209 protein-coding genes, 2 pseudogenes and 2 riboswitches (2 of these 213 cut by a window edge) are annotated in these 226,644 nt (G+C 73.5%); of the genes and pseudogenes, 94 read left to right on the top strand and 117 right to left on the bottom strand.

What is annotated here, in order from left to right:
• A protein-coding gene (locus Q2K16_RS03930) for a RodZ family helix-turn-helix domain-containing protein (RefSeq protein WP_302743583.1) crosses the window boundary here: on the bottom strand, window positions 1-648 show its 5' portion. It extends 246 nt beyond the left edge of the window; only the first 648 of its 894 coding nucleotides appear in the window; the start codon lies at window positions 646-648; its stop codon lies off the left edge, out of view.
• A gap of 481 nt (window positions 649-1,129) precedes the next feature.
• Between Q2K16_RS03930 and Q2K16_RS03925 the strand changes: the two genes are divergently transcribed.
• Entirely contained in the window at window positions 1,130-2,599 is a 1,470-nt protein-coding gene (locus Q2K16_RS03925; protein WP_302743582.1) for an RICIN domain-containing protein, read from the top strand.
• A gap of 163 nt (window positions 2,600-2,762) precedes the next feature.
• Window positions 2,763-3,893, top strand: a complete 1,131-nt coding sequence (locus Q2K16_RS03920) for a helix-turn-helix domain-containing protein (RefSeq protein ID WP_302743581.1) — start codon at window positions 2,763-2,765, stop codon at window positions 3,891-3,893.
• A 3-nt stretch (window positions 3,894-3,896) separates the two neighbouring features.
• Here Q2K16_RS03920 and Q2K16_RS03915 read toward each other — a convergent pair whose 3' ends face one another.
• On the bottom strand, window positions 3,897-6,149 hold the full coding sequence (locus Q2K16_RS03915) for an ATP-binding protein (protein WP_302743580.1): 2,253 nt from the start codon (window positions 6,147-6,149) through the stop codon (window positions 3,897-3,899).
• 400 nt (window positions 6,150-6,549) lie between these two features.
• On the opposite strand from Q2K16_RS03915, the gene Q2K16_RS03910 reads away from it, so the two are divergent.
• Window positions 6,550-7,563 (top strand): LacI family DNA-binding transcriptional regulator, encoded by a 1,014-nt coding sequence (locus Q2K16_RS03910; RefSeq protein WP_302743579.1) that lies wholly within the window; start codon window positions 6,550-6,552, stop codon window positions 7,561-7,563.
• A 23-nt stretch (window positions 7,564-7,586) separates the two neighbouring features.
• Here Q2K16_RS03910 and Q2K16_RS03905 read toward each other — a convergent pair whose 3' ends face one another.
• Window positions 7,587-9,305: an amylo-alpha-1,6-glucosidase gene (locus tag Q2K16_RS03905; protein WP_302743578.1), complete on the bottom strand. Its 1,719-nt coding sequence runs from the start codon at window positions 9,303-9,305 to the stop codon at window positions 7,587-7,589.
• A 325-nt stretch (window positions 9,306-9,630) separates the two neighbouring features.
• Between Q2K16_RS03905 and Q2K16_RS03900 the strand changes: the two genes are divergently transcribed.
• Together Q2K16_RS03900 and Q2K16_RS03895 are read left to right on the top strand one after the other, a co-directional pair.
• Window positions 9,631-11,463, top strand: a complete 1,833-nt coding sequence (locus Q2K16_RS03900) for an RICIN domain-containing protein (RefSeq protein ID WP_302743577.1) — start codon at window positions 9,631-9,633, stop codon at window positions 11,461-11,463.
• Between the two features lie 148 nt (window positions 11,464-11,611).
• Entirely contained in the window at window positions 11,612-13,081 is a 1,470-nt protein-coding gene (locus Q2K16_RS03895; protein ID WP_302743576.1) for an arabinofuranosidase catalytic domain-containing protein, read from the top strand.
• Window positions 13,082-13,153: 72 nt separating this feature from the next.
• Here the strand turns inward: Q2K16_RS03895 and recD2 are convergent, their stop codons facing one another.
• The 7 genes from recD2 to Q2K16_RS03860 form a co-directional block, all read right to left on the bottom strand.
• The gene (gene recD2, locus Q2K16_RS03890) at window positions 13,154-15,370 is read right to left on the bottom strand and encodes an SF1B family DNA helicase RecD2 (RefSeq protein ID WP_302743575.1); all 2,217 of its coding nucleotides are present in this window, start codon (window positions 15,368-15,370) and stop codon (window positions 13,154-13,156) included.
• A 222-nt stretch (window positions 15,371-15,592) separates the two neighbouring features.
• Window positions 15,593-18,958, bottom strand: a complete 3,366-nt coding sequence (locus tag Q2K16_RS03885; RefSeq protein ID WP_302743574.1) for a M12 family metallo-peptidase — start codon at window positions 18,956-18,958, stop codon at window positions 15,593-15,595.
• Window positions 18,959-19,135: 177 nt separating this feature from the next.
• Window positions 19,136-20,224 carry a winged helix DNA-binding domain-containing protein gene (locus Q2K16_RS03880; RefSeq protein WP_302746353.1) on the bottom strand — a complete coding sequence of 363 codons (1,089 nt, stop codon included), beginning with the start codon at window positions 20,222-20,224 and terminating at the stop codon, window positions 19,136-19,138.
• Between the two features lie 130 nt (window positions 20,225-20,354).
• Window positions 20,355-22,841: an ABC transporter permease gene (locus Q2K16_RS03875; protein ID WP_302743573.1), complete on the bottom strand. Its 2,487-nt coding sequence runs from the start codon at window positions 22,839-22,841 to the stop codon at window positions 20,355-20,357.
• Window positions 22,838-23,635, bottom strand: coding sequence for an ABC transporter ATP-binding protein (locus Q2K16_RS03870; RefSeq protein WP_302743572.1), 798 nt, complete (start codon window positions 23,633-23,635; stop codon window positions 22,838-22,840). The genes Q2K16_RS03875 and Q2K16_RS03870 overlap by 4 nt, the downstream gene beginning before the upstream one ends.
• Before the next feature lie 110 nt (window positions 23,636-23,745).
• The gene (locus Q2K16_RS03865; protein WP_302743571.1) at window positions 23,746-24,402 is read right to left on the bottom strand and encodes a response regulator transcription factor; all 657 of its coding nucleotides are present in this window, start codon (window positions 24,400-24,402) and stop codon (window positions 23,746-23,748) included.
• On the bottom strand, window positions 24,390-25,616 hold the full coding sequence (locus Q2K16_RS03860) for a sensor histidine kinase (RefSeq protein WP_302743570.1): 1,227 nt from the start codon (window positions 25,614-25,616) through the stop codon (window positions 24,390-24,392). The genes Q2K16_RS03865 and Q2K16_RS03860 overlap by 13 nt, the downstream gene beginning before the upstream one ends.
• Window positions 25,617-25,786: 170 nt before the next feature.
• Between Q2K16_RS03860 and Q2K16_RS03855 the strand changes: the two genes are divergently transcribed.
• Window positions 25,787-26,005, top strand: a complete 219-nt coding sequence (locus tag Q2K16_RS03855) for a hypothetical protein (RefSeq protein WP_302743569.1) — start codon at window positions 25,787-25,789, stop codon at window positions 26,003-26,005.
• A gap of 84 nt (window positions 26,006-26,089) precedes the next feature.
• On the opposite strand, the gene Q2K16_RS03850 is transcribed toward Q2K16_RS03855, so the two are convergent.
• The 3 genes from Q2K16_RS03850 to Q2K16_RS03840 form a co-directional block, all read right to left on the bottom strand.
• The gene (locus Q2K16_RS03850; protein ID WP_302743568.1) at window positions 26,090-27,088 is read right to left on the bottom strand and encodes a MerR family transcriptional regulator; all 999 of its coding nucleotides are present in this window, start codon (window positions 27,086-27,088) and stop codon (window positions 26,090-26,092) included.
• Between the two features lie 6 nt (window positions 27,089-27,094).
• Window positions 27,095-27,754: a HEAT repeat domain-containing protein gene (locus Q2K16_RS03845; protein ID WP_302743567.1), complete on the bottom strand. Its 660-nt coding sequence runs from the start codon at window positions 27,752-27,754 to the stop codon at window positions 27,095-27,097.
• 97 nt (window positions 27,755-27,851) lie between these two features.
• Entirely contained in the window at window positions 27,852-28,754 is a 903-nt protein-coding gene (locus Q2K16_RS03840; RefSeq protein WP_302743566.1) for a bile acid:sodium symporter family protein, read from the bottom strand.
• Window positions 28,755-29,404: 650 nt separating this feature from the next.
• On the opposite strand from Q2K16_RS03840, the gene Q2K16_RS03835 reads away from it, so the two are divergent.
• From Q2K16_RS03835 to Q2K16_RS03815, 5 genes are read left to right on the top strand one after another with little or no spacing between them, the layout of a single operon-like run.
• Window positions 29,405-30,514 (top strand): hypothetical protein, encoded by a 1,110-nt coding sequence (locus tag Q2K16_RS03835; RefSeq protein WP_302743565.1) that lies wholly within the window; start codon window positions 29,405-29,407, stop codon window positions 30,512-30,514.
• Between the two features lie 11 nt (window positions 30,515-30,525).
• Window positions 30,526-31,368, top strand: a complete 843-nt coding sequence (locus Q2K16_RS03830; protein ID WP_302743564.1) for an ACP S-malonyltransferase — start codon at window positions 30,526-30,528, stop codon at window positions 31,366-31,368.
• Between the two features lie 8 nt (window positions 31,369-31,376).
• The gene (locus Q2K16_RS03825; protein ID WP_302743563.1) at window positions 31,377-34,967 is read left to right on the top strand and encodes a type I polyketide synthase; all 3,591 of its coding nucleotides are present in this window, start codon (window positions 31,377-31,379) and stop codon (window positions 34,965-34,967) included.
• A 21-nt stretch (window positions 34,968-34,988) separates the two neighbouring features.
• On the top strand, window positions 34,989-36,329 hold the full coding sequence (locus tag Q2K16_RS03820) for an MATE family efflux transporter (protein WP_302743562.1): 1,341 nt from the start codon (window positions 34,989-34,991) through the stop codon (window positions 36,327-36,329).
• A 33-nt stretch (window positions 36,330-36,362) separates the two neighbouring features.
• Window positions 36,363-37,793: a condensation domain-containing protein gene (locus Q2K16_RS03815; RefSeq protein WP_302743561.1), complete on the top strand. Its 1,431-nt coding sequence runs from the start codon at window positions 36,363-36,365 to the stop codon at window positions 37,791-37,793.
• 19 nt (window positions 37,794-37,812) lie between these two features.
• On the opposite strand, the gene Q2K16_RS03810 is transcribed toward Q2K16_RS03815, so the two are convergent.
• The 3 genes from Q2K16_RS03810 to Q2K16_RS03800 all read right to left on the bottom strand — a co-directional run bounded on the left by Q2K16_RS03810 (window position 37,813) and on the right by Q2K16_RS03800 (window position 40,858).
• Entirely contained in the window at window positions 37,813-39,093 is a 1,281-nt protein-coding gene (locus tag Q2K16_RS03810) for a multidrug effflux MFS transporter (RefSeq protein ID WP_302743560.1), read from the bottom strand.
• A 136-nt stretch (window positions 39,094-39,229) separates the two neighbouring features.
• Window positions 39,230-40,144 carry a siderophore-interacting protein gene (locus tag Q2K16_RS03805; RefSeq protein ID WP_302746352.1) on the bottom strand — a complete coding sequence of 305 codons (915 nt, stop codon included), beginning with the start codon at window positions 40,142-40,144 and terminating at the stop codon, window positions 39,230-39,232.
• A 153-nt stretch (window positions 40,145-40,297) separates the two neighbouring features.
• Window positions 40,298-40,858, bottom strand: coding sequence for a GNAT family N-acetyltransferase (locus Q2K16_RS03800; protein WP_302743559.1), 561 nt, complete (start codon window positions 40,856-40,858; stop codon window positions 40,298-40,300).
• A gap of 426 nt (window positions 40,859-41,284) precedes the next feature.
• Between Q2K16_RS03800 and Q2K16_RS03795 the strand changes: the two genes are divergently transcribed.
• Genes Q2K16_RS03795 through Q2K16_RS03780 form a run of 4 tightly spaced genes read left to right on the top strand, consistent with a single transcriptional unit; the run spans window position 41,285 to window position 45,514 of the window.
• A complete protein-coding gene (locus Q2K16_RS03795; protein WP_302743558.1) occupies window positions 41,285-41,989 on the top strand; it encodes a tryptophan 2,3-dioxygenase family protein in 705 nt (234 codons plus the stop codon).
• A 56-nt stretch (window positions 41,990-42,045) separates the two neighbouring features.
• On the top strand, window positions 42,046-43,332 hold the full coding sequence (locus tag Q2K16_RS03790) for a tryptophan 2,3-dioxygenase family protein (RefSeq protein WP_368052539.1): 1,287 nt from the start codon (window positions 42,046-42,048) through the stop codon (window positions 43,330-43,332).
• Complete coding sequence (locus Q2K16_RS03785) at window positions 43,329-44,495, top strand: aminotransferase class V-fold PLP-dependent enzyme (protein ID WP_302743556.1); 1,167 nt, start codon at window positions 43,329-43,331, stop codon at window positions 44,493-44,495. The genes Q2K16_RS03790 and Q2K16_RS03785 overlap by 4 nt, the downstream gene beginning before the upstream one ends.
• Window positions 44,492-45,514: a methyltransferase gene (locus Q2K16_RS03780; RefSeq protein WP_302743555.1), complete on the top strand. Its 1,023-nt coding sequence runs from the start codon at window positions 44,492-44,494 to the stop codon at window positions 45,512-45,514. Before Q2K16_RS03785 ends, Q2K16_RS03780 begins: the two co-directional genes overlap by 4 nt.
• Before the next feature lie 62 nt (window positions 45,515-45,576).
• Here Q2K16_RS03780 and Q2K16_RS03775 read toward each other — a convergent pair whose 3' ends face one another.
• Window positions 45,577-46,593 carry a methyltransferase gene (locus tag Q2K16_RS03775; RefSeq protein ID WP_302743554.1) on the bottom strand — a complete coding sequence of 339 codons (1,017 nt, stop codon included), beginning with the start codon at window positions 46,591-46,593 and terminating at the stop codon, window positions 45,577-45,579.
• A 57-nt stretch (window positions 46,594-46,650) separates the two neighbouring features.
• Here Q2K16_RS03775 and Q2K16_RS03770 point away from each other — a divergent pair, with 57 nt between their 5' ends.
• Complete coding sequence (locus Q2K16_RS03770) at window positions 46,651-47,031, top strand: YccF domain-containing protein (RefSeq protein ID WP_302743553.1); 381 nt, start codon at window positions 46,651-46,653, stop codon at window positions 47,029-47,031.
• Window positions 47,032-47,085: 54 nt separating this feature from the next.
• On the opposite strand, the gene mnhG is transcribed toward Q2K16_RS03770, so the two are convergent.
• From mnhG to Q2K16_RS03730, 8 genes are all read right to left on the bottom strand, one after another.
• A complete protein-coding gene (gene mnhG, locus Q2K16_RS03765; protein WP_302743552.1) occupies window positions 47,086-47,451 on the bottom strand; it encodes a monovalent cation/H(+) antiporter subunit G in 366 nt (121 codons plus the stop codon).
• Window positions 47,448-47,711 carry a monovalent cation/H+ antiporter complex subunit F gene (locus Q2K16_RS03760; RefSeq protein WP_088645903.1) on the bottom strand — a complete coding sequence of 88 codons (264 nt, stop codon included), beginning with the start codon at window positions 47,709-47,711 and terminating at the stop codon, window positions 47,448-47,450. The genes mnhG and Q2K16_RS03760 overlap by 4 nt, the downstream gene beginning before the upstream one ends.
• Entirely contained in the window at window positions 47,708-48,328 is a 621-nt protein-coding gene (locus tag Q2K16_RS03755; RefSeq protein WP_402898435.1) for a Na+/H+ antiporter subunit E, read from the bottom strand. The genes Q2K16_RS03760 and Q2K16_RS03755 overlap by 4 nt, the downstream gene beginning before the upstream one ends.
• 53 nt (window positions 48,329-48,381) lie before the next feature.
• Window positions 48,382-49,962, bottom strand: a complete 1,581-nt coding sequence (locus Q2K16_RS03750) for a Na+/H+ antiporter subunit D (RefSeq protein WP_302743550.1) — start codon at window positions 49,960-49,962, stop codon at window positions 48,382-48,384.
• Entirely contained in the window at window positions 49,959-50,459 is a 501-nt protein-coding gene (locus Q2K16_RS03745) for a Na(+)/H(+) antiporter subunit C (RefSeq protein ID WP_302743549.1), read from the bottom strand. The genes Q2K16_RS03750 and Q2K16_RS03745 overlap by 4 nt, the downstream gene beginning before the upstream one ends.
• Window positions 50,456-53,278 carry a Na+/H+ antiporter subunit A gene (locus Q2K16_RS03740; RefSeq protein ID WP_302743548.1) on the bottom strand — a complete coding sequence of 941 codons (2,823 nt, stop codon included), beginning with the start codon at window positions 53,276-53,278 and terminating at the stop codon, window positions 50,456-50,458. The genes Q2K16_RS03745 and Q2K16_RS03740 overlap by 4 nt, the downstream gene beginning before the upstream one ends.
• Before the next feature lie 148 nt (window positions 53,279-53,426).
• Window positions 53,427-53,906 carry a TrkA C-terminal domain-containing protein gene (locus tag Q2K16_RS03735; protein ID WP_302743547.1) on the bottom strand — a complete coding sequence of 160 codons (480 nt, stop codon included), beginning with the start codon at window positions 53,904-53,906 and terminating at the stop codon, window positions 53,427-53,429.
• 160 nt (window positions 53,907-54,066) lie between these two features.
• A complete protein-coding gene (locus tag Q2K16_RS03730; protein ID WP_302743546.1) occupies window positions 54,067-55,008 on the bottom strand; it encodes an ion transporter in 942 nt (313 codons plus the stop codon).
• 190 nt (window positions 55,009-55,198) lie between these two features.
• Between Q2K16_RS03730 and Q2K16_RS03725 the strand changes: the two genes are divergently transcribed.
• From Q2K16_RS03725 to Q2K16_RS03715, 3 genes are all read left to right on the top strand, one after another.
• A complete protein-coding gene (locus Q2K16_RS03725; protein ID WP_302743545.1) occupies window positions 55,199-55,933 on the top strand; it encodes a hypothetical protein in 735 nt (244 codons plus the stop codon).
• Window positions 55,933-56,595: a DUF6529 family protein gene (locus Q2K16_RS03720; RefSeq protein ID WP_368052538.1), complete on the top strand. Its 663-nt coding sequence runs from the start codon at window positions 55,933-55,935 to the stop codon at window positions 56,593-56,595. Before Q2K16_RS03725 ends, Q2K16_RS03720 begins: the two co-directional genes overlap by 1 nt.
• A 103-nt stretch (window positions 56,596-56,698) precedes the next feature.
• Window positions 56,699-57,166, top strand: a complete 468-nt coding sequence (locus Q2K16_RS03715) for a Rieske (2Fe-2S) protein (RefSeq protein ID WP_302743544.1) — start codon at window positions 56,699-56,701, stop codon at window positions 57,164-57,166.
• A 28-nt stretch (window positions 57,167-57,194) separates the two neighbouring features.
• Here the strand turns inward: Q2K16_RS03715 and urtE are convergent, their stop codons facing one another.
• The 6 genes from urtE to Q2K16_RS03685 all read right to left on the bottom strand — a co-directional run bounded on the left by urtE (window position 57,195) and on the right by Q2K16_RS03685 (window position 63,753).
• Window positions 57,195-57,887, bottom strand: a complete 693-nt coding sequence (gene urtE / locus Q2K16_RS03710; protein ID WP_145920167.1) for an urea ABC transporter ATP-binding subunit UrtE — start codon at window positions 57,885-57,887, stop codon at window positions 57,195-57,197.
• Complete coding sequence (gene urtD, locus Q2K16_RS03705; protein WP_302743543.1) at window positions 57,887-58,642, bottom strand: urea ABC transporter ATP-binding protein UrtD; 756 nt, start codon at window positions 58,640-58,642, stop codon at window positions 57,887-57,889. The genes urtE and urtD overlap by 1 nt, the downstream gene beginning before the upstream one ends.
• Window positions 58,639-59,826, bottom strand: coding sequence for an urea ABC transporter permease subunit UrtC (gene urtC, locus Q2K16_RS03700; protein WP_302743542.1), 1,188 nt, complete (start codon window positions 59,824-59,826; stop codon window positions 58,639-58,641). Before urtC ends, urtD begins: the two co-directional genes overlap by 4 nt.
• Window positions 59,823-60,710, bottom strand: a complete 888-nt coding sequence (urtB, locus tag Q2K16_RS03695) for an urea ABC transporter permease subunit UrtB (RefSeq protein ID WP_302743541.1) — start codon at window positions 60,708-60,710, stop codon at window positions 59,823-59,825. Before urtB ends, urtC begins: the two co-directional genes overlap by 4 nt.
• Before the next feature lie 63 nt (window positions 60,711-60,773).
• Entirely contained in the window at window positions 60,774-62,018 is a 1,245-nt protein-coding gene (urtA, locus tag Q2K16_RS03690; RefSeq protein WP_302743540.1) for an urea ABC transporter substrate-binding protein, read from the bottom strand.
• Between the two features lie 595 nt (window positions 62,019-62,613).
• Window positions 62,614-63,753: a substrate-binding domain-containing protein gene (locus tag Q2K16_RS03685; RefSeq protein WP_302743539.1), complete on the bottom strand. Its 1,140-nt coding sequence runs from the start codon at window positions 63,751-63,753 to the stop codon at window positions 62,614-62,616.
• Between the two features lie 95 nt (window positions 63,754-63,848).
• Between Q2K16_RS03685 and Q2K16_RS03680 the strand changes: the two genes are divergently transcribed.
• Entirely contained in the window at window positions 63,849-64,289 is a 441-nt protein-coding gene (locus Q2K16_RS03680) for a MarR family winged helix-turn-helix transcriptional regulator (protein ID WP_302743538.1), read from the top strand.
• A gap of 66 nt (window positions 64,290-64,355) precedes the next feature.
• On the opposite strand, the gene Q2K16_RS03675 is transcribed toward Q2K16_RS03680, so the two are convergent.
• The 8 genes from Q2K16_RS03675 to Q2K16_RS03640 form a co-directional block, all read right to left on the bottom strand.
• Window positions 64,356-65,213, bottom strand: a complete 858-nt coding sequence (locus Q2K16_RS03675; RefSeq protein WP_302743537.1) for an urease accessory protein UreD — start codon at window positions 65,211-65,213, stop codon at window positions 64,356-64,358.
• A complete protein-coding gene (ureG, locus tag Q2K16_RS03670; protein WP_302743536.1) occupies window positions 65,213-65,950 on the bottom strand; it encodes an urease accessory protein UreG in 738 nt (245 codons plus the stop codon). The genes Q2K16_RS03675 and ureG overlap by 1 nt, the downstream gene beginning before the upstream one ends.
• A complete protein-coding gene (locus tag Q2K16_RS03665; RefSeq protein WP_302743535.1) occupies window positions 65,940-66,623 on the bottom strand; it encodes an urease accessory protein UreF in 684 nt (227 codons plus the stop codon). Before Q2K16_RS03665 ends, ureG begins: the two co-directional genes overlap by 11 nt.
• Complete coding sequence (locus Q2K16_RS03660) at window positions 66,623-68,326, bottom strand: urease subunit alpha (protein ID WP_302743534.1); 1,704 nt, start codon at window positions 68,324-68,326, stop codon at window positions 66,623-66,625. The genes Q2K16_RS03665 and Q2K16_RS03660 overlap by 1 nt, the downstream gene beginning before the upstream one ends.
• Window positions 68,323-68,682: an urease subunit beta gene (locus tag Q2K16_RS03655; RefSeq protein ID WP_302743533.1), complete on the bottom strand. Its 360-nt coding sequence runs from the start codon at window positions 68,680-68,682 to the stop codon at window positions 68,323-68,325. Before Q2K16_RS03655 ends, Q2K16_RS03660 begins: the two co-directional genes overlap by 4 nt.
• Entirely contained in the window at window positions 68,679-68,981 is a 303-nt protein-coding gene (locus Q2K16_RS03650; RefSeq protein ID WP_145920177.1) for an urease subunit gamma, read from the bottom strand. The genes Q2K16_RS03655 and Q2K16_RS03650 overlap by 4 nt, the downstream gene beginning before the upstream one ends.
• Before the next feature lie 248 nt (window positions 68,982-69,229).
• Window positions 69,230-70,015 (bottom strand): 2OG-Fe(II) oxygenase, encoded by a 786-nt coding sequence (locus Q2K16_RS03645; RefSeq protein WP_302743532.1) that lies wholly within the window; start codon window positions 70,013-70,015, stop codon window positions 69,230-69,232.
• A gap of 38 nt (window positions 70,016-70,053) precedes the next feature.
• Window positions 70,054-72,252 (bottom strand): tetratricopeptide repeat protein, encoded by a 2,199-nt coding sequence (locus Q2K16_RS03640; protein WP_302743531.1) that lies wholly within the window; start codon window positions 72,250-72,252, stop codon window positions 70,054-70,056.
• A gap of 416 nt (window positions 72,253-72,668) precedes the next feature.
• Here Q2K16_RS03640 and Q2K16_RS03635 point away from each other — a divergent pair, with 416 nt between their 5' ends.
• Window positions 72,669-73,223 (top strand): hypothetical protein, encoded by a 555-nt coding sequence (locus tag Q2K16_RS03635; RefSeq protein WP_302743530.1) that lies wholly within the window; start codon window positions 72,669-72,671, stop codon window positions 73,221-73,223.
• A gap of 39 nt (window positions 73,224-73,262) precedes the next feature.
• Here Q2K16_RS03635 and Q2K16_RS03630 read toward each other — a convergent pair whose 3' ends face one another.
• Complete coding sequence (locus Q2K16_RS03630; protein WP_302743529.1) at window positions 73,263-73,895, bottom strand: SGNH/GDSL hydrolase family protein; 633 nt, start codon at window positions 73,893-73,895, stop codon at window positions 73,263-73,265.
• 293 nt (window positions 73,896-74,188) lie between these two features.
• Between Q2K16_RS03630 and Q2K16_RS03625 the strand changes: the two genes are divergently transcribed.
• On the top strand, window positions 74,189-74,920 hold the full coding sequence (locus Q2K16_RS03625; protein WP_302743528.1) for a GAF and ANTAR domain-containing protein: 732 nt from the start codon (window positions 74,189-74,191) through the stop codon (window positions 74,918-74,920).
• A gap of 10 nt (window positions 74,921-74,930) precedes the next feature.
• Here Q2K16_RS03625 and Q2K16_RS03620 read toward each other — a convergent pair whose 3' ends face one another.
• The 3 genes from Q2K16_RS03620 to Q2K16_RS03610 form a co-directional block, all read right to left on the bottom strand.
• Window positions 74,931-75,641: a GAF and ANTAR domain-containing protein gene (locus tag Q2K16_RS03620; protein WP_302743527.1), complete on the bottom strand. Its 711-nt coding sequence runs from the start codon at window positions 75,639-75,641 to the stop codon at window positions 74,931-74,933.
• 167 nt (window positions 75,642-75,808) lie between these two features.
• Window positions 75,809-76,345 (bottom strand): RNA 2'-phosphotransferase, encoded by a 537-nt coding sequence (locus Q2K16_RS03615; protein WP_302743526.1) that lies wholly within the window; start codon window positions 76,343-76,345, stop codon window positions 75,809-75,811.
• A 74-nt stretch (window positions 76,346-76,419) separates the two neighbouring features.
• Window positions 76,420-77,268 (bottom strand): SDR family oxidoreductase, encoded by an 849-nt coding sequence (locus Q2K16_RS03610; RefSeq protein ID WP_302743525.1) that lies wholly within the window; start codon window positions 77,266-77,268, stop codon window positions 76,420-76,422.
• Between the two features lie 120 nt (window positions 77,269-77,388).
• On the opposite strand from Q2K16_RS03610, the gene Q2K16_RS03605 reads away from it, so the two are divergent.
• The 4 genes from Q2K16_RS03605 to Q2K16_RS03590 all read left to right on the top strand — a co-directional run bounded on the left by Q2K16_RS03605 (window position 77,389) and on the right by Q2K16_RS03590 (window position 80,720).
• Window positions 77,389-77,784 carry a winged helix-turn-helix transcriptional regulator gene (locus tag Q2K16_RS03605; protein WP_302743524.1) on the top strand — a complete coding sequence of 132 codons (396 nt, stop codon included), beginning with the start codon at window positions 77,389-77,391 and terminating at the stop codon, window positions 77,782-77,784.
• 67 nt (window positions 77,785-77,851) lie between these two features.
• Window positions 77,852-77,964: riboswitch (SAM riboswitch) on the top strand.
• Window positions 77,965-78,238: 274 nt separating this feature from the next.
• Window positions 78,239-79,135, top strand: a complete 897-nt coding sequence (locus tag Q2K16_RS03600) for an ABC transporter substrate-binding protein (protein WP_302743523.1) — start codon at window positions 78,239-78,241, stop codon at window positions 79,133-79,135.
• A 41-nt stretch (window positions 79,136-79,176) separates the two neighbouring features.
• Window positions 79,177-79,974 (top strand): amino acid ABC transporter permease, encoded by a 798-nt coding sequence (locus Q2K16_RS03595; protein WP_302743522.1) that lies wholly within the window; start codon window positions 79,177-79,179, stop codon window positions 79,972-79,974.
• Window positions 79,971-80,720, top strand: a complete 750-nt coding sequence (locus tag Q2K16_RS03590) for an amino acid ABC transporter ATP-binding protein (protein WP_302743521.1) — start codon at window positions 79,971-79,973, stop codon at window positions 80,718-80,720. The genes Q2K16_RS03595 and Q2K16_RS03590 overlap by 4 nt, the downstream gene beginning before the upstream one ends.
• 62 nt (window positions 80,721-80,782) lie before the next feature.
• On the opposite strand, the gene tatC is transcribed toward Q2K16_RS03590, so the two are convergent.
• The 5 genes from tatC to Q2K16_RS03565 all read right to left on the bottom strand — a co-directional run bounded on the left by tatC (window position 80,783) and on the right by Q2K16_RS03565 (window position 84,552).
• A complete protein-coding gene (gene tatC / locus Q2K16_RS03585) occupies window positions 80,783-81,736 on the bottom strand; it encodes a twin-arginine translocase subunit TatC (protein ID WP_302743520.1) in 954 nt (317 codons plus the stop codon).
• A gap of 18 nt (window positions 81,737-81,754) precedes the next feature.
• Window positions 81,755-82,096 (bottom strand): Sec-independent protein translocase subunit TatA, encoded by a 342-nt coding sequence (gene tatA / locus Q2K16_RS03580; protein ID WP_302743519.1) that lies wholly within the window; start codon window positions 82,094-82,096, stop codon window positions 81,755-81,757.
• A gap of 202 nt (window positions 82,097-82,298) precedes the next feature.
• A complete protein-coding gene (locus Q2K16_RS03575) occupies window positions 82,299-82,547 on the bottom strand; it encodes a hypothetical protein (RefSeq protein WP_302743517.1) in 249 nt (82 codons plus the stop codon).
• Between the two features lie 5 nt (window positions 82,548-82,552).
• Window positions 82,553-83,557, bottom strand: a complete 1,005-nt coding sequence (locus Q2K16_RS03570; protein ID WP_302743516.1) for a helix-turn-helix transcriptional regulator — start codon at window positions 83,555-83,557, stop codon at window positions 82,553-82,555.
• Window positions 83,554-84,552, bottom strand: coding sequence for a helix-turn-helix transcriptional regulator (locus tag Q2K16_RS03565; protein WP_302743515.1), 999 nt, complete (start codon window positions 84,550-84,552; stop codon window positions 83,554-83,556). Before Q2K16_RS03565 ends, Q2K16_RS03570 begins: the two co-directional genes overlap by 4 nt.
• A gap of 110 nt (window positions 84,553-84,662) precedes the next feature.
• Here Q2K16_RS03565 and Q2K16_RS03560 point away from each other — a divergent pair, with 110 nt between their 5' ends.
• On the top strand, window positions 84,663-85,694 hold the full coding sequence (locus Q2K16_RS03560; protein ID WP_302743514.1) for a cation diffusion facilitator family transporter: 1,032 nt from the start codon (window positions 84,663-84,665) through the stop codon (window positions 85,692-85,694).
• A 51-nt stretch (window positions 85,695-85,745) separates the two neighbouring features.
• Window positions 85,746-86,831: a DUF3866 family protein gene (locus tag Q2K16_RS03555; RefSeq protein WP_302743513.1), complete on the top strand. Its 1,086-nt coding sequence runs from the start codon at window positions 85,746-85,748 to the stop codon at window positions 86,829-86,831.
• A 35-nt stretch (window positions 86,832-86,866) separates the two neighbouring features.
• On the opposite strand, the gene Q2K16_RS03550 is transcribed toward Q2K16_RS03555, so the two are convergent.
• From Q2K16_RS03550 to rfbA, 5 genes are all read right to left on the bottom strand, one after another.
• The gene (locus Q2K16_RS03550) at window positions 86,867-87,409 is read right to left on the bottom strand and encodes a carboxymuconolactone decarboxylase family protein (RefSeq protein WP_302743512.1); all 543 of its coding nucleotides are present in this window, start codon (window positions 87,407-87,409) and stop codon (window positions 86,867-86,869) included.
• 140 nt (window positions 87,410-87,549) lie between these two features.
• Window positions 87,550-87,747 carry a hypothetical protein gene (locus tag Q2K16_RS03545; protein ID WP_145920199.1) on the bottom strand — a complete coding sequence of 66 codons (198 nt, stop codon included), beginning with the start codon at window positions 87,745-87,747 and terminating at the stop codon, window positions 87,550-87,552.
• A gap of 57 nt (window positions 87,748-87,804) precedes the next feature.
• Window positions 87,805-89,163, bottom strand: coding sequence for a Pup--protein ligase (gene pafA / locus Q2K16_RS03540; RefSeq protein WP_088646860.1), 1,359 nt, complete (start codon window positions 89,161-89,163; stop codon window positions 87,805-87,807).
• A gap of 68 nt (window positions 89,164-89,231) precedes the next feature.
• Window positions 89,232-89,855, bottom strand: a complete 624-nt coding sequence (gene rfbC / locus Q2K16_RS03535) for a dTDP-4-dehydrorhamnose 3,5-epimerase (protein ID WP_302743511.1) — start codon at window positions 89,853-89,855, stop codon at window positions 89,232-89,234.
• A complete protein-coding gene (gene rfbA / locus Q2K16_RS03530) occupies window positions 89,852-90,769 on the bottom strand; it encodes a glucose-1-phosphate thymidylyltransferase RfbA (protein ID WP_302743510.1) in 918 nt (305 codons plus the stop codon). Before rfbA ends, rfbC begins: the two co-directional genes overlap by 4 nt.
• 88 nt (window positions 90,770-90,857) lie before the next feature.
• Here rfbA and rfbB point away from each other — a divergent pair, with 88 nt between their 5' ends.
• From rfbB to Q2K16_RS03500, 6 genes are read left to right on the top strand one after another with little or no spacing between them, the layout of a single operon-like run.
• Window positions 90,858-91,859, top strand: a complete 1,002-nt coding sequence (rfbB, locus tag Q2K16_RS03525; RefSeq protein WP_302743509.1) for a dTDP-glucose 4,6-dehydratase — start codon at window positions 90,858-90,860, stop codon at window positions 91,857-91,859.
• Window positions 91,856-92,743 carry a dTDP-4-dehydrorhamnose reductase gene (gene rfbD, locus Q2K16_RS03520; RefSeq protein WP_302743508.1) on the top strand — a complete coding sequence of 296 codons (888 nt, stop codon included), beginning with the start codon at window positions 91,856-91,858 and terminating at the stop codon, window positions 92,741-92,743. Before rfbB ends, rfbD begins: the two co-directional genes overlap by 4 nt.
• Window positions 92,740-93,147, top strand: coding sequence for a DUF2304 domain-containing protein (locus tag Q2K16_RS03515; protein WP_302743507.1), 408 nt, complete (start codon window positions 92,740-92,742; stop codon window positions 93,145-93,147). The genes rfbD and Q2K16_RS03515 overlap by 4 nt, the downstream gene beginning before the upstream one ends.
• Window positions 93,140-93,841 carry a glycosyltransferase family 2 protein gene (locus Q2K16_RS03510; RefSeq protein WP_145920205.1) on the top strand — a complete coding sequence of 234 codons (702 nt, stop codon included), beginning with the start codon at window positions 93,140-93,142 and terminating at the stop codon, window positions 93,839-93,841. The genes Q2K16_RS03515 and Q2K16_RS03510 overlap by 8 nt, the downstream gene beginning before the upstream one ends.
• A complete protein-coding gene (locus Q2K16_RS03505) occupies window positions 93,841-95,145 on the top strand; it encodes a polysaccharide biosynthesis protein (protein WP_302743506.1) in 1,305 nt (434 codons plus the stop codon). The genes Q2K16_RS03510 and Q2K16_RS03505 overlap by 1 nt, the downstream gene beginning before the upstream one ends.
• Entirely contained in the window at window positions 95,146-96,174 is a 1,029-nt protein-coding gene (locus tag Q2K16_RS03500) for a glycosyltransferase family 2 protein (protein ID WP_302743505.1), read from the top strand.
• Window positions 96,175-96,229: 55 nt separating this feature from the next.
• Here the strand turns inward: Q2K16_RS03500 and prcA are convergent, their stop codons facing one another.
• From prcA to arc, 7 genes are all read right to left on the bottom strand, one after another.
• Window positions 96,230-97,063 (bottom strand): proteasome subunit alpha, encoded by an 834-nt coding sequence (prcA, locus tag Q2K16_RS03495; protein WP_145920208.1) that lies wholly within the window; start codon window positions 97,061-97,063, stop codon window positions 96,230-96,232.
• Between the two features lie 61 nt (window positions 97,064-97,124).
• The gene (prcB, locus tag Q2K16_RS03490; RefSeq protein ID WP_204924403.1) at window positions 97,125-97,964 is read right to left on the bottom strand and encodes a proteasome subunit beta; all 840 of its coding nucleotides are present in this window, start codon (window positions 97,962-97,964) and stop codon (window positions 97,125-97,127) included.
• Window positions 97,883-98,569, bottom strand: a complete 687-nt coding sequence (locus tag Q2K16_RS03485) for an endonuclease VII domain-containing protein (protein ID WP_302743504.1) — start codon at window positions 98,567-98,569, stop codon at window positions 97,883-97,885. Before Q2K16_RS03485 ends, prcB begins: the two co-directional genes overlap by 82 nt.
• 21 nt (window positions 98,570-98,590) lie before the next feature.
• The gene (locus Q2K16_RS03480) at window positions 98,591-98,803 is read right to left on the bottom strand and encodes a ubiquitin-like protein Pup (RefSeq protein ID WP_302743503.1); all 213 of its coding nucleotides are present in this window, start codon (window positions 98,801-98,803) and stop codon (window positions 98,591-98,593) included.
• Window positions 98,804-98,912: 109 nt separating this feature from the next.
• A complete protein-coding gene (gene dop / locus Q2K16_RS03475; RefSeq protein ID WP_363655246.1) occupies window positions 98,913-100,430 on the bottom strand; it encodes a depupylase/deamidase Dop in 1,518 nt (505 codons plus the stop codon).
• A 58-nt stretch (window positions 100,431-100,488) separates the two neighbouring features.
• Window positions 100,489-102,558 carry a hypothetical protein gene (locus Q2K16_RS03470; RefSeq protein WP_302743502.1) on the bottom strand — a complete coding sequence of 690 codons (2,070 nt, stop codon included), beginning with the start codon at window positions 102,556-102,558 and terminating at the stop codon, window positions 100,489-100,491.
• 150 nt (window positions 102,559-102,708) lie between these two features.
• A complete protein-coding gene (gene arc, locus Q2K16_RS03465; RefSeq protein WP_088646667.1) occupies window positions 102,709-104,490 on the bottom strand; it encodes a proteasome ATPase in 1,782 nt (593 codons plus the stop codon).
• Window positions 104,491-104,667: 177 nt separating this feature from the next.
• Here arc and Q2K16_RS03460 point away from each other — a divergent pair, with 177 nt between their 5' ends.
• Window positions 104,668-104,964 (top strand): ferredoxin, encoded by a 297-nt coding sequence (locus Q2K16_RS03460; protein WP_302743501.1) that lies wholly within the window; start codon window positions 104,668-104,670, stop codon window positions 104,962-104,964.
• A gap of 48 nt (window positions 104,965-105,012) precedes the next feature.
• Here Q2K16_RS03460 and Q2K16_RS03455 read toward each other — a convergent pair whose 3' ends face one another.
• The 3 genes from Q2K16_RS03455 to Q2K16_RS03445 form a co-directional block, all read right to left on the bottom strand.
• On the bottom strand, window positions 105,013-105,585 hold the full coding sequence (locus Q2K16_RS03455; protein ID WP_302743500.1) for a hypothetical protein: 573 nt from the start codon (window positions 105,583-105,585) through the stop codon (window positions 105,013-105,015).
• 81 nt (window positions 105,586-105,666) lie between these two features.
• Window positions 105,667-106,614 (bottom strand): tRNA (adenine-N1)-methyltransferase, encoded by a 948-nt coding sequence (locus Q2K16_RS03450; protein ID WP_302746351.1) that lies wholly within the window; start codon window positions 106,612-106,614, stop codon window positions 105,667-105,669.
• Window positions 106,615-106,688: 74 nt separating this feature from the next.
• Window positions 106,689-107,780, bottom strand: a complete 1,092-nt coding sequence (locus Q2K16_RS03445; RefSeq protein WP_489671897.1) for a site-2 protease family protein — start codon at window positions 107,778-107,780, stop codon at window positions 106,689-106,691.
• Between the two features lie 139 nt (window positions 107,781-107,919).
• Between Q2K16_RS03445 and Q2K16_RS03440 the strand changes: the two genes are divergently transcribed.
• From Q2K16_RS03440 to Q2K16_RS03420, 5 genes are all read left to right on the top strand, one after another.
• Window positions 107,920-108,831 (top strand): RecB family exonuclease, encoded by a 912-nt coding sequence (locus tag Q2K16_RS03440; RefSeq protein WP_302743498.1) that lies wholly within the window; start codon window positions 107,920-107,922, stop codon window positions 108,829-108,831.
• A gap of 104 nt (window positions 108,832-108,935) precedes the next feature.
• Window positions 108,936-110,129 (top strand): sensor histidine kinase, encoded by a 1,194-nt coding sequence (locus Q2K16_RS03435; RefSeq protein ID WP_302743497.1) that lies wholly within the window; start codon window positions 108,936-108,938, stop codon window positions 110,127-110,129.
• Window positions 110,130-110,149: 20 nt separating this feature from the next.
• Window positions 110,150-110,881: a response regulator gene (locus Q2K16_RS03430; protein ID WP_364312804.1), complete on the top strand. Its 732-nt coding sequence runs from the start codon at window positions 110,150-110,152 to the stop codon at window positions 110,879-110,881.
• Window positions 110,882-111,234: 353 nt separating this feature from the next.
• Window positions 111,235-112,002 carry an ABC transporter ATP-binding protein gene (locus Q2K16_RS03425; RefSeq protein ID WP_302743496.1) on the top strand — a complete coding sequence of 256 codons (768 nt, stop codon included), beginning with the start codon at window positions 111,235-111,237 and terminating at the stop codon, window positions 112,000-112,002.
• Window positions 112,002-114,554 carry an ABC transporter permease gene (locus Q2K16_RS03420; protein ID WP_302743495.1) on the top strand — a complete coding sequence of 851 codons (2,553 nt, stop codon included), beginning with the start codon at window positions 112,002-112,004 and terminating at the stop codon, window positions 114,552-114,554. The genes Q2K16_RS03425 and Q2K16_RS03420 overlap by 1 nt, the downstream gene beginning before the upstream one ends.
• Window positions 114,555-114,626: 72 nt before the next feature.
• On the opposite strand, the gene Q2K16_RS03415 is transcribed toward Q2K16_RS03420, so the two are convergent.
• The 3 genes from Q2K16_RS03415 to Q2K16_RS03405 all read right to left on the bottom strand — a co-directional run bounded on the left by Q2K16_RS03415 (window position 114,627) and on the right by Q2K16_RS03405 (window position 116,482).
• Window positions 114,627-115,274, bottom strand: a complete 648-nt coding sequence (locus Q2K16_RS03415) for an HAD family hydrolase (RefSeq protein ID WP_302743494.1) — start codon at window positions 115,272-115,274, stop codon at window positions 114,627-114,629.
• Between the two features lie 119 nt (window positions 115,275-115,393).
• Window positions 115,394-116,161, bottom strand: a complete 768-nt coding sequence (locus tag Q2K16_RS03410) for a neutral zinc metallopeptidase (protein WP_302743493.1) — start codon at window positions 116,159-116,161, stop codon at window positions 115,394-115,396.
• 117 nt (window positions 116,162-116,278) lie between these two features.
• On the bottom strand, window positions 116,279-116,482 hold the full coding sequence (locus tag Q2K16_RS03405) for a hypothetical protein (RefSeq protein ID WP_302743492.1): 204 nt from the start codon (window positions 116,480-116,482) through the stop codon (window positions 116,279-116,281).
• A 204-nt stretch (window positions 116,483-116,686) separates the two neighbouring features.
• On the opposite strand from Q2K16_RS03405, the gene Q2K16_RS03400 reads away from it, so the two are divergent.
• The 3 genes from Q2K16_RS03400 to Q2K16_RS03390 all read left to right on the top strand — a co-directional run bounded on the left by Q2K16_RS03400 (window position 116,687) and on the right by Q2K16_RS03390 (window position 119,823).
• Entirely contained in the window at window positions 116,687-117,823 is a 1,137-nt protein-coding gene (locus tag Q2K16_RS03400; RefSeq protein ID WP_302743491.1) for a M20 family metallopeptidase, read from the top strand.
• A gap of 74 nt (window positions 117,824-117,897) precedes the next feature.
• On the top strand, window positions 117,898-119,046 hold the full coding sequence (locus Q2K16_RS03395; RefSeq protein ID WP_302743490.1) for a carboxylate-amine ligase: 1,149 nt from the start codon (window positions 117,898-117,900) through the stop codon (window positions 119,044-119,046).
• A gap of 177 nt (window positions 119,047-119,223) precedes the next feature.
• Window positions 119,224-119,823, top strand: a complete 600-nt coding sequence (locus Q2K16_RS03390) for a nitroreductase family protein (protein WP_302746350.1) — start codon at window positions 119,224-119,226, stop codon at window positions 119,821-119,823.
• Here Q2K16_RS03390 and Q2K16_RS03385 read toward each other — a convergent pair.
• The 3 genes from Q2K16_RS03385 to Q2K16_RS03375 form a co-directional block, all read right to left on the bottom strand.
• Window positions 119,807-121,351: an NAD(P)-binding domain-containing protein gene (locus Q2K16_RS03385; protein WP_302743489.1), complete on the bottom strand. Its 1,545-nt coding sequence runs from the start codon at window positions 121,349-121,351 to the stop codon at window positions 119,807-119,809. The two genes, Q2K16_RS03390 and Q2K16_RS03385, sit on opposite strands and share 17 nt — an antisense overlap.
• A gap of 168 nt (window positions 121,352-121,519) precedes the next feature.
• Window positions 121,520-121,657 (bottom strand): hypothetical protein, encoded by a 138-nt coding sequence (locus tag Q2K16_RS03380; protein WP_302743488.1) that lies wholly within the window; start codon window positions 121,655-121,657, stop codon window positions 121,520-121,522.
• 174 nt (window positions 121,658-121,831) lie between these two features.
• Window positions 121,832-123,469 (bottom strand): LLM class flavin-dependent oxidoreductase, encoded by a 1,638-nt coding sequence (locus tag Q2K16_RS03375; RefSeq protein WP_302743487.1) that lies wholly within the window; start codon window positions 123,467-123,469, stop codon window positions 121,832-121,834.
• A 232-nt stretch (window positions 123,470-123,701) separates the two neighbouring features.
• Between Q2K16_RS03375 and sthA the strand changes: the two genes are divergently transcribed.
• The 4 genes and pseudogenes from sthA to Q2K16_RS03355 form a co-directional block, all read left to right on the top strand.
• Window positions 123,702-125,105, top strand: a complete 1,404-nt coding sequence (gene sthA / locus Q2K16_RS03370; protein WP_302743486.1) for a Si-specific NAD(P)(+) transhydrogenase — start codon at window positions 123,702-123,704, stop codon at window positions 125,103-125,105.
• Between the two features lie 144 nt (window positions 125,106-125,249).
• Entirely contained in the window at window positions 125,250-126,461 is a 1,212-nt protein-coding gene (locus Q2K16_RS03365; protein WP_302743485.1) for an ROK family transcriptional regulator, read from the top strand.
• A gap of 168 nt (window positions 126,462-126,629) precedes the next feature.
• The gene (locus Q2K16_RS03360; protein WP_302743484.1) at window positions 126,630-127,778 is read left to right on the top strand and encodes an RNA ligase RtcB family protein; all 1,149 of its coding nucleotides are present in this window, start codon (window positions 126,630-126,632) and stop codon (window positions 127,776-127,778) included.
• Window positions 127,775-127,966 (top strand): annotated as a pseudogene (locus tag Q2K16_RS03355) (peptide chain release factor H); the annotation flags it as partial. The gene Q2K16_RS03360 and the pseudogene Q2K16_RS03355, both read left to right, overlap by 4 nt.
• Before the next feature lie 19 nt (window positions 127,967-127,985).
• On the opposite strand, the gene Q2K16_RS03350 reads toward Q2K16_RS03355, so the two are convergent.
• Window positions 127,986-128,609 (bottom strand): DUF1349 domain-containing protein, encoded by a 624-nt coding sequence (locus Q2K16_RS03350; RefSeq protein ID WP_302743483.1) that lies wholly within the window; start codon window positions 128,607-128,609, stop codon window positions 127,986-127,988.
• 99 nt (window positions 128,610-128,708) lie between these two features.
• Between Q2K16_RS03350 and Q2K16_RS03345 the strand changes: the two genes are divergently transcribed.
• Window positions 128,709-129,539 (top strand): PIG-L family deacetylase, encoded by an 831-nt coding sequence (locus Q2K16_RS03345; protein ID WP_302743482.1) that lies wholly within the window; start codon window positions 128,709-128,711, stop codon window positions 129,537-129,539.
• Window positions 129,540-129,718: 179 nt separating this feature from the next.
• Here Q2K16_RS03345 and Q2K16_RS03340 read toward each other — a convergent pair whose 3' ends face one another.
• Entirely contained in the window at window positions 129,719-130,924 is a 1,206-nt protein-coding gene (locus Q2K16_RS03340) for a S8 family peptidase (protein WP_302743481.1), read from the bottom strand.
• Window positions 130,925-131,269: 345 nt separating this feature from the next.
• On the opposite strand from Q2K16_RS03340, the gene Q2K16_RS03335 reads away from it, so the two are divergent.
• The 3 genes from Q2K16_RS03335 to Q2K16_RS03325 all read left to right on the top strand — a co-directional run bounded on the left by Q2K16_RS03335 (window position 131,270) and on the right by Q2K16_RS03325 (window position 135,321).
• Entirely contained in the window at window positions 131,270-133,513 is a 2,244-nt protein-coding gene (locus Q2K16_RS03335; RefSeq protein WP_302743480.1) for a M4 family metallopeptidase, read from the top strand.
• A 155-nt stretch (window positions 133,514-133,668) separates the two neighbouring features.
• The gene (locus tag Q2K16_RS03330; protein WP_302743479.1) at window positions 133,669-134,796 is read left to right on the top strand and encodes a glycoside hydrolase family 53 protein; all 1,128 of its coding nucleotides are present in this window, start codon (window positions 133,669-133,671) and stop codon (window positions 134,794-134,796) included.
• Window positions 134,797-134,856: 60 nt separating this feature from the next.
• Window positions 134,857-135,321: a hypothetical protein gene (locus tag Q2K16_RS03325; RefSeq protein ID WP_302743478.1), complete on the top strand. Its 465-nt coding sequence runs from the start codon at window positions 134,857-134,859 to the stop codon at window positions 135,319-135,321.
• Window positions 135,322-135,450: 129 nt separating this feature from the next.
• Here the strand turns inward: Q2K16_RS03325 and Q2K16_RS03320 are convergent, their stop codons facing one another.
• From Q2K16_RS03320 to Q2K16_RS03300, 5 genes are all read right to left on the bottom strand, one after another.
• A complete protein-coding gene (locus tag Q2K16_RS03320; protein ID WP_302743477.1) occupies window positions 135,451-136,185 on the bottom strand; it encodes a cellulose binding domain-containing protein in 735 nt (244 codons plus the stop codon).
• A gap of 385 nt (window positions 136,186-136,570) precedes the next feature.
• The gene (locus tag Q2K16_RS03315; RefSeq protein WP_489671896.1) at window positions 136,571-137,557 is read right to left on the bottom strand and encodes a LacI family DNA-binding transcriptional regulator; all 987 of its coding nucleotides are present in this window, start codon (window positions 137,555-137,557) and stop codon (window positions 136,571-136,573) included.
• Window positions 137,558-137,650: 93 nt separating this feature from the next.
• A complete protein-coding gene (locus Q2K16_RS03310) occupies window positions 137,651-138,490 on the bottom strand; it encodes a carbohydrate ABC transporter permease (RefSeq protein WP_302743475.1) in 840 nt (279 codons plus the stop codon).
• On the bottom strand, window positions 138,487-139,485 hold the full coding sequence (locus tag Q2K16_RS03305; RefSeq protein WP_302743474.1) for a carbohydrate ABC transporter permease: 999 nt from the start codon (window positions 139,483-139,485) through the stop codon (window positions 138,487-138,489). Before Q2K16_RS03305 ends, Q2K16_RS03310 begins: the two co-directional genes overlap by 4 nt.
• 55 nt (window positions 139,486-139,540) lie before the next feature.
• The gene (locus tag Q2K16_RS03300) at window positions 139,541-140,833 is read right to left on the bottom strand and encodes an extracellular solute-binding protein (RefSeq protein WP_302743473.1); all 1,293 of its coding nucleotides are present in this window, start codon (window positions 140,831-140,833) and stop codon (window positions 139,541-139,543) included.
• Window positions 140,834-141,078: 245 nt separating this feature from the next.
• Between Q2K16_RS03300 and Q2K16_RS03295 the strand changes: the two genes are divergently transcribed.
• The 4 genes from Q2K16_RS03295 (at window position 141,079) to Q2K16_RS03280 (ending at window position 145,470) form a co-directional block, all read left to right on the top strand.
• Window positions 141,079-142,704 carry a glycoside hydrolase family 43 protein gene (locus tag Q2K16_RS03295; RefSeq protein ID WP_302743472.1) on the top strand — a complete coding sequence of 542 codons (1,626 nt, stop codon included), beginning with the start codon at window positions 141,079-141,081 and terminating at the stop codon, window positions 142,702-142,704.
• 308 nt (window positions 142,705-143,012) lie between these two features.
• Complete coding sequence (locus tag Q2K16_RS03290; RefSeq protein WP_302743471.1) at window positions 143,013-144,206, top strand: endo-1,4-beta-xylanase; 1,194 nt, start codon at window positions 143,013-143,015, stop codon at window positions 144,204-144,206.
• 8 nt (window positions 144,207-144,214) lie between these two features.
• The gene (locus tag Q2K16_RS03285) at window positions 144,215-144,811 is read left to right on the top strand and encodes a polysaccharide deacetylase family protein (RefSeq protein WP_302743470.1); all 597 of its coding nucleotides are present in this window, start codon (window positions 144,215-144,217) and stop codon (window positions 144,809-144,811) included.
• A 173-nt stretch (window positions 144,812-144,984) separates the two neighbouring features.
• The gene (locus Q2K16_RS03280) at window positions 144,985-145,470 is read left to right on the top strand and encodes a hypothetical protein (RefSeq protein ID WP_302743469.1); all 486 of its coding nucleotides are present in this window, start codon (window positions 144,985-144,987) and stop codon (window positions 145,468-145,470) included.
• On the opposite strand, the gene Q2K16_RS03275 is transcribed toward Q2K16_RS03280, so the two are convergent.
• A complete protein-coding gene (locus Q2K16_RS03275) occupies window positions 145,445-146,443 on the bottom strand; it encodes a DMT family transporter (protein ID WP_302743468.1) in 999 nt (332 codons plus the stop codon). The genes Q2K16_RS03280 and Q2K16_RS03275 overlap by 26 nt on opposite strands.
• Between Q2K16_RS03275 and Q2K16_RS03270 the strand changes: the two genes are divergently transcribed.
• Window positions 146,442-147,872 (top strand): aminotransferase-like domain-containing protein, encoded by a 1,431-nt coding sequence (locus Q2K16_RS03270; protein WP_302743467.1) that lies wholly within the window; start codon window positions 146,442-146,444, stop codon window positions 147,870-147,872. The two genes, Q2K16_RS03275 and Q2K16_RS03270, sit on opposite strands and share 2 nt — an antisense overlap.
• 103 nt (window positions 147,873-147,975) lie before the next feature.
• On the opposite strand, the gene pdxY is transcribed toward Q2K16_RS03270, so the two are convergent.
• Together pdxY and Q2K16_RS03260 are read right to left on the bottom strand one after the other, a co-directional pair.
• Window positions 147,976-148,827, bottom strand: coding sequence for a pyridoxal kinase PdxY (gene pdxY / locus Q2K16_RS03265; RefSeq protein WP_302743466.1), 852 nt, complete (start codon window positions 148,825-148,827; stop codon window positions 147,976-147,978).
• A 146-nt stretch (window positions 148,828-148,973) separates the two neighbouring features.
• Complete coding sequence (locus tag Q2K16_RS03260; RefSeq protein WP_302743465.1) at window positions 148,974-151,076, bottom strand: copper resistance CopC family protein; 2,103 nt, start codon at window positions 151,074-151,076, stop codon at window positions 148,974-148,976.
• Window positions 151,077-151,404: 328 nt separating this feature from the next.
• On the opposite strand from Q2K16_RS03260, the gene Q2K16_RS03255 reads away from it, so the two are divergent.
• From Q2K16_RS03255 to Q2K16_RS03205, 11 genes are all read left to right on the top strand, one after another.
• Window positions 151,405-151,974, top strand: a complete 570-nt coding sequence (locus Q2K16_RS03255) for a sigma-70 family RNA polymerase sigma factor (RefSeq protein WP_302743464.1) — start codon at window positions 151,405-151,407, stop codon at window positions 151,972-151,974.
• A gap of 77 nt (window positions 151,975-152,051) precedes the next feature.
• Window positions 152,052-152,891 carry a zf-HC2 domain-containing protein gene (locus tag Q2K16_RS03250; RefSeq protein ID WP_302743463.1) on the top strand — a complete coding sequence of 280 codons (840 nt, stop codon included), beginning with the start codon at window positions 152,052-152,054 and terminating at the stop codon, window positions 152,889-152,891.
• Between the two features lie 169 nt (window positions 152,892-153,060).
• Window positions 153,061-153,660 (top strand): copper chaperone PCu(A)C, encoded by a 600-nt coding sequence (locus Q2K16_RS03245; protein WP_302743462.1) that lies wholly within the window; start codon window positions 153,061-153,063, stop codon window positions 153,658-153,660.
• Between the two features lie 23 nt (window positions 153,661-153,683).
• Complete coding sequence (locus tag Q2K16_RS03240) at window positions 153,684-154,892, top strand: Dyp-type peroxidase (protein WP_302743461.1); 1,209 nt, start codon at window positions 153,684-153,686, stop codon at window positions 154,890-154,892.
• Between the two features lie 8 nt (window positions 154,893-154,900).
• A complete protein-coding gene (locus Q2K16_RS03235; RefSeq protein ID WP_302743460.1) occupies window positions 154,901-155,461 on the top strand; it encodes a copper resistance CopC family protein in 561 nt (186 codons plus the stop codon).
• 276 nt (window positions 155,462-155,737) lie between these two features.
• The gene (locus Q2K16_RS03230; protein ID WP_302743459.1) at window positions 155,738-157,204 is read left to right on the top strand and encodes a PepSY-associated TM helix domain-containing protein; all 1,467 of its coding nucleotides are present in this window, start codon (window positions 155,738-155,740) and stop codon (window positions 157,202-157,204) included.
• A 102-nt stretch (window positions 157,205-157,306) separates the two neighbouring features.
• A riboswitch (cobalamin riboswitch) is annotated at window positions 157,307-157,375 on the top strand.
• A gap of 60 nt (window positions 157,376-157,435) precedes the next feature.
• Entirely contained in the window at window positions 157,436-157,639 is a 204-nt protein-coding gene (locus Q2K16_RS03225; protein ID WP_302743458.1) for a CbtB domain-containing protein, read from the top strand.
• Window positions 157,630-158,436, top strand: a complete 807-nt coding sequence (locus tag Q2K16_RS03220) for a CbtA family protein (protein WP_302743457.1) — start codon at window positions 157,630-157,632, stop codon at window positions 158,434-158,436. Before Q2K16_RS03225 ends, Q2K16_RS03220 begins: the two co-directional genes overlap by 10 nt.
• Entirely contained in the window at window positions 158,433-159,041 is a 609-nt protein-coding gene (locus tag Q2K16_RS03215; protein ID WP_302743456.1) for a histidine phosphatase family protein, read from the top strand. Before Q2K16_RS03220 ends, Q2K16_RS03215 begins: the two co-directional genes overlap by 4 nt.
• Before the next feature lie 46 nt (window positions 159,042-159,087).
• Window positions 159,088-159,294, top strand: coding sequence for a TOPRIM nucleotidyl transferase/hydrolase domain-containing protein (locus Q2K16_RS03210; protein ID WP_302743455.1), 207 nt, complete (start codon window positions 159,088-159,090; stop codon window positions 159,292-159,294).
• Window positions 159,295-159,304: 10 nt separating this feature from the next.
• Complete coding sequence (locus tag Q2K16_RS03205) at window positions 159,305-160,072, top strand: ankyrin repeat domain-containing protein (RefSeq protein WP_302743454.1); 768 nt, start codon at window positions 159,305-159,307, stop codon at window positions 160,070-160,072.
• A gap of 50 nt (window positions 160,073-160,122) precedes the next feature.
• Here Q2K16_RS03205 and Q2K16_RS03200 read toward each other — a convergent pair whose 3' ends face one another.
• Complete coding sequence (locus tag Q2K16_RS03200; RefSeq protein ID WP_302743453.1) at window positions 160,123-160,737, bottom strand: dihydrofolate reductase family protein; 615 nt, start codon at window positions 160,735-160,737, stop codon at window positions 160,123-160,125.
• A gap of 221 nt (window positions 160,738-160,958) precedes the next feature.
• Between Q2K16_RS03200 and Q2K16_RS03195 the strand changes: the two genes are divergently transcribed.
• From Q2K16_RS03195 to Q2K16_RS03185, 3 genes are all read left to right on the top strand, one after another.
• Entirely contained in the window at window positions 160,959-161,579 is a 621-nt protein-coding gene (locus Q2K16_RS03195) for a hypothetical protein (protein ID WP_302743452.1), read from the top strand.
• Window positions 161,580-161,728: 149 nt separating this feature from the next.
• On the top strand, window positions 161,729-162,241 hold the full coding sequence (locus Q2K16_RS03190) for an RNA polymerase sigma factor (RefSeq protein ID WP_302743451.1): 513 nt from the start codon (window positions 161,729-161,731) through the stop codon (window positions 162,239-162,241).
• Window positions 162,231-163,049: a hypothetical protein gene (locus Q2K16_RS03185; protein WP_302743450.1), complete on the top strand. Its 819-nt coding sequence runs from the start codon at window positions 162,231-162,233 to the stop codon at window positions 163,047-163,049. Before Q2K16_RS03190 ends, Q2K16_RS03185 begins: the two co-directional genes overlap by 11 nt.
• A gap of 27 nt (window positions 163,050-163,076) precedes the next feature.
• Here Q2K16_RS03185 and Q2K16_RS03180 read toward each other — a convergent pair whose 3' ends face one another.
• Window positions 163,077-163,607 (bottom strand): P-loop NTPase family protein, encoded by a 531-nt coding sequence (locus tag Q2K16_RS03180; protein WP_302743449.1) that lies wholly within the window; start codon window positions 163,605-163,607, stop codon window positions 163,077-163,079.
• Window positions 163,608-163,826: 219 nt separating this feature from the next.
• Between Q2K16_RS03180 and Q2K16_RS03175 the strand changes: the two genes are divergently transcribed.
• Genes Q2K16_RS03175 through Q2K16_RS03155 form a run of 5 tightly spaced genes read left to right on the top strand, consistent with a single transcriptional unit; the run spans window position 163,827 to window position 169,540 of the window.
• Complete coding sequence (locus tag Q2K16_RS03175) at window positions 163,827-165,506, top strand: extracellular solute-binding protein (protein WP_302743448.1); 1,680 nt, start codon at window positions 163,827-163,829, stop codon at window positions 165,504-165,506.
• Window positions 165,503-166,528 carry an ABC transporter permease gene (locus tag Q2K16_RS03170; protein WP_302743447.1) on the top strand — a complete coding sequence of 342 codons (1,026 nt, stop codon included), beginning with the start codon at window positions 165,503-165,505 and terminating at the stop codon, window positions 166,526-166,528. The genes Q2K16_RS03175 and Q2K16_RS03170 overlap by 4 nt, the downstream gene beginning before the upstream one ends.
• Complete coding sequence (locus Q2K16_RS03165) at window positions 166,525-167,448, top strand: carbohydrate ABC transporter permease (RefSeq protein ID WP_302743446.1); 924 nt, start codon at window positions 166,525-166,527, stop codon at window positions 167,446-167,448. Before Q2K16_RS03170 ends, Q2K16_RS03165 begins: the two co-directional genes overlap by 4 nt.
• Window positions 167,449-167,505: 57 nt before the next feature.
• Window positions 167,506-168,123 carry a heme ABC exporter ATP-binding protein CcmA gene (gene ccmA / locus Q2K16_RS03160; RefSeq protein WP_302743445.1) on the top strand — a complete coding sequence of 206 codons (618 nt, stop codon included), beginning with the start codon at window positions 167,506-167,508 and terminating at the stop codon, window positions 168,121-168,123.
• Between the two features lies 1 nt (window position 168,124).
• A complete protein-coding gene (locus tag Q2K16_RS03155) occupies window positions 168,125-169,540 on the top strand; it encodes a DUF6297 family protein (RefSeq protein WP_302743444.1) in 1,416 nt (471 codons plus the stop codon).
• Between the two features lie 17 nt (window positions 169,541-169,557).
• On the opposite strand, the gene Q2K16_RS03150 is transcribed toward Q2K16_RS03155, so the two are convergent.
• The 15 genes and pseudogenes from Q2K16_RS03150 to Q2K16_RS03080 all read right to left on the bottom strand — a co-directional run bounded on the left by Q2K16_RS03150 (window position 169,558) and on the right by Q2K16_RS03080 (window position 188,781).
• Window positions 169,558-171,261 (bottom strand): hypothetical protein, encoded by a 1,704-nt coding sequence (locus tag Q2K16_RS03150; RefSeq protein WP_302743442.1) that lies wholly within the window; start codon window positions 171,259-171,261, stop codon window positions 169,558-169,560.
• Between the two features lie 121 nt (window positions 171,262-171,382).
• Complete coding sequence (locus Q2K16_RS03145; protein ID WP_302746349.1) at window positions 171,383-171,841, bottom strand: cellulose binding domain-containing protein; 459 nt, start codon at window positions 171,839-171,841, stop codon at window positions 171,383-171,385.
• Window positions 171,836-172,903: pseudogene (locus tag Q2K16_RS03140) on the bottom strand (PQQ-dependent sugar dehydrogenase); the annotation flags it as partial. The pseudogene Q2K16_RS03140 and the gene Q2K16_RS03145, both read right to left, overlap by 6 nt.
• Window positions 172,904-173,090: 187 nt before the next feature.
• Window positions 173,091-174,239, bottom strand: a complete 1,149-nt coding sequence (locus Q2K16_RS03135) for an LLM class flavin-dependent oxidoreductase (protein ID WP_302743441.1) — start codon at window positions 174,237-174,239, stop codon at window positions 173,091-173,093.
• Window positions 174,240-174,256: 17 nt separating this feature from the next.
• Window positions 174,257-175,324, bottom strand: a complete 1,068-nt coding sequence (locus Q2K16_RS03130) for an LLM class flavin-dependent oxidoreductase (protein ID WP_302743440.1) — start codon at window positions 175,322-175,324, stop codon at window positions 174,257-174,259.
• On the bottom strand, window positions 175,321-175,842 hold the full coding sequence (locus Q2K16_RS03125) for a GNAT family N-acetyltransferase (protein WP_302743439.1): 522 nt from the start codon (window positions 175,840-175,842) through the stop codon (window positions 175,321-175,323). The genes Q2K16_RS03130 and Q2K16_RS03125 overlap by 4 nt, the downstream gene beginning before the upstream one ends.
• Entirely contained in the window at window positions 175,839-177,194 is a 1,356-nt protein-coding gene (locus Q2K16_RS03120) for an NtaA/DmoA family FMN-dependent monooxygenase (RefSeq protein WP_302743438.1), read from the bottom strand. Before Q2K16_RS03120 ends, Q2K16_RS03125 begins: the two co-directional genes overlap by 4 nt.
• Before the next feature lie 16 nt (window positions 177,195-177,210).
• Window positions 177,211-178,419: an LLM class flavin-dependent oxidoreductase gene (locus tag Q2K16_RS03115; protein WP_302743437.1), complete on the bottom strand. Its 1,209-nt coding sequence runs from the start codon at window positions 178,417-178,419 to the stop codon at window positions 177,211-177,213.
• Window positions 178,420-178,437: 18 nt separating this feature from the next.
• Window positions 178,438-180,072, bottom strand: a complete 1,635-nt coding sequence (locus tag Q2K16_RS03110) for a dipeptide ABC transporter ATP-binding protein (protein WP_302743436.1) — start codon at window positions 180,070-180,072, stop codon at window positions 178,438-178,440.
• On the bottom strand, window positions 180,072-180,965 hold the full coding sequence (locus Q2K16_RS03105) for an ABC transporter permease (protein WP_302743435.1): 894 nt from the start codon (window positions 180,963-180,965) through the stop codon (window positions 180,072-180,074). The genes Q2K16_RS03110 and Q2K16_RS03105 overlap by 1 nt, the downstream gene beginning before the upstream one ends.
• Window positions 180,966-180,967: 2 nt before the next feature.
• Window positions 180,968-181,897, bottom strand: a complete 930-nt coding sequence (locus tag Q2K16_RS03100) for an ABC transporter permease (protein ID WP_302743434.1) — start codon at window positions 181,895-181,897, stop codon at window positions 180,968-180,970.
• Window positions 181,894-183,525 (bottom strand): ABC transporter substrate-binding protein, encoded by a 1,632-nt coding sequence (locus tag Q2K16_RS03095; RefSeq protein ID WP_302743433.1) that lies wholly within the window; start codon window positions 183,523-183,525, stop codon window positions 181,894-181,896. The genes Q2K16_RS03100 and Q2K16_RS03095 overlap by 4 nt, the downstream gene beginning before the upstream one ends.
• Before the next feature lie 372 nt (window positions 183,526-183,897).
• Window positions 183,898-184,437, bottom strand: coding sequence for a flavin reductase family protein (locus Q2K16_RS03090; protein ID WP_302743432.1), 540 nt, complete (start codon window positions 184,435-184,437; stop codon window positions 183,898-183,900).
• 334 nt (window positions 184,438-184,771) lie between these two features.
• On the bottom strand, window positions 184,772-187,849 hold the full coding sequence (locus Q2K16_RS03085; protein WP_302743431.1) for a VWD domain-containing protein: 3,078 nt from the start codon (window positions 187,847-187,849) through the stop codon (window positions 184,772-184,774).
• A gap of 101 nt (window positions 187,850-187,950) precedes the next feature.
• Window positions 187,951-188,781 carry an alpha/beta fold hydrolase gene (locus tag Q2K16_RS03080; RefSeq protein ID WP_302743430.1) on the bottom strand — a complete coding sequence of 277 codons (831 nt, stop codon included), beginning with the start codon at window positions 188,779-188,781 and terminating at the stop codon, window positions 187,951-187,953.
• Between the two features lie 74 nt (window positions 188,782-188,855).
• On the opposite strand from Q2K16_RS03080, the gene Q2K16_RS03075 reads away from it, so the two are divergent.
• Entirely contained in the window at window positions 188,856-189,893 is a 1,038-nt protein-coding gene (locus tag Q2K16_RS03075; protein ID WP_302743429.1) for a sigma-70 family RNA polymerase sigma factor, read from the top strand.
• A gap of 48 nt (window positions 189,894-189,941) precedes the next feature.
• Here the strand turns inward: Q2K16_RS03075 and Q2K16_RS03070 are convergent, their stop codons facing one another.
• Window positions 189,942-191,279 (bottom strand): glycoside hydrolase family 43 protein, encoded by a 1,338-nt coding sequence (locus tag Q2K16_RS03070; protein WP_302743428.1) that lies wholly within the window; start codon window positions 191,277-191,279, stop codon window positions 189,942-189,944.
• A gap of 80 nt (window positions 191,280-191,359) precedes the next feature.
• Here Q2K16_RS03070 and Q2K16_RS03065 point away from each other — a divergent pair, with 80 nt between their 5' ends.
• The gene (locus tag Q2K16_RS03065; protein ID WP_302743427.1) at window positions 191,360-192,541 is read left to right on the top strand and encodes an ROK family protein; all 1,182 of its coding nucleotides are present in this window, start codon (window positions 191,360-191,362) and stop codon (window positions 192,539-192,541) included.
• Window positions 192,542-192,639: 98 nt separating this feature from the next.
• Here Q2K16_RS03065 and Q2K16_RS03060 read toward each other — a convergent pair whose 3' ends face one another.
• Complete coding sequence (locus tag Q2K16_RS03060; protein ID WP_302743426.1) at window positions 192,640-192,888, bottom strand: RidA family protein; 249 nt, start codon at window positions 192,886-192,888, stop codon at window positions 192,640-192,642.
• 63 nt (window positions 192,889-192,951) lie between these two features.
• Window positions 192,952-196,455, bottom strand: coding sequence for a methionine synthase (gene metH, locus Q2K16_RS03055; RefSeq protein ID WP_489671895.1), 3,504 nt, complete (start codon window positions 196,453-196,455; stop codon window positions 192,952-192,954).
• 271 nt (window positions 196,456-196,726) lie between these two features.
• Between metH and Q2K16_RS03050 the strand changes: the two genes are divergently transcribed.
• Window positions 196,727-197,596, top strand: a complete 870-nt coding sequence (locus Q2K16_RS03050) for a PAC2 family protein (RefSeq protein ID WP_145920298.1) — start codon at window positions 196,727-196,729, stop codon at window positions 197,594-197,596.
• Window positions 197,597-197,708: 112 nt separating this feature from the next.
• Window positions 197,709-198,500 carry a GntR family transcriptional regulator gene (locus Q2K16_RS03045; RefSeq protein ID WP_302743424.1) on the top strand — a complete coding sequence of 264 codons (792 nt, stop codon included), beginning with the start codon at window positions 197,709-197,711 and terminating at the stop codon, window positions 198,498-198,500.
• Window positions 198,501-198,612: 112 nt separating this feature from the next.
• On the opposite strand, the gene Q2K16_RS03040 is transcribed toward Q2K16_RS03045, so the two are convergent.
• Window positions 198,613-199,293 (bottom strand): LysE family transporter, encoded by a 681-nt coding sequence (locus tag Q2K16_RS03040; RefSeq protein WP_302743423.1) that lies wholly within the window; start codon window positions 199,291-199,293, stop codon window positions 198,613-198,615.
• Between the two features lie 68 nt (window positions 199,294-199,361).
• On the opposite strand from Q2K16_RS03040, the gene Q2K16_RS03035 reads away from it, so the two are divergent.
• Window positions 199,362-199,808 carry an Lrp/AsnC family transcriptional regulator gene (locus tag Q2K16_RS03035; protein ID WP_302743422.1) on the top strand — a complete coding sequence of 149 codons (447 nt, stop codon included), beginning with the start codon at window positions 199,362-199,364 and terminating at the stop codon, window positions 199,806-199,808.
• 135 nt (window positions 199,809-199,943) lie between these two features.
• Here the strand turns inward: Q2K16_RS03035 and mshC are convergent, their stop codons facing one another.
• The 6 genes from mshC to Q2K16_RS03005 all read right to left on the bottom strand — a co-directional run bounded on the left by mshC (window position 199,944) and on the right by Q2K16_RS03005 (window position 205,421).
• A complete protein-coding gene (gene mshC, locus Q2K16_RS03030) occupies window positions 199,944-201,182 on the bottom strand; it encodes a cysteine--1-D-myo-inosityl 2-amino-2-deoxy-alpha-D-glucopyranoside ligase (protein WP_302743421.1) in 1,239 nt (412 codons plus the stop codon).
• 67 nt (window positions 201,183-201,249) lie between these two features.
• Window positions 201,250-202,065, bottom strand: a complete 816-nt coding sequence (locus Q2K16_RS03025) for an SCO1664 family protein (RefSeq protein ID WP_302743420.1) — start codon at window positions 202,063-202,065, stop codon at window positions 201,250-201,252.
• Window positions 202,062-202,637 carry a DUF3090 domain-containing protein gene (locus tag Q2K16_RS03020; protein WP_302743419.1) on the bottom strand — a complete coding sequence of 192 codons (576 nt, stop codon included), beginning with the start codon at window positions 202,635-202,637 and terminating at the stop codon, window positions 202,062-202,064. The genes Q2K16_RS03025 and Q2K16_RS03020 overlap by 4 nt, the downstream gene beginning before the upstream one ends.
• Before the next feature lie 114 nt (window positions 202,638-202,751).
• Window positions 202,752-203,456: a histidine phosphatase family protein gene (locus tag Q2K16_RS03015; protein WP_302743418.1), complete on the bottom strand. Its 705-nt coding sequence runs from the start codon at window positions 203,454-203,456 to the stop codon at window positions 202,752-202,754.
• 79 nt (window positions 203,457-203,535) lie between these two features.
• Window positions 203,536-204,372, bottom strand: a complete 837-nt coding sequence (locus Q2K16_RS03010) for an undecaprenyl-diphosphate phosphatase (RefSeq protein WP_302743417.1) — start codon at window positions 204,370-204,372, stop codon at window positions 203,536-203,538.
• Window positions 204,369-205,421 (bottom strand): LLM class F420-dependent oxidoreductase, encoded by a 1,053-nt coding sequence (locus tag Q2K16_RS03005; RefSeq protein WP_302743416.1) that lies wholly within the window; start codon window positions 205,419-205,421, stop codon window positions 204,369-204,371. The genes Q2K16_RS03010 and Q2K16_RS03005 overlap by 4 nt, the downstream gene beginning before the upstream one ends.
• Before the next feature lie 278 nt (window positions 205,422-205,699).
• Between Q2K16_RS03005 and Q2K16_RS03000 the strand changes: the two genes are divergently transcribed.
• The 6 genes from Q2K16_RS03000 (at window position 205,700) to Q2K16_RS02975 (ending at window position 210,365) form a co-directional block, all read left to right on the top strand.
• Window positions 205,700-206,671: an aldo/keto reductase gene (locus Q2K16_RS03000; RefSeq protein WP_145920308.1), complete on the top strand. Its 972-nt coding sequence runs from the start codon at window positions 205,700-205,702 to the stop codon at window positions 206,669-206,671.
• Window positions 206,672-207,025: 354 nt separating this feature from the next.
• On the top strand, window positions 207,026-207,148 hold the full coding sequence (locus Q2K16_RS02995) for a hypothetical protein (protein WP_281190395.1): 123 nt from the start codon (window positions 207,026-207,028) through the stop codon (window positions 207,146-207,148).
• A 69-nt stretch (window positions 207,149-207,217) separates the two neighbouring features.
• On the top strand, window positions 207,218-208,321 hold the full coding sequence (locus tag Q2K16_RS02990; RefSeq protein WP_302743415.1) for a HesA/MoeB/ThiF family protein: 1,104 nt from the start codon (window positions 207,218-207,220) through the stop codon (window positions 208,319-208,321).
• Window positions 208,318-209,532 carry a PqqD family protein gene (locus Q2K16_RS02985; protein ID WP_302743414.1) on the top strand — a complete coding sequence of 405 codons (1,215 nt, stop codon included), beginning with the start codon at window positions 208,318-208,320 and terminating at the stop codon, window positions 209,530-209,532. Before Q2K16_RS02990 ends, Q2K16_RS02985 begins: the two co-directional genes overlap by 4 nt.
• Window positions 209,529-210,098: a thioredoxin-like domain-containing protein gene (locus Q2K16_RS02980; RefSeq protein ID WP_302743413.1), complete on the top strand. Its 570-nt coding sequence runs from the start codon at window positions 209,529-209,531 to the stop codon at window positions 210,096-210,098. The genes Q2K16_RS02985 and Q2K16_RS02980 overlap by 4 nt, the downstream gene beginning before the upstream one ends.
• 75 nt (window positions 210,099-210,173) lie before the next feature.
• Window positions 210,174-210,365 (top strand): DUF5703 family protein, encoded by a 192-nt coding sequence (locus Q2K16_RS02975; protein WP_088646215.1) that lies wholly within the window; start codon window positions 210,174-210,176, stop codon window positions 210,363-210,365.
• Window positions 210,366-210,448: 83 nt separating this feature from the next.
• Here Q2K16_RS02975 and Q2K16_RS02970 read toward each other — a convergent pair whose 3' ends face one another.
• Both Q2K16_RS02970 and Q2K16_RS02965 read right to left on the bottom strand, forming a co-directional pair.
• Complete coding sequence (locus Q2K16_RS02970) at window positions 210,449-211,111, bottom strand: hypothetical protein (protein WP_302743412.1); 663 nt, start codon at window positions 211,109-211,111, stop codon at window positions 210,449-210,451.
• 47 nt (window positions 211,112-211,158) lie between these two features.
• A complete protein-coding gene (locus Q2K16_RS02965; RefSeq protein ID WP_302743411.1) occupies window positions 211,159-212,487 on the bottom strand; it encodes a M20/M25/M40 family metallo-hydrolase in 1,329 nt (442 codons plus the stop codon).
• Between the two features lie 221 nt (window positions 212,488-212,708).
• On the opposite strand from Q2K16_RS02965, the gene Q2K16_RS02960 reads away from it, so the two are divergent.
• The 3 genes from Q2K16_RS02960 to Q2K16_RS02950 all read left to right on the top strand — a co-directional run bounded on the left by Q2K16_RS02960 (window position 212,709) and on the right by Q2K16_RS02950 (window position 214,669).
• Window positions 212,709-213,329 carry a hemerythrin domain-containing protein gene (locus Q2K16_RS02960; protein WP_302743410.1) on the top strand — a complete coding sequence of 207 codons (621 nt, stop codon included), beginning with the start codon at window positions 212,709-212,711 and terminating at the stop codon, window positions 213,327-213,329.
• An 85-nt stretch (window positions 213,330-213,414) separates the two neighbouring features.
• Complete coding sequence (locus Q2K16_RS02955; protein WP_302743409.1) at window positions 213,415-214,413, top strand: LysR family transcriptional regulator; 999 nt, start codon at window positions 213,415-213,417, stop codon at window positions 214,411-214,413.
• Window positions 214,414-214,432: 19 nt separating this feature from the next.
• Window positions 214,433-214,669 (top strand): hypothetical protein, encoded by a 237-nt coding sequence (locus Q2K16_RS02950; RefSeq protein WP_302743408.1) that lies wholly within the window; start codon window positions 214,433-214,435, stop codon window positions 214,667-214,669.
• Window positions 214,670-214,744: 75 nt separating this feature from the next.
• Here Q2K16_RS02950 and Q2K16_RS02945 read toward each other — a convergent pair whose 3' ends face one another.
• The 3 genes from Q2K16_RS02945 to Q2K16_RS02935 are packed head-to-tail and all read right to left on the bottom strand — an operon-like array spanning window position 214,745 to window position 217,825.
• Window positions 214,745-215,095, bottom strand: a complete 351-nt coding sequence (locus tag Q2K16_RS02945) for a DUF3140 domain-containing protein (RefSeq protein WP_302743407.1) — start codon at window positions 215,093-215,095, stop codon at window positions 214,745-214,747.
• A complete protein-coding gene (locus tag Q2K16_RS02940) occupies window positions 215,095-215,259 on the bottom strand; it encodes a hypothetical protein (protein ID WP_168222508.1) in 165 nt (54 codons plus the stop codon). The genes Q2K16_RS02945 and Q2K16_RS02940 overlap by 1 nt, the downstream gene beginning before the upstream one ends.
• Before the next feature lie 13 nt (window positions 215,260-215,272).
• Window positions 215,273-217,825: an ATP-dependent Clp protease ATP-binding subunit gene (locus Q2K16_RS02935; protein WP_302743406.1), complete on the bottom strand. Its 2,553-nt coding sequence runs from the start codon at window positions 217,823-217,825 to the stop codon at window positions 215,273-215,275.
• 121 nt (window positions 217,826-217,946) lie between these two features.
• On the opposite strand from Q2K16_RS02935, the gene Q2K16_RS02930 reads away from it, so the two are divergent.
• The 5 genes from Q2K16_RS02930 to Q2K16_RS02910 all read left to right on the top strand — a co-directional run bounded on the left by Q2K16_RS02930 (window position 217,947) and on the right by Q2K16_RS02910 (window position 223,204).
• Window positions 217,947-218,324 (top strand): hypothetical protein, encoded by a 378-nt coding sequence (locus tag Q2K16_RS02930; protein WP_302743405.1) that lies wholly within the window; start codon window positions 217,947-217,949, stop codon window positions 218,322-218,324.
• Between the two features lie 212 nt (window positions 218,325-218,536).
• Window positions 218,537-218,797, top strand: a complete 261-nt coding sequence (locus tag Q2K16_RS02925; RefSeq protein WP_088646224.1) for a hypothetical protein — start codon at window positions 218,537-218,539, stop codon at window positions 218,795-218,797.
• A gap of 9 nt (window positions 218,798-218,806) precedes the next feature.
• The gene (locus tag Q2K16_RS02920; protein ID WP_302743404.1) at window positions 218,807-219,871 is read left to right on the top strand and encodes a hypothetical protein; all 1,065 of its coding nucleotides are present in this window, start codon (window positions 218,807-218,809) and stop codon (window positions 219,869-219,871) included.
• Complete coding sequence (locus Q2K16_RS02915) at window positions 219,864-222,548, top strand: FtsK/SpoIIIE domain-containing protein (protein WP_302743403.1); 2,685 nt, start codon at window positions 219,864-219,866, stop codon at window positions 222,546-222,548. The genes Q2K16_RS02920 and Q2K16_RS02915 overlap by 8 nt, the downstream gene beginning before the upstream one ends.
• Window positions 222,545-223,204, top strand: a complete 660-nt coding sequence (locus tag Q2K16_RS02910; RefSeq protein ID WP_302743402.1) for a hypothetical protein — start codon at window positions 222,545-222,547, stop codon at window positions 223,202-223,204. The genes Q2K16_RS02915 and Q2K16_RS02910 overlap by 4 nt, the downstream gene beginning before the upstream one ends.
• Window positions 223,205-223,239: 35 nt before the next feature.
• Here the strand turns inward: Q2K16_RS02910 and Q2K16_RS02905 are convergent, their stop codons facing one another.
• The 6 genes from Q2K16_RS02905 to Q2K16_RS02880 form a co-directional block, all read right to left on the bottom strand.
• The gene (locus tag Q2K16_RS02905) at window positions 223,240-224,511 is read right to left on the bottom strand and encodes a cupin domain-containing protein (RefSeq protein WP_302743401.1); all 1,272 of its coding nucleotides are present in this window, start codon (window positions 224,509-224,511) and stop codon (window positions 223,240-223,242) included.
• A 9-nt stretch (window positions 224,512-224,520) separates the two neighbouring features.
• Window positions 224,521-224,826 (bottom strand): hypothetical protein, encoded by a 306-nt coding sequence (locus Q2K16_RS02900; protein WP_145920322.1) that lies wholly within the window; start codon window positions 224,824-224,826, stop codon window positions 224,521-224,523.
• A 166-nt stretch (window positions 224,827-224,992) separates the two neighbouring features.
• Window positions 224,993-225,421 carry a DUF2267 domain-containing protein gene (locus Q2K16_RS02895; protein WP_302743400.1) on the bottom strand — a complete coding sequence of 143 codons (429 nt, stop codon included), beginning with the start codon at window positions 225,419-225,421 and terminating at the stop codon, window positions 224,993-224,995.
• Window positions 225,422-225,425: 4 nt separating this feature from the next.
• Entirely contained in the window at window positions 225,426-225,617 is a 192-nt protein-coding gene (locus tag Q2K16_RS02890; protein ID WP_302743399.1) for a hypothetical protein, read from the bottom strand.
• 270 nt (window positions 225,618-225,887) lie between these two features.
• A complete protein-coding gene (locus Q2K16_RS02885; RefSeq protein WP_088647439.1) occupies window positions 225,888-226,286 on the bottom strand; it encodes a TraR/DksA family transcriptional regulator in 399 nt (132 codons plus the stop codon).
• Window positions 226,287-226,492: 206 nt separating this feature from the next.
• A protein-coding gene (locus Q2K16_RS02880; RefSeq protein ID WP_302743398.1) for a nucleoside/nucleotide kinase family protein crosses the window boundary here: on the bottom strand, window positions 226,493-226,644 show its 3' portion. The gene runs 517 nt beyond the window's last position; the window shows 152 of its 669 coding nt (coding positions 518-669); the start codon falls outside the window, past its right edge; its stop codon occupies window positions 226,493-226,495.

Below are 226,644 nucleotides of genomic sequence, written 5' to 3'. Positions count from 1 at the left end.
GCCCTCGCTGCCCGGGACCATCGACAAGCAGCCGACCACCGAGACGGTGGTGAAGTCGGCCGACTTGGCGTAGTAGCGCTTGTCGGAGCCGACGATCTTCGACGACCAGAACGACGGCCGCTCGGGGTTGTTCGAGAAGACGTACGCCTTGGCGGTGGCCGGGCCGCTGTAGGTGGCCGCGTTGAGGATCGGGCTGCCGTCGCAGACCGCGGACATGTCGCTGGAGTAGCGCGCGGTCACCGCGTTGTTGTTGTTGTTCGGCTGCTCAGTGGGCGGCTCGGACGGCTGCGGGGTGGACGTGGTGTCCGTGCCGGGCCCCGGGTTGGCGGCGGTCGCGCTCGGCGTCGGCGTCGGGTCGGGCTCGTCGTCGTCGTTGACCAGGGCGAGCCCGATGCCGGCACCGCAGAGCGCGAGGATGAGGACCACCGCGCCGATGATGAGGCCGATGACCAGGCCCCGGTTCGACTTCTGCGGCGGCACGGGAACACCGAACTGCGGGGCCTGGCCGAACTGCGGAGCCTGACCGTACTGCGGGGCCTGACCGGGCTGGCCGTACGCCGGGTAGCCGGCGGGCGGGGCCGGTGGCCCGCTCCACGGGGTGACGTTCGGATCCGGCTGTTCTCCGTACGGAGGGTGACTGTTGCTCATCTGAAGCCCTTATCGCTGTCGACGGTACCCAGGCACTGGATCATCGGTCAGGGTAGTGAGCGGCACAAACCGAGGCGCTCGTTGTCGGACGGCAACGAACCCCGGCCGAACACGCGCAGGAGAGAGACGGCTACGTTCCGTGGCGAAGCGCGATCCGCCGCACCACCCACCGGCCGACCGCGAGGGCTTCGGCGGCGAAATGTGGGGCACGGAAAAGGGATTCCGCCCGGAACGTGCCTTCCGTGCCGGACACCGCGAGAAGGGTTCACAATGTGACGTAGATCACGCATAACGATCTCGACAAGCGCGACGACCACCCCAACCGACGATGTGGCGCGGATCTCCCACACACCCACCGTATATCGACATCTATCACATTGAAGTATGGGCATGTGTCGGCGGATCGGCTTATCGTGAGGCTCACGAGAAGGTCCCGCACGTCCCGGCGGGCACCCCACGTCCACCGCACGAGGAGGCGGCCATGCCTGCCGCGCCCCACCCCACCACCCTCCGTCGGATCGCCCTCGCCCTCGCCGCCTGCGCGGCCGTGCTCGCCCCGCTGACTCTCACCGCCCCCGCCGCGCGGGCCGCACCCGTCACCGTGGTCAACGGCACGCAGTTCACCGACACCAGCGGCGCCGGCGTGCACGCCCACGGCGGCGGCATGATCAAGGTGGGCGACTACTACTACTGGTTCGGCGAGAACCGCAACGACAACAACACCTTCCGGTACGTGTCGGTCTACCGCTCGACCGACCTGCGCACCTGGGAGTTCCGCAACAACGTGCTCACCCAGTCCTCGGCCGGCGAACTGGCGACGGCGAACATCGAACGCCCCAAGGTGATCTACAACGCCGGCACCGGCCAGTACGTGCTCTGGATGCACTGGGAGAACGGCGTCGACTACAACCAGGCCCGGGTCGCGGTGGCCACCTCCAGCACGGTCGACGGCAACTACCGCTACCTGGGCAGCTTCCGGCCGCTCGGCCACGACTCCCGGGACCAGACGGTGTTCCGCGACGACGACGGCACCGCGTACCTGATCTCGGCCACCCGCAACAACGCCGACCTGAACATCTACCGGCTCACCGCCGACTACACAGGCGTCGCGTCGCTGGTGCGGACGCTCTGGCCGGACAACTACCGGGAGGCCCCGGCGATGTTCAAACGCAACGGGGTCTACTTCCTGGTCACCTCGGGGGCCACCGGCTGGTCGCCCAACCAGGCCCGGTACGCCACCGCCGGCAGCGTCGCCGGCACCTGGACCAACCCGACCAACGTCGCCGACGGCACCACCTACGACTCCCAGTCGGCGTACGTGCTGCCGGTGCAGGGCAGCGCCGCCACCTCGTACCTCTACCTCGGCGACCGCTGGGCCGGCGCGACGGGCGGCCCGGTCAACCAGTCCCGGTACGTCTGGCTGCCGCTCGACTTCCCCACCGCCACCTCGCTGACCATGAGCTGGTACCCGCAGCTCACCATCGACACCGCCACCGGCGTGGTCTCCGGGGTCAACGGCGGCTACACCTTCGACACGCTGCGCGCCCGGCACAGCGGCAAGTGCCTGGACGTGCTCGACAGGTCCACCGCCGACGCCGCCGCGGTGGCCCAGTACGGCTGCAACAACGGCACCAACCAGCATTGGCAGCTGCGCGACGCCGGCTCGGGCTACGTCCAGATCGTCGCCCGACACAGCGACAAGTGCCTCACCGTGGCCGGCGGGTCCACCGCCGACAGCGCGGCGGTGCAGCAGTTCGGCTGCCAGTCGGGGCGTACCGACCAGCAGTGGCAGGTACGCGACGCGGGCTCGGGGTACGTCCAGTTCGTGGCCCGGCACAGCGGCAGGTGCCTCGACGTCACCGGCTACTCCACCGCCGACGGCGCCCGGGTGATCCAGTACACCTGCGGCACCGCCGCCAACCAGCAGTGGCAGCGCGTGGGCGTCGCCTGATCGCACCCCGTCCGCCGTCCCGCCTCCCGCAGGCCGGGACGGCGGACGACCACCGCCCCGCACGCCACCAGCACCGGAACCCGGTGTGACGAGTCCCTCACCCCGCGTGGTCTTCGGGCGGCGTCTACTGGACCGGACAGCAGACGTCCTCGCGGGGGTACGGGTGCGGGACAGCACGCAGGAACAGCTCCACCGGCTCCGGTCACTGCGGACCGCCGCCGGACTGACCATCGAGGAACTCGCCGCCCGGTCCGGGGTGAGCGCCCGCACCATCGGCGGGATCGAGCGGCACACGATCCGCCGCCCGCACCCCGGCACCCTGCGGGCGCTGGGCACCGCCCTGGGGCTGGACGGGCCCGCCGCCGGCCGGTTACGCAGCGCCGACGAGCAGGTCGGCGGGGTCACCGGGCTGCCCGGGGTGACGCCCCACTTCACCGGCCGTCACACCGAACTCGCCTGGCTGACCGCCCGGTTGGGCCACCGTCGCGCGGTACAGCTGATCGGCCTGCCCGGGGTGGGCACGACCGCGCTGGCCGTCCAGGCCGCCACCCGGCTGGCCGAACGGTTCCCCGACGGGGTGCGCTTCCTCGGCCCGGTCGGGGACGCCACCGCCGCCACGATCGCGCGACGGCTGCTGCCGGCCGCCGCGACGGCGTCGACCGGGTCGGACCCGGTGGCCGTGCGGGCGTACCGCGACCTGGCGCGCGCCCGGCGGATGCTGGTGGTGCTGGACGGCGTCCGGGACACCCGCCAGGTCGGGCCGTTGCTCCCCCCGGACGCCGCCGCCGTCACCCTGGTCACCGGCGGCCCGCCGCTGGCGGAACTGCCGCACACCGACCGACGGCTGGTACCGCCGCTGCCGCCGGCCGACGCGCGGGCCGCGCTGACCGCCATGGTGGACGGCAGCGGCACCCCCGCCCCGGCGGTGGCCGAACTGGCCGCCTGCTGCGCCGGCCTGCCGCTGGCCCTGCGGGTGACCGCGAACCGGCTGCTGACCCGGCCGCAGTGGAGCGCGCAGTGGCTGATCGACCGGTTGACCCGGCCCGACCGGGTGCTCGGCGCGCTGGTCGCCGGTGACCTGTCGGTCCGCGCCGCTTTCGAACGGGCGTACGCCGGGCTGCCGGCGGGGGCCCGCCGCGCCCTGCGGGTGCTGCCCCGGCTGACCGGCCCGGCCCCCGCCGAGGCGGACTTCCTCGAACTGGCCGAACGGGGTTGGCTCACCGCCGGCCGGGACCACCGCTACCTGCCGCATCCGCTGGTCCGCGCCTTCGCCCGGGTGGCGCCCGGCACCTGACGCTCAGCCGGCCCCGGACAACTCGGCGAGCAGGTCCCCGGCGCGGCGGGCCAGATCCGGGTCGTCACAGTCGTCGGCCAACCCGATCGCCCGCGCCAGGTAGGCCGGAGCCTGCCGGGTCGCCCCGGTACGGCGCAGCGCCTCCACCAGCTCCACCAGGGCCAGCGCCTCGGTCGCCGGCATCGCGGTCGCACGCAAGCCGGCCACGGCCTCCCGCCGGACCGTGACGCACTCCGGCCACCGGCCGAGAGCGGCAAGGTCGTCGCCGATACGTCGGCAGGTCAACGCGTCGGTGGAGGCCCGGGCGAAGGCCGCGATCGGGTGACGGGGATCACGCAGCAGCCGGCGCGTCCGCTCGTGCACCCGCAGCGCCTCGGTGGGTCTGCCCAGCGCCAGGAGGGAGGAGCCGAGCGAGGCCATCGCCTGCGGCAGTCCCTCCGGGTCGGCCGCGCGGCGCAGCATCACCCAGGCCCGCTGCCGGAGCCGCAGCGCCGCCGCGTGCTCGCCCAGCCCGGTGTGGCCGCTGGCGGCGTAGAGCAGCGCCCAGCCCTGCTGGGCCGGGTCGCCCGCGCGCACGGCCCGGTCAAGCGCCCGGGTGGCGGTGGCCACGCTGTCGGCGTACTCCCGTTGGCAGATCGCCTGCGCCCAGGCCAGGTAGTTGAGGTGGACCGCCTCGGTGCGGGGATCGCCCAGCCGGGCGGCGGACTCGGCGGACAACCGGAAGACCTCCGGCCAGACGTCGAGGTGCACCCGGCTGTCGGAGAACCAGTGCAGCGCGTCGACGGTGTCGACCACCTGCCCGTGCAGTCCCTCGGCGGCGGCGGAGCGCAGCGCCGCGACCCAGTTGTCCCGCTCGGCGTCGAGCCAGCCGGCCGCCGCCCGCCGGTCCGGCAACGGGGTCGACGACACCGGCCCGCCCGGCTCGAAGTGCTGCCCGGCGGCCGTGGTGCGGGCCAGCCACCACCGCAGCAGGGTGGTCCGCAGCGGATCGGCCGTCGCCGGCTCATCGGCGGTCATCCGGTCGGCGGCGAACTCCCGGACCAGGTCGTGCAGCCCGTACCGGTCCGCCGGCACGGCAGCCACCAGGCCGCTCTCGACCAGGGCCTCCAGCCGCCGTTCCGCGTCCTCGGCGTCGGCGTCGGTGACCACGGCGACCGGGTCCGGGCCGAAGTCCGGGCCGGGCAGCAGGGACAGCCGCCGGAAGGTGCGCCGCAGGTCCGCCTCCAGCCGCCGGTACGACAGGCTCAGCGCGGTGTGGATGCCGGCGGCCCCGGCGTCGATCACCGCGAGCCGGGCCTGCTCGCCGGTGAAGCGCCGGTTCAGCTCCCCCACCGACAGCCCCGGCTCGTCCGACAGCCGTTGCCCGGTGACGCGTAGGGCCAGGGGCATGTGCCCGCAGTGCCGGGCCAGCTCCGCCCACCCGGTCCGGTCGGCGGCGGGCCCGGTCGGGTCGGCGGCGGGCGCGGCGATGGCCCGCAGCATCGCGGTCGACTCCTCGGCCGGCAGCGGCTCCAGGGACAGCCACTGCGCGACGTCCAGGCCGCTGAGCCGTCGCCGGCTGGTGAACAGCACGAGACCGGGCCCGGCGCCGGGCAGCAGCGGCCTCGCCTGGGCCTCGTCGGCGGCGTTGTCCCACACCACCAGGACCCGGCGCTGGCAGAGCACGGACCGGTAGGCCGTGGCCCGCTCGTCGAGCCCGGCGGGAATCCGCTGTTCCGGCACGCCGAGGGCGCGCAGCAGCAGGTGCAGCGCCTCGCCGGGCGGGAGGGGGACGTCGTCCATGCCGCGCAGGTCGACGAAGAACCGGCCGTCGGGGAACTCCGCGGCCAGGTCGGTCGCGGCCCGTGCCGCGAGGCTGGTCTTGCCCACTCCGGCGGGTCCGGTGACGACGACCACGGTGGCCTGCTGCCGGTCGCCCGGCGGCCGACGCGCGACGTCGCCGAGGGCCCGCAGCGCGGACGCCCGGCCGGTGAAGTAGCGCGGCGGGTCGGGCGGCTCGCAGCCGGCGGGTCGGGCGGAGGTGGCCTCGACCAGCCGGCTGCGCGCGTCGTCCGGCACGTCGAGGACGTCACACAGGACGGTCAGGGTTCGCCGCTGCGGGCGACGGACCCGGTCGCGTTCGATGTCGCTGATCGCCCGCACGCTGATCCCGCAGCGCTCGGCGAGCCCCTCGATCGACAGGCCCGCCGCCAGCCGGTGGGCCCGCAGCACGACGCCCAGCGACGGCTGTGCGGGTGTGCTCGGTATCGGGTTCACCGGACACACCCTCACAGATCAGCGGGGCACGGTGCCAGACATAGATCAGTGACTTACCGCATGGATCGGATGACCGACCATTCGACCGCCACGTCTGGTATCCGCCGTAGTGGCACGCCCGGGCGTACACGTCCCCGCTGCGTGGGTGTCGACGCAGAGGTGACGGGTGCGACGTCAGACGTCAGACCATTAACGTCAGTTTTTCGCGCCGGGTATTGCGCCGCCTTTCGACCGGCACCGGCCGCCTGACCTCGGCGGCCCCGACGATCGGTATCGCGGATTGACTGCGACACGGTGCCGGAACTGTTCCTGTGCCGGCGTCGAATTGCGGAACCGTTATGCTCCACGCAAGCACGGCGCATTCCCGCGTCGGTGCCGAAATTCGGCGTTGAGGGCGGGCATGAACATCGGGGAGATCGCCCGGCGGGCCGGAGTGTCCCGCAGCACCGTGTCCTACGTGTTGAGTGGGAAGCGGGCGGTGTCGGCGTCGACCCGGCAGCGGATCCAGGCGGTCATCGACGAGCTGGGCTACCGGCCCAACGCCAGCGCCCGCGCGTTGAAGGAGGGGCGTACCCGCACCCTCGGGCTGGTCATCCCCCCGGCCAGTCAGCGCCTGACCGACATGCAGTTGGGCTTCGTCGCCAGCGTCGTCGAGGCGGCCGCCCGGCACGACCTGGACGTGCTGCTGTCCCCGTCCGGCGGCGACCACGACCGGTCGTTCGAGCGGATCGTCACCGGACGGCGGGTGGACGGGGTGGTGCTGATGGAGATCCGGCTGACCGACGACCGGGTGACCCGGCTGGCGACGGCCGGCGTGCCGTTCGTGACGATCGGTCGGACGGCCGAACCGCACGGGATGAGCTGGATCGACGTCGACTACGCGACGTTGATCTCCCGCTGCGTGCACCACCTGGCCGACCTGGGGCACCGCGAGGTGGCCCTGGTGAACCGGTCCGCCGAGCTGGTCGCGGCGGGGTACGGCCCGAGCCACCGCGCCCTGGCCGGATTCCGGGCGGCCGTCGCCGAGCGTGGCCTGACCGGTGTCGACGTGTGCTGCGGCGACGACACCGCCTCGGGCGAGGCGTGCGTGGCCCGGCTGTTGGCGACCCATCCGCAGGTCACGGCGGTGGCCACCGTCAACGAGGCCGCGTTGCCCGGGATGCGGCGGGCGTTGGACGCCGCCGGCCTGTCGGTGCCTGGCGACTTCTCCGTCACCGGGGTCGCCGCCCAGCACTGGGCCGAGGACTTCCACCCGCCGCTGACCGCCGCGGACGTGCCGATGCGCCGGATGGGAGCCGAGGCGGTGGCGCTGCTGCTGGAGCTGATCGCCGCGCCCGGCGGCACGCCCCGGCACCGGCTCTACGCCCCGCCCATCTCGCTGCGGTCCAGCACCGGCCCCCGCCGGCCCCGCTGACCCACGACCGGCCCGGCGGACGGTCACGACCCGGCGACGGGCGTGTTCCGGCGTTCCTGCCGGGCGGCGGCGAGGACGAGATAGCTGCTGGCCGTCCAGGTGTAGGCCCGGTCGCGCAGCCCCGCGCCGGTCTCGGCGTCGAAGTTCTCGGCGAACCCGGACTTCTCGCACAGGGCCAGGAACCTCCTGCCGATCTCGTCGGCCAGCGCGGTGTGCCCGGCCCGGCGCAGCCCGTCCTCGACCAGCACGGTGGAGGGTGCCCAGATCGGGCCCCGCCAGTAGCCGTCGGCGAGGTAGTGCGGCGAGTCGGTCGGTTCGGTGGCCAGCCCGTGGGTCGTCAGGTGGGCCGTGACACCCCGGGCCAGCGCCCCGGTGACCGGGGCGGGCAGGTCGTCGCCGAGGGTGACGGGCATCAGGCCGAGCAGGCTGCGGCTGGCCCGGCGTCGCCCGGTGTGCGGGCTGCGGGCGGTGAAGCGTTCGCCGTCCCACAGGTCACGCAGCAGCGCGGCGCGGACCCGGTCGGCCTCGGCGGACCAGCCGGCGGCGGGCCGTCCCAGCTCGGTGGCGAGGTCGGCCAGGCAGCGCAGTTGGACGACCAGGAACGCGGCGAGGTCGGCGGTCTCCAGGACCCGGTCGTCGTCGAAGGTGGTGGCGTTGTCCCAGCCGCTGTCGTTGCCGTGCTGGTAGTGGGGCAGGTCGCTGCCGGGGGCACGGCGGGCGTCCAGCCAGAACCGGGTCCATTGGGCCAGCCGGTCGTACGTCTGGGCCAGCGCCGTCCGGTCCGGCGGGGTGGGCAGCCGGCGGCGCAGCTGGCCCAGGGCCCAGCCGTGGACGGGTGGCTTGACGTAGTTGTGCAGCACCTCGGAGTGGGTGACCGAGTCGGGCAGGGCGCCGGCGGCGTCCTGGTGGTCGAACGGCAGGTGGAACTGGTGCCAGGCGAGCTCGGGTTCGCCGGCGGCCAGGGCGATCGCGTTGAAGCAGTGGTCCCAGCTCCACACCTTGTCCATCCAGTGCTTGGACATCAGCACGGCCGGCCGGGTGACGAAGCCGGCCGGCTCGACGGTGGCCGACCACAGCACGTACGCGGCCAGTTCGGCGGCGGGAGTGTCGGCGTCGCGCCAGGGGGCGATCGCGTCGACGAAGGCGGCGAACTCGGCGGTGCGGCTGCGGCACAGCTCGTCGAAGGTGCCGGTCGGCCGGTAGGGGGGCCGGGCGGTGGCGTACTCCTCGACCGCGATCTCCCAGGGCCGGTCGGCGGGGAGGTCGAGCCACCGGTCGGCGACGCCGAGCGCCTCGCCGCCCACGACGTCGCGCAGCGGCGCGGACAGCCCGGTGACCCGGTAGCGGCGGCCCGTCTCGTAGGAGGTGAACACGGTCGATCCGTCGACCGGGTCGCGGTAGAGGTAGGTGCCGCTGAACGGGGTGAGGGTGCGGGCGGCGGCGGCGATCCGCAGGCCGAGGCCCCGGCCCCGTAGCCGTAGGGTGTCCGGCCCCTGGTAGCCGACGTCGATCCGGCCGTCGCCGGCGCGCCAGGTGAGCAGCGTGGGGGTGGCGACGACCGTGGCGTCGGCCTGGGGGGCCAGGCGCAGCACCGGGTGCATGCCGGTCTGGTGGGAGACCAGGTGCAGGTCGTCGGCGTACGTCTTCTCGGCCACCACGGGGGAGATGTCGAGCCAGGAACCGCGGTAGCTGAACGGGACGTCCTGGAGGGAGAACTCCGGGCCGGACGGTGCGACGGTCATGGCGGGTGACGCCCTTTCGTGGTTCGGGTGGTCAGCCTTCGACGGTGCCACGTCGGGCCGCCGGCGGCGCACGACGGAACCGAGCCCTCGAATCGATTCGCACGAAGATAGGTCCACCCACGCCCGGCGGTCAAGGAAGGGTCCGGCCGATTCGGACCGGGCACCCCGCCTGGTCGCCCCGAGCGCAGATCATCGGCGGAAACATCCACTTCACCGAGCCGTCATTACATTGACATCCTTCATCATGTCACCCTACGATCCCTGCGAATCGATTCGCATGCGAAGCCCTCCCGGAGAGCGTCCCCACGCCCCACAAGGAGCCGCCGTGAACACCCCGTCCCGCAGCCGGTCCGGACGAGCCCGCGTGATCGCCACCCGGATCGCCCTCGGCCTGCTCGCCGTCGCCGCCGCCACCGTCGCCCCCGGCCCGGCCCGGGCCGCCGACGAGTCGATCAGCGTCAACTTCGCCAGCACCGACGGCACCCCCACCTACCGGGCCTCCGGCTGGATCTACGGCATGACCGAGAACGCCAGCGGCCCGCCCGACCACTTCTACCGGGACGTCAGGTTCCAGTACATGCGGGCCGGCGGCGCGCAACTGCCCGGCAGCGGCTGGGTCGGCGGCAACTACGACCGCCGGTGGAACTCGACGCTCGCCCAGGCCCGGCGCACCGCCGCCCTCGGCGGGCAGTTCGTCATCCTGCCGCACGACCTGTGGGGCGCCGACGGTGCCGGGATCTCCCGCTTCCCCGGCGACAACGGCAACTGGACCGACTACGACGCCTTCCTCACCCGGCTCATCGGCGACGTCCGGGCCGCCGGGCTGAGGGTGCAGTGGGACATCTGGAACGAACCCAACATCACCATCTTCTGGAACCGCCCGATCTCCCAGTACCTCGAACTGTGGCGGCGCACCTACCAGCGGCTGCGCGCCGAGTTCCCCGATCAGCTCATCGTCGGGCCGAGCTGCGCCTGCGTACCGTCGACCAGCCACGCCTTCTGGAACCAGTACCTCGACTTCGTCCGCTCGACCGACACGGTGCCGGACATCGTGAGCTGGCACGCCCTGCCCGGCGACCCGGTCGCCAACGTCGCCGCCGCCAACGCCACCCTCGACCCGCGCGGCATCGCCCACCCCCGGCCGTACCAGATCAACGAGTACGGCGCGTCCAACGAGCAGAACCCGGCGGACGGCGCCTGGTACATCGCCCGGCTGGAGCGGGCCCGCGCGGACGGCCTGCGGGCGAACTGGGCCGGCGGCGGCAACCTGCACAACGACCTGGGCAACCTGCTGGTGCGCAACGCCGCCGGCCAGCACCAGCCCAAGGGCGAGTGGTGGGTCTACCGCTACTACGCCACGCAGACCGGGCAGATCGTCGCGGTGACCCCCAGCCCGTCCTACGACGCCTTCGCCACCAGGGCGACCGGGGCGGCGAGGGTGCTGGTCGGCGGCGGTCGGACCACCGGCAACCTGACCGTCAACCTGCAACGGCTGGACGCCACCAGCGGGATCGTGCAGAACAACCAGGTGCGGCTGCTCACCCAGCGCATCCCGTACAACAACGGCGGCGCGGTGCAGGGGCCGGTCACGGTGTCGAACACCGTGGTCACGCTGACCAACAACACCGCCTCGGTGACCCTGCCGTACGGCAACCAGAACGACACGTACACCGTCACCGTGCTGCCGCCCACGGAGACCGGCTTCACCTCGGTGGCGGTGGCCCAGCACTCCCAGCAGTGCCTGGACAACACCGGCTCGGGCACCACCGACGGCAACGCTCAGCAGCAGTTCCCCTGCGAGGGCGGCGACCAGCAGCAGTGGAGCTTCCGTCCGGTCGCCGGGGTGGCCGACACGTACACGGTGGTCAACCAGCAGAGCGGCAGGTGCCTGGACGTCAGCGGGGCGTCCACCGCCAACGGCGCGGCGGTGGACCAGTGGACCTGCCAGAACGGGCTCAACCAGCAGTTCACCCTGCGCCGGGTGAGCTACGGGGGCAACGACCCGCACGACTACCAGCTCGTCGCCCGGCACAGCGGCAAGTGCGTCGACGTCAACGGAGTCTCCACCGCGGCGCAGGCGCGGGTCATCCAGTGGCCCTGCAACCCGGTCGGCCAGGGCAGCCCGCTGAACCAGACCTGGCGGCTCTGGGGCCGGTAGCCCCACCCGGCCCGGACCCACCCCTCCCATAAATTGATTTATGTCGCTGTCTTGGGTGATCCTGGGAGGGCTGGCGAACCGATTCGCCACCACCACCCGAGGGCGGGTCCACCCGGCCCACCCCGTCGACGCACCAAGGAGCCGCCCCGTGCGTACCCCGTCCCCGAACGGACCAGGACCGGTCCCCGGTCCCGTCCCCCGATCCCGCCGCCGACACCGGCTGACCCTGCTGGTCGGCGCGCTGGCCGGCCTCCTCGTCGTCGCCGGGGCCGCCCCCGGCGTCACCTCCCCTGCCGCCGAGGCCGCCGCGCCGGTGACGGCCGCCATCGAGCCGGGACAGAGCACCCGGATCGTCGGCACCGCCTCCGGGCGCTGCCTCGAGGTCCCCAACTCCAGCACCACCAACGGCACCCAGACCCAGCTGTGGGACTGCCAGGGCGGGGCCAACCAGACCTGGACCTGGACCACCAGCCGGCAACTCACGGTCTACGGCAACAAGTGTCTGGACGCCTCCGGCCGGGGCACCACCGCCGGCACGGCGGCGATCATCTGGGACTGCAACGGCCAGACCAACCAGCAGTGGACCTCGCCGACCACCCCGCCCACCACCGCCCCGCCGACCACTCCCCCGCCCACCACTCCCCCGCCCGCAGGGGCCCTGCCGTGCGACATCTACGCCGCCGGTGGCACCCCCTGCGTGGCCGCGCACAGCACCACTCGGGCGCTCTATGCCGCCTACGCCGGGAACCTCTACCAGGTACGCCGCTCCTCGGACAACACCACCCGCAACATCGGGCTGACCGGCACCGGCGGCACCGCCAACGCCGCCACGCAGGACTCGTTCTGCGCCGGCACCACCTGCGTGGTGACCGTCGTGTTCGACCAGTCCGGTCGCGGCAACGACCTGTGGTACCAGGGCTCCAGCGTGGTGCCCGGGTCGCCGCAGAGCCGGCCGGCGGTCGCGACCTCGGAGTCGCTGACGGTGGGCGGCGCGAAGGCGTACTCGCTCTACATCAACCCGGGCAACAGCTACTGGCGCGACGGTCACCTGACCGGGGTGCCGACCGGCGCCGCGCCCGAGGGCATGTACATGGTCACCAGCGGCACCCACGTCAACAACGGCTGCTGCTTCGACTACGGCAACAGCGAGACCACCCGCAAGGCCGACGCCGCCGGCGCGATGGACGCGATCAACTTCAGCACCCAGTGCTGGTTCGGCGGCTGCTCCGGCTCCGGGCCGTGGGTGCAGGCCGACCTGGAGTGGGGGCTGTTCCCCGGCGGCAGCAGCTCGTGGAACCCCAACCAGCGGGCGTTCACCAGCAAGTTCGTCACCGCCACCCTGAAGAACAACGGCACCTCACGCTTCGCCATCAAGGGCAGCAACGCCCAGTCCGGCAGCCTCTACACCCTCTACGACGGGTCACTGCCGCCCGGCTACAGCCCGATGCGCAAGCAGGGCGCGATCATCCTGGGCAGCGGCGGAGACTGCTGCAAGCCCGACGGCGGCGCGAACCTCAGCGCCGGTACCTTCTACGAGGGGGCGATGGTCGCCGGCTACCCGTCGGACGCCACCGAGAACGCGGTGCAGGCCAACATCACCGCCGCCGGCTACCGCTGACCGACGACAGGTCGTCGCCGCGCCGGTCACCGTCCAGCGTGGCCGGCGCGGCGGCCGTCGACGGACACCGCGCTACCCGGCCGGCGCGCCGAGGCGGTGGTCCAGGGCGGTGTGGCGGCGGCCCGCACCGACGGTACGGACGGCGGCGGCCAGCGCCCGGCGGGAACCGACCAGGACGACGAGTTGCCGGGCCCGGGTGACGGCGGTGTAGAGCAGGTTGCGTTGCAGCATCATCCAGGCGCTGGTGGTCAGGGGTACGACCACCGCCGGGTACTCCGAGCCCTGCGAGCGGTGGATGGTCATCGCGTACGCGTGGGCCAGCTCGTCCAGCTCGTCGAACTCGTAGTCGAGGTTCTCGTCCTCGTCGGTGCGTACGGTGAGGGTCTGCTCCTCGGGGGTGATGGCGGTGACGATGCCGAGGGTGCCGTTGAAGACGCCGGCCTGACCCTTGTCGTAGTTGTTGCGGATCTGGGTGACCTTGTCGCCGATGCGGAACACCCGCCCGCCCATCCGCCGCTCCGGTTGCCCCTCACGGTGCGGGGTGAGGCGCTGTTGCAGCAGGGTGTTGAGCGCGGCGGCGCCGGCCGGCCCCCGGTGCATGGGGGCGAGGACCTGCACGTCGCGGCGCGGGTCGAGGCCGAACCGGGCGGGGACGCGGGCGCAGGCGACGTCGACCGTCAGCGCGGCGGTGGCCTCGGTGTCGTCGCAGGCGAACAGGAAGAAGTCCGGCATGCCGTCGAGCAGGGGTGGCCGGCCGGCGTTGATCCGGTGCGCGTTGGTGATCACGCCCGACTGGGCGGCCTGGCGGAACACCCGGGTCAGCCGCACCCGGGGAACGGCCGGCGCGGCGAGCAGGTCGCGCAGCACCTCCCCGGCACCGACGCTGGGCAACTGGTCGACGTCGCCCACCAGGAGCAGGTGCGCCCCCGGCGGCACCGCCTTGACGAGCTTGTTGGCCAGGATGAGGTCGAGCATGGACGCCTCGTCGACGACGAGCAGGTCGACGTCGAGGGGGTTGTCCCGGTCGTGCACGGCTTCCCCGCCGGGACGCAGTTGCAGCAGCCGGTGCACGGTGGCGGCCGGGTGCCCGGTCAGCTCGGACAGCCGTTTCGCAGCCCGCCCGGTTGGCGCGACCAGGGTGATCCGGGCCTTCTTCGCGGCGGCCAGCGCGACGATCGACCGCACCGTGAAGCTCTTGCCGCAGCCGGGTCCGCCGGTGAGCACCGCCACCTTCGCCGTCAGCGCCAGCCGGACGGCGTGCTCCTGCTCGGGGGCGAGGTCGTTGCCGGTGACCGCCCGCAGCCAGGCCAGCGCCCGGGGCCAGTCGACGTCGGTGAAGTGGGGCAGCCGGTCGGCCCGGTCGTGCAGCAGTCGCAGCAGGGCGCCGGCCAGGGACTGCTCGGCGCGGTGGAACGGCACCAGGTAGACCGCCGGCACCGGCTCGCCGTCGTCGCCGGGCAGGAACTCCCGGACCACGCCCTCCTCGGCGATCAGGTCGTCCAGGCAGCGGGTGACGAGGTCACCGGGGACGTCGAGGATCTTCGTGGCGTCGGCGACGAGCGCCGGGGCGGGCAGGTAACAGTGGCCCGAGTCGGTGGCCTCGGACAGGGTGTACCGCAGGCCGGCCATCACGCGCTGCGGGCTGTCGTGCGGGATGCCGACCGCCTGGGCGATGGTGTCGGCGGTCTTGAAGCCGATGCCCCACACGTCGGCCGCCAGCCGGTACGGCTCCTTCGTCACCACCTCGATCGACGCGTCGCCGTACTGCTTGAAGATCCGCACCGCCAGCGACGTCGACACCCCGACGCCCTGGAGGAAGACCATCACCTCCTTGATGGCCTTCTGCTCCTCCCACGCCGCAGTGATCTTCGCGGTGCGTTTCGGCCCGAGCCCGGCGACCTCGACCAGCCGGGCGGGTTCCTCCTCGATGATCCGCAGGGTGTCCAGGCCGAAGTGCGCCACGATCCGCTCGGCGAACACCGGCCCGATGCCCTTGACCAGGCCGGAGCCGAGATAGCGACGGATGCCCTGGATGGTCGCCGGCAGCACCGTGGTGTAGGAGTCCACCTCGAACTGCCGGCCGTACTTCGGATGCGACGACCACCGCCCGGACAGCCGCAGGCTCTCGCCGGGCTGCGCGCCCAGCAACGCGCCGACCACGGTCAGCAGGTCACTGCCCCGGTCGGTGGCGACCCGGGCGACGGTGTAGCCGGTCTCCTCGTTGACGTAGGTGAGCCGTTCGAGGACCGCGTCCAGGGTGGCGAGCGGGGGGCGGGCGGGGGCGGTCACCCCCTCATCGTGCCGGGTGCCCGTCCCGCCCCGCCAACGGCCCGGTCAGCTACCGCCGTCACCGTGTGGGGTGCCGCCACAGGACGGCTGGAAGCCAACATCGAGAAACTGCCGTACGGCAGTGGCGGGACGCGGGCATCAGGCGATCGTCGGCCGGTGCCGGCGAGGACCACGCCGGACGGCCTCCCCCGCCCGACGCGGGCGGGGGAGGCCGTCCGGGCCTCAGCCGATGGTGAGGTTGCCGCCGGAGGCGGTCAGGGTGATCTCCCGGGTCGACGCGCCGCTCCAGTCCGACGAGAAGAGCAGCCGGTCACCGTCCCAGACGGTGATGCCGATCCCGTCGCGCCGGCCGGGCTCGCCCCGGTCGGTGGCGGTCACCCGCATGGTCAGCCCGGTCGCCACCGCGACCGGGCTCTGCGCGGTGGAGATGTCGTACAGGGTGACCTGGTAGCGCAGGTCGGCGACCGCTTCCCCGGCCGCCGTGGCGACGCCGAACGACTCCAGCGCGGTGCTCTGGAACTTGTAGCGCTTGCCTGCCGACTTGTAGCCGACCTTGGCGCTGCCGACCAACTTCCTGCCGTTGTTGATCCGGCCGTCCAGGGTCACCTCGATGCGCCGGTCGTCGTCGAGCGGGTAACCACCGGCGGTGGCGCCACCCTTGAGGTAGCCCGAGCCGGCGACCAAGCGGCCGTACCCGCCGGCCACCGTGACGGTGGCCGGCGCGCTGCCGGTGTACGCCCCCGACACCGTGGCGGTGACCTGATGCGCGCCGTGCGGCAGCACCGCGCGGCAACTGGCCGAGCCGTCGTCCGCCGCCGCGCCGAACGGCGTCGCGACCGCCGTGCAGAGGGTCTCGCCGCCCTCGGTGAAGGTCACCGTCGCGTTGCGGACGTCACCGCCGCCACCCCGGACGGTGGCCCGCAGCAGCACGCCTGTCGAGTCGGCGTCGTCCACCGGGGAGGCCAGGGCGTCGCCGGTGTAGGTGACGGTGGCCGCCCGGACCTGGGTGATGGCGAGGTCGGCGTCGCTGAGATCGAAGAAGACGTTGCCGACCGCCTCGATCTTCAGCCGGCCCCGGGCGGTGTCCAGGTTCGGCAGCGTCACCGTCGCCGCCCCGGTGTTCGGGGTGCGCTCGGCCAGCACGTACGGGAAGGTCGCCCCGCCGTCGACGGACAGCGAGATCCGCACCTCGCTGACGTTGACCGGCGCGGTGTCCGTGCCGGCCACGTCCCAGGTGACCGGCATGGTGCCGCCGCCCAGGTGGGCCGCCGGCGTCGCCTGCGAGGTGACCAGGAACGGGCCGGCCGCCGGGGCCACCGTCAACGCCACGTCGGCGCTGCCGATGCCGCCGCCGCCCGGGTGGTGGTCCCGGCCGGTGAGCCGGAAGTGCAGGGTCCGGTCGTTCGTGACGCCCACCCAGTCGGCGGTGGGCAGGAACTCCGAGTAGCAGTCCACCGTCGCGGCGGGCACGTTGCTCGCCCCGCCGGTGGCCGGTGGGGCCGGCGCGGCCGGGCAGGCCCCGGTGGCGGCGTTGGTGTTGTTCGCCGCGATCTGGGCCAGGTTGGGGAAGTGCCGGGTCGGATCGGTGGTCACCGCGTTCTCCCCCGGCGAGTGGTACTCCAGGGTGTCGGTCGGACTGACCGCCGCCGCCTCGCCGAACTGCCGGAACAGCGGCCCGTTGGTCTTGGTGTTGTTGACCAGCGCGGTGCCGGTGCTGCCGCCCCGGTCGTTCTGCTCCCACAGGTAGCTGACGGTGTCCCCGTCGGCGTCGGTGGCGCTGCCGGTCAGCGCGAACGGGGTCCGTGCCGGGATGGTGTGCGCCGCCGCCGGCACGGTGACCACGGGGGCCCGGTTGCCGGTCTGCGCGGTCTGGAAACCGTTGTTGCCGGCCGCGCCGCCCCGGGCGGTCTCACCGACGAAGCCGGACGCGCCCACGACGCCTGTCAGTTCGAGCGCCGGCACGTCGACCCCGGCCAGCGGGCCCGCACCGAAGGTGACCTGGAAGCCGGTGTCGTTAGGCGCGCCGAGCCCGCCGAAGGCCGTCACGGTGACGGTGGCCCCGGCCGGCCAGCCGGTGATCGACTCGATGGCCGCCTTGATCCCGGCCGCGGTGTAGTTGCCGCCCCGCACCACGGGCACGGACGGCTGCCCCGCGTAGCTGATGCGCAACGCGTCGCCGTCGGTGTCGAAGCCGGACAGCGAGACGGTCTGCACCTCGTTGAGCGCCGGGCGGGTGCCGGAGACGAACGTGCTGATCTCGGTGTAGCTGCGCTGCGACCAGTACGGGTCGCTGTGCGGCTGGAGGTTGTCCTGCTGGCAGATGCCCGCGTACGCCATGATCGACGAGCCGCTGCCCGGCTCGTAGGAGTTGGCGGCGCTGCGGTTGCTGCCGGAGCAGTTGTACTGGGTGCCGTTGAAGGTGTGGTTGCCGGCGAACTGGTGGCCGATCTCGTGCGCCACGTAGTCGACGGCGTAGAAGTCACCGACCGGGGTGGGCAGGCCGGTGCAGCCGCGCGCCTTGCCGTCCAGGCCGACCACGCCGAGGCCGGCGACGCCGCCACCGGGCAGGCCCAGGCCGATGTGCCCGACGTCGTAGTTGCCCGCGCCGACGAGCTGGCCGAGCACGATCCGGTTGCGGTTGAGCAGCGAGCTGGTGCACGAGGAGATCTGCGTCGGGGTGTAGCAGGCCGCCGCGCCGCACGGCCCGTTCGGCTCGGTGGCCAGGGCGGCGGTGTTCAGGTTGGTCTTGTCGGTGTCGTTGACCAGCACCAGCCGGATCGCCGTCTCGTCCTCGTAGATCTGGGTGACCCGGTTGATCAGGGTCACCTTCGCCGCGGTGACGTTCTCCGCGCCGAAGAAGGTGGCGTACGACGGGTCGGTGACCAGGGCCAGCCGGTAGGTGCGCAGGGTGACCGGCGGGCCCGCCGGTTCGTCCGCGGCCACCTCAGGCGTCAGCGCCCCGGCCGCCGCCGCGACGTCCTCCCGCTCCACCATGGCCGGGTCGGTGTCGACCAGGTCGCGGGCGTAGTAGCTGGCGTAGACGCTCTGGTCGCCGTGGTAGTACGGGTCGAGGTACCAGCTGCCGCCGGTCGACCGGACCGAGGCGTGGAAACCCAGCGGGGTCAGGTCGGCTCGGATGGTCGCCGTCGGGTCGTCCAGGCCCCGGCCGACGTACGTGCTGATCTCGGGATGCCGGGCGGCGAGGCCCGGCTCCATCACCGGCGAGTCGACCAGGGTGAACCGCTGGAAGCCTCCGGTGGGGGTGGGCAGCGCGACGGTCAGCGCCGGCTGCGCCCGCCGTGCCGTGCCGGCCCGCTCGGCCGGGGCGTCGGCCAGGGTGTCGGCCAACGCGGCCCGGTCGAGGGTGTACGCGGCGAACCGCTCGGCGCGGATGTCGGGGGTGCGCCCGTCGCGGGCGTTGGCCGACAGTTCGCCGGGCAGGTGCCGCCAGGGGCCGGGCTCGGGTGCGGCGGCGACCGCCGGCGCGCCGCCGGTCAACGGCAGCGCGGTGGCGACCAGCACCGCGGCGAGCAGCCCGGCCAGTCGGCGGCGGCCGCGACCAGCGGGATCGGGGGGTGGAACCGTCATCGAGTGGGCCTCACTTCACCAGGTAAGGGAACGGGCCGGATGGCGTGGCGTTCGTGGGCCACGCCGGGCTGTCCCGGGAAGCACACGCTATGACGGGTCCCCTGTCGACAGACATCATCCGTAAAGTCGAGGCGGCGGCCCGGCGCTGCGGTGTAGACCCTCCTTCGTGGACCGGTGTCACCCGGTGCCGGACGGTGCGCCGATGTCGACCTCGACGCGGGGGACGCCCCGGTGCGCGGCGAGGCGTTCCGCCTGCGCGACGATGCCGTCGCCGGTGGCGGCGGGCAGCCTGCGCCACGGCTGGACGGCGACCGTCAACGTGCGGCCGGCCTTGCGGGGACGCCAGGTGCCGACGATCTCACCGCCGGCCAGGACGGCGCCGGGGCGGCCCAGCACCGGCCACAACTGCTTGGCGTGGGCCGCGTCCGGCACCAGGGTCGCCCGGTCCCGTGCCTGGAGGAACAGGTCGTACGGGCCGAGCAGGCGGACCGCCGTGGTGTCGGTGGCACCGGCGAGCGCCGGCTCGTCGGCGGCGAGCAGCGAGCGGGCCTCCCCGTCGACCCGTACCTCGACCACGTCCTCGGGCCAGCGGGCCCGCACGTCCCGCACCGGGGCGTCGAGGTAGTCGGCGACCTGCCGGGGGGTGGCCGGGCCGAGCAGCCGCAGGTAGGCGCGGACCAGGTCGAACCGGTCGCGGGGCGGGGCTGCCCGGGTGAACCCGGGGATGCGGCGCAGGACCGGTGGCGAGGTGTCGGGACACAGCTCCAGCCCGGCCCGCACGGCCGCCAGCCGGAACGGCATCTCGTAGAGGTGGGTGGCGGCGCAGGGGCGGCAGAACCGCAGGTAGGGCTCGGGCAGCAGGGCGGCCAGCCGCCCGGAAACCTCGCCCTTGACCGTCGGGGTGGTGACCACGGCCCGCATCCGCGCCGCCACCTCGTCGAGGGCGGCCAGGTTGCCGATGCCGGCGGCCTTCAGCGGCCGGCCGGCGTCGTAGATGCGTTTACCCGCGTCCGCGTCGGAGTACGGCGCGACCGCCCCCGCCACCTCGGCCACGTCGGCGCGCCGGTAGAGATGCGGCGCGCCGCGGACGGTCCAGAGCAGGACCAGGTTGTCCGCGACCGGCGCGGTCACCTCGACCCCGCGTAGGGCCAGGGCCCACCGGCCGCCGTCCGGGCCGGTGTCCTGCACGCCGACGTCGAGCACGGCGGTGTCCGCCGGGGTGCCCCCGGCCCGGTCGAGTTGCTGCGCCCCGACCCGGAACTGCATCACCTGGCGACGGTCGATGATCCGGCCAGCCTAGGTGTCACCCCCGACAACCCCGTCCCGTCGGGTCCGGCACGCCGCGCACCGTCGCGGCCGGCACCCCGGGGTGCCGGCCGCGACGGGCGGACCGGCGCTACTCCCGGAGCCCGACGTGGTCGACCGGCGGGACCCGGAGCAGCCGCCGGACCGGCCACACCGTCGTCGCCAGCGCCAGCAGGGCGACGCCACCGAGCACCACCGCCGCGCCCAGCGGCGGCAGGTACGGCACCGGGCTGCCGGTCAGCGCGGCGACGATCGCGCCCAGGGTCAGCGCGGCGACCGTCGCGCCGATCAGCACCGCGCTGCCGAGCAGCCCGACCTGCTCGGCGTGGACCATCCTGCGGATCTGCCGCCGGGTGACCCCGACCAGCCGCAGCAGTGCCAGCTCACGGCGGCGGGCCAGCGCGGCCAGCACCATGGTGGTGGCCGCGGCCAACGCCGCGTAGCCCACCAGCACGCCGACCAGCAGCCGGTTCAGCCAGGCCCCCAGCGCCAGGTCGGTGCCGATCAGCCGGGTCCGGGTGGCCGCGTCGCGTACCTGCCCGCCCGGCTGGCCGGCCGCCCAGGCGGCCAGCGGCGCGTCGGCGTCCGGGTCGGCGCGGACCAGGATCTCGTCGGCGGTGGCCCCGGTGGTGTGCCCGGCGACCGTCCCGGTGGCCAGCGTGACGTCACCGAAGCCGAGGCCCCGGCCGTAGACCGCCACGACCCGCAGGGTGACCGGGGTGCCGTCGCCCAGCCACAGGTCCGCCCGGTCGCCGACCCGCCACCCGGACGCGGACGCCTGCGTCGTGGACAGCGCGACCGTGCCCACGGCCAGGTCGGTCAGGTCGCCGTCGCGCACGTCGAGGTCCATCGTGTCGGTGAGGCCGACCGGGTCGACCGCCTGCGCGGGGACCGGCGTGCTGCCGTCGAGCGACGACCGCACCACCACCTGGGTCCGGCGCACCCCGGTGGCGGCCCGCACCCCGGGCAGCGCGCGGACCTGACCGGCGGCGTCGGCGGGCAACCCGCCAGGCGCGGTCAGCACCCGCCCGGCGAGCGTCCCCGCGCCGCTCTGGGCGACGGTCTGCCGTTCCAGGTTGGTCTGCAGGAACCAGACCGAGCCACCCAGGCCCACCGCCAGCACCAGGAAGGTCAGCACCGTCGCCGAGCCCCGCGCGGTGGCCCGCAGGTTGGCTGCGGCCAGGTAGCCGCCGACCCCCCAGAGGCGGGGCAGCGCCGGGGTGAGCAGCCGCGCGACGTACCCGTTGATCCATGGCGCGAGCAGCGCCACCGCGACGACGAACAGGTAGAGCATGCCGACCGCGCCGGCCAGCGCACCCGTCGAGCCGGTGCTGCCGGCGGTGACCGCCCCGGACGAGACGGCACCCGCCAGCGTCAGGCCACCGGCGACCAGCCGCACCCGGCCCGGCGGTCGGGCCTCGACGGCGGACTCGCCGAGCGCCTCGACCGGTTTGATCGCGGTGACCCGACGCCCGGCGACCAGGGCGGCGAGCACCGCCACCAGCACCGCCGTGCCGGCGGCGGCCGGCACCGCGAGCAGGCCGCCGGCCATCGGGAATCCGGCCGGCACGAATCCCCGGTCGACCAGCTCACCGTGCACCCAGCGGGCGGCCAGCAGACCGACGGGCCCGCCGAGCACGGCGGCGACCAGGGCGAGCAGGGCGGCCTCGGCGAGCAGCAGCCGACGCACCTGCCCCGGGGTGGCCGCGATCGCGCGCAGCAGCGCCAGGTCCCGGCGGCGGTGCCGGACGGAGAGCCCGATCGTGCCGGCCACCACGGAGACGATCAGCAGGACGACGTACCCGCCGAAGGCCGAGCCGACGGTGACCAGCAGACCCTGGGCGGCCAGGTCCGCCGGCTGCTCGACCGTGCCCCGGTCGCCGCCGACGTGGACGGTGGCGTCGGTGGGCGCGGCGACTTGGCGGACCGCGTCGGCGACCGCGTCGCGGTCGGCGTCGGGGGTGAGCCGCACGCCGATCGTGTCCACCCGGCCCGGGTGGGCGGACAGCCGGGCCGCCTGCGCGTCGGTGAAGTAGACCGCGTCGGTGCCGGTGTCGACGGTGGCGCTCACCCGGTAGGAGCGGGCGACCCCGCCGACGACCAGGTCGAGCCGGTCGCCGGGGGACGCGCCGAGCCGCACGTCGACCGCCGCCTCGTCGTCGGCGCGGGGCGCGACGCCGGTGCTGACCGGCCGGCCGGCGAAGGCGTACGTGGCCCAGCCGTGCCCGACGGCCGCAGGCACGCCGATCGGCACCCGGTCGTCGCCGGTGGCGTCCGCGACGCCTGGCAGCCGACGGACGCGTTCCACCAGGGCGGCGTCCACCGTGCCGCCCTCGGGCAGGGTGACGGTGCTGGTGGTGGTGTCGCCGCCGAACTCCCGCGTCTGCTGGCTGAGCGTGCGGTGGGCGACGACCAGGTCGGCCGTCGCCCAGAGCCGGGGCTCCGGCCGCCACCGCAGCCCGGACTCGACGAGGGTGCCCATGGCGACCAGGATCGTCACCCCGGCGAGCAGGGCGAGCAGCGTCGCGACGGCCGGGCCGGCGCGGTGGCGCAGCAGCCGGGCGGCGAGCCGGGTCATCGGACGGCCCGCCCGTCCAGCGCCGCCAGGCGTTCGGCGATCCGGGCCGCCCCGAGTTGTGGCAGGTCGGCGACGATCCGGCCGTCGGCCAGCACCAGCACCCGGTCGGCGTACGACGCGGCCACCGGGTCGTGGGTCACCATCACCACGGTCAACCCGTGTTCGTCGACGATCGCGCGCAGCAGCGTCAGCACCTGGGACGCGGTGTGCGAGTCGAGCGCCCCGGTGGGCTCGTCGCAGAAGACCACCTCGGGTCGGGTGGCGAGCGCGCGGGCGATCGCCACCCGCTGCTGCTGGCCGCCGGAGAGCGCGGCCGGGCGGTGGCGCAGCCGGTCGGTGAGCCCGACCCGCGCCACCACCCGCTCCAGCCAGGCCCGGTCGGGGCGGACCCCGGCCAGCCGCAGCGGCAGCACGATGTTCTCCTCGACGGTGAGCGCGCCGATCAGGTTGAACGCCTGGAAGACGAACCCCAGCCGGGTCCGCCGCAGCTCGGTCAGCCGGGTCTCGGACAGGGTCGACAGGTCGGTGTCGCCGAGGACGACCCGGCCGGAGGTGGGCCGGTCGAGCCCGGCGGCGACGTGCAACAGGGTGCTCTTGCCGGACCCGGAGGGGCCCATCACGGCGGTGAAGGTGCCCCGGTCGAAGCCGACGTCGACCCCGGCCAGCGCGGTCACCGGGGTGGGGCCGGACGGGTAGACCCGGGTGAGCCGGGCGACGCGCACCGCCGTGCCGACGGGCCCCGCCGGGTCGGCGGTCCGTACGGGGTCGATGGGGTGTGCCGGATGGACTGGCATCCTGGTGGCCTTCCGTGTCAGCGGGTGTGTGCTGCGCGCACCAGGAACGCTATGCGGGTGGAGGACCGGGAACCATCCAGCGGGCTGCCCGGACGGCGGTACCGCAGGCGCTACCCCCGGCCGCCGTCGAGGTGCCGCAGCACCGCGGTGACCCGGCGGTCGACCCGGTCGTCCGGGGGAAGCTGGAGCTTGGCGAAGATGTTGCGGATGTGCTTGTGCACCGCCCCGTCGGTGACGAACAGGCGCTCGGCGATCGCGGTGTTGCCGAGCCCCTCGGCCATCAGCCCCAGCACCTCGCGCTCGCGCGGCGACAGCTCGCCCAGCGCGGTGTCCGGGCGGCGGTTGCGGGCCAGCAACTGCCCCACCACCTCCGGGTCGATGACGCTGCCGCCGTCGGCGACCCGGTGCAGCGCGGCGAGGAACTCCTCGACCCGGCCGACCCGTTCCTTGAGCAGGTAGCCGAGCCCGACCGCGCCGACGGAGAACAGGTCGGTGGCGAACGCCTGCTCGACGTACGCCGAGAGGACCAGCACCGCGAGGCCGGGCCGGCGGCGGCGGGCCTCCACAGCGGCCACGATGCCCTCGTCGGTGTGCGTCGGCGGCATCCGGACGTCCACGATCGCCACGTCCGGCGCGTGGGCGTCGACTGCGGCCAGGAACTCTCCCGGGGTGCCCGCCGTGGCGACCACGTCCAGGTCCTCCGCCCGCAGCAGCAGCGCCAGTCCCTCCCGCAGCAGCGGGTCGTCCTCGGCGATCACGATCCGCACGGCAACTCCACCTCCAGTCTCGTCGGCCCTCCCGGTGGGCTGGTCAGCGTCATCCGGCCGTCGTACGCCCCGACCCGCCGGCGGATGCCGGTCAGCCCCGAGCCGCCGGCCTCGTCGGCGTCGCCGTGCCCGTCGTCTTCGACGGTCACCAGCAGCCGGTCCTGCTGGCGGCGGACGGTCACGTCGACCCGGCCGGCGCCGCTGTGCCGGACCACGTTGGTCAACGCCTCCGCCACCACGAAGTAGGCGGTGGCCTCCACCGAGACGGCGCAGCGTACCGGCACGTCGACGGCGAGCCGGCAGGGCACCGCGCAGCCACCGGCCAGGCCGGCCAGGGCGCCGGTGAGGCCCCTGTCGTCCAACACGGGCGGCAGGATGCCCCGCACCACCGTACGCAGTTCGCCGAGCGCCTGTTCCGCCGCGTCCTGCGCCTGCCCGAGGATCTCGTCGGCCCGGTCCGGGTCCCGCCGTACCGCCCGGCGGGCCGCCCCGAGCAGCACGTTGACGGCGACCAGCCGGTTCTGGGTGCCGTCGTGCAGGGAGCGTTCGATGCGGCGCAGTTCGACCGCGTGGGCGTCCAGCGCCGCGGCCCGGGTGGCGGTCAGTTCGGCGACGCGCAGCGACAGGTCGAAGCCCGGCGGCGGGGGCAGCAGCCACCGGCCCGGCCGGGCCTGGAGGCGGGCCAGCGCCGGCACGAACGCGACGGTGGCGGCCAGCCAGCCGAAGCCGAGCAGCCCGACCACGAGCGCCTCGCCCAGTCCGTCGATGCGCCACCAGCCGATCCCCGGCGCGCCGGCCTCGGGTGGCAGCAGTCGGTACCACAGCGGGAAGGTGAGGTCCTGCACGGCGTAGAGCGGCAGGGACAGGCCGAGCAGTCCGCCGGTCAGGCCGGTGACCGCGTGCAGCGCGACCCAGCCGAGTTCCCGGCGGACGAACGGGTCGCGTACCGCCACCCGCAGTTCGGCGGGCACCGGGCCCGGGGTGGGGATCGGCCCGCCCCAGCGGGACAGCCGGGCCCGCTCCCGGTCGGCCACCGCGCGTACCGCCCGCAGCGTGCCGGGCGCCGCCGGCAGCCCCACCCAGACCAGGCAGGCCGTCGCCACGACGAGCACCCGGAGCAGGGTGGCCAGCGCCAGCAGCGCGGTGCCGAGCCCTCCGACCAGGTGGCCGACGGCGTCGACGGTGGCACGGGCCCGGTCCCGCAGGTGTGTCATCGGAAGACCTCCCGCGCCAACATAGGCCACCGGGCGGCCGGCCCGGCACCGACGGCGCGGAAAGTACCGCCTGCTGTACCCCAGTCGGTCGTGCTGGCGGGATCGTGTCCGGCCCACCGCCGCGCCTAGCGTCGACCTGGTCGAACACCCGCCCATCCGAGGAGGCAGCCATGACCGATCCGTACCGCGTCGCCGACGCCCCGGCCGACCCGCCGCAGCCGGCGGCCGACCGACTCCGCCCGCTGCTGTGGCTGGTGCTGGTCGTCAGTGTCGCCGCCAACGCGGTGCTGACGACCGTGCTGGACAACCAGTGGGCCGGCTCGGTGTGCGGCCTGCTGGCGGTGCTCTGCGCCGGGACGCTGATCGCCCGGCACCGCCGCGCCCGGTGACCGACGCGGGCCCGGCACCGGCCCGGGGCGGTGGCGGGCGGGCACCCGTCGACCGGAGCGGTCGGGACGCGCCGGTGCCAGCGGTCACGGTTCCCGGTCGCGGAGCATCAGCACGTACGTCGCGGTGAGCGCCACCGGGCGGTCCGCGTCGGCGGCCAGTTCCGCCAGGGCCCGCGACGCCCGCTCCCCCGGGATGCCCGCGAGCGCCTGGGTCAGGCGACGGCGTACCGGTGGGGCGGCGTCACCGGTGAGGTGTGCGACGAGCGCGGCGGCGATCCGGTCGGCCGACCCGGCGTCGGCGGCCAACGCGGCCAGCGCGTCGGCGGCCTCGACGTCGTTCGCCTCCTGCACGACCATGTCGACGAGCGTCGCAGCGGCCTCGGGTACGCCCCGGACGCCGAGCGCGAGCGCCGCGCACCTGCGGACCGTCACGTCCCGGTGCGCGAGGGCGTCGCGCAGCAGCGCCGTCGCGGCGTCGTGCGGGATCTCCACGAGACACCGCACCGCGCGCTCGCGTACCGCCGCCACGGGCGCGTCGAGCCCCTGCGCCAGCAACGGCAGTCCCGCCCCGCCCGCCCGCGCCACCGCCCACCGCAGCGCCCCGGCGACGTGCGGGTCGGGTTCGCCCAGCGCCGCCTCGACCAGGGCCTCCACCGCGACCGCCCCGACCGGGGCCAGGGCGGCCCGCTGCCGCCGCCCCGCGTGCGACGAGCCCAGGGCCCGCAGCAGCGCGACGGTCTGCAGGACGTCGGTCCAGTCGGCCGGCCCGGCGGCGTCGATGCGCTCCAGCCGGGTGAGCAGCCGCGTCTCGTCGGCGATCCGCGCCCGGGTACGCCGGATCAGGTCGTCGACGAGCGTCGTCGGGGTGAAGTCCGGATCGTCGAGCGCCCGCCCCACCGCGCGTAGTGACAACCCCAGCGACCGCAGGCTCTCGATGTGGAAGATCCGCCGGACGTCCTCACCGGAGTACTCGCGGTAGCCCGCGCCGGTACGGCCGCCCGGCCGTACCAGGCCGAGCGACTCGTAGTGCCGGAGCATCCGGACGCTGACCCCGCAGCGCCGTGCCACCTCACCGATCAACACCGTTGCTCACCCCTGCCGGTCGGCGTCGCCGAGCGCCACGACCCGTTTCGCCTCCTCGACCGAGAACGCGAAACCGGCGTCCGGGTCACGCATCAGCTGCCGGGTGGCGGTCGCGTGGGCCCGTACCCGGGGGTCGGGGTGGGACGCGGCGGCGTCCAGCACCGGCGTGACGACCTCGCCGAGGGCGGCCAGGGCGCGGGCCAGGCTCAGCCACGTCCCCCGGTCGCCCCGCCCGAGCTGGGTGGCGAGGATCGCGGCCAGCCCGGCTTCGGCGTCGTGGGGCACGAGCACGACCGCGGCCCGCCAGGCCGCCCGCGCCACCTCGTCGTCGGCGTCGGTGAGCAGCGCCGGGGTGAGCGCCGGCCAGGCCGAGCCGTCCCCGATCTTGGACAGGGTGTGCAACGCCTGGCTCCGGGCCTGCGCGGACGACGTGCCGAGGGCGGCGACCAGCCGGGGGACCGTCACCGCCGCAGGGTGCCGGGTGAGCGCCCAGGTCAGCATCTCGCGTACCGAGAAGTCCGGTTCGACCGCGCACCGGGCGATGAGCGGGTCGACGTCACGCGGGTCGGGGGCGGTGCCCAGGGCGAGCGCCACCCGTAGCCGCACCGACGGGTCGCCGCCCGCCAACCCCCGTGTCCGGTCCGTGTGCGCTGCCGACCCGGTCATCGTGACCACCTCCGGGTCACAGTGAAGACCCTGCCACCGTGTCAGGGTCAAGCCGGTCCGGGGGCGGGTGTGGCGGCGGTCGGCGCGGCCCGCCGGGTCAGTGGGCGCGCTGCGGCGTCGCCCCGGTGGGGGTCGACGCCCCGGCCGGACGGCGGGAGACGAGCACCCCGAAGGCGGCGGCGGTGAAGAACATGAGGCTGCCGTAGACCACCGACGGCATCGCCATCGTGGCGTTGTCGAGCAGCGTCGGGCTCATCCCGATGGTGATGGCCAGGGTGGCGTTGTGCAGGCCGATCTCGAACGAGGAGGCGACCGAGTCCCGGTGCCCGGCCCGCAGCAGGCGCGGCGCGAGGTAGCCGACGGCGAGGCTGATCAGGTTGAACAGGGCGACGATCACGATGATCTCGCCGAGGGTGGTCAGCACGTCGTCCCTGATGCCGGCCACCGCACCCACGATGATCACGGCCAGCACCAGGACGGAGACGACCTTCACCGGACGTTCCATCCGCAGGGCGAAGGTGGGGAACCGCCGCCGCAGCAGCATGCCGATCGCGATCGGGACCAGGACCAGCGCGAAGACCTGGACCACCTTGCCGAACTGGAGGCCGATCGTGCCGTCCGCACCGGCGAAGCCGGCCACCGACAGGTTGACGATCACCGGGAGGGTGAACAGGGCCAGCACCGAGTTGATCGCGGTCAGCGACACGTTGAGCGCGACGTTGCCCCGGAAGAGGTGGCTGTAGAGACCGGCGGTGCTGCCACCCGGCGAGGCGGCCAGCAGCATCATTCCCACCGCCAGCTCCGGGCGCAGGCCGAAGGCGGTCACCAGACCCAGGCAGACCGCCGGCAGGAGCAGCATCTGACAGCCGAGGCAGATCAGCACGACCCGGGGGTGGCGGGCCACCCGGCGGAAGTCCTCGACGGTCAGGCTGAGGCCGATGCCCAGCATGACGATGCCGAGGGCGACCGGGAAGAGGGCGAGCGACAACCCGGCACCCATGATCCACCACCCTCCCGTTAGAAATTGACCTGCTTCGTTGGAGGATGGCACCGGCGGGTGTTCCCGGGCACCTCGCGGCATGCTCACCCGCGACCGCCCACCCGCAACCACCGCCCGTGCACCCGCCCCGACCAGGCACCCTGCCCGGCACCGGCGCGCCGATCGGCAGCGAGGCCACCTGCACCGGCAGCTGGTAGTCACCGACAAGCGGCGGGGCGGGCCCTCGGGCCCGCCCCGTTCGTCACCCGCGCCCGGCGTCGGTGCCGCCGGCCGGGATCCGTAACCACAGCCAGGTTTATGAACGGTGACGCAACCGTTAAATCCGTTCGGTTTCGTCGCACATAAAAGAACCGGCGGGACAAACCTCTCCTGCCTGACAATTACTTCGCCGCACCCGGCCGCTCCGCCGTACAGTGCCGACTGAGCTGCCAAAACGGCCGTTCACCGGCGGACAGATCGCGCAGCGCGACCGAACTATTGACCGTGCGCGATGGGTCGCATATCGTTCGCGGTGCAAGTTCCACCGGACGAGATAAACACCGCCAGAATCCGCCGCCAGCCGTCGGCAATCGACGCAGCCTTTCCGCTGCCCGTCGTGTCGGGTCAACCGCGCACGTATTCCACCCGACCAGCAAGGAATCCCCGTGGAAATGCTCACCCCTTCCGGGCGCACCCTGGCCCTTTTCGACGGAATAGGTGGTCACCAGGGAAACCTGCTCCCCACCCTCGCGGCACTGCACGCGCAACCGGAGAACGCGCCCTTCTTCGACCGCATGTTCCGGGCCCTCGACGACCTGCGGGAGCACCTCGGCCCCGTGCCCGAACCCGCCGTCCCCGCCGGGAGCCGGCTGCGCCGGTGGTTGACCGCCCCCGCCACCGCGCCGCCCACCGGCACGGACGACTCGGTCGTCGCCGGGATCTACGTACACCTGATCCAGCTGTGTGACCTGCAACCCCGGCGGGCCGCCCTCGACACCGTCACCGCCGCCATCGGGCACAGCATCGGGCTCCAGGCGGCCATCGTCGCCGGCCTGCGGCCGACCCGGCCGGACGCCTTCCTCGCCCTGGCCGAGACCTCGCTCAGGCTGGTCGCGTTGAGCCTCGCCCGAGGGCACCAGGCCAGCACCGGCCGTCCCGTCCCCACCGAGCTGACCGAGCGATACGCCGCCTGCGGCGACCCGCGCCAGCGACCCGGCCCGATGGCGCTGGTCGACGGCCCCTCCCGGGCGGACCTCGCCGCCCTGGTCGACCGCTACCGGCGGGAGACCCGACGGCCGGTCTCGGTCGGCCTGGTCAACACCCCCACCACCGGCGTGCTCAGCGGGCACACCGAGGACCTGCTGCACTTCCACGCCCACCACGAGGCGATGTTCCGCGGTGGCGCGGCGACGTGGACGTTCCTCACCAACACCCTGCCGTTCCACAGCCCGCACCTGGCCGCCGCCGCCGCCGAGGTACGCCGGGACCGGACCTTCGTCGGCCCCCTGCCCGCCGCCGGTGAGCTGCGGATACCGGTGTACGCGGCGGACGCCCCCCGGACCCTGCCACCCGACGCCGACCTGCTCGACGAGTTCGTCGACCAGGTGCTGGTCCGCCCGGTCGACTGGGCGACCGCCAGCGTCCACGCCGTCACCGACGCCGGCATCACCACCGTGCTGGACTGCGGCCCCGGCCCCGCCGCCCGCCGGTTCACCCGGGAGTGCCTCGGCGGCCGGACGCTGCGCTTCGAGTCGATCCGACGAGCCTCCCGGCGACCGTGAAAGGACACCACGTGCACTGTCTACTCTTCCCGGGCCAGGGGGTGCAGCGCCGCGGCATGGGCGCCGACCTGTTCGGCCTGTTCCCCGAGGCCACCGCCATGGCCGACGAGATCCTCGGCTGGTCCATCGAGGAGCTGTGCACCCGGGACCCGCACCGACGCCTGCGCGACACCCGCTACGCCCAGCCCGCGGTGTTCTTCGTCAACGCCCTGCTGGCCCAGCAGGTGATCGCCGAACGGCCCGGCCACTACCGGTACTTCGCCGGCCACAGCCTCGGCGAGTACAACGCGTTGGTCGCCGCCGGGGTGCTCGGCCTCGACGCCGCCCTGCGGCTGGTCGACCGGCGGGCCGAGCTGATGTCCCAGGTCACCGGCGGGGGCATGTCGGCGGTGCAGGGCCTGCCGGTGTCGTTCGTCCGGCGGGCGTTGACCGAGACCGGCCTGCCCCGGGTGTTCGTGGCGAACCTCAACGCCGACACCCAGAGCACGATCGCCGGGGACCGCGCCGAACTGGCCGTCGCCGCCAAGGCGATCGGCGCGCTGCCCGGGGCCCGGATCGTCCCGCTCAACGTCAGCGGCCCCTTCCACACCCCGTTGATGGCGGCGGCGGAGCAGCGTTTCCGGGCCGTCCTGGACGGCTGCGAATTCGCCGTCGGGCACACCCCCGTGGTCTCCGGGGTCACCGGGGACGTCTTCGACACCGGCCGCGCCGCCGAACTGCTCGCCCGGCAACTGTCCACCCCCGTGGAGTGGGTCCGGGCGGTCACCACCCTGCGCGGGGCCGGGGTCACCGGGTTCGACGAGGTCAACGGCAAGACCCTCAGCGCATTTCTCACCCGTATCGCGGAGAGGTGATCAACCGCATGGACACGGATATCGCGGTCGTCGGCCTGTCGGTCGAGGTGCCCGGGGCCGACGACCTCGACACCTTCTGGCAGATCATCAGTTCCGGGGCGAGCCTCACCCGACCATTTCCCCCGAACCGTCGGGAAAAGCTCGCCGAATACATCAGGTATCTGCGGGCGACGAGCGTCGAACCGGTGACCGACCCCGACGTCGAATACCACAACGGCTGTTTTCTCGACGAGGTCGACACCTTCGACCACACCGTGTTCGGAATGAATCCCCGACAGGCCGCGCTGACCGATCCGCACCACCGGATGGTGCTGCGCGCCATGTTCCTCGCCTTCGAGGACGCCGGTTACGGTTTCGACCGACTCCGGGGCAGCCGGACGGGGGTGTTCGTCGGTTTCGCGGTCAACCCCGGATCGACCTATCTGGACTACATCTGCCGCGTCGACCCGAACAACGGCCAGCAGGCGATCACCGGCAACATCCCGGCGATGCTGGCGAACCGGCTGTCGCACCTGCTGGACCTGCGCGGCCCGAGCCTGGTGGTGGACACCGCCTGCTCGGCCACCCTGGTCGCCGTGCACCAGGCCAAGAACGCGCTGCTCGCCGGGGACTGCGAGATGGCGGTGGTCGGCGGCGCCCGGATCGTCTTCTCCCCCGTCAAGCACCCGCACTCCAACATCGGCATCGAGTCCTCCGACGGGGTCACCCGCACCTTCGACGAGGCCGCCGACGGCACCGGCTTCGGCGAGGGGTCGGGTGCGGTCGTCCTCAAGCGGATGTCGCAGGCGGTCGCGGACGGCGACCGGATCTACGCCGTGATCAAGGGCAGCGCGGTCAACCACGACGGCAACACCGAGGGCATCACCAACCCCGACTCCGACTCGCAGGCCGACCTGCTGGACGCCGCCTGGCGCAACGCGGGCGTGCACCCTCGGACCCTCGGCTACCTGGAGGCCCACGGCACCGCCACCCGCGTCGGTGACCCGATCGAGCACGAGGGGATGAAACGCGCCTTCGCCCGGTACACCACCGACCGGGGGTTCTGCGCGGTCGGCACCGTCAAGGCGAACGTGGGGCACCTGTTCGAGGGCTCCGGCGTCATCGGCCTGATCAAGGCCATCGCGGTGCTGCGCAACCGGATGATCCCGCCGCAGGCCAACTTCAAGAACCCCAACCCGAAGCTCGACTTCGCCGCCGGGCCGCTGTACGTCTCGACCGGCCTGCGACCGTGGGAGTCCCCCGACGGCCCACGGCGCTGCGGGGTCAGCGCCTTCGGACTCGGCGGCACCAACGCCCACGTGGTGCTGGAGGAGCACGTCGCGCAGGCACCGGCGACCCCCGCCGGCCCGGGCCCGTTCCTGTTCACCCTCAGCGCGGCCACCCTGAAGTCCCTGGTCCGCCTCGGTGAGCGGTACGTACGGTTCATCGACGCCGCCGGCCTCGACGGGGTCGACATCGCCGACGTCTGCCACACCAGCCAGGTCTCCCGCAGCGGGCACCGGCACCGGGCGGCGTTCGTCGTCCACGACGTCGCCGACCTGCGCCGGCAACTGGTCGCCTCGCTGGCCGACGGGGCGTCGCCGCCGCCGGACGGCCCGCTGGGCGACGAGGCCCGCCGCTACCTGGCCGGTGCGCCGGTGGACTGGCGGCGGCTCTCCGACGGCCGCTGTCGGATCGTCCGCCTTCCCGGGTACGCCTTCGACACCACCCCCGCGTGGGTGCAGTTCCCCGACACCTGGCGGGCACAGCTGTCCCTGGGCACCGTCGACGAGGAGCACCCGGTCACCCACGACGTGGTGTTCGCCCCCGCCGCCGATCCGGCGCCGGCGACGCCCGGGGCGCGGGTGCTGGCCCTGGTCGACCCGGACACCGACGCCTGGCGGTTGCTCGCCGCGACCGGACTGGACGACCTGCGGGTGCTGCGGCTCGGTGAGCCGGTACGCCCCGGCGGCGCGCCCTTCGACGCCCGCTCGGCGGACTCCTTCGCCGAGATCGCCCAGCTCGTCGACGACGACGGCATCACCCACCTGGTGCACGCGCTCGGCTTCGACGCCAGCCCCGCCGCCGACCTCGCCGGGCTCGACCTGCGGACCGGCAAGAACCTGCACAGCCTGTTCCAGCTGACCAAGGCGTTGATGGCGGCCGGCGTCAAGCTGGAGCTGACGGTGCTCACCCGACGCGCGGTCTGCGCCCGCGACGCGGAACCCGACGTGGTGGTCGAGAACGGCGCGCTGGTCGGCTTCGGCAAGGTCATCGGCCGGGAGTACCCGTACCTCGGGGTCACCCACCTCGACGTCGACCCGGACGTGTCGCCCGACGCGGTGCGGGCGGAGATCCTCTCCCCCGAGCGCGGGGTGTTCCTGTGGCGTGACGGCCGACGCCTGCACGAGGTCTTCGTCGAGGTGCCGCAGGTCGACACCGACGGCCCGCAGAGCTACCTGCGGCCGGGCGGCACCTATCTGATCACGGGCGGCACCGGGGCGCTCGGCCTGGCCGTCGCCCACGCGTTCGCCACCCGGCAGCCCGACGTGACCCTGGTGCTGCTCAGCCGGTCCGGCCTGCCGCCGCGCGGACAGTGGCCGGACCTGCTGGCCGCGCCGGCCGGCGACGCCCGCGCCGGGCGGGTCCGCGCGGTGCGGGAGCTGGAGGAACTCGGCGCGCGGGTGCGGGTGGTGGCCGCCGACGCCGGTGACCCGGAGGCGCTGGCTGCCGCGGTGGCCGACGTCCGGGGCGAGTACGGCCGCGTCGACGGCGTCGTGCACGCCGCCGGCCTGCCCGGAGGCAGCACCGTGATGTTCCGGGAGCTGGCCGACTTCGACGCGGTGGTCCGGGCGAAGCTGCACGCCGCGTTCCTGCTCGACCAGCTCACCCGGGACGACCGGCCGGACTTCGTCGTGCACTTCTCGTCGGTGGCGTCGGTGTTCCCCGCCCCCGGCCAGGCCGACTACGCGGCGGCCAACTACTACCTGGACAACGTGGCCCGCAGCCGGGCCGGCGGGCCGACCCACGTGATCGCGCTGGACTGGGTCGCCTGGAAGGAGATCGGCATGGCCGTCGACCACGGCACCAGCGGCGACACCATGTTCCGGGCCCTGCCCACCCGGGTCGCGCTGGACGTCCTCGACGCGGGCCTGCGCTCCGGCCGGTCCCGGCTGTTCGCCGGGGAGCTGCACTACCGGGGGGAGCTGATCCACCTGCTGCGCTCCTACGACGTGCGGCTCTCCGCCGAGATCGACGCGAAGGTCGACCAGGAGATGCAGGCGTTGGAGCAGCGGCTGCGGCAGGCCGCCGACAAGATCCGGGCCACCGTCGACGCGGTCGGTGTCGAGCTGGAGGGCCGGCCGGACGGCGGGTACACCGACGTCGAGCGGTCCGTGGCGCAGTGCCTCGCCCTCGCCTTCGGCTACCCGACGCTCGACGTGGAGGCGGACTTCTTCGACCTGGGCGGCGACTCCATCATGGCCGCCTCGGTGGCCAACACCATCGCCGTGCGGCACGACGTGCAGTACGACGTCGCGGACCTGCTCGCCGACCGGACCGTCGCCGAGATCGCGTACCACGTCGAGGACCTGGTCGCCTTCGCGGACGCCGCCGCCTGACGACACCGATCGGAGGGTGGCATGTCGGACATGACTACCGGGCCGGCGCTGCGGCGCATCGTCGGCTTCGCCCTGCCGCTGACCGCGGCGAACCTGCTGCAACAGGGCTACCTGCTGGTCGACAGCGTCGTCGTCGGCCGTTACGTCGGGGTCGAGGGGCTGGCCGTGGTGGGTGCCTGCGGGCCCCTGTTCTATCTGCTCAACGCCATGTTCATCGGGCTGGGCACGGCGTTCACCATCCGGTTGGCCCACCTGACCGGCGGTCAGCAGGTCGACCGTCGCCGCGACGTGGTCGCCGCTCTCGCCCTCCTCACGGTCGTCTGGGCCGCCGGCTGTGTCGTCCTGGCGACGCTGCTGGTCGATCCGGCGCTGGCGGTGATGGGCATCGACGGGCGGCTCGCCGCCGACTCGGCCCGGTTCTTCGGCACCCTGGCGCTCGGCTTCCCCGGGATCTTCGGCAGCGCCGCGGTCAGCGCCTACTTCCGCGGGCTGGGTGACTCCCGCTCGGCGATGTGGGTTCAGGGCGTCGGCAGCATCGCCAACGTCGTCCTGGTGCTGCTCTTCGTCGCCGTCCTCGACGGCGGTGTGGTCGGCGCGGCGTTGGCCACCGCGGTCGCCAGCACGGTCGCCCTGGTGGTCGGGCTGGTCTGGGCGGCGCGCGCCCACCCGGTGCGGCGCGGCGGGCCACGGCCCGCCCTCCGCCGGGAACTCGTCGACGCCGCCCGCCTGGGCCTGCCCCTGGCCAGCCAGCACATCGTGCTCGCCCTCGGGATCATGGCGCTGGTCGGGATCATCCAGTCCTACGGGGAGGTGGTACTCGCCGCGTTCACGATCGTCTCCCGGATCGAGTTGTTCACCGGCATCCTGTTCCTGGACTTCTCCGGTGCGGTGACCGCCTTCGCCGCCCAGAACCTCGGCGCGGGGGACCTGGCCCGGGCCCGCGACGGGCTGCTGCGCACGCTGCGGTTGACGGCCGTGCTGTCGGTGCTGGTCGCCGGAGTGGTGCTGGTCGCCCGCGCCCCGCTCGCCGCGCTGTTCACCGACGATCCGGCCACCCGGGAGCTGACCGGACGCTACCTGACGATCATCTATCCGTTCCTGGTCCTCTACACCGCCATGGTGGTCATCCACGGTCACCTCAACGGTGCCGGCCGGACGACCGCGCCGCTGATCTGCACGCTGATCGCCTTCGTCGCCGTGCAGATCCCCTTCGCCTGGCTGCTCAACGGGCCGTTCGGCATCGACGCCGTGATGTGGGCGGTGGTGGCCGGTTGGACCGCCGGGCTGACCTACAGCGTGTTCTGTCTGCGGCGGGTGCTGTTCGTCCGGCCCGCGCCGGCGGCGGTGCCCGCCACGACCTGACGTCCCGTCCACCCCGCCCCGTGAGGACCACCAGTGATCAAGCACCGCACCGCCGAGGTGACGTTCCATGCGGGCCGCAGCCGGACCGCCCACCTGACCTGGGGCCAGCAGGGCACCTGGGACGTCCTGCGCCGGTGGCTGCCGGAGATGAAACCGTTCTTCGTGCTGACCCGGTGGCTGCCCGTACCCCTGCTGCTCGAGGTCGACGACGTGCTGGCGCAGCTCTCCCACCTGCTCCACCGGCACGAGTCGCTGCGGACGCTCTTCCCGGCGGGGGTCGACGGCCGGGGCGGCCAGCACGTCCTCGGCGAGGGCGTCGTCGAGGTCGAGGTCGTCGACCGGCCCGACGGTGACCCGGTCAGCTTCGCCGACATCGTCGCCGACTGTCTGCGGCGGGCCGGTGGCCGCCCGTTCGCCCACGACACCGAGCTGCCGATCCGGTTCGCGGTCGCCACCCACGAGGGCATCCCCGTGCTGTTGATGTTCGCCGTGTCCCACCTGGCGGCGGACCACCTCGGCGCGGACCTCCTGGCCGACGAGCTGGCCGCGCTGCTGCGGGCCAGGACCGACGGCGAGGCCCCACCGCCGGCCCGACCGGCGGTGCAGCCGGTCGACCTGGCCGTCTTCGAACGCTCCCCGGACGGGCAACGCCTCAACGTCGACGCGCTGGCGTACCTGCGTCAGCAGCTCCGCCGTCTGCCGGTCGCGCCCCTGCCCGAGCGGGTCACCCCGGTCACCCCCCGTTACTGGCGCGGTGAACTCGCCTCCGACGCCGCCGCCGTGGCCCTGCGGCTGGCCGCCCGACGGCTGCGCACCACCACGTCGGTCACCCTGCTGGCCGTTGTCAACGCGCTGGTGCGCACCTTCTGCGCCACGCCGGTCTACCCGCTGGACATCATGCAGAGCAACCGGGTGCAACCGGAGCTGCGGTACACCGTGACCAGCCTCAACCAGGCCGTCCGTACGGCCATGGAGGTGTCCGGCGACACCGTCGGCGACCTGGTCGGGCACGCCCGTGCCGCGATGGGGTCGGCGATGCGGCACGCCCGCCACGACGGCCGCGCCGCCGCTCAGGTGGCCCGCGCCGCCGCCGACGCCGCCGGACGTCCCCTGCCGGTCGGCGGTCAGTTCAACGACCGGTGGTCGCTGCAACCGCGACCCGCCGGCCCGGCGCCGGGCCCGCAGGCGTTGGCCGGGCTGGCCGCGACGACCACCTTCGAGTGGCCGCAGCGGGCCGTGGCCGAGGCGATGCCGTTGTACGTCGACGCGAGCGGCACCGCCGAGCGGATCCACCTGTCGCTGATGGCCGACACCGCCCTGCTCGCCCCCGCCGACATCCGGGGTTTCCTGTACGCCGTGGAGCAGGTCGCCATGGAGCTGGTCCGGGACGACGTCAGCCTGCACCGGGTGACGGAGATCTTCGACAGTCACCGGCTCTGTGAGGTCCACCCGGACACCCCGTGACCGGTCCGGCCGGTCCTCGTCAGTGCACGACGACGACCGCCGAGGCCGGGTCCAGGTCGGCGAGCCGGGACGGGCGGACCACGAGGAACAGCACCGCCAGCGCGGCCACCATGCCCCCGGCGACGACCAGCGCCATCGCCACCGCGCCGTTGCCCAGCACCCCCACCATCGGCGCGGCCACCGCGCCGACGCCGAACTGCACCGCGCCGAGCAGGGCCGAGGCGGTGCCGGCGGCCTCACCGTGGCGGGACAGCGCCAGCGCCGGGGCGTTCGGCATCGCCAGTCCGGCCGCCGCCAGCACGACCCACAGCGCCACCAGCAGGGCGGGCAGCCCGCCGAACCCGGTCGCGGCGAAGGCCAGCAGGGCCAACCCGGCCAGGGTTCCGACGCTCAACGAGGTGACCAGGATGCGCTGCGGGGAGTGGCGGCGCAGCAGCCGCACGTTGTACTGGGCCGCCCCGATCAGGCCGACCGCGCCCGCCCCGAACGCCAGCCCGAACTGCTGCTCGTCGAGCCCGTACCCCTCCTGGAGGACGAACGACGAGCCGGCCACGTACGCGAACAGCGCCGCCATGGCCAGCCCGGCGACCACGACGAGACCCACGAAGGTCCGGTCGCGCAGCAGCGAGCCGTACAGGCTCAGGGTCGACCACACGCCGCCGCGTTGGCGACGCTCGGCGGGCAGGGTCTCGGGCAGGCCGACCACGGCGACCACGACGAGCAGCACCCCGAAGACGGCCAGGGTCACGAAGACACCCCGCCAGTCCGTCCAGCGCAGCACGCCGCCGCCGAGGGTCGGGGCGAGGACGGGGGCGGCGCCCATCACCAGCAGCAGCCGGGACAACAGGGTGGCGAAGGCGGTGCCGCTGAACAGGTCCCGCAGCACCGCCATCGCGACCACCGTGGCGGCGGCGACGCCGAGGCCCTGCACCACCCGTAACGCGCCGAGGACAGCGATGTGCTGGGCGACGACGCAGAGCGCCGAGGCCACGATGTGCAGGGCGAGGCCGGCGATGAGCGGACCACGGCGGCCGACGGCGTCGGAGAGCGGCCCGATCAGCAGTTGGCCGAGGGCCAGCCCGGCGAGCGTGCCGGTGAGGGTCAACTGGACCGCCGCCGAGGTGGTCATGAGGTCGGCGGCGATGGCGGGCAGTGCCGGCAGGTACATGTCGATGGTCAGCGGGCCGATGGCGATCAGCGAGCCGAGGACGAGGACGAGGCGTACCCGCTGCCGGCGGGTCATCAGGTCTCCGGGCGTCGGGGCGACCTTCGTCTGCTGGTCGTGGGCGAGATCGGTCATCGGGGAAGCTCCGTCCGGTCGTGGTGCGGCCGGGCGAGAGACGGTACGACGGTCACACCTGGCTTCAAATCCGGACCCGCTGCTCTGATTCCCGCTCCACCGAGAGGTAACGCGGGTCACAGCCGATGGTCACGGCTCAGGCCGGGTCCACGCGCCCCAGCCGCCAGTACCCCATGAAGGCGACGGCGCGGCGGTCCACGCCCCGCTCCACGACGAGGTGCCGGCGCAGCGCGCGGATGACGCCGGCCTCCCCGGCCAGCCAGGCGTAGACGGGCACGGGCGCGGTCGGGGTCGGCACCTCCCACAGCGGGGCCACGTCGACGTCGACGTCGACGTCGACGTCGACGATCGCCTCGGCGGGCGTCGCCCCGGTGCGGGCCAGCAGCCGTTGCGCCGCCGCGGCCACGGCGGGCAGCAGCCGGCTGCCGTGCCCGGCGCCGGCCCGGGCCAGCCAGCTGACGGTGACGCCGGGCGGGGCGGACACCGGCAGGACGTCGGCCGGGTCCGGCACCTCGAGCAGCACCTCGCCCCGGGCGTCGAGGGGCAGGCGTTCCAGGATGGCGCTGATCGCGGGCACGGCGGTCTCGTCGCCGGCCAGCAGCAGCCGGCCGGCGGGCGGCGGGCGGAACTCGATGCCGCCGTGCTCGCCGTCGTAGCCGGCGTCGGGTCCGAGCAGCCCGGCCTCGTCGCCGGGGCGGACCCGCAGCGCCCACCGGCCGGCCGGGCCGTGGTCGCCGTGCAGCACCAGGTCCACGTCGACCTCGGCCCGTTGCGGCCGGACCGCCCGGACGGTGTACGTGCGGATGGGGCAGCGCTCCTGCTCGGGCAGGGCACGCCAGTGGGTGTACCAGTCGTCGCCGCCGGGCAGGTGGACGCCGGGTCGGCCGGGCGCAGGCAGCACCAGCTTGATCCGCTGGTCGTAGCCGTTGTCGGCGAACCGGTCGAGGTCCGGGCCGGTGAAGGTGACCCGCAGGAACGACGGGCTGAGCCGACGCGCGGCGCGTACCTGCACGTCGAACAGCCGCCAGGGGGCGACGGGCAGGGTCCCGATGCCGGCGGGGCGGTGCCGCTCCCCCGCCGGGCGAACTCGATCACTAAGCACGTAGGTGAGGCTAACCTAACCAACAAGATGAATGGCGACGTGGGTCACCCACCCCCCGTTCGGGGGAGGGGTGACACCCTGCCCGCGCGGCCCCGGCCCTGGTCAGCGGGCCCCGACGGCGCGGTCGAGGAAGAGCAGTTGGGCCCGCTTCTCCGGCAGGTCGATCTGCGGACCGAGGACGAAACCCGTCCGGACCAGCCGGTCGACGGCACGGGCGTTGCGGGCGTCCGGTTCGGCCACGATCCGCAGCCGGGTCGGGTCGGCCAACACGAACGCGAGGAACACGTCGAGGAGCACGCCGGTGAAGCCGGGCTCCGGGGCACCGTCCGGCGGGCCGATGAGCAGGTGGATGCCGAAGTCGCCGGGGCGTACGTCGTAGCACCGCCCGACCGGGTCGGCGGCCGGCTCGTAGGTCTGGAACAGCGCCACCGGCCGGCCGTCCCGGTGCGCCAGGTACGCGTGGTGGGTGGTCAGCGAGTCGAGGTACGCGTAGATCTCGCGGACCCGCTCCCGGCTGGCCCCGCGCATGCCCCAGAACCGGGACCGTTCCCGGGTCACCCAGTCGTGGATCACCGCGACGTCGCGGTCGGGGTCCACCGGCCGGAGGGACACCTCCCCGAAACCGTCGACCCGGCACGAGGTGGAGATCGGCGCAGCGGTCATGGCACTCCTTCCCTACGAGGGCTCGGCAGCACATCACTTTTCGCTGTCGAAACGACACCGTCAGCGACGAGTCAGCAGACCTCACCACAACTTCGGAAAGTACGCAAACGACCACCGGGAGCAATGCGGCCGCTCGCGACGCCATGCCCCGACGGCGACACCGGAACGGCGACACCGGAATGCCGTACCCGGCCACCGGCGGGCCCCCCACAGCCGCCTGTGACGCGTCAGGCACGCACCAGTATTGACTCACGTAATTAGTTCTGTTAACGCGCCCAGGCCCGCAGGGTAAAGGCGGCTATTTGCTCGGCAAGTCGGGGGCACTATTCGTGGAACAGGGGGTGACACATTGCTATTCTTCGTTGGATAATTGTCGCCGTCGCGGGCCGTTCCCGTGCGCGCCGACGTATAGGAGAAGGGACAGTCGTGAAACGCGACCAGTCACCCGTGCTGCCGGGCGACGGCTCCACGGACTACGCCCGTTACATGCGCACCGACGAGCTGCTCGCCCTGCAACGCCGCCCGGATGAGATGTTCCACCGCGACGAGTTGCTCTTCCAGGTGGTTCACCAGTCCGCCGAGTTGTGGCTGAAGCTGGCCGAGGCCGAGCTGACCGCCGCCGTCGGGCGCACCGGGGCCGCCGATCCGGACGGGGCGGCGGCGCTGCTGGCCCGCGCGACGCTCGCGGTGCGACTGGTCACCGACCAGCTGGAGATGTTCCAGTACCTGTCGCCTGTCGACTTCCAGACGATGCAACCCGCGCTGGGCAACGGCTCCGGCGCCGAGTCGCCCGGCTGGCGGCGGGCCGCGACGGTGAGCCGACAGCTCGGCCGGGCCTTCGCCGACCACCTCGCCGCCCGGGGCGCAACGCTCGACGCGCTGGCCCCCGCCGACCCGACCCGGCGGCTCGCCGAGGCGATGATCGCCTGGGACGAGCAGGTCCACCAGTGGCGGGTGCGCCACTACGAGGTCGCCCTGCGGGTCGGCGGGCACGCCCCCGGCGGCACCCCGGGCAGCGCGGCGACCGTCCTCGCCAAGCTCATCGGGCACCGGTTCTTTCCCGAGCTGCGCCCGCCCCGGCCGGACGCCGACGTCCCGGTGGCGGCGCATTCGGGCACCGCAGAGGCATGACGAGCCGCGCCACTCGAAGAATCGTCGGCGCTCCCCCTGACACCTACCCCTCCGAGGTGCGGTTCGTGCGCGAGCTGACGAGCTGGTCGTCCGGTACGGCCGATCCCGAGCAATTTCCCTACCAGGCAGTGGTCACCGAATTTCATCGTGTCGGTAAACACTTCGTCAAAAAGGAACTCCTCGTCCTGCTGGACCAGGCACGCGCCCGGGTGGACGCGCGGACCACCCCCGCCCGCGAGTTGTCCGCCTTCCTCGACGTGACGCTCGACAAGTGGGACGGCCGGTACGACTACCGCAGCTACCTGGCCCTGCCGCTGCTTCCCCTGCCCAGCCACGTCCCGGACGTCGGGCGGGTGGCCGACGAGGTCGACCCGCCGGGGCCGGGCGGCGGGCGGTGGGAACGCGACAGGCTCCTGGTCGACCTCGTCGCCGACGTCCTCGCCTTCGAGCTGGCCGCCTCGACCGACGCCGTCGACCTGCTCCCCGAGCAGCGGCCGGGGCCGGCGCTGGTGGCAAAGCGGTGCCGGCTCGGGGTACGCGCCGTGGCGTCGGCCCGCAGCCGGCTCGGCCTGGGCGGGGCGGTCACCGAGCAGGACCCGGTCGCGGCGGCGGTGGCGCTGCACCGGCTCGCCGTCACCGGCCGCGACCCCGCCCGGGAACGCGTCCTGGGGTTGAGCATGCTGCCGGTCTACGTCTCCCACGACGAGTACCTGTTCATCCGGGTCCTCCAGGCGTACGAGTGTGTCTTCGCCGGGGTCGCCGAGGAGCTGCGGGGCGTCATCGCCGCGTTGGACACCGGCCGGCCCCGGCCGGCCGCCAGCCGGCTGGCGTACGCCCGGGAGCTGATCAGCGGTGCCGGGGCGCTGTTCTCCCTGCTGGCCACCATGCAACCGGCGGCGTTCCGGACGTTCCGCGAGTACACCGAGGGGGCCAGCGCGATCCAGTCCCGCTCGTACAAGATCATGGAGTCGCTGTGCCGTACGCCGGAGCCGGAGCGGTTGGACTCCACCGCGTACCGGTCGGTGCCGGAGGTACGCGAGGTGGTGCGGGCCGGCCAGCCGTCGATCGACGCGGCCTACCGTGCGGCGGTCCACGCCGGGTCGCTGCGGGGCCCCGACCTCGACCTGGTACGACAGCAGATGGCGGCCTTCGCCGAGGCGGTGCTGACCTGGCGACGCACCCACCACCGGTTGGCGACCCGGATGCTCGGTGCCCGCTCCGGCACCGGCTACACCGAGGGCACCCCCTACCTGGCGGCCGTCCGCGCCGTCCCGGTCTTCACCACCGTGTCCACCGACAACCGTCCACCCCGGACCGAACCGATCGGAGGCTGCTGCGAGTGAGCGCACCCGCAACCCATCCGGCGCGTTGCCTGGAGGCCGCCGCACTCGCCGCCCTGCGCGCCGAGTTCCCGCTGCTGGAAACCTGCGTCTACCTGAACAACAACTCCACCGGCGCGACGCCGCGGGGTGTCGAGCGGGTGCTCGCCGACTACTGGGCGACCCTGCGTGACTGGCGCGACGACGTGTGGCAGGGCTGGCACGTCGGCCTCGACCGGTACGCCGACTCGGTCGCCGCGCTGCTCGGCGCGCCCCCGGGCAGCGTGGTCACCGACGCCAACCTGAGCACCCTGCTGGCCCGGGTGCTGTCCTGCTTCGACTACCGACCGCCCCGCGACCGGATCGTCACCACCGACCTGGAGTATCCGACGGTGCCGTTCATCGGCAGCGCGTTCGGCCGCTACGGCGCGCGGCTCGACGTGGTCGGCACCGGCGGTCCCCGGTTCGACGAGGACGCCCTCGAAGCCCGCATCGACGAACGGACGCTGCTGGTCTGCGTACCCCATGCGAGTTTCACCTCCGGGGCCACCATCGACCTGGCCCGGCTGGTCGCCCGTGCCCACGCCGTCGGCGCCCTGGTGGTGGTGGACGCCTTCCAGACAGTCGGGGCGGTCCCGCTGGACGTGACCGCGCTCGGCGTCGACATCGTCCTCGGCGGCGCGCACAAGTGGCTGTGCGGGGCCGGCACCGCCTTCCTCTACGTCCGCCCCGATCTGGTCGAGCGCCTGGCACCGGCCGCGACCGGGTGGCAGGCCGGCAACCGGGCGTTGACCTTCCGGGTGTCGACCGGGTGGGCGGCGGGGGCGCAACGCTTCGCCGGCGGCACGCCGTACCCGTTGACCTCGCTGATCTCCCAGGTCGGCCTGGACCTGCTCGCGGGCGTCGGGATCGGGGCGATCCGGGCGCACTCGCTGGCGCTTACCCAGCGGGTCCTGGACCGGGCGGCGGCGGCCGGCGTCACCGTGGTCAGCCCCACCGACCCGGAACGCCGGGGCGGGGTGGTCTGCCTGGACGTCCCCGACGGCGAGGAGGTCAAGCGGCGGCTGGCCGCGCGGAACATGATCTGTAGCTGGCGGGGCTGGCTGCGGGTCGGACCGCACGTCTACAACACCCTCGACGAGGTCGACGCGTTCATGGACGCGCTGGACGAGGAGCTGGGCCGGTGAGCGTCACCCTGTCCCCCCGGGCGTTGATGAGCCTGCTCGTCAACGGTCCCAAGGCCGTCGACGTGCTGGAGACCGCGCTGGCCCTCGGCCTGCTCGACGCGCTGGAAGCCGGCCCGGTCCGGCTGGACGCGCTCGCCACCCGGTTCGGGGTGCGCCCGCTGCGGCTCTACAAGTTCCTCGACTGCCTGGAGAGCCTCGGCTGCGTCACCCGCCACGAACCCGACGACGACATCGCCGGGGCCAGCTACCGGGCGGTGCCGGGGCTGCGCGACGCCGTGCTGGCGGTGGCCGGCCCGGACGCGATCGAACGGGACCGGGACCGCTACCCGTGGCGGCTGCTGCACGGCCGGCTCGCCGAGAGCCTGCGCGGCGAGGTCGGCATGAGCGACGACGACTTCGCCTGGCCGCCCAAGACCGACGCGCAGACCGCCGACTTCGAACGCAGCATGGCCGCCGGGCTCGGCCCGGTGATCGAGACGCTGCGCCGGCACGCCGACCGGCTCTGGTCGGACCGGCGACGCCTGCTGGACGTCGGCGGCGGCGACGGTACGCTCGCCGCGTACATCCTCGACACCGCCGACGGCCTGCGGGCCGACGTGTTCAACCTGCCGGCGGTGGCACCCCTGGTGGCGGCCACCCGGGACGACCGGGGGCATCCCGACCGGCTGGGCTTCGTCGGCGGCGACTTCCTGGCCGGGCCGCTGCCGACCGGCTACGACGCGATGGCGTTCGTCCGGGTGCTGCACGACTGGCCCAACGACGTCGCCCGCCGCCTGGTCGAGCAGGCGTACGCGGCGCTGGAGCCGGGCGGGCTGCTGGTCATCGCCGAGGAGTTCCGCACCCCGGACCGGCTGGCCGTGCAGTTCTTCTGGAGCTACTTCCTGATCGGGGTGGACAGCTGCGTCAGCCGGTTGCGGGAGGTCGAGTTCTACACCGGGCTGCTCACCGAGGTCGGGTTCACCCGGGTGGCGGTGCTGCCCGGTGGGTGGGAGCTGGTCACCGCGTACAAGCCGGGGTGACCGGGCGGCCGGCACCGGGGCCGGCGGACGCCTGACGTCCGCCGGCCCCGGTGCCGGACCGGTCAGGGGCGGCGGGCCAGCACCGCGCCGTTCGCGCCGGGAGCCTCGAACGCCACCGTACGCACGTCGACGAAGCCGGCGTCGGTCAACCACTGCCGGTACTCCGCGCCGGAGTAGTTCTTGCCGCCCTCGGTCTCGACGAGCATGTTCATGCCCATCAGGGCGGCCTCCGGCGGGCCGGTGCGCTCGTCGTTGAGCAGCAGCTCACTGACGACCACCACCCCGCCGGGGGGCAGCGCGGCGTGGCAGCGGGCCAGCAGCGCCCGGTTGGTCGGCTCGTCCCAGTCGTGCAGGATCATGCTGAGCAGGATCACGTCGTGCCCGTCGGGCAGGGCCGGGTCGGCGAGGAAGTCACCGGCGACCGTGCCGATCCGGTCGGTCAGGCCCGCCTCCGCGATCCGCTCCCCGGCCCGCACGCACACGTGCGGCAGGTCCAGAATCGTCGCCCGTAGCTCCGGCAGACGCAGGCAGAACTCGATCGGGAACGCCCCGGCGCCGCCGCCGACGTCGAGCAGCCGGCGGTGCGCACCGAAGTCGTACGCGTCGGCCAGGGCGCGGGCGGTGAACCGGGAGGTGGCGAACATGGCGTCCCAGAACTGGGCCACCAGCTCCGGGTCGGTGGTGTCGAACAGGGAGTCCTGCTGCTGCGGGTCCCAGGTCAGCGGCCGGTTGCCGCGCAGCGCCTCGCCCACCCGGTGCCAGGGCAGGTAGGTGCGCAGGTCGGAGTAGCGCACCTGGGCGCCGAAGTAGTAGGGCCGCCCCTCGACCAGGAACTGCTCGGCCAACGCCGAGTTGCGGTAGCCGTCGCCGGCCTTCTCCAGCAGCCCCAGCGACGCGCTGGCCGACAGCAGCAGGTCGGCGGGGCGTTCGTCGAGCCCGAACTCGGCGGCGGCCTCGGCCACGGTGACGGTCCGCCCGCCGGCCAGCCGGGTGAACAGGCCGAACTCGACCCCGACGGCGAGGGTCTTGAAGCCCCAGACGCCGGCGACGAGATGCATGAGAGGAGTGGGAGTGATCATGGGAACATAAGATCATGGAACGGTGACGCGGTGGCACACACCCGTCACTATGGAGTAATGATTCGCTTCATCCTGAACCTGTTATGGCTCATCCTCGGTGGCGGAATCGTGTTGGCGCTCGGCTACTTCGTCGCGGCGGTGATCTGCTTCGTGCTCGTCGTCACCATCCCGTTCGGAGTGGCGTCGCTGCGGCTGGCGTCGTACTCGCTGTGGCCGTTCGGCCGTACCCTGGTCGCCAAGCCCGGGGCCGGCGTACCGTCCGGGCTGGCGAACGTCCTGTGGGTGCTGCTGGCCGGCTGGTGGCTGGCGCTGTCCCACCTGCTCGCCGGGATCGCGCTCTGCGTCACGATCATCGGCATCCCGTTCGGCATCGCCAACTTCAAGCTCGTCCCGGCGGCGTTCTGGCCGCTCGGCCGGGAGGTCGTCGAGGCGCCCTGACCCGGCCCGCCCCACCCCCGCGGCCGGGGCCACGGGGCCGCCGACCGGTCGGGGTCAGGGACGCCGGTCGGCGTACAGCCGGTCGAGGTGGGCGGCGAGTTCGTCGGTGACCAGCAGGTCGGTACGGATCCGGTCGTGCGGGTAGCCGGCCCGGCCGATCATGTGCGCGGCGACCGGCGCGGTGGCCAACTGGAACGCGCCGACCAACACCAGCGTGGTGACGTCCACCCCGGTCCGCAGCCGCAGCGCGCAACCGAGCAGCACCAGCAGCAGGCCGAGCACCTGCGGCTTGGCCGCGGCGTGCATCCTCGACAGCAGGTCGGGAAAGCGGACCAGGGCGACCCCGGCGGCGAGGCTGAGCAGCGCGCCGCCCAGCAGGCAGGCCGCGGCCACCACGTCCAGCACCGCGTCGACGCTCACCTGTCGTCCCGGCGGGTGGCGAAGCGGGCGACGCTGACCGAGCCGACGAAGCCGAGGATGGCCAGCACCACCAGGATCGGCAGCGCGGTCGCGTCCCGGCTGTAGGCGGCCTCGGTCGCCACGGCGGCCACCACGATGGCCAGCAGCACGTCGGTGGCGACCGCCCGGTCGAGCACCGACGGCCCCCGGACGATCCGGGTGAGGGTGAGCGCGCCGGCCACCGCCAGCAGCACGGTGACGATCACGGCGACAGCGGTCATCTCGAACTCCCTTCCAGCGCGGACGGTGTGTGCTCACGGATCAGGCGTTGCTCCTGCGCCGAGCCGATCGCCGCGATCAGCCGGGCCTCCAGCTCCAGCACGCCGTCGCGGAAGCGTTCGACCTCGGCGCGGTCGCGCACCCCGAGCACATGGACGTAGAGGATGCCGGCGTCCCGGTCGACCTCGACGATGAGGCTGCCGGGCACCAGGGACAGCGCCTCGGCGGTCAGGGTCAGGTTGAGGTCGGAGCGGACCCGCAGCCGCACCGCGATGATCGCGCCCAGCGGGGGGTGCCCGAACCGCAGCGCCAGGGCCGCGATCTGCACACTGGCCACCACCAGGTCGCGCAGGAACCGCAGGGCGAACCGCAGCAGCGGCACCGGGTGCACCCGCCCGGCGAAGGTCACCGGGGGCAGCGGGAAGACGGTCAGCACCACCAGCCCCACGACCAGCCCACCGAGCACGTTGGCCCAGCTCAGCGTCCCCCAGAGCAGCACCCAGACGGTGACCAGGACGATCATCGCGACGGCCCGGTTGCGGCGGCGGGCCGCCCGGGTCAGCGGCCGGTCCTCGGGATGCTCCGGGGCCGGCCCACCCCCGGGGTGCTGCGGTGACAGCTCCCCACCCGGCGGCGACCCGTCCGGGGAACGCTGCGGCGGCGGATCGTGGCTCACGGGGTCCCCCCGGGGTAGACGGCCTCGACGTACGGGGTGCGCCGCAGCAGGTCGTCGGCGGCGTCGGAGCTGAGGTCGAACAGCGGCCCGGCGACCACTGTCAACGCCAGCCCGAGCACCACCAGGGCGACCGTCGGCGCGATCATCAGGCGGGGCAGCATCGCGCCCGGGTGGACGTCGCGGTCCGGACCCCGGTAGGGCTGCTCCACCCCGTCGGTGCGGACGGTGTGCACGCTGTCCTGCGGCTCAGGCATCTCCGGGTGCGGGCGACGCCAGAACGCCAGGTTCCACACCCGGGCGATGGCGTAGAGGGTGAGCAGGCTGGTCAGCAACCCACCGGCGACCAGCACCCAGGACAGCGCGCCGCCGTCGTCGACGCCGGCCTGGACCAGGCCGAGCTTGCCCAGGAAGCCGGAGAACGGGGGGATGCCGGCCAGGTTCAGCGCGGGCACGAAGAACAGCACGGCGAGCAGCGGCGACAGCCGGGCCAACCCGCCGAGGCGGTCCAGCGCGGTGCTGCCGCCCCGGCGTTCGACCAGCCCGGCGGCGAGGAACAGGGTGGTCTGGATGGTGATGTGGTGCACCACGTAGAAGATCGCGGCGGCCAACCCGAGCGACGAACTGAGCCCCACCCCGAACAGCATGTAGCCGATGTGACTGATCAGGGTGAACGACAGCAGTCGTTTGATGTCGGACTGGGCGACCGCGCCGAGGATGCCGACCAGCATGGTCAACGCCGCCACCACCAGCAGCAGGTCGGCGGTCCGGCCGCCGGGGAACAGCAGCGTCTCGGTGCGGATGATGGCGTACACGCCGACCTTGGTGAGCAGGCCGGCGAAGACGGCGGTGACCGGTGCGGGCGCGGTCGGGTAGCTGTCGGGCAGCCACGCCGACAGCGGGAAGACCGCCGCCTTGATACCGAAGGCGAGCAGCAGCATGCCCTGCAACACCAGCCGCAGGTCGTCGGGGAGGGCGTCGAGCCGGTCGACGAGCTGCGCCAGGTTGAGGGTGCCGGTGGCCGAGTAGACCAGCCCGATCGCCACCAGGAAGATCAGCGACGACAGCAGGCTGACCACGACGTACGTGGTGCCGGCGCGGATGCGGGTCTCGGTGCTGCCCAGGGTGAGCAGCACGTAGCTGGCGACCAGCAGGATCTCGAAGCCGACGTAGAGGTTGAACAGGTCACCGGAGAGGAAGGCGTTGCACACCCCGGCGGTCAACACCAGGTAGGTGGGGTGGTAGACCGACAGCGGGGTCTCCTCGTGCCCGTCGGCCATGCCCTGCCCGATGGAGTACACCAGCACGCAGAGGGTGACGGCGGCGGAGACCACCAGCATCAGCGCGGCGAGCTGGTCGGCGACGAGCACGATGCCCAGCGGCGCGACCCAGCCGCCCACCTCGACGACGAGCGGCCCGTCGATCGAGGAGCGGACCAGCAGGGTGGCGGCCACGGCGACGGTCGCGGTGAGCACGGTGAGGCTGACCCACCGCTGCGCCCGGGGCCGGCTGGCCAGCAGCAGGGTCAGGGCCGCACCGAGCAGCGGCATCACCACCGGCAGCGGGACGAGGTGGTTCACGCGTCCCTCCCCCGCTCGCCGGCCGCCGCGGCCACCGAGGCCGCCGAGGACCGCCGGCTGTCCGGGTCGGGCCGGCCGTCGCCGTCGAGCTGGTCGTCGGAGTCGGGCTGGTCGGCGTCGTCGGTGCCCGGCCCCTCGTCCCGGTCGGCCAGGTCCATGATCCGACGGTCCTCCACGTCGTCCTGCACCTCGTCGTGGCCGTTGAGGTGCCAGCTGCGGTACGACAGCGCCAGCAGGAACGCGGTCATGCCGAGGGTGATGACGATGGCGGTGAGCACCATCGCCTGGGGCAGCGGGTCGCTCATCTCCCCGGCGTCGGTGGTGCCGACGATCGGCGGACCACCGGCCCGGCCACCGGTGAGCAGCAGCAGGTTGGCCCCGTTGCCGAGCAGGATGACGCCCATCAGCACCCGGGTGAGGCTGCGTTCCAGCAGCAGGGTCACCCCGGCGGCGAAGAGCACGCCGACCACCACGATGTAGGTGAGGTTGGGGGTCACACCAGCTCCTTGTCCCGTACGTCGTCGCGGGCGTCCTCCTGCTGACGGTCCATCTCGGCCCCGAGGCTGCGCAGGATGTCCAGCACCAGGCCCACCACGATCAGGTAGACGCCGACGTCGAAGAAGACCGACGAGACGAAGTGGACCTTGCCGAGCAGGGGCAGGTGCAGGTCGAGCACCGCGCTCTGGAGGAACTCCCCGCCCAGCGGCATCGCGGCCACCCCGGTGCCGACGGCGAGGAACAGCCCCGCGCCGAGCACCGCCCCGGCGTCGACAGGCGCGGCGGCGTTGAGTTCCCGGCGTCCGCCGGCCAGGTAGCGCACGGCCAGGGCCAGGCCGGCGACGAGCCCGGCGGCGAACCCGCCTCCGGGGGCGTTGTGGCCGGAGAAGAGCAGGTAGACGGAGAAGAGCACGATGGCGTGGAACAGCAGCCGGGTGACCACCTGAAGGATCACCGAGTGCCGGTGCGCCTCGAAGCCGGCGGTCAACCAGCGCGGCCCGCCGGTGGTCGCCGGTCGGGGGCCGGGCACGGCGCTGCGCCGGTCCAGGTCCCGGGAGCGGCGGAAGATCAGGCTGGCCACCCCGGTGGCGGCCACCACCAGCACCGCGATCTCGCCCATGGTGTCCCAGGCGCGGATGTCGACCAGGGTCACGTTGACCACGTTCTTGCCGCCGCCGTAGGAGACCGCCTCGTCGGGGAACCGCTCGGAGACCGGGGTGGCCAGCCGGCCGCTGGACGCGACCCAGGCCATCCCGGACACGACCGCGCCGACGGCGACCCCGATCGCGATCCGGCCGCGCCGGCTCCGGCGGATCGGCCGGGCCGAGAACTTCACCGGCAGCCGTCTCAGCACCAGCACGAACATGACGATGGTGACGGTCTCCACCAGGAACTGGGTCAGCGCCAGGTCCGGTGCGCCGTGCAGGACGAACATCAGCGCGGTGCCGTAGCCGGCGACACCGACCAGGATCATCGCGGTGAGCCGGCGCAGCGCGCGGGCGGCCATCACGGCGGCGACGATCACCAGGGCGGCGACGACCGCCTGCAACGGGGTGTCCCAGGCGCGGAACTGCCGGGGCCACGGCCCGCCGGTGAGCAGCGCGCCGCCGGGCAGCACGACCAGCACCACCAGGATGATCCCGAGGTAGAACGGCAGCGAGCCGCGCTGGGTCGCGCCGGTCAGCTCCACCGCGAGCCGGTCCACCCCGGCGACCACCCGTTCGTAGCCGGCCGCGCCGTCCAGCGGCGTCCACCGGGACGGCCGCAGCCGGCCCCGGTGCAGCAGCAGGAACAGCCCGACACCGGCCGTCACCGCGAGGACGGACAGGCCCAGCGCGGGGGTGGGGCCGTGCCACAGCGCCAGGTGGTAGCCGGGCCCGGCCGAGGAGAACCCGTCGGCGTACGGGGCGAGCAGCCCGTCGAGGGCGGGGGCGGCGACGCCGACGGCCAGTCCGGCGACGGCGAGCAGGGCCGGGGCGGCGAGGAACACCCGGCCCGCCGGGTGCGGTTCGGTCGGCGCGACACCGGGCTTGCCGGCGAACGCGCCCCACAGGAACCGCAGCGTGTACGCCACGGTCAGCGCCGACCCGGCCACCACCCCGGCCAGCACCAGCAGGTCCGTCGTGCCGCCGTGCCGGAACGCCTCGAACGCGGCCTCCTTGGCGACGAAGCCGGCCATCGGCGGCAGCCCGGCCATCGACGCGGCGGCCAGCACGGCGATCCCGGCCAGCACCGGCGCGCGCCGGCCGAGGCCGCTGAGTTCGCGCAGGTCCCGGGTGCCGGTGGTGTGGTCGACGATGCCGACGACGAGGAAGAGGGTGGCCTTGAACAGCGCGTGTGCCAGCACCATCGCCGCGCCGGCCAGCGCGGCGTCGCGGCTGCCGGTGCCGAGGACCACCATCAGCAGTCCGAGCTGGCTGACCGTGCCGTAGGCGAGCAGCAGCTTCAGGTCGGTCTGCCGCAGCGCCACCCAGGCGCCGAGGAAGAGGGTGGCCAGGCCGGTGCCGAGCAGCACCATCCGCCAGGCGGTGACGTCGGCGACGGCCGGGCCGAGCAGGGCGACCAGGAACACCCCGGCCTTGACCATCGCGGCGGCGTGCAGGTAGGCGCTGACCGGGGTGGGAGCGGCCATCGCACCGGGCAGCCAGAAGCTGAACGGCACGATCGCCGACTTGCTGAGCGCGCCGAGCAGGATCAGCATCAGCGCGGTGACCAGGTAGCCGCCGCCGGGCAGGTCGGTGGCGACCACCGACCAGCGGTAGCTGCCGGCGTGCTGGCCGAGCATGACGAAGCCGGCCAGCATGGCGAGCCCGCCCAGGGTGGTGACCAGCAGCGCCTGCATGGCGGCCCGGCGGCTGGCCCGCTTCGCCGGGTCGTAGCCGATCAGCAGGTACGAGAAGACGGTGGTGAGTTCCCAGAACACGTAGAGCAGCAGCAGGTCGTCGGAGACGACCAGGCCGAGCATGGAGCCGGCGAAGGCGACGAAGACCGCGGCGAAGCGGCCCAGCCCGGGGTCGTCGGAGCGGAAGTACCTGGCGCTGTACGCCAGCACCAGCGCGCCTACCCCACCGACGAGCACCACCATCAGCCAGGACAGGGTGCCCATCCGCAGGGCCAGTTCCAGACCGATCCGGGGCACCCACGGCCAGGTCTCCACCACCGGTTCACCGGACCGGACCGCGCCGGTACGGGTCAGTGCCCAGACCAGCGTGGCGGCCGGGGCGAGCGCGACGGCGTAGAGCGCACGGCGTCCGAAGCGGCGTACCAGCCCCGGGGCGACCACGGCTGCCAGTGCGTGGACCGCCACCAGGACCAGCACATACCCTCCTCGAAGATCAGTGTCGGCGGCCACCCACCCGTTTCGGGCGGTGCGGTACCGGCGGCGCGGGGACGGGCGTCCCCGGGTCGCGCGGCCACCGCGGCGGTGGCGTCACCAGTGGTTGGTCGGTCGGTGGTGGTGGTACCGGTCAGTGGCCGGCGAGCACGTCCACGGCGGTCGTGGTGGCCGCCTCCCCGCCCGCGACGACGACCTCGTCGCCGGCGAGCAGGACGTAGTCGTCGCCGGGGGTCGGCACGACCCGGCCGGCGCGGACCACCGCCAGCAGTGACAGCGGCCGGCCGGACAACGCGGTGTCCCGCCAGCGTTTGCCGTCGCCGATGCTGTCCACGGCGACGGGTATTCGCACGACCGTGACACCGGGGAGCTGGCGTTCCAGCTCGGCGAGGTGGTCGACGGTGACCGCCTGGTTGAGCACCCCGGCGACGACCTGCGCCTCCTGTTGTTCGAGCACCAGCGTGCAGAGCGCGGTGTCGCTGTCCTCGGGGTGGTAGATCACGATGTCGCGCCGCCCGGTGGGGTGGGAGATGACGCCGGCCCACTGGCCCTGCGCGGTGGCGAAGCGCTGGCAGAGGCCGACCCCGGGAATGACCGTACGTTCGAACCGCATACCGACCTCCTTCGCCCAACATCGAAGGGGCGTCCGGCCGGTAACGGCCGCGCGCCCCTTCATCCCTATCATGATCAGACCCCGATCGCCCACTGCCGCCATCCCAACCGGTGGGAAGTGCCGACGTCAGCGGGGTGCCGGCCGGCGTCGGGCGGGGTCGTCAGCGGGCGTCGGTGGGGTCACGGACCGGCCGGTGCCGGCCGGCCGGGTCGTCCCGGTCGATGCGCAGCTCGCGTTCCAACTCGGCGAGGACCGCCCGCAGGTCGTCCAGGCGCTGGGTCAGGGCGATCCGGTCCACCTCGTCGGGCACCCCGTCGCCGTCGGCGTCGTAGCCGGGCGCCAGCCGCTCGGTCATCTCCAGCCGGCGGGCCTCCTCCATCGAGTTCACGATCACCGCGATCAGGATGTTCAGCAGCAGGTTGACCGTGATGAGCACGTAGCTGACGTAGTAGAGGAGGGTCCACGGGGACAGCGCCATCCCCTGCTCCACCAGATCCGGCAGGGTCTCCAGGGACAGCAGCACGAACAGGGTCAGCAGCGACCGGCCGATGTCGCCGTACTGCTCCGGGTACGCCCGGCCGAAGATCAACCAGCCGGCCATGCCGTAGACGTAGAGGGTCACCATGGCCAGCGCGAGGAACCCCCCGACGCCGGGCAGGCTGCGCCACAGCGCAGCCACGATGGTGCGCAGACCGGGCGAGAAACGGACCAGACGCAGCACCCGGGCCACCCGGACGACCCGCAGCAGCGCCGAGTCGCCGTGCAGGCCGGGCAGGAAGATCGCCGCGATCACCACCAGGTCGAACACGTTCCAGCCGTGCCGCAGGAAGTCCTGCGGCCGACGCCCGTACGCCAGCACCCGGACGGCGATCTCGGCGACGAAGGCGGCCCGGAAGCTCAGCTCCAGCCAGTGCAGCGCCGGGCGGGCCGCGCCGAGATCCGGGTAGGTCTCGACCCCGAGGACCGCCGCGTTGGCCATGATGAGCACCACGATCGCCGCCTCGAAGGGGCGCGAGCGGGTGATCCGGGCACACCGCTGGGCGAGGCCGACGGGGCGGACGGGCGGCGGGTCGGCGGCACGCCGTCGGGTGGGAACGGGCACGGACGGCACCGGTCACCCGGTCCCGGGGCGGTACGGGAACGCGGCGGCCATCCCGACACCCTACCGGCCACCCGGGACGATCACCGTCGGTGATGGACCGGGCACCCGAACACCGGCGATCGGAGGTTCTCGTCCCGACATTGAACGACCCGCGCCCCGGCTTCGTACCACCAGGTGAAGGGAGCTGCTCATGAAGCGCACGACCCCGTTGCTCACCCTGCTGACCGGGACGGGCATGGCCGCCGTCCTGTTCGCGATGAGCGCCCAGGCGGCGCCGCGTACGGTCGACGCCGGTGCGGCCGCGCCCGCGCCGAGCCCGCCCGGTGCCGCCGTGGTGACGCCGGCCGCCCCGGCGACCGAACCGGACGCCACCCCGGCGGCACCGGAGGGGGGCCGGCCCGGCCCGGCGGAGACCGCGCCACCGACCACGCCGCCACCGGCGAAGCAGGCGGACTCGAACTGGACCGGGCGGCTCGACGGCGGCGCCACCATCGCGATCACCGTCACCGACGGCAAGGCGGTGGCGTACGTCTGCGACGGCAGGAAGCTTGAGGTGTGGCTCAACGGCACCGCCGCCGACGGCCGGATGAAGCTGACCGGCAAGAAGGGCGAGGTGCTCACCGGGTCGTTCGGCGACGGCGTCGCCTCCGGCGAGATGGTGGTGGGTCAGCGCCGGTGGAAGTTCACCGCCAAGCAGACCGGCAAGCCCGACCCGGTGCTCTACCGCGCCACCGCCCAGCAGCGCCGTGCCGGCGTCGACGGCGGCTGGATCATGCTGCCCGACGGCAGCCAGATCGGGGTGGTCACCCGCGACGGCACGCCGGTGTCGGCACCACCGCTGGACCCCGCGTTCGGCACCACCGTCCTCGACGGTCGGACCGTCACCGCGACCCCGGTCGTGGCCGATCCGGGCCCGGGTGCGTGATGACGGCCCGCCGCCGGTTCGAGACCGACGTGGGACGCGGCCTCGACGACGGGCCGTCCGTCCGGGTCCTGTCCGACCCCCCACCCGTCGTGACCCCGCCCGCCCCGATCGGCGTGCCGTCCACCCGCTCCGACGCGCCACCCGCCTCGGTGCTCGTGCCGCTGCTGGTCGGGGCGGCGGTCACGGTGGCCCTCGGGGCGTACGGCCGGATGCACCAGCCCACCGGGATCGCGGTCAACGTGGCCGGCTTCTCCAGCCCCCAGGCGGTCAAGGTCTGGCTGGGCACCGGGGCGGCCTTCTTCGCCGTGGTGCAACTGCTCAGCGCGTTGGCGATGTGGGGCCGGCTGGGTGGCTTCTCGCCCTCGTGGGCGGGCGGGTTGCACCGGTGGAGCGGCCGGGTGGCGTTCCTGCTGACCGTCCCGGTGGCGGTGCACTGCCTCTACGCCCTGGGTTTCGCCGACCACGACCTGCGGACCCTGCTGCACTCGCTGCTCGGCTGCCTGTTCTTCGGGGTGTTCACCATGAAGATGCTGGCGCTGCCCAAGCGGGGGCTGGCCGGGTGGGTGCTGCCGGTCGTCGGTGGGTTGGTCTTCGCCGTCCTGATGGGGATCTGGCTGACCTCGTCGCTGTGGTACTTCACCACCTTCGGAGTGGGGACGTGACGTGCTCGTGACACGGGAGAGGAACGACGGGCAGATGTGCGACGGGCGTGGGACCGGGTGTACGTCCCGGCGGGCGGTGCTGGCGGGTGCCGGTGGGGTGGGCGTGACCGCCCTGCTCGTCGGCTGCCAGACGTACGGTGAGCCGACCACGCCGGCCGCGGCGCCGCAGACCGGCGGGTCGGCCGCCGCGCCGGCCGCCGCCGCGCCTGGTGGCAGCGCACCGGCCGGGCCGTCCGCCGGGGCGAGCGGTTCCCCCGCCGGGGGCGGCGAGCAGCCGCCCGCCCCGGCGGCGCTGGCCGCGGTGGCGGACATCCCGGTCGGCGGCGGCAAGATCTTCAAGGCCGAGGGCGTGGTGGTGACCCAACCGGCGGCCGGCACCATCAAGGCGTTCTCGGCGACCTGTACCCACCAGGGCTGCACGGTCACCTCGGTCAAGGACGGCACCATCGTCTGCGGCTGCCACAACAGCGTCTTCGGCATCGCCGACGGCGCGGTGCGCAGCGGCCCGGCCGGCAGCCCCCTGCCGCCCCGGGCGGTGACGGTCGACGGCGACGACATCCGGCTGGCCTAGAGGGCCGAGTCCAGCCACGCCGGCACGGTCAGACGGCGAGCGCCCGGCGGACCGACCGTTCGGCGTCCCGGCCACCGTCGCCGGTGGCGGTGACCCGGCCGGATTCCAGCACGTAGTGCCGGGTCGCCACCCGCAGGGCGAAGCCGAGGTGCTGCTCCACCAGCAGCACCCGGATGCCGGCCCCGGTGGCCAGCTCGACGATCCGGTCCTGGATCTCGGCGACCACCGACGGCTGGATGCCCTCGGTGGGCTCGTCGAGCAGCAGCAGCCGGGGCCGGGTGACCAACGCGCGGGCGATGGCCAACTGCTGCCGCTGGCCGCCGGAGAGCAGCCCGGCGCGCCGCCGCAGCAGGCTCCGCAACGCCGGGAACAGGTCCAGCGCCTCGGCGGTGGCCGCCGCCCCGTCGCGCCGGCCGTCGGCCACCAGCCGCAGGTTCTCCGCCGCCGTCAGGTGCGGGAAACACTGCTGGCCCTGCGGCACGTACGCCAGGCCCCGGGCGACCCGCTGGTGCGGGGCGAGCCGGGTGACGTCCTCCCCGTCGAGGGTGACCGTGCCGGCACGGGGGCGCAGCAGGCCGACGGCGACCCGCAGCAGGGTGCTCTTGCCCGCGCCGTTGTGGCCGAGCACGGCGGCCACCCCGTCGGCGGGCACGGCCACGTCCACCCCGTGCAGCACCTCGCTGCGGCCGTAGCCGGCGTGTACGCCACGCAACTCCAACATCACGCCTCCGGTGCGGTGTCGACGCCGAGGTAGACCTCCTGCACCCGGGGGTCCGCCTGCACCTGCGCGACGGTGCCCTCGCTGAGCACCCTGCCGGCGTGCAGCACGGTCACGCTGCGGGCGAAGCGGCGCAGGAAGTCCATGTCGTGTTCGATGACCACCACGGTGCGGTCCCGGCTGACCGTCTCCAGCAGGGCGCCGGTGGCGTCGCGTTCCTCGTGGCTCATCCCGGCGACCGGCTCGTCGAGCAGCAGCAGCCGGGCGTCGGAGACCAGCAGCATGCCGATCTCCAGCCACTGCTTCTGCCCGTGCGCGAGCGCGCCGGCCGGCTGGTCGCCCCGGTCGGCCAGCCCGATCGTCTCCAGCGCGGCGGCCACCTCGTCGGGCACGCGGTGCCGCCGGCGGGCCAGTGTCCACCAGCTCCGGGCGGCCCCGGCGGCGATGTCGAGGTTCTGCACCACGGTCAGCTCCTCGAACACCGACGCGGTCTGGAAGGTGCGGCCGATGCCGAGCCGGGCGATGCGGTGCACGTCGCGGCCGAGCAGTTCCCGGTCGCCGAAGCGGGCCGAGCCGGTGGCCCGGACCAGCCCGGTGACGGCGTCGACCAGGGTGGTCTTGCCGGCCCCGTTGGGGCCGATCAGGAACCGGATGTCGCCTGGCGGCACGTCGAGGTCGACCCCGTCGACGGCGGTGAAGCCGTCGAAGGTGACCCGCAGGTCGCGTACGCACAGGCCGTCGAGCTGCGGGCCGGTCATGCCGCCGACACCTCCGTCCGGGTTTCGGCCGGGTCCGCCGGCCGGGTCCGCCGCCACCACCGCGCCCCCGCCGGGTCCGACCGGCGCTGCCGGGCCAACGCCCACAGCGACGCCAGGCCACCCGGCAGGAACGCCACCACCAGCACGAACAGCAACCCCTGCAGGTACGTCCAGGTGCCCGGGAACCGTTCCGACAGGGCGGTACGCGCCCAGGCCACCGCCACCGCACCGAGCACCGGGCCGAGCAGGGTGGCCCGGCCGCCGACCGCGACGCCGATGACGAACTCGATGGACGGCACGATCCCGATCAACGCGGGCGAGATGATCCCCACCGCCGGGACGAAGAGCGCCCCGGCGAGCCCCGCCATGCCGGCGGCGACGACGTAGCCGACGAGCTTGACGCCGGCCGGGTCGTAGCCGAGGAACCGGACCCGTTCCTCGCCGTCGCGGACGGCCACCAGCAGTTCGCCGTACCGGCTGCGGATGAGTTGCCGGGCCAGGGCCAGCAGCGCGAGCAGGCTGGCGGCGATGATGAAGTAGACCATCCGCTGGTTGACCGGGTCGTCCAGGTCGTACCCGAAGAAGCCCTGGATGTCGGTGAGGCCGTTGGTGCCGCCGGTGGTGCCCTGCTGGCCGACGAGCAGGATCACCATCGCGGCGGCGAGGGCCTGGCTGAGGATGGCGAAGTAGGCGCCGCGGACCCGGCGGCGGAAGACCAGCGAGCCGAGGCCGAACGCGACGGCCATCGGCAGCAGCACGGTGGCCGGCAGCGCGATCCACGGGCTGGCGAACGGCCGCCACCACAGTGGCAGCTCGTCGAGCTGGCCGTAGAGCTGCATGAAGTCGGGCAGCTGGCCGGGGCCGGCGTCGGCGAGCTTGAGGTGCATGGCCATCGCGTAGCCGCCGAGGCCGAAGAACACCCCCTGACCGAGGGTGAGCATGCCGCCCCGGCCCCAGGCGATGCCGACGCCGACCGCGACCATCGCGACGCACAGGTATTTGGCCAGCAGCGACAGCCGGAAGTCGGACAGGGCCAGTGGGGCGACGGCGAACAGCAGCGCCGCGCCGAGGGCGAATCCCACGGCGGTGCGGGCCGGGCCGTCGAACCGGCGGCCCGGCCGGCCGCCGGCCGGGGTGCCGGCCGCGCTGGCGGGATCGGTGCCGACCAGCGGCGCGGCGGTCATGCGAGGCTCCTGGTACGCAGGGTGAACAGCCCCTGGGGCCGCCACTGGAGGAACGCCACGATCGCCACGAAGACGATCACCTTGGCGACGCTGAGCGTGGTGAGGTACTCGCCGGTGGCCTGGAGCACGCCCAGCGCGAAGGCGACGATCACGCTGCCCTTGAGCTGGCCGATGCCGCCGACCACGACGACCAGGAAGGCGTCGATGATCAGGTTGGTGCCCATCGTCGGGCCGATCGGCCCGAGCAGGGTCAGCGCGACCCCGGCGACGCCGGCCAGCCCGGAGCCGATGAAGAAGGTCGTCCGGTCGACCCGGGCGGTGGGGATGCCGGAGACGGCGGCGAGGTCGCGGTTCTGCACCACGGCGCGGATGCGTCGGCCGAGCGGGGTGAGCCGCAGCGCCAGGGTGAGCGCCAGCACGGCGGCCAGGGCGAGCGCCAGGATGAACAGCCGGTTGTTGGCGACGGTCAGCCCGCCGGGCAGGGACACGTTGCCGGTGAGCAGCGCCGGGGCCCGGGTCTGCACGTTGGGGCTGCCGAAGACGTCCCGGGCCAGTTGCTGGAGCATCAGCGAGACGCCCCAGGTGACCAGCAGGGTGTCCAGCGGGCGGGCGTAGAGGCGGCGGATCAGCAGCACCTCCAGCAGCACGCCCATGACGCCGGCGACCGCGAAGGCGACCGGCAGCGCCACCAGCAGCGACCAGCCGGCGGCGGTCACGGTCTGCTGGAGGACGTAGGTGGTGTAGGCGCCGGCCATGATGAACTCGCCGTGCGCCATGTTGATCACGTTCATCTGGCCGAAGGTCAGCGCCAGGCCGAGGGCGATGAGCAGCAGCACCGCGCCGATGCTGACGCCGGTGAAGAGCTGACCGAAGAGGACTGTCACGTTCGCGCTCCGAAGGGGTGGGTCGGCCCGGGCGGGGGTGCCTCCCGCCCGGGCCGGGATCGGTCAGCTCAGGCCGCTCGCCCAGGGGTAGCTCTTCAGGTACGGGTCGGGCGTGATCGGCTGGCCCGAGTTCCACACCTCGGTGATCAGCCCGTCCGCGCCGACCTTGCCGATCCGGGCGGTCTTGGCGATGTGCTGGGTGGGGCCGTCCACGGTGACCAGACCCTCCGGGGCGTCGTAGGTGATGCCACCGGAGGCGGCCCGGACCTTCTCCACCTCGAAGGTGCCGGCCTTGTCGACCATCGCCTTCCACAGGTACACCGCGACGTAGGCGGCCTCCATCGGGTCGCTGGTCGGCTTGTCCGCGCCGTACCTGGCCTTGTACGCGGCGACGAACTTCTGGTTCGCCGCGCCGGGGGTGGTCTGGTAGTAGTTCCAGGCGGTCAGCTGGTCCTTCAGGTACTGGGTGCCGATCCCCTTGACCTCCTCCTCGGCGATCGACACCGACACCACGGGCATGCTCGCGGCGGTCAGCCCGGCGGAGGTGTACTCCTTGAAGAACGCCACGTTGCTGTCGCCGTTGAGGGTGTTGAACACCGCGTCGGCCTTCGACGAGCGGACCTTGTTGACGATGGTGCCGAACTCGGTGGAGCCGAGCGGGGCGTAGTCCTCACCGAGCACGGTCATCCCGTTCGCCGCCGCGTACGCCTTGATGATCTTGTTGGCGGTACGCGGGAAGACGTAGTCGCTGCCGACCAGGTAGACCGACTTCTTGCCCTGCGCCTTGAGGTAGTCCAGGCCGGGCACGATCTGCTGGTTGGTGGTGGCCCCGGTGTAGAAGATGTACGGCGACTGCTCCAGCCCCTCGTACTGCACCGGGTAGAACAGCAGCGCCTTGTTCTTCTCGAAGACCGGCTTGACCGCCTTGCGGCTGGCCGAGGTCCAGCAGCCGAAGACGGCGGCGACCCGGTCCTGGGAGATCAGCTTCTCGGCCTTCTCGGCGAAGGTGGGCCAGTCGGAGGCACCGTCCTCACCGACCGGGACGATCTTCTTGCCCAGCACGCCGCCGGCGGCGTTGATCTCCTCCACGGCGAGCATGATGGAGTCCCGCACGGTGACCTCGCTGATGGCCATGGTGCCGGAGAGCGAATTGAGCAGGCCGACCTTGACGGTGTCGCCGGACACGTCGGCGCTGACCCCGGCGGTCGACTTCTCGTCGGAGGTCTTGCTGCCGCAACCGGCGAGCGCGGCGGCGGCGACGAGGATCATGGCGCCCGCCAGGATGCGGCGGCCCCGGAACTGTGACATTCATTCTCCCTGCGGAGCGATGTTCGCCGGATGATTTCCGTGCCGGCCCGCACTGGCCGACAGGTATTGCTGTCGATGATTGGTGAGCGGTGCGGTCGTGGTGCACGTCGGCGGCCTCGTCGCGCGACGGGTGGGGCGTCGCGGTGGCGATCCGCAGTGGACTTTCGGGCAGCAAGAGCCTCTGCCCACTTGATTGCCACGACGTTTCCCAGCCCTTAATTGGCTGTTTCCCGAACCGATCTCGACACACACGAAAAAGGTCACCGCCACAATGGACGATGACCGTTCACAAAAATGCGCGACACCCATCCGACACAGGGCGTACCACCAACCACCGAACCCACCCGATAATAGGCAGGAATGGCGATTACTTCACGCAGGAAGCATCCTAGAACCCCCACCCACCCCCCTGTCAACACCCCCTCCCGCCCACGCCCGCCCCACGCCCCGCGCGCCCACGCCCCCGCGCGCGTGATCAAGAGGTTTGCGTCAGCAGTGACTCTGGAACTGACGTAAACCTCTTGGTCACCGGGGGACAGCCGGGACAGCCGGGGCCGTCGGGGCGACCGGAGGCCACCGGGGGGAGAGAGCGGGGTCAGAGTTCGGCGAGCACGGTGAAGTCGAGGCCGTCGGCCTCGGCGAGGTAGATGCGTTGGCGGACGTGGCGGCGGCGCAACCGCAACTCGCCCCGGGGGCCGTGGTAGGTGACCGCGTCCGCCGCCGCCCCGATGGCGCGCACGTCCAGCGTGCGGGCACGGGCGATCAGGGCGGCGAGCAGCATCACGCCCTCGTAGCAGGACTCTCCCAGGCTGCCCAGCGGCGGGGCGTCCACGCCGAACCGGCGGGCGAACGCGCCGTGGAAGTCCAGGTTCTCCCGGGTGACCAGGCCGGCGAAGAACCCGGCGGTGCTGAACAGCCGGCGGGTGCCGCCGACGCCGCTGGCCAACAGCATGTTCTCGTCCATCAGGGTGCTCAACCGCAGGCACCGCTGGTCGAGTGCGGACCGGCCGAAGGCCCGGTTGAACCTGACGGCGTCGGCGCCGACGAGCAGCATCAGCACCGCGTCGGCCTCGGCCCGTTCGATCTCCCGCAGCACCGGCCCGAAGTCCTCGGTGCCCAGCGGCAGGAACGCCCGCCCGCACACCCGTGCGCCGTCGTCGCGGGCGTACCGCTGGGCGGCCTGCGCGGTGCGGCGCGGCCAGACGTAGTCGTTGCCGACCAGGTACCAGCGGCGTACCCCCTGTTCCCGGGCGAGCAGCCGCATCGCCGGCCGGAGTTGGGCGTCGGGCGTCTCGCTGGTCAGGAACACCCCCTCGGTACGCTCCCCACCCTCGTACAGGGCGGTGTAGACGTACGGCACCCGGTGCGCGATCCGGGGCGCCACCGCCTGCCGGACCGACGAGATGTGCCAGCCGGTGACCCCCTGCACCGCGCCCGTGGACACCAGCGCCTCCACCTCGGCGGCGACCTCGGCCGGTGGCGCACCGCCGTCGACCGGCACCAGCCGCAGCTCCCGGCCGAGCACCCCACCGGCCCGGTTGACCTCCTCCACCGCCAACTGGGCGCACAGTTCACAGGTGGGGCCGAACATGCCGGCCGGGCCGCGCATCGGAAAGACGAGCGCGACACTGACCACCGACCTGTCGACGGTCAACCAGGGGGGCGCCCCGGCCGTGCCGCCCGGGCGGGGCAACGGCTCCGGCACGCCGTGGGGGCCGGGCACCGGCACGGACATGCTGACATGATTGCCGGCAACCCTGGCGGGCCACCAGACCCGACCGGGAACCGGGACGCTTCGGTAACATGGCAACCCACCGAACGGGGAGAGACATGGCCGACGATCCCACGACGCCCGTCGACCTGATGCGCGCGCTCACCCGCGCCGAACGGCTGCTCGCCCGCCGGGTCGGCGCGGTGCTCACCACCGAGGGGCTCACCGTCGAGGCGTGGCGGGTGCTCTGCCGCCTCGCCGACGGGCAGGGCCACCCGATGAGCGAGGTCTCCACCGAGGAGTCGTTGCCGCCGGGCACCCTGACGAAGATCGTCGACCAGCTCGTCGACCAGAACCTGGTGCACCGCCGGATCGACCCGTTCGACAGGCGACGCATCCGGGCCTACCTGACCCCCCGGGGCCGCCGCGAACAGGAACGCGTCGACACCCTCGTCCGGGCCGAGCTGGCCGGGATCATCGACGACGCGGCGCTGACCGGGCAGCTCGTCGACCTGGTCGCCCGTCTCGACCCGCGCCGGCAGCCGGTCCGGGCCGGCTGAACCGCACCGGCCCGGTCCCGTCGGAGGCGGAAACCGGGCCGGTGGCCGTGCGGGGGTGGTGGGCCGTCAGGCGACCGGCACCGCGTCGACTCCGGTGCGGGCGGTGGGCCGACGGGGACCTTCCCCCGGCCCCTCCTCCCCGGGCGGGGTGTGCGTGCCGGCCGGGGAGGTGAGCAGGGTGCGCAACGTGTGCGCGTCGGCGGCGGTGGCGGTGAGCAGGGCCGCCGGGCCACCCGCCAGCGGCAGCCAGGCGGCGGACGCCCCGGGGCCGGTGGGTAGCACCCGGCCCCGGGGCTGACCGCCGCCGTCCACGGTGGCCGGTCCCGACGCGGCGGCGGGACCGACCACCAGCAGCGAACCGGTCGCTGTCGCCCCGCCCAGCACGGCCGGCCCGGCCCAGCCGGGTGCGGCCGGGCCGACCGCCAGGGACTGGCGCAGCAGCGGCCGGCCGGCGTGGTCGACCGAGGTGGCCACCACGACGTCGCCTGCGGGTTCGCCGTACCGGCCGCAGACCAGTTCCTCGCGCCAGAGCAGCCGGGCCCCCTCGGCGAGGGTCACCCGGGACTCGGCGACGTGGTCGCAGCCGGCCGACGCGACGAGCTGCTCCGGCAGCCAGTCCAGGGTGCCCCCTCGGTGCACCACCGCGTCGACCCGCATCCGGGAGACCGCCCCGGCCGGGCCGGGCAGGGCCACCGAGGCGGCGACGGTACGCACCCGCACCGCCGCCCCCGGTCCCACCTCGACGCTCAACCGCAGGTCGTCACCGGCCAGCGGACCGGCCGCGCCGCCGACGACGTACACCGTGGGGACGCCGTCCTCGGCGGCGGCCTGGCGCAGCAGCAGCGGCGACTCGCCGCGCAGCTCGCGCAGCACGGTGCGGCCGCGACTGTCGGCCACCGCCACCACCCGGGCGACCGCGCGCATCAGGCGACGGCCAGCCGGCCACGGTGGTGGGCCAGCTCGTGCCGGACCCAGTCGGCCACCCCGGTGGCCAGCGGATCACCCACGATGGACAGGAACACCGTCGGCAGGTCCCCCCGCCGGGCGCGGGCGTCCCGGTCCATCACCGACAGGTCGGCGCGGACCAGCGGGGCCAGGTCGGTCTTGTTGACGACCAGCAGGTCGGCGGCGGTCACCCCGGGCCCGCCCTTGCGGGGCACCTTGTCGCCACCGGCGACGTCGACCACGAAGATCTGCCTGTCGACCAGCCCCCGGCTGAAGGTGGCGGTGAGATTGTCCCCGCCGCTCTCCACCAGCACCAGGTCCAGCGGTCCGACCCCGTCGACCAGCTCGTCGATGGCGTCGAGGTTCGCGCCGATGTCGTCGCGGATGGCGGTGTGCGGGCAGCAGCCGGTCTCCACCGCCCTGATCCGGGCCGGGTCGAGCACCCCGGCCCGGCGCAGGAAGTCGGCGTCCTCGGTGGTGTAGATGTCGTTGGTGACCACGCCGAGGCGCAGCTCGTCGGCGAAGGCCCGGCACAGCGCCGCGACCAGCGCGGTCTTGCCCGACCCGACCGGCCCGCCGATGCCGACCCGCAGCGGACGGGCGGTGGGCGGCAGTGGGGCGTGCGGGTCGACCCCCGGCTCGGGGTGGGTGTGCGGCACGGTCTCGTCGTGCGGGATCGACGCGTGCGGGGTCGGCGATACGGTTTCAGGACGCAAAGAGACGCACCTCCCAGGTGGTGTGGACTTCGGCGTGGATGTCGGTGAGCGGGGCGGCCGGGGCCGGCAGCCACTCGGGCGGATCGTCGGCGGTGGCGACCGCGCGGGCCGCCGTGGCGTCGCAGTCGACGGCCAACGCCGCCAGCACCGCATGCACCCGGTACGGGTCGAGGCCGAGCAGCCGGACCGCGGCGCTGGCCGGGCCGGTCACCGACCCGTACGCGGCGATGGTCGCGACCGCCACCGGGTCGAGGTCGGCGGCGGCGGCGACCAGGCCGAGCACCAGCGGCTGGTGCGGCCCGGTCGGGCCGGTGGGCAGGGCGTCGAACCCGCCGCCGGGCCAGATCTCCCGACCGGCCCGCAGCAGCGCCCGGCCCTGCCGGCGGGAGACCGCCCGCAGCGCCGGGGCGGCGGTACGGGCGTCCAGTTCGGCGTCCAACCGGGCCAGCGTCGCCCGCCGGTCGGCGGCCCCGGCGGCCCGGTGCGCCGCCACCGCGAACGCGGCGGCGACCAGCCCGCCGGTGGCCAACCGGCCGCGCAGGAACCCGGCCAGGGTGGCCGGGTCGGTGACCAGGCCGGCCGCCACCGCGGCCTCCAGGCCACCGGAGTGGGCGTGCGCCCCGGCGGGGAACCTGCCGTCGGCCAGCAGCAGCACCATGCTCGACGGGGTCATCAGAACAGGTGGTACCGCTGGGCCATGGGCAGCTCGGCGATCGGTTCCGGGTCGACCACCACCCCGTCGACGCGGACGGTGAAGGTGTCCGGGTCGACCTCGATGCGCGGCAGCGCGCCGTTCTCGGGCAGATCGGCCTTGCCCCGCGAGCGCACGTCGGCCACCGGGACCAACGGGCGGCGCACGTCCAGCCGCAGGCCCGCCTCCAACGCGGCCGGCGCGACGAACGCCACGCTGGTCGCGGCCGGCACCACGCCGTACGCGCCGAACATCGGCCTCGGCAGCATCGGCTGCGGGGTGGGAATGGAGGCGTTCGCGTCGCCCATCTGCGCGTACGCGATCATCCCGCCCTTGATCACCAGATGTGGCCGGACGCCGAAGAACGCCGGGTCCCAGAGCACCAGGTCGGCGAGCTTGCCCGGTTCCACCGAGCCGATCTCCCGTTCCAGCCCGTTGGCCATCGCCGCGCAGATGGTGTACTTCGCCACGTAGCGGCGGGCCCGGTGGTTGTCGGCCGGGCCGTCGCCGGGCAGCGCGCCCACCCGCCGCTTCATCACGTGGGCGCTCTGCCAGGTCCGGGTGATCACCTCGCCGACCCGCCCCATCGCCTGCGCGTCGGAGCCGATGATGGAAATCGCCCCGAGGTCGTGCAGCAGGTCCTCGGCGGCCATCGTGGACGGCCGGATCCGGCTCTCGGCGAACGCCAGGTCCTCCGGCACCGACGGGTTGAGGTGGTGGCAGACCATCAGCATGTCGAGATGCTCGGCGAGGGTGTTGCGGGTGTACGGCCGGGTCGGGTTCGTCGACGACGGCAGCACGTTCGGCTCCCCGGCCACCGTGATGATGTCCGGCGCGTGCCCGCCCCCGGCCCCCTCGGTGTGGTACGAGTGGATCGCCCGGCCGGCGATCGCGCCCAGCGTGTCGGCCACGAACCCGGCCTCGTTGAGGGTGTCGGTGTGGATGGACACCTGCACCCCGGACGCGTCGGCGACCCGCAGGCAGGCGTCGATCGCCGCCGGGGTGGTCCCCCAGTCCTCGTGCAGCTTGAACCCGCCCGCGCCGGCCCGCAACTGCTCCCACAGCGCCTCGGTGGAGACCGTGTTGCCCTTGCCCAGCAGCAGCACGTTCACCGGGAAGGCGTCCAGCGCCTCGTGCATCCGGGCCAGGTGCCAGGCGTTCGGGGTGACCGTGGTGGCCCGGGTGCCCTCGGCCGGGCCGGTGCCCCCGCCGACCAGGGTGGTGATGCCCGAGGTGAGCGCCTCGGTGACGATCTGCGGGCAGATGAGGTGCACGTGGGTGTCCACCGCCCCGGCGGTGAGGATGCGCCCGTTGCCGGCGATCACCTCGGTGGACGGGCCGATCACCAGGTCCGGGTGGACGCCGGGCATGGTGTCCGGGTTGCCGGCCCGGCCCAGCGCCACGATCCGTCCGTCGCGCAGCCCGACGTCGGCCTTCACCACCCCCCAGTGGTCCAGCACCACCGCGCCGGTGACCACCGTGTCCAGGGCGCCCTCGGCCCGGGTGGCCCGGGACTGGCCCATCGACTCACGGATCACCTTGCCGCCGCCGAAGACCGCCTCGTCGCCGCCGACGCAGTGGTCGACCTCCACCTCGATCAGCAGGTCGGTGTCGGCCAGCCGGATGCGGTCGCCGGTGGTCGGGCCGTACAGGTCGGCGTAGCGTCGCCGGTCCACGGTGCTCATCGTCCCGCCTCCGCGTCGCGCGGGCCGGACCCGTCGGCATCCGGGCCGGGGTCGAGGGGGCCGGCGACCTCGCCGCGCAGCCCCGGCACGATCCGGGCCCCGCCCAGCGGCACCAGGTCGACGGTGCGGCTGACGCCCGGCTCGAAGCGCACCGACGTGCCCGCCGGCACCGCGAGCCGCTGCCCGTACGCGGCGGCGCGGTCGAAGCGCAGCCCCGGGTTGGTCTCGGCGAAGTGGTAGTGCGAGCCGACCTGGATCGGCCGGTCGGCGGTGTTGACCACCAGCAGGGTGGTCACCGGACGTCCCACGTTGATCGCGACCGGACCGTCGCCGGGCAGGATCTCCCCCGGGATCACGGGATCGGGTGGTGCACCGTCACCAACTTGGTGCCGTCCGGGAACGTCGCCTCCACCTGCACCTCCCCCAGCATCTCCGGAATGCCGTCGAGCACGTCGTCGCGGCCGAGCACGGTCCGGCCGGCGGCCATCAGGTCGGTGACGGTCCGGCCGTCCCGGGCGCCCTCCAGCAGGAAGGCGGTGATCAGGGCGACGGCTTCGGGATAGTTGAGGCGCAGTCCGCGCTCGCGCCGGCGGCGGGCGACGTCCGCGGCGACGTGGACGAGCAGGCGGTCCTGCTCGTGGGGCGTGAGGAACACGGGATCTCCCGGGCGGCTCGGCGTGTTTCCCACCGTAACGACCGGAACCGGGCCAGGGGCGCGGAACGGACACGGGCAGGAAGGACACACGGGACCGCCGTCGGGCCACCGGCAGGGTGCTCCGGGGCCCCACCGGCCCCGGCCCGCCACGGGGCCACTCGGCGGTGGTGGTTGGGAAGGACCGCACCGCCAACCGCTGGTCCGACCGTAGAGGATCACCCCGGGCCGTGGCAACGCCCGGTGGGCCGTCAGGCGAACAGCAGCAGCGGGTCGGCGTCGCCGCGTACCCCGACGAAGCAGGCGGCCGACGTCCGGCAGCCCCGACGCACCTCCCGCACCCCGTGCATCCGGCCCGCCTCGAACATCACCAGGTCACCCTTGCCGGGCAGCACCGTGTCGTGCGGCGGCCCGACCCGTTCCGGGTCGAGGCCGTAGTCGAACGGGTCGGCCTTGAGCGCCACGAACTCGTCCTCGCCGAGGCGTCCCCAGAAGTCGATCTCGCCGCCGTCACCGGGCGCCGGCACCTCCAGGTAGATGTTGACCCCGAGCCGTCGCCGCAGCCGGTAGGTGTCCAGCAGGGGGATCTGCCGGCGGTCGATGTGCGGGCGGCCCCGGCCACCGGGGGTCATCCGGCGCAGCACCCCGGGGAGCATCATCCGCCCCTCGTGCCGGCCGACCGTCGCCCCGTACGGCCACATCTCGTCGAGGTCCAACCGGATCAGGTCGGTGGGTGACTGCCGACCGGCGAACACCTCGTGCCGGATCAGCCGGGTGGTGGCCGGCGCGTCGTCGAGGTACCGGCGGACCACGTCACCGCCGTTGGCGACCTGTCCCATCGAGGTGCCGACGCTGGTGAACTCCGTGGTGAGGGAGAAGTTCGCCGCCGCGACGGCGGCCACCACCCGGGGCAGGACGGCGTCGCACTCGGCACGCGGAAAGTACTCCCGGTGCCAGATGAGGTCGATCTCCCCGGTGGCGAGGTCCCGCAGCGACCCGGGGGTCAGCCGGTCGCTGCGGCGCAGGTGTTGGCTCACGTCACTCCCTCGTCGGGCGGCTGCGGCACGGGCCGCGCTCATCCACCCTGTAGCTGTCGCAGGTCGGCCTCCGCCCGTACCGTGTCGGGGTGGTCGTCGCCGAGGATGCGCCGCCGGTCGGTGACCACCTTGGCGAGCACCTTCTCGGCCTCCACCCGGTCGCCGGTGGCGACCAGCGCCTCGGCCAGGGTGTGCCGGGCGGCGATCATCCCGAGGTGCTGGTCCTCCCGCCGGGCGGTGTCGGTGGCGAGGATCGCCCGCAGGTCGGCGAGGGCCTCGGCGGCCCGCCCCTCGTGCAGCAGGCAGGAGTCCAGGGTGTGCCGGACGGTCAGCGTCTCCAGGTGGTCGGGGGCCCAGTGCCGCAGCCGGATCTCCAGGATCTCGGTCAGCTCGGCGCGGGCCTCGGCGTACCGGCCCTGGGCGGCCACCGCGCGGGCCAGGCTGTGCCGGGCGGTCATGGTGTCCCGGTCCTCCGGGCCACGGACCCGGAACTCCGCCCGGACGATCTCCCGCAGTTCCTGCTCGGCGTCGGCCCACCGGCCCTGCTCGAAGATGGTCCGGGCCAGCTTGTGCCGGCTGGCCAGGGTGTTGCGGTGTTCCCGGCCGAGCAGCGCCTCCCGGGCCGGGATGATCTCCCGCAGCTCGGTCTCGGCCCGGTCCAGCTGCCCCTGTTCCAACGCCGCCCGGGACCGTTCGTGACGCAGGCTGAGCACCGCCCGCTCCCGGGGGTCGAGGCCGATCCGGCGGCAGGCGGCCAGGCAGCGGTCGAGCAGGATCTCGGCCTGGCCGGGCAGGCTGACGGCCAGCAGGAAACGGGCGATCAGCCGGGCCAGGTCCAGCGCGGTGGTGAGCAGTTCCGGCTCGGTACGGGGCAGGTCCCCCGCGTCGAAGAAGGCCAGCACCGCCCCGGTCGTCGGCGGGGCCAGCACGTGCCAGCTGGCCCACTTGTCGGGCTCGTCCGGGTCGAACTCCTCCTCCCGGGGCCGGTCCGGGTCCCGCAGCCGCAGCACGTCGAGCAGGGTGAGCACCAGCTCGTGGTAGGCGGGCCGGTCGGCGATCACGTCGGGGTGGTCGTGCACCAGCTCGCGTACCAGCGGGTGCAGGGTCACCACGTGCGCGACCGGCGACTGCGCGGGCAGCGACTCGATCACGCCGAGGTCGACCAGGGCGAAGTCGGCGAGCGACCGGAGCACCTCGCGCAGCCGGTCCTCGCCGATCTCACCGACCAGCCGGGACGCCGACAACCGGGCCGGGTCCAGCAGGATCTGGTACGGGATCGGCGCATCCCCCAGCGAGGCCAGCAGCCGCAGCACCGGGCGGGCCTGGGCCAGCCCCCGCCCGGCGAGCAGGTCCAGCGACATCTCCCAGGACTGCACGACCGGCCGTACCGCCCGGTCGAACGCCTGCGACACGGTACGGGTCGTGCCGGCGCCGGAGCGGCGGTCCAGGGCCTCCCGGTAGCCGTCGTAGGTGCGGATGGAGACCCCGGGGCCGCCGACCGGGATGCGGTTGGCCTCGGCGAGATAGGTGCCCGCCCCGCGCAGGGCCAGCGGATGCCCCTTGAGCCGGGTGGCCAGACTGGTGGCCTGGGTGAGGCCGCCGGGCGCGTCACCGGCGAGGTCGATCAGGACCTGGGCGGCGTCCGGTGGGGAGAGTTCCCGCACCGGGTGCATGGTGGACCAGTCGCCCCAGGTCTCCTGGCGACCGTCACGGGTGGTGACCAGGACCAGCCCGTTGCGGGTGCGCGGCTGGCGGAACCAGCCGGTGCCCTCGGCGACCCGGCCGTCGAGCGGGGCCAGCAGGGACGGTTCGTCGGCGTTGTCGAAGATCAGCAGCCACGGGCGGTCCGACTCGTTGAGCAGCGTCCACACCAGCTCCACCGGGCTGCGGGTCTTGCCCGCCCAGGCCAGGTCGAGCTGGCTCTCCGGGGCCTGGAGCTGACCGGCGATCTCGCGCATGCCGGCGCTGACCCGGGCCGAGTCCTTCGCCGAGATCCACCAGACCAGCCGACCGCGTGCCTCCAGCCGGCGGGCCACCTCCAGCGCGGTGGCGCTCTTGCCGCAGCCGCCCAGGCCCCAGAGGATCTGGGCGGCCTCCTCGGCCGGACGGGGCGTGCCGGCCGGCGGCTCGGCGGCCCGCAGGATCGTCTCGACCAGTTCGTCGCGGCCACGCAGCGGCAGCCGACCGGGGCGGGGTGGGGTGATGGAGAAACCGGCGTCCTGCGCCGCGCCGGTCATCGTCGACCGGTGCCGGTGCCGGGGGCCGGGGTGCGGCCGGGCCGGAACGTGGACGGGACGCCCGGTGCCGGGTGGTGCCGGAAGCGGACCGGGGACGGGAAGGACCGCCGCGCTGCGGGCCGAGCCGCTCGGGTCTGGTGAGCGGGACCGAGGGAACTCATCTGACCTCCCGGAGGGGCGGGACGACAGGGGCCACGCCCCACGGGTCGGGTGCGACACGGCCGGCCCGTGGTGGTGATCCTTCCCTCAACCCTACCCGTCGGCAGCGCCGGTATCACTCCGTGTCGACCACCCGGCCCGAACGTGCGGGTCTTGTGGACGGGACGGTGGGGGCGGGTCGACCGGGCAGGCGACGCCGACGGCCCGACCCCGTCGGCCGCACCCGACGTTGGCGGGCCGACGGTATCGTGCCGGCCATGTCGACTGTGGAGCTGTTGGCCTGGCTGCCCGTGCACGGGCACATCGACTGGGGGTCGGTGCCGGACTGGTTCGGCGGCCTCGGCACGGTGGGCACCCTGCTCTTCGGCGTGCTCAGCCTGCGCCGGGAGATCCGGGCCCGCCGGCGCGAGGACCGGGCCGCCCGCGCCCGGCAGGCCCGCCTGGTGTCGACCTCGACCCGGATCGAGGGCGGCGGGGTGCTGCGGGTACGGGTCACCAACGACAGCGACGGGCCGGTCTTCGACCTGACCGCCACGCCCCGGGTGCGCGCCGCCGACGACGGGGACGTCGTCGTCGGGGTCACGGCGCTGACCGGTCCGGTGGACCGGCTCAACGGCCACCGCGACGGCGAACTCTTCGTCACCGTCGACCGTACGGTCGACCTGACCGGCTACGCGTCGGCCACCGTCGAGCTGTGCTTCACCGACCAGCAGGGCAACCGGTGGCGACGCCGGGGCGGGGCGGAGCCGGAGCTGGACCTGGGCGTCGAGCCGTCCCGCCGCCGGCTGCGGCTGCCGTGGCGGCGCGGCTGACCCGACCGTCGGGGTCGGCGGTCGGAACGGGTCGCCGGGTCAGGTGCCCGGGGTGACCGCCGCCAGCCACTGCTGGGCCAGCACGGCGTGACCGGGCGGGGTCAGGTGCACCCCGTCGTCGGTCCACACCCGGTCGTCGACGTCGGCGGTGTCGAACCGCGCCTGCACCGCGAGCAGCGTCGCGTCGAACTCGGCGGCCAGCTTGCGCACCGCGTCGACCTTCGGGTCCAGGTCGTCGCGCCAGCGCCGCTGGTCGTCGTCGACCGGGAGCAGAAACGGTTCCATCAGCACCAACCGGACGTCGGGCAGCGCCTCACGGGTGGCGGCCAGGAGATGCCGGTAGTCGGCGGTGAACTCCTCGACCGTGGTGGCCTCACCGCTGCTGTACCGCCGCCAGGTGTCGTTGATGCCGATCAGCACCGACACGACCTGCGGGGACAGCGCCAGGCAATCGTCGGCCCAGCGGGCCCGCAGGTCGCGTACCCGGTCGCCGCCGACGCCCCGGTTGCGGAATGTCACCCGCTGCTCCGGGTGCCGCGCGGTGAACCAGGCGGCGGCCATCATCGCCCAGCCCACCCCGAGGTCGGCGGGGTCGCTGCGGTCCCGTCCGGCATCGGTGATGCTGTCGCCGATGAACAGCACCCGACCGTCGCGCGGTATCTCCACCGTCATCCGTCCACTCCCCTGTCGTCGTCGGACGCCATCATCTCGCGCTGTCCGGGCCGGACACCACCGGAGAAGTCGACACCGTGGTGGTGTCCGACGCGTGTCCGCACCGATCGACCGGTACAGTGATGCTCCGCATTCGACGCCCGACCGGGTGTCGTGCGCGAGCGTCAAGCAGCGGCGCGGTCCCCGGTCCGTCCCGGCAGGTCCGCACCAGCGGTCCACCGGCACGGGCCGATCATCACGCGCTGCCGGCTGCGCCGGTGGTTCCGCGCCGGTTCGCAAGGACGTCAGACGCCATGCCGCAGTCACCGCTCGACATCACCGAGGCTGTCCTCCGGTTGGGGTCCATCCGCCACGACGAGATGGGCCTCGACGCCGTCCTGTCCCGGATCACCGAGGTGGCCCGGGAGAGCATCCCGGACGCCGCCGAGGTGACGGTGACCCTGGTGCACGGCACCGAGGCGACCACCGCCGTCCACACCGGCGACCTCGCGCTCCAACTCGACAGGTGGCAGTTCGAACAGGGCCGGGGCCCGAGTCTGGACGCGGCCACCACCGGCACGGTGCTGATCGTCGCGGACATGACCGAGGAGCGGCGCTGGCCGGAGTGGGCGGCCCGGGCGCACGCCGTGGGGGTGTGCTCGTCGATGTCGCTGGGCCTGCCGATCCAGGAGGCGGTGGTGGGCGCCCTCAACCTCTACGGCACCCGGCCCGACGCGTTCGGCCCGTTGGCCGCGCCGGCCCGGACGTTCGCCGACCACGCCGCGGTGGCCCTGGCCAACGCCCACCTCTACGACAGCACCGCGACGCTGGCCGAACAGATGCAGGAGGCGATGCGCAACCGGGCGGTGATCGAGCAGGCCAAGGGCATCATCATGGGGCAACGCCGGTGCACTGCCGACGAGGCGTTCGCGCTGCTGGCCCGGGTGTCACAGAACTCCAACCGCAAGCTGCGGGACGTGGCGGAGGCCCTGGTGCGGCAGGTCACCCAGCCGGTGCCCGGTCAGCCCACCGCCGCCGACCGCTGAGACACGGGGTTCAGCGGCTGCCGGCGGTGGCCCGACCGACGAGGGCGGCGGCGACGTCGCGCAACCGGCGGTGGGAGTCCTGGGAGAGCTTGGCGAGGATGCCGAACGCCTCGTCGGCGGTGCACCGCCGTTGCCCCATGATGATGCCCTTGGCCTGCTCGATCACCGCCCGGCTCTCCATCGCCGAGCGCATCTGTTCGGCCAGGGTGGCCGCGCTGGCGTAGAGGTGGGCGTTGGCCAGGGCCACCGCGGCGTACGCGGCGAACGTCCGGGCCAGTTCGACAGTCCCGGCGTCGAACGCGCGCGGCCGGGCGCCGTAGAGGTTGAGGGCGCCCACCACCGCCTCCTGGATCGGCAGGCCGATCGCGAGCACGCTGCCGATGCCCGCGTCGACGGCCCGTGCCGCCCAGCCCGGCCAGCGTTCCTCGGTGCCGGTGTCGGACACGACGAGGGTGTCGCCGGTGACCGAGGCGTCCAGGCAGGGCCCGTGGCCCTGCTGGTACTGCCACTCGTCGAGCAGCAGGGCGGCGTCGCCGGTCACCGCGACGCTCTGCGGGCTACCGCCGCGCAGCAGGGTCACCGACACCTCGGACACCCCGCTCAGGCTGCGGCAGGCCAGATCGGCGATCATCCGCAACACCTCGTCCACACCCACCTCGTCGAGGCGGATCCGGCCGAGTTGGGCCAGTGCGTCGTGCGGGGAGAGCGGGGGCGCTGCCATCACGCGGCTCCTTTCCGACGGGCGTCCCCCGGGCTGCCCGTGGTGGGGGCGCGTGGCGCGTCGGCCCCCGGCCCGACGCACCGGGCTGGCGCGACAATCCGCACCATACCCGCACCCGGGGCCGGCCGCCCCCGCACGGAACGTCGGCCCGCCCCGGCAACAGCCGGTCAGGCCAGGTAGGCGGGTGGCACCGCGTCGGTGAGCCACACGCCGTTGGCGCTGCGGTAGAAGGTGTGGCCGTCGCGGGCCATGGCCGCCGCGTCGACGGTCAGCACCACCACCGCGCCACCCCGGCGGGCCCCGACCCGCCGGGCCGTCGGCACATCCGGCGACAGGTGGACGTGGTGCCGTCCGCCCCGGTTCAGCCCGGTGGCCCGGATCGAGTCGAGGGCCGCGGCCCCGGTGCCGTGGTAGAGCCGGACGGGTGGCGGTTGCGCGGTCAACCCCAGGTCGACCGGGTACGAGTGGCCCTGGCTGGCCCGGATGCGTTCCACCCCGTCGGCGTCCCGGGTCACCGCGAACCGTTGCTTGTCGTTGCCGGCGACCACGGCGTCGAGGGTGGCCCGGTCGATCCGCAGGGCGGCCAGCAGGTCGGTGACGGTCACCCACCCGCCCGGGTCGGGGGCGAGGCCGAACCGGGCGGGTCGGTGGCGCAGGGCCAGCGCGATCCGTTTGCTGGTCCGCACCAGCGTGTGGTGATCCATGTGGAGCATTGTCGGGCCGGTGGCGGGCCCGATCCACCGGTTATCCAGTGCCGCGCCCGCCCGTTCCGGCCGGGTCAGCCGGCGGCGCGCAGGGCCTCGGCGAGGCTGGTGGGCCGGCGGCCGAGCAGCTTCTCCAGGTTCTCCACGGGCACGTACAGTGCCCCCTGGGCGATGCCCCGGTCGGCGTCGGCGAGGGTGGCGGCGTACGGCTCGGGCAGCCCGGCGGAGACGAGCAGTTCGGTGTACGCCGGCACCGGCAGGTCGGTGTAGCGGACGTCGTGTCCACTCTGGCGGGACACCTCGGCGGCCAGTTCGGTCATGGTGAACGCCTCGCCGCCGAGTTCGTAGACCTGACCGGCGTGTCCCTCCGTGGTGAGCACCTCGACGGCGGCCTCGGCGTAGTCGGCACGGGTGGCGGCGCTGACCCGGCCGTCGCCGGCCGACCCGGCGACCCCGTGGGCCAGGTAGCCGGCCAGCTGACCTGTGTAGTTCTCCAGGTACCAGCTGTTGCGCAGCAGCACGTACGGCAGCCCGGAGGCGCGCAGTTCCTCCTCGGTGGCCCGGTGTTCGGCGGCCAGCAGCAGGTCGGAGGTGTCGGCGTGGGCGATGCTGGTGTAGACGACCAGACCGACGCCGGCCTGCCGGGCGGCCTCGATCACGTTGTGGTGCTGGGGCACCCGTTGGCCGACCTCGCTGCCGGAGACGAACATCAGCTTCTCGGCGTCGGTGAAGGCGGCGCGCAGCGAGTCGGGGTCGGTGTAGTCGGCCGCCCGGACCCTGACGCCCCGCTCGGCGAGGTCGGCGAGCCGGTCCACGGTGCGACCGAGGGCCACGATCTGCCCGGCGGGTACGCCCCGGCGCAGCAGGGATTCGACGATCAGGCGGCCCAGGTGGCCGGTGGCCCCGGTGACGACGACGGACATGGCGCTCTCCTTCGGGTGGCGTGTTCCTGTCGTACTGGCCAACACGCAGGTGGGAGTCGATACTTCCCGACGGAGAGTAGGCACCTTGAAGTTTGTGACGCACTGATGGAGAGTAAGCCGATGAGACCCGACCCGTTCCAGCGCGACTGCGGCAGCCGGCAGGTCCTCGACCGGATCGGCGACAGGTGGAGCGTGCTCGTCGTGCTCACCCTCGCCGACGGCGGACGACGCTACGGCGAACTGGCCGAGCACATCGACGGGATCAGCCAGAAGATGCTCACCCAGACCCTGCGCGGGCTGGAACGCGACGGTCTGGTCACCCGCACCGTGCACGCCAGTGTCCCGCCCCGGGTCGACTACGCCCTCACCGACCTGGGCCGTAGCCTGCTCGACCTGGTCTCCGGCCTGGAAGCCTGGGCCACCACCCACCTGGCCGAGGTGCAGGCGGCCCGGGTCCGCTACGACGCCGATATCGCCCGCCGCCCGCCGGCCACCGCGCGACCCACCCGCCGGTAAGGGCCGGACGTGAGGGCCGTCATAACGGGTGGACGACCGACCGGTCACTGCTGCTAGATTTCGGGCAGGTCATGAGCGCCAGCGTCAAGCCCCGGCTCGCTGGCCGGCAACCCTCCGCCACGGTGGGGTGCTCCGGGTGAGGACCAGGCACCGGTGAACGACCCGGTGCAAGCGTGGCCTGGTCACCCAGGTCGACACCGATCAGGGAGGACCCCGTGTCGAACCATTCACCCGCCCCGCCCGGCCACGGCGTGACCCGCACGCCCCGGCCCGGCGTGCGGTCGGTCGGCGTCCGACTGGTCAGGCGCCGGCACGTCGACCTCATGCTGGTGTACAGCGACTCCTGTCGCGCCCGGTAGTCGACCCTTCGTTACCCGTACCACCCGTGCGGGGTGCCCGGTGGGCATCCCGTCGGCGGCGCGTGTCCGCCGCCCGATCACTTCCGGAGACACCCGTGCGATTCCTTCCTGCCCTGCCTACATTCCGGCTCCCCCGCGACGCGTGGAAGCGGGTCGCCGCGCTCGGCGTCGCCGCCCTGCTCGCCGGCACCGCGCTGACCGCCTGCGGCGGCGACACCGAGGCGGCCGACAACCCGTACGGCCTGCTCCAGCCCGGTGTGCTGCGCGCCGGCACGCTCACCGACGCCCCACCGAACGTCTACCTCAAGGACGGCACGTTCACCGGCTTCGACAACGACCTGCTCGTCGCCGTCGCCGGCAGGATCGGGCTGAAGGTCGAATTCGTCGGCACCGACTTCTCGGCGCTGCTCTCCCAGGTCAACAACCGCAAGTTCGACGTCGGCAGTTCCTCGATCACCATCACCGAGGCCCGCAAGAAAACCGTCGACTTCGGCAACGGCTACGACTTCGGCTACTTCGGCCTCGACGTGCCGGCCGGCTCCCCGCTCACCGGCTTCGACCAGCTCGCCGGCAAGCGGGTGGTGGTCGTGCAGGGCACCGTGCAGGACGACTACGCCACCTCCCGCAAGCTCGACCCGGTGCGGGTGCCCGACTACAACGGGGCGATCAACCAGCTCAAGGCCGGCACCGCCGACGCCTGGATCGCCCCGGCCGAGATCGGCGAGAAGTCGGCCGCCGACAGCAACGGCAAGATCACGGTGGCGGCCACCGAACTGAGCCCGGCCCCCACCGCGTACGCCGTCGCCAAGGGCAACGACGCGCTGCGCGAGGCGCTGAACAAGGGCCTCGACGAGGTCATCGCCGACGGCACCTGGACCCGGCTCCAGCAGCAGTACTACCCGGGTCGGCCGATCCCGGCCGGCTTCACCCCCGGCAGCGGCGACGTCAAGGCCCCCGGCGCGGCGACGCCGTCGGCGTCGGCCACCTCCTGACGGTACGACCAGACCAGCGAGCGGGGCGGTGGGAGAACACGATGGATCCGTTGAGCACCCTGTGGGAGACCTTCTTCGACTGGGACTCCATGCGCGAGGCGCTGCCCGAGATGCTGACCGTCGGGCTGCCCAACACGCTGATCCTGGCGGTCTCCGCCGCCCTGCTCGGCTCGGTGCTGGGCATGGCGCTGGCCGTGGCGGGCATCTCCCGTACCCGCTGGCTACGGTGGCCGGCCCGGGTCTACACCGACGTGTTCCGGGGTCTGCCGGCCGCCGCCACCATCCTGCTGATCGGCGTCGGCCTGGCCCCGCTCGGCATGCAGGTGTGGGGGCCGAATCCGTACCCGCTGGGCATCCTCGCGCTGTCGCTGATCGCCGCCGCGTACATCGGGGAGATCTTCCGCTCCGGCATCCAGAGCGTGGAGGCGGCGCAACTGGAGGGGGCCCGCGCGCTCGGCTTCTCCTGGGGTGAGGCGATGCGCCTGGTCATCGTCCCGCAGGGGGTACGCCGGGTGCTGCCGGCCTGGGTGAACCAGCTGATCGCGCTGATCAAGGACTCCAGCCTGGTCTACTTCCTCGGCCTGCTCGCCAGCCAGCGGGAACTGTTCCGGATCGGGCAGGACTACGCGGCCAACACCGGCAACCAGTCGGCGCTGCTGCTGGCCGGCCTGTGCTACCTGCTGCTGACCGTCCCGCTGACCCATGCGGTCAACGCCATCGACAGGCGGCTGCGCCGGGGCCGGACGGTCACCGTCGACCCCGACGACGACGGCGGGCTGGCCCTGGCCGGCGAGACCGCCCTGCCGCAACCGCGTCCCACCCGGGAGGACCCCCGATGACCGCCGGCACCGCGACCACCACCCCGGTCAGCCTCGCCGTCCGTGACGTGCACCTGGCCTTCGGGGCGAACCGGGTGCTACGCGGCGTCGACCTGGACGTCGCCCGGGGCGCGACGGCCTGCGTCGTCGGCCCGTCCGGCTCCGGCAAGTCCACCCTGCTGCGCACCGTGAACCGGCTGATCGAACCGGACTCCGGTGACGTCCTGCTCGACGGGCACAGCGTGCTGCGCGACGACCCGGACGCCCTGCGGCAGCGCGTCGGCATGGTCTTCCAGCAGTTCAACCTGTTCCCGCACATGACCGTGCTGCGCAACATCACCCTGGCGTTGCGCAGGCTCAAGAAGCTGCCCGAGGAGGAGGCGGTCGCGCTGGCCCGTTCCCAGTTGGCGCTGGTCGGCCTCGCCGCCAAGGCCGACTCCCGACCCGCCCACCTCTCCGGCGGGCAGCAGCAGCGGGTCGCCATCGCCCGCGCGCTGGCCCTGCAACCCCAGGTGATGCTCTTCGACGAGGCCACCTCGGCGCTGGACCCGGAACTGGTCAAGGGCGTGCTCGGGGTGATGGCCGACCTGTCCGCCGGGGGCATGACGATGGTGGTGGTCACCCACGAGATGGGCTTCGCCCGCTCGGTCGCCGACACCGTCGCGTTCATGGACCACGGCGTCGTACTGGAGGCCGGCGCACCGGAGGCGGTCTTCGAGTCACCGCAGCACCCCCGGCTGCGCCGCTTCCTGTCCCAGGTGCTCTGAGACGGGCGACGCCGCTCCCGGCAGGCGGGAGCGGCGTCGGATGGTGCGCGGATGACCCGACGTCAGGTCATGTCGTCGTAGCGGCGGTCGATCGGTCTGGGCGGGGCCACCGGCTCGGAGGCGTGCACCGGCTCGGACAACTCCAGCTCCGGCGTGGCCACCACCGGATCGTCGTCCAACTCCAGCGGCGACACCTCGTCGTCGCTCAGCCCCGCGTAGGAGCCGTCGCGCCGCTTCCTGCGCCGGTCGTTGACGTAGGCCACCCCGACCGCGACGAAGTACAGCAGCGACAGCGAGAGGGCGAGCAGCGTCATGCCGAACGGGCCCGGGTCCGGAGTGGCGATCGCGGCGAAGGCGAAGCAGATGAAGATGACCGCCCGCCACCAGCTCAGCAGGCGCTTCGCGCTCGCCACGCCGGTGAAGTTGAGCATCAACAGGATCAGCGGGAACTCGAACGCCACCCCGAACAGCAGGATCATGTTCGTGACGAACGAAATGTAGCGGGTCACCTCAAGCTGGGTCGACAGCCCGGTGACACCGGACTCCATCAGGAACGCGAGACCCTTGTCCACTACCAGGTAGGCCAGAACCGCCCCGGCGGCGAACAGCGGCGCCGCGATCGACACGAAGACGTACGCCCACTTGCGCTCGTGCCGGTGCAGGCCGGGCGCGATGAACGCCCACAGCTGGTAGAGCCAGACGGGTGCGCCGACGATCAGGCCGATCCAGAGCGCCAGCTTCAGCTTCAGGATGAAGCCGTCCGCCGGTGACAACTGGAGGAACTGCTGACACTCGCCCATCGCGTCGGTCGCGCCGGGCAGTCGACAGTACGGCTCCTTGAGCAGGTCGAACGCGGGCTGGGCGAGCCAGAAACCCACGATCAGCCCCACCACGATCGCCAGCGAGGCGCGGAACAGCCGGTTCCGTAGCTCACGGATGTGTTCCATGAGCGTCATGGAGCCGTCGGCGGCCCGTTCGAAGGTGCTGGGGCCGCGCTTACGGAGGGCGAAGGCCACGGTGATCGGGCCCTTCGGTCAGTTGTCGCGGACGCGCTGCACCGGGTCGACCGGCGGGGCGAGCGGCTGCTGCTGGGGCTGCGGCGGGGCGTACTGCTGCTGAGGCTGCGGCGCGTACTGCTGCTGGGCGTACGGCTGCTGCTGCACGGGTTGCTGGGGCGGCAGCGGCTGGTAGCCGGCCTGCGCGTCGGCCTTCTCGGCCAGGTCGCGGTCGTCGTCGGCCAGGCTCTTGGTCTCGGCCTTGATGATCCGCAGCGAACGGCCGAGCGAGCGGGCCGCGTCGGGGAGCCGCTTCGCGCCGAACAGCAGGATCAGCACGACCACGAGTACGGCGATGTGCCACGGCTTGAGGGCACCCATGGGAAGCTCCAGTCGCTCTGTGTCGAAGGGTGTGTCGGAGCCCATCGTACGTGCGTGACGGGCCGCTGCCACCCGCCGGGCCACCGCTGATGCGGCCCGGCCGGTGAAGTCTTGACCACCTGCGAGTGTCCCGTCAACCACCTGGACGGGTGCAGAGCTGCGTGAAACGGGCACCGGGCGGCGGCCCACCGACCGCCGTCGATCAACTCCCGCGCTTGGCCTTGATCAGTTCGAGCCGCTGCTGGGTCGTCTCGGTCTGCCGCTGGAGCGCCTCGGCCCGCTCCTGCAACGCCTCGGCGCTGTGCCGCAACGTCTCGGCGTCGGCCTGGCGACGCTGCAACGCCACCGCCGCCCGGCGTAGCCGGGGCAGTCGCACCAGCACCGGACGGACCGCCAGGGCCAACACGACAAGCGCGAACAGCAGCACCGCCAGTACGATCCACTTCACCACGGCGGTCAGCCTACCGGGACGTCACCGCGCCCGCCGGGCCGGCAGAGGCCACCGGGCGTCGCGTACGCCTCCAACGCGGCGGTGGCCTGGGCGCGTACCTGGGTGGCCAGCTCGACCGGCGCGAGGACGGTGACGTCCGGCCCGAGCCCGAGGACGAAGCGGCGGGCCCAGTCGAGATCGGTCACCCGCAGCGACACCAGCCAGTGGTCGCCGTCGACCTCGACCCGCTCACACGGGTAGTACTCGGTGATCCACCGCTCGCCCCGGCCGATCCGCAGGGTGATCAGCGGCAGGTCCGGTGACGGCTGGAACACCCCCTGCCGCAGGTCGTGCGGGCGGGCCTGCGGCGGCACCACGGCCGGCTCGTCCAGCTCGACCACGGCGTCGATCCGGTCGGCCCGGAACAACCGGACCGCCTCGGCGCGGCGGCACCACGCCTCGACGTACGCCCGGCCGTCGACCATGAGCATCCGCAGCGGGTCGATGACGCGGTCGGTGCTCTCGTCCCGGGCGGCCGTGTAGTAGGTGATCCGCAGCGCCCGCCGCCGCTCGACCGCGGCCCGCAGCTCCTGCACCCGCTGACTCTCGCCGGGCAGCCGGACGGCCACCGGGGCGCCGACCAGGTCACCGGCCGCGTTCTCGATCTTGGCCAGGGCCCGCTCGACGGCCTCCCGGTTGGCCACCCCGGGCGTCTCGGCGAGCATCCGCAGCGCCACCACCAGCGCCAGCGCCTCGTCCGGGGTGAGCCGCAGCGGCCTGTCGATGCCGGCGTCGTAGGTGATGGTCACCCGGTCGCCGTCGAACGCCATGTCGATCAGGTCACCCGGGCCGTAGCCGGGCAGCCCGCAGACCCAGAGCAGCTCCAGGTCCTCCCGGAGCTGCCGTTCGGTGACGCCCAGGTCGCCGGCCGCCTCGGCGATCTCGATGCCCGGCCGGGCCAGCAGGTAGGGCACCAGGTTCAGCAGCCGGGCCAGCCGGTCGGCGGAGGTGCGCGCGGCGGGGCGGGTCACCGGGCACCCCCGGCCACGGCCAACTCGTCGTGCCGGGCGGCGATCTCCTTGAGCCGTTGGATCACCGCGTCGCGTACCTCGGGCGGGTCCAGGACCCGGACGTCCGGGCCGTAGCCGACGAGCTGGCCGGCCAGCGACTCCGGGTCGGCGTAGGGCAGCACCAGCCGGTCGCCGTCGGGGCCGGACACGCTCTGCACCGCCCACCGGCGCAGCCCGGCGGCCCGCCCGGGGGCGGCCAGCACGGTCGCCCGGCCGGTCCGCTCGACCGGCCCGGACCAGGTGGCCACGTGCGAGATCAGGTCGACGCCGGCCGGAGGCTCGTAGCCGCCCGGAGCGCCGGTGACCCGGACCGCGCCGATCACCCGGGACAGCCGGAAGCAGCGGGTCGCCGCCCGGTCCCGGTCGTGACCCACGACGTACCAGCGGCCCCGCCAGCAGACCACGCCCCACGGCTGCAACCGACGCCGGGTCGGCGCGTCCCGGTCGGGCACCCGGTAGTCGAAGGTGACCTCGCGACGGTCCCGGGCGGCGGCGGTGAGCGGGGCGAACGACGGGTCGACGGTGACCATCGGCTCCAGCCCCAGGGTGGCCTGCGGGTCGACGTCCACGCCGGCCGCGCGCAGCTTGGCCAGCCCCGAGGAGGCGGCGGCGGCCAGCCCGGCGTGCTGCCACAACCGGGCGGCGATGCCCACCGCGGCGGCCTCGTCCGGTTCGAGCGGAATGTCGGGCAGGGCGTACTCCCGGTGGGCGATCCGGTAACCGGGCTCGGCGTCGAACACGCTGGCCGTCCCGGTCTCCAACGGCACCCCCAGCTCGCGCAGTTCCGCCTTGTCCCGCTCGAACTTGCGCTGGAACGCCTCGTGTTCCCGGGCGTCGTCCGGATCGTGTTCGTAGCCGGGCACGGTCGCGGCGATCTGCGCGGCGGTCAGGAACCGCCTGGTGGACAGCAGACAGATCACCAGGTTGACCAGGCGTTCGGTACGACTCCGCGACACGGGGTGAACGCTAGCAGCCCCGGCGGGATACCCGTGCACCCGCGCGGGGTGTGGCGTGACGGACAGCCCGCCGCCCAGCGGGGGCGGCCCGGCGGACTTACGGTGACCGCATGGCGGAGGCCGAAGTCAAGAGCGAGAGCGTCGGCACGGTCGTGGTGGCGGGGGCGGCGAACCTCGCCATCGCGGTGGCGAAGCTGGTCGCCGGGATCATCTCCGGCTCGGCGGCGATGCTCTCCGAGGCGGCCCACTCGGTCGCCGACACCACCACCGAGGTGCTGCTCTACCTGGCGCTGCGCCGGGGCGCCCGGCCCGCCGACGTCCGGCACCCGTTCGGGTACGGCAAGGAGAGCTACGTCTGGGCGTTCCTGGCCGCGCTGTTCACCTTCGTGGCCGGTGCCGGCTTCGCCGTCACCCACGGTGTGACCACCATCCTGGTCCACGAGCACAGCGGCGACTACCTGATCTCGTACGTGGTGCTGGCGGTCTCCTTCGCCATCGAGTCGGTGTCGCTGGCCCGCGCGGTCCGCCAGGTACGCGGCGAGTCCCGCCGCTGGGGAACCACCCCGCGCCGGTTCCTGCGGCTGACCGCCGACACCACCGTCAAAGCAGTGTTCCTGGAGGACAGCGCCGCCCTGATCGGCCTGCTCATCGCCGGCGTCGGGCTCGGCCTGTCGCAGTGGACCGGCGACGAGCTGTTCGACGGCGTCGCCTCGATCCTGATCGGCCTGCTGCTGCTCGTCGTCGCCGCCATCCTGGCCAAGAGCAACATCTCGCTGCTGGTCGGCCGGGCGGTGCCCGAACGGCTGCACCACGAGATCGAACGCGAGCTGGCCGACCTGCCGACGGTGGACCGGGTCGACACGCTGCTGACCATGCAGCTCGGCCCGGACGACATCCTGGTGGCCGCCAAGGTCGACTTCCGGGACGAGGCGACCGGGGCCGAGATCGAGGCCGCCGCCGACGAGGCCGAACGGCGGCTCACCGACCGCTACCCGGAGATCGGGTACGTCTTCCTCGACCCCACCCGGTCACTGCCCGGCTCCGGCCGCCACGCCCGGCGTACCCAGGAGGTGCCCGGCCCGGCCGGCGACGCGGGCCCGGCCGGCGGGCCGTCCGGTCGGGAGGCGGACGGGCCGCGCTGAGCGGCGGCCCCGCACGCGGCCGGCCGGGCGGTCGGCGATAGCGTGCCGGGCATGGTGCGATGGCGGTCCGGGACGGTCACGGCGGTACGGCGACGGTGGGCCGGCGCGGTGGAACTCGACGTCGCCCTGCCCGACGGGGCCAGCATGCGCGCGCTGGCCTACCCGGAGCTGGTCGGCGACCCCGTCCCCGGCGACCGGGTGCTGCTCAACGCCGGCGCGCTGCTGATGGGCCTCGGCACCGGCGGGTACGCCCTGGTGGTCGCCCTGCCCGACCGGCTGCCCGCCGACCCGCCGCAGGCCGGCGACACCCGCGACGCCGGTCACCTGGTCAAGGCCCGGTACACCCCGTTGCAGCCGATCATGCTCGGGGTCGACGAGGAGGCGTCGCCGCACCACACGCTGCTCGCCGCCGTCGACAGCCTGGACGGGTTGCCGGTGGTCACCGCCGACCTGCACTCCGCCCTGCCGGCGATCCTCGCCGGCATCCACACCGACGCCCCACGGGCCCGGGTGGCGTACCTGCTCACCGACGGGGGCGCGCTGCCCGCCTGGTTCTCCCGCACCCTCGACGGGCTGCGCGACGCGCTGGTCGGCACGGTCAGCGTCGGGCAGGCGTTCGGCGGGGACCTGGAGGCGGCCACCCTGCACACCGGCCTGCTGGCCGCCCGGCACGTGCTCCGCGCCGACGTGGCGATCGTCGCGCAGGGGCCGGGCAACCTGGGCACCGGTACCCGGTGGGGTTTCTCCGGCGTCGCCGTCGGCGAGGCGGTCAACGCGGTGGCGGTGCTGGGCGGCCGGCCGGTCGGTTCGCTGCGGATCTCCGACGCCGACGCCCGCCCCCGGCACCAGGGGGTGTCGCACCACAGCCTCACCGCGTACGGCCGGGTGGCGCTGGCCCCGGCGGAGCTGGTGGTGCCGGACGGCCTGCCGGCGGAACTGGCGGCCCGGGTGGGCGCCGCACTGGCCCCGCTGGCCGACCGGCACACCCTGGTCCGGGTCGACACCGACGGGCTGGACGCCGCGCTGCGGGCCCTGCCGGTGCGACTGTCCACGATGGGCCGGGGCCTGGACGCCGATTACGCCTACTTCCTCGCGGCGGCGGCCGCCGGCCGGCACGCCGCCGCATCGCTCGGCTGACCGGCCGACGGCGCACCGGGCCGGCCGGCGCGTGGTCAGGCCGTGTAGCCGTGCTCGACGATCCGCGCGGCGTTCGCCTCGTAGCCCTCACCCTCGGGGGCGTAGGTGCCCAGGCCGTCGACGTAGCGGTTGAACATGCAGAACGCGGCGGCGATCAGCACCGTGTCGTGGATCTCCAGGTCGGTGGCGTCCTCGGCGCGGGCCGCCTCGACCAGCTCGGTGGTGACCTGCCGGCCGCCGGCCTGGACCGCCGCGCCGATGCGCAGCAGGGCCCGCAGCTTCGCGCTGATCGGCGCGGTGTCCGGGTCGGCCCGCACCTGATCGACCAGGGTCATCCCGGTGGGGAGTTGGGCGGCGGCGAACGCCGAGTGGGAGGCGCAGCAGAACCGGCACTCGTTGAGGCCGGAGACGTAGGCGGCGATCAGCTCCCGCTCGCCCGGCGTCAGCGTCGGGTGCGGGGCACGCAACAGCACCTCGGCCAGTTCGTTCAGCGGCTTGGCGGTCTCCGGCCGGTAGCGCATCGGCCCGGTGATCCCCGGGAACGCCTTCTCGTCGAGACCCAGATCGATGTGCGCCACCGGCACCCCCTGACTCGTCGGCTGCCTCCGACGGGCCGCCGTCGCACCAGGGTGCCAGCACCGGGGGACCGGCTCATCTTCCCGATTGCTCGATCGGGCCGCGTCGACGGCCCACCGGGGCGGTGTGCGCCGGTCCGACGTCAGCCGACCAGGAAGATCAACGCGAGCCAGCCGACCACGATGACGACCAGCGCCACGGTCAGCACCCAGGTCGGCACGGTGTACTCGCCCCGGCGGTTACGGGCGATCTCGTCGCGGATCTTCGCCCGACGCCTGTCGATCCAGTTGAGCCGCTGGGTGTCGCCGCGCTCGCGGTCGGCGGGTTCGGAGTCGTTCATGGCCCCGCCAGCGTACCGGGGGGCCGGCGGCCGTCACCGACCGCCGGCCTCCCCTGGTCACATGCTCGCGATCAGCCGCTCCACCCGCTCGTCGTACGCCCGGAACGGGTCCTTGCAGAGCACGGTGCGCTGCGCCTGGTCGTTGAGCTTCAGGTGCACCCAGTCGACGGTGAAGTCGCGCCGCTTCTCCTGGGCGTGCCTGATGAACTCGCCGCGCAGCCGGGCCCGGGTGGTCTGCGGCGGGGTCTCCTTGGCCTCGAAGATCTCCGGATCGGTGGCCACCCGGTCCACCTGGCCGCGCCGCTCCAGCAGCCCGTACAGGCCCCGGCCCCGGCGCAGGTCGTGATAGGCCAGGTCCATCTGCGCCACCCGGGGGTGCGACAGCGGCAGGTCGTGCTTGCGCTGGTAGCGCTCGATCAGCCGGAGCTTGCTCACCCAGTCGATCTCCCGGGCCACCGGGTCCAGGTTGCCGCTCTCCACCGCGTTCAGCACCCGGCCCCACAGCTCCACCACCCGCTTGGCGGTCTGGTCGCCGCCGCGACGCTCCACGAACTCGGTGGCCCGCGCCAGGTACTCCTGCTGGATCTCCAGGGCGCTGACCTCCTTGCCGGAGGCGAGGCGCACCTTGCGCCGGCCGGTGATGTCGTGCGACACCTCCCGGATGGCCCGGATCGGGTTCTCCAACGACAGGTCGCGCATCACCACGCCCGCCTCGATCATCCGCAGCACGATGTCGGCCGAGCCGACCTTGAGCAGCGTGGTGACCTCGTTCATGTTGGAGTCACCGACGATGACGTGCAGCCGGCGGTAGCGTTCGGCGTCGGCGTGCGGCTCGTCGCGGGTGTTGATGATCGGCCGGCTGCGGGTGGTCGCCGAGGAGACGCCCTCCCAGATGTGCTCGGCCCGCTGGGACAGGCAGTAGACCGCCCCGCGCGGGGTCTGCAACACCTTGCCCGCGCCGCAGATCAACTGCCTGGTGACCAGGAACGGGATGAGCACGTCGGCGAGCCGACCGAACTCACCGTGCCGGGACACCAGGTAGTTCTCGTGGCAGCCGTACGAGTTGCCGGCCGAGTCGGTGTTGTTCTTGAACAGGTAGATCTCACCCGCGATGCCCTCGTCGTGCAGCCGCTTCTCCGCATCGACGAGCAGGCCCTCCAGGATGCGCTCACCGGCCCGGTCGTGGGCGACCAGGTCGGTGACCGAGTCGCACTCCGGAGTGGCGTACTCCGGGTGCGACCCGACGTCCAGGTAGAGCCGGGCCCCGTTGCGCAGGAACACGTTGCTCGACCGGCCCCACGACACCACCCGGCGGAACAGGTACCGGGCGACCTCGTCTGGGGACAGCCGCCGCTGCCCGCGATAGGTGCAGGTGACGCCGTACTCGGTCTCGAGGCCGAAGATTCGCCGCTCCATGGTGTGACACTAGCCGCCCGGAGGGTCGGTTCGTCACTGTCACAGCACAGGTAGTGTGCCCTGGCCGCTCAGATCCCGTCGGCGTACGGCGTCCCGTCCGGCCCGAGACCGGCCACGAACTCCCGGCAGGCGGCGTAGTCCGGCAGCGTCCCCGTCGCCCGGACCTGCGCGAACGTCGGTGCCGCCGCATCCCGGGCGGACAGTTGCGGCACCTGCGCCGGCCACTCGATGCCCAGTTCCGGGTCGAGCGGGTGCACCGCGTGCTCCCCGGTCGGGTTGTAGGTGGTCGAGCAGAGGTAGCTCAGGGTGGCGTCGTCGGTCAACGCGCAGAAGCCGTGCCCCAGCCCCTCGGCCAGGTAGACCGCCCGCCGGTCGGTGTCGTCCAGCCGGACACCCTCCCAGCGGCCGAAGGTCGGCGAACCGGTCCGCAGGTCCACCACCACGTCGAGCACCGCGCCCCGCACGCAGGTGACGTACTTCGCCTGGCCGGGCGGGACGTCGGCGAAGTGGATGCCGCGCACCACACCCCGGCCGGAGATCGACAGGTTGGCCTGGGCCAGCCGCAGCGGGTGGCCGACCGCCTCGGCGAGCTGGTCGAACCGGTACCACTCCATGAACAGGCCGCGCGGGTCACCGTGCTGCTGCGGGGTGACCTCCCAGGCGCCCTCGATGCTCAGCGGACGAATCTTCACCGCGCCCCCTCCGTTCCCGGCTGTGCCGCGCGCAGCACCGCCTCGTCGTGCTTGTCGGCCAGCAGACCGAGCAGGTAGTCACCGTAACCGCTCTTGGTCAGCGGCTCGGCCAGCGCGCGGAGCCGGGCGTCGTCGATCAGACCGGCCCGCCAGCAGACCTCCTCGACGCAGCCGATCTTCATGCCCTGCCGTTCCTCGATCACCCGGACGAACTCGCCGGCCTGCATCATCGAGGTGAAGGTGCCGGTGTCCAGCCAGGCGGTGCCCCGGTCCAGGACGGTCACCGACAGCTCGCCGGCCTCCCGGTACGCCTCGTTGACCGCAGTGATCTCCAGCTCGCCCCGGGCGCTCGGGGTGAGCTTGCCGGCGATCTCGACCACCCGGTTGTCGTAGAAGTACAGCCCCGGCACCGCGTAGCGGGACTTCGGCCGGGCCGGCTTCTCCTCGATCGACAGCACCCGGCCGTCGGCGTCGAAGTCGACCACGCCGTACGCCTGCGGGTTGGCCACCGGGTAGGCGAAGACCCGCCCGCCGACCAGGTCGCCGTTGTCGGCCAACTGCCGGCCGAGGCCGACGCCGTGGAAGATGTTGTCGCCCAGCACCAGGGCCACCGAGTCGTCGCCGATGAAGTCCGCGCCGAGGACGAACGCCTGCGCGATGCCCTCCGGGCGGGCCTGGGCGACGTACTCCAGGCGCAGCCCCCACTGGCTGCCGTCGCCGAGCAGCCGCTGGAACTGGTCCTGGTCCTCCGGAGTGGTGATCACCAGGATCTCCCGCACCCCGGACATCACCAGCGTCGACAGCGGGTAGTAGACCATCGGCTTGTCGAAGATCGGCATCAGCTGCTTGGACACCGCCCGGGTGATCGGCCACAGCCGGGACCCGGTGCCACCAGCGAGAAGGATTCCACGCACCGGGGGAGCCTACCGGGACCGACGCGAACCGGACACCGGGGTCACGGTCCCCGGAGCGGCGGGCCGGTGCGCGTACACTTCCGTCCCCGTGAGGATTCTCGTCACCGGCGGAGCCGGATTCATCGGGTCGGAGTACGTACGGATGCTGCTGGGCGTACCCGGCGGCGACGCGTCCGGGGTGCCCGCCGTCGAGCCTGCCACGGTGACCGTGCTGGACAAGTTGACCTACTCCGGCAACCTGGACAATCTCGCCCCGGTGCGCGACGACCCCCGGCTGCGGTTCGTCCGGGGCGACATCTGCGACCCGGCTACGGTCGACGGGGTCGTCGCCGGCCAGGACGTGATCGTGCACTTCGCCGCCGAGTCGCACGTCGACCGCTCGATCGCCGGCGCCGCGCCGTTCGTCACCACCAACGTGCTGGGCACACAGACCCTGCTGGACGCGGCGCTGCGGCACGGCACCGGCCGGTTCGTGCACGTCTCCACCGACGAGGTGTACGGCTCGATCGACGAGGGGTCCTGGACGGAGACCTGGCCGCTGGCCCCGAACTCGCCGTACTCGGCCTCGAAGGCCGGTTCCGACCTGCTGGCGCTGGCCTACCACCGGACCCACGGGATGGACGTGGTGGTCACCCGCTGCTCCAACAACTACGGGCCCTACCAGTTCCCGGAGAAGGTCGTTCCGCTGTTCGTGACCAACCTGCTCGACGGCGGCACTGTGCCGCTCTACGGCGACGGCGGCAACGTGCGGGACTGGCTGCACGTGCACGACCACTGCCGGGGCATCGCGATGGTGGCGCACGCCGGCCGCTCCGGCGAGGTCTACCACATCGGCGGCGGCACCGAGCTGAGCAACAAGGAGCTGACCGGGCGACTGCTGGAGGCGTGCGACGCCGGCTGGGACCGGGTCGTCCCGGTGACCGACCGCAAGGGCCACGACCGCCGCTACTCGCTGGACATCAGCAAAATCAACACCGAGCTGGGGTACGCCCCGAGCATCGACCTCGACGAGGGCCTGGCCCGGACCGTCGCCTGGTACCGGGACAACCGGGCCTGGTGGGAGCCGCTGAAGACGGCGTCGGGCGCATGACCCGGGTGCTCGTCACCGGCGCGGGCGGCATGCTCGGCCGGGACCTGCTCGCGGTGCTGGCCGAGCGCGGTGACCTCAAGGTGACCGCCGCCACCCGCGCCGACCTCGACGTCACCGACGCCGGGGCGGTCCGGGCCGCCGTCGCCGGACACGACGTGGTGCTCAACACCGCCGCGTGGACCGACGTCGACGGCGCGGAACGCGACGAGGCGGCGGCGACCACGGTCAACGGCGACGCGGTGGCCCACCTGGCCCGCGCCTGCGCCGGACACGGCGCACGACTGGTGCACGTCTCCACCGACTACGTCTTCGCCGGCGACGCGGACACCCCGTACGCCGAGGACGCCCCCACCGACCCGATCAACGCGTACGGCCGCAGCAAGCTCGCCGGGGAGCGGGCCGTGGCCCGATTCCTCCCGGAAACCGGCTACCTGGTGCGGACCGCCTGGCTCTACGGCGCACACGGCCGCAACTTCGTCACCACCATGCTCGGCCTGGCCGCCACCCGGGAGCACCTCGACGTCGTCGACGACCAGCACGGCCAGCCCACCTGGTCGTACGCGCTGGCCACCCGGCTGATGGCGCTCGTCGACGCGGCCCTGGCCGGCCGTGCCCCCGCCGGCGTCTACCACGGCACCTGCACCGGCCAGACCACCTGGTACGGGCTGGCCCGCGCCGCCTTCGCGCTGGCCGGGCTCGACCCGGACCGGGTCCGACCCACCACCAGCGACCGGTTTCCGCGTCCGGCCGCACGACCCGCGTACAGTGTGCTAGGGCACGACCGGTGGGCCGAGGCCGGCCTGCCCCCGCTGCCGGACTGGCACGACGCGCTGTCCGACGCCTTCGCCTCCCCGACTGCACCCGCCCCGTGGAAGGTCGCATGAAGCTCACCCTCGTCACCGGTCTGACCGGCCTGATCCTGCTCGCCACCATCGTCGAGCTGCTGCGTCGCCGGCAGCTCCGCGAGAAGTACGGCATGCTCTGGCTCGGCGTGCTGGTCATCGTCATCCCGTTGTCGCTGTTCCCCCGCCTGCTGGACAACGTGGCCGGCTTCTTCGGCGTGGTCTCCGGCGTCAGCCTCGTGCTCTTCCTCGGCATCGTCTTCCTGCTGCTGGTCTGCGTGCACCTGAGCTGGGAGGTCAGCGCGCTGGAGGAGGAGACCCGCACCCTGGCCGAGGACTTCGCCCTGCTCCGCGCGCAGATCGACGCGGAACGTGCCGCCCGTCTCGCCGACGGCGGGCAGGTCACCGCAGCCGCCCGAGACGAACTGGTGTCCCACGATGGTTAACGGCAAGCGCGTCCTGATCATCATCCCGGCGCTCAACGAGTCCGGATCGATCGCCGACGTGGTCGGCGAGGTCCGGGGTGAACTGCCCGGCGTCGACGTGCTCGTGGTCGACGACGGCTCCACCGACCGGACCGCCGCGGTGGCCGCCGCCGCCGGCGCCCGGGTGGCGAAGCTGCCGTACAACCTCGGGGTGGGCGGGGCGATGCGCCTCGGCTACCGGTACGCCCGCGACAACGACTACGACGTGGCGATCCAGATCGACGCCGACGGCCAGCACGACCCCCGGTACGTGCCCAAGCTGGTCGACCTGCTCGACGACAACGACCTGGTCATCGGCGCCCGGTTCGCCGGTGAGGGCGACTACTCCGTGCGCGGGCCCCGCCGCTGGGCGATGGTCATGCTGTCCGGGGTGCTCTCCCGGGTGGCGAAGACCCGGCTGACCGACACCACCTCCGGGTTCCGGGCCGCCAACCGGCGGGTCATCGAGATGTTCGCCGGCTGGTACCCGGCCGAGTACCTCGGCGACACGGTGGAGACCCTGGTGCACACCGCCCGGCGCGGCTACCGCATCCGTCAGGTGCCGGTGGCGATGCGCAAGCGGATGGCGGGCACCCCCAGCCACTCCCCCGCCAAGGCGATGATCTACCTGGGCCGGGCCTTCGCGGTGCTCACGCTGGCGCTCATCCGCCGGTGATGCGGCGGCTGCTCCACCTCGTCCCGCCCGGCACCCTCGCCGTCGGAGGCGGGCTCGCCCTGCTCGGGCTCGCCTCCTACGTGCACCTCGCGGTGGCCGGGCACGCCCTCGACCTCGCCGACTACTCCTCGTTGTCGGTGCTCTGGTCGATCGTGTTCACCCTCGGCATCGGCGTGTTCATCCCCGTCGAACAGGAGGTGGCCCGGGTCGTCGCCGCCCGCCGCAGCCAGGGGCTGCCCCCGGGGCCGGTGCTGGCACGGGGGGCGGTCGTCGCCGCCGCCGTCCTGGCGCTGCTGGTCGTGGTCACCCTGGCCGGCTACCGGGCGCTCACCGACCGGCTCTTCGCCGGCGACGGCACGATGGTCGCCGTGCTGATCGGCGCGCTGGTCGCGATGGCCGTCGCGTACACCACCCGGGGCGTGCTGTCCGGCCTGCAACTCTTCCCCTGGTACGGCACCCAGCTCGGGGTCGACGGCGGGCTGCGCATCGCGCTGGTCGCCGGGCTCGGCGTCAGCGGCGTCACCGACCCCGTCTGGTACGGCGCGGTGCTGGTCGTCGCCCCCCTGCTGTCGGTGCTGGTGACCCTCCCGCCGGTGCTGCGGGCCGTCGGCGGGGGCGTCCCCGTCGCCTGGGGCACCCTGCTGCGCGGCCTCGGCCTGCTCACCGTCTCCAGCCTGCTCTCCCAGGTCGTGGTCAACGTCGGCGTGATCAACGCCCGGCTGATCGACCCGGCCGACGTGGCGACCGCCGGTGCGCTGCTCTCCGCCCTGGTGCTGGTGCGTATCCCGCTGTTCGTCTTCGGTTCGATGCAGGCGTCCCTGCTGCCCGGCCTGGCCACCACCGCCACCACCGGCGACGTGGCCGGCTTCCACGGCCTGCTGCGCCGGGCGCTCGGCGTGGTCACCGCCCTCGGCGTCGCCGGGGCGGTCGGCGCGGTGGCGCTCGGCCCGTGGCTGGTGCACCGGCTCTTCGACGCCCCCGGCGTGCTCGGCCACGGCGACTTCGCCTGGCTGGCCGTCGGCACCCTGGCCTACCTGTGGGCGATGGTGCTCGGTCAGGCCCTGCTCGCCCTCGACCGGCACCGCGCCCAGGCGGCCTCCTGGACGATCGGGGTGGCCGCCCTGCTCGCCGTCACGGTCGTCCCGGCCCCGGTCGCGCTCCGCGTCGAGCTGGCCTACGCCGTCGGTTCCGTCGTGGTGGCCGCCACCATGGCCGCCCTGCTGCTGCGCCGGGGCGCCCGCCCGGCCACCCCCACCCGGCCGCTCGACGACGTGGTGGCCGCCGGCGTCTCCGGAGGTCTGTAGATGTCCCGCCCCCAGGTGTCCGCGGTGATGCTCGCCTACGGCGCCGAGCCCTACCTGGTCGACGCCGCCCGCGCCGTGCTGGCCAGCGTCGACGTCGACATCGAGCTGATCGTGGTGGACAACGGCTGCACCGGTGACGGCATCGACGTGGTCAAGGGCTTCGCCGGGGTACGGGTGGTCCGGCCGGAGGAGAACACCGGCTACTCCGGCGGCTGCCGGGTCGGTGCCGCCGAGGCCACCGGCGAGTGGCTGGCCTTCGTCAACTCCGACGCCGTCGTCGCCCCCGACGCGCTGGCCCGCACCGTGGCGGTGGCCGGCGAACCGGGCGTGGGCGCGGTCATGGCCTCGATCCGGCTCGCCGAGAACCCCGACCTGATCAACACGTCCGGCAACCCGCTGCACTACATCGGGCTGTCCTGGGCCGGCGGCAACGGCCAACCGGCCAGCGCGCACGCCCGGCGGACCACGGTGCCGTCGATCAGCGGCTGCTGCTTCGTGATCAACCGGGCGCTCTGGCGGGAGCTCGACGGTTTCGCCGCCGAGTACTTCGCCTACCACGAGGACACCGAGATCAGCCTGCGGCTGTGGCAGCGCGGGCTGCGCCAGGAGTACGTCCCGGACGCCGTGGTGGTGCACCACTACGAGTTCTCCCGCAACAAGCTCAAGCACTACCTGCTGGAACGCAACAGGCTGATCTCGCTGCTCACCGCGTACGAGACGCGGACGCTGGTGGTGCTGGCCCCGATGCTGCTGCTCACCGAGGCGGCGATGCTGGTCGCCGCGCTGCTGGGCGGCTGGGCGCGGGAGAAGGCGCGCGGCTGGGGCTGGCTGTGGACCAACCGGGCCTGGGTACGGGCCCGGCGTCGGCAGCTCCAGCAGGAGCGGATGGTCCCCGACGGGATCATCGCCGAGCTGATGACCGCCAAGGTCGACCCGTCGAACGTCGAGTCGCCACCCGGCATGGGCATCTTCAACGTCATCGCCGCCGGCTACTGGGCACTGGCGAAGCCGCTGCTGCGCACCCGCTGACCGTCGACACACCAGGGGCCGGGGTTCGTCACCCCGGCCCCTGGCTGCGTGTGCGTCAGGCTTCCGGCTTCTCCTGGGGCTGGCCCTCCAGGTCGGCCGAACCGGCCGAGGTGGTGGGCTTGTGCGCCTCCTCGGTCGGCACCGTCGGGGTCTTGGCCCGGCCGTCGGCCGGCGCGGCGTCACCGGCCGCGTCGCCCTCCAGCAGCGCGGTCAGCGCCGCGCCGGTGATCCGCCGGAAGGTGCGCCCCACCCGGCTGCGGTCCAGGACCGCCACCTCCAACTGGTTGGGGGCGATCGTGCGGGCCGCGCCACCCTCGCCACCGACGCTGCTCAGCGCCTTCATGGCCACCCTGACCGCCTCGCTGAGCGACAGGTCGGGGCGGTGCTCGGACTTGAGCACACCGGTGATCGCCTCGGCCTGACCGCCCATCGCCATCCGGCCCGGCTCGTCGTTGACCGAGCCGTCGTAGGTGAGCCGGTACAGCTCGTCCTCCTCGGCCGTGGCGCCTACCTGCGCCACGCAGATCTCCACCTCGAACGGTTTGGACTGCTCGGTGAAGATCGCGCCGAGGGTCTGCGCGAACGCGTTGGCCAACGCCCGGCCGGTCACGTCACGCCGGTCGTAGCTCAGGCCGTTGAGGTCGGCCATCCGCACCCCGGCGCGGCGCAGGTTCTCGAACTCGTTGTACCGGCCGACGGCGGCGAAGCCGATCCGGTCGTAGATCTCACTGACCTTGTGCAGGGCACTGGAGAGGTTCTCCGCGACGAAGAGCACCCCGCCGGTGTAACTCAGGACCACCGCGCTGCGCCCCCGGGCGATGCCCTTGCGGGCCAGCTCGGAGCGGTCGCGCATGATCTGCTCGGGCGAGGCGTAGAACTGCATGGCCACGGCGGCGGTTCTCCTTCTGGCACTGTGCTGACGACTGGGGCTGGTGGGGGTGGGGACGGCGTCAGCCGCCCGGGTTCTCCATCCGCCCGGCGACGACGGCCTCGGCGATGGTGGCCGTCTCGGCCTCGGTGAGCCGGTGGGTGCCCTCGGCGGTCGCCGTCATCACCACCGGGTAGATCCGCCGGGTCAGGTCCGGTCCACCGGTGGCCGTGTCGTCGTCGGCGGCGTCGTAGAGCGCCTCGACGGCGAGCCGGGTCGCGTCGTCGACGGACAGGCCGGCCCGGTAGCGCTTCTTCAACGCCGACTTGGCGAACAGCGAACCGGAGCCGATCGCGTCGTAGCCGGTCTCCTCGTAGGGGCCGCCGGTGACGTCGAAGCTGAAGATCCGCCCGGCCCGGGCGGGGTCCCGGGCGGCCAGGTCGAACCCGGCGAACAGCGGGACGACCGCGAGCCCCTGCATGGCCGCGCCGAGGTTGCCCCGGATCATCGCGGCGAGCCGGTTGGCCTTGCCGTCGAGGGAGAGCATCGCACCCTCGATCTTCTCGTAGTGTTCCAGCTCGACCTGGAACAGGCGCATCAGCTCGATGCCGATGCCCGCCGTGCCGGCGATGCCGACCAACGAGTACGCGTCGGCGGGGTGCACCTTCTCGATGTCGCGCTGCGCGATCAGGTTGCCCATGGTGGCCCGGCGGTCGCCGGCCAGCACCACGCCCCCGGTGGCCGAGATGGCCACGATGGTGGTGGCGTGGGGTGCCAGGTCGGCGGCCATGCCCGGCGGCAGCGGCCGTCGGCCGGGCAGCATCTCGGGGGCCACCCTGCTCAGGAACGAGGTGAAGGAGGACGTCCCCGCGTTGGTGAACACATCTGGTAGACGCCCGGATGGATCAAAGCCCGCTGCCACGTGGTTCCTCTCAGGTACGTGATCGCCCTGGCCAGCCTCGTGGGACTGTCACGGAACTGGCCAAGACCACCGTTGCAGTTGAAGCAGAGTATCCCGCGCACCCATCCGGTGCGGTGATCGTGGTCCACATGTTGAGGATCTTCCGCGCCACAGACGACGCAGACACCGCCCTGCTCGGCGAGCGGCTCCTGGAACTCCTTCTCGCCGATCCCGTAGCGGCGGCGCAGGTGGTACTCGCGACTGCCGCCGTAGAGCCGCTGCCTGACTTCCCTTGTCCGGCTGTTGTGACAGGGCTTGCAGTACGTGGCATAGCCCGTACTGTCGGCCCGGTTACGGGGAAAGTCGACCACAGGCTTGACGGTTCCACAGTCGGCGCAGAAGCGATGACCTTCCGGAACTTCCCGGGTGGCCCTCACCTCTCGGCCATGCTGCTCCCTGATCCGTTTGGCGTAACTGGCTTTCGAACGGGTGTTGAAGCAAGGCTTGCAGTAGCTGCCACGACCGCTGGGACGCTTGCTGCTCGCACAGAACTCAACGAGCGGCTTCCATTCCCCGCAGTCGCGGCAACGACGACGACCGTTCTGGTCATCCAGCGGGAGCGGCATGTCCGTTTTAAACCGATTTGTTCACTGACCTCCTTTTTGTACATAACCCCTGACAAATTCTTCGGCGTTCTCCTCCAAGACCGAGTCGATCTCGTCGAGCAGGTCGTCGACGTCCTCGGTGATCTCGGCGTGCCGCTCGGCGACCTCGGGGTTGACCTCGGTGGTGACGTCGTCGATCTCCTCGGCCTGGTGCGACTTGCCCGACTGGGTCTGGCCGCCCTCTTGTGAAGCCATCTCGCTGCCTCCTCCACGATCGTCTGCGATGAACTTACCTCGCGGAGGCGACGAAAAGCCCGCCGCGCGCCGGCATCCGACGCACGACGGGCCACCGCCGCCGGCCGACTCAGCCGCCGGTCAACGTCTCCAGCAGGTCCTTGGCGGTGTCGCACCTGTCGAACAGCGCGCCCACGTGCTTGCGGGTGCCCCGCTCCGGCTCCATCATCGGCACCCGGACCAGGGACTCCCGGCCCACGTCGAAGATCACCGAATCCCAGCTCGCCGCGACCACCTCGGAGGCGTACTGGGCCAGGCAGCGGCCCCGGAAGTAGGCCCGGGTGTCCTCCGGCGGCTCGGTCATCGCCCGGCGGGTCTGCTCGTCGTCCAGCATGGTCTTCATCGAGCCCCGGGTCACCAGCCGGTGGTAGAGGCCCTTCTCCGGCCGGACGTCGGAGTACTGGAGGTCGACCAGTTGGAGCTTGTGCGAGCCCCAGCCCAGCTTCTCCCGCTCCCGGTAACCCTCCAGCAGCCGCAGCTTGGCCACCCAGTCCAACTCGTCGGCGCAGAGGAACACGTCACGGCCCAGCCGGTCCAGCACCCGCTCCCAGCGCTCCAGCACGTCCAGGGTCTGCGCGTCGGCGTCCGCGCCGTACCGCTCGTCCACGAAGGAGCGGGCCCGCTCGTAGTAGGCCCACTGGAGGTCCAGGGCGGTCAGTCGACGGCCGTCACGCAGCCGCATCCGGTGGGTCAGGGACGGGTCGTGGCTGACCGCCCGCAGCTCGGCCACCGGGTCGGCGATGCCCAGGTCGGCACCGAGCGCCTTCTCCTCGATCATGGTGAGGATCAGCGCGGTGGTGCCCACCTTGAGGTAGGTGGAGATCTCCGACAGGTTGGCGTCGCCGATGATGACGTGCAACCGGCGGTACTTGTCGGCGTCGGCGTGCGGCTCGTCGCGGGTGTTGATGATCGGCCGCTTGAGGGTGGTCTCCAGCCCCACCTCGACCTCGAAGAAGTCCGCCCGCTGGGAGATCTGGAAGCCGCTCTGCCCGCCGTCCTGCCCGATGCCGACCCGGCCCGCGCCGCAGACGATCTGCCGGGTCACGAAGAACGGCGTCAGGTACGCCACGATGTCGGCGAACGGGGTCTGCCGCCGCATCAGGTAGTTCTCGTGCGCGCCGTAGCTGGCGCCCTTGTTGTCGGTGTTGTTCTTGTAGAGGTGGATCGGCTGGGTGCCGGGAATGGTGGCCGCCCGCCGGGCCGCCTCGGCCATCACCCGCTCCCCCGCCTTGTCCCACCGCACCACGTCGAGGGGGTTGGTCACCTCGGGCGTGGAGTACTCCGGGTGGGCGTGGTCGACGTAGAGCCGGGCGCCGTTGGTGAGTATCACGTTGGCCAGGCCGAGATCCTCGTCGGCGAGCGCCTCCGCCGGGTCGTAGGCGGCCCCGGAGTAGGTGAACCCGCGGGCGTCGCGCAGCGGCGACTCCTCCTCGTAGTCCCAGCGGGCCCGGCCGCCCCGGTTGAGTTCCGGGCGCGCGCCGTACGCGTTGACCACCTGCGAGGAGGTGACCATCGGGTTGGCTCCGGCCTGGCCGGGCACGGAGATCCCGTACTCGACCTCGGTGCCCATGATCCTTCTGACGCTCATCGACCTACCCGCTCCGCTCGCCTCACCCGGTCCGCCGTCACGTCGAGCGTAGTCCGCCTCACCGGGGAAGGGGGCATGCCGCCTCGGCCGGGTCGGGTGTCGCCGTCTCCGGCGTCGGCGGGGGCGGCTCCTCGGACGGGGCCACGTCGCACTCGGGGACGGTCAGTGGCACCCAGCTCAACCGGTGCCGCAGGGCGGGTTCGTCGCGCAGCATCCGGTGCACCCGCCGTTCCCCCTTGGGATCGGAGGTGATGAACCGGACCGGGCCGGCCACCCGACGGACGATGATGTCGGTACGGTCCGGTTCGAGGAACGGCAGGTTGTAGATGCCCGGGTCGGTGGCGGCGGTGGTGCCGTGCAGCGCCGACAGGCACAGTGAGATGAGATAGGACCGTACCGGCCCCCGGTCGATGACCAGGGTGGTGGTGCCGGGCACCTCGGGGTACCGCTGCTGGGCGTCGGCGCACACCCAGGCCACCCGGGACGGCAGGGTGAGGTCCTGGTGGACCCACCGCTGCGCCCAGGTCTGCTCGTCGACCACCAGCAGGCTGCGGTGCCAGCCGGTGACGCCGCACAGCGCCACCGCGACCGTCATGGTGAGCGCGGCGGCGAGCACCCCCGCCGCGGTGCTGCCGACCCCGCGCCAGCTCCGGGCGGGCCGGGGCACCGGCAGCAGCCGGACCACCGCGGCGGTGCCGACGACGAGCAGCGCGGTGGCCAGGTGGGTGCCCTTGACGAAGTAGTAACCAGGTGCCACCCCGGCGTTGGTGTTGATCTGCGCGATGGTCAGCGGCAGGGCCACCCCGACCAGGCAGACCAGCAGCCAGCGTCGCCAGGCCGGGTCGGTGCGGGCGATCTGCACGAGCAGGGCCACCCCGACGATGCCGCCGAGCCAGATCAGCGCCCGCCAGCCCTCGACGGCCTGGGACGAGCCGATGACCAGCGCCTCGGTCTGCCCGGCCCGCAGCACGCCGAGCAGCGGGGCGATCAGGGCGAGCGCGGCCCCGGCCAGGCCGACCGTCAGCACGGTCAACCAGCGGCGCAGCGCCTCCCGCCAGTGGGTGAGCACCCAGCACAGGACCAGGACGGCGGCGGCCGGCAGGAACAGGTAGTAGGTGAACCCGACGGCGGCGAGCAGGGCGCACAGCAGCACGATCTGCTCCCGGGTGCCGGGGACGGGCCGGGCGACCAGGGTGGCGATCAGCACGGTCAGGGTCAGCCCGAGCACCTCGGTCGGGTAGCCGGCGTTGAGCAGGCGGGGCAGCTGGGTGCCGAGCACCAGCGCGCCGACGACCACGGTGAGCACCGCGCGGTGCAGCAGGTGGATCGGGCCGGCCAGCCGTTGGGCCGCCCAGATCAGCACGAGGGTGAACAGTCCGAAGCCGGCGATGGTCCAGCCGAAGTAGTGGGCGACGAGATCGTCGACGCGCGGCCCGGTGGGGGTCAGGAAGCCGTCGAGCAGGGCGGTGACCAGGTGCCAGCCCTGCGGGTAGTAGATGAGCTGCGCGGTGATCTGCTCCCGGGCGGCGGCCGGGTCGACGAAGGTGTAGCCGTCGAGGCGGCCCATGGCGTCGAACAGCGCCAGGTGCCGCCAGTTGTCCTCGCCCACGCCGAGGACGGTGAGCCGGTCGGCGAGGTCGGTGGCACGCTGCCAGGGTTGCCGCAGGTAGACCACCATGGCGGCGGCGCCGGCCAGCGGGAACAGGTCGGCCCAGCCGGGTCGGGGCAGCCGGGGGCGGCGGCGCAGCGCGGCAGCGGCGAGGACCAGCGCGGTGAGGGCGGTCCCGGTGAGCGGCACCGGCCGCATCCCCCAGGGCCAGACCGGGAAGACCAGGCCGGCGATCGCGGTCAGGCCGAGCAGCAGGCCCAGGGCGAGCATCAACCGGTCGAGCAGGGTACGGCCACCGCGCAGCAGGCTGGCCGTGGCGACCAGGAGGATCGGCGGGAGCAGCCACTCCCGGTGCAGGGCGTGCCCGGCGAGGGGCACGGCCCAGGCGGCGACGAGGGCGGCCAGCAGGAGGGGTATCCACCGCCAGCCGCGGCCCTTCGGGGGCGTCGGGACGGTGGGGGGCGTGCGATCCACTGCCGGGGACAGCGGCGGATCGACGACTGACAGCTCGGGCGGCACGCGGTTCCTCGGAGTCGACTAGCGGTGGGGGAAGTCTAGCGACGAGTCCGGCATTCCACCCGCCCGACGCGGGGTGGCGCGGTTAACAGTGGGTGACGCCGACGAGGCCCGCGACGCGTCGCGTCGCGGGCCCGTCGTCCGGTCAGCCGGTCAGAGGTACTGGCCGGTGTTGCTGGCGGTTTCGATGGAACGGCCGGCCTCGGTGCCCTTGCCGCCGGAGACGAGCGTACGGATGTAGACGATCCGCTCGCCCTTCTTGCCGGAGATCCGGGCCCAGTCGTCCGGGTTGGTGGTGTTGGGCAGGTCCTCGTTCTCCCGGAACTCGTCGACGCAGGCGTCGAGCAGGTGCTGCAACCGCAGCCCCTTGCGCCCGGAGGTGAGGAACTCCTTGATCGCCATCTTCTTGCCCCGGTCGACGATGTTCTGGATCATCGCGCCGGAGTTGAAGTCCTTGAAGTACAGGACCTCCTTGTCACCGTTGGCGTAGGTGACCTCGAGGAAGCGGTTCTCCTCGGTCTCCGAGTACATCCGCAGGACGACCGCGTCGATCATGGCCGCGACGGTGGCCTGCGGCTCGCCGCCGTGCTCGGCCAGGTCGTCGGCGTGCAGCGGCAGCCCGGCGAGGATGTACTTGGAGAAGATGTCCTTGGCCGCCTCGGCGTCCGGACGCTCGATCTTGATCTTCACGTCGAGCCGGCCGGGGCGCAGGATGGCCGGGTCGATCATGTCCTCCCGGTTGGAGGCACCGATCACGATCACGTTCTCCAGGCCCTCGACGCCGTCGATCTCGCTCAACAGCTGCGGGACGATGGTGTTCTCCACGTCGGAGGAGACACCGGAGCCACGCGTCCGGAAGATCGAGTCCATCTCGTCGAAGAACACGATGACCGGGGTGCCCTCCCCGGCCTTCTCCCGGGCCCGCTGGAAGATCAGCCGAATGTGCCGCTCGGTCTCGCCGACGTACTTGTTGAGCAGCTCCGGACCCTTGATGTTGAGGAAGAAGCTGGTGTGCCGGTCCTTGCCCAGCCGCTCGGCGATCTTCTTGGCCAGCGAGTTGGCCACCGCCTTGGCGATGAGCGTCTTGCCGCAGCCCGGCGGACCGTAGAGCAGGATGCCCTTCGGCGGCCGGAGCTGGTGCTCCCGGAACAGGTCGGCGTGCAGGAAGGGCAGCTCCACCGCATCGCGGATCTGCTCGATCTGCGACTGGAGGCCGCCGATGTCGGTGTAGTCGACGTCGGGCACCTCCTCCAGCACCAACTCCTCGACCTCGCTCTTCGGGATCCGCTCGTAGGCGTACGCCGAGCGGGGCTCGATCATGAGCGAGTCGCCGGCCCTGATCGCGGTGCCGATCAGGGTGTCGGCCAGGTGGACGATGCGCTCCTCGTCGGAGTGCGAAACCACCAGCGCCCGGTCACCGGGAGCGCCCTCGGGACCCGCGAGGATCTCCTTGAGCATCACCACCTCACCGACCCGCTCGTAGCCGAACGCGTCGACGATGTTGAGCGCGTCGTTGAGCAGGACCTCCTGGCCGCGCCGCAACTCCTCGGCGTCCAGTGAGGGTGAGACGGCTACCCGGAGCTTGCGTCCGCCGGTGAAGATGTCCACCGTGCCGTCGTCGTGTCGCGCGAGGAAGACGCCGTAGCCGGACGGCGGCTGTGCCAGCCGGTCGATCTCCTCCTTGAGCGTCACGATCTGCGCGCGAGCCTCCTTGAGGGTGCTCACGAGCCGGTCGTTGTTCTCGGTGAGCCGCGCCAACTGTGCCTGGGTGGCCGCCAGCCGCTCTTCGAGCTGCCGGACGTGTCGGGGGCTTTCGGTCAACTTGCGCCGCACCAGAGCGAGTTCCTCCTGAAGGAACGCGACCTGCGTGGAGAGATCGTGGGCCTCCTTCTCCCACCGTGCGGCGCGCGAGTCCGCGTCGTCACTGCGTGCCACGTCCCACCTCCCCGGGGGGCTTGAACGTTCTGCCCTAACACTAGCCGCTATGAGGCCGATTCGGTCCCACGCAACGCCCTCGTCACCGAACCTTGATCGCCACGGGACGCGTGAGGGGCAGGTCCGGCCGTTCGGGTACCGTCGGGGAGTGGGACAGGAGAACATGGGGGGTGCCGGGTGACCGACGTCGCTACCGACCAGTTGCAGGTCTGGGTGGACCAGGATCTCTGCACGGGTGACGGGCTCTGCGTGCAGTACGCGCCGGAGGTCTTCGAGTTCGACGTCGACGGCCTGGCGTACGTCAAGGGTGTCGACGGTGAGCTGCGGCTCGCCCCCGGCAGCCGGGTCGACGTGCCGGAACACCTGCGGCTGGAGGTGATCGACTCCGCCAGGGAGTGCCCGGGTGAGTGCATCCACGTGGTGCGCGGCAGCGACGGCGTCGAGGTGGCCGGCCCCGAGGCCGAGGACGGCTGACCGCCCCCGGGCCGGGGTCGCCCCGCCGCCCACGGCCCGGTCGCGGTGCTACAGCAGCGGGCGGCCGACCACCGAGGCGACCAGCCGGGCGAACTCCTCCAGCCGGGCGATCTGGCCGGCCCCGCCGTCGTCGAGCGTCTTGCCGAAGCGCAGCGCGTCGTGCCGGGGCGCGCCCACCATCTCGTCACCGGGTGGGGCCTCGTCCAGCGAGGTGAGCAGCAGGTAGACGTCGATGCTGTCCACCCGGACGTCGCCGTTCTCGGCCCGGGTCAGCCGCCGGCGGCAGCCCACCTCGGTGACCGTGGAGATCGGCACCACCCGCAGCGACGACGTCATCGACCCGGGCGGGCCCTCCCCCGGCGGCACGTCCTCGCCGTGCCAGAGCACCAGCCGGCTGCCGTCGCAGACGACGACCTCCTGCCACACCCCGTTGACCTCGTTGACGAACCGTTCAAGGGTGAAGCCGAGCACCGAGGCGCCCCGCAGCACCCCGCCGAGCGCCTCCAGGGCGATGTCCGGGTCGCGCAGGTAGGCCCGCGCCGCCGACTCCAGATCCTGGTACGGCGACCAGTCGGGGAACACGGCCGGCAGCTCACCGCCGCCGAAGCCCGGCCGGCTCATGCGCACTCCCCGCGGTCACACCGTCGGCCCGCACCGGCCGTCGGGTTCTGCCCGTTCACGCCCAGCTGCTCCGATCCGCCGTCACGGCCGGTCCCGCCCGTCGGCTCCGGCGGCCGACGCGGCGGCGGTGGCCTGCTGCGCCGCCGCGTCCCGGGCCGCCGCCGCCTCCCGCAACGCCTGCTTGCGTTCCGCGTACGCCTCGGCGCCCTTGCTGGGCTTGCGGCGGCGCGGCGGCGCGGTGACGCCCGGAGCGAGCTTACGCGCGGAGACCAGGAACGCGGTGTGCGCGATCATCCGGTGGTCGGGCCGGACGGCGAGCCCCTCGGCGTGCCAGTCGCGCACCAGCGACTCCCAGGCCCGCGGCTCGGTCCAGCCGCCCCGCTCGCGCAGCGCCTCGACCAGCTCGGACAGCTGCGGGGTGGTCGCCACGTAGCCGATGAACACGCCGCCGGGCAGCAGCGCCCGCTCGACCATGTCGAGGGTCTCCCAGGGGGTGAGCATGTCCAGGATGATCCGGTCGAAACCGGTCTCCGGGCAGTCGGCGACGTCGCCGACGTGCAGCCGCCAGGCCGGGTGCGGCGCGCCGAAGAACGCCTCCACGTTGCGCCTGGCGATCTGGGCGAAGTCGTCGCGCACCTCGTAGGAGTGCAGCTCGCCGCCGGTGCCGACGGCGCGCAGCAGGGAGCAGCTCAGCGCCCCGGAGCCGGCGCCGGCCTCCAGCACCTTCGCGCCGGGGAAGATGTCACCCATCGCGACGATCTGCGCCGAGTCCTTCGGATAGATCACCTGGGCGCCGCGCGGCATGGACAGCACGTAGTCCGACAGCAGCGGACGCAGCGCCAGGAACGCCGTCCCGCCGCCGGCGGTGCTGACCACACTGCCGTCGGGCTGCCCGATCAACGCGTCGTGCGCCAGGATGCCCCGGTGGGTGTGGAACTCCTTGCCGGGCTCCAGGGTGACCGTGTGCATCCTCCCCTTCGGGTCGGTCAGCTGCACCCGGTCACCGGGGCGGAACGGGCCCCGGTGCACCGGGGGGAGTTCCGCGACGGCGGTGGACGTCGGTGTGCCGTTGGGGGCCGGGAGGGCGGGGGGATGTGCTGCGGTCACCTGTTCATCTTCCGTGTGGGTTCGAGGACCTGGGCGAGATCCGCGATGTGCAGAACGCCGACCACATCTTCGCCTGCCGTCACCACGTAGCGCGCGCCCGGGTGGGCCTGGACGGCCGCCATCAGCCGCTCGCCGTCGAGACCGAGCGGCACCGCCGGCAGCGCGGCCAGCGGCCGGGCCACCGCGTCCACCCCGAGCCAGGGCCGCCGGCCCACCGGCACGGCGTCCGCCGCGGCCGGGTCGACCAGGGCGACCGGCCGGCCCGCGCCGTCGACGACCAGCACGGCGGATCCGGGTGGGCCCTGCTCGGCGTGCCGGCGCTGCGCCTCGGCCAGCGGCGTGCCGGTGGGCACGGCGACGACCGGGCGGGCCAGCCGGGCCAGGTCGAGCAGCGGCACCCGGCGGCTGATCCGGGCGTACCGGATCGACTGCCCGGCGCCGCGCCAGAGGGTGACCGCGACCAGCAGCATCAGCGGCAGCGCCAGCGGCACCAGCACCCGCTCGACGGTGAGCAGCACGACCAGCCCGGCGGTGCCCACCGCGACGGCCCGCCCGACCCAGCCGGCGACCTCGGTGGCCCGGTGCCGGTCGCGGGTGATCCGCCACAGCACGGCGCGCAGCGCCCGGCCGCCGTCCAGGGGCAGACCGGGCAGCACGTTGAACACGGCGACGATGACGTTGCTCAACGCCAGTTGCAGCGCGAGCTGGTGGGCCAGGGTGTGGTCGGGGGTGGCCAGGGTGGCGGCCACGGCGAGCCCGCCGAGCAGCGCCGAGACGGCCGGGCCGGCCAGCGAGACCAGCAGTTCCACCCGGGGGGTGGGGGCGTCCCGGTCCATCTCGGTGTATCCGCCGAGCAGTTCCAGGGTGATCCCACGCACACCGATGCCGTGCCGGCGGGCGGTCAGCGCGTGCCCCAGCTCGTGCAGCAGGACCGAGCCGAGCAGCGACACCACGAAGCCGAGGCCGATCAGGTAGCCGCCGAGCGGGGACAGGCCGAGCCGGTCCCGGGCGAACTCGGCGTAGGTGACGGTCACCAGCAGGGTGAGCAGCAGCATCGACACGTTGAGGTGCAGCGGCACCCCGAACACCCGGCCGACGGTCAGGCCGCTGCGGGGGCGGCGCGGCGGGCGGGCACGGGACTCCACCGCCCCGATGCTACGCGCCGACCTGATCATGCCCGGTGCGGCGAGCGCGGCCCTGTCACACCGGTGTCCTAACCTTCGGGGCATGACGGCGGAACCGGTGATCGACCAGCAGCATCCTCCGGCGGCGCTGCCCGCCACGGTCCGGGCCTCGCTGTCGCCGTCGCGGGCGGCCGACTTCAAGACCTGCCCGCTGCTCTACCGGTTCCGCAGCATCGACCGGCTGCCCGAGCGGCCCAGCGTCGAGCAGGCCCGGGGCACCCTGGTGCATGCGGTGCTGGAGCGGTTGTTCGACCTGCCGGCGGGCGGGCGCACCCCGCAGGCCGCCGGCGACCTGGTCGGCCCGCAGTGGGACCGGCTGGTCACCGAGCAGCCCGAGCTGGCCGGGCTGTTCGACCCGGGCGACGAGCCGGGCACCGCCGAGTTCCTCCGGTCGGCGGCGGCCCTGCTGGAGGGCTACTTCGCGGTGGAGGACCCGCGTCGGTTGGAGCCCGCCGAGCGGGAGAGCCTGATCTCCGCGGTGGTCGACGACGAGCTGCTCATCCGGGGTTACCTCGACCGGCTCGACGTGGCGCCCGACGGGGCGCTGCGGGTGGTCGACTACAAGACCGGCGGCGCGCCGCGGGAGGCGTTCGAGGCGCGGGCGCTGTTCCAGTTGAAGTTCTACGCGCTGGTGCTGTGGCGCACCCGGGGCGTGGTGCCGCGGGTGTTGCGCCTGCTCTACCTCAAGGACGCCGAGGTCTGCGACTACTCCCCCGACGCCGACGAGCTGGTGCGGTTCGAGCGTACGGTGGTGGCGCTCTGGCAGGCCATCGAGCAGGCCACCGCCCGGCAGGATTTCCGCCCCCGGCCGAGCCGGCTCTGCGACTGGTGCAACCACCAGGCGCACTGCCCGGCCTTCGGCGGCACCCCGCCGCCGTTTCCCGAGCGGGCCGGGGCGGCCGACCCGTTGCGCGACGCCCGGTCCCGGCCGGCCACCCCGGGCGCCGACGAGTAGCGCCCGCCGTCGGCACCGGGTGGAGATCGGCTCATCCGTGAGGAGGAGACGAGGTTCACCGTCGGCGATGACCTGACGCCCCGGCGGGCGGCTAGCGTCGCGGTATGACCGAGGGACCCGAGCGGTGGTGGGCGCGCCGGCCGCTGGCCGGTGACGCCCTGTTCGCCGGCGCGCTGGTGCTGCTCGAGGTCGCCTTCGTCCTGCTCACCCCGCGCGAGTTCTGGCCCCGGCAGTTGCCGTCCGCGCTGGCCTGGAGCGCGCTGTGCGCGACGCCGGTGGCGCTGCGCCGGGCCGCCCCGTGGCCGGCGGTGGTGGCGGCGCTGGCCACCCTGGCCGTGCCGGCGCTGCTCGGGCACGCCCCGACCACGCAGAGCCTGACGTTCCTGGTGCTGACGTACACGATGGCGGTACACCGGGCGGTGCTGACTGCGGTGGCCGCCACGGTGCTGCTCTGGGTGCCGGTGGCCGCCCTCAACGTGTTCACCCCGCTGGACACCGCGCTCGACGTCAGCCCGGCGTACCTGGTGCTCAACAACCTGCTCACCGCCCTGCTCGCCTACGCGGTGGGGCGGGCGGTGCGGGCCCGGCGCACCTCGCTGCGGGCGCTGCGGGAACGGGCCCGGGCGGCCGAGGGCAACCAGCGGGCGCTGGCCGAGCAGGCGGTGGCCGACGAGCGGCGGCGGATCGCCCGGGAGCTGCACGACGTGGTCGCCCACCACGTCAGCGTGATGGGGGTGCTGGCCACCGGGGCCCGGCGGGTGCTGCACCGGGACCTGGCCTCCGCCGACGAGGCCATCGCCACCATCGAGGACACCAGCCGGGTGACGCTGCGCGAGATGCGCCGGCTGCTGGACGTGCTGCGGACCGACGCGGAGCCCGCCGCCGACCTCACCCCGCAGCCCGGCCTGGCCGGCATCACCGCCCTGGTGGAACAGGTACGCGAGGCGGGGCTGCCGGTCACCCTGGAGGTCACGGAGCCGGTGCCGACGGTCGACGAGGGTGTCGCACTGACGGTGTACCGGATCGCTCAGGAGGCGTTGACGAACGCGCTCAAGCACGCCGGGGCGGCCACCGCGACCGTCCGGCTGGGCGTCGACGACGGCGGCCTGACCGTGGAGATCACCGACACGGGGCGGGGGCCGGAGCCGGGGCCCGGCCGGATCGGGCACGGTCTGGTCGGGATGCGGGAACGGGTGGCGCTCTACGGTGGAACCCTACGGATCGGGCCACGGCCCGGCGGCGGCTTCCGGGTGTACGCGAGAATTCCGGTGGAACCGGCCGGGACGGTCCCGGCGTGACGGGGGAACGGGGACAGCAGATGGGCCAGACGTACGGCAGCCCCCCGTCGTCCGCGCCGGACGGACGGGCCACCGGGCACCCGCCGGGGCGGCCGGTGCGGATCCTGCTCGCCGACGACCAGCCGTTGCTGCGCACCGGGTTCCGGATGGTGCTGGGCACCGAGGACGACCTCGACATCGTCGCCGAGGCCGGGGACGGTCAGGAGGCGGTGGAGCTGTCCCGGCGGCTGCTGCCCGACGTGGTGTTGATGGACATCCGGATGCCCCGGATGGACGGGGTGGCCGCGACCCGGGCGATCGTCGAGGCCCGGTTGCCGGTTCGGGTGCTCATCCTCACCACCTTCGACCTCGACGAGTACGTGGTGGGGGCGTTGCGGGCCGGGGCGAGCGGCTTCCTGGCCAAGGACGTGCCGGCCGACGATCTGGTCACCGCCATCCGGACGGTGGCCGCCGGGGAGGCGGTGGTGGCGCCGCGCATCCTCAGGCGGCTGCTGGACCGGTTCGCCACCGTGCTGCCCGACCCGGCGGCGAGCCCACCGAAGGCGTTGGGCACGTTGACCGAGCGGGAACGGGAGGTGCTCGTCCAGGTGGCCCGGGGGTTGTCCAACGCGGAGATCGCCGCCGCGCTGTCGGTCAGCGAGACGACGATCAAGACGCACGTCGGGCACGTGCTGACCAAGCTGCGGCTGCGTGACCGCGTGCAGGCGGTGGTACTGGCGTACGAGTCGGGGCTGGTCCGCCCGAAGGCGTAGCCGGGCGGCGTCGGATGCCCCTCGGGGCGTACCCAGGGTGAGGCCGGTGGGGGGACGGCAGCGTTGTCCCGCTCACCTACCGTGACGAAAGGCGGTGCGGCACGGTTGACCGTGACGTGGCGTCAGATCCTGACGTCGATGCCGGGCTCCGCCGCAGGGTGGGGCGGCGCGACCCGTCGCCGGCTCAGGGACAACCCTGAGCCGTTCTCCGGGCCGACCCGCAGCGGGAAATCCGCGCCGGGTCAGTCCGTGGTCGGACGGATCCGCGCCGGCCGGCACCGAGGATGGGATCGACCCCACCGACCAGCGGGGGCGGTGGGGGCACACACAGCCAGACGGAAGAGGTAGATGACGTGACCGCGACGGTAGGCCGGCATGAGCAGGCCGCGGCCCGGGCGAACGACGTGTGGAAGGTGTACGGCACCGGCGAGGCGCAGGTCGCCGCGCTGCGGGGGGTCAGCGCCGAGTTCGAGCGGGGCAGGTTCACCGCGATCATGGGCCCGTCGGGCTCGGGCAAGTCGACGCTGATGCACTGCCTGGCCGGGTTGGACTCGGTGAGCAAGGGCACGGTGCAGATCGGCGACACCACGGTGACCGGGCTGGGTGACTCGGGTCTGACGAAGCTGCGCCGGGACAAGGTGGGCTTCATCTTCCAGCAGTTCAACCTGCTGCCCACGCTCACCGCCCAGGAGAACATCCTGCTGCCGATGTCGATCGCCGGCCGCAAGCCCGACCCGGCCTGGTACGACACGGTGATCGACACCGTCGGCCTGCGGGACCGGCTGGGGCACCGGCCGTCGCAGCTCTCCGGTGGCCAGCAGCAGCGGGTCGCCTGCGCGCGGGCGCTGGTCGCCCGACCCGAGGTGATCTTCGCCGACGAGCCGACCGGGAACCTGGACTCCCGTTCCGGCGCGGAGGTGCTCAACTTCCTGCGCAACTCGGTACGCGAACACGGGCAGACCATCGTGATGGTCACCCACGACCCGACGGCCGCCGCGTACGCCGACCGGGTGGTCTTCCTCGCCGACGGGCAGATCGTCTCGGAGCTGATCGAGCCGACCGCCGACACGGTGCTGGACACCATGAAGAAGCTGGACACTCCGGTCGAGGTGGCCGGCTGATGTTACGGGCCACCCTCAAGAGTCTGCTGGCGCGCAAGGTGCGCCTGCTGCTGTCCGGCCTGGCCGTGGTGCTGGGCGTCATGTTCGTCGCGGGGGCGTTCGTGCTCACCGACACGCTGGGCCGCTCGTTCGACGCGGTCTTCGCCGACGCGTACGAGGGCATCGACGTCAACGTCGCAGGCAAGCCCAAGGTGGCGCTCGGCGAGATGCAGGGCGAGCAGGTGCCGACCACGGTGCCGGCGGCGACCGTGCAGCGGATCGCCGGGGTGCCCGGGGTGGCCGAGGCCACCGGGGTGGTCAACACCGACGGGGCCCAGCTGATCGGCGGCAACGGCAAGGTGGTCACCTCGTTCGGTCCGCCGCAGCTCGGGGCGAACTGGCGGGGCGAGAGCGACCTGGTGAAGCTGCGGGAGGGCCGGGAGCCGCGGGCGGACGACGAGATCGTCGTCAACGCGGCGCTGGCGCAGGCGGGCGGGGTGAAGGTCGGCGACCGGGTCGGGGTGCTGACCCCGTTGACGCCGAAGCAGACCTTCACCCTGGTCGGGGTCTTCGGCTACAGCGGTGACCGGGACTCCATCGGCGGGGTCAACGAGATCGCCTTCACCACGCCGGTGGCGCAGCGGCTGCTGCTGGGCGAGCGGGACGCCTTCACCAACGTCACCGTCCGGGCTGCCCCCGGGGTCGGCGACGCCACGTTGCGCGACGACGTGGCCCGGACGCTCGGCGACGGATTCGAGGTCAAGACCGGCGCGCAGTTGTCGGCGGACGCCTCGGCGAGCCTGAAGGAGGGGCTGTCCTTCTTCAACAAGATCCTGCTCGGGTTCGCCGCCGTCGCGCTGCTGGTGGGCACGTTCCTCATCCTCAACACCTTCTCGATCATCGTGGCGCAGCGGACCCGGGAGCTGGCCCTGATGCGGGCGATCGGGGCCAGCGGCCGGCAGATCATCGGTTCGGTGGTGCTGGAGGCGGTGGCGATCGGCCTGATCGCCTCGGTGCTGGGGCTGGGCGCCGGCATCGGCATCGGCGCGCTGCTGGCGTACGTCTTCGGCAACCTGGCCGGCGGGTTGACGCTGGCCGGAATCGGCGTCCCGGCGTCGGCGGTGATCGGCTCGTTCGCGGTCGGCCTGCTGATCACGGTGGTGGCGGCGCTGCTGCCGGCGCTGCGGGCCGCACGCATCCCGCCGATCGCGGCGATGCAGGACGTGGCCAACCCGGACCGTCCGTTGACCCGGGTCACCGTGACCGGCGGGGTGATCACCGGGATCGGCGCGGTGCTGTTGTTCCTCGGGCTCAGCGGCAACGCCGGGGACAACACGCTGCCGGTCATCCTGGGTGGGGTGCTGTTCGCCTTCATCGGGGTGGCGCTGCTGACCCCGCTGATCAGCCGCCCGGTGGTGTCCCTGCTGGGGGCGGTCTTCGCCTGGTCGGTGCCGGGCAAGCTGGGTCGGCTCAACTCCGGCCGCAACCCGCGCCGGACGGCGATCACGGCGGCGGCGCTGATGGTCGGCATCGCCCTGGTGACCGGGGTGACGGTGATCCTGGACTCGGCGAAGGGCAGCATCGGCGCGCTGGCCCAGGACACCATCAAGGCCGAGCTGGTGATCTCGGGGGCGTCGACCGGTCCGCGTCCGGCGAGCTTCGACCCGGCGGTGCTGACGAAGGTGGCGGCGCTGCCGGGTGTGCAGCTGGCCGACGGCGAGTACGGCGACATGGGCATGGTCGACGGGAAGGTCACCTGGCTGGCCGCGTCCAGCGACGTGACCGCGTTGCAGCGGATCTTCGGGGCCAAGACGACCGCCGGTGACATCAGCCGGCTCGGCCCGGACCAGATGCTGTTCAGCTCCGACGCCGCCAGGTCCCGCAACATCTCGGTCGGGTCGACGGTGACCGTGCAGGCCTCCCGGGGTGAGCCGCGCACCTACACGGTCAGCGGCATCTACGAGAGTTCCGAGCTGACCAGCCCGGTGCAGTTGCCGCCGCAGGCGGTGAAGGACTTCGCCATCCCGAAGCCCAACCAGGGGTTCATCCAGCTGGCCCCGGGGACCCGGGTGGCGGACGTGCAGCCGCAGGTGGAGGCGCTGCTGGCCGACAGCCCGGAGGTGTCGGTGGCCGACCGGGACGCGTTCATCGAACAGCAGACCGGCTCGCTGGACAGCCTGCTCACGATGATCCAGATCCTGTTGGCGCTGGCGATCGTGATCGCGGTGCTCGGCATCGTGAACACGCTGGCCCTGTCGGTGCTGGAGCGGACCCGCGAGTTGGGCCTGCTGCGGGCGATCGGGCTGCGCCGGGCGCAGACCATGCGGATGATCACCGTGGAGGCGGTGGTGATCTCGGTCTTCGGGGCGCTGCTCGGGATCGTGGTGGGCGTCGGTCTCGGTGCCGCGGTGGTCCGGGCGCTCAAGGACGACGGCATCACCGACCTGATCCTGCCGTGGGGTCAGATGGGGCTGTTCCTGCTGCTGGCGGCCGTCATCGGCGTGGTCGCGGCGGTGCTCCCGGCGGTGCGGGCGGCCCGGATCAACGTGCTGGGCGCGATCGCGCACGACTGATCCCGTCCGCCGCGAGGGGGTTCCGCCGGCCGGCGGGACCCCCTCCGTCGTGGCCGCGCGGGTCCGGGCGGCTCAGGCGGGTGGCGCACCGAGCAGCGCCGCCAGCAGCTCCAGATCCGCACCGGTCAGGCTCTCCACCTGGTGTACGCCCTCGGTCGGCGGAACCGGCACCTCCGCCGGTACGGCCAGCACCGCCGCACCGGCGGCGAGCGCGCTGGCCACCCCGGTCGGCGAGTCCTCGATCGCCACGCAGCGGCCGATCGGCACGTCGAGCAGCCGGGCGGCGGTCAGGTACGGCTCGGGGTGCGGTTTGGCCGAGTCCACCTCGTCGCCGCAGACCACGGCGTCGAAGCTGTCCCGGCCGAGGGTGTCCAGGGCGACCTCGACCAGCGGCCGGCCGCTGGAGGTGACCAGGGCGGTGGGGATGCCGGCGGCGCGGACCGCCCGCAGCAGGGTCAGCGCGCCCGGCCGCCAGCGCAGCCCGGTGCGGAACAGCTCCAGGATCCGCGCGTTGATCCACTCGGCGCTGGCCTGCGGGTCCCGCTCGGGTTGGCCGAGGTCGTCGTGGAGGATGCGCATCGACGCGGCCATCGCGGTGCCGATCATCGCCCGCCGGGCCGGACCGGAGAGCGTTCCCCCGTAGACGGCAGCCAACTCGTGCAGGGCGACGTCCCAGAGCTTCTCGCTGTCGACCAGGGTGCCGTCCATGTCGAAGAGCACGGCGGCGGGGTGTGGGCTGCTCAGCGGAATCCTCCTGGCGCTCGCGGGTGGTCTCCGGGCGATCCTGCCAGGCCGGCCCGGGACGCGTGCCGCCGTACCGGCCGGACGTGACCTGCTCCTCAGCGCAGGTTGCAGGCGCCCAGGGAGCGCTCGTAGCCGCGGAAGAACCAGTCGGTGCGCTGTTCGGCGGTGCCGTGCGAGCCTTCGGCGAACCACGGCTGGTCGGGGTCGTCGCCGACGGCGAGCAGCCCGTCACGGAACTCGTCGAGGTCTCCGGCGTCGAGTCTCAGGGTGCCGTCGCGGACCGAGTCGCCGAGGTACGCCCCGGCCATGCAGTCGGCCTGCAACTCCTGCTGGATGGTGAAGTCGGCGCGCAGGCCGAGGCGGACCTGGATGCCGTGGGCGTACTCGTGGCCCAGCAGGTAGAACACGAACGCGTCACCGACCTGCCGGAACGCCGACACCGACCAGTTGACGTCGTAGGCGATGAAGTCGCCCCGGGAGCAGTAGACGGCGTTGTTGCGCGGCAGTGCCTGCCCGGCGCAGGAGACCTCGCCCTCGCGCTGGTAGGGCACGATCCGGCTGATCGGGCGGAACTGTCGGCCGGAGGCCCGGAACTGGGCGGCCCAGTAGCGTTCGGCGATGGTGACGGCGTCGTCGATGTCGCTCTTGAACTCGGCCACGCTGGTGGTGCCGTCGGCGCGGGTGGTCTCCGCCTCGGGCGAGGCGGGGGCCGCCGGGCGCGACGGCTGCCGGGGGGCCGGCTCCCGGGGTTCCTGCGGGCCGCTCTCCCCCACCCCGCCGGCCGCGCAGCCGACCGCCACCACCAGCGCCGTCAGCGCGGCGAGCAGTGGTCCGTGCGAGCGGCGTCGCGAGCCTGCCGTCACCGTGTGCCTCCCAGGCGTGCCGGTCCTGCGGTCGGTGGGTACCCCGACCGTGGAACGATCATGCCCGGCCGGCGTCCCGTTGACCATGGGCGACCCGGATCGACTCGGCCCGGGTGGTCACCAGGGCTGGCCCCCGTAGATCGTCCCACCCTGACTGGTGTGCCGCTCCACCTCGTACCGGTGCCGCCTGGACTGGGCCTCCTGCCCGGCGGCCCCGTTCTCGGCCCCGACGGTGCGGGCCCGGTCGCGCCAGGCGACCCAGCCGACCGTGCCGATCATCACCAGTGCCGCACCACCGAGCACCACCCACATCGTCGTCATGGGGTCACGATAGGTGACCGCCGCCATCCGCCCGGTCGGCGGTGGCGGCGGCCCGGGTCCCGCCGCCGGGCTGCGCCTGCTCGACGCGCCGGCCGACGCCGGGGACGGTGAGCACGGCAACGGATGACCGTCGCCGGGCGGCGCTGCGATGGTGGACGGGTCGCCTGGCCAGGCCCGTCACTGTCTTCGAAGCTGGAGGGCTCGATGGACCATCCGCGCGATCTGCTCGACGCCGCGACGAAACTGCGCACCGAGATGGTGGACCGGCTGGCTGTCCTGGTCGCCGCCGAGTCGGCCCCGGGCGACCTGCCCCACCTGGAGTCCTGCGCCGACCTGCTCGCCGGCTGGGGCGAGCAGGTGCTCGGCCGGCCCGCCGAACGCGTCGTCGTCGACGGGCTGCCGCACCTGCTGTGGCCGGCGGCCCGGCAACGGGTGCTGCTGCTCGGCCACTTCGACACGGTCTTCCCCACCGGCACCATCCGCTCCCGGCCCTTCACCGTACGCGGGGACGTCGCCACCGGCCCCGGGGTGTGCGACATGAAGGCCGGCATCGTGCAGATGTTCACCGCACTGGGCCTGCTGGCCGACACCTCCCGGGTGGGGGTGCTGCTCACCTGCGACGAGGAGAGCGGCTCCGGCACCTCCCGGCCGCTGATCGAACGCGAGGCGCGCCGCTCGGACGCCGTGCTGGTCTGCGAGGCGGCCACCCCGGACGGACAGGTGAAGGTGGCCCGCAAGGGCGGCTCGGTGTACCGGGTCATCGTGCAGGGACGGGCCGCCCACGCCGGGGTGGAACCCCAGCGGGGGGTGAACGCCACCGTCGAGGTCGCCCACCAGATCCTCACGCTGCGCGCCCTCGGCGCGGGGCACAGCGCCGGCACCTCGGTCACCCCGACCCTGTTGGCGGCGGGCACCACCACCAACACGGTGCCGGAGCTGGCCAGCCTGGCAGTCGACGTGCGGGCGTGGACCAGCGCCGAACTCGAACGCGTCGACCGGGCCATCCACGGGCTGGTGCCGTTCCTGCCCGAGGCGACGGTGGCGGTGGAGGGTCGTATCGGCCGGCATCCGATGCCCCCGGAGCTGGCCCGGCCGCTGCTGGAGATCGCCCAGTCGGTCGCCGCCCGGCTCGGCCTGCCGGCGCTGACCGGGGCGCACGCGGCGGGCGCGTCCGACGGCAACTTCACGGCCGCGCTGGGGGTGCCGACCCTGGACGGGTTGGGCGCGGTGGGTGGTGGGGCGCACGCCCGCGACGAGTACGTCCACCTCGACCGGATGCCGGAGCGTACCGCCCTGCTGGCCGGTCTGGTCGACCAACTGTCCATGAAGGAGTGCGACTGAGCGCGGCCCGGCCGACGGGGCCGTAGGCTACCCCCTGTCGGCGAGGGACCGACGGGCAGGGGTCGGACGCGCACATGAGTACGGCACAGCGGTCGGGGTCGTCCATTCCCCTGCTCGGCGTCGAGGAGGAGTTCCTCGTCGTCGACGCCGAGCGGGGCGAGGTGACGCCGCAGGCCGCCACCGTGGTCGACCGGGCCCGTCCGGCGCTCGGCGGCCGGGTGGGTGGCGAGATCACCGAACTGCAGATCGAGACCCGCACCGATCCCTGCCACGCGGTGGCGGATCTGCACGCGCAACTCGTCGAGGCGCGGACGGCGTTGCAGGTGGCGGCGGGTCGGGACGGGCTGCGGGTGGTCGCCACCGCCTCGCCGGTGCTCGGTCCGGCGGTGCCGCCACCGATCACCCAGGGGCCACGGCAGGACCGGGGCAACGCCACCTACCGGGGGCTGCACGACGACCTGGCGATCTGCGCGGTGCACGTGCACGTGGAGCAGCCGGACCGGGACCGGGCGGTGCTGGTCGGCAACCACCTGCGTCCGCACCTGCCGGTGCTGTTGGCCCTCACCGCCAACTCGCCCTTCTGGCGCGAACGCGACACCGGCTACGCGAGCTGGCGCAGCCTGACCTGGCAGCGCTGGCCGGTGGCCGGGCCGCCGCCGTTCCTGACCTCGGCCCGGGAGTACGACGCCCACATCGACCTGCTGCTCGACGCGGGCGCGATGGTCGACTCGGGGACGATCTTCTGGGACCTGCGGCTGTCGGCCCGTCATCCCACCCTTGAGGTGCGGGTGGCCGACATGCCGATCACCGCCGCCGAGTCCGCCGGGTTCGCCGCGCTGGTCCGGGCCCTGGCGATGGTCGCCGCGACGGCCGTCGAGCGGGGCGACGAGGGGCCCCGCACCGACCCGGACCTGATGCGGCTGGCGTACTGGCGGGCGGCCCGCGACGGGATGGGCGGCCACGGTGTCGAGGTCGGCACCGGCCGGCTGCTGCCCGCCGGGGTGCTCGCCGCGCAGCTGGTCGAGCTGGCCCGGCCGGCGTTGGAGGAGACCGGCGACGGTCCCCGGGTCCAGCGGTGGCTGGCCGGGCTGGCGGCCGACGGCGACGGGGCGGCCCGGCAGCGGGCGGCGGCGGCCGGGGGCCGGCTCACCGACGTGGTCGCCGCGCTGGTCACCGCGACCGCTCCGGACGTGCCCGATGGGCAAGACAGCACACTGGCGTAACGACGAAGCGGCCCGTCTCGGAAATGCTGGGAGCAGCCGCCCCGCGCGGCCCTCACGTCCACTGTGGAGCGAGGGTCGGCGGTGGTCGGCAGCGGTTCTCCCAGGGAGGCGACGATGGCCGACACGGTCCTGCTACCCACCGTCCCGATCCGACTCGAACGCCGTCCGGCGGCGGACATGGTCCGCGCGGCGGAGGCGTTCGCCGAGCAGATGGCCCGCCGCCGATCGGTGCGCGACTTCGCCCCCGACCCGATACCCGAGGGGGTGGTCGAGGCGGCGATCAGGGCCGCCTCGACCGCCCCCAGCGGGGCCAACGTGCAGCCGTGGCGGTTCGTCGTGCTGACCGACCCGGCCCGCAAGCGCCGGCTGCGTGCGGCGGCCGAGGCCGAGGAACGCGACTTCTACCAGCGGCGCGCGCCGCAGGAGTGGCTGGGTGCGATCGCCGCGCTCGGCACCGACTGGGAGAAGCCGTTCCTGGAGACCGCACCCGCCGTCATCGTCGTGTTCGAGGTGCACCAGGGGCCGCACAGCCCCAAGCCGTACTACGTCAAGGAATCCGTCGGCATCGCGGTCGGCCTGCTGATCACCGCGCTGCACCAGGTCGGGCTGGCCACCCTGACGCACACGCCCAGCCCGATGCGGTTCCTCAACGAGGTGTGCGAACGCCCGCCTGAGGAACGACCGAACCTGGTGCTGCCGGTCGGGTACCCGGCGCCGGACGCGCGGGTGCCCGACCTGGCCCGCAAACCGCTCGACGAGGTCATGATCCGTCAGTGAGGTCCCTGCCGAGGAAGCGCACCAGTGGCTCCACGTGCCGGTCCGGCCGCCGCCACTCGGCCAGCAGGTCCTCCAGCAGGTGCTGCTCGGCCACCAGTTCGCCGTGGCGGTAGCGCCGGATCACCGGGTGGATGAAGGCGCTCTCCCGGGCCCGGTCCGGGGTCGGGTGCCGCTCGATGGCGAACACGTCGCCGTAGTCGTCGCGGCCCCAGCGCAGGGCCAGGGTGTAGCAGTGGGCGGAGTCGGCGAAGCGCTGCACGGCGTAGTCCTCCGGCAGGTCCTCGTAGTGCCGGAAGTCGCCGGTGGCGTCGTCGCGGACGAAGACGTCGCAGAGGTACTCGAACTGGGTCCACAGCGCCGAACTCCAGTTGACCCGGTCGAGCATCACCTTGGTCAGCGAGGCCGGCTCGCCCGGCGCGGTGGCGACGGGCAGCGGCACGTCGTCGTACCGCTCCCGCAGCAGCCGGGTGAAGGTACGCAGGTTGTACCGGAACCCGTCGATGAACGGCGACGAGGCGTGCTTCACATCCCGCGCCTGGGCGATGGTGCCGGCGAAGTACAGGTCGTCGACGTTGCTCGACTGCCAGTCGGGGCGCAGGCCCGGCATCCGGCCGTCGCGCACCATGTCCGGGGCGCAGGAGGCGTCGAACAGGGAGGTGTCCATCCGGAAGCCGGTGCAGCGCAGCACCTCGTGGTAGTCGAGCTCGGCGGTCTCGCCCTGGGCGTGGGTGTAGGTGATCGAGACGCGGAACCTGCCGTCGACCGGCCGGATCTCGTCGATGGTGCAGTCGAGCACCGAGTGCAGCGTCTTGAACTGGTAGCTGTCGAGGATCGCGCCGTACTGGCCCCGGACGTCGCCGGGGTGCTTGGTGTTCCAGGCCAGCCGCAGCGGCTGCCGGCTGGCCAGGTGCACCATCGAGGCCTTGCCCAGGATCGACGAGGCGGTCTCGAACGCCGAGTTGCCCTTGCCGATGATCAGGACCCGCTTGCCGGCGTACCGGTCGGGGTCGACGTCCATCTCCTCGTAGCCGGTGGCGTGCTCGATGCCCTTGATGTCCGGCACGAACGGCCGCCCCCAGCCGGTCGCCACGATCAGGCACCGCGCCCGCACCACCCCCCGGTCGGTACGGACGGTGAACCCGTCGTCCTCCCGGGAGACGTGCTCGACGGTGGTGCCGTAGCGGACCCGGAGCTGGTGCACCCGCTGGAACTCGGCGAGGTACCGCACCAGGTCGTCGGCGGCCGGCAGGTATTCCTGGCTGAAGTGGGGGAACAGCAGCTCCGGGTCGTCGTTGAGCAGCGAGTTCCAGTCCCACCGCAGTCGGATCTCGGGGTCGCTGCTGTCGGTGTGCACCTTGTTGAGCGAGATCAGGCGGCGGTGGCGCGGGAACCGCCGGAAGAAGCCCCCCGGCTCGGCGCCACGTTCGAGCGTCAGGTAGTCGGCACCCTGCTGCTGAAGGTAGTAACTCAGCTGTAGGCCGGCGGGCCCGGCTCCGACGATGACGTACGTGTGCGCGGTGTCGACCATCAGGCAAACCCTTCGATGCGGAGGCGGTTCCTCCGACGATGAAGTGGACCACGAGTCGTGTCAATGGTGGACGGCCGGGCGACGGCGGTCGGGTCCCCCGGGGACGGCGGCGGAGGGCCGGCGGCTACGACGAGATGGTGAACGCCGCCGCCACGCCGTGGTGGCCGGTCAGTCGTCGCGCTGGCGGTCCGACCGGCGGGTGGTACGGGCGACCACGACGGCGGCGGCGAGGCTGAGCGCGGCGGCACCCAGCTGCAACAGGCCGTCGAGCAGATCGACGAGGTCGGCGAGAGAGGTGGAATCCACTGTGGCCTCCGGGGGTCGATCCCCCGCCGTCCGCGTGCCGCGGAGGCGGCCCCCCGGGCCCGACGGTGACAACCGCGGGCGCCACCGGAATTATGGCACGGCGGCCCGAACGGCGTCACCCGCCGACCGCTGTCCGTCGCGGGGCCGGGCCGGCACCGGAGCGACGCCGGCCGGTCAGAGCTGCCCGGGGTAGAAGCCGTACCGGGCCAGGGGTTCGACGATGTTCTGTTCCTCGTAGGACAGGTGGGACAGCAGGGTGTCGGTGAGCACGTCCACCGCCTGCTGGAGGCCGGTGAGCCGCCCCGGATCCCCGATCAGCGCGACCAGGGCCCGGTCGACTCCCTCGACGACCTCGTGGATGACGACGTGTTCCTGCTCCAGCCGGTCGATCACCGGGACCAGCCCCGGATCGGCCCGCCGCAGGTGCGGGAAGATCGCGTCGTCCTCCAGCCCGTGGTGCTGGGTGACGAGCGTGCAGTAGGCGGCGCAGTACGCCCCCAGCGTCCAGTTGTTCTGCCGCAGGGTCATCCGGTTGAGCACGCCCCGGGCGTCCCCGGCGGACACCACCCCCCGCCGGACCTGGTCGAGCAGGTCGCGGATCTCGCCCAGTTCCCGACGTAGGTGGTCGTGCACGTCGACCAGGTGCCCACCGACGGCCTGGGCCTGCGGGGAGTAGACGTGCCCGGCCGGGGCGGGCGGGGCGACCGGCCGGGTCGACTCGTCCCAGAGCCGGTGGTCGCTGTGCCGTACCTCGGGTGCGGGGGTGGGGGTGACCGCGAGGCCCGCGACGCCCCCGGCCCGGACGGTCTCCCGCCGCCCCTGCGCCGGTCCCGCCGCACCTGTCGGCTCCGCCGTCCCGCCCGCCGGCCCGGCGGGCTCCCCCGGCGGCGGGGCGGCCGGCGCGGGGGCGGTCGAGCCGGCCCGCTCGGCGGCGACCAGTTCACGGACGCCGGGGGCGACCTCCTGGGCGAAGAGCTGGATGCTGGCGGGGTCGTCGGTGCCGAGGACGAACCCGGAGGTGCCGTGCTCCAGCACCAGGTCGGTCAGCTCCCGCACCCACTGCCGGGGCGGCCCGTCGAGGAAGCCCGCGCCGGTGCCGGTGAACCGCCCGGAGACGTTCAGCAACCGCCGTACCCGGGCGGGGTCGCGCCCGGCCGCCGTCGCTCCCTCGTCGACGAGCGCGTTGAGCCCGGCCAGGTCCGCCGGCCCGTTCGGCAGGTACGCCAGCGAGGGCAGCCAGCCGTCCGCCGTCCGGCCCACCAGCCGCAGCAGCCTCGGCTTGTACGCCCCGACCCAGATTCCCACCGGGTGTGCCGGGGCGGGGCCGCGCTTGGCGCCGACCACCCGGTAGTGCTCGCCGTCGACCCGTACCCCGCCGCGCCGGTCGGCGGCCCACACCTCCCGGATGATCCGGATCGCCTCGTCGAGGGCGTTCACCGCCTGCCCGGGGGTGAGCCGTCGGCCCCCGTTGGCCTCGATGGCGTCCCAGAACGCGCCCGTGCCGAGGCCGAGTTCGACCCGGCCGCCGCTGAGCAGGTCGAGGCTGGCGACGCTGCGGGCCAGCACCACCGGCTGCCGCAGCGGCAGGTTGAGCACGTTGCCGGCCAGCCTGATCCGGCTGGTCGCCGCCGCCAGGTAGGACATCAGCGTCCAGGTGTCGAGGAATCCCGGCTGGTAGGGGTGGTCCTGGAAGGTGACGAGGTCCAGGCCGGCCTGCTCGCAGAGCCGGGCGCGGGCGACGACCTGATCCGGGTGCCCGGCGTCGGGGGTGAGGAAGCCGCCGAACAGCAGCTCGTGTCCGTAGTCGGTCATGACGCTTCCGTCACCTGCCCCCTCGTCGTGTCCCCGGCGTCGCCAGGCGGCCCGGCACGGCTGCGGCGACCGGCCCACCGTAGCGCCGACCTGCGCCGACCCGCCGGGCGGTCGCGGGTTTCGGGCCGCGCGGGGTGAGGTGCCGGTGCGGTCGGACGTCGACGGTGAGGTGCACGGCCACCGCGACGATCACGACTGGCACATCTTGCGACCGCTTGCGAGGCTAGGAGCCGTGTATGACTACGACCTGTTGGTGCTGGGCTCCGGGCCCAGCGGTCAGAAGGCGGCGATCGCCGCCGCGAAGCTCGGTAGGCGGGTCGGCATCGTGGACCGCCGCGACATGATCGGTGGGGTGTGCATCAACACCGGCACCGTCCCCTCCAAGACGCTGCGGGAGGCCGTGCTCTACCTCACCGGCCTGAGCCAGCGGGACCTGTACGGCAGCAGCTACCGGGTGAAGGAGGAGATCACCGTCGGTGATCTGGCCGCCCGGACACAGCACGTGATCAGCCGGCAGACCGACGTCATCCGCAACCAGCTCGCCCGCAACCGGGTCGCGTTGATCACCGGCACCGGCCGGTTCGCCGACCCGCACTCGATCTGGGTGGACGGCGGCTCCGGGCACGAGTCGAAGCTCACCTTCGACAAGATCGTCATCGCCGCCGGCACCCGCCCGGCCCGGCCGGACAGCGTCGACTTCGACGACCGGACGATCGTCGACTCCGACGGGGTGATCAACCTCCAGGCCGTGCCCCGCAGCATGGTGGTGGTCGGCGCGGGCGTGATCGGCATGGAGTACGCCTCCATGTTCGCCGCGCTCGGCACGAAGGTGACGGTGGTGGAACGCCGCGACGGGATGCTCGACTTCTGCGACGAGGAGATCGTCGAGTCGCTCAAGTACCACCTGCGCGACCTGTCGGTGACGTTCCGCTTCGGCGAGGAGGTCGCGGCGGTCGAGAAGCACGAGACGGCCGCGCTGTGCATCCTCAAGAGTGGCAAGAAGATCGTCGCGGACACCGTCATGTACTCGGCCGGCCGGCAGGGGCAGACCGACGACCTGGCCCTCGACGCGGCCGGGCTGGAGGCCGACCGGCGCGGTCGGATCGCGGTGGACGAGCACTACCGCACCAGCGTCGAGCACATCTACGCGGTCGGTGACGTGATCGGCTTCCCGGCGCTGGCGTCCACCTCGATGGAGCAGGGCCGGATGGCGGCGCTGCACGCCTGCGGCGAGCCGGTGCGTGAACTCCAGGAGTTGCAGCCGATCGGCATCTACACGATCCCGGAGATCAGCTTCGTCGGGAAGACCGAGGAGGAGCTGACCAACAGCGCCACCCCGTTCGAGGTCGGCGTCGCCCGCTACCGCGAGCTGGCCCGGGGGCAGATCGTCGGCGACTCGTACGGCATGTTGAAGCTGCTGGTCTCCCCGCAGGACGGGCGGCTGCTCGGGGTGCACGTGTTCGGCACCGGCGCGACCGAGATCGTCCACATCGGGCAGACGGTGATGGGCTGCGGCGGGACGGTCGACTACCTGATCGACACCGTCTTCAACTATCCGACCCTGTCGGAGGCGTACAAGGTCGCCGCGCTGGACGCGTCCAACAAGATCCGCAACATCACCCGGATCGAGGGGTGAGCCACCGGCTGTCGCGGGCCCGGCGGCGGGTCCGCGACGGCCGGTGGACACGGTCACCGGCCGGGTGGGCGAGGTGGCTGGCGGCCGCCGACGCCACTACCCTCGACGGGTAGTCAACCGCCGATCGACAGGGTCCGCCTCGTGATGCCGAGAAGTCCGACCGTGGACGGGCAGTCGCCGGGTGACAGCCGCCGCCGGAGCCTCGGGGCACTGCTGCGGCGGGTGCATCTCGGTGGCCCGGTGTCGCGGGCCGGGCTGGCCGAGTGGCTGGGCGTCAACCGCAGCACGGTCCTGGCGCTCACCACGGAACTGGTCGCGGCCGGCCTGGTCCGGGAGGGCTTCCCCGAGCTGACCGGGCGGGCCGGCCGACCGTCCCTGGTGGTCCGGCCGGCCGCCGACCGGGTGTACGTGCTCGCCTTCGACATCGCGGTGGACCGGCTGGTCGCGGCCCGGGTGGGGCTGGGCGGGGCGATCCAGGACCGCCGCGAGGCGCACCGGGCCCGCGCGGGCGCGGACCTGGACACCGTCGTGGGCGTGCTGGCCGATCTCGGGCGGCAGTTGCACGGCACGGCGGCGTCGGGGGCGACCTGCGTCGGGATCGGCGCGTCGTACTGCGGGATGATCCGGCCGGGCGACGGGATGGTGCGTTTCGGGCCGGACATGGGTTGGGTGGACCAGGCGTTCGGCGCGGAGCTGGCCCGCCGGCTCGATCTGGGGCTGCCGGTCCTGGTCGGCAACGAGGCCCACCTGGGCGCGGTGGCCGAGCACCAGCGCGGTGTGGGTGTCGGCGTGAACAACCTGGTCTACCTGCACGGCGACGTCGGGGTCGGCGGCGGGATCATCGTCGGGGGCGAGCTGCTCGGCGGCGACGGCGGGTACGGCTCCGAGGTCGGTCACATGCTGGTCAACCCGTACGACGGCAGACCGTGCGGGTGTGGGTCGCGCGGCTGCCTGGAGGCCGAGGTCGGGGAGCGGGCGTTGCTCGACGCGGCGGGTCGGCCCGCCGACCGGATCGGCCGGGGCGCGGTTCGGGAGGTGGTGGACGCGGCGGACCGCGGCGACCCGGCGGCCCGGGAGGCGTTGCGGACCGTCGGCGACTGGCTCGGCATCGGGGTGGCGAACGTCATCAACCTGTTCAACCCCGGCATGGTCATCTTCGGCGGGATGCTGCGGGAGGTGTACCGGGGCTCGGCGGCGCACGTACGGGAACGGATCGCCGTCAACGTCCTGCCGGTCTCGCGTACCCGGGTGCAGCTGCGGGTGTCCGCCCTCGGTGACGACGCGACCCTGGTCGGCGCGGCGGATCTCGGCTTCACCCGGCTGCTCGCCGACCCGTTGGGGATGCCGGTCGGCTGAGCGGCCGGCCGAAAACCCGTTGGCGGGAGCGGTCCGGTGGGCCAGGCTGGTGGGCATGACGTACTGACGGACACCTCCGCATCCCGCCCGCGCCGCACCGCGCGCCACCACGCGCCGTCGTGCCACCGCGCGCCGTCAGTCCGTTGCCGTCACCCGAAACGAGCGTCCGTGTCCCCACAGCATTCCCTGCCGTCCCCGACCACGGCCACCGTCACCGTCTTCGCCTCCCCCGGGAGCTGGATCGAGTCCGACGCCGTCAGGCAGTGCCACCAGGTGGCCGCCCTCGACGGCATGCGGCACGTCGCCGCCATGCCCGACCTGCACCCGGGCAAGGGTGCCCCGATCGGCGCGGCGATGGCCTCGACCGTGCTCTACCCGCATCTGGTGGGCTCCGACATCGGGTGCGGCATCGCCGTCTTCCCGATCGACCTGAAGCGGGCCGTGCCCGAGCGGATCGCCGCCCGGTTCCCGGACCTGGACCGGTCGCCGGACCCCGCCGATCCGGCCTGGTCCGTCGTGCCCGGCGAGCCGCCCGCCGGTCACGTCGAGGGGCTCGGCACGGTCGGTCGGGGCAACCACTTCGTCGAACTGGCCCGGATCGACACCGTCCTCGCGGCGGACCACGCGGACCGGCGCGGGCTCGCCGTCGGTGACCTCGTGCTCATCGTGCACAGCGGGTCGCGGGGCCTGGGCGAGCGGATCCTGCGGGCCCACACCGAGGCGCACGGCGCGGGGCCGGCTCCCGACCCGGCCGGCTACCTGGCGCGGCACGACGAGGCGGTCCGTTGGGGCGCGCTCAACCGGCGGGTGCTGGCCGCCCGGGTCGCCCACGCCCTGGGGGCCGCACCCACCGAGCCGGTCCTCGACCAGTGCCACAACCTGGTCGAGGTCCGCGACGGCGGATACCTGCACCGCAAGGGGGCGGCCCCGGGCGACGGCCGGGACGTGCTGGTCGCCGGCACCCGGGGCACCCCGTCGTACCTCGTGGCAGGGCACGCGGGCCCGGCGGCCAACCATTCCGTGGCCCACGGCGCGGGCCGCAAGATGTCCCGCGCCGACGCGCTGCGCCGGGGGCGGGCCAAACACACCGTCGCGCAGTTGCGGCGTACGCCGGTGGGCTCGCTGGTGGTGTGCGGTGACCGGCAACTGCTGTTCGAGGAGGCGCCGACGGCCTACAAACGCATCGAGCAGGTGGTCGCCGACCTCGTCGCGCACGACCTGGCCACCCCGGTGGCGAGCACCGTCCCGCTGGTCACCTACAAGACGCCCGACCTCGGGCCGGCCCGCCGGGACGGACGTCGGCGGGGTCGGGGGTGAGCGTCCACCTGCTCCTGTCGGCCGGGCGCGGCCCACAGGAGTGCGCCTGGGCGGTGGCCCGGCTGCTGGGCCGGTTGGCGGCCGACGCCGCCCGGCACCCGGTGGACAGCCACCGGGTCGAGTCCGTCCCCGGCGACCGACCGGGCACCTACCGGTCGGCCCTGGTCCGGCTCGACGGGCCCGGTGTGGCGACGGCCGGGACCCGGGTCAGGAACCGTTGCGCAGGTCGGCCAGCCGGTCGCGGGTGAAGCGGATGTCGTCGAAGACGACCCGGCAGCCGTCGCCGGTGGGCGACTGCGCCTCCAGGCCGATCGTGGCGGCGGTGGCCGCGCCGTCGATGCCGAAGTACCTGACCATCCGCCAGGTCCGTCCGTCGACCGAGGCGTGGTACGCGAACGCGTTGTCGATCCGGGACACCCGCAGCCAGACCGTGGGGGCGTCGACGACGAAGGCGTTGGCGTCGTCGGCGACGCCCCGGGCGACCACCGAGACGATCATCGGTTCGCCGTCGGGAGAGAGTTCGAAGCAGAGCTTGCCCCAGTGCCGCTCGTCGACCCAGAGCAGCAGCACCCCGGCGTCGTAGGTGGCCGCGAAGTCGACGGTGACCCGGGCGCTGAACTGGAAGTCGCCGTCCGGGGGCGGGCCGAGCAGGGTCGCCGCGTCGAGCGTCGGCCCGGCGGCCGGGTCACCCGCCGCCGGATCGATGAAGATGTCACTGCGCGGGGCCGCCGACCCGGTCACCACGCCGTCCGCCTCGGCTATCGTCCACGCCGCCTCGGGCGACGGTGACAGGGCGAACGGCAGACCCGGGACGTTCCAGCTGGTGGTCATGGCGGCCATTATCCGCCGACGCCGCGGCGCACATCGCCCGGCCGGTCCCCTGCCGGGTCGGTGCCCGCCGCGGTCGGTCGGGCCGCCTAGGGTGAGGGCATGGCTGAGCGAGGTCTGACCCTGATGGCGGTGCACGCGCACCCCGACGACGAGGCGACGAGCACCGGTGGCGTATTGGCCCGGTATGCGGCGGAGGGCATCACGACGGTGTTGGTGACCTGCACCGACGGCGGTTGCGGCGACGGCCCCGGCGGGGTCAAGCCGGGCGACCCGGGGCACGACCCGGCCGCCGTGGCGGCGATGCGGCAGGCCGAGCTGGAGGCCAGTTGCGCGGCGTTGAAGGTCAGCCACCTGGAGACGCTCGGCTACGCCGACTCCGGGATGATGGGCTGGCCGACGAACGAGCTGCCCGGTGCGTTCTGGACCACGCCGGTGGCGGAGGCGGCGGACCGGTTGGCGGAGCTGATCCGCCGGTACCGGCCGGACGTGGTGGTCACCTACGACGAGAACGGCTTCTACGGCCACCCGGACCACATCCAGGCCCACCGGATCACCATGGCCGCCGTCGCGGCGACCGACATCCCGGCCAAGGTGTACTGGACCACGGTGCCGCGCACGGCGTTCGCGGAGTTCGGCCGGGTGATGAGGGAGCTCGGCGTGGAATGGGCCGAACCGGAGGCGTCGGACGCCCCGGGGCCGCAGCTCGGCCTGCCCGACGACGAGATCACCACCTGGGTGGACACCAGCAGCCACGGGGCGCAGAAGTTCGACGCGTTGGCCGCGCACGCCAGCCAGACCGAGAACATCTTCTTCCTGCGGATGGGCCGGGACCGGTTCGTCGAGCTGATGGGCCGGGAGACGTTCGTCCGGGTCCGCGACACCACCGGTGCGCCGCTGCCCGAGGACGACCTGTTCGCCGGCCTGCGCTGACCGGCCGGTCCGGCGCTGCTGTCTGCCGCCTGGCGACGCCGCCGTCGGAAGCGGTGCGACCGCCGCCCTGGTCGGGCGGCGGTCGCACCGGGCGCTTCCCAGCAGGTCGTGCGGCCAGGAAGCCACTGACGGCCGTCCGCGCCGGGGGTGGCCCGGCGCGGACGGGTGGTGCGGATCGGTCAGCTACCGACGTAGAGGAGCCGGTTCGGGGAGCCGGCACCGGGGTTGACGACCACGTTGGGCGTGGCGGCGGCGACGATCGCCGCGTTCACCGTGGCGGGACTGGCCGTGGGGTTGTTCCGCAGGTAGATCGCGGCGGCACCGGCGACGTGCGGGGCTGCGAACGAGGTGCCGCTGCCGGTGTAGGTGGCGGTGTCACCGGTCCGCCAGGCGGCGGTGATGGCGACACCGGGGGCGAACAGGTCGAGCGCGGTGCCGTAGTTGGACCAGCTCGCCCGGGTGTCGGTCTGGTCGGTGGCGCCGACGGTCAGCGCCTCGGTCACCCGGGCGGGTGAGGTGCCGGTGGCCGGTACGCCTGAGTTGCCGGCCGCGATGCTGTAGGTGACTCCGGCGGCGATCGACCGGCGGACCGCCGCATCGAGGGTGGTGCTGGTGCCCCCGCCGAGGCTCAGGTTGGCCACCGCTGGACGGGTCGCGTTCGCGGTGACCCAGTCGATGCCGGCGATGACACCGGCCGTGGTGCCCGAGCCGCTGTTGTTGAGCACCCGGACGCCGACGACCGTGGCGTTCTTGGCCACGCCGTACGCGGTGCCGGCGGCGACCGAGGCGACGAAGGTGCCGTGACCGTTGCCGTCGTCGGCGTTGTTGTCGTTGTCCACCGCGTCGTACCCGCTCACCGCCCGGCCGGCCAGGTCCTGGTGGGTGATCCGGACGCCGGTGTCGACGACGTAGATGCGTACCCCGTTGCTCGGCCCGTAGGTGAAGGACCGGTTGAGCGGCAGGTTGCGCTGGTCGATCCGGTCCAGCCCCCACGAGGGTGGGTTGGTCTGGGTGCCGAGGGCCTGTACCCGCTGGTCCTGCTCGACGTAGGCGACGGCGGGGTCGGCCGCCAACCGGCGGGCCACCCGTTCGGTGAGGGTGGCGGACCAGCCGTTGACGGTCCGGCCGTAGACCCGGTCGACCCGGCCGCTGCCGTGGCGGGAGGTGATGTCCTCGGCGCGGGTCCGGTCGATCCGCTGCCCCTCCTTGAGCACCACGAGGTAGCTGCCGTCGATCGCGGTGGGCCGGTCGGCGCCGAGAACGGCACCGGTGGCCGGCGTCGCCGCTGCCGGGTTGACCCCGGCGGTGGCCAGCATCATGCCGGCGAGGGTGGCGGCGCCGAGGGCACCGACCTGACGGCGGATGACGCGCGGGGTGAGCCTCACTGGGCTGCTCCTTCCAGGGCCGGTCGACGGGTGCCGACCGGCGGCCCTGCTTCCACCGTGGATGGCAGAGCCGAGAACCTTTGGCGATACGTCGGGTTCGACGTGTCACCCACGCTAGGGATCGGACAGCGATCGAAGGTTGCCGTTCTTTTAGGTGAGTGTTGTCAATGGGTTCCGTCCGTAACGGGGGCGGAACGCCCCAGGCACAACTCATCGGTCATAGCATCGCCGGGATGGACAACTCGGTATGAATATCCATCGACAACCGTCTTCCCAGACTCTCCACAGCCGACGATGATCGCGTCATCGAAAGATGCGAGAGCATCTCGGATTGGGGAGGTCAGTTTGAGATCAGCCCTAGCGCTGGCCGGCGTCACCATGCTGGTCGGCAGTGGTCTCGTGGTCACCACCACGGGCGCGTCCGCCGCTCCGCCCACCACCCCGGGACCGACGCTGGTCGCCGCCGCCGACACCGCGCTCAAGGAGCACTCCCGCGCCGTCCGGTCCTCGGCGAAGGACCGCTACTCGGTGCACAGCAGCAAGCGGGACGCCCAGGGCCGGGGCGCGGTCCGCTACACCCGCACCTACGACGGGCTCCGGGTCTACGGCGGGGACGTGGTCATCCGCACCGAGGCCGACGGTGAGTACGCCGGCAGTTCGGTCGGCCTGGCCGCCCCGCTGAGCCTCGCCACCACCCCGAAGGTCAGCGCCGCCAAGGCCCGCAAGGCGGCGACCACCGCGTTCTCCGGCCGGATCACCGGCACCGGCCCGGCGGAGCTGTTCGTCGACGCGAGCAGCGGGACCGGACGGCTGGCCTGGGAAACCGTGGTGACCGGCTGGGCGACCGACGGGCAGACCCCCTCGAAGCTGCACGTGATCAGCGACGCGCTCACCGGCGCGCGGATCGGCGCGTACGACGAGATCGAGTCCGTCGTCGGCACCGGCAACAGCATCTACGCCGGCCCGGTCTCGATCGACACCACGCTGTCCGGGTCGACCTACAGCATGATCGACCCGACCCGGGGCAACGGCCGTACCTGTGACATGAACAACGGCACCTCGACCTGCACCACCTTCACCGACGCCGACAACGTGTGGGGCACCGGCGCGGCCTCGAACCGTCAGTCCGCCGCCGTCGACGCGCACTTCGGCGCGGCCACGACGTTCGACTACTTCACGAACGTGCACGGGCGCAACGGCATCTTCGGCAACGGCACCGGCGTGCCGAGCCGGGTGCACTACGGCAACGCCTACGTCAACGCCTTCTGGGACGGCGCGCAGATGACCTACGGCGACGGCTCGGGCAACGCCCGGCCGCTGGTCGCCCTCGACGTCGCCGGCCACGAGATGTCCCACGGCGTCACCGAGAACGTGGTCCCCGGTGGCCTGACCTACTCCGGCGAGTCGGGCGGCCTGAACGAGGCCACCAGCGACATCTTCGGCAACATGGTGGAGTTCTACGCCAACACCCCGGTCGACCCGGGCGACTACCAGGTCGGCGAGAAGATCAACATCAACGGCAACGGCACCCCGCTGCGCTACATGTACGACCCGACGCTGGACGGCTCCTCGCACGGCTGCTGGTCGACCAGCACCAACAGCCTCGACGTGCACTACTCCTCGGGCGTGGCCAACCACTTCTTCTTCAACCTGGCCGAGGGGTCCGGCGTCACGTCGTACGGCACCTCGCCGCTGTGCGGCTCGGCCCCGCCGGTGACCGGGATCGGCCGGGCGAAGGCGGAGAAGATCTGGTTCCGGGCGCTGGACGTGTACTTCGTCTCGAACACCCGCTACGTGAACACCGCCCAGCCGACCAACACCGCGCGGATGCACACCCTGTCGGCCGCCACCGACCTGTACGGCCTGTGCAGCACCGAGTACAAGGCCGTGATGGCCGCCTGGACCGCGGTGAACGTCACCGGCACCGAGTCGTGCGCCGCCAACGATTTCACCGTCGCGGTCACCCCGACGACGCTGACCCTCGACCCGGGCACCTCGGGCACCGCCACCGTCACCACCACGGTCATCCGGGGCACCGCCGAGACGGTCACCTTCTCGACCGGCCCGCTGCCGGCCGGGGTGAGCGTGTCGTTCTCCCCGGCGTCGGTCACCGCCGGTGGGTCGACCACGGTGACGGTCACCGCCGCCGCCACCGCCGGCAGCGGCACGGTGCCGATCACGGTGGTGGGCACCGCCCCCTCGGTGGCCCGGACGACCACGCTGAACGTGACGGTGAACGGGTTGCCGGGCTGCTCCGGCAGCAACGGCACCGACGTGCCGATCGCCGACAACTCGACGGTGGAGAGCACCATCGTGATCAGCGGCTGCGCGGCGACCCCGTCGACCACCAGCAAGGTCGAGGTGCACATCGTGCACACCTACATCGGTGATCTCGTGGTCAGCCTGGTCGCCCCGGACGGCAGCGTGTACACGCTGCAGAGCCGCTCGGGGGGCAGCGCCGACAACATCGACCAGACGTACACCGTGAACCTCTCCTCGGAGGTGGCGAACGGCGCCTGGCGGCTGCGGGTGCAGGACGCGGCGAGCCTGGACACCGGTTACCTCAACAGTTGGAGCCTGAACCTCTGACGCGTCGGTGACACGGGCGGGCCATCCGGGTTTCCCGGGTGGCCCGCCCGCGCGTCGGCGACCCGACCCCACCCCGGTATAGTCATATTCATCTATTGGTGTCGCCGTCCCGACGCCGGCAGGTCCCCCACCACCCCACCACCGAGGAGGTCCGGATGACTCCGTACCGATCCCGCCTGCGGGCCTGGGCCGTCGCGTTCCTCGCGGCGGTCGCCCTGCCGGCCGCCCTGCTCGGCCCGCCGACGTCGGCGGCGGCCGCGAACACGCTGACCATGCTCGGCGCGGACGTCTCCTCCGTGCAGCGCAGCCTGGACCTCGGCGCGCGGTACTACGACGCCGCCGGCACCGCCCGGGACCCGCTCGACATCCTCAAGGGCCTCGGCGTCAACTACGTCCGGCTGCGGGTGTGGAACAACCCGGCCAGCGGCTGGAACGACAAGGCCAAGGTGCTGGCGTACGCGAGGACGGTCAAGGCCAAGGGCCTCAAGCTGATGATCGACTTTCACTACTCCGACACCTGGGCCGACCCGGGTAAGCAGTACAAGCCGGCCGCCTGGGCCAACCACGGCATCGGCCAGCTCCAGACCGACGTCTACAACTACACCTACGACGTATGCACCAGCCTGCGCAACCAGGGCACCACGCCGGACAGCGTGCAGATCGGCAACGAGATCAACGTCGGCATGCTGTGGAACGACGGCAAGGTCGTCAACAACGACTTCACCAACCTCAGCCTGCTGCTCAAGGCCGGTTACCAGGCCACCAAGCAGTGCAACGGCGGAACCCAGGTGATCATCCACACCGCCAACGCGGACAGCATGGACCACGCCCGCTGGTTCTACGACGGCATCCGGGCCAAGGGCGTGCAGTGGGACCTCACCGCCCTGTCGTACTACTGCATGTGGCACGGCACGCTGGCCAACCTCTACAACGTCATCACCGACGTCCGCACCCGGTACGGCAAGCCGGTGGTGCTCACCGAGACGGCGTACCCGTTCACCGCCGCGAACGCCGACGGCGAGCCGAACGCGATCAACGGCACCGAACCCTGCGCGGGGCACCAGGCGAGCTGGACCGGCCAGGCCACCGAGTTCTCCTGGGTGCAGGACACCGCCCGCAACGCCGGCGCGGTCGGCGTCTTCTACTGGGAGCCGACCTGGTACGCGGTGCCCGGCAACGGGTGGGACCCGGCGAACATCAACGGCACCGGCAACCAGTGGGACAACATGGCCATCTTCAACTGGACCGGCCAGGTGAACCCGAACATCCGCTGGCGGCCGTAGGCGTCGCGGTGCCGGCGGGCCACCGGCGGGGGCCCGCCGGCCGGGCACTACCCTGGCGCGGTGCGATACGACGAGTGCGAAGCGGCCATTCGTGAGCTGGTCGACGCGGCCGACGAGGACGCCCTGCACGCCTTCGGGCTGGCGACCGTCACCCGCCTGCTGGAGGCCGACCTGATCGACGAGGCCGGCGAGGACGACCTGGACGAGGACGCCTGGGCGGCGCTGGCCAGCGCGCGGGAGCAGATCGCCACGGCCGGCGCGGCCGACCTGCGCGCCCACCTCGACCGGATCGACGAGGGCATCCTCGCCGACGGCGACATGGACCCCGGCCTGCTGATCGCCCTGTCGGCCCTCGAACACTGGACCACCTACCTGGAGCAGCACCGGCGCGGCGAGCTGCACGAACTCGCCCTGCGCTCCGTCGAGGAGGTCGACTACCGGGTCTCGGCCGCGCTCGACGACTTCCTGGCCACGCCGGAGATGGCCACCGAGTACGCGCGGATCAGGCAGGCGCTGGCCGCCTGACGGCCGGCCGCGCGGCGGGCCGGACCGACGTCGTGCCGCCACCCCGGTGGGCGGCGGCACGCCGGTACGGACCCCGGTCCCGTGCGGGGTGCCCGCGCGCCGGCAGGGCCGTCGCCCGCCGGCCGACGGTCACCGGCCGCAGTTCAGCGTCAGCGCGGCCGACGCGTCGGCCCAGACGAGCATGCCGAACGTCGTGCTGGCGCCCGGGGCCAGCGTGCCGTTGTAGGAGGCGTTGCGCACCGTGACGTCGGCGCCGGAGGTGCTGAGCACGCCGTTCCAGAGGGCCGAGATGCGTTCGTCGCCGTACCACCGCCAGCTGACCTGCCAGCCGTCGAGCGTCTGCTCGCCGGTGTTGCGCACGGTGACCGTGGCGGCGAACCCGCCGGTCCAGCGGTTGTCGACGGTGATCGTCGCCCGGCACGACGCCGACCCGGCCGGCAGCGTCCGGACCGGTCCGCCGATGACGTACGGGTCGTGCTTCTCCCCGGCACTGAACCGGTACCAGTACTCGCTGTCCGGGGTCAGCCCGCTGACCGTGATCTCCCCCTGCCGTTCCGGGCCGGACACCGCCGAGGCGACCGGGTTCCGCCACGCGGTCGCGTCCTCCCGGCTGGCGAAGACGACCAGGGTCATCGGCGGGTCGTAGCCGCACGGCGGGTTCATGATCATCGAGTACCGGACGGTGATGCTCGTGGGGCTGGCCGACAGGAACTGCCCGGAGACCGGCAGCGCCGGGGGGCAGGCGTAGGTGGGGGTGGGGGTGGCCGACAGGGCGGGCTGCGCCTGTGCGCCGGTGAGCGTGCCGGCCCAACCGGCCAGGGTCAGGGTCGTGGTCGCCAGCACCACGCCGAGCGTGCGGAGCATCCGTACCTCCGAGAGGGTTGCGGGGGCACTGGCGGCCGGGACGGGCCTGGGGTGCCGGGGCGGTGCCGCCCACCGTGCGGTGGGGGTGGGGTGATCTCTGCGCGACCGATGGCTGCCGTGGACCGGGTGCTGCCGGACGACCTGCCGACGGGCGGGAGCGACCGGCAGGTGGTCACCGTCGCGGACTGCCCGGCGCGAGGTGGCGCGGCCCCCCGCGTGTCCGACGGATCGGCGCACGAGTGGTCACGCTGGCTCCCGAGCGTGACGACGTCAGAACAGTCTGGCATTCGATGACTGTCGATGCAATGTTCGTCCGGCCGGTCACCGGGCCGGCCGGACGGGCACGGCGCACCGCCGTCCGACCGCTCGCCCGGGGCGGGTCGGATCAGCGGTCACGCGGCGCTGCGGCGCTGTCCCGGACGACCAGATCGGTGGCGAGTTCGATGCGCGGACTCTCGATCGTCTCGCCCCGGGCCAGCCGCAGCACGGTACGGGCGGCCAGCATGCCCATCTCGGCCAGCGGTTGCCGGATCGTGGTCAGCGGCGGTGAGCACCAGCGGACCTCCGGCAGGTCGTCGAAGCCGACCACGCTGACGTCGTCGGGCACCCGCAGGCCACGCTTGCGGACCGCCTCGTAGACGCCGAGCGCCATCTGGTCGCTGGAGGCGAAGATCGCGGTGGGCGGTTCGGGCAGGCCCAGCAGGTGCATGCCGGCGGTGTAGCCGGACTCGTGGTAGAAGTTCCCCGGCCGCACCAGCCGGTCGTCGACGGCGAGGCCGGCGGCGTCGAGCGCCGCCCGGTAGCCGTCCATCCGGGCCCGGCTGCACATCAGCTGCGGCGGACCGGCGATGAAGCCGATCCGCCGGTGGCCCAGGCCGAGCAGGTACTGGTTGGCGCGCAGGCTGCCCGCCCAGTTGGTGGCGCCGATGGTGGGGGCCTCCTGCGGGGCCACCCCGGCGGGGTCGACGATGACCACCGGCAGCCGCAGCCGGCGCAGCTCGGCCTGCAACGGCGGCTCCACCATCGAGGTCACGAAGATGACCCCCTCGGTGGAGCGGGTCCGCATGTTGTCCAGCCACTGCTTGGCCGACGAGGTACGCCGGTGGATGGCCGACACGACCGTGCCGGCCCCGCTGGCCTGCGCGACGTCCTCCACCCCTCGGATGATCTCCACCGCCCAGGGGCTGTCCAGGTCGTTGAAGACCAGGTCGATCAGGGCGGACTGGGTGCGCCGCGCCGCCGAACGGGGACGGTAGCCGTGCCGGGTGAGCAGTTCCTCCACCCGTTCCCGGGTCTGCGGGGCGACGTCGGACCGACCGTTGATCACCCGGGAGACCGTGGGCACGGAGACGCCCGCCAACCGCGCGATCATCGCGATGGTGACGTTCCTGCCGTTCTCGGAGCCCACGGTCGCCCTTTCGGTCGGGGAACTACGGTCGCAGAAGGCTATCGCAGCAGGTCCGGGTCACCCCTTCACGCTGCCGGAGAGCCCACCGATGAGCTGGCGTTCGGCGATGGCGTAGAAGCCCAGCGCCGGGATCATCGACAGCACGACGTAGGCGAGCACCTTCGCGGTGTCGTCGGAGTACTGCCCCTGGAACGCCTGGACCCCCAGCGGCAGGGTCCACCAGCTCTGGTCGGTGAACACCACCAGCGGCAGCATGAAGTTGTTCCAGCTGCTCACCAGGGCCAGCACCGACACGGTGGCCAGGGCGGGACGGGCCATCGGCAGCAGCACCCGCCAGAAGAAGCCGAACGGGCCGCAGCCGTCGAGGGTCGCGGCCTCCTCGACCTCGCCGGGAATGGTCCGGAAGAACTGCCGCAGGATGATGATGGTGATCGGCAGGCCGAACGCGGCCTGGGGCAGGATCACCCCGAGCGGGTTGTCCAGCAGCCCCATCCCGCGCAGCAGGATGAACAGCGGCAGGATCGCCACCGCGAACGGGAACATCAGCCCGATCGCGAAGATGGTGACCAGGAACTCCCGGCCCCGGAAGGCGAACCGCGCGAAGACGAACGCGGCCATCGCCGCCGCCGCGACCACGACGAACGTGCTGGCCACGGCGATGAAGACGCTGTTGCCCACGTTGCGCCAGAACACCCCGGCGGTGACGATGTCGAGGTAGTTGCTCGGCGCCCACGGGTCGGGCAGGCCGAGCGGGTTGGTGGAGAGCTGCCCGTTGTCCTTGAACCCGCCGATCACCCCGAACCAGACCGGCACCACGATGAGCGCGCCGACGGCGATGGAGATGAGGTGCAGCAGGAGGCGGCGGGCCCGCTGGGCCGGGTTCGCCGGGCTGGTCATCGCTGGTCTCCTTGGACGGTGAGGGCGCCCTCGGTGTCCCGGCGCAGCACGATGCGCTGGTAGATGAGGGCGAAGACGAGGCTCAGCAGGAACATGATGATGCTGATCGCGCTGGCGTAGCCGACCTCGAAGCGGCGGAAGCCGTACTGGAACATCGTCACGGCCATGGTCTCCGAGGCGTGGATCGGGCCGCCGCCGGTGAGCACCCAGACCATGTCGAACAGCTGGATGGTGCCGATGACCGACAGGAACACGCTGATCCGGATGGTCGGACCGAGCAGCGGCAGGGTGACGAGCCGGAACGCCTGCCACGCGCTGGCCCCGTCGGTGACCGCCGCCTCGTTGAGTTCCTTGGGGATGTTCTGCCGCGCGGCCAGGAAGAGGATCATGTAGAGGCCGAAGTACTTCCAGGAGACCACCAGGAAGACGGCGTACAGGACGGTGTCCGGGTCGGCGAAGACGGCCCCCGCGTCGGCCCCCAGGAACCGGGAGATCGCGTCACCGAACCCCCGGTTGGGCGAGAACACCAGGTTGAACAGGACCGCGGTGGTGACCTCGGAGAGCACGTACGGGGCGAAGAAGATCACCCGGTAGACGGCGCGTCCCCGCAGCGGCTGGTTGAGCAGCATCGCCAGGCCCATCGCGACCGGCAACTGGACGACCAGGGAGAGCACGATCAGCACGAGCCCGTGCCACAGGTCGCCCCGGAACACCGGATCGGCGAAGGCCCGGGTGTAGTTGTCCAGCCCGACGAAGTTCTCGGGCAGACCGAAGCCGTTCCACTTGTAGAGGCTGGCGTAGCTGGCCACCACGATGGGCGCCAGCACCAGCAGCAGGAACAGCAGCAGGGACGGGGTGAGGAAGATGGCCAGGGCACGGCGGCGGCCCGGCCGGGGCCGGCGGCCGGTACGGCGTCCGCCGCCCGGCCCCGGCCCCGACGGTTCGGTCACTCGGCCGCCGGGTCCCGCGTTCGACAGGATCGATGGCGTGGTCATGCCTGCTCCACTCAGTTCTCGCCGGCGGCTGGTGATCGGTGGGGGTGGGACGTCACTACTGGGTCTTCGCCACCTGGGTGATGTCCTTGAGGATCTGCGCCGGTGACTTGCTGCCGGCGACCAGGGCGGCGACGCTGTCGTTGACCTGCTGGCCGACGGCCGGCGGGTACGCCTGGTCGAGGTAGAGCTGGAAGCCGGTGGCGGCGGCCAGGCTCTCGGCGACGACCTTGTTGTTCGGGTCGGCGATGGCGTCGGTGGCTTCCTTGACCGTCGGCAGCACCGCGCCGGTCTTCGCGCTCCGGCGCTGGACGTCCACACTGAGCAGGGTCTTGAGGAAGTCGAAGGTGGCCGGCGGGGCGTCCTTGCCGACGGCGAAGCCGTTGCCGCCGCCGAACACCTCGGTGGCCGAGCCCTTGCCGCCGTCCACCGCCGGGAACGGGAAGAAGCCGAGCTTGTCGCCGAGCCCCTTCTTGCTGGTGGAGCTGGACGCCTGCACCGACGGCGCCCACTGCCCCATCAGCTCCAGCGCGGCGCCGCCGTTGCCCATCGTCGCGGCCTGCCCGTCCGGTGAGCCGTACTCGGCGCCGAGGAAGCCCTTCTGGAACGGCTGGAGGTCGACCAGTTCCTTGAGCCGCTCACCGGCTGCCGCGAAGTCGGGGGTCTCGAAGTTCTTGTCCTTGGCGGCCTGCTGGAGGGCGCCCAGCCCGCCGATGCGCATGGACAGGTAGGCCCAGTAGTAGTGGGCCGGCCACTTGTCCTTGCCGGCCAACGCGACCGGGGTGATCCCGGCGGCCTTGAGCTTGCGGACCACGTCGAGCAGCTCGGCCCAGGTGGCCGGCGGCGCGGCGATCTGCGCCTTGGCGAAGAGGTCCTTGTTGTACCAGAAGCCGACCATGCCGATGTCGAACGGCACCCCGTAGATCTTGCCGTCCACCGTGTACGGCTCCAGGGACAGCGGCAGCAGGCTGTCCTTCCACGGGGCGATGGTCTCGGTGAGGTCCTTGACCAGGCCCGCGTCCACCTGCTGCTTGAGCACCCCACCACCCCACGACTGGAAGAGGTCCGGCGGGGAGCCGGCCTGGGTGGCGGTGGTCAGCTTGGCCTTGAACGCCTCGTTCTCCAGCGGCTGGATCTCGATCTTCACGTTGCTGTGCGCGCCCTGGTACTCCTGGGCCACGGCCGCCCAGACCGGCAGCATCGGCTCGGTGTTCTGGATGTGCCACCAGTTGATCGTCTGGGGTGCGTCCGGGTCGTCGGACGCGTCGTCGCTGCAACCGCTGAGCAGGTAGGCGCCGGCGCCGGCGCCGACGAGGCCGAGCAGCGATCTGCGGGAGAGGTGCGCTGTCATGATCCATCCCTTCAGGGACTCACGAGGTGCTCGGGCGCCGGCCGGGCCGGCGGGTTTCGAAACGTGTATCTCCGGAACTTTCAGAGCGTCGCCGGTATTACCGATCGATGGCGGGCACGCTACGAGTTGTTTCCACGCGGGTCAAGCCCTCTGTCCTATCGCGGCGAAAACGGCTAGCGTGTGCAGGGCTTCACCGACCACGGCCCTGATTTCGAAAGTTTCGAGAGCTGCCCCGAGGAGTGCACGTGTCGACCGACACCGCTGAAGTGGCGACCGCTGCCCGGTCGATCCGCAACCCCGTCCTCGCCGGGTTCCACCCGGATCCGTCGATCCTGCGGGTCGGCGACGACTACTACCTGGCCACCTCGACGTTCGAGTGGTACCCCGGGGTCCGCCTGCACCACTCGCGCGACCTGGTGCACTGGCGACCGCTCGGCGGGATCATCACCGACCGCCGCCTGCTCGACCTGCGCGGCTGCGGCGACTCCAACGGCGTGTGGGCGCCCGACCTGACCTACCACGACGGGCAGTTCCACCTCGTCTACAGCGACGTGGCCAGCTTCGCCAGCGGCTACTGGGACCCGCAGAACTTCCTGATCACCGCGCCCGACATCACCGGCCCCTGGTCGGATCCGGTGAAGCTGCACGGGCGCGGCTTCGACGCCGCGCTGTTCCACGACGACGACGGCACCACCTGGCTGCTGGCCATGAGCGCCGACTGGCGGCCCGGCCGGGACCGCTTCGGCGGCATCGAGATCCAGCAGTACGACCGGGCCGCGCGCCGCCTCGTCGGCCGGCCGCGCATCCTGTTCACCGGCACCCCGGTCGGGGTCACCGAGGGCCCCCACCTCTACCGCCACGACGGGTGGTACTGGCTGATCACCGCGGAGGGCGGCACGAGTTGGGAGCACCAGGTCACCGTGGCCCGCTCCCGCGAGCTGTTCGGACCGTACGAGGTGGACCCGGACGGCCCGCTGCTGACCTCGATGGGCCGACCCGACCTGCGGTTGCAGAAGGCCGGCCACGGCAGCCTGGTCCGCACCCCCGACGGCGGGTGGTACCTCGCCCACCTGGTCGGTCGCCCCTACTCCCCACTGGGCAGCTGCGTGCTGGGCCGGGAGACGGCGATCCAGCGGGTCGAGTGGCCCTCGGGCGGCTGGCCCCGGATCCCCGGTGGGGTGCCCGCCGACGAGGTCGACGCCCCCGACCTGCCGGCGCACCCGTGGCCGGCGGAGCCCACCACCGACGACTTCGACGCCGACGAGCTGGGGACGGCGTGGTCGACGTTGCGCCGGCCGGCCACCCCGGACTGGATCGACCTGCGGTCCCGGCCGTCGCACCTGCGGGTCCACGGTGGGCAGTCCCCCGTGGGACGGCAGGCCCCCAGCCTGGTCGCCCGCCGGGTCGGCGCGACCCGGTGCGCCCTGGAGACCGTCGTCGAGTTCGACCCGGTCGACCACCGTCAGCTCGCCGGGATCACCGCGTACTACAACACCCTGAACTGGCACCACCTCTACCTGACCCGGGCCGACGACGGCCGTACCGTGCTGGAGCTGCTCAGCTCCGACAACGGCCGGCGCACCGCCTACCCGGAGCTGACCGTGGACACCGACGGCGTCACCCGGGTCGGCCTGCGCGCCGAGTTCGACGGCCCGGTGGTGCGCTTCGGCTACGACCTGGGCGCCGGCTGGCAGCAGCTCCCGGTCGAGCTGGACGCGACCATCCTCTCCGACGAGCACGCCGCGCTGATCATCGACGGTGAGCCGGCCGCCTGGGGGTTCACCGGGGCGTTCCTCGGGCTCTGGGTCCAGGATCTCGGCGGCGACGGCGGGCACGCGGACTTCGACCGGGCCACCTACCGGGAGCACTGACCGCCCGGCACAGCACGACCGACAGCACCACGACCGGCTCCGGTGGGGCCGGTCGTGGTCGTGCCCGGGGCCGTAACCGTCGAAACGTTGCGACTCGGCGTCGACGGCGTGACCAGGAGTTCCGGAAGTATCGATGGTTGACCCGGGAGGTTCGCGCTCGTAACGTTCCAGTCGACTTCCGGAAATCGACAGTTGACTATCGGTAGGTTCCGGCGCGGCCGTCCCCCGCGCGCATCGGTGGCCGCACCGCGCCCCCGCCCCACCTCGCCGCCGTCGACCCGTCGACGTGCCTCGGGAAAGGAACGCAGATGATGCTCAGACGGTGGATGGCTGCCGGGTTGGTCGCCGTCGCGACCGCCGGTGTGTTGAACGCCGTACCGGCCGCCGCCGAACGGCCGTACGACCCGACCGCGCAGAGTTTGCGCGCCCTGGGCCAGCGCCACGGCCTGTACGTCGGCACCGCGGTCGACATGGCCGCCCTCGCCGACCCCGCCGAGCCCCGCTACCGGGAGATCGTGCGCGACGAGTTCTCCACGGTCACCGCCGAGAACGTGATGAAGTGGGAGTCCCTGGAGCCGACCCGGGGCACCTACGACTGGTCGGCGGCCGACGAACTCGTCGCCACCGCCCGGCGCAACGGCCAGAAGGTCCGGGGTCACGTGCTGGTGTGGCACAGCCAGCTGCCCACGTGGCTCACCGACGGGGTGGCCGACGGGTCCATCGACAACACCGAGCTGCGGTCGATCCTGCGTAAGCACATCACCACCGTCGCCAGCCGCTACCGGGGCAAGATCTGGCAGTGGGACGTGGTCAACGAGGCCGTCAGCGACCCCTGGGACACCCCGTCCACCCTGCACTACAAGGGGTTCTGGGCCGAACACCTCGGCCCCGGCTACGTGGCGGACGCGTTCCGCTGGGCCCGCGCCGCCGACCCGACCGCCCTGCTGTTCTACAACGACTACAACATCGAGGCGTTCGGCTCCGGCGACCCGGCCGACGACAAGACCCAGTTCGTCTACGACATGGTCAAGGGCCTGCTGGCCCGGGGCGTGCCGATCGACGGGGTCGGCAGCCAGGGACACCTGGGCACCCAGTACGGCAACTACGACACCCTCCAGGTCGCCGACGCGCTGCACCGGTTCGCCGGGCTGGGACTGTCCACCGCGTTCACCGAGGTCGACGTGCGCAGCCGGCTGACCGACGGGGTGCAGGCCGGTGACTCGGAGGAGATCAACCCCCGGCTCCAGGCGTCCGCGGCGAACTTCCACGTGCTGTTGCAGGCCTGCCTGGCCGAGCCGCGCTGCCTGTCGTTCACCGTCTGGGGCTTCACCGACCGGCACTCCTGGGTGCCCGGCACCTTCGACGACCCGCCGCAGGGCCTGGCCACCATCTACGACGAGAACTACCAGCCCAAGCGGGCGTACCAGGTGATGAAGGCCGACCTGATCTACGCCGGACCGCCGTACGTGCGGATGCGGGCGACGCCGAAGCCGCGCCGGTAGGCCGGCCGGTGAGCGCCGACATCCTCGACACGGCCCGGGGCGGCGGGCGGGCGGTCAGCCTCACCTTCGACGACGGCCCGAACCCCACCGACACCCTGCGCCTGCTCACCGTCCTGCGGCGACACCGGATCGCGGCCGTGTTCCTCCTCTGTGGTGGGCAGGTCGAGGCCCACCCCGAGGTGGTGCGCAGGATCGTGGCCGACGGTCACCACCTGGGCAACCACAGCATGCACCACGACGACATGACCACCTGGTCGCCCGAGCGGATCGAGGCGGACCTGCGGGAGACCAACGAGGCCATCCGGCGGGCCGTACCGTCGGCCCGGGTCCGGTACTTCCGGGCCCCCTACGGGGCCTGGGGGGCGACACCGGCGGTGGCCGCCGCGCTGGGCATGCGCCCGCTCGGGTGGCGGCTGGCCATCGGCGACTGGGAGCCGCCGGGCACCGACGAACTCGTCCGCCGGCTGCTCGACGGCGTCACCCCCGGCGCGGTGGTGCTGATGCACGACGGGGGCGGGGACCGCAGCCAGAGCGTCGCGGCGGTCGACCGGGTCGCGCCCGTGCTGCGCGCACGACGCTGGCGGTTCACCCTGCCGGCGGGGTGAACCGCCAGCCGGCCCGGCCGGGCCGGCTGCTGGTGGAGGTACGGGTGTCGACGGTTCAACCCGAGCCGGATCGTCCTGTGGGGTGGGCGACGGTGCGCGGGGGTGCCGTCCCGTCCGGCCGGTGGCGTGCCGCCCGCGCGCACCGCGTCCGAGGGTCATGCCAGGATGTGGCGATGTCGTACCCCCCTCAGCCGTCGTATCCGTCCGCGCCCGGTCCCGTCACGCCGCTGATCGCCTACCCGCAGCCGATCCCCCCGCCGCCGGGGCACGCGGTGCTGGCCGTCTCGGTCAACCGGGGTCCGTACCTGGTGCCCGTCCCGTCCACCAGCCGTTTCAAGGTCGACGGACGGTTGGTGTCGATCCCCGGCGAGGGAACCTGGTACGTGGCCGTGCCGGCCGGGGCGCACGACATCCGCTACACGGACTTCATGGGCATTCCGATCGTCACCACCTCGCTCACCGTCCAGCCCGCGATGGTGTACCCGCTGTCGTTCCGGTTCGGCGGTTGGCGCAACCGGGTCCACGACGGGCAGGGCACCGACGTGACGAAGTTCGGCATGTGGTCGAACTACAGCATCCTGCTCGTCACGCTGGCCGTGCTGGGGGTGCTCTGCTGCGGGGGCTTCGGCCTGCTCAGCGCGCTCTCGACCGCCCCCTGAGCCGACCCGGGGCCGGCCGGTCACCCGGGGCCGGGCGAGCACCGGCCGAAGGCGGGGGCGCGGCCCGGTCCCGGGTGCGTTGGATCAGCACCACGCTGACCAGCACCAGCAGGGCCGCGCCGAGGGCGGCCGGCGGGACGTGCTCGCCGAGCAGCAGGGCCGACCAGAGCAGGGTGAGCACCGGTTGCGCGAGCTGGAGCTGGCCGACCCGGGCGACGCCGCCCCGGGCCAGGCCCGCGTACCAGGCGAAGAAGCCCAGGAACATGGAGACCACGGTCAGGTAGCCGAACGCCGTCCAGGTGCCGGCGTCCGCCAGGGGTGGGTGGGCCACGGCGGTGACGAGGGTGGCGGCTGCGGTGACCGGCAGCGCGTAGAGCAGCGCCCAGCAGATCGTCCGGGCGCCGCCCAGTTCACGGGCGAGCGCGCCGCCCTCGGCGTACCCCAGGCCGCAGAGCAGGACCGCGACGAGCAGGAACAGGTCCGACGGGGCCGGGGCACCGCGCACCGCGCCGCCGACGGCGAGGAAGGCCAGCACCGCCAGCAGGCCGCCGCCGCTGGCCAGCCAGAACAGCGGCGGCGGGCGTTCACCGCTGCGTAGCGCCGCGAAAACGGCGGTCATGGCCGGTAGCACGGTGATCACCACCGCGCCGTGCGCGGCGGTCCGGTCGGTCAGCGCCAGCGAGGTGAACAGCGGGAACCCGACCACCACGCCGAGGGCGACGACCGCCAGCCGCCGCCGCTGGGCGCGGGTGGGTCGCGGCGCACCAGTGCCGCGCAGGTAGGCCCCGGCCAGCAGTGCCGCGCCGACGGCCCGGCCGAAGGCCACGAACCACGGGTCGAGTTGCTGCACCGCGACCCGGGTGGCCGGCAGCGACATGCTGAAGGCGAGCACACCCAGCGCCCCCAGCGCGAGACCGGTCAGCCGATCCGCCGTTACCGTCGGCGTCGCAGTAGCGTTACCATGCTCTCTCATGGATGACGGTAACGCAGCCGATCGCGTTATCCAAGATCTGCGTCGGGCGGTGGCCGCCGCCGCGCCGGGCGACCGGCTGCCGTCGGTGCGGGAGCTGACCGCCCGGCACCACGCCTCGCCGGTGACCGTCGCCGCGGCCGTCCGGCACCTGGTGGCCGAGGGTCTGGTCGAGGCACGTGCCGGCCGGGGCACCTTCGTGGCCGCCGTCGCGCACCCGCAGCGGCCCGTCGCCGACCTGTCCTGGCAGACCGTGGCGCTCGGCCCCCGCCGGCCCGGCGAGGACGAGATGCAGGCGCTGCTGGCGCTGCCGCCGGCCGGGGCGATCCCGCTCTCCGGTGGCTACCTCGACGCCGACCTGCAACCCGACGCCGCGCTCGGTGCCGCGCTGACCCGCGCCGCCCGGCAGCCCGCGTCCTGGCAGCGCGGCCCGACGTCGGGCCGCGCGGATCTGCGCGCCTGGTTCGCCCGGGAGGCCGGGGGCGGGTTGCGCGCCGAGGACATGGTGATCTGCTCGGGCGGGCAGGCGGCCCTGTCGTCCACGCTGCGGGCGCTCGCCGCGCCCGGCGACACGCTGCTGGTGGAGTCCCCGACCTACCTGGGCGCGCTGGCCGCCGCGCGGGCCGCCGGGCTGCGGGTGGTGCCGGTGCCCGCCGACCCCGACGGGGTACGCCCCGACCAGCTCGCCGGCGCGTTCGCCCGGACCGGCGCGCGGTTGTTCTACTGCCAGCCGTTGTACGCCAACCCGCACGGCGCGACGCTCGCCCCGCACCGCCGGGCCCTCGTGGCCGACGCGGTACGCGACGCCGGGGCGTTCCTGATCGAGGACGACTACGCCCGTGACCTCACCATCGACGGGTCGGCCCCGCCGCCGCTGGCCGCCGACGACCCCGACGGGCACGTCGTCTACCTGCGGTCGCTGACCAAGTCCGCCGCCCCCGGGTTGCGGGTCGCGGCGATCGGCGCACGGGGCCCGGCCGGCCACCGGCTGCGGGCGGCACGGCTGCTCGACGACTTCTTCGTCGCCGGGCCGCTGCAACAGGCCACGATGGAGTTCGTCACCGCGCCGGCCTGGGAGCGGCACCGGCGGGCCCTGCGCACCGCGCTGCGTGCCCGCCGCGAGGCGTTGCTGGCCGCGCTCCGCCGGCACCTGCCCGCCCTCGCCGGGCAGCCGGTCCCGCTCGGCGGCCTGCACCTGTGGGTCCGGCTGCCGGAGGGGACCGACGACGTCGCGGTGGCCGCCGCCGCAGCCGCCGCCGGGGTCGTCGTCTTCCCCGGCCGCCCCTGGTACGCCGCCGAACCCCCGGCCCCGCACCTGCGCCTGAGCTACGCCTGCGCCCCACCCGACCTGATGGACGAGGCCGTCCGGCGGCTCGCCCGTGTCCTGCCGGCCGCCGGCCGGGACGGCGGCCCGGTCACCGCCGACCGGTGAGGGCCCACCGGCAGGTGCGGCGGACCACGACCGCACCGCCGGTCGGACCGCTGCTACCGGGGCGGCCCGGTCGGGTGGATGCCCGGACACCGCGCCGCGAGGGTCAGCGCAGCCGGCGGGCGGTGAACCGGGCCGGCGGGTCGGCGATGGCGTCCTGGGCGGCGACCAGTTGGATCTCCCGGGTGCCCGCCGCCAGGGTCCGCTCCAACACGGTGAAGACCGAGGCGATGGTGCGTTCCAACGCGACCGCCGGTGAGCCCGTCGTCCGCAGGTGGGCCAGGTAGAGCGCGGCGGTGACGTCGCCACCGCCGTTGGGGTTGATCGGCAGCAGCGGCGTCGTCACCGCCCAGGCACCCTCGTCCGAGACGGCCACCACCTCCAGCGAACCGGCCGGCACGTCGTCGTGCAGCACGCTGGTCACCAGGACGTCCCGGGGCCCGGTGGCACGCACCACGTCGACGGCGTCGAGCACGGCGGTCAGCGAGGTGGTCGTCCGGCCGGCGAGGAAGTCCAGCTCGAAGTGGTTCGGGGTGATGATGTCGGCGCGCGGGACCACCACGTCGCGCAGGTACTCCGGAATGCCGGGCCGGACGAACATCCCCCGGCCGGTGTCGCCCATCACCGGGTCGCAGCAGTACACCGCGTCCGGGTTGGCCGCCCGGACCCGGTCGGCGGCGGCGAGGATGACCGCACCCATCGCCGGGTCGCCCTGGTAGCCCGACAGCACCGCGTCGGCGGTGCTGAGCACCCCCCGGTCGGCGATGCCCTCGATCACCTCCGCCACGTCGGCCGGGGCCAGCAGCGGACCGCGCCACGCGCCGTAGCCGGTGTGGTTGGAGAAGTGCACGGTCAGCACCGGCCAGACCTCGTGCCCGAGGCGCTGGAGGGGGAACACGGCCGCCGAGTTCCCGACGTGGCCGTAGGCGACCGAGGACTGGATGGACAGGATCTTCACCGGCTCATCATGGCCGTTCCCCCCGACACCCCGGGTACGGGCCCACCGATTCACTCCCGCGTCGTCGGCCTCCCGGTCGGCACCGGGCGGGCCGCCGGGGTCTCGGCCGACCCCGGCGGCGCACGCGGGGTCGGCCGGAACCGCGCTCAGGTCAGGTCGAGGGTGTACTGCGCGGTGTGCACCTTCCCGTCGACCTGGAAGTCGAAGAACGCCCGGTAGCGGCCCGCGCTCGGGGCGGTCAGCCAGAACCGCACCGTCCCGTCCACCAGTTCCTGGTCCGGGTGGACGTGCACGTAGCCCAGGTCGCCCTCGCGCACCACCACCAGGTGCCCGTACGCCCCCAGGTAGCGCTCCAGGCGGGCCGGGTCGACGCCGTCGAGCCGGAAGGACAGCGGCACGGTCACCCCCACCGTCGGGGCGCCGCCCATCGTCACCGTGAACGGCCCGGCCGTCGACTGCGACGCGGCCGGCGGCAGCGGGACCGGGGTGTGCGCGCCGGGCACCTGGTGGTCGACCCCCAGCACCAGCGGGACGGTGGTGCCGTCGACGCCGGTCACCGAGAAGTCGGCGTAGATCCGGTAACCGCCGGGCCGGGTCAGCGTCAGCGGGACGCTCCAGGTGCCGTCCGACGCCATGGTCGGGTGCAGGTGCTGGTAGCCGCTCAGGTCCCGCCCCACCACGACCATGTGCAGCGGCTTGTCGTGGACGACCGCGAACCGGGTCGCCGGTTTGCCGTCCGCGCCGACGACGCGGAACCGGTAGTCGGCGGATGCGCCCGCCGGCTGGGTCCGGGACGCCGGCTGGAGGGTGTAGCCCCCGGCGTTAACCGACAGCCCGGTCACCTGTGCCTGCGCCCCACCGGCGTCGCCGGGGTGGGTGTGCGCCCCGGTACCGGGCCCGTGCTGGTGCCCGTCCCCGGCCGCCAGCGCCGCACCGGGGGTCGGCTGGGCGGCGGTGGTGGTGCCGTCGGCGGGCCGGTCACCGGAGCCGATCCGGCCGAGCCCGAAACCCGCCAGCAGGGCCACCACCAGCCCACCGACCAGCAACGCGAGACCCGTGTTGCCCAGTCGGCCCCCGGGGGTCGGCGCGGCCCCGGCCGTGGTGGACACCGTCCCGTCGGCGTCGGGCGTCGTCGCTACGGGTGCCGTCCCCTCGGTGCCGGAGACGCTCCCGTCAGGTGCGGCACCGGCCGTGGCCGGTGCCGCCTGCGTCGTGGCGGGTGCCGCGCCGGCCGTGGCCCGGATCGCCTGTGCCGTCGCGGATGCCGCCCTGGCCGTGGCCCCGTTCGCCTGCGCCGGCCTGGCCGTGGCCCGGGCCGCCGGCGCCGGGGTCGTCCCGGTCCTGGTGGGTGTCGGCACCGGTGCGGTGACCACCGCACGCGGGGCGGCGGCGGGGCGGGTCGCCTTCCGGCCACCGCCCGCCGTCTTGGACCGGTTGGCGCGGGTGCCCGCACCGGGCCGGCCGGTCGTCCCCCGGGTACGCGGTCGGCCGGCGGGCCGGGTGGCGGGCACCGGGCGACGCCGCCACGCCGCGAAGCCGACCGCCGCCGCGACCAGCGCCGCCCCGCCGGTCCAGGCCAGCCATCCGAGGCCGCCCTCGTCGTCGGGGGCGGCCGGCGGGGAGGCGGGAGTGGCGGCGGTCGCCGGTGCGGTCGGCACCGCGGAGGCCGCCGGGCCGGCGGCGTGGCCGGCGGTGGCGTGCTGTTCGGCGGCGGCCACCAGCGCCGGGTCCGGCTGGTCGACCGGGGGCTGCCAGCCGGCCGGCGCGGCGGTCGCCCGTCCGGTGTAGCGGAAGGTCATGGTGCCCCGGACCGGCTCGCCGTCGGAGGCCACCGACAGGTAGCTGACCGCGTACTGACCGGCCGCCGGCAGGTGGGCCAGCGTCACCACCGCCGGGTAGCCGGTGCTGTACTCCTTCGGCTCGAACTTGCCGTCGACCAGCAGGTACTCCCGGACCGGCTTGTCCAGGGGGCGGGGGGTGCCGTGCCGCCAGCCGTTGTCGACGCGGCTGCCGCCGGGCCCGGTGACGGTGAAGTACGCGTTCGGCGCGACCTGCTCGGTGAAGTACAGCTCCACGGTCGTCAGCGGCTCGGCCACCGTGGCGTTGGCCGCCGGGGTGGACATCGCCAGCGTGCCGTGCGCCTGTGCCGGGGCGGTGGACAGCAGGACCACCGCTGCGGCGGACACGAGGGCGAGCAGGCCGGCGAGGGTACGCCAGGCGGGTCCGGTGGCTGGAGGGGGACAGCGCATCGGATCATCCTCACGAAGAGCGGACTTCAATCAATAGTTCACTAACTTTTTACGCAGATAGCAAAAGTTTTGGCTATGGCATCCCAACCTGGAGTCAGGATGATCAAAACTCGTCCACGGCTCGGCACCCCGTGCCCGGCTGGTCACGGTGGGCCTCCGGCCCCGACCCCGGTACGGCTGATCCGCCGCCGCCTCCCGTCCGTACCAGTGGGCGGAGACGACGCCGGGTATGCCGTACGCTCACCCGGGACCTACTACACCCCGTCGTTACCGTTGACGGACGACGACGGAGCACAGCAGGCGGCAGAACCGGACACGGAGGTGGCAGGTGGGCGACGACGACGCGGAGATCACCGCGTGGGCGCTGGCCGCCGGCCGGGGTGACCGGGAGGCCGCGGGCCGCTTCATCCGGGCGACCCAGCAGCACGTACGACGGTTCGTCGCGCACCTGATCAGCCCGGCCGAGGCCGACGACCTCACCCAGGAGACGTACCTGCGGGCGATGCGGTCGCTGCCGTCGTTCGCCGCCCGTTCGTCGGCCCGTACGTGGCTGCTCGGCATCGCCCGCCGGACCGCCGTCGACCACGTCCGGGCCGCCACCTCACGTCCGCGTACGGTGCCGCTGTCCGAGTGGCACGACACGCCCGACACCCGGGGCAGCGGCTTCGACGGCGAGGTGGTCCTCAACGACCTGCTGCTGGCCCTGCCCGCCGACAGGCGGGAGGCGTTCGTCGCCACCCAGGTCATCGGCCTGTCCTACGCCGAGGCGGCGGAGGTGTGCGGCTGCCCGGTCGGCACCATCCGGTCCCGGGTCGCCCGGGCCCGCGAGGATCTCGTCGCGGCGGTCGAGGGGAACCCCCAGGCGATCCGTCGCCGGCCGGGAAGCGCCGCCGGCTGACCCGCCGGCCCGGGCCGCGGCCGTGCCCGGGCAGAGGCTACGGGAACCACCACGCCCCGCCGGCCGACTACCCCTACATGGGGTGTGAGCAGTGGCGGGAGATCCTGTCGGCACAGTTGGACGGCGAGGAGACCCCCGCCGAGCGGATCGCGGCGGACGCGCACCTGGACGGGTGCGCGGGCTGCCGGCTCTGGTGTGACCGGGCCGCCACGGTGACCCGGCGGTCCCGCCTGACGCTCTCCACCGCCGACCGCTGCGACCCGACGGTCGACACACCCGGCCGGCTCCGGTCGACGCCCGCCGCCGTGGCAGGGCCGGAGCCGAGGGGCGCGACGGCCGGTCCCGATCTCGCCGACGTCGTGCTGGCCGCGCTCCCCGTCCCCCGCCGGCTGCGGGACCGGCTCGTGCCGGGCCTGCGCACCGGGCTGGCCCTCATCGGCGCTCTGCAACTGGTGCTGGGGCTGGCCCAGGTCGGCCGGGGCCCGGCCGCCGGGCACGCCCACGGGGCGCTCGACACGCTGGCGTCCGGGCACCTGTGGCACGAGTCGGCCGCGTGGAACATCGCCGTCGGTGCGGGTTTCCTCTTCGTGGCCGCCCGGCGCACCCCGACCGGAGGGCTGCTGCCGATGTTGAGCGCCTTCGTCGCCGCGCTCGTGCTGCTCTCGGCCAACGACCTGGTCACCGGCCGGGTGGAGCCGACCCGGCTGGTCAGTCACGGGTTCCTGCTCACCGGCTATCTGATCGTGGTCGCGCTGTCCCGGCCCCGGCTGTGGCCCGACGGCCCGGCGGGGCGTGGCCGGGGTGACCGGCCCGCCTGGCGGCTGCGCGCGGACGACGTGCCCGCCGCCGCCCCGACGTTGCGCCTGCTGCCGCCGCACCCGGGCTCGGCGCGGACCCGCGACCGGTCGGCCGCCTGACCCGGACGCCGTCCGGCCCAGTGCCGCCGCCCTGCGAAGCGGCGACGGCCCGCGACGGCGGGACGGCCCGCCCGTTCACCCGCAAGGGCACAATCCCGACCGGCCGGAACTTTCGGTGACCGGTGACCGACCAACGGGACAGAGCATCAGCACAACGGAGGAAGAACCCATGCGTCCCACCGGTCCACTCGGCGCGAATCGACGTGCCTCAGCCGTCTTCGCCGCCGTCACCGCCGCCCTGCTGGCGGTCGGCACCTCCGGCTGCGGCCCGGCCGACCCGGCGTCGGACGCCCAGGCGAGCCCCTCGGCACCGGCGAGCGCGTCCGCCGGGGTGATCGGCGTCCGGGACCCGTGGGTGAAGGCGGCCGACAAGGGCATGACGGCGGCCTTCGGGACGCTGGTCAACGACAGCGACGCCGACGTCACGCTCACCGGCGCCACCACCGCCGTGTCGGCGCTGGAACTACACGAGATGACCATGCAGGACGGCAAGATGGTCATGCGGCAGAAGCAGGGCGGCATCGTGATCAGGGCGAAGGGCACCCACGTGCTGGAGCCCGGCGGCGACCACCTGATGCTGATGGACCTCCGCCAGCCGGTGCGTGCCGGCGACGAGGTCACCGTGACCCTCACCTTCGCCGACGGCCGGACCCAGCAGTTCACCGCCGTGGCCAAGCCGTTCACCGGGGCGCAGGAGAGCTACGCCCCCGGCCACGGCGCGCCCATGCCGGACACGAGCGGACAGCCGACGACCGGCCCGGCGTCGTGACCGGACACCCGGGCGTCCGTGCGGTGAGCCGGCGTGGCCTGCTCGCCGGCGGGGCACTGGCCGCAGGGGGCGCGCTGGCCGGCGGCGCGGTGGTCGTCGCCGGGCGGGACGGACCGACCGACGTGCCGGCCGCGCCGCAGCCGAGTCCGGTGGCGGCCGTCGGCGGCCTGGTCGAGCCGTTCCACGGGCCCCGGCAGGCGGGGGTGGCCACCGAACCGCAGGCCCACGCCGCGTTCGTCGCGTTCACCCTGCGACCGGGAACCGACCGGGCGGCGCTGGGCCGGCTGCTGCGGCTGCTCAGCGACGACGCCGCCCGGCTCACCCAGGGCCGGCCGGCGCTGGCCGACACCGAGGCCGAACTCGGGCTGCTGCCGGCGCGGCTGACCGTGACCTTCGGTTTCGGTCCCGGCCTCTACCGGGCAGCGGGCGTCGACGACCGACGGCCGGCGTCGGTGGCCGACCTGCCGGCGTTGCGGATCGACCGGCTCCAACCGGCCTGGTCCGGTGGGGACCTGCTGGTGCAGATCTGCGCCGACGACGCGGTCACCGTCGCGCACGCCCAACGGGTGCTGGTCAAGGACAGCCGGCCCTTCGCCACCGTCCGCTGGGTGCAGCAGGGCTTCCGGCGCAGCCCCGGCGTCGAACCCGCCGGGCACACCCAACGCAACCTGTTCGGCCAGCTCGACGGCACCGCCAACCCCCGTCCCGGCGTCGCGCTGGACACCGCCGTCTGGGTGCCCGACGGTCCGGACTGGCTGCGCGACAGCACCACCCTGGTGGTCCGCCGGATCAGCATGAACCTGGAGACCTGGGACCTGCTCGGCCGTACCGACCGGGAACTCGCCGTCGGCCGTCGGCTCGACACCGGTGCCCCGCTCACCGGCACCGGCGAACACGACGAACCCGACTTCGCCGCCGTCGGCGACGACGGGCTCACCGTCATCCCCGACTTCTCCCACCTCACCCGGGCCCGCGTCACCGACGACCGGTTGAAGATCCTGCGCCGTCCGTACAACTACGACGGCACGCCCACCCCGCAGGGGCACGCCGACAGTGGCCTGATCTTCGCCTCGTACCAGGCCGACGTCACCGCCCAGTTCCTGCCCATCCAACGTCGACTCGCCGACCGGGACCTGCTCAACGAGTGGACCACGCCGATCGGTTCCGCCGTCTTCGCCGTCCCGCCCGGCTGTCCGCCCGGCGGGTGGATCGGCCAGCAGGTCCTGGGCTGAGCCGGCCCATGACGACCACGTCACCGTCCCGCCGGTTCGCCGCCGCGCTGCTGGCCGGCGTCCTGACCCTGTTCGTGGCCGCCACGCCGGCCCGGGCGCACAACGGACTGCGGTCCGCCTCACCGGCCCGGGACGCCACGCTGACCCGCGCGCCCACCACGATCACGCTGGAGTTCCTGGCACGGCTCGACCCGACGTTCACCACCATCGTGCTCACCGACGGGACGAAACGGCGCGTCCCCACCGGTGATCCGGTGGTCTCCGGCGCGACGGGAAGCGTCCGGGTGACCGGTCCCCTGCCCAACGGGACGTACACCGTCGCGTACCGGGTGGTCTCCGCCGACGGGCACCCGGTGCAGGGGTCGTACCCGTTCACCGTGGCCGACCCGGCCGGTCCGGCCGCGCCGTCACCCGACCCGCCCACCACGTCGTCCGCGCCGACCGCCGCGCCCGCGCCGGGGCGCGGCGGTGGCCGGGCCACCGTCGCCGGTGCCGCCGGCGGCGCGGTGGTCGTCCTGCTGGCGGCGGCGGCCGTGCTGCGTCGGCGACGCCGGTCGCCGCGCCCCTGAGGCCACCCTCCGCTGCTCACCGGCGGGTCCGGCTGCGCGCCCCCACCGCTTCACCGCCGTACGCCGCAGGCGGTCGCGGCCCGCGCCGGTCCGCCGCCGCGACGTGCGCTCCGCCGTGGACAGGTGACGTCGCCGTCCCGTCCGGACATCTTCCGGGAACCGCGGGGACGTTCGCCGCGACTACCTCACCGGGCGACGCCGACCGCAAGCACACCGGCTGACCCGCGAGCACGGGTCGACCATCGGGTACATCCCGACACATCTGATCGGATGAACATGTCTGTCACTGAGTTGTCCGACCCGCCGAGGCCGGAACCCACGCCGTCCGCCGCCCCACCCGCCCGGCCGGCCCGGGGCGGGTCCCCATTCGGCGCGCTGCTGCTGCGGCTGCACTTCTACGCCGGCGTCCTGGTCGCGCCGTTCCTGGTGGTCGCCGCGCTGACCGGGCTCGCCTACACGGTGGCCCCGCAGCTGGACGCGGCGCTCTACGGCGAGGTGTTGACCGTGACGCAGGCGGGCGAGCGCCCGGTGCCGGTGGCCGACCAGGTCGGGGCAGCCCGCAACGCCCACCCGGAGGGCAGCGTCAGCGCGGTGCAGCCCGGCACGGGCGACCGGACCACGAGGGTGGTGTTCACGGTGCCGGAGCTGGCGGACAGGCAGCACACCGTGTACGTCGACCCGTACACCGGCCGGGTGCAGGGGCAGCTCACCACCTGGTTCGGGTCCACACCGGCCACCACCTGGCTGGACGACCTGCACCGCAACCTGCACCTGGGCGTGGTCGGCAGGCACTACTCGGAGCTGGCCGCGAGCTGGCTGTGGGTGCTCGCGCTCGGCGGGGTGGTGCTGTGGTGGCGTCGCCGCCGCGCGTCCCGGGCCACCGCGCGGCACCTGCTCGTACCGGACCTGACCGCCGCCCGTGGGGTACGCCGGACCCGGAGCTGGCACGCCACCACCGGGATCTGGCTCACCGTCGGCCTGCTGTTCCTGTCGGCCACCGGGTTGACCTGGTCCCGGTACGCCGGGGCGAACTTCGGCGCCGGTCTCGACGCGCTCGACGCCCGCGCCCCGCAGCTCTCCACCGCCCTCGCCGCCGGAGCGGACCCGACCGACACCGGCGGCGGGCACCACGGTGCCGCCGGGGCCGGCGGGGTGGTCGAGTCGGCCGCCTTCGACCGGGTGCTGACCGCCGCCCGGACGGCCGGACTGGCCGGCCCGGTCGAGATCGCCCCCGGCGCGCCGGGTTCGGCCTGGACGGTCACCCAGGTCGACAACACCTGCCCGGTCGCCAAGAACCGCGTCGCCGTCGATCCCACCACGGGGACGGTCACCGCCCGCAGCGACTTCGCCGACTGGCCGGTGCTGGCCCAGCTCAGTGGACTCGGCATCCAGGCCCACATGGGGGTGCTCCTCGGCCCGGTCAACCAGATCCTGCTCGCCGCGCTGGCCCTCGGGCTGCTCTGCGTCATCGTCTGGGGCTACCGGATGTGGTGGCAGCGCCGGCCCACCCGGGCGGACCGGCGGGCCCGCACCGGCACCGCGCCGCCCCGGGGTGGCGTACGGGGCCTGCCGTGGTGGGCGGTGCTCGTCGGCGTACCGGTGGTGGCGTCGATCGGCTGGGCGCTGCCGCTGCTCGGGCTGAGTCTCTTCGCCTTCCTCGTCGTCGACGTCGCCCTGGGCGTGGCGGCCCGACGACGCCCTCGGGGCACCGCCCCCGGTGCCCCCGCGTCCGCCGGCGGGTGACGTGCCGAGCCCCGGCCGGCACGTCACATTCCGGGGTGACGATTGACCGGCCGGGGGTCGCGCCGTTACGGTCGACCCACTATCTGCGGCGTCGCGAGGTAAGCCGGTGAGAATCCGGCGCGGTCGCGCCACTGTGAGCGGTTCCGTCGTCGACGGGCCCGCGAGCCAGGACGCTCGGTCGTCCGCAGCCTTGCGATGGGGACGCGTCATCCCCGGGAAGGTTCGGATCCCATGTCGAGTCCCACTCCTGCCCAGCCGCTGGTGCACCCCGTCGGTTCCACCCGGCTGTGGTGGGCGGCCCTGGCCGTCGTCGGCGTACTCCTGCTGCTCACCTACCTGGTCGCGTTCGACCAGGGTGCGGTCTCGCGCAGCGGCATGTTCCTGCACGAGCTGATGCACGACGGCCGGCACCTGCTCGGTGTCCCGTGCCACTGAGCCCTGCCCACAACCCACCCACCTTCGTCACCGTCCTGATCCGCGGGTTGCTCGCCGGCCTCGTCGCCGGTCTGCTCGCGGGGGGTTTCGGCTACCTCGTCGGTGAACCGCGCATCGACGCGGCCATCGCGATCGAGGAGGCCGCCACCCACACCGGGCCGGTGGCCGACGACCACCACGACGACGACCTGGTCGGCCGGGACGGGCAGCGGTTCGGCCTGTTCCTGGCCACCGGGCTGTTCGGGACGGCGATGGGCGGCCTGCTGGCGACCGCGTACGCGCTGCTGCGCCGACGTTTCCCGGCCGCCGACGACGGGCGGTCGGCGCTGCTGCTGGCGGGCGGTGCCCTGCTCGGCGTGGTGCTCGTGCCGTTCGGGAAGTACCCGGCCAATCCCCCGGCGGTCGGCAACCCCGACACCATCGACCAGCGCACCGTCGCCTACCTGGCGCTGGTGGTGCTCGGCCTGGTGGCGGTCTGGGCGGGCACCCTGGGCTACCGGTCGGTCCGCGCCGACGCGCCGCCCTGGCAACGGTACGGCGCGGCCCTCGGCGGGTTCGTCCTGGTCGCCGGCGTCGGGTACGTCGTCCTGCCCTCGTTCCAGGAGGTGCCGGACGACTTCCCGGCAACGCTGCTGTGGACCTTCCGGCTGGCGTCGCTCGGCACCCAGGTGGTGTTGTGGACCGCCATCGGTCTGCTGTTCAGCGCGCTGATGAGCCGACGTCCCAAGGGTGCGCCGCGCCCCGGCGACCAGGCCCGCGAGCCGCTGACCGGTCAGGGCACACCGGCCCGCCCGTGACCTCGACCAGCCTGCGGCTGGTCGCCCACGCCCACACCGGCGCGCTGCGGCGGGCGGTGTTCGGCGCGGGCGACGACGACCTGGACGAGGGCGGTCGACAGGCCGCTCTCGCCCTGGCCGGTCACGGGCGGACCGGGCCACTGGGCACGGTGGACACCTGCCTGACCAGCCCGGCTACCGCGGCGGTGCAGACCGCGTACGCCCTCGGGTTGCGGCCCACCGTCGAGGCCGCGCTGGCCGACTGCGACTACGCCGACTGGGCCGGACGCAGCCTGGCCGACGTCGGGGCGCGGGAGCCCGGGGCGCTGCGCCAGTGGTGGGAGACGCCCGGGGCGACGCCGCACGGCGGGGAGTCCCTCACCGCGCTGCGCGACCGGGTCGCAGGCTGGCTCGACGACCGGCTCGGGCCGGGCCGGCGGATCGTCGCGGTGACCCATCCGATGGTGGTCCGGGTGGCGGTCGTGCACGCGCTCGGCCTGCCGATGGCCGCCCTGCCCCGGCTGGACGTCGCCCCCCTGGCGGTGGTGCGCCTCAGCCGGTACGGCGCCCGGTGGCAGCTCCGGTTCACCGCGCCGGTCGGGCCGCAGGACCGGCACCCGCGATGACCGGCCGGACCGCCCCCGGCGAATCCGGGACTCGGCGCAGGCCGCCGTGCTCGCCCGCCGGCTCGCCGGTGACGGGCTGACCACGGTGGTGCTCGTCGAGGGGGTCAGCGACCGCGGCGCGGTCGAGGCGCTGGCCGTACGGCGTGGCCGCGACCTGCCCGGCGAGGGCGTCCGCGTGCTGCCGATCGGCGGTGCGATGAGCCCCGGCCCGGCCGGCAGGGCACGCCAGCGGCTGCGGGGCGGCGACCGGTAGGGTCGCGCAGATGACCGGTGATCCGCCGCTGCTCGCTGCCGACGATCCGCTGGCGGTCGCCGTGACCGGGGCGATCCGCGACGGCGACCTCGCCCGGCTGCGGTCGCTGCTCGGGGCGCACCCGGGGTTGGCCGCCTGGCGCATCGCGGACCGGGTCGGCGGGGTCCGTAGCCTGCTGCACGTGGCCACCGACTGGCCGGGCCGGTTTCCGCGCGGTGCCGCCACCGTCGCCGCCCTGGTCGCCGCCGGTGCCGACGTCGACGCCCGGTTCGCCGGGCCGCACCGGGAGACCCCGCTGCACTGGGCGGCCAGCTGCGACGACGTGGACGTCGTCGACGCGCTGCTGGACGCCGGCGCGGACATCGAAGCTCCCGGGAGCGTGATCGCCGACGGCACGCCGCTGGCGAACGCGCGGGCATTCGGCCAGTGGCGGGCGGCGTACCGGCTGGTCGTCCGGGGGGCCAGCACCACCCTCGTCGACGCGGCGACGCTCGGTCTGCACGACCGGGTGGAACGGGCCTTCACCGGCGGCACCCCGCCGTCGACCGACGAGATCGACTGGGCGTTCTGGGGCGCGTGCCACGGCGGGCGGCAGTCCTGCGCCGGATACCTGTGGGCACGCGGCGCGCGGCTCAACCGGGTGCCGCCGTGGGAGCACCGCACCGCCCTGGACGCGGCCGTCCGGCGTGGCGCCACCGAGCTGGTCGGCTGGCTGCGGGCGCGGGGGGCCGTCACGGCCGCCGAGCTGGACCCGCACCCGCCCGCCGCCACCGGCTGACCCGGCACGCCTGTCGTGCGTCACGACGGACGGCGCCACCGGCAGGGAGGCTACTCCGCGGCGGCCAACTGCTCCTTGGCCTCGTCGTAGCCGACCGCCGCCGGCGCGTCGGTCGGCGCGTAGATCACCCGGATCACCCCGGTCGGGTACACCTCGGTCGTGGTCACCCGCAGGTGGTACGGGGTGTCCCCGTCGTCGAACAGCCTGCGGCCCTTGCGCGCCGCAACCGGGTGCACCAGCAGCCGCAACTCGTCGACGAGCCCGGCGGCGAGCAGCTGCTGCACCACCGAGATCGAGCCGGGGATGAGAACGCCCCCGATTCCGGGGTCGTCGCGCAGCGCGGCGACGACGTCGAGGAGATCGCCGTCGAGCACCTCGGAGTTGCGCCAGGGCAGCTCCCTCGCCTGCCGCGTGACGACCACCTTGCGCAGGTCGCCGAGCTGCTTGGCGAAGGGCGCGTCGTCGCCGCCGGCGGCCTCCCGGTCGGGCCACGCCCCGGCGAAGCTGTCGTAGGTCTCCCGGCCCAGCAGCAGCACGTCGGCGGCGTCGTAGTCCGCGCTGACGGCCCGCCCCATGTTGTCGTCGAAGTACGGGAAGTGCCAGTCGGGGTCGATCTCGGCCACGCCGTCGGCCGAGATGAACAGCGTGGAGATGACCTTTGCCATCGGGAGGTCCCTTCGGGTCGGTAGCCGAACCGGCCCAGCATCCCAAACTCCCCGGTCGAACACCGCCCGTCCCCCGGCAGCTGAGCCGGCGCCAGGGAGAAGATCGTGGCGAACGGTGAAACCGGGGGGCCGTTCCGGACGTCCTGAGGGGTGAGTCGGGTACCGGCGGCGACCACCGGGCCGGTACGCCGACCGCGATCCCCCACCAGAAGGAGCGGACGATGTCGACGAAACGATGGCTCGCGGGCGTCGGGTTGCTGGCCCTGACCGGGGCGCTTGCGGCCTGCGCCCAGACGCGGCCCGGGGCGGACGCGCCTGCGGCCGAGCCGCAGCGGAACCCGGCGGCCGTGGCGGTGGGACTGTCGGCCACCCCGCCGAAGACGAGTTCCGCCCCGCGCGGGTTCACCGGCACCCGGCAGTACACGATCGTCCGGGTCGGTTCGTTCGAGGGCGGCCTGTCGCTGACCGACTCCGGTCGGCTGGCCGAGGTCGACGACGACCAGGGTCGGCAACTGTTCGTGCCGACCCCGCTGGGCGGTGGAAAGTACCTGGTCAAGGCGTACGCCCGGACCAGTGACGGCCCGTTGTGCTGGCGGGTGCATAATCCAGGCGACAGCCAGCCGTTGGTGGTGCGGGCCGCCACCTGCCGGAGCGACGACGCGCGCCAGCAGTTCGAGATCTTCGCGGCGACCGGCAGCACTCCGTCGTACCTGATCAGCAGCGCCGGGGCGTTCCTACGGACCTCCGCCCGCTCCGGCCTCATCCTTGAGGAGCTGGGTGACGCCCCGCCGACGAGCAGTTTCCGGTTCACCGACAACGGGCCGGCACCTGCCGACCGGTGACGGTGGGCCGGTCGGGTCGGTCGGGAGCCGTGCTCCCGACCGACCCGACCGGAACGGGGAGCGACAGAGGCGGGCGGAGCTGGGCAGGGCGGGCCGTGCCCCGGGTGGGACGGGACCAGAGGCGACCGGGTGGGTGGAGAGCGTGATCGATGCGTGACGCCGAGGAGTTCGACGCGTTCTACGCCTCGTCGGCCCAACGGGTGCTGGGGCAGGTGTACGCGATGGTCGGCAGCCGTACCGAGGCCGAGGACGCGGTGGCCGAGGCGTACGCCCGTGCCTGGGCCCGCTGGTCGACGGTGCGGGAGTGCGACAGCCCCGAGGCGTGGGTGCGCAAGGTGGCGTACCGGATCGCGGTGAGCGCCTGGCGCAAGACGGTGAACCGGGTGCGTGCCCACCGCCGGGAGGCGGTCGCCCAGCAGGTCGATCCGGTCTCGGTCGATCACGTCGTGCTGGTCGAGGCGTTGCGGCGCATCCCCGGCGAGCAGCGCCGGGCCATCGTGCTGCACCATCTGGTCGGCCTCAGCGTGGCCGAGATCGCCGCGGAGACCCGGGCGAATCCGAACACCGTCAAGACCCGGTTGGCCCGGGGCCGTCGGGGCCTGGCCGGGTACCTGGGCGGGGACGGACACCAGACGACGGCGGGGAGGGGCCATGGGGTCTGACGACATGCTCGACGACGCCCTGCGGGGGCTGGCCCGGCACGCCGGGCGGACCGGTCGGCTCGTCACCGTCGCCGAGGTCCGTCGGCGGGGCGACCGCAGGCGTCGACGGCGGCACGTCGCGACGGCCGCGGTGGGGGTCGCCGTGCTGGGGGCGCTGGGGGCCGGTTTCGCCGTGGCCCGTCTGGCGGGCCCGCCGCAGGCCACCGTGCCCGCCGGCCCGCCCACCGCCACGACGTCGGTGCCGCCCACGGCGACCCCGTCCACCGGCCCGACTCCGCGTACCCCGGCCACCGGCGGGCCGACGCCCGGCGCGACGGGTGCCACATCGGGTACGCCGCAGGGTTCGGCGTCCGCCGATCCGTTGCGGCTCGGGCAGCGCCGGTTCGCCCTGGTCCGGTCCACGGCGGCGGAGGGCGCGGTGTCCCTGCTCGACGACGGCCGCCTCGGTGAGGTCGACGGCGACGAGGGGCGGCGGTTGTTCGTCTTCGTACCCCAGGGGTCCGGCGGCTACCTGGTCCGTACCGCCGAACCGGACGCCGACGGTGACCTCGCCTGCTGGCAGGTCAGGTCGTCGGGTTCCCAGCCGCTCACCGTCGTGGGGGCTCCGTGCGCGCCGACGGAACCGCGGCAGCTGTTCTCGATCGTGGTCGACGGCACGGACGGCGGCCAGCGGACCTACGCCATCAGCAACAACTCGGCGTATCTCCAGTTCTCCAGCCGACGCGGGCTGATCCTGGAGGAGTTGGGCGACGCCCCGCTGACCACCGTGTTCCGGTTCGTCGACAACGGCCCCGTGCCGCAGCGCTGACCCCGGCCGGGCGCGGGTGGGCCGCGCTCATTGCCGGGGCAGGCCGGCCACCCAGCGGTCCAGTTCCGCCGGGGAGTCGAAGCGCAGCACGGGCGGCCCGGTGGGGTCGGCCTGCCAGGCCCGCATCCGCCGGCGGGCCCGCCCGAACGCGCCGACGTGCCAGACCAGGATCGAGTCCCGGGACAGCACGCTGCCCAGCGTCTCCCGGTTGCCGTTGCAGATCACCTCGCCGGTCACCAGCCGGCTGACGGTACGGCGCAGCAGCCGCCCGAAGGATCGCCAGCGCGGGTAGTCCAGGGCGACGACCAGGTCGGCGCGGGCCAGCGGCACGTCCCGCCACCCGTGGTAGGCCCCGTCGATGATCCACCGCTCGCCCTGGCAGATCTGCGTGATCCGGGTGCGTTGCTCGGCCACCGGCACCTCGACCCAGCCGGGCAGCCACAGCAGGTCGTCGACGGGGTGCCAGGGCAGGCCCAGCCGGTCGGCCAGGTCCGCGGCGAGTGTGGACTTGCCCGCGCCGTACACCCCGTAGACCAGGATGCGGGACGGTGCGCTCATCCGGGCAGCCTACGCAGCGGCCACGGCGTCCGCGCGGTGTGCCCGGGGCGGTTCGGCGCGACGGTCGCCGGGCACGGGCGGCCGGTCGCCGGGCGGCACGGCGGGCGTCGATGCCTCTTGTCGGAATCTCCCGCCGTCCATTAGTTTGTTTAACATCCAGACCAACTAGCTCCACTTCCACCTGCGAATCCACCACCAGCCCTTTCCAAGGGGGGACCGATGACACCCCAGCAACCCGGCTCGACGGCCTCGCGCCGCCACTTCCTCGGCCTGGTCGGCCTCGGCACGGCCGCCATCGCCGGCGGCCCCCTGCTCGCCGGGTGCTCCGAGAAGCCGGCCGGCTCCGGCGCCGCGCAGAACCTGGACTCCTACGCCAGCCTGCTGCCGACGCACAAGGACCTCGCCCCGAGCATCAAGCCCGACATCATCGGCACCCGACCGGTGCCCGACGGCTACACGAAGTACCCGTCCGCCCTTGTCGACGCGATCACCGAGCGGCCCGGCACCAGCGGCAAGGAGATCACCGCGATGACCCCGGCCTGGGGTCCGGCCCCACCCGGGGTCGCCCAGAACAGCTACCTCCAGGCCGTCAACGCGGAGCTGGGCACGCCGGTGAACTTCACCATCCAGGACGGCAACACCTACGCCGACAAGCTCAACGCGATGCTCGGTGCCCGGGACGTCCCGGAGCTGCTCTGCGTGCCCGGTTGGGAGGTGCAGAAGATCCCGCGCTTCTCCGAGGCGATCAAGGTGCTCTTCGAGGACCTCACCGACCACCTCAAGGGCGACGCCGTCGCCGCGTACCCGATGCTGGCCTCGTTCCCCACCGGCGCCTGGCGCAACTCGCTGTGGAACGAGCGGCTGATGGCCGTGCCCAACCCGACCGACGGACCGTTCCCCTGGGCGTTGTTCACCCGCAAGGATCTGCTCGACGCGCGCGGGCTGGCGGTGCCGGCGTCGCTCGACGACCTGCTCACCGTGGCCAAGCAGGTCACCGACCCGGCCAAGAAGGTGTGGGCGTTCGACAACGTCTTCGACATGATCCAGATGTACCACCGGGTGCCGGCCGCCAAGCAGGGCTGGCGGCTGAAGGCCGACGGGACCCCGGAGTTCAAGTACGAGACCCCGGAGTACCGGCAGGCGCTGGAGGTGATGGCCAAGATCTACAAGGACGGTCTGGTCCACCCCGAGATCATCGCCAGCAAGGGCGCGGACAGCGCCCAACTGTTCGCCAAGAACGGCGCGATCGTCTTCACCCGCAACGGAGTGGGCTTCTGGCAGGGTGCCCAGGCCGAGCACCAGAAGGTCAACCCCAAGCTGAACATCCAGCCGGTGCCGGTCTTCTCGGCCACCGGCGGCGACCCCCTGGTCTGGGGCGACGACGAGCCGATCTCCTTCACCTTCGTCAAGAAGGGGGTGGGCAAGGAGCGCGTCGAGGAGCTGCTGCGGATCATGAACTGGTGCTCCGCGCCGCTGGGCTCTCAGGAGGCGCAGCTCCGCGACTACGGGCTGGCGGGCAAGCACCACACCAGCACGCCGAACGGGCCGGTCAAGACCGACCTGGCGTTCAAGGAGATCGCCAACCAGTACTTCTTCATCAGCGGACGCAACCCCACCATCGGCCCGTACCCGGAGACCCCGAACTACGTGCCGGACCTCCTGACCTACTCCAACGCCATGGTGAAGTACCTGGAGAAGGACCCCTGGGACGGGGTGAAGCTGGAGATGCCGGCCGCGTACAAGGCCAACCAGGTGCCCACCGAGGACAAGTTCACCGACGTGCTGCGCGGTCGCCGGCCGCTCTCCGACGCCGACGCCATCGTGCAGGAGTGGAAGGCCAACGGGGGCGAGGAAGCGCGGGAACTGCTCGCCAAGTCCCTGCCCAAGGCCGGGCGATGACCACTCGCGACACCACCGTCGTGGCCGGGTCCGACCGGACCCGGCCCGACGGACCCACCCGGGCGGGGCGCGATCGCCGCCCCGCCCGCCGTCGCCGGGTACCGCTGCGCACCCGGCTCGCCCGGGACTGGCAACTGCTGGTCATGGTGACGCCCGGGTTCCTCGTCCTGCTGGTCTTCAGCTACCTGCCGATCCTGGGCAACGTCATCGCCTTCCAGGACTACAACCCCTACCTGGGCGACAACCCGTTGCAGGCGTTCGCACGCAGCAACTGGATCGGCTTCGGGCAGTTCCAGCTGCTGTTCGAGGACTCGGCGTTCTGGGACGCGCTCCGCAACACCCTGGCGATCACCGCGTTCCAGCTGGTCTTCTTCTTCCCGCTGCCGATCTTCCTGGCGATCATGCTGCACAATCTGCTCTCCCGCCGGTGGCGCGGCTTCGTGCAGACCGTCGTCTACCTGCCGCACTTCTTCAGCTGGGTGCTCGTGGTCAGCTTCTTCGTCGCCATGCTCGGCGGTGCCGGCCTGCTCGCGCAGACCATGCGCGAGGCAGGCATGCAGCCGTGGAACGTGATGACCAACCCGGACACCTTCATCATCCTGGTCACCGCCGAGGCGGTCTGGAAGGACGTCGGCTGGGGCACCATCGTCTTCCTCGCCGCGCTGTCCACCATCGACCCCAGCCTCTACGAGGCGGCGGCGGCCGACGGTGCCGGCCGGTGGCGGCGGCTGTGGCACATCACCCTGCCCGGCCTGCGCCCGGTGATCGTTCTGCTGCTCATCCTGCGGCTGGGCGACGCGCTCTCGGTCGGCTTCGAACAGTTCCTGCTGCAACGCGACGCGGTGGGCCGGCAGGCCGCCGAGGTGCTCGACACCTTCGTCTACCACTTCTCCATCGCCACCGGGAACTACGGCTACGGCGCGGCGGCCGGCCTGTTCAAGGCGGCGATCGGGCTCGGCCTGATCCTGGCCGCCAACCGGGTCGCCCACCTGCTCGGCGAACGGGGGATCTACTCGAAATGACCACGACCGTCGCACCGAGGGCCCGTGCGGGGCGCGACCGCCGGCCGGTCTGGGAGGAACCACCGACCCGGATCGGCCAGGGGCTCAAGGCCGTCTTCCTGGCCCTGCTCGTGCTCAGCGTGCTCTTCCCGCTCTGGGTGATCCTGGTGACCAGCCTGTCCTCCCGGGAGACCCTCGCCGAGGCCGGCGGTCTCGTCGTCATTCCCCGGGGCATCGACACCGCGGCCTACGAGACGATCTTCGCCGGTGGGGCGGTCACCCGGGCCCTGTGGATCAGCACGCTGGTCACCGTCATCGGCAGCGCGCTGGCGTTGACCGTGACCGTGCTGGCCGCGTACGGGCTGTCCCAGCCGCGTTCGGTCGGCTACCGCTGGCTGCTGGTCTACTTCCTGATCCCGTTCCTGGTCTACCCGCCGCTGGTGCCGAAGTACCTGGTGGTGACCGGGCTGGGTCTCAAGGACACCATCTGGGCGCTGATCCTGCCGCCGGCGATCAGCGTGTTCAACCTGGTCGTGGTGCGGGGCTTCTTCCAGGGCATCCCGCAGGAACTGCTGGACAGCGCCCGGGTCGACGGGGCCAGCCACTTCCGTACCCTGCTGCGGATCGTGCTGCCGTTGTCCCGGGCGGTCATCGCCGTGGTGGGACTGTTCTACGCGGTGAGCTACTGGAACGTCTGGTTCGACGCGCTGCTGTTCATCGACCGCAACGACATGTACCCGATCCAGCGGGTGTTGCAGAGCTACCTGCTGGCCGGTCAGGCCCCGCACACCTCCGGCGGCACCACCGGGGTGTCCATGCCACCGACCGAGGCGATCAAGATGGCGGTGGTGGTGCTCACCGTCGCCCCGATCGTCGCGGTGTACCCGTTCATCCAGCGGCACTTCATCAAGGGCGTGCTGATCGGCGCCGTGAAGGGCTGACCGCTGCGGCGGGCCGGGTCGGCGGGGGTGCCGGCCCGCGTGCGACAGTGGGCGGTTGTGAGCACACTTGCCGTACGCGGGCTGACCCGCCGGTTCGGCGCGCTGGTCGTCCTCGACGACGTGCGCTTCCAGCTCGACGCGGGTCAGGTCGCCGTCGTCGTCGGGCCCAACGGCTCCGGCAAGACCACCCTGCTGCGCTGCGTCGTCGGGGCGGACCGCCCGGACGAGGGCGAGGTCCTGCTCGACGGCCGGCGCTGCGACGAGACCGACCCCCGGGTCCGCGCGGCGATCGCCGCCGCCCTCGACGACATCGACTTCTTCCCCGACCTGTCCGTCGTCGAGCACCTCGAACTGCTCGCCTACGCCCACGGCGGCACCGCCGAACCCGTCGCGGAGGTGCTCGCCGAGCTGGGTCTCGAACCAGCCCGCGACCAGCTCCCGGCGACGCTGTCCAGCGGGCAGCGTCGCCGCCTCGCCCTCGCCTCCTGCTTCGTGCGCCCGCGCCGGCTGCTCGTCCTCGACGAGCCGGAGCAGCGCCTCGACGTCCGGGGCCGGGCCTGGCTGGCGCAGCGGCTGCTGCGGGAGAAGGCGACCGGCACGGCGGTGCTGATGGCGTCGCACGACACCGAACTGATCGACGCGGTCGCCGACCGGCGGATCGAGATCGGCGGTTGAGGTGACGTCGACCAGGACCATCCCGCCGGCGGTGGCCGGGCCCACGCCCCGGCAGCTGCGGGCCCGGCTACGCCGCGCCCGCCGCCGGCACCATCCCGGCTCGCTGGGCGAGGTGCTCACCGACGCCTACGTCGTGGTCCTGTTCGTCGCCCTGTACGGCTGGTTCGCGGTCGCCGCGATCCGCGACCACCTGGCGGCCCCGCAGGTCGCCCGGACCGATCCCGGCGACAGGTACTGGATCGCCGTCGCCGCCGTGACGGCGGGGGCGGGGCTCGTCTGGTGGGGCCTGCGGCTGACCGGGCCGCTGCTGGTCACCCCGGCCGCCCAGGCATGGCTGGTCAGCTCCCCGGTGGACCGGCGGGCGTGGCTGCTCCCCCGGTTCGGCGGCCTGGTCGGCGGCGGCACCGTCGGCGCCGGCGTGCTGGCGGTGGCCGCCGCCGTCGCCGGTGGCCTCGACCGCCCCGCCGACCTGGCCTGGGCGGCGTTGGCCGGGGTCAGCGGCGGGGCCACCGCGACCGGGTGGGCGGTGGTCGCCCAGGGTGGCCGCGGCACGCCCCGCTGGGCGCGACTGCCCGCCGTCGGACTGCCCGCCGTCGGAGCCACGATCGCGGTGCTGGTGGTGCTCGGGCACGCCGTCGGATGGTCTCCCCCGCTGCCGCCGGTGCCGCTCACCGCCACCGTCGGCCTGGCGTTGCTGCCGGTCGCGGTGGCGTCGATCGGCCGGGCGTACCGGCGGCTGCCCCGGGTGGACCGGGCGGCGCTGACCACGGGGGCGCAGTTCGCCAACGCCGCCACCACCGCCGCCGTGCTGCTGGACCCGTCGCTGCTCGCCGCGCTGGTGGAGAGCCGCCGGTGGCGCGCGATCGGCCTGGTACGCGGCCGACCTTTCCGGGCCGGCGGCCGGTTCGCGGTGCTGCTCCAGGCGGAGGTACGCCGGCTGTCACGCCGCCGGGGCGCCCTCGTCGGCTGGGCCGGGGCGCTGCTGACCATGTACGCCGTCGCGGTGGCGCTGCCGTCGGTCGCGGGTCCCGCGCACCTGGTCCTGGCGTACCTGTCGACCGGTCGGCTCACCGGCGGGCTGCGCGCGGTGAGCCGGTCGACGGGCCTGCGGCGGTCCCTCGGCGGCAACGACACCCTGCTGCGGCTGACGCACCTCGTCGTGCCGGCTGTCGGCGCCACCGTGTGGTACCTGGCCACCCTGCCGGCGCTGCGGCCGGTCCCCGTGCCGCTCGACGCGGTACTGCTGCTCGGGGTCGTGACGGCCGCCTTCTGGGCCGGCACCCGCCCACCCATGCAGTACGGCGGGGCGGTGGTGAACACCCCGTTCGCGATGGTGCCCGTCGACCTGGTCCGTCAGGTGCTGCGCGGCCCGGACCTGGTCGCCGTGCTGGTCGTCGTCCAACTGCTCGCGGGGTGACGGCGGCGGCCGGGCACTCAGCGGGCCGGCAGGCAGACCCTCCCGGTGAACGCCGGGTCGGGTTGCCGGTTGCCCGCCCAGGCCGGGTTCGCCGCGATCGGCAAGGGCGGCGCCTGCCAGGCGGCGGCGAAGCTCTGCATCAACGGGTACTCGGCCCGGGTGTGGGCGATCGGCTTGCCGAGCAGGAAGTCGATCAACCGGTCCTGGAGCAGCCTGCGGTCCAGCAGGCCACCGTGCACCCCGGGGATCTGGAAGACCGGAATCCGGCTGTACTCCCCCGGTGGTGCCTCGGTGGCCGTCGCGGTGGGCAGGAAGGCGACGATCCGGACCCCCGGCACGGGACACATCAGCTGGTTACGGTAGAACGGCGCGTCGTCGAGCAGCGACCGGATGAACGGCTCGTCCGGGCCGCCGCCGACGTCGGCCAGCCCGAAGATGGCCCGCAGTTGCCAGCCCGTGACCACCCCCCACCCCCTGTCGTGGTGCGGGGGCGGGTAGTAGGCCCGGCCGGCGTAGATCAACGGGCTGAACATGACGAGGATGTCGACCGCCGGGTCGCGCTGCCGGGCGAGATAGGTGCGGGCCACCATCGCCCCCTCGCTCTCCCCGATCAGCGCCACCTGCCGTCCGGTGCGCCGGTGCAGCAGTTCCACCTGTCGGGCGAGCAGCGCCACGCTGTCCGCCATCGACCGGGTGGTGTCCGCCGCCCCGTACGCCAGCGGCCTGCCGTCGGGGTCGAGCCCCCGGTAGGAGAAGCGCTGCACCCGGGGGTCGGACGGCTGCTCACCGCCGTAGTCCGAGCCGTAGCCGGTGAGCACGATCACCGCGTGGGTGACCGCGGCGGGCAGGGGTCGTTCCAGCACCGCCGTCCTGATCCACTGCTCGTTGCCCGGGACCAGTTCCGTCACCGGCGGGATGACCAGCGGCACGGCGACGGCCACCAGCGCCGCCAGCGGGGTCACCGGCACCCGGGCCCAGCGCACCCGCGAGGGCAGCAGCGCCGCCCGGACGGTCCGGTTCCACAGCACCCCGTTGAGCGCCCCCGCCACCCCGGCCACCGGCACCGTCCACCAGCCGGGCGCCGCCCAGCACAGCGCGCCGGCCACGGTGAGCACCACGAAGTTCAGCAGTGACCAGCCGACCAGCGAGATCGACGGCAGCCCCCGCCACCAGTGCCCCACCACGGCCACCCGTTGCAGGAACGGTGCGAGCAGGAACATCGGCAGCAGCGACGCCAGCAGCACCCAGGACAGGGCGACCACCGACGCCGCGACCGAGATCGCGGCCCAGGGCGCGACGAACCCGCCGACCAGCACGCCGAGCACGACGTTGCGGCGCAGCAGCCACCCCAGTGACGGCCGGGGCACCCCGGCCGGCCAGGCCAGCAGCACCAGGCCGGTGGTGAACAGGCCCCGGGCGACCAGCACGTAGACCAGCCAGAGCAGGAACTCCCACCACGACCGGTGGTAGACGTAGAGCCACCGCAGGTCGTGGTAGGTGTCATACGGCCAGAGGGCGGTGAGCTGCGGGGGGACACCCTCGGCGGCCCGGAATCCGAGGGCGACCAGCACGGTGGCCTCGATCATGGGCACCAGGCCGGTCACCAGCAGCAGCCCGACGAACCTTCGATTCAAGATCACCCCGTTCCGCCGCACCGTTCGCGATCGCGTCTCTCGCAGGCTCCACCGGAACGACGGCCGGCGTCGGCGAATCCGGCACATTGCCCCGGTTCGACCGACGCCGGTGCGCTCGGCGACCGCGTGGCGCGGCGGGCCCGGACGGGCCCGGGTGGCGCGGCGGGCGGCAGCCGGCCCGGGTGACCCGGACCGGTGCCGTCGCGGCTCACTGGGCCAGGCAGGTGCCCCCGTTGAACTGGAAGGCGGCCGGGCGCGGGTTGCTCGCGCCGGAGGTGCCCTGGACGCCGAAGCTGACCGTGCCACTCTGCGGCACGCTGCCGTTCCAGGCGGCGTTACGGGCGGACACGGCGGCACCGGACTGGGTGACCTGCGCGTTCCAGGCGTTGGTGATCCGCTGGTCGGCGGCGAACGACCAGGTCAACGTCCAACTGGTGACCGGGAAGCCGAGATTGGTGATCGACACCTCGGCGGTGAACCCACCGCTCCACTGGTTGGGCTGCCAGACGACCCGGCACGAGACGGGCGGCGGGGTACCCGGCGGCGTCGTGGGCGGGGGCGTGGTCGGTGGAGGCGTCGTGGGCGGAGGCGTCGTCGTGGGCGGGGTGGTGGTGGGCGGCGGGGCCGTCGGGGACGGGGTGGTGGTGTCCCTCGGCGGGAAGCGCAGGATGCGGTCGTCGGTCGACGCCGGGGTGCCGCGCCCGTCCCGGTTGCTGGTGGTGACCCAGAGCCAGCCGTCCGGCCCGTACTCGACGGTACGCAGGCGGCCGTACGCGCCGGTCAACTCGGCCGTCGGGGTGCCGACCCCGCCGGTGCCGGTGAGCGGCACGGTCCACAGCCGGGTGCCGCGCAGGGCGGCGACGAAGAGCCGGTTGCCGGCGACCGCCGCGCCGCTCGGGGACGCCTCCGCCGTCGTCCAGACCAGCAGCGGGTCCCGGAATCGGGGGTCGCCGGCCCGCCCCTCGACGGTCGGCCAGCCGTAGTTGCCGCCGGGCACGACGAGGTTGACCTCGTCCCAGGTGTTCTGCCCGAACTCGGCGGCGTAGAGCCGCCCCTGGGCGTCCCAGGTCAGGCCCTGCACGTTGCGGTGTCCGAGGCTGTAGACCAGGGAGCCGGCCGTCGGGTTGTCCGACGGTGCGGACCCGTCCGGCCGCATCCGGAGGATCTTGCCGTTGCGGCTCTGCGGGTTCTGCGCGTTGGCGGTCTGCCCCGCGTCACCGACGCCGGCGTAGAGCATCCCGTCCGGGCCGAAGGCGATCCGGCCGCCGTTGTGGATGGTGGACCGGGCCAGGCCGGTGAGGATCGGCTCCTGGGTCTGCGGCGCGGTGAGCCGGAAGCGGACGATCCGGTTGTCGGTGGCGGTGCTGAGGTAGACGTAGACGTAGCCGTCCTGGGCGTACCCCGGGGAGACCGCGAGGCCGAGCAGGCCGCCCTCGCCGGTCGCGGTCACGCCGGAGATCTGGGCCACCTGCTCCGGGACCTGCCCGGGGCGGACCCGCAGCACCTGGCCGGAGTTGCGCAGCGCCGTCAGGGCGCTGCCGTCGGGCAGGAAGTCCATCCCCCAGGGGACGGTCAGGCCGGTGGCCACGACCTGTGGACGGGTGAAGTCGAAGTCGCCGAGGGCCAGGGTCGTGGCGGCCGGGGCCGGGTCGACCGGCACGGCCCCGGCGAGCGTCGCGGTGCCGACGCCGGTGGCCGCGAGCCCCGCCGCGACCGCTGCCGCCACCATCGAACGGACTCTCACGTCGGGCACCTCCAGAGCAGTAAGTGATTTGCGTCAATATAACCGGACCGCGGTGAAAGCCGCAGCGGTGGACGAAACCGACTCCTGCCGGCGACACCCCCTGACCCGACATCCCGACCCGGACACCCCCGATCCGTGGTCCCCGCCCGGGCCGGGGTGCCAAGCCGTCGCGCTAGCCGACCCGGCGGGTGTCGCCGGACTGGGCCCACTCCTTGGCCAGCAGCTGGTAGGACCGCACCCGGTCGGCGTGGTCGTGGGTGATCGTGGTGACCAGCAGTTCGTCGGCGCCGGTGACGTCGCGCAGGGTGCGCAGCCGCTCGGCGACCGTCTCCGGCGCGCCGACGAACCGGGTGTCCAGCCGGTCGGCGACGAGCTGCCGGTCGGCGTCGGTCCACGGCAGGGCGGCGGCCTGCTCGGGGCTCGGGTACGGAATCGCGCCCGCACCGCTGCGGATGCTGCGTACCCAGGGCCCGTACGGGGTGGCCAGCCGACGCGCCTCGGCGTCGGTGTCGGCGACGACCACGTCGGCGGAAACCACCAGGTACGGCTCCGCCAGCGTCGCCGACGGCCGGAACGCCGCCCGGTACGCGGCGACCGCGTCGAGCACCGAGGCGGGGCTGACGTGGTAGTTGGCGGCGAACGGCAGGCCCCGCGCCCCGGCGAGCTGGGCGCTCTCCCCGCCGCTGCTGCCCAGCAACCACACCTGCAGGTCCGCCCCCTCCCCCGGCACGGCGTGCGCGTCGAGGCCGTCGGCGTCCCGGTAGTCACCGCGCAGCAGCGCGAAAATGTCGTCGAGCTGCCCGGCGAACCCGGGTGGCTGCGCGCCGGCCTGGTGCAGCAGCGCGGTGGCGAGGGCGTACCGGGGTGCGGCGGCGAGGTGGGCGTAGGAGAACGGGGCGGGGATCAGCAGCCCGTCGACCACCCGGGCCCCGACCGGCGGTGGGGCGGGTGCGGCGGGTTCCCGGGTGGCGTCGGCCCGGGGCGGTCCGGACCGGCCGATGCCGAGATCGATGCGGCCCGGGTGGAGGGCGGCGAGGGTGCCGAACTCCTCCACCACCGACAGGGCTGTCCGGTGCCCCACCAGCAGCGCGCCGGAACCGACCCGCAGCACGCTGGTGGCCGCGGCGACCTGCCCGATCAGCACGACCGGCGCGGCGCTGGCCACTCCGGCGGCCAGGTGGTGTTCGGCCACCCAGTAGCGGCGGTAGCCGAACTGCTCGACCCGACGGGCCAGGTCGACGGTGTGCCGCAACGCGTCGGCGACGGTGCCACCGGCGGGCACCGGGGACAGGTCGAGCACGGACAGGGCGGTCGTAGGCATGGGTCTCCCCGTTCTGCTCAGAGCGGTTCGGCGGCGGACGCCGGCGGTCGGAAGGGACGGCTGGGGATCTCCCGGCGCAGCACCGGCGCCACCTCGGCCTGGAGCAGTTCCAGGCTCTGCCGGTGGGCCTCGGCGGTCAGCCCGTCCTGGTCGGCCCGCAGGTGCATCACCTCGTGACCGAGCTGCCCGTGCTGACGCAGCACCTTGTCGACGATCTGCTGCGGGCTGCCCACCAGCAGGGAGCTGCGGGCCACGGCGTCCTCGATGGTGGGGAAGACCGGCTCGACGCCGAGCTGGCGGGACGCGGCGACCCGGGCGTCGAAGATCGGCCGGTACGTCTCGACCGCCTCCTGCGAGGTGCGGGCGGCGTAGAAGCCGGCGGTGCCGGCCCCGACGAGGGCGTCCGCCGGGTCGTGGCCGTGGTGCACCCACCGTTGCCGGTAGTGGCGGACCAGCTCCGCGTACGGCTCGACCGGGTTGACGACGTTGGCGGAGAAGATCGGATCGCCGTGGCGGGCGGCCAGGTCGACCGATTCCCGGCTGGTGGCGCTACCGTGCCAGATCCGGATGGTCTCCTGCACCGGGCGGGGCCAGGTCTCGGCCTCGGTCAACGGCGGCCGGAACCGGCCCGACCAGGTGACCCGGTCCTCCCGCCAGAGCCGGCGGAACAGCTCGTAGCCCTCCCGGTTGCGGTCCCACTGGTCCTCGGCGGTGACGCCGAACAGTCGGGCCTGGGCGGTGCCGTTTCCCTTGCCGACGATCAGTTCCAGCCGGCCGTCGCAGAGGTGGTCGAGGGTGGCGTAGTCCTCGTAGGCGCGGACCGGATCGAGCAGGCTCAGCGTGGTGACCGCGGTGAACAGCCGGATGGTGCGGGTCCGGGCCGCGATGTGGCTGAGCACCACCGGCGGTGAGGAGGAGATGAAGGGTCGCTCGTGGCGTTCGCCGACGCCGAAGCCGTCGAAGCCGAGTTCCTCGGCGAGCACGGCGGTGTCGACCACCTCCCGGAACCGTTCGGTGGTGCTCCGCCGTCGCCCGGTGACCGGGTCCGGCAGGTGGGTGATCAGGGTGACCAGCAGGAACTTCATGCCGGGACCGGGGCCTTCCGTCGGGTGCCGGGCTGGATCACCAGGGCGAAGCAGCGGGAGTAGGGCAACGCGTCGTACGGCGGGAAGACCGCGATCGGCCGGTAGCCGGCGCGTTCGTAGCGGCGGACCGCGTCGGGCTGCCGGTCGCCGGTCTGGAGCACGATCCGGCCCGCGCCGAGCTGCCCGGCCGCCTCCCGGGCGGCGTCCAGGAGCTGGTCGGCGATGCCCCGCCCCCGGTGGGCGGGTGCCACGTACATCCGTTTGAGTTCCAGGTCGGGGCCGTACCAGCGCAGCGCGGCGTGCCCGACCGGGGTGGCGTCGGCGGTGTACGCCACCCCCGTCCAGGCCACCGAGCCCGGCGGGAACACCCGGGCCGGGGGCAGGTGGATCGGGTCGTACGGGCGGTCGGCGTACCGCTGGCGCAGTTCCCCGGTCATCGCCGCCCGCAGGGTCACCGCGTCCGGGTCGTCGGGGCGTAGCCGGCAGACGGTGACCGGCGTCGCCTGCGGGGCGGTCATGCCGCACCGACCCGGGTGACCGGGCGGGCGGCCCGCAGGCCGAGATGCTCCCGCAGGGTGGTGCCGGTGTACTCGGTGCGGAACACGCCGCGTTCCTGGAGCAGCGGGACGACCCGGTCGACGAACTCGTCGAGCCCGCCCGGGGTCAGGTGCGGCACCAGGATGAACCCGTCGGCGGCGTCGGACTGCACGAAGTGGTTCATCTGCTCGGCGACCCGCTGCGGGGTGCCGACGAACGACTGCCGGCCGGTGACCTCGATGATCAGGTCGCGGATGCCGAGCCTCTTCTCCTGGGCCAGCGCCCGCCAGCGCCGGGCGGTGCCGACCGGGTCCGGGTACATGCCGGCCCGGCCCCGGCTGATCGCGGCGGCGTCGGTGGCCGGGTCCTCCGTCGGTAGCGGGCCCTCCGGGTCGTACCCGGACAGGTCCCGGTTCCACAGTTGCTCCAGCAGCAGGATCGCGGTCTGTGGGCTGACCTGCTGGCGGCGGATGTGGTGGGCCCGTTCCTGCGCCTCGGCGTCGGTGTCGCCGAGCACGAAGGTCGCCCCGGGAATGATCTTCAGGTCGTCGGGGGCGCGGCCGTGCCGGGCCAGCCGGGCCTTCACGTCCCGGTAGAACTCCCGCCCCTCGGCCAGGGTGCCGTGCCGGGAGAAGATCGCGTCGGCGCTGGACGCGGCGAACTCCCGGCCGTCGGGCGAGTCACCGGCCTGGAGGATCACCGGGTGCAGTTGCGGGCTACGCGGCACGGTGAAGTGTCCGGCGATGTCGAACTGGTCGCCGTGGTGGGCGAAGACCCCCGGGTCGGCCTCGCGGACGTACCTGCCGTCGGCGCGGTCACCGACGATCGCGTCCGCCGGCCACGACTCCCACAGCCGGCGGGCGACCCGGACGAACTCGGCGGCCCGCTCGTAGCGCAGCGACCGGTCGAGGTAGCCGCCCCGGCGGAAGTTCTCCCCGGTGAACGCGTCGGAGGTGGTCACCACGTTCCACGCGGCCCGCCCGGCGGAGAGGTGGTCCAGGGTGGCCAACTGCCGGGCCAGCTCGTACGGCTCCCGGAAGGTGGTGTTCAGGGTGCCGGCCAGCCCCAGGTGGGTGGTGACGGCGGCGAGCGCGGCCAGCACGGTGAGGGTGTCCGGTCGGCCCACCACGTCCAGGTCGTGGATCCGGCCGCGTTGTTCCCGCAGCCGCAGCCCCTCGGCCAGGAAGAAGAAGTCGAACCGGCCGCGTTCGGCGGTGCGGGCCAGGTGGACGAACGAGGCGAAGTCGATGTGGCTGCCGAAGGCGGGGTCGCTCCACACGGTGGTGTTGTTCACGCCGGGGAAGTGCGCGGCCAGGATGATCTGCTTGGGCATCGGTTCTCTCCGGGGATCAGCGGGGGCCCGCGACGGCGTACCGGTTGGCCGGGCGGGGCAGACCGAGCAGGTCGCGTAGCGTGCCACCGGGGTAGCCGGCGCGGAACAGGCCCCGGTCCCGCAGCGCGGGCACCACCGCCCGGGTGATCGTGGTCAGGTCGTCGGGCAGCACGGCGGGACGCAGCCGGAACCCGTCCACCCCGGCCCGCCGCCACGCGGCGAGCAGGTCGGCGAGTTGCCCGGGGCTGCCGGTGAAGGTGGCCGCGTCGGAGGTGTGTCCCGTCCCGTGCAGCTCGTCCAGCCGGTCCCGACGCCGCCGGGCCGCCTCCGGGGTGTCGTCGAGCAGCACCTCCAAGTCGGCGAGGATACGCAGGGGCGGTCCGCCCCGGCCGACGGTCTCCTCGACGGCCCGGACCTCGGTGACGACGGCCTCGGCGTGCCCGGTGTCGGTGGGGGTGACGAACACGACGTCGGCGCGCCGGGCGGCGAACTCGTACGGCACCGTCGCGTGGGCCAGCACGGCCACCACCGGCTGCCCCTGGGGTGGCCGGGGCACGATCGACGGTCCCTTGACCGAGAACCACCGGCCGGTGAAGTCGGTGTAGTGCAACCGGTCCCGGTCGACGAACCGGCCGGTCGGGGCGTCCCTGATCTCCGCGTCGTCCTGCCAGCTGTCCCAGAGCCGGCGGACCACCTCGACGGCGTCGGCGGCCTCGGCGAACAGGTCAGCGACGAGTCGGGCCCGCTGCGGTTCGGCCGGTCGGGTCGGGTCCGGCGGGGGCAGGTCCCGCCGGCCGAAGTGCCCGGCCTCGGCCCGGCGGGCGGAGATCCGGGGCCGCCAGCCGGCCCGGCCACCGCTGACGTGGTCGAGGGTGGCCACCGCGGTGGAGACGTGGAACGGCTCGGTGTGGGTGACGCTGGTGGTCGGGACCAGGCCGATGTGCCGGGTCAGCGGGGCGATCCGGGCCGCCACCAGCAGCGCGTCGAGCCGGCCCCGGACCTGGTCGACCCGGCCGTCCGGCCCGTCGGGCAGGGACGACTGGAGGTCCAGCGAGTCCTCGATGGTGACCAGGTCCAGGGCGGCCTGTTCGGCCTGCCCGACCAGGGCGGCCCACCAGCGGGGGAACAGCGGTGCCGCCGGGTCGGCGTGGGACAGCCGCCAGGCGGCGGGATGCCAGCCGAGGCCGTCGAGGGCGACGGCCAGGTGCAGGGTGGGTTCGGGCATGATTTTCTCCTCCTGCGGTCAACCGGCGGTGACCAGGGTGGGCAACGCGTCGAGCAGGGACCGGGTGTGGGCGTGCCGGGGGTAGCTGAAGACGTCGCCGACCGGGCCCTGCTCGACCACCGCGCCGTCGTGCAGCACCAGCACCCGGTCGGCGAGGTGGTGCACCACGCCGAGGTCGTGGGAGATGAACAGCAGGGCGGTGCCGTCGGCGGCCCGCAGGTCGGCCAGCAGGTCGAGGACCTGGGCCTGGACGGAGACGTCGAGGGCGGAGACCGGCTCGTCGCAGATGATCAGGCTGGGTCGGGGGGCGACGGCGCGGGCGATGGCGACCCGTTGCCGTTGCCCGCCGGACAGCGACCGGGGGTACCGGTCGAGCAGGTCGGGGCCGAGGCCGACCCGACGCAGCAGGGCGACCACCCGGTCGGTGCGCTCCGGTCCCGGGTCGAGGTTCTCGGCGACGAGTCGGCCGACGGTGTACCGGGGGTCGAAGGAGCCCAGCGGGTCCTGGGAGATCAGTTGCAACCGGCGGCGCAGCGGGCGGCGGGCCCGCTCCGGCACCCCTGACCAGCGGGTCGACTCGAAGGTGACGGTGCCGGCGTCGGCGGCGAGCAGTCCGGCGACGAGCCGGGCGACCGTGCTCTTGCCGGAGCCGGACTCCCCCACCAGCCCCAGCGTCTCGCCCCGGGCGACGGTGAACGAGACGTCCCGCACGACGGTGTGCGGGCCGTAGCGTCGGGTCAGGCCGTCCGCGGCGAGCACGGTGTCGTCCGCCCGCACGGCGGGCCGCGCCGGCAGCGGGGTCCGCGCCAGCACCGGCACCGCGCAGCCGTCACGCAACCGGGCCGGTTGGCTGAGCCGACGTCCGCGCGACGAGGCCGACGGCACCGCGGCGAGCAACTGCCTGGTGTACGGGTGCCGGGGCGTCTGCAACAGCCTGCCGGTCGGCCCTTCTTCGACGATCCGGCCGTCCCGCATCACCAGGACCCGGTCGGCCACCTGGGCGACCACCGCCAGGTCGTGACTGATCAGCAGCAGCCCGACCCCGGTGGCCCGGCGTTCGGCGAGCAGCCGCAGGATCTGCGCCTGCACGGTGACGTCCAGCGCGGTGGTCGGCTCGTCGGCGACGAGCAGCACGGGTTCCCCGGCGATCGCCGAGGCGATCAGCGCCCGTTGCCGCAGCCCGCCGGAGAGCTGGTGCGGGTACTGCCGGGCCCGCCTGCCGGGTTCGGGCACGTGCACCTGGTCCAGCAGGTGGGTGACCCGGCCGGCGCGTTCCCGCCGGCCGACGATCTCGTGCGCGGCGAGCACCTCGCCGATCTCCGCGCCGACGGTGCGCAGCGGGTCGAGGGAGACCAGCGCGTCCTGCACCACCAGCCCGGCGAGCCGGCCCCGCACCCGTCGCCAGTCCCGTGGCCGGAAGCCCCGCACGTCCCGGCCGGCGAGGTCGAGCCGGGCGGCGCGGACCCGGGCGTCGACGCCGGCTAGGCCGACCAGGGTACGGGCGGTGACGCTCTTGCCCGAGCCGGACTCCCCCACGATCGCGACGCACTCGCCGGGCCCGACGGTGAGGTCGATGCCCCTCACCGCCTCCACCGGTCCGGTTGGGGTGTCGAAGGTGACGTGCAGGTCCTCGACGGCGAGCAGCGGGCCCATCAGGGGTGCCGCCCGTCGAAGCGGGCCTGCCAGTGCCGGCCGAGGACGGTCAGCGCGACCACCGTCGCGGTGACCGCGGCACCGGGCAGCACCGTCATCCACCAGGCCACCTGGAGGTAGTTGCGTCCCTCGGAGAGCATCGCGCCCCATTCCGGTGACGGCGGTTGCGGGCCAAGGCCGAGGAAGCTGAGCCCGGCGGCGGCCAGCACCGCCTCGCCGAGCCCGATCACGGCGAGGACCGGCACCGGGCCGACCACGTTGGGCAGCACGTGCCGCCACACCAGCCGGGGTCGGGACAAGCCGAAGGTGACCGCCTGTTCGACGTAGCCGGCCCGGCGGACCAGCAGGGTCTGCCCGCGTACCACCCGGGCGTGGTGCGGGAGGGTGGCGATGCCGATGGCGACGACCAGGCTGGCGGTGCCGGGGCCGGTGACCGTGATGAACAGCAGCGCCAGCAGCAGCAGCGGGAAGGCCGACAACGCGTCGAAGGAGCGGCTGAGCGCCTCGTCGGCGAACCGGTGGGCCAGCCCGGCGAGCAGCCCGAGCAGCACCCCGCCGGTGACCGCGATCGCGGTCGCGGCGAGGCCGATGGTCAGCGAGTGCCCCGCGCCGTGCACCACCCGGGTCCAGACGTCCCGGCCGAGCTGGTCGGTGCCGAACCAGTGTGCCGCGTCGGGGGCGGCGAGCACGGCGCGCGGGTCGGCGGCGAGCGGGTCGCCGGGGGCCGGCAGCGCGGGGAGGACCGCCGCGACGACCAGCAGGACGAGGTACGCCCCGGCGACGAGCAGGCCGGGTCGCGGTCGGGCCCGGCGTCGGCGGGCGGGGGTGGGCGGGTCGGTGGCGAGCGGGACCGCCGCGACGGCGGTGGGCGTGGACCCCAGGGTGACGGTCATCGTCAGTTCCTTCGCAGGCGCGGGTCGACGAGCAGGTAGGTCAGGTCGGCGGCGGTGTTGACCATCACGTAGACGGCGGCGGAGAGCGTCACCACGGCCAGCACCACCGGCATGTCCTTGCTGGTCACCGCGTTCAGCGTGACCTGGCCGAGGCCGGGTCGGCCGAACACCTGCTCGACGATGACCGCGCCGCCGAGCAGGATGCCGAACAGCCAGCCGGCGAGGGTGACCGCCGGCAGCAGGGCGTGCCGCAGAGCGTGGCGCAGCAACACCGTCCGCTCGCGGACACCCCGGGCGCGGGCGGTCAGCACGAACGGCTCGTCCAGCGCCCGGTCGAGGCCGTCGCGGAGCACCTGGGCGAGCAGGCCGGCGATGGGCAGGGCGAGGGTGACCGCCGGCAGCACCAGGGCGGTGGGCCCCTGGTCGCCGGCGACGGGGAACAGCCCGTACCGGAAGGACAGCACGCTGAGCAGCACGATGCCGATCAGGAACGGCGGGGTGGAGACCAGCAGCAGTTCGGCTGCGGAGCTGACCCGGCGCGGCCAGCGCCGGCGACGGCCGGCGGTGCCGACCGCCACCACCACCGCCAGCAGCACCCCGAGGCCGGCGGCGGCGACGGCGAGCGTCGCGGTGGGGGCGAGTTGCTCGCCGATGACCTCGGCGACCGGGCGTTGCAGCAGGTAGGAGCGGCCCAGGTCACCGCCGGCCAACCGCCACAGGTAGTCGAGGTACTGCACCACCGGCGGCCGGTCCAGGCCCCACTCGGCGATGATCCGGGCCCGGATCTGCGGGGTGTCCGCGCCGTCGCCCACGATGCTGTCCACGGTGTTCCCGGGCGCGGCCAGCAGCGCCAGGTAGGCGGCGGTGGCGGCGGCCCACAGCACGACGAGTCCGGCGGCGACCCGACGGGCCACCGCCCGTAGCAGGATCATCGTGCGATCCACAGGTCGTACGCGCTGGCCGGCACCCCGGCGGTGGGCTCGAACCGTACGCCGCCCACGGCGGTGCTGGCGGCGATCTGGTCGGCCGGGGCGTAGAGCGGCAGGGCGAGCGCCTGGGTGGCCACGACCCGCTGTTGCAGTGCGGCGTAGCTCTCGGCCCGCCGGGCGGGGTCGGTGGTGGCCTGCCCGGCCTCCAGCAGCCGGTCCAGTTGCGGGTCGGCGACCCGGGTGCGGTTGATGCCGCCTCCGGAGTGCAGCAGCAGGTTCAGCGCCGCCGCGGCGTCGGTGTCGGCGCGGGAGTTGTCGAAGACCTCGTACTCGTTGCGGTCGAACGCCTGCTGGGCGGTGCCCTGGTCGACCACGGAGACCTTCAGGTCGATGCCGGCGCTCTGTTTCACCGCCGCCTGCACGGCCTGGGCGAGCACGTCGCGGCGGTCCCGCACGTACGGGGCGGCCTGCACCAGCCGTACGGTGAGCCGCCGGCCGTCGCGGGTGCGGTAGCCGTCGGCGTCGCGGCCGGTCCAGCCGGCCTGGTCGAGCAGGCGGTTGGCCGCGGCGGTGTCACCGCCGTAGCTGCCCTCCAGTCGTTTGTCGTAGAGCGGGCTGGACGGGCTGACCACGCTCCACGCCCGGGTCGCGGTGTCCCGGTAGACCGAGGTCAGCACGGTGTCGACGTCGAGCGCCTCCCGGAACGCCTGCCGGACCCGCAGGTCGTCGAAGGGGGCGTGGGAGACGTTGAGGTAGTAGGTGTAGGCGGAGCCGGAGTTCAGCGCGCGGGTCAGCCGCAGCCGTGGGTTGCCGGTGACCAGCGGCTGGTCGGTGGCGGGCACGCCCTCGATGAGCTGCACCTGGTTGGCGGTGAGGGCGCCGACCCGGACGGCGGACTCCTTGAGGAACCGGTAGGTGATCTCGTCGAGGTGGGCGGGGCCGGTGTGGGTGGCGGTGGGCGGGGCCCAGTCGTAGCCGGGGTTGCGCCGGTAGTGCAGTTCCCGGCCGGGGACGTAGCGGTCGAGCACGAACGGTCCGGTGCCGACGACGTCGACGCCGCCGGCCTTGAGGTTCCTGGCCTCCCGCAGCGACCTCGGGGACACCTGGGCGCCCTGCGGGGAGGCGAGGAAGTCGAGGATGAGCACGTCGGGGGTGGTCAGGGTGAGTCGTACGGTGCGCGGGTCGACGACCTCGACGGCCTTGAGGTGGCGCAGTTGCACGGCGGCGACGGCGGGGGCGTACCCGGGTTCGCGGAGTTTGTCGAGGTTGGCCTTGACGGCGGCGGCGTCGAACGGGGTGCCGTCGGTGAACGTCACTCCGGCGCGCAGCGGGAGGGTGTAGCTCAGGCCGTCGGGGGTGGCCTGCCAGCCGGTCGCCAGCCAGGGCACCAGCGCGCCCCGTGTGTCGTAGGTGAGCAGCGACTCGAAGCTGTTCCAGACCAGCAGGCGGGCCTTGGCCTGGCTGTACTGGTGCGGGTTGAGGGTGATCGGTTCGGTCTCGACGGCCCAGGTGAGCGCGCCGCCGGGGCGGGGTTGCCCGGCGGCTTCGACGGCCGGGGTGGTGGCGGTGGCGCAGCCGGCGGTGACGGCGAGGACGGCGGCGGCGAGGGTCCGCAGCGGGCGGACGGGCATGGCGGATTCTCCTGTCCAGGCAGGCGATCGGGTACGCCGACACCCGGCCGGGCGTGGGGCGCGGGCCGGTGCGGTGTCGGGGAGGGTGCGGCGGTCAGCTCGGCGGTGAGCCCCACCTCGACGGGCCGGGGGGCGCGTCGGGTCCGGGTGTGGGTGCCGGGTCAGGCCAGACAGGAACTCGACCACACGCGACCGAAGTCGATGTGGCCGCGGATCGTCAGCCGCAGCTCGCTGGACATGGGTCGAGTCCACCTCCGGGGTGCCGGTGGTGTCAACGGAACGCGCGACGGATGTCGGCTATCGCACCGAAGGATGTCGATCCGTTGACCAATGCCTACTAACACCATAGGATTTGCAGAGATTGCGTCCGCGTCAGGCGGCGGGTCGACGGGCCGCGCCGTCCGGACCACCGCGCAGGCCGGCGTAGCGGCCCCGGTGGTAGAGCAACGGCGACCCCACGTCGGCCTGCTGGACCAGCTCCGGTTCGGCGAGCACGATCGCGTGGTCGCCCACGGGGACCCGTTCGACCACCCGGCAGAGCAGCCAGGCCAGGGTGTCGTCGAGGATCGGCACCCCCTCCGGCCCGGACCGCCACCGGGTCGGCGCGGCGAACCGGTCGATGCCGCTGGTCGCGAAGGTACGCGCCAACTCCTGCTGGTGGTGGGCGAGCAGGTGCACCGCCACATGTCGGCTCCGGGCCACCGTGGGCCAGCTCGACGCCCCGAGGTTCAGGCAGAACGAGACGATCGGCGGGGCCAGCGACACCGAGGTGAACGAGGTGGCGGTGAAGCCGACGGCCGGGGCGCCGGGGGCGGTGACCACCACGACGGTGCTGGCCTGGTGGCGCAGCAGCGTACGCAGGGTGTCGGCGTCGGCCTCGACCGGCGGTGGACGATGGTCGGACTCGGTCATCGGAGGACCTCCCGCACGGGGGTCGAAGGGTCACGGCGACACGGCGGACGCCGTGCGGGCGTACGGAATCTTCCCTGCCGACGGCGACGGCCGACGCTGCGGTGCGGCGACCGCAGCCGGTCAGGCGGCGGGGGACGGCCCGGGACACCGCTGGGCGGCGACCCGCATCAGGTCGACGACCCGGCGGGAGGTGAACAGCCGGACGAGCAGCACCGGACCAGTTTCCTATCGAATCGATAGGATTTCAAGCCCCGTCCGACACCGCCCCCTCCCCCGCTGACCGACGGGTCAGGTTGGGCCGGCACCGGACGGGCCCGCCGCCGGCCGACGACGGTCACCGGCTCAGGGTGAGGGTGACCGCGCCGGTGGCCGCGCCCGACGGGTCCACCACGACGGTGTAGTCACCGGTGCCCGGCAACACCGTCGCGCCGATGCCACCGCCGCCACCGACCACACAACCGGCGGCCACCGTCGCGCCGTCGGCGTCGCGCAGGGTCAACGGGGAGCACTGGTCGGGCAGGGTGGCGTCGCTGGCCGTCACGGTCACCGACGTGCCGGCCGTGCCGCTGAACCGGTAGCTGAGCACCGCGCCGGGCCGGTCGACGGTGGCGACGACCGGCGGGCCGTCGACGGTGATCGCGCCGACCCGGTCACCGGTGACGGACAGCCGCAGCGCCACGGAGCCGACGGTCCGGTCCACCGGATCCACCAGCACGGTGTACGTCCCGTCGGCGGGCAGGATCGGGCCGTCGACCTCGCCGACGCCGTCGACGACGCAGCCGCCGGTGAGCCGTCGCCCGTCCGGGTCGAGCAGTTCCAGCGGCGAGCACTGGTCGGGCAGGGTGCTCTGCGGCACCTCGACGAAGACCCGCTGGCCGGCCGAACCGGTGAACCGGTACCGGGCCCGGCTGCCCGGCACGTCGAGCGTCGCGGTGACCGCCGGGGCGTCCGGTCGCAGGGTGCCTGTGGTGTCCCGGGCCGCGTAGACCCGCACGCTGGCCCGACCGGTGCCGGCAGTGGCGTCGACCACCACCGCGTACCTGCCGTCGCGGGTGAGGTCGGTGCGGTCGATGTGACCGCGACCGCCGACGGTGCAGCCGCTTGCCACCTCCGTCCCGGTCGGGTCGAGCAGCCGCAACGGGGAGCATCCGTCGGCCAGGCCGGGTGCGCCGACGTCGACGAACACGGCGTCGCCGGCCCGGGCGGGGAAGGTCAGCGCGGCACCGCCCGGGGTCAGCGACCCGGTGGCGAGCGGGGTCGCGGCGATCGGCGCGGCGGCCGGCGGGGCGACCCGCTCGGTGCCGACGCCACTGACCGCGAACTCGGGGCGGCCGGTCACCCCGACGTCGAAGACGCACTCGGCGAGCTGCCAGGCGTCGGTGATGCCGGCCCACCGGCACACCTGCTCGGCACGGGCCCGCCGGGTCGGGTCGAGGTCGTCGACGGTCACCGCCCGGTCCGGGAACTCCCGGTCGGTGAACGAGCCGGTGTCCTGCCCGTCGGCGTAGCTGAACAGGGAGGTGTCCCCGGTGACCCGCCAAGCGTCGGCGTACGCCGGGTAGAGCTGCTCGAACGGTACGGGCTGGCGCAGGGCGGCCCCGGTGGGGGCGGCGACGTCGTCGGCCGGGTCACCGTCGAAGTCGCCGAGCAGTCCGTGTACCTTCCCGGCCCGGCCCGGGGCGAGCTTCACCAGCACCCGGTAGCCGTACGGGCCGATCGGGTCGACGGCGGCGGCGGAGCCGTCGGGCCAGCGCAGGTCGTAACCGTCGGCGGCGCCGGTGTCGGAGTCGCGGCGGGTGAGCCGGCCCCCACCGGACAGGCCCGTCCCGCCCGACGGCACGACCCGGGCCGTGCCGTCGACGCGGACCTCGGTGCGGCCGTCGACCAGGGTGAGGGTGGCCCGGTGCGCACCTGTGCGGAACGCGACCGCGGAGTTGACCGACACCGTCCGCGAGTCACCCATCGGCGTCTGCCGGACCTGCACCGCCAACGGGTCACCCGAGGTCGACGCGACCAGCACGAACTCGCCGACGGCCTGGAAGTCGTAGTAGTGCCGGTCGAAGGTGACCAGGTGCGGGTCACCGTTGGTGCCGCCGCAGTCGCCCTCGTCCTCGCAGAGTTTCACCGGCCCCTTGGGCGGTGGGGTCTTCTTCGGGGGCTTCCTGCACTCGTCCAGGCTCTTCGGCAGGGTCTTGCCGTCGTACTCGGTGCGCGGCGGCAGGCCCTTGGCCGCCCGGTACCTGTTCTCCGCAAGGGTCGCCCTGACCTCGGCGGTCCTGATCCCCGTGCTCCCGCAGGTGCCCTGCGGCACGGCGTCGCGGGAGATGTCGTCGGAGTGGTTCAGCTCGTGGTACAGCGCCGCGCACGGGTCCCGGGCGACCCCGTCGCCGTACGGCTCGACAGAGGTCGGGTTCCAGGTCACCGTGGAGGAACCCTTGCCGTCCTTGCTGCCCGGGGTCTCGAACGAACCCGATCCGCCGGGGGTGGGGATGATCCGCACCCGCGGGGTCTTGGCGTCCTTGAGCCGGGGCATGATGCCCGCCGGGTCGCCGCCGGCAGCCGCGAACCCCTGGAGGCAGCCGTCGACGGCGGCCTGGAAGTCGACGCCGCTGACCGGCACCCCGGCGCTCGGGTCGACCTGGTAGTCGGCCCGTGCCGGCCGGACGCCCCCGCCGACGACCGCCCCGGCGGCGACGAGCAGCAGCGCGACGACGGCGGCCGGACGACGGCGGGCCCGCCGCAGGAGCAGCAGTGCCAGCCCGCCGACCACCACCGTCAGCAGCACCGCTCCGCCGAGCAGCCAGCGCCACCATCCCCGCCCGGCGGTGTCGTCGCCGACGGTGAAGCCGATGGTCCGCAACGCCGTCGTCCCCGCGCAGGGCTCGGCCAGGCCGGTCACCGGCAGCGCCGTCCAGTTCGCCGTCACCTCGTAGCGTCCGGCGGCCCCGACCGGCCACCGGGTGTCCAACCCGCCGCCGTCCGGGGTCGCCGTCACCGACCGCAACACCACTGCGTCGTCACCGCCGCCGTCGTGCACCCGGACGCTGACCAGTGGAACGGTCACACTCTGCCCCGGTGCCAGGGTGACCGTGCCGGCGGTGGCGGCGGCGCCGATGCCGTCGCCGTAGAAGCTGCGTCCCAGGGCCGGGGTCAGCTCCCGCCCGTCCCGGCGGACCGAGGTCAGCTGCACGGTGCCGTCGGCCACGGTGGCCAGCGTGCAGGCCGTGTCGGTGTCGTTGGTGACCGCGAACGTCAACCGGACCGCCTCGCCCGGGGCGTACCCGGGTGTGCTGGTCCGCAGGTCCAGCCCGAGGCCCCCGGCGGGCGGCGCGGCGGAGGCCGGCACCGGCCCCGCCGCCAGCACCGCCCCGAGGACGGCGCACCCACCGACGAGTCGCACGATCAGCGTCATGCGCGGCACTCTAGGGCCGCGACGCCCACGCTCCGCGTGACTGTCGCGCATCGGTCGCCACCGCCCGACCGCCGCCGGTACGGACCCGCGACACCCCGCCGTCACCCGGCGATGACCTCCCGCAGCCGGACGGCGAAGCCGGTCGGGTCGTCGGCGAAGCCGATGTGCCCGCCGGGGAACATGGTCGGCGGCACGCCCAGCGCGGCGGCCAGCGCGCGGGAGCTGCGGTCACACAGTTCACCGGCCGACTCCTCACCGAGACCGACAAGCACCCGGGTCGGGCCGTCGCGCAGGGCGGCGACGTCCGGCTGGTAGCGGGTCGTGCCGCGCAGGGTGTGCAGGTACTGGTAGCGCTCGTCGGCGGCGTCCTGCGGATCGGGTTCGCGGCCGAACATGCCCTTGACCATCTCCTCGGGCATGACGATGTTGGCGTTGGCGAGGAACTTCCGCCAGGCGCCCAGCCGGTCCCCCCGCCGGTAGGTGGCGACCATGTCGTCCTCCCGGGCGAGCAGTTCGTCACGGTCGTCGAGCAGCAGCACCAGCGGCGGCTCGTGGGCGATCACGGTGTGCGCCGCCTGCGGGTGCGCCTGGGCGAGCGCCAGGACGGTGACGGCGCCGCCGCTGGAGCCGAGCACCGCCGCCGGGCCCGCGTCGAGGTGGGCCAGCAGCCGGGCCAGGTCGTCGGCGCGCAGTTCGGGCGTGGAGTCCTGCTCCGGGTCGTGCAGCCGGCTGCGGCGGATGCCGCGCGGGTCGGTGGTGAGCACGGTGTGGTCGGTGGCGAGCAGGTCGGCCAGCGGGGCGAAGGCCCGGGCGTCCATCGGGGCGGCGACCAGCGCCACCAGGGGGCCCTGGCCGCGTACCTCGAAGTGCAGGGTCCCGTCGGGGACGGCCAGGGTGGCGGTGGTCACCGGGATGGTGGTGGAACTGCTCATGATCGGGTCCTCCGGGTCGTGACGTGCGGCTCGTACACGGTGCAGACTCCCGGCGTGGGGCAGAATCGTCGGTCGTGAGCACGATTCTTGCCGAGATCACGGCCGACGACCATGACGCGACGCTCACCCGGGCCCGGAGCGGGGACGACGCCGCGTTCACCGCGCTGGTCGCGCCGCTGCGGCCGGAACTGCACGCGCACTGCTACCGGATGCTCGGTTCCCCGCACGACGCCGACGACGCGTTGCAGGAGGCCCTGCTGCGGGCCTGGCGGGCCCTGCCCCGGTTCGAGGGGCGCAGTTCGCTGCGGACCTGGCTCTACACCGTCGCCACCCGCACCTGCCTGGACCTGGCGACCGGGCGGGGGCGGCGGGCGTTGCCCGTTGACCTGGGGCCGGCCAGCGAACACGCCGTGCCGGGCAGCGTCGCCGCCGCGAACGTACGGTGGCTCGGCCCGTACCCCGACGCCGCTCTGGCCGCCGGCCCCGCCACTCCGGACGCCCGCTACGAGCAGCGGGAGGCGGTCGAGCTGGCGTTCGTCGCCGCGCTGCAACACCTGCCCGGCAACCAGCGGGCCGTGCTGCTGCTGTGCGACGTGCTCGGCTTCACCGCCGCCGAGATCGCCGCCATGACGGGCGCCACCACCGCGTCGGTCCACTCGGCGCTGGCGCGGGCCCGCCGGGTCGTCGCCGAGCGGGTGCCCGCCCGCAGCCAGCAGCGGGCGCTGCGTACCCTCGGTGACGCCCGGCTGCGGGAGGTCGCCGCCGGCTACGCCACCGCCCTGGAGAACGGCGACGCCGACGCCCTGGTCGCCCTGCTCACCGAGGACGTCACCTGGTCGATGCCGCCACTGCCGCACTGGTACGCCGGCCGCGCCGCAGTGCTGGACTTCGCCCGGGCGATGCCGTTGGGCAGCTGCGGCAGTTGGCGGCACGTGCCGGTGGCGGCCAACGGCCAGCCGGCGGTGGCCAACTACCTGCGCGCGGGCGACACCGGCCCGCACCTGCCGTGGTCGATCACGGTGCTGACGGTGCGCGACGGCCGCATCGCCCAGCTCGTCTCGTTCCTCGACGGCACCCTGTTCCCGACGTTCGGTCTGCCCGCCACCCGCTGACGGCCGGTGGGCGGGTGGCACGCCCACCGGCCGACCCGCCCGGGGCGCTCAGGCCAGCGGCGCGGTGAGGGTGTACGAGGCGTCCCCGGCGAAGGTGCTGCCGGCGGCGTACGGGTCGACCCGTAGCGCGTAGTCGTAGTGTCGCAGGTAGCGGCCGGGGTGGTTCCACGACTCGAAGGAGTAGCTGCCGCCCCCGGCCAGCCCGGCACGGCTGCAGAAGGTGGCGTCCCCGGCGAAGACGGCGCTGCCGTCGTTGCCGGCGAGCCGGAGGGTGAAGTCCCAGTGCCGCAGGTAGGAGCCGTTGACCGCGCGGAACGAGTAGCAGGAGGCGTTGGCCAGGCCGGGGACGATCTGGAAGGTGGCGTCCTGCCGGTCGGCCAGCGGGCTGCCGCTGCCGAGCACGTCGATGCGGGCGAGGTTGTCGCGGTGGCGGACGTACCGGTCGGGGAAGTTCGCCGAGCGCAGCGAGCGGCTGCCGGTGGGCGGGGCGGAGGTGTCCCCGACGCTCTCCCGCAGCACGGTGAAGTGGCGCACCGTGCCGGACAGCCCGGCCAGTTCGGTCTTGCCGGTGAAGCCGTACAGGTCGCTGCTGTCGGCGGAGTAGTAGCGGCCGGCGCCGTACTGGTCGAAGTAGATCCGCCACCGGTTGTCGGGCAGCCGGACCAGGGCGGGCCCTTCCAGGCCGGAACCCCAGCCGGCCCAGTTGCCGGTGCCGATCCAGCTCCACGGGCCGGTCAGCGCGGGGGCGGTGGCGTGCTCGATGTACTTGGTGGTCTCGTTCTTCACGAAGTTGTGGTAGGTGTTGCCGACCTTGACGATGAAGCTGTCGATGTGGTTAGTGCCGATGCCGGTGAGCGCCGCCGGGGCGCTCCACGCCGACAGCGCGCTGTTCGTCGCGGTGATCCGGTAGGGCTGGAACTGCCCGGCGGTGCCGGTCTGCGAGACGGAGACGACGATGTGCACGCTGCCGTCGCTGTCGACGAACCACTCCGGGGCCCAGGTGCTGCCGTTGGTCGGCGCGACGGAGATGGAGACGTTGCGCTGGAAGGTCCAGCTCAGGTAGTCGGCGCTGCGGGCGATGCCGATGGTGTTGCCGGTCCAGCCGGTGGTGTAGACGAGGTAGTAGTAGCCGTCGGTGTGCCTGATGACGCTCGGGTCGCGGACCAGCCCGGACGGCGGGGTGTAGGCGTTGGCCCGTTGGAGGGTGAACCGGGTGGCGTCGGCGGAGTCGTAGACGTACATGTTGGATTCGCTGCTGTTGGTGAACGCGGTCATCAGGTAGTGCGGGACCGGCCCGGCGGCGTTGGCCCGCGCCGGCCCGGCGACCAGCAGGCCACCGAGCACGCAGAGCACCGCCGCCAGAGCGCCGTAGCGGAGACGTCCCATCGACACACCTCTCTCTGTAAATCGATGGTTGTCATCCTGCACTATTGCCAACGGTTTTCGTAAGTGTTGCGATAAGCGCCATGGCCCGGACCTCCCGCGACATCCGCTCCGCCAACCGGCTCACCGTCGTCCAGCAGGTCGTCGCCGCCGGCACCACCAGCCGGCAACGCCTCGCCGTCGACACCGGGCTCAGCCTCGGCACCGTCGCCACCCTGGTCGCCGAACTCACCGACCTCGGGCTGCTCGCCGAGGCCGGCCGGGAGGACTCCGGCGGCGGACGTCCCCGAGGCCTGGTCACCGCCGACCCGCACGGCGGCCTGCTGATCGGCGTCGACGTCGCCGAGACGTACGTGCACGTCGACCTGTTCGACACCACGCTGACCCGGCTGGCCGGTGCCGAGGAGGCGCTACGCCCCCTGGAACGCCGCCCGCACCAGGTGGTCCGGCACATCGTCAGCGGCATCGACACCGTCCTGGCCGGCACCGCGGCCCGGGTGCTCGGCGTCGGGGTCAGCGTCCCCGGCCAGGTCGACCGGGAGGGCGGCGTGTCGGTGTTCGCGCCCAACTGGAACTGGCACGACGTACCGCTGCGGGACCTGCTCGCCGACCACCTGCCGCTGCCGCTGCACCTGGACAACCCGCTACGCGCGGCGGTGCTCGCCGAACTGTGGGCCGGGGCCGCCCGGGGCCGCGACGACGTGGCCGTGATCAACCTGGGCACCGGCGTCGGGGCGGGCCTCGCCTTCGGCGGCACCCTCTACCGGGGCAGCAGCAACAGCGCCGGCGAGTGGGGGCACACCACCCTGGTCCTCGACGGCCGGCTCTGCCGGTGCGGCAGCCGGGGCTGCGTCGAGGCGTACGTCGGCGCGCCCGGCATCATGCAGACCCTGCGCGACCTGGCCCCGACCAGCCCGCTGCTGCACCCCGAGGACCAGACCGCCACCCTCGACGCCCTCGCCGCCGGACTGGCCGCCGACGACCCCACCGCCGCCAAGGTGGTCGCCGAGACCGCCCGCTACCTCGGCGTCGCCATCGCCGACCTGGTCAACCTGATCAACCCGGAGGTCGTGGTGCTCAGCAGCTGGGTCGCCGACCGCCTCGGCGACCGGCTGCGCGACGAGGTCCGCGCCGTGGTCGCCCAGCACGCGCTGCGCCGCCCGCTCGCCGCCACCGGGATCGTCCGCTCCCCCGTCGCCGGCAACCCGGTCAGCCTCGGCGCGGCCACCCTCGCCCTGGAGGGCTTCCTCACCCAGGGACGGTAGCCCGGCCCCGCATGACGGGCGCAATGTCGGCGATCCAGCGGTATCGGAGCGCCCGAATGCCGCTGAATCGCCGACACGTGTCTCACCGAGCCGGGACATCAGTCCAGGATCGCCGCCGCCTCGACCTCGACGAGAACGTCGGGCTCGAAGAGGTGGTCGACGCCGATGAGCGACGACGCCGGCAACGGCTGCGGCAGGCCGAGTTCCCCCGCGACGTCCTGCACCCCGGCCATGAAGTCACCGATCCGCTCCGGCGACCAGTTCGTCACGGAGAACGTCAGGCGGACGACGTCGGCGAAGCCCGCGCCGGCACCCGCCAGCAGGTGGCGTGTTCCGCCTCCGGGCACGGCCCCACGACGGCCTGACAGTGCGCTGGAACGTGTTCGCGCAGCTCAGACGGGGCGGCGGCGTCACTTGGCGTTGAAGTAGTTCGCCTCCGGGTGGTGCACCACGATCGCGTCGGTGGCCTGCTCCGGCACCAACTGGAACTCCTCCGACAACTGCACCCCGATCCGCTCCGCCCCGAGCAGCTCCACGATCTTGGCCCGGTCCTCCAGATCCGGGCAGGCCGGGTAGCCGAACGCGTACCGGCAGCCCCGGTAGTCGTTGCGCAGCAGCCCGGCCAGGTCGGTCGGGTCGCCGGTGGCGACCGTGCCGCCGCCCGGCAGGGTCAGCTCGGAGCGGATACGCCGGTGCCAGTACTCGGCGAGCGCCTCGGTGAGCTGCACGGACAACCCGTGCACCTCCAGGTAGTCGCGGTACTCGTTGGCGGCGAACATCTTCGCGGTGTACTCGCTGATCGGCTGGCCGACGGTGACCAACTGCAACGCCACCACGTCGAGCCCGCCACTCTTCGGGCGGAAGAAGTCGGCCAGGCAGAGCCGCCGCTCCTGCCGCTGCCGGGGGAACGAGAACCGGGCCCGCTCGCTGGTGCCGTTCTCGTCCAGCACCACCAGGTCGTTGCCCTCGGAGTACGCCGGGAAGTAGCCGTACACCACGGCCGCCTCCAACACCTGGTCGGCGATGAGCCGGTCCAGCCAGTACCGCAGCCGGGGCCGCCCCTCGGTCTCCACCAGTTCCTCGTACGACGGGCCCTGGCCGCCCCGCGACCCGCGCAGCCCCCACTGGCCGAGGAACGTGGCCCGCTCGTCCAGCAACGCCGCGTAGTCGGCCAGCGGCACCCCCTTGACCACCCGGGTACCGAAGAACGGCGGGGTGGGTACCGCCACGTCGGTGGCCACGTCGGAGCGGACCGAGGAGTCGTTCAGCTCCGGCAGCACCTCGGTGACCATGGTGCGCTGCTTCTCCCGGCGGGCCCGCCGGGCCGCGAGGGCCGCCTCCCGCTCCGGGTCGATCACGGGTGCGCCGCCACGCTTGGCGGTCATCACCCGGTCCATCAGGGCCAGCCCCTCGAAGGCGTCCCGCGCGTAGTGCACCTGGCCGGGGAACATCGCCCGCAGGTCGTCCTCGACGTACGCGCGGGTCAGCGCCGCCCCACCCAGCAGCACCGGCCACCGCTCGGCGACCCCGCGCGAGGCCATTTCGGCGAGGTTCTCCTTCATGATGACCGTGCTCTTGACCAGCAGCCCGGACATGCCGATCGCGTCGGCCCGGTGCTCCTCGGCGGCGTCGAGGATCGCGCCGATCGGCTGCTTGATGCCGATGTTGACGACCTCGTAGCCGTTGTTGGACAGGATGATGTCGACCAGGTTCTTGCCGATGTCGTGCACGTCGCCGCGCACGGTGGCCAGCACGATCCGGCCCTTGCCGCCGTCCTCGACCGCCTCCATGTGCGGCTCCAGGTAGGCCACCGCCGTCTTCATCACCTCGGCGGACTGGAGCACGAACGGCAACTGCATCTGCCCGGAGCCGAACAGCTCACCGACGACCTTCATCCCGTCGAGCAGGATGTCGTTGATGATGGACAGCGGGGAGCGGCCCTGCGCCATCGCGGCGTCCAGGTCGGCCTCCAGGCCGTTGCGCTCGCCGTCGATGATCCGCCGCTTGAGCCGCTCGTCCAGCGGCAGCCCGGCCAGTTCCTCGGCCCGGGTGGCCCGCGCCGACGCGGCGTCGACGCCCTCGAACGCCTCGATGAACCGCTGCACCGGGTCGTAGCCCTCGCGCCGCCGGTCGTAGATCAGGTCGAGGGCGACCTCACGCTGCGCCTCGGGGATCTTCGACATCGGCAGGATCTTGCTGGCGTGCACGATCGCCGAGGTCAGCCCGGCCTGCACGCACTCGTGCAGGAACACCGAGTTGAGCACCTGCCGGGCCGCCGGGTTGAGCCCGAACGAGACGTTCGAGATGCCCAGGGTGAAGTTGACCCCCGGGTAGCGGGCGGCGATCTCCCGGATCGCCTCGATCGTCTCGATGCCGTCGCGGCGGGTCTCCTCCTGGCCGGTGGCGATCGGGAACGTCAGCGCGTCGATGAGGATGTCCGACCGGTCCATCCCCCAGCGGCCGGTCAGGTCGTCGATCAGCCGGGCCGCGACCCGGACCTTCCACTCCCGGGTACGGGCCTGCCCCTCCTCGTCGATGAGCAGCGCCACCACTGCCGCCCCGTGCTCGGCGATCACCGGCATCACCCGCGCGTAACGGGAGTCGGGGCCGTCGCCGTCCTCGAAGTTGACCGAGTTGACCACGCAGCGCCCACCGAGCATCTCCAACCCGGCCTCGATCACCGCCGGCTCGGTGGAGTCCAGCATGATCGGCAGGGTGGACGCGGTGGCGAACCGGCCGGCCAACTCCCGCATGTCCTGCGTACCGTCCCGGCCGACGTAGTCGACGCACAGGTCCAGCAGGTGCGAGCCGTCACGGGCCTGGCTGCGGGCCACCTCGACGCACGCCTGCCAGTCGGCGGCGAGCATCGACTCGCGGAACGCCTTGGAGCCGTTGGCGTTGGTCCGCTCCCCCACCATCAGCACCGAGGCGTCCTGGGCGAACGGCACCGGGTGGTAGATCGACGAGACGCCCGCCTCGTGCCGGGGCTCGCGCGAGGTCGGGGTGGCGTCGTGCAGCCGCTCGGCCAACGCCCGGATATGCTCCGGGGTGGTGCCGCAGCAGCCGCCGATCAGCCCCACGCCGTAGTCGGCGACGAACCGCTCCAGGGCGTCGGCCAGCTCCACCGGACTCAGCGGGAAGTACGCCCCGTCGGCGGTCAGCACCGGCAGGCCCGCGTTCGGCATCACCGACAGCGGAATCCGGGAATGTTGCGACAGGTAGCGCAGGTGCTCGCCCATCTCGGCCGGGCCGGTGGAGCAGTTCAGCCCGATCAGGTCCACCCCCAGCGGTTCGATGGCCGCCAGCGCCGCCCCGATCTCGCTGCCGACCAGCATGGTGCCGGTGGTCTCCACGGCCACGTGGCAGATGATCGGCACCTGCTGGCCCAGTTCGGTCATCGCCCGCTTCGATCCGACCACGGCCGCCTTGACCTGGAGCAGGTCCTGACAGGTCTCGATGATCAACGCGTCCGACCCGCCGGCGATCAGCCCGGCGGCGTTCTCCTGGTACGCGTCGCGCAACGTCGCGTACGGGGCGTGGCCGAGGGTGGGCAGCTTGGTGCCGGGACCGATCGAGCCGAGCACGAACCGGGGGCGGTCCGCCGTGGCGTACGCGTCGGCGGCCTCCCGGGCGATCCGCGCGCCGGCCTCGGACAGCTCCCGGATGCGCTGCGGGATGTCGTACTCGGCGAGGTTGGCGAGGTTCGCGCCGAAGGTGTTCGTCTCGACGCAGTCCGCGCCGGCCGCCAGGTAGGCCTCGTGCACGCCGCGCACCACGTCGGGCCGGGTCACGTTGAGAATCTCGTTGCAGCCCTCCAGCCCCTCGAAGTCGTCGAGGCTCAGGTCGGCAGCCTGGAGCATTGTCCCCATCGCGCCGTCGGCGATGAGAATCCGGTCGGCCAGCACATCCCGCAACGAAGTCCGCACCACATCAGGTTAGTGCGAGGAATCCGGTAACCGTCGACGCCCGGGCTCGTCCCACTATGTGTCCATCCGCTCCCCGTCCCGGTTCGTACCGGTTCGGCGGCGGGGTGGGCCGGCGTGCCGGCGCGGCCGACGGGCCACGCGCCGCGCCGGGACGTAGGCTTGCGGACGTGAAGGACATCAGGGACGCCACCGTGCACGGCGGGCGGGTGACCGGGCCGACCCCCGGCACCGTCGGCATCGAGCGGGGCGAGGTGACGGCGTGACCGAGTTCGACGGGCTGCCGGTGCTGCGGTCCCCGGTGGCGATCGCCGCCTTCGAGGGCTGGAACGACGCCGCGGACGCCTCCACCGCCGCCGTGGAACACCTGGAACAGGTCTGGCAGGCCCGCCAGATCACCGAGATCGACCCGGAGGAGTTCTACGACTTCCAGGTCAGCCGCCCGACGATCACGATGTCCGACGGCGAGACCCGCCGGGTGGAGTGGCCCACCACGAAGTTCATGGTGGCCAGCCCCGAGGGCACCGACCGCGACGTGGTGCTGATCCGGGGCATCGAGCCGAGCATGCGCTGGCGCACGTTCTGCGAGCAGGTGCTGGAGATCTGCCACAGCCTGGAGGTGGAACGGGTGGTGCTGCTCGGCGCGTTGCTGGCCGACGTGCCGTACACCAGGCCGTTGCCGATCAGCGGCAGCGCCTCCGACGCCCAGGCCGCCCAGCGTTACCAGCTCACCCCCACGCGCTACGACGGTCCCACAGGCATCGTCGGGGTGCTCCAGGACGCCTGCACCCGGGCCGAGGTCGACGCGGTGTCGTTCTGGGTGCACGTGCCGCACTACGCCAACAACCCGCCCTGCCCCAAGGCGACCCTGGCCCTGCTGCACCGGGTCGAGGACGTGCTCGACCTCCCGGTGCCGATGGCCGACCTGGCCGAGGAGGCCGCCGAGTGGGAGCAGCGGGTACGCGGCGCCGCCGAGCAGGACGCCGAGCTGGGTGAGTACGTGCGGGAGTTGGAGGAACGCGTCGGCGACGCGGGCATCACCCCGTTGACAGGTGACGAGATCGCCCAGGAGTTCGAGAAGTACCTGCGCCGCCGGGGCGGTTCCGCCGGCCCCACCGCCGGTTCCTGGTAGTCGTCCCCGACAGGCCCCGGGCGTGGTGTCCGGGGCCTGTCGTCGTGTCCGGGGTGGCGTCGTCACCCCGTCTAGGGCATCCTAGGAACCTAGCTGTCATGAGGAGGCGGGCGTGCAGATCAACCCGGGAGCCGCCGAGTTCCCGCACCGGCAGATCGCCGCGCAGCTCAAGGCCCAGGTGCGGCGGGGCGACTGGGGGCCTGGCGAACGGCTGCCGTCCATCCCGGCCATCGCCGAGATGTTCGGGGTGGCCAAGCAGACCGTGCAACGCGCCGTCGACCAGCTGCGGGTCGAGGGCATCCTGATCACCAAACCCGGCTCCGGTACGTACGTGCGGGGCACCAGGCGGCGGCTCAACCGGCTCTCCCGGGGCCGGTACGGCGGTTTCCGGGGCTACCACGCCGACCTCGCCGCGCGGTACCGCCAGCAGCTCGTCTCGGTAGGTCGGGCGCCCGCCCCGCCCGAGGTGGCCGACGCATTCGGGGTCGCCGACGGCACCGAACTGCTCTGCCGCCGGCACCTGGTACGCACCGACGACTCCCCGGTGGAGGTGGGCGCGTCCTGGTTCCTGCCGAAGGACACCGCCGGCACCTCCCTGGAGCGGGCCGAGGCGTTCGGCAGGCCGCTCTACCAGGAGGCCGAGGAGGCCACCGGACGGCGGTACAGCACCGCCGCCGACACCATCAGCGCCCGCCAGCCCAGCCGGGAGGAGGCCGAGACGCTCCAGATCCGTCCCGACACGCCCGTGCTGCACCTGCTGCACGTCGCCTACGACGCCCACCGCAAGCCGATCGAGGTCGCCCAGGCCACCTGGCCCGGCCCGATGACCACGCTGACCGAGGAGTACCAGGTCCCCGCCCCCGCGCCGGACCCCGACCCCGATCCCGGCCTGGTCCTCGGCTGATCCCGGCCGGGCACCGCCCACCACCCCGGCCCGGCGTCCGACGGGGCCGGGACGCACCGCACGGGGGCGCGGCCGGCGGGACGGCACACCGGGCGCAGGGGGCCAGCCGGCCTCAGGTGACCGCGGTGACCACGACGACGGTCGCTCCGAGCGCGACGACGATCAGGGAGGCGACCACCCCGAGCAGGTCGGCGACCCGTACGGGGACGGTGGCGCCCAGGACCGCGCCGATCGTGGCGAGCCCGGTCTGCCAGAGCAGGGAGGCCAGACCGGCGGCGACGACGAACACCCCGGGCCCCGCCCAACTGCCCGGCACGGCGTTCACCGTCCCGCCCAGGGCGACGAAGTACACCAGGGTCAGCGGGTTGACCGCGGTGAGGAGCACGAAACGGACGTAGACCGGTCCGGCGGCGGTCCGGGCCGGACGCTCCCCGCCGGTGCCGTTCCGCTCGGCACCGGCGGTGTCGGGGGCGTCCCCGGCCGGGCGTGCCGGGGCGCGGCGCAGGGTGACCAGTTGGTGGCAGCCCAGCCCGACGATCACCAGCCCCGACAGGTAGCGGGGAACGTCCCCCCACGCGGCGATCACCGGCGCGAGCGCCGCCCCGGTCAGCAGCGCGCCGAGGCAGTAGACGGTGTCGACGGTGGCGACGCCGGACGCGGCGGCCAGGCCGCGGCGGTGCCCGCCCAGCATCCCCTCCCGGAGGATCAGCACCCCGATCGCCCCCAGGGGCATCGCCACCCCCAGCCCGGCGGCGAACCCGGCGACCGCCAGGAACACGATTCCATCAGCCATCCGCCGAGTCTGGGTCACCCCGGCGGGCGCGACCGACGGATGAGCGGTGCCGGCGTACGATTGTCGGTGTGGACCGGTTGGACGAGCAGATTCTCGGCATCCTGCAGGAGAATGCGAGGTGTTCGTTCAGTGAGATCGGTCGACGGGTCGGCCTGAGCACGAACGCCACCGCCGCCCGTGTCCGCCGGCTGGAAGCCGACGGCGTCATCCTCGGGTACACCGTCGTCACCGGTCACGACGCGCCGGCACTCCGGGGCGGGTTGGAGGTGTTCATCGACGTACGCCTCGACGCCGGGACCGACTACGAGACGTTCGTCGCCGCCATCGCCCCGATCGAGCAGATCGTCGACGCGGTGCACATGACCGGGCCGTACGACTACCTGCTGCGGGCCCGGCTGCGGGACACCGCCGCCCTGGACGCGTTGCTGCGTCGGCTCAAGAAGAGCTGCGGCGTGGTGCAGACCCAGACCCGGGTCGCGCTACGCCAACCCACCCCGCACCCCCACACCCGATAAGCCCCACAAACCACCCGTCCACAACCCCTCTGCGTCGATCATGGACTTGTGGGGCTCCGCATACGTCGCATACAGGGGCTAAACCAACACCCCAACTCCATGATCGACGAGGTGTCGGGGTGGGGTGGGTGGGGGTTAGAGGTGGATGCCGAGCAGGGCGTCGATGGTGCTGGCGAAGAGTGCCGGAGCCTGTGGGTCGTCGCCGGTGCCGGCCAGGGCTTCTCCGGCCCAGTCGTCGGCCAGGGCGAGGGCGCCCGGGGTGTCCAGGTCGTCGCCGAGGCGCTCGCGTACCCCGGCCAGAAAAGCCACGCCGGACGGCCCGGACGGCGCGGCGGCGGCCCGCCGCCAACGGTCCAGGCGCTGCTGCGCGGCGGTCAGCACGTCGTCGGTCCAGGCCCGGTCGTCCCGGTAGTGGCCGGACATCAGGCCGAGCCGCACGGCCATCGGGTCCACCTGGTCGGCGCGCAGCCGGGAGACGAAGACCAGGTTGCCCTTGGACTTCGACATCTTCTCGCCGTCCAGGCCGATCATGCCGGCGTGCACGTAGTGGTCGGCGAAGGGGGCCGTGCCGGTGAGCCGCTCGGCGTGCGCGGCGGAGCACTCGTGGTGCGGGAAGATCAGGTCGTTGCCGCCGCCCTGCACGTCGAGCCGGTCACCGAGCAGGTTCAGCGCGATCACGGTGCACTCGATGTGCCAGCCGGGCCGGCCGGGGCCCAGCTCGCCGCCCGGCCAGGACGGCTCGCCGTCGCGGGCGCCGCGCCACAGCAGCGGGTCCAGCGGGTCACGCTTGCCGGCCCGCTCGGGATCGCCACCGCGCTCGGGGAAGATCTCCAGCATCTGCCCCCGGGTCAGGTTCGACTCGTAGCCGAACGCCGGGGCGGCGGCGATGTCGAAGTAGACGTCGCCGGTGCCGTCGTCGAGCTTGTACGCGGCACCGTCCTTGAGCAGCTCCTGCACCCGGTCGGCGATGCGCGGGATCGACTCCACCGCGCCGACGTAGTGCGCTGGCGGAATGATCCGCAGCGCCTCCATGTCCTCGCGGAACAGCGCCGTCTCCCGCATCGCCAGGACCTTCCAGTCCTCGCCGTCACGCTCGGCGCGTTCCAGCAGCGGGTCGTCGATGTCGGTGACGTTCTGCACGTACCGGACGGTCAGGCCGGCGTCGCGCCACATCCGCTGCACCAGATCAAAGGTGATCATGGTGGCGGCGTGGCCCAGGTGGGTGGCGTCGTACGGGGTGATGCCGCAGACGTACATGGTGGCGGGGCCGGCGGGGCGGCTGGGGTGGACACCGCGCCGCGCCGAGTCGTACAAGCTCAGGGGCCCGCCGTCACCCGGCAGCCGTGGCACCTCGTGTCCCGCCCAAGACTCCATGACCGTCAGCCTAACGAGCCGCCCGGCCGCCGGGAGAAACCGCCCGGGTGATCAACACGACAACGGCTCAGATGGGCGGCCACGGCATCGCCGGCCACTCCTGCGGCGGCAGCGGGTACCGGCCGGTGTCGCGCAGCCGCCGCACCCGGGTGGCCACCTCGGCGACCTCGCCGAGGGTCAGGTGCTCGGCCAGCTCCGCACCCAGTTCGCCGGTGAGCTGCCGGTCGAGGGCGTCGAGCACCTGCACCGCGTCCGGTGGGAGCTGCCGGCCGGCCCACCCCCACAGCACGGTCCGCAGCTTCTCCTCGACGTGGAAGCAGACCCCGTGGTCCACCCCGTAGATCCGGTCGTCCGCGCCGGCCAGCACGTGCCCGCCCTTGCGGTCGGCGTTGTTGATGACTGCGTCCAGCACGGCCAGCCGGGCCAGCCGGGGGTCGTCGGCGTGGGCCAGGGCGTACGCCGCGCCGTCGTCGTCGCGGGCGGCGGCCACCGGGAACCAGCGCGGCGGCACCGCCTCGGCCGGCACGAACCCGACCAGCGGCTCGGCGTCGTCCGGCTCGTCGATCCAGAGCTGGCACGACCCGGGCCCCAGCGGCCCGTCACGTAGCACCGTCGGCGGGACCAGATCCCAGCCGGTGGCCCGGGAGACCAGGTAGGCGGAGACCTCCCGGCCGGCGAGGGTGCCGTCGGGGAAGTCCCAGAGCGGGCGCTCGCCGCGCACCGGCTTGTAGACGCACCTGGCGGTACGGCCGTCGAGGGTCAGGGTCGCCCGCAGGGTGGTGTTGGAGGCGTCGACCAGCCGACCCTCCAGCTCCAGTTCACCGTCGCACAGCAGCCGGAGCGCGGCGCTGGCATCCTGGCGCTGCACCTCCGACGACGTCACCGGTGGTAGCCGTTGTGCCGGGGGCAGAGGTGCCCGGCCGGGTCGAGCGGCTGGCCGCACAGCGGGCAGGGCGGGCGGCCGGCGTTGACCACCCGGCGGGCCCGTTCGATGAACTCGCGGGTCGCCTCGGGGGTCAGCCGCACCCGCAGCCGGTCGAGGTCCTCGTCCGGTTCCTCGTCGTCGTCCTCGTCGACCTCGTCGTCGCCCAACTCGACCTCGGCCTCCGCCTCACCGGCGGCGATCGCCTCGATCACCACGGTGGCGGAGTCCACGTCGAACGCCAACCCGAGGGTGCCGACCCGGAACTCCTCGTCGACCGGACTGTCCAGCGGGTCGTTGTCGCCGACGGACACCGACGACTCCGGCAGCTCGACGCCGAAGCGGCGCTGCGCCTCGGAGAGCAGTTCCTCCAGCTTCTCGGCGAGCAGGGACACCTGCACCTTCTCCAGCGCGACGCTGACCAGCCGGCCGCCACCGCGGGCCTGGAGGAAGAACGTGCGTTCCCCGGGCGGCCCGACGGTCCCGGCGACGAACCGCTCGGGCGGCTCGAAGGCGTGCACCTGGTGGGTCATACCCACGACCCTATCCGGAGCGTGGAACGGTCGCGCAAGGCACCGACGCCGAATCAGCCGAGGGCGAAACGACGCGGCCCGCGTCCGGCGGCCGACGGCCCCCGGCGGGCCGGCTCAGCCGGTGGCCCCCGCACCCCCGCCGACGGCCGCGTCGGAGTCGGCCGGCCGGGTCGCCCGACGCCGCCGCTTCGCCGGTGGCGGCACCAGGGAGGCCAGGTCACCCCCGGTGTCGTTGAGCCGGACCAGGAACGGCCGTAGCGGGGTGTAGCGGATCGCGGTGACCGAGGCCGGGTCGACGACGATGCGTTGGAACAGGTCGAGGTGCACCCCGAGGGCATCGGCGACGATGGCCTTGATCACATCGCCGTGGCTGCACGCCAGCCAGACCGCCTCCGGTCCGTGGTCGGCGGTGATCCGGGCGTCCCAGGCGCGTACCGCGGCGACCGCGCGGGCCGACATCTGCGCCATCGACTCCCCGTCGGGGAAGACCGCGGCGCTGGGGTGCTGCTGCACCACGGGCCAGAGCTTCTCCTTGGCCAGCTTCTTCAGCGGCTGCCCCTCCCAGGCGCCGTAGCCGCACTCGATCAGCCCGTCCTCGACCACCGGGGTGGCCTGCGGAACGGCCAGCTCCAGGGTCTGCCGACAGCGGATCAGCGGGCTGGTCACCACCGCCGCCAGCGGCAGGCCATGCAGCCGCTGGCCGACCGCGTCCGCCTGGGCCCGCCCGGTGTCGTCCAGCTCGACCGGTTGCCGGCCGGCCAGCCCGCCGGCGGCGTTCGCGGTCGTCCGGCCGTGTCGCAGAAGCAGAAGGGTCGCCACGCCCCCACCCTAGGGGCAGCCGGACCGCAGCCGGCCCCCGACACCGGCGGTGGTGTCGGGGGCCGCGGGTCGACGTCGGTCAGGTGGCGCTGATCGTGCCGGTGAGCAGCAGCGCCAGCACCAGGGTGCCGAGCGCCACCCGGTAGAGCACGAAGACGTACAGGGTGTGGTGTGCCACGTAGCGCAGCAGCCAGGCGATGGCCGCGTAGCCGATGCCGAACGCGATGATCGTGGCGACCACCATCTGCGCCGCCGAGGGCACCGAGGTGCCCGGAGCGGCCGGCTCGAAGACGTCCCCGACGCTGAAGATGCCGGACATCACCACCGCCGGGATGGCCAGCAGGAACGAGTACCGGGCGGCGGCCTCCCGGGTCAGGTTGAGCAGCAGGCCGGCGGTGAGCGTGCCGCCGGAGCGGGACACCCCGGGGACCAGCGCCATCGCCTGGGCGAAGCCCATCACGATGCCGTCACGCATCCGGAAGTTCACCAGGGTGCGGGTCTGCCGCCCCCAGTACTCGGCGAAGGCCAGCACGAAGGCGAACACGATAAGCGTGGTGGAGACCACCCACAGGTTGCGCCCGGCGGTACGGATCTGGTCCTTGAACAGGAAACCGAACAGCCCGATCGGAATCGAGCCGACGATCACGTACCAGCCCATCCGGTAGTCGAGGCTGGAGCGCACCGAGCGGTCCCGCAACCCCACCAGCCAGGTACGGGTGATCCGCCAGATGTCCTTGGCGAAGTAGATGAGCACGGCCGCCTCGGTGCCCAGCTGGGTGACCGCGGTGAAGGACGCGCCCGCGTCCCGGTCGAAGAAGATCGCCGAGGTGATCCGCAGATGACCCGACGAACTCACCGGAAGGAACTCGGTGAGCCCCTGGACGATGCCCAGGACGATGGCCTCGACCCAGGTCACTCGCCGACTCCCGAGAGGTCGAGGGCCTCGGCGACGGTGCGCAGGGTCTGCACGCCGCTGTCCCGGTCGGCCACGAACAGGGTGACCGACAGGGTGGTCACCCCGGCGGCCGCGTACTCCCGCATCCGCTCGGCGATGCGTTCCCTGGGACCGAGCAGCGAGGTGCGGTCGATGAACTCCATCGGCACCGCCGCCGCCGCGTCGCGCTGCTGCCGGGCCAGGTAGAGGTCCTGCACCTGGCGGGCGGCGTCGGCGTAGCCCATCCGGGTGGCGAGCTGGTTGTAGAAGTTCTGCTGCCGGCTGCCCATGCCGCCGACGTAGAGGGCGGCGTACCAGCGGACCAGTTCGGCGCAGGCGGCCACGTCGTCGCCGACCACCACGGGCACCGAGGGCACCACGTCGAAGCCGGCCAGCTCCTTGCCGACCTTCGCCCGGCCGGCCCGGACCGAGGCGAGCTGCTCCTCGGCGAACTCGGGGGCGTAGAAGACGGCCAACCAGCCGTCGGCGATCTCGCCGGCCAGCTCCAGGTTCCTGGGGCCGACGGCGGCCAGGTAGATCGGGATGTGCTCGCGCGGCGGGTGGAAGCCCAGCCGCAGCGCCTTGCCGGGGCCGTCGGGCAGCGGCAGGGTGTAGTGCTCGCCGGCGTAGGCGACCTCCTTGCGGGCCACCGCCAGCTTGACGATGTCGACGTACTCGCGGGTGCGGGCGAGCGGCTTGCCGAACCGGACGCCGTGCCAGCCCTCGGAGACCTGCGGGCCGGAGACGCCCAGGCCGAGGCGGAACCGGCCGCCGGAGAGGGTGTCGATGGTGGCCGCGGTCATCGCGGTCATCGCCGGGGTACGGGCGGGGATCTGCATCACCGCGCTGCCCACGTCGATCCGTTCGGTCTGCCCGGCCATCCAGGCGAGCATGCTCGGGGAGTCCGAGCCGTACGCCTCCGCCGCCCACACCACCGAGTAGCCGAGGCGGTCCGCTTCCTGGGCGAGCGCCAGGTGGTCCGCCGGCGTACTCCACGCTGTCTGATATCCGAGGCTGAGCCCGAGTCGCACTGATCCTCCCCATCCCGCACCACAGGTCGCATCAGGTTACGCAATGCCCGGGGGACCGCCGCCCACCGGCTCGCCACCGGACGCCGGCCGTCCGGACCCCGGGCTGGCCACGGCGGCCGGACCGCGACGGGGCGGGTGGACAGCCAGCGACCGGACCGGCGCATCCGGTGCGGAACGTGGCATCGCGGGCGGCGGTGACGGTCGGATCGGCGACGCGACAGGCAGAGATGCCGGGAGCAAGGATATCGGTTGCGTCGCGTTCGAAATAAGGTTCACCCATGCAACAGCGACCGCTCGGCCGAAGCGGGCTGGCGGTTTCCCGGCTCGCGCTCGGCACCATGACCTGGGGCCGGGACACCGACGCCGACGACGCGGCGGCCCAGCTGAAGAGCTTCCTGGACGCGGGGGGCAACCTGGTCGACACCGCCGACGTGTTCGCCGACGGCGACGCCGAGTCGGTGCTCGGGTCGCTGCTGGGCACCCTGGTCCCCCGCGAGGACGTGCTGATCGCCACGAAGGCGGGGCTGCGGCCGGGCAGCGGGCGGCGGCGTGACGGCTCGCGCGGGCACCTGCTGCGTACGTTGGACGCCTCGCTGCGCCGGCTCGGCACCGACCACGTCGACCTGTGGCAGGTGCACGGCTACGACCCGGACACCCCGCTGGAGGAGACGCTGGCGGCGCTGGACCACGCGGTGGCCTCGGGCCGGGTCCGCTACGTCGGGGTGTCGAACTTCTCCGGCTGGCAGACCGCCCGCGCCGCCGCCTGGCAGGCCGCCTGGCCGGGGCGGGCGCCGGTGGTCGCCACCCAGATGGAGTACTCGCTGCTGGAGCGGGGGGTGGAGCGGGAGGTGCTGCCGGCCTGCGCGGCGTTGGGCCTGGGCGTGCTGCCCTGGTCGCCGCTGGGGCGGGGGGTGTTGACCGGCAAGTACCGCAACGGCCGGCCGGCGGACTCGCGGGCGGCCTCCGCCCACTTCGAGGCGTTCGTCGCCACCTACCTGGAGCCACGCTGCTCCAGCATCGTCGAGGCGGTGAGCATCGCCGCCGGTGGGCTGGGCGTGTCGCCGCTGGAGGTGGCGCTGGCCTGGATCAGGGACCGGCCGGGGGTGACCGCGCCGGTCCTGGGCGCCCGCACGGTGGGGCAGCTGCTCGGCGCGTTGCAGGTGGAACGGATGACCCTGCCGGAGGAGATCACCACGGCGCTGGACGACGTGTCCGCCGTGCCGGTCGGCTACCCGGAGCGCGAGGGCTGAGCCCGCCGTCGGCGCACAAGGTACCGGACCGGACCAAAAGCACACCGGTACGTGTCAATTCCACCGAGCACGTGCCAACTCCACCGATCGTCCTTTACCAACTGCCACTCCCCCATATTTCATTCAGGCCGCTTGCGCTGTTCCGTCCGAATAGGCGGCTTCGAACCTCCTGGCGCTGTTGGCCCGGGTTTCGGCGTCCAGTTTTCGGTGGGCCTGTCCGGAAAGAGATTCGACCCGGCGGAAACCGTTCGATCCGGCTGCCGTAAACATTGTGGCGGACCAATGACGGTGCTCTAATGATTGCGGCGTGAGCGACCCCCGCCGCGTCGTTTCTCCCATTTCGTTGGAGGATCCGTGGACCGTAAGACCGACGTCAAGCGCAAGCCCGCCAAGGTCGTCGTGCGCAAGCTCGAACGGCTCGAGACGACCGTCGCCATCATCACCGACCCGGGCTGCCGCAACGACGTCTGCGGCTGACCACCCCGTTTCGGCCGGGGCGCGGCGTGCCGCGCCCCGGCCGGCCATCGTCCAGGAGGTCTTCGCCCGATGCAGCGGCCCCGGATCAAGGGCATCCACAAGCCGGTACGGCTCCACCCGACCCTGATCAACATCGGTGGTCGGCAGCTGGGGATCGGTGCGGAGATCGACGACGAGGACGGCAGCCTCTGGGAGCTGCTCGGCCTGATGGACGGCACCCGGACCCGGGCGGAGATCGTCGCCGCGCTGCTCGCCGCGCGCCCGGAGATGGCCGCCGAGGACGCGTCCGACGCGATGCAGACGATCATCGACGCCGGGTACGTCGAGGACGCCGCCGCGCCGCCCCCGCCCGAACTGAGCCCCGCCGAGGTCGACAGGTACGACCGGGCGGTGACGTACCACGCGTGGGTGGACCTGACCCCGCGCACCTCCCGCTACGAGGTGCAGGCCCGGCTCAAGGCGGGCCGGGTGGTGGTGCTGGGGCTCGGCGGCTCCGGTTCGGCGGTGGCCGCCTCCCTGGTGGCCGCCGGGGTCGGCGCGGTGCACTGCGTCGACTTCGACGTGGTCGAGGCGGGCAACCTGACCCGGCAACTGCTCTACACCGAGGACGACATCGGCGCCCCCAAGGTGGACACCGCGGTGGCCCGGCTGCGCCGGATGAACTCCCACGTCACGGTGACCGGCGAGGAGGCCCGGGTCGACTCGACGGCGGACGTGGCGGCGTTGATGCGCGACCGCGACCTGCTGGTGCTCTGCGCGGACCAGCCCCGGCACGCCATCCGGGAGTGGACCAACCGGGCCGCCCTGGCCACCGGCACCCCCTGGATGCTCGCCCAGTACGCCGGCCCGATGGCGGTGATCGGCCTCTTCGTGCCCGGTCAGACCTGCTGCGAGGCGTGCCTGCCGAGCGTCACCGACCGGCTGCGCGAGGAGCACGGCACCGAGCCGGAGGAGTTGTTCCCGTTCACCGGGCACGCGGTGATCGCCCCCACCGCCAACCTCACCGGGCACCTGGCCGCCCTCGACGTCGTCTACCACCTCGCCGGCATCCCGACGACCACCCGGGGCCGGATGTTCCACCTGAGCCTGACCGATCTGACCTACCACTACGTGGTCAATCCCCGGCCCGGTGCGAAGTGCGACACCTGCGGCTGGTTCCAGGAGGAACGGTGACCGTGCTCGGGTTGGACAGCCGCCCGGCGGTGGCGCACCTGGTGGTCCGCCAGGAGGACGACGACGAGTACGTCGTCGGCGACCTGGCCAGCGGGAACTTCGTGGTGGTGCCCGAGGTGGGGGCGCGGCTGGTCGCGCTGTTCGCGGCCGGCCGGACCGTCGCCGAGGCCGCCGACGAGGTGGAACGCGAGACCGGTGAACCGGTCGACGCGCTGGACTTCGTCGAGGTGCTCGTCGAGGCGGGCATCATCCGGCCGAGGTCCGACGACGGACCGCCACCGGCGCGGGCCCGCCCCTGGTCGGTGTCCCGCATCCCGGCCCGCCTGGTCCGGCCGTTGTTCGGCCGGGTGGCCTGGACGGTGTACGTCGGCGCGCTGGTCGCCACGCTGGCGATGTTCGTCGCCGAACCGTCCCTGCTGCCGACCTACGAGGACACCTTCATCTTCCCGGACGTGGTGCTCAGCCTGCTGATCACCAACGTCACGGTGGCGCTGCTCACGGTGGTGCACGAGGCGTGGCACGCGTTCGCCGGGGCGGCCGTCGGCGTCCGGTCGCAACTGCGGCTGGAACGTCGGGGGATCTTCCCGGTGCTGGAGACCGACCTGACCGGCCTGTGGGCGCTGCCGCCGGAACGCCGCTACGGCCCCTTCCTCGCCGGCATGGCCATCGACGGGATTCTGCTGTTCGCCGCCGTCGCGCCGCGTTTCGCCTGGTCACGGGGCTGGCTGGAGCTGCCGCCGGGAATGGTGCGGTTCCTGGCCATGGTGGTGTTCAGCCAGGCCGTCAAGCTGGCCTTCCAGACGCTTGCCTACCTGCGCACCGACATGTACCTGGTGATGGCCACGGCGACCGGTTGCCGCAACCTGCACGAGGTGACCCGGCTCAGCCTCAAGAAGTGGATTCGCCGGCTGACCCCGGCCGAACGCACCGTGCTGCGCGACGCGCACGCCCGGGATCTGCGGGTGTCCCGCTGGTACCGGTTGTTGTACGTCGCCGGAGTCATCTGGATGGTCTGGTTCGCCATCCATTTTCTGCTACCGGGGGCGAAAGTGACGCTCGGATGGGCCGCCGGGGTGCTGATCGGAGCGCCGTTCGGCAGCGCCTACTGGTGGGAGGGAATTGCATTGGCCGCATTCGCCTCACTGAACGTGCTGCTTCCGCTCGGGGTGGTCGTCCGTAATCGTTACCGCGCCGGAAAGTTGGCCACGTGAACCGCAGATGGCTCGGCCCGGTGGTCAGTGTGGTGGTCACCGTGCTCAGTGTGGCGACCATGTCCAGCCTCGGGGTGGGGGTGCTGGTCGGCCTGATCGGCGGGGACACCGCGCTGCCCTGCGACCGGCTGCCCGGCACGGCGCAGCCGTTCGAGGGCAACCGGCACATCGCGTACGAGGGGGCGCCGCACGAGCCGTACCGGACGCTGCCGCCCACGTCGGGGCCGCACTCGCCCCGGGTCGTCGTGCCCGGCGTCTACCGGGACCCGGTGCCCGAGGAACTCCAGGTGCACGCCCTGGAACACGGGCACGTTCTGGTGCAGTACGCCGCGGACGTCCCGGCCGGTGACGTCGAGAAGCTGGAGCGGATCGGCCGCCGCCATCCCCGGGACGTGGTGGTGGCCCCCTACCCGGCGCTGGGCCACGGCATCGGGTTGACCGCGTGGCAGCGGCTGGACCGGCTGGGCTCCCTCGACGAGCGGGCGGTCGAGGAGTTCGTCGAACGGCTCGCCGGCCGCTACGACCACTCCTGGCAGCACGGGGCGACCGACTGCGCGACGGCCTGACCGGCGGTGCCGGGGTGGCGCGGCGCACCGGCCAAAGGGTGGCGCGGGGCCGCCGGGCTGGGCAGCATAGGTGCCATGGACTACGAATACGCGCCGCTGCGGTTGCCGCCGAACGTCGACCGGTTGACCGCCGCGGCGCAGCTGGCGATCCAGGCGGAGTTCTCCGGGTGGGAGTTGGCCCGGGTGCAGCTGTTCCGGGACGGCACCCGCAAGGTCGTGCTGCGCCGCCGCCGGGTCAACCAACCCCAACCGGGCCTGTCCTACTGACCCCCGCGGGCAGCAACGACCGTGGGCCGGGGCCGCCGGCCGGTCGGCCCCGGTGGTGCCGCCGGGCGGCCCCCGGCCGTCGCCTAGTGCTGGTGCCCGGCGTGGTCGTGGTCGTCCTCGTCGAGGAACGGGTGCTCGTCGAGCCGGCCCACCAGCCGGTCGTCGGCGGCCGGGGTGAACGGGCCCACCGGGTCGTCGTCGTCGAACGACTCCAGGTCGACCGGGGTGCCGACCTCGCTGACCATCACCACGCCGTCGAGCGGTTCCAGCTCCGGCACGTCCAGGGCGGACAGCGAACCGTCGCCGCTCTGCAACAGCTCCAGCACCGCCTCGCCGACCCCCTCGACCGGCGCCGGCTCGTCGTCCTCGGGGGTGCCCTCGCGGCGGGCCACCTCGGCGACCCGCAGCAACGCCGAGACGCTGGGCACCCGGTAGTCGCGGCGCTGGCGCACCGAGATGACCTGCGGGTGCGGGTCGGTGGCCGCGGCGTCCCCGGCCGCCCCGCCGAACCGCTCGTCGGCCTCGTCCGGGTCGATCGACTCAACGTCCCAGGGCGTCACCTCGCCGAACGCGTCCAGCAGCTGCTCGTCGTAGGCGAAGGAGGCGTTGTTCAACGCCACGTACGCCTGCCACACGTCGTCGTCGTCGATCCGACCCTGGGCGGCCCGCACGGCCGTCAGGTGGGCGCGGGCCGCGTCGATCACGCGTTCCAGGGCGGCGTCCAGCTCACCGTGCTGGTCGGTCATGAGGCTGTCCCTTCGAGACATGGGGGGAGGTCCGGCACCGGGTCCGGTCAGCAGTTGCGGAGGAACCGGTCGAGCACCCGCACGCCGAACTGTAGTCCGTCGACCGGTACCCGCTCGTCGATGCCGTGGAACAACGCCGAGAAGTTGAGGTCCGCCGGCAGCCGCAGCGGGGCGAACCCGAAGCACCGCATGCCGAGCTGCGCGAACGCCTTGGCGTCGGTGCCGCCGGAGAGCATGTACGGCACCGGCCGGGCCCCCGGGTCCTCGGCCCGCAACGCCGCCGACATCGCGTCGACCAGATCGCCGTCGAAGGTCGTCTCCAGGGCGGGTTGGCGCTGGATGTACTCGATCTCGATGTCCGGGCCGACCAGCTCGCGCAGCTGCCGTTCCAGCAGCTCCGACTGCCCGGGCAGGCTGCGGCAGTCGATGGTGGCGGTGGCCCGGCCAGGGATGACGTTGTCCTTGTAGCCGGCGGCCAGGCGGGTCGGGTTGGCGGTGCTGCGGACGGTCGCGCCGATGATGTTGGCGATCGGGCCGAGCTTGGCGATGGCGGTCTCCGGGTCGTCCGGGTCCAGCTCGACGCCGAGCACGTCGGACAGCTCGGCCAGGAACGCCCGGACGGTCGGGGTGACGGTGAGCGGGAACCGGTGCCGCCCGATCCGGGCCACCGCCTCGGCCAGCGCGGTGACCGCGTTGTCGTCGTGGACGAACGAGCCGTGCCCGGGGCGGCCCTTGGCGTGCAGCCGCATCCAGTCCAGCCCCTTCTCGGCCGTCTCGATCAGGTAGAGCCGCTGGGCGTCGCTGATCGAGTAGGAGAAGCCGCCGACCTCACCGACCGCCTCGGTGCAGCCGTCGAAGAGGTCCCGGTGCTGCTGGACGAGGAAGTGCGCGCCGTAGTCGCTGCCCGCCTCCTCGTCGGCGGTGTAGGCCAGCACGATGTCGCGGGGCGGCCGGACGCCGGTGCGCTGCCAGTGCCGTACCACCGCCAGCACCATCGCGTCGAAGTCCTTCATGTCGATCGCGCCCCGGCCCCACAGGTAGCCGTCGCGGACCTCTCCGGAGAACGGGTGCACCGACCACTCGTCGGCGTCGGCGGGCACCACGTCCAGGTGGCCGTGCACGAGCAGGGCGTCGCGGCCGGGGTCCGTGCCGGGGATGCGGGCGATCAGGTTGGCCCGGCCCGGCGCGGACTCGTGGATCTCGGCGGCCACGCCGACCTCGGCGAGCTTCTCCGCGACGTACTCGGCGGCCCGGCGCTCGCCCGCGCTGGTGTCGTTGTCGCCGGTGTTGGTGGTGTCGATGCGCAGCAGGTCACGGCAGAGGTCGACGACCTCGACGGTGGGGTCGGGCAAGGCGGAGGCGGCATCGCTCGTCATCGCCTCTTTCTACCAGTCGCCGGTCCGGCCGCGAACGGCCCGGCCGCCCGGCGGCGGCAACCCGGGACCGCCCGCCGCCGGGTGCCGGCCGGACCGGGCCGAAAGCGGCGCGAGCGCCGGCCCGGTTTGCCGATCACCGGGTACGGGTACCGGCGCTGGCGTCCCCGTTCCGCCCGTCGCACCGGCCGGCGACCCGCGCCGGCCCCGCCGAGGAGGACGTCATGTCCGCCGTTCCCCTGCCACCGCTGCCGCCGTCCGCCGACGACGCCTACCGTCCCGGTGGGCGGAGCATGGCCGACCTCGCCGACACCGAACACCGGCAGCTGCTCGCCCTGGTCGACGAGGTCACCGACGCCACGGTGGCGCTCGACCGGCGGCGGGAGGTGCTCCAGGTGCTCACCGCCATGGTGTCGCGGCATCTGTCGGCCGAGGAGCAGTACCTGCTGCCCACGGTCCGCGCGGCGCTGCCCGACGCGACCGCCCGGGTCCAGCGGGAGATCGCGGCGGACGCGGCGCTGCTGACCGCGCTGAAGGCCCTCGCCGGGCCGGACGACCCGACGTTGGCCGACGTCGCCGCCCGGGTCCGACGGCACGTCGCCGCCGTGGCCGCGCTGGTCACCCCGCTGCGTGAGGTGGCCTCCGACGCGGAGCTGATCCGGCTGGGCAACCGGTGGGAGATCGCCGAGGAGGCGGCACCGACCCGGCCGCACCCGGGCACCCCGGCCACCCCGCCGTGGAACCGGATCGTCGAACCGGCCGTCGGGGTGGTGGACAAGCTGCGCGACGCGGTGACCGGCCGGCGCACCCAACTGGCCGACCTGAACCGCCGTCCGCGAGAGTGATCGACCGGCCCCGATCCGTCAGGTTCACCGGCCCGGTTCGGTCCGGGGCCTTCCGTCTATCGGCGTGTGGCCATACCGTCACCATATGAATCTGGAGCTGCGTCACCTCCGGGTGGTCTGCGCTATCGCCGAGACGGGCAGCGTGACGAAGGCCGCGTCCACCCTCGGCCTGGCCCAGCCGGCCCTGACCGCCCAGCTTCAGCGCATCGAGCGGGCGCTGGGCGGTCCGCTGTTCGAACGCGACAGGCGGGGTGCCCGGCCGACCGCCCTGGGCGAGTTGGTGCTGTCCCGGGCCCGGGTGCTGCTGCCGGCGATGAAGGGCCTGCAGGACGAGGCGGCCCGGCTGGCGGGGGCCGACGACGCCCTCGGCCGGTACCGGTTCGGCGGGGTGAACAGCCCGATCCTGGGCCGGCTGGTGCACCGGCTCGCCGCCGAGCAGCCACACGCGCAGATCACCACGTACGCGTCGTGGTCGGCCGACGAGCTGTCCGCCCTGGTCGCCGGTGGCCGGCTGGACTTCGCGCTGACAGGCGTCTGCGGCGACGCCACCCCACCGGCGGAGTTCGGGCTGGCCTGGCGGGAGGTGGCGGTCGATCCGGTGCTGGTGCTGCTGCCGTCCGCCCACCCGTTGGCCGACCGCGACGAGGTCGGCCTGGCCGACCTGCGCCACGAGCAGTGGGTGGCCGCGCCGGGCGACGGCTGCTTCGGCGACTGCTTCGCCGCCGCCTGCGCCCGCGCCGGGTTCACCCCCCGCAAGGTGTACGAGACCGACGTGCGCGGCTGCATGGACCTGGTCGACGCCGGGGAGGCGGTGGCGTTGTGCCAGGCCACCTTCCGCCCGGTCGCCGGGTTGGTGACCCGGCGGCTGGCCGGCACCCCGCTGCGCTGGCGGCTGCTGCTCGGCTGGCACCCGGAATCCCCGGCGGCCCGGGTCGCCGAGGCGGTGCTGGACGACGCGGTCGCCGCGTACACCGACTCGCTGGCCGCGCACCCGGACTACCTGGCCTGGCTGCTGCGGCATCCCGAGTTCGGGGCCCGGGACACCGGCACGGCCCGCCCGGTCCCGCGGGTGCGAACGGCGTGACGGCGGGTATCAGCCCTGCATGACCGATCTCTATCCGGCCGCCGACCAGCGGGAGTTGCTGCGTCGGGCGGCCAGCGCGCACACCGCCGCCGCCCGCGACGTCGAGTCGTTCCTGCGCCGGCTGCCCGAGGTGCCCGACCCGGCCGACATCACCGAGTACGCGACGCTGCTCAGCCGGGAGGAGCAGACCCGCACCGAGCGGCAGGACGCCGCCGACGCCGCCGGTCTGCGGCTGCCCAGCCTGGAGTCCGAGTAGCCCGACCGACGCGCCGGGCACCCGGGACGGACGTCCCGGGTGCCCGTGCCGCACCGGCCCGGGCCGGTCGGCGGGTCAGCGTTCGACGAGGACGTCGTGGCCCAGGTCGAGCAGGGCGTGCCGCCACTCGTCGTCGGCGTTGCCGTCGCCGGGCTTCTCGTCCACCAGCGACCGGATGCGGTCGATCGCCTCCCGCATCACCGCCACGTCGGCCGGGGTGAGGTCGACCTTGCGTTTGCGCAGCACCGCCAGGATCTGCCGGCCGGGCTCGGGCAGGTCGAGGTCCGGGTCGGGGCCGAACGCCTCCTCGCCCGACCCCCGGGTCAGCAGCCACTGCCGCAGTTGTTCGGAGGGGACGTTCACCTCGGCGTGGAAGTCCTCCCAGATCAGCTCGACCTCGGGGTCGAGTCGCTGCTCGCGTGCCATCACGCCTCCTCTTCCGGTGGCCCGGGTGGTGCCGGGTCCCCGTCGTCGGTCCACTGCCCCGGGCCCTCCGGCGGCACCTGGACCCGGGCCGGGTTCGCCGTCGGGGGCGCGAGGATGGGTGCGGTCCGCTCGGCGTACTCCTGCGGCTGCTCGGGTTCGGTCATCGCGGCCCTCCGGTCATCGCGGATGCGAGGTGCTGGCGGGGGTGTGGTCGCGGTCGCCGGCGGACACGTCGAAGGCGAGGGCACCGTCGCGCGCGTCGACGGTGACCCGCTGGCCCGGTGAGAGCTGGTTCTCCAGCAGCATCCGGGACAGCCGGTTGTCGACCTCCCGCTGGATCACCCGACGTAGCGGGCGGGCCCCGAACTCCGGCTGGTAGCCATGCTCGGCCAGCCAGTCGGTGCCGGCCGGGGTGACGTCGACCTGGATGTCCTGGGCGTGCAGCCGGCGACGGGTCTCCTCCAGCAGCAGCCCGGTGATCTGCCGCAGCTGCTCGGCCTCCAGCCGCTGGAAGATGATCGTCTCGTCGATCCGGTTGAGGAACTCGGGGCGGAAGTTCTCCTGCAGCCGGCGCATCAGCCGCTCCCGCAGTTCGTCGGCCTCCTGCTGGTCGCCCTGCGCGCCGACGCCGAACCCGACGGTCCGCTGGGCACCGGTGATCAGCTCAGAGCCCAGGTTGCTCGTCATGATCAGTACGGTGTTCTTGAAGTTGACCGTGCGGCCCTGGCTGTCGGTGAGCCGGCCGTCGTCGAGCACCTGGAGCAGGATGTTGAACACGTCCGGGTGGGCCTTCTCGATCTCGTCGAGCAGCACCACCGCGTACGGGCGGCGGCGGACCGCCTCGGTGAGCTGGCCGGCCTCCTCGTAGCCGACGTAGCCGGGAGGCGCGCCGACCAGCCGGGCCACCGTGTGCCGTTCCTGGAACTCGCTCATGTCCACCCGGACCATCCGGTCGGCCTCGCCGAACAGCGCCTCGGCCAGGGCACGGGCCAGTTCGGTCTTGCCGACGCCGGTCGGGCCGAGGAACAGGAAGCTGCCCATCGGCCGGTTCGGGTCGGCCAGCCCGGTGCGGGAACGGCGGACCGCCTCGGCGATGGCGCTGACCGCGTCGTCCTGGCCGATCACCTTCTGGTGCAGCTGCCCCTCCAGGCGCAGCAGCCGGTCCCGTTCCTCCTCGGTGAGCTGGCTGATCGGGATGCCGGTGGACCGGGAGACCACCTCGGCGATCTCGGTGGTGCCGACCGAGGGGACCTGGTTGTCCCCGCCGTCGCCCCGGGCCCGCCCGATCTGCGCCTCCAACTCGGCGAGCCGGTCGCGCAGCGCGGACGCCTTCTCGTACTGCTCGTCGGCGACCGCCTGTTCCTTGTCCCGGCGGACGTCCTCCAGTTGCTGTTCCAGTTCCCGCACGTCGGAGGCGGGGGTGCGGGTGCGCAGCCGGACCCGCGCGCCGGCCTGGTCGATCAGGTCGATCGCCTTGTCCGGCAGGAACCGGTCGGTGACGTACCGGTCGGACAGTTCGGCGGCGGCGACCAGCGCCTCGTCGGTGAACCGGACCTGGTGGTGGGCCTCGTAGCGGTCCCGCAGGCCGCGCAGGATGGCCACGGTGTCCTCGACGTCGGGCTCGGGCACCAGCACCGGCTGGAACCGGCGGGCCAGGGCGGCGTCCTTCTCGATGCTGCGCCGGTACTCGTCCAGCGTGGTCGCCCCGATCACCCGCAGCTCACCCCGGGCCAGGGCCGGCTTGAGCATGTTGGACGCGTCCATGCCGCCCTCGCTGCCGGCGCCGCCCGCGCCGACCAGGGTGTGGATCTCGTCCAGGAAGATGATCAGCTCGTCCCGGTGGGCCCGGATCTCGTCGATCACCTTCTTGAGCCGCTCCTCGAAGTCGCCCCGGTAGCGGGTGCCGGCGACCAGGCCGGCCAGGTCGAGTTGGACGACCCGCTTGCCGAGCAGCGTCTGCGGCACGTCGCCGTCGCAGATCCGCTCGGCCAGGCCCTCCACGATGGCGGTCTTGCCGACGCCGGCCTCGCCGATGAGCACCGGGTTGTTCTTGGTCCGCCGGGACAGGATCTCGACCGCCTGCTCGATCTCGTCGGCGCGGCCGATCACCGGGTCGATCTGGTCGTTGCGGGCCAGATCGGTGAGATCCTGGCCGTACTGGTCGAGGGTGGGCGTGCCCCGGTCCGGTTTCGGGCCGGTCATCGGTCCGCGTTCGGCCCCGGCCGCCTGCAACGACTCGGGCTGGATCCGGCCGGCGGCCAGCATCCGACCGGCGGGCGACTCGGGGTTGAGCGGCAACGCCATCAGGATGTGCTCGGGCCCGATGTAGTTCGCCCCCATCGCCCGGGAGAGCTGGTGGGCGTCGAGCAACGCCCGCTTCGCCGCCGGGGTGAGGGAGAGGTTCGGTGGCACCTCGCCGCGCGGGGCACCGTCGGCGCGGCCACCGAGCGCGTTGACCAGGGTGTCCGGGTCGGCGCCGGCACGGCGTACCAGGTCGCGCAGCGGTTCGCGCTGCAACGCCGCCCAGAGCAGGTGGTCGGTGTCCAGGTCGGTGCTGTGCTTCTGGGCGGCCCGCCGGGCGGCGTCGGCCAGCATCTCCCGGGCGTCGGCGGTCATCAGCCGGGTGATGTCGACCCGATGGGCCGGCCGGCGTCCGCCCTCACCCCGGCCGAAGTACCGGGCAAGGAACTCGTCCCACGGGTCGGAGCCGAAGTCACCGGGTCCCATCATGTCTGTCCTCCGCTCCTCGGGCGCGGCCGGGTCGCCGAGGGCGACACGCAGGCGCGACACGATCGCCGGTGGCTACCCGACGGTCGCCCCGACAAACGCCGACAGGTGGCAGGGTGGGGGCATGGACACCCATCCGCTGCTGATCGTCGACGGTGCGAACGTGGTCGGCTCCCGGCCGGACGGCTGGTGGCACGACCGGGCCGGTGCGGCGGCCCGGTTGCGCGACCGGCTGGTCCCGGTGGCCGACACCGGCGTACCGCCGGAGCTGCCGGCGCCCGTCGAGGTGGTGCTGGTGGTGGAGGGCGCGGCCCGCGACGTGCCGGGCGTGGCCGGGGTACGCACCGTCGCGGCCCCCGGTTCCGGCGACGACACCATCGTCGACCTGGTCCGCGCGTCGGCGGACCGGCGGCGGCTGGTGGTCACCGCCGACCGGGAGCTGCGCGGCCGGGTGGGCGAGCTGGGCGCCGAGGTGTACGGCCCGCGCTGGTTGCCCTCCTGACCCCCGTCCACCGCGCGGGCGGGTGGTACGGCACCGCGCCGGGTCAGTCCCGTCGACGGGATTCGGTGTCCCGCTACCGGGACGGGGTCGGTGGCTTCACGCACGTCAGGGCGGTAACCGGACAGCGGGGCGGCAACACCGCCAGGGCGGATGTTCTCTCCCCGTCGGGCATACGTTGTAATGGAGATCTCCCCGCCCCCAGGAGGTCACCCGTGGCGAGCGTCGCCGAGCTGAAGGCCGCGATCGACATCGCCCTCCAACAGATCGGTGACGGGCAGAGCGCCGTCCAGGCCGCCGGAGAGAAGCTCGCCGAGGCGCAGCAGACCCTCGCCGGGGCGCTGGAGGGCAGCGGGCACGAGACCGTCGAGGCCGCCCAGGCCTCCCTCACCCAGGCCGGCCAGGAGCTGGAGGAATGTCTCGCCGCGACGCTCGTCGCGGTGGAACAGGCGCAGCTCTACGTGTCGTCGCTGTAGCGGGGCGTCGTGTCGATCGTCGAGGACGTCGGAGCCCAGGTACGGGCCGCCGCCGAGGAGTTCCCCCTGGCCCAGCTCGCCCTGGCCCTGGAGAAGTTCGGCCAGGCCACCGAGCGGCTGCGCTGGGTACGCCAGGAGTCGGCCAACCCGATGGGGGTGCCGGAACTCGCCGCCGCCACCGAACACGCCGAGTCGGCCGGGCACGCCCTGCGGGTCGCCCAGGAGCAGCTCTCCGGCTACCTGGCCGCCATCGGGCTGGCCCCCGACGGCCCGCCCCCGGCCCGCGCCGACGGCCCCGCACCACGCCACGACGGGCCGCGGGGTGAAACCACCGCACCGCCGGCGGCCCCGGCACCGGCCGCCGACGAGGACCCCACCGTGAAGCGCTGGTGGGCGGTCCGGGTCGCCGAGCTGACCGGCGGCCGGGAGGGCCCGCCCGAGCAGCCGGACGACCGGGTCGCCGACTCCCGGGAACTGCTGCACCGGGTCGTCACCGGCATCCGCTCCGGCGACCGCGACCGGCTGCACCGGGAACTGCGGGCCGCGCACGCCGACGTCGGCCTGGGGCTGGCCGCGATCGCCCCGCCGCTGCTGCGCGACCTGGCCGGGGAACTGCTCGGGCATCCGCCACGCGCCGACGACCTGCCCCGGCTGCGCCGGGAACTCGACGGCCGGGTCCGTGACCTGCTGCCCGGCCTGCCACCGCCGGTGCTGCACACCCTGCTCACCCGGGTCTGCCGGATGCCCCCGCCACGCCGGGGCGAGGGCGAGCAGGAGCAGCCGCACGCCGCCGACCCGGCCGTCACCGCCGGGGTGCTGACCGGCGTGCTGCTGGCCCGGCTCGGCCGTGACCTGCCCCGCGAGGAACGCGACCCGCAGCGGGAGCCGACGCCGCCGCGGACGCCGGAACCCGACCGGTCGCCGCCCCGCCCACCCGCCGACCGTCGCACCGAGCCACGCCGCCCCGAGCCGGTCCCGCACCGTCGGCCCGGGCCGACGCCCCCGCCGCCGCCCGCCGGGTCGACCACGCCCCGCCCGAGGAGCCCGTGGGCGGACGGTGGGCCCCGTGGCTGATCTGCGGGCCCAACTGGCGGCGCGGGTACGCGGAATGCTCTCCGAGGCGCTCGGCGTCACCCGTACCCGGGTCGCCACGGCCGAGTCGGAGCTGGCCGCCGCCCGGGACCGGCTCGCCCGGGTCCGGCGGGCCGCCGCCGGCGTGCCGGAGCGGGTCGGCGTCGAACGCGACAGGCGGCTGGCCGAGATCGACAGGCGGCACGCCGCGCGGCTCGCCGAACTCGCCCACCGGGCCGCCGAGGCGGCCCGCCGGGAGGCCCCCGGCGCGGCCAGCGCCCCCTGGTCCCACTGGGAGGTCACCCCGGCCGGACGCGGCGAGAGCCCCGGCCCGCTGCGGGTCGGCACCCTGCGGGTCGCCGACGCCGAACCGGTCCCGGCTCTGGTGCCGCTGCTCGACGCCGGGCATGTGCAGCTGCACGGCGACGACCGGGAGGGCGCCGAGGCGGTGGTGTCGGCGCTGCTGCTGCGCGGTGTCGGCCGGACCGACCCGGGCGCGGTCCGGCTCTACGGCTACGACCCCGAACACCTCGGCGGCGGGCTCGCCGGCTTCGCCCCGCTGGGCACCGCCGGGCTGTTGACCTTCGTCGGGCCGGGCGGGTTGGCCCGGCTCCTCGACGACCTGGTCGAGCAGATCCGCCGGATCAACGAGACGGTACTGGCCGGCGAGTACGGTTCGCTGCGTGCCCTGGCCGCGGCCACCGGCCGGCGGCCCGAGCCGTGGCGGGTGGCGGTGCTGCTCGGCGGGGACGAGCTGTCCCGACACGAGCGCGGCCAGCTCGACCGGGTGGTCCGCACCGGCGCGGCCTGCGGGGTGCACCTGGTGGTACGCGGCATCGACCTGCCCGACGACCCCAGCCTGACCCGGGTCCGCACCGACCTGGACGGGGCCCGGATCGGTGCCCCGCCCGGCCCCCCGGTACGCCTCGACCCGCCCCCGCCGGCCACCCTGGTCACCGAGACCTGCCGCCAGATCGCCGCCCGGGTCAACGCCGGCCCACCGCCGACGCCCTTCACCGATCTGCTCCCCCCACCCGAGCAGATGTGGAAGGAGGACTCGGCGCACGGGCTGACCGCCCCGATCGGCGAGGGACCGCACGGCCGGCCGGTGCTGCTCACCCTCGGCGACTACCCCCCGCACGCACTGATCGGCGGTCCGTCGGGCACCGGCAAGACCAACCTCATCTTCGCCTGGATCGGCGCGCTTGCCGCCCGGTACTCCCCCGCCGAGCTGGAGTTCTATCTGCTCGACTTCAAGGAGGGGGTGTCCTTCGCCCGGTTCGCCCAGGGCCGGCGCGACCCGAGCTGGCTGCCGCACATGCGGCTGGTCGGGATCAACGTCAACACCGACCGGGAGTTCGGCCTGGCGCTGCTGCGGTTCCTCGCCGAGGAGCTGCGCCGACGTGCCGACGCGGCCAAGAAACACGAGGTCACCAAGCTGTCCGAGCTGCGGGCGGTGGACCCGACCGGGCACTGGCCCCGGATCGTCGCGGTGGTCGACGAGTTCCAGGCGCTGCTCGCCGGCCGGGACGTGGTGGCCCGGGAGGCCGCCGACCTGCTGGAGGACCTCGCCCGGCGGGGCCGCTCGCAGGGCATCCACCTGGTGCTCGCCTCGCAGGACGTCCGGGGCATCGAGGCGCTGTGGGGCCGGCCCGCGCTGGTCGCCCAGTTCACCCTGCGGATCGCGCTGCCCAAGGCGCTGCGCATCCTGGCCGAACGCAACGACGCCGCGCAGGCGCTGCCCCGCTACCACGCGGTGGTCAACGCCGAGTCGGGCCTGACCGAGGGCAACGAGGTGGCCCGCATCCCGTCGGCCAGCGACTGGGAGACGTGGAGCGAGTTGCAGCACCGGCTGTGGCGGATGCGGCCCGCCGACGCCGCCCCGGCGCGGCTCTTCGACGGTGACGCCATCCCCCGCCTCACCGAGGCTCCCGACTTCCGGGCCCTCACCCCGCCGCCGGGCGACGCCGCGCCGCGCGGCCCGGTGGCCGTGCTCGGGGAGATCATCGACGTGCAGGCCCGGTCGGCGGTGCTGCGGCTGCCCCGGGCGCCGGGCCGCAACCTGGCGGTCCTCGGCACCCGGGTCGACGAGGCGTGCGCGGTGCTCGACGCCGCCGCCAGGTCGCTGGCCCGGCAGCACCGCCCCGGCACCGCCCGGTTCTCCATCGCCTGCCTCGATCCGGACGCCGACCCGGCGGCCCGTGCCCTCTACGAGGACCTCGCCGACGACGCCGCCTGGTACGACGAGGAGACCGTCGCCGAGCTGATGGCCGAGACGGCCGCCGCGCTGACCCGCCCCGGCACCCCGGGCACCCCGCACTACCTGCTGCTGTTCGCCGTCGACGCGGCGGCCGGGGCGTTGGCGACGGGCTCGCCCGCAGCGACCGGGCTGGACCGGCTGCGCCGCATCCTGCACGACGGGCCGGAACGGCGTACCCACGTGCTGGCCTGGTGGCGCGGGGTGGCCCGGATGCGGGCGGACCTGGGCGGGCCGGCCGCCCGCACCGACCAGATCGGTGCCTGGGTGGCCCTGGACGTGCAGGGTGGCGAGCTGGGCTCGGCACTCTACCCGGGTTCCGGCGGGCCGGACTGGTACCCGCGGCCGTGGCGGGGGCTGTTCTTCGACCGGGCGGTGCACCGCACCGGACAGGTGATCATCCCTTATGGTCCGTCCCGATGAACGAACCGGTCCCCAGTGACACCTACGCCACGCACGTGCGCCGGCTCGCCGAGCTGACCGGTCGGGTGGCCGCCCAGCGGGCCGAGGCGCAGGCCTGGCACGACCAGCAGTGCGCCGCCGCCGAGCGGGCCGTGGCGCAGGCCACCGCCCAGCTCCACGACGCCGAGCAGGAGGTCGTCGCCGCCCGGTCGATGCTGGAGCGGGTCGACGCCGAGGTGGGGCACCTCTGGGCCGAGCTGCGGTCCCGGCTGGGCACCCGGCGGCCCGGTGACCCGCCGGGTCCGGCCCGGGACGTCGCCGGTGACCCGGTGCCGCTGCTGCGCGGGGTCCGCGAGCTGCTGGACCGTACCGGCCAACGCGGTGAGCTGCCGGGGTCGACGAACCCGCTGTTGGCCCTCTGCGGGGTGGCCGGCGCGGTCGTCGCCTACGCCCTGGGGGCCGCCGCCCGGGCGGTGGGCCAGCGCTACGGCGGCGACCTGGCGGTGGGCATGCCGGTGCTGGCGCTGGTGGTGACCCTGCTCGGCCCGGTGGCCGGGCTGGCCCCGGCGAAACGGTTGGCGGACCGCCGGCACGCCCTGCTCGGCCCCCGCCCGCTGGCTGTCGTGCTGGCCGCCGGGGTGCTGACCACGGTGCTGCTGCTGGTCTCGGCCCGCTGACCGTCCCGGCGTCGCCCGGGACGGTCAGCGCGGGCTCAGGCCGGTACGGCGACCGCCTCGCGCAGCAGCCGGCGGGCCAGCACCAGCCGGTCGGCGTCGTCCTCCAGGCCGGGCAGATCGCCCACCCGCAGCCCGGTGGAGCCGAGCACGGCGCGCAGCGCCGGCGCGCACTGGTCGGGCAGGGTGACGGTGCGGTCGGCCAACCGCAGCGCCACCCGGGCGTCGGCGGTCGGGGTGAGCTGCCAGCGCAACCCCGGGCGGGGGGCGATCCGGCTGTCGGCGGTGAGCGCGGTGAGCGCGGCGGCCTGCGCCAGCGGCCGGATCGGGGCGGGACGGGCGGCCGGCCAGGCCCGGCCACGCAGCCGGGCGGCCACCGCGGCCGGGTCGGCCCGCAGCAGCCAGTCGCGCAGCGCCTCCACCGTCTCGGTCAGCTCCGGTTCGATGGCGTCCGGGTCGGCGACGTCGGTGCCGAACGGCAGCCCGGCCCGCAGCCGGGGATCCTCGGCGGCCAGCGCCAGCAACTCCTCGACCAGGGCGTACCGGGTCAACGCGCGGATACCGACGGTCAGGTGCAGCGAGCTGGTCTCCTGCGCCTGGGCGCTGTGCAGCCAGCCGCGTGGCAGGTAGAGCGCGTCGCCCGGTTCGAGGACCACGTCCAGCGCGGCCGGCCCGTCGGCGGTGGCGGAGACCTCGTCGGCCCGGCCGCCCCAGGGCTGCTTCTCCAGCGGGTCGGTGAGCACCGGCGGGTGGATGCGCCAGTGCTTGCGGCCGTCGACCTGGAGCACGAACACGTCGTGGGTGTCGTAGTGGGTGGCGAAACCCTGGTTGCCCGGCGGGGTGAGGTAGGCGTTGACCTGCAACGGCTGCGTCAGGGCGGCGCCCAGGTCACGGGCGAAGTCGATCAGGGCGGGCCAGAGCCGGTGCAGCCCCTGCAACACCAGGGTCGCGCCCCCGGCGTACAGTTCCAGGACCCGTTCGTCGAGGACCTGGTCGCCGATCTCCGCGCCCGCCCCGCCGCCGCCGGTGAACCGGGCGGCCGGCACCAGCTGGCCGTCGCGGGCCACCCGCAGGAACGGGGTACGCAGGCCCCGCCGGCTGAGCAGTTCGTCGGCGTCGGCCGGACTGAGCAGATCGGTGAACCCGTCGGGGTTGGGCAGCTCGGCGGCCCGCGACAACAGTGGCGCGCGGCCCCAGTGGGCGGCGGCGAACTTGGCCGGTTCGACGCTGACGCAACGCTCCAGCGCCCGCGTCGCGGCCGACGGGACCGCCGGGCGGCCGTGGCCGCCCGGCGGGTCGATGGTCGTCATGGGTGTCGGTCAGCGGGCGCTGCCGTCGGCGCCACCGTCGTGCTGACCGGGAGTCGCGCCACCATCGGCCGGACCCTCCGCGCTGCCGTCCGCACCACCGTCGTGCTGACCCGGGGTCGCCCCGCCGTCGGCCGGACCCTCCGCGCTGCCGTCGGCACCACCGTCGTGCTGACCGGGAGTCGCGCCACCGTCGGCCGGACCCTCCGCGCTGCCGTCGGCACCACCGTCGTGCTGACCCGGGGTCGCGCCACCGTCGGCCGGACCCTCCAGGCCGCCGCCGCTGGTGGTCTGCATGTCGTCATCGTTCAGTGCCATGGGTGCTCCCTCGGGTGTGCCGCCCCGCCGCAGGGCGGGGTCTGTCGTACGCGGGTGGTACCCCCCACACGATCTTCTCTAACCACACCGTAGACGGCCCGTCCGACGCGCGGGACCGATCGCCGGCCCTGGACCGTACGGGCTCGCCGGTCCAGGGCCGGTCGGGTCAGGGAATCAACCGTTGCAGGTCGCGGGGCATGCCGGCCCGCACGTCCTGCCACTCCCCCTGGGTGACGTGCCGGCGCAGGGCGTCCAGCACCACCCGGGTCACCCGCTCGGGGCCGCCCTCGACGTCGTAGGGGAAGCCCTGCCGGACCTCGTAGAGGAAGTCGTCCCGGTTGAGTTTGACCGGCACGTCCTCCGGCTGCCACCCGTCGAAGTAGATGCCCCGGACCAGCACCGGGAGCTGGGCGGAGAACTCCGCGCACTCCTGCACGGTCATCCGGTCACGCAGCAGGTGCAGCACCGTGCGCAGCGCCGCGTACGACTGGTTGCGCTGCGCCCGGGGCCACCCGTACGCGTCCTCGATGTCCTTGAGGATCAGGTTGGTCTTGTCCACCGAGGACTCGAACGCCGACATCAGCTGCTCGGCCATCGGGTCACCCCCCGTCCTTCGGCTCGCCGCCCCAACGCCTGTCGTCGGCGCGTCGGGGCGGCCCCGACGGGCCCCGCCCCTGCCGGACCGGGCTGTCGAACCGTCCGGGGCGTTCCGGTCGCCGGGTGTCACCACCGGTTCCGACGACGTGCAGCACCGCACCGCGTCGGGGATCCGCCACCACCCGTACCGTCATCTCGGTCACCTCCGTGCCCGTGCTCGGTCTTCCCGGCCGCTGCCCCGCCGGGCTGTCGGCCCGACCGGTCCCGACCGGGGTGTGCTCCGGCCGCGGGCGCGGCCGGCACCGTCGATGCTGCCCGTCGGGCGGGTGAGCCGCCCTCACCCGGCCGGGGTGAGGCCGGGGCCTGGTGACCGGCCGTCGGGGCCGAGGTGGCGGCACCGTCCCGTGGGACTCCGCTTCGTCGACTCCCTGGAGTTGATCAGCGGTGCGGGTCGCGGGGTGGGCTCAGGCGGCGCGCCGCTCCCGGGTCTGCTTGCAGCCGACGCAGGAGGTGGCGGACGGGAAGATCTCCAGCCGCTCCACCGGGATGGGCGCGGTGCAGCCCTCGCAGAAGCCGTAGGTGCCCTCGTCCAGCCGGGTCAGGGCGTGCTCGAACTGGGCCCGCCGGTCGAGGATGGTGCGGAGCAGGGACTGGGCGGTGTCCCGCTCGGCGGTCTTGGTGCCGCTGTCGGCCTGGTCGTCGCCGGCGGTGTCACCGACCTCCACCAGCCGCAGCACCTGGCTCTGCGCGACCGCCTGCTCGTACTCCGCGGACAGCTCGTCGTAGCGGGCCCGCAGGGAGGCCCGGATCTGGTCGGCCTCCGCCGTGGTGCGGGCGGTACCGACGGTGTCGTGGACGAGCATCGCTGCCTGCCTTTCCTGGGACCGGCGCGACCCGGGGGCGCGCTGCGGCTCGGAGGGCACGGTGAGATCGGCCGTGCCGTGTGAGTGCGGCGATTACCCACCGCCCCGTCCCGCCAAACCACCTGTTTCGCCGCCGTCGTGGCGGGCTCCCCGGGCCGTCCCGCCGTCCGGTGCGGACCGGCCGGGTGACACCGCCACGCGCGGATTCAGCAGGTCCCGTCGGCCCGTTGCACCCAGGCCGGGTGCCGGGGGTCGTCGAGGCGCAGCACCACGTCGGCGAAGGACTGTGGGGCGACCTCGTCGGCGTACCTGGCGAAGGCGGGCAGGGTCCACCGCTGCGCCGGGTCGGTACGCCGGG

Source organism: Micromonospora cynarisoli, from assembly GCF_030518815.1.
In the GTDB taxonomy this organism is placed as follows: Bacteria; Actinomycetota; Actinomycetes; order Mycobacteriales; family Micromonosporaceae; genus Micromonospora; species Micromonospora wenchangensis.
This window is presented reverse-complemented; position numbering and strand designations above follow the sequence as displayed.

Bases quoted from the DNA above. Each gene is read 5' to 3' on its own strand.
- Q2K16_RS03405 (WP_302743492.1), bottom strand. From the start codon at position 116,482: ATGACGACGATGTGGGTGGTGCTCGGTGGTGCGGCACTGGTGATGATC.
- Q2K16_RS02910 (WP_302743402.1), top strand. From the start codon at position 222,545: ATGAACGAACCGGTCCCCAGTGACACCTACGCCACGCACGTGCGCCGG.
- Q2K16_RS03630 (WP_302743529.1), bottom strand. From the start codon at position 73,895: ATGACGGTGGAGATACCGCGCGACGGTCGGGTGCTGTTCATCGGCGAC.
- Q2K16_RS03625 (WP_302743528.1), top strand. From the start codon at position 74,189: ATGCCGCAGTCACCGCTCGACATCACCGAGGCTGTCCTCCGGTTGGGG.
- Q2K16_RS03675 (WP_302743537.1), bottom strand. From the start codon at position 65,213: ATGCGCGCGGTCGCCCGGGTGGTGGCGGTGGCCGACAGTCGCGGCCGC.
- Q2K16_RS03430 (WP_364312804.1), top strand. From the start codon at position 110,150: ATGGGCCAGACGTACGGCAGCCCCCCGTCGTCCGCGCCGGACGGACGG.
- Q2K16_RS03365 (WP_302743485.1), top strand. From the start codon at position 125,250: ATGCCGAGAAGTCCGACCGTGGACGGGCAGTCGCCGGGTGACAGCCGC.
- Q2K16_RS03200 (WP_302743453.1), bottom strand. From the start codon at position 160,737: ATGGCAAAGGTCATCTCCACGCTGTTCATCTCGGCCGACGGCGTGGCC.
- Q2K16_RS03665 (WP_302743535.1), bottom strand. From the start codon at position 66,623: ATGACCCCGTCGAGCATGGTGCTGCTGCTGGCCGACGGCAGGTTCCCC.
- Q2K16_RS03605 (WP_302743524.1), top strand. From the start codon at position 77,389: ATGAGACCCGACCCGTTCCAGCGCGACTGCGGCAGCCGGCAGGTCCTC.
- Q2K16_RS02940 (WP_168222508.1), bottom strand. From the start codon at position 215,259: ATGACCGAACCCGAGCAGCCGCAGGAGTACGCCGAGCGGACCGCACCC.
- Q2K16_RS03165 (WP_302743446.1), top strand. From the start codon at position 166,525: ATGACCACGACCGTCGCACCGAGGGCCCGTGCGGGGCGCGACCGCCGG.
- Q2K16_RS03480 (WP_302743503.1), bottom strand. From the start codon at position 98,803: ATGGCTTCACAAGAGGGCGGCCAGACCCAGTCGGGCAAGTCGCACCAG.
- Q2K16_RS02930 (WP_302743405.1), top strand. From the start codon at position 217,947: ATGGACACCCATCCGCTGCTGATCGTCGACGGTGCGAACGTGGTCGGC.
- Q2K16_RS03395 (WP_302743490.1), top strand. From the start codon at position 117,898: ATGAGTACGGCACAGCGGTCGGGGTCGTCCATTCCCCTGCTCGGCGTC.
- Q2K16_RS03400 (WP_302743491.1), top strand. From the start codon at position 116,687: ATGGACCATCCGCGCGATCTGCTCGACGCCGCGACGAAACTGCGCACC.
- Q2K16_RS03820 (WP_302743562.1), top strand. From the start codon at position 34,989: ATGTCGGACATGACTACCGGGCCGGCGCTGCGGCGCATCGTCGGCTTC.
- Q2K16_RS03610 (WP_302743525.1), bottom strand. From the start codon at position 77,268: ATGTCCGTCGTCGTCACCGGGGCCACCGGCCACCTGGGCCGCCTGATC.
- Q2K16_RS02975 (WP_088646215.1), top strand. From the start codon at position 210,174: ATGGACTACGAATACGCGCCGCTGCGGTTGCCGCCGAACGTCGACCGG.
- Q2K16_RS03555 (WP_302743513.1), top strand. From the start codon at position 85,746: ATGGTGCGATGGCGGTCCGGGACGGTCACGGCGGTACGGCGACGGTGG.
- Q2K16_RS03845 (WP_302743567.1), bottom strand. From the start codon at position 27,754: ATGACCGGGTCGGCAGCGCACACGGACCGGACACGGGGGTTGGCGGGC.
- Q2K16_RS03880 (WP_302746353.1), bottom strand. From the start codon at position 20,224: ATGCAGTTCCGGGTCGGGGCGCAGCAACTCGACCGGGCCGGGGGCACC.
- urtE (WP_145920167.1), bottom strand. From the start codon at position 57,887: ATGTTGGAGTTGCGTGGCGTACACGCCGGCTACGGCCGCAGCGAGGTG.
- Q2K16_RS03350 (WP_302743483.1), bottom strand. From the start codon at position 128,609: ATGACCACCAGCTGGAACGTCCCGGGTCTGCCGTTCGCCCTGTCACCG.
- urtC (WP_302743542.1), bottom strand. From the start codon at position 59,826: ATGACCGCCGCGCCGCTGGTCGGCACCGATCCCGCCAGCGCGGCCGGC.
- Q2K16_RS02990 (WP_302743415.1), top strand. From the start codon at position 207,218: ATGCAGCGGCCCCGGATCAAGGGCATCCACAAGCCGGTACGGCTCCAC.
- Q2K16_RS02895 (WP_302743400.1), bottom strand. From the start codon at position 225,421: ATGGCCGAGCAGCTGATGTCGGCGTTCGAGTCCTCGGTGGACAAGACC.
- Q2K16_RS02945 (WP_302743407.1), bottom strand. From the start codon at position 215,095: ATGGCACGCGAGCAGCGACTCGACCCCGAGGTCGAGCTGATCTGGGAG.
- Q2K16_RS03150 (WP_302743442.1), bottom strand. From the start codon at position 171,261: ATGTGCCGGATTCGCCGACGCCGGCCGTCGTTCCGGTGGAGCCTGCGA.
- Q2K16_RS03870 (WP_302743572.1), bottom strand. From the start codon at position 23,635: ATGCCAGTCCATCCGGCACACCCCATCGACCCCGTACGGACCGCCGAC.
- Q2K16_RS03620 (WP_302743527.1), bottom strand. From the start codon at position 75,641: ATGGCAGCGCCCCCGCTCTCCCCGCACGACGCACTGGCCCAACTCGGC.
- Q2K16_RS03775 (WP_302743554.1), bottom strand. From the start codon at position 46,593: ATGATCACTCCCACTCCTCTCATGCATCTCGTCGCCGGCGTCTGGGGC.
- Q2K16_RS03095 (WP_302743433.1), bottom strand. From the start codon at position 183,525: ATGCCCGTCCGCCCGCTGCGGACCCTCGCCGCCGCCGTCCTCGCCGTC.
- Q2K16_RS03855 (WP_302743569.1), top strand. From the start codon at position 25,787: ATGACCGATCCGTACCGCGTCGCCGACGCCCCGGCCGACCCGCCGCAG.
- Q2K16_RS03170 (WP_302743447.1), top strand. From the start codon at position 165,503: ATGACCACTCGCGACACCACCGTCGTGGCCGGGTCCGACCGGACCCGG.
- Q2K16_RS03515 (WP_302743507.1), top strand. From the start codon at position 92,740: ATGAAGCTCACCCTCGTCACCGGTCTGACCGGCCTGATCCTGCTCGCC.
- Q2K16_RS03615 (WP_302743526.1), bottom strand. From the start codon at position 76,345: ATGGATCACCACACGCTGGTGCGGACCAGCAAACGGATCGCGCTGGCC.
- Q2K16_RS03235 (WP_302743460.1), top strand. From the start codon at position 154,901: ATGACGACCACGTCACCGTCCCGCCGGTTCGCCGCCGCGCTGCTGGCC.
- Q2K16_RS03860 (WP_302743570.1), bottom strand. From the start codon at position 25,616: ATGACACACCTGCGGGACCGGGCCCGTGCCACCGTCGACGCCGTCGGC.
- Q2K16_RS03680 (WP_302743538.1), top strand. From the start codon at position 63,849: ATGGCCGACGATCCCACGACGCCCGTCGACCTGATGCGCGCGCTCACC.
- Q2K16_RS03020 (WP_302743419.1), bottom strand. From the start codon at position 202,637: ATGACCCACCAGGTGCACGCCTTCGAGCCGCCCGAGCGGTTCGTCGCC.
- Q2K16_RS03545 (WP_145920199.1), bottom strand. From the start codon at position 87,747: ATGAACGACTCCGAACCCGCCGACCGCGAGCGCGGCGACACCCAGCGG.
- Q2K16_RS03760 (WP_088645903.1), bottom strand. From the start codon at position 47,711: ATGACCGCTGTCGCCGTGATCGTCACCGTGCTGCTGGCGGTGGCCGGC.
- pafA (WP_088646860.1), bottom strand. From the start codon at position 89,163: ATGGAGCGGCGAATCTTCGGCCTCGAGACCGAGTACGGCGTCACCTGC.
- Q2K16_RS03125 (WP_302743439.1), bottom strand. From the start codon at position 175,842: ATGACCGCCCCGCAGGCGACGCCGGTCACCGTCTGCCGGCTACGCCCC.
- Q2K16_RS03320 (WP_302743477.1), bottom strand. From the start codon at position 136,185: ATGCTCCGCACGCTCGGCGTGGTGCTGGCGACCACGACCCTGACCCTG.
- Q2K16_RS03115 (WP_302743437.1), bottom strand. From the start codon at position 178,419: ATGCCCGAACCCACCCTGCACCTGGCCGTCGCCCTCGACGGCCTCGGC.
- Q2K16_RS03175 (WP_302743448.1), top strand. From the start codon at position 163,827: ATGACACCCCAGCAACCCGGCTCGACGGCCTCGCGCCGCCACTTCCTC.
- Q2K16_RS03110 (WP_302743436.1), bottom strand. From the start codon at position 180,072: ATGGGCCCGCTGCTCGCCGTCGAGGACCTGCACGTCACCTTCGACACC.
- Q2K16_RS03000 (WP_145920308.1), top strand. From the start codon at position 205,700: ATGCAACAGCGACCGCTCGGCCGAAGCGGGCTGGCGGTTTCCCGGCTC.
- Q2K16_RS03595 (WP_302743522.1), top strand. From the start codon at position 79,177: ATGGATCCGTTGAGCACCCTGTGGGAGACCTTCTTCGACTGGGACTCC.
- Q2K16_RS03260 (WP_302743465.1), bottom strand. From the start codon at position 151,076: ATGCGCTGTCCCCCTCCAGCCACCGGACCCGCCTGGCGTACCCTCGCC.
- Q2K16_RS03810 (WP_302743560.1), bottom strand. From the start codon at position 39,093: ATGACCGATCTCGCCCACGACCAGCAGACGAAGGTCGCCCCGACGCCC.
- Q2K16_RS02900 (WP_145920322.1), bottom strand. From the start codon at position 224,826: ATGGCACTGAACGATGACGACATGCAGACCACCAGCGGCGGCGGCCTG.
- Q2K16_RS03590 (WP_302743521.1), top strand. From the start codon at position 79,971: ATGACCGCCGGCACCGCGACCACCACCCCGGTCAGCCTCGCCGTCCGT.
- Q2K16_RS03505 (WP_302743506.1), top strand. From the start codon at position 93,841: ATGCGGCGGCTGCTCCACCTCGTCCCGCCCGGCACCCTCGCCGTCGGA.
- tatA (WP_302743519.1), bottom strand. From the start codon at position 82,096: ATGGGTGCCCTCAAGCCGTGGCACATCGCCGTACTCGTGGTCGTGCTG.
- Q2K16_RS03230 (WP_302743459.1), top strand. From the start codon at position 155,738: ATGTCTGTCACTGAGTTGTCCGACCCGCCGAGGCCGGAACCCACGCCG.
- Q2K16_RS03180 (WP_302743449.1), bottom strand. From the start codon at position 163,607: ATGAGCGCACCGTCCCGCATCCTGGTCTACGGGGTGTACGGCGCGGGC.
- Q2K16_RS03275 (WP_302743468.1), bottom strand. From the start codon at position 146,443: ATGAGAGAGCATGGTAACGCTACTGCGACGCCGACGGTAACGGCGGAT.
- Q2K16_RS03315 (WP_489671896.1), bottom strand. From the start codon at position 137,557: ATGATCGCGCGGTTGGCGGGCGTCTCCGTGCCCACGGTCTCCCGGGTG.
- Q2K16_RS03735 (WP_302743547.1), bottom strand. From the start codon at position 53,906: ATGCGGTTCGAACGTACGGTCATTCCCGGGGTCGGCCTCTGCCAGCGC.
- Q2K16_RS03065 (WP_302743427.1), top strand. From the start codon at position 191,360: ATGGCCCGGACCTCCCGCGACATCCGCTCCGCCAACCGGCTCACCGTC.
- Q2K16_RS02960 (WP_302743410.1), top strand. From the start codon at position 212,709: ATGTCCGCCGTTCCCCTGCCACCGCTGCCGCCGTCCGCCGACGACGCC.
- Q2K16_RS03500 (WP_302743505.1), top strand. From the start codon at position 95,146: ATGTCCCGCCCCCAGGTGTCCGCGGTGATGCTCGCCTACGGCGCCGAG.
- Q2K16_RS03345 (WP_302743482.1), top strand. From the start codon at position 128,709: ATGGCTGAGCGAGGTCTGACCCTGATGGCGGTGCACGCGCACCCCGAC.
- Q2K16_RS03080 (WP_302743430.1), bottom strand. From the start codon at position 188,781: ATGAGCAGTTCCACCACCATCCCGGTGACCACCGCCACCCTGGCCGTC.
- Q2K16_RS03300 (WP_302743473.1), bottom strand. From the start codon at position 140,833: ATGACAGCGCACCTCTCCCGCAGATCGCTGCTCGGCCTCGTCGGCGCC.
- Q2K16_RS02885 (WP_088647439.1), bottom strand. From the start codon at position 226,286: ATGCTCGTCCACGACACCGTCGGTACCGCCCGCACCACGGCGGAGGCC.
- Q2K16_RS03885 (WP_302743574.1), bottom strand. From the start codon at position 18,958: ATGACGGTTCCACCCCCCGATCCCGCTGGTCGCGGCCGCCGCCGACTG.
- Q2K16_RS03105 (WP_302743435.1), bottom strand. From the start codon at position 180,965: ATGACCGTCACCCTGGGGTCCACGCCCACCGCCGTCGCGGCGGTCCCG.
- Q2K16_RS03825 (WP_302743563.1), top strand. From the start codon at position 31,377: ATGGACACGGATATCGCGGTCGTCGGCCTGTCGGTCGAGGTGCCCGGG.
- Q2K16_RS03305 (WP_302743474.1), bottom strand. From the start codon at position 139,485: ATGACCACGCCATCGATCCTGTCGAACGCGGGACCCGGCGGCCGAGTG.
- Q2K16_RS03310 (WP_302743475.1), bottom strand. From the start codon at position 138,490: ATGACCAGCCCGGCGAACCCGGCCCAGCGGGCCCGCCGCCTCCTGCTG.
- Q2K16_RS03375 (WP_302743487.1), bottom strand. From the start codon at position 123,469: ATGACCGACTACGGACACGAGCTGCTGTTCGGCGGCTTCCTCACCCCC.
- Q2K16_RS03270 (WP_302743467.1), top strand. From the start codon at position 146,442: ATGGATGACGGTAACGCAGCCGATCGCGTTATCCAAGATCTGCGTCGG.
- Q2K16_RS03485 (WP_302743504.1), bottom strand. From the start codon at position 98,569: ATGCCGCTCCCGCTGGATGACCAGAACGGTCGTCGTCGTTGCCGCGAC.
- Q2K16_RS03280 (WP_302743469.1), top strand. From the start codon at position 144,985: ATGTCGTACCCCCCTCAGCCGTCGTATCCGTCCGCGCCCGGTCCCGTC.
- Q2K16_RS03420 (WP_302743495.1), top strand. From the start codon at position 112,002: ATGTTACGGGCCACCCTCAAGAGTCTGCTGGCGCGCAAGGTGCGCCTG.
- Q2K16_RS02955 (WP_302743409.1), top strand. From the start codon at position 213,415: ATGAATCTGGAGCTGCGTCACCTCCGGGTGGTCTGCGCTATCGCCGAG.
- Q2K16_RS03225 (WP_302743458.1), top strand. From the start codon at position 157,436: ATGTCGAGTCCCACTCCTGCCCAGCCGCTGGTGCACCCCGTCGGTTCC.
- Q2K16_RS03640 (WP_302743531.1), bottom strand. From the start codon at position 72,252: ATGACCGGCGCGGCGCAGGACGCCGGTTTCTCCATCACCCCACCCCGC.
- Q2K16_RS03245 (WP_302743462.1), top strand. From the start codon at position 153,061: ATGCGTCCCACCGGTCCACTCGGCGCGAATCGACGTGCCTCAGCCGTC.
- Q2K16_RS03725 (WP_302743545.1), top strand. From the start codon at position 55,199: ATGAAGCGCACGACCCCGTTGCTCACCCTGCTGACCGGGACGGGCATG.
- Q2K16_RS03905 (WP_302743578.1), bottom strand. From the start codon at position 9,305: ATGACCGTCGCACCGTCCGGCCCGGAGTTCTCCCTCCAGGACGTCCCG.
- Q2K16_RS02935 (WP_302743406.1), bottom strand. From the start codon at position 217,825: ATGATGGGACCCGGTGACTTCGGCTCCGACCCGTGGGACGAGTTCCTT.
- Q2K16_RS03330 (WP_302743479.1), top strand. From the start codon at position 133,669: ATGACTCCGTACCGATCCCGCCTGCGGGCCTGGGCCGTCGCGTTCCTC.
- Q2K16_RS03190 (WP_302743451.1), top strand. From the start codon at position 161,729: ATGCGTGACGCCGAGGAGTTCGACGCGTTCTACGCCTCGTCGGCCCAA.
- Q2K16_RS03120 (WP_302743438.1), bottom strand. From the start codon at position 177,194: ATGCCCAAGCAGATCATCCTGGCCGCGCACTTCCCCGGCGTGAACAAC.
- Q2K16_RS03510 (WP_145920205.1), top strand. From the start codon at position 93,140: ATGGTTAACGGCAAGCGCGTCCTGATCATCATCCCGGCGCTCAACGAG.
- Q2K16_RS03100 (WP_302743434.1), bottom strand. From the start codon at position 181,897: ATGATCCTGCTACGGGCGGTGGCCCGTCGGGTCGCCGCCGGACTCGTC.
- Q2K16_RS03250 (WP_302743463.1), top strand. From the start codon at position 152,052: ATGGGGTGTGAGCAGTGGCGGGAGATCCTGTCGGCACAGTTGGACGGC.
- Q2K16_RS03130 (WP_302743440.1), bottom strand. From the start codon at position 175,324: ATGAAGTTCCTGCTGGTCACCCTGATCACCCACCTGCCGGACCCGGTC.
- Q2K16_RS03660 (WP_302743534.1), bottom strand. From the start codon at position 68,326: ATGAGCACCGTGGACCGGCGACGCTACGCCGACCTGTACGGCCCGACC.
- Q2K16_RS03875 (WP_302743573.1), bottom strand. From the start codon at position 22,841: ATGACCCGGCTCGCCGCCCGGCTGCTGCGCCACCGCGCCGGCCCGGCC.
- Q2K16_RS03835 (WP_302743565.1), top strand. From the start codon at position 29,405: ATGCTCACCCCTTCCGGGCGCACCCTGGCCCTTTTCGACGGAATAGGT.
- Q2K16_RS03685 (WP_302743539.1), bottom strand. From the start codon at position 63,753: ATGTCCGTGCCGGTGCCCGGCCCCCACGGCGTGCCGGAGCCGTTGCCC.
- dop (WP_363655246.1), bottom strand. From the start codon at position 100,430: ATGAGCGTCAGAAGGATCATGGGCACCGAGGTCGAGTACGGGATCTCC.
- Q2K16_RS03455 (WP_302743500.1), bottom strand. From the start codon at position 105,585: ATGAGCCGGCCGGGCTTCGGCGGCGGTGAGCTGCCGGCCGTGTTCCCC.
- Q2K16_RS03440 (WP_302743498.1), top strand. From the start codon at position 107,920: ATGACGGCGGAACCGGTGATCGACCAGCAGCATCCTCCGGCGGCGCTG.
- Q2K16_RS03635 (WP_302743530.1), top strand. From the start codon at position 72,669: ATGTCGACTGTGGAGCTGTTGGCCTGGCTGCCCGTGCACGGGCACATC.
- Q2K16_RS03770 (WP_302743553.1), top strand. From the start codon at position 46,651: ATGATTCGCTTCATCCTGAACCTGTTATGGCTCATCCTCGGTGGCGGA.
- Q2K16_RS02965 (WP_302743411.1), bottom strand. From the start codon at position 212,487: ATGACGAGCGATGCCGCCTCCGCCTTGCCCGACCCCACCGTCGAGGTC.
- urtD (WP_302743543.1), bottom strand. From the start codon at position 58,642: ATGACCGGCCCGCAGCTCGACGGCCTGTGCGTACGCGACCTGCGGGTC.
- Q2K16_RS03040 (WP_302743423.1), bottom strand. From the start codon at position 199,293: ATGGCTGATGGAATCGTGTTCCTGGCGGTCGCCGGGTTCGCCGCCGGG.
- Q2K16_RS03435 (WP_302743497.1), top strand. From the start codon at position 108,936: ATGACCGAGGGACCCGAGCGGTGGTGGGCGCGCCGGCCGCTGGCCGGT.
- Q2K16_RS03800 (WP_302743559.1), bottom strand. From the start codon at position 40,858: ATGACCGCTGCGCCGATCTCCACCTCGTGCCGGGTCGACGGTTTCGGG.
- Q2K16_RS02890 (WP_302743399.1), bottom strand. From the start codon at position 225,617: ATGACGGTACGGGTGGTGGCGGATCCCCGACGCGGTGCGGTGCTGCAC.
- Q2K16_RS03185 (WP_302743450.1), top strand. From the start codon at position 162,231: ATGGGGTCTGACGACATGCTCGACGACGCCCTGCGGGGGCTGGCCCGG.
- Q2K16_RS03290 (WP_302743471.1), top strand. From the start codon at position 143,013: ATGATGCTCAGACGGTGGATGGCTGCCGGGTTGGTCGCCGTCGCGACC.
- Q2K16_RS03090 (WP_302743432.1), bottom strand. From the start codon at position 184,437: ATGACCGAGTCCGACCATCGTCCACCGCCGGTCGAGGCCGACGCCGAC.
- Q2K16_RS02905 (WP_302743401.1), bottom strand. From the start codon at position 224,511: ATGACGACCATCGACCCGCCGGGCGGCCACGGCCGCCCGGCGGTCCCG.
- mshC (WP_302743421.1), bottom strand. From the start codon at position 201,182: ATGGAGTCTTGGGCGGGACACGAGGTGCCACGGCTGCCGGGTGACGGC.
- Q2K16_RS03135 (WP_302743441.1), bottom strand. From the start codon at position 174,239: ATGCCTACGACCGCCCTGTCCGTGCTCGACCTGTCCCCGGTGCCCGCC.
- Q2K16_RS03385 (WP_302743489.1), bottom strand. From the start codon at position 121,351: ATGGTCGACACCGCGCACACGTACGTCATCGTCGGAGCCGGGCCCGCC.
- Q2K16_RS03720 (WP_368052538.1), top strand. From the start codon at position 55,933: ATGACGGCCCGCCGCCGGTTCGAGACCGACGTGGGACGCGGCCTCGAC.
- Q2K16_RS02970 (WP_302743412.1), bottom strand. From the start codon at position 211,111: ATGACCGACCAGCACGGTGAGCTGGACGCCGCCCTGGAACGCGTGATC.
- Q2K16_RS03070 (WP_302743428.1), bottom strand. From the start codon at position 191,279: ATGGGACGTCTCCGCTACGGCGCTCTGGCGGCGGTGCTCTGCGTGCTC.
- Q2K16_RS03910 (WP_302743579.1), top strand. From the start codon at position 6,550: ATGAACATCGGGGAGATCGCCCGGCGGGCCGGAGTGTCCCGCAGCACC.
- Q2K16_RS03840 (WP_302743566.1), bottom strand. From the start codon at position 28,754: ATGGGTGCCGGGTTGTCGCTCGCCCTCTTCCCGGTCGCCCTCGGCATC.
- Q2K16_RS03195 (WP_302743452.1), top strand. From the start codon at position 160,959: ATGTCGACGAAACGATGGCTCGCGGGCGTCGGGTTGCTGGCCCTGACC.
- urtA (WP_302743540.1), bottom strand. From the start codon at position 62,018: ATGTCACAGTTCCGGGGCCGCCGCATCCTGGCGGGCGCCATGATCCTC.
- Q2K16_RS03085 (WP_302743431.1), bottom strand. From the start codon at position 187,849: ATGACGCTGATCGTGCGACTCGTCGGTGGGTGCGCCGTCCTCGGGGCG.
- Q2K16_RS02950 (WP_302743408.1), top strand. From the start codon at position 214,433: ATGACCGATCTCTATCCGGCCGCCGACCAGCGGGAGTTGCTGCGTCGG.
- Q2K16_RS03390 (WP_302746350.1), top strand. From the start codon at position 119,224: ATGGTCCGCGCGGCGGAGGCGTTCGCCGAGCAGATGGCCCGCCGCCGA.
- Q2K16_RS03205 (WP_302743454.1), top strand. From the start codon at position 159,305: ATGACCGGTGATCCGCCGCTGCTCGCTGCCGACGATCCGCTGGCGGTC.
- Q2K16_RS03560 (WP_302743514.1), top strand. From the start codon at position 84,663: ATGGCGGAGGCCGAAGTCAAGAGCGAGAGCGTCGGCACGGTCGTGGTG.
- Q2K16_RS03925 (WP_302743582.1), top strand. From the start codon at position 1,130: ATGCCTGCCGCGCCCCACCCCACCACCCTCCGTCGGATCGCCCTCGCC.
- rfbD (WP_302743508.1), top strand. From the start codon at position 91,856: ATGACCCGGGTGCTCGTCACCGGCGCGGGCGGCATGCTCGGCCGGGAC.